This is a genomic window from Nesterenkonia ebinurensis (genome assembly GCF_008711175.1).
GTDB lineage: Bacteria > Actinomycetota > Actinomycetes > Actinomycetales > Micrococcaceae > Nesterenkonia > Nesterenkonia ebinurensis.
The window spans coordinates 1-227,693 of record NZ_VWNF01000045.1 but is presented as its reverse complement, the minus strand read 5'-3'; the positions used below and the strand labels follow the sequence as shown (position 1 = coordinate 227,693).

214 protein-coding genes, 3 tRNA genes and 4 pseudogenes (1 of these 221 running past the window's edge) are annotated in these 227,693 nt (G+C 64.2%); 90 read left to right on the top strand and 131 right to left on the bottom strand.

Translation table 11 applies throughout. From position 1 onward, the window contains the following. The 3 genes from secD to F0311_RS13910 form a co-directional block, all read left to right on the top strand. Window positions 1-1,139, top strand: partial view of a protein translocase subunit SecD gene (gene secD, locus F0311_RS13920; protein ID WP_150462531.1) — the 3' portion only. Its footprint begins 796 nt before the window's first position; the window shows 1,139 of its 1,935 coding nt (coding positions 797-1,935); its start codon lies beyond the left edge, outside the window; its stop codon occupies window positions 1,137-1,139. Beyond that, a complete protein-coding gene (gene secF / locus F0311_RS13915; RefSeq protein WP_150462530.1) occupies window positions 1,139-2,308 on the top strand; it encodes a protein translocase subunit SecF in 1,170 nt (389 codons plus the stop codon). The genes secD and secF overlap by 1 nt, the downstream gene beginning before the upstream one ends. 102 nt (window positions 2,309-2,410) lie before the next feature. After that, on the top strand, window positions 2,411-4,702 hold the full coding sequence (locus tag F0311_RS13910; protein WP_223881378.1) for a RelA/SpoT family protein: 2,292 nt from the start codon (window positions 2,411-2,413) through the stop codon (window positions 4,700-4,702). On the opposite strand, the gene F0311_RS13905 is transcribed toward F0311_RS13910, so the two are convergent. The 7 genes from F0311_RS13905 to lipB all read right to left on the bottom strand — a co-directional run bounded on the left by F0311_RS13905 (window position 4,666) and on the right by lipB (window position 12,348). After that, window positions 4,666-5,433 carry a hypothetical protein gene (locus F0311_RS13905; protein ID WP_150462528.1) on the bottom strand — a complete coding sequence of 256 codons (768 nt, stop codon included), beginning with the start codon at window positions 5,431-5,433 and terminating at the stop codon, window positions 4,666-4,668. The two genes, F0311_RS13910 and F0311_RS13905, sit on opposite strands and share 37 nt — an antisense overlap. 47 nt (window positions 5,434-5,480) lie before the next feature. Beyond that, on the bottom strand, window positions 5,481-5,957 hold the full coding sequence (gene ruvX / locus F0311_RS13900; protein ID WP_150462527.1) for a Holliday junction resolvase RuvX: 477 nt from the start codon (window positions 5,955-5,957) through the stop codon (window positions 5,481-5,483). Between the two features lie 2 nt (window positions 5,958-5,959). After that, complete coding sequence (gene alaS / locus F0311_RS13895) at window positions 5,960-8,653, bottom strand: alanine--tRNA ligase (RefSeq protein WP_150462526.1); 2,694 nt, start codon at window positions 8,651-8,653, stop codon at window positions 5,960-5,962. Window positions 8,654-8,766: 113 nt separating this feature from the next. Beyond that, window positions 8,767-9,399, bottom strand: a complete 633-nt coding sequence (gene rpsD, locus F0311_RS13890; protein ID WP_150462525.1) for a 30S ribosomal protein S4 — start codon at window positions 9,397-9,399, stop codon at window positions 8,767-8,769. A gap of 195 nt (window positions 9,400-9,594) precedes the next feature. Then, window positions 9,595-10,380 carry a DUF4191 domain-containing protein gene (locus tag F0311_RS13885; protein ID WP_150462524.1) on the bottom strand — a complete coding sequence of 262 codons (786 nt, stop codon included), beginning with the start codon at window positions 10,378-10,380 and terminating at the stop codon, window positions 9,595-9,597. Window positions 10,381-10,567: 187 nt separating this feature from the next. Further along, the gene (gene lipA, locus F0311_RS13880; RefSeq protein ID WP_150462641.1) at window positions 10,568-11,548 is read right to left on the bottom strand and encodes a lipoyl synthase; all 981 of its coding nucleotides are present in this window, start codon (window positions 11,546-11,548) and stop codon (window positions 10,568-10,570) included. 56 nt (window positions 11,549-11,604) lie between these two features. Next, window positions 11,605-12,348, bottom strand: coding sequence for a lipoyl(octanoyl) transferase LipB (gene lipB, locus F0311_RS13875; RefSeq protein WP_150462523.1), 744 nt, complete (start codon window positions 12,346-12,348; stop codon window positions 11,605-11,607). 139 nt (window positions 12,349-12,487) lie between these two features. Between lipB and F0311_RS13870 the strand changes: the two genes are divergently transcribed. Continuing rightward, entirely contained in the window at window positions 12,488-13,423 is a 936-nt protein-coding gene (locus tag F0311_RS13870) for a protein kinase domain-containing protein (RefSeq protein WP_191089936.1), read from the top strand. Here the strand turns inward: F0311_RS13870 and sucB are convergent. From sucB to F0311_RS13855, 3 genes are read right to left on the bottom strand one after another with little or no spacing between them, the layout of a single operon-like run. After that, window positions 13,339-15,132, bottom strand: a complete 1,794-nt coding sequence (sucB, locus tag F0311_RS13865) for a 2-oxoglutarate dehydrogenase, E2 component, dihydrolipoamide succinyltransferase (RefSeq protein WP_150462521.1) — start codon at window positions 15,130-15,132, stop codon at window positions 13,339-13,341. The two genes, F0311_RS13870 and sucB, sit on opposite strands and share 85 nt — an antisense overlap. Before the next feature lie 38 nt (window positions 15,133-15,170). After that, window positions 15,171-16,535, bottom strand: coding sequence for a dihydrolipoyl dehydrogenase (gene lpdA, locus F0311_RS13860; RefSeq protein ID WP_150462520.1), 1,365 nt, complete (start codon window positions 16,533-16,535; stop codon window positions 15,171-15,173). Window positions 16,536-16,589: 54 nt separating this feature from the next. Further along, a complete protein-coding gene (locus F0311_RS13855; RefSeq protein WP_150462519.1) occupies window positions 16,590-18,140 on the bottom strand; it encodes a leucyl aminopeptidase in 1,551 nt (516 codons plus the stop codon). A 119-nt stretch (window positions 18,141-18,259) separates the two neighbouring features. Between F0311_RS13855 and F0311_RS13850 the strand changes: the two genes are divergently transcribed. From F0311_RS13850 to F0311_RS13840, 3 genes are all read left to right on the top strand, one after another. Continuing rightward, window positions 18,260-19,216, top strand: a complete 957-nt coding sequence (locus F0311_RS13850; RefSeq protein WP_150462518.1) for a PAC2 family protein — start codon at window positions 18,260-18,262, stop codon at window positions 19,214-19,216. Window positions 19,217-19,328: 112 nt separating this feature from the next. Further along, complete coding sequence (locus F0311_RS13845; protein WP_150462517.1) at window positions 19,329-20,549, top strand: DUF4192 family protein; 1,221 nt, start codon at window positions 19,329-19,331, stop codon at window positions 20,547-20,549. Between the two features lie 124 nt (window positions 20,550-20,673). After that, window positions 20,674-22,011 carry an RNA polymerase sigma factor gene (locus F0311_RS13840; RefSeq protein ID WP_396897452.1) on the top strand — a complete coding sequence of 446 codons (1,338 nt, stop codon included), beginning with the start codon at window positions 20,674-20,676 and terminating at the stop codon, window positions 22,009-22,011. 188 nt (window positions 22,012-22,199) lie between these two features. On the opposite strand, the gene F0311_RS13835 is transcribed toward F0311_RS13840, so the two are convergent. Then, the gene (locus tag F0311_RS13835; protein ID WP_150462515.1) at window positions 22,200-22,406 is read right to left on the bottom strand and encodes a DUF7455 domain-containing protein; all 207 of its coding nucleotides are present in this window, start codon (window positions 22,404-22,406) and stop codon (window positions 22,200-22,202) included. Between the two features lie 128 nt (window positions 22,407-22,534). On the opposite strand from F0311_RS13835, the gene F0311_RS13830 reads away from it, so the two are divergent. The 4 genes from F0311_RS13830 to F0311_RS13815 are packed head-to-tail and all read left to right on the top strand — an operon-like array spanning window position 22,535 to window position 27,831. Continuing rightward, window positions 22,535-24,595: a DNA gyrase/topoisomerase IV subunit B gene (locus F0311_RS13830; RefSeq protein WP_150462514.1), complete on the top strand. Its 2,061-nt coding sequence runs from the start codon at window positions 22,535-22,537 to the stop codon at window positions 24,593-24,595. Between the two features lie 37 nt (window positions 24,596-24,632). Beyond that, the gene (locus F0311_RS13825) at window positions 24,633-25,601 is read left to right on the top strand and encodes a heme o synthase (protein ID WP_150462513.1); all 969 of its coding nucleotides are present in this window, start codon (window positions 24,633-24,635) and stop codon (window positions 25,599-25,601) included. Then, window positions 25,601-26,248, top strand: a complete 648-nt coding sequence (locus F0311_RS13820; protein WP_150462512.1) for an ABC transporter ATP-binding protein — start codon at window positions 25,601-25,603, stop codon at window positions 26,246-26,248. Before F0311_RS13825 ends, F0311_RS13820 begins: the two co-directional genes overlap by 1 nt. Beyond that, window positions 26,245-27,831, top strand: coding sequence for a hypothetical protein (locus F0311_RS13815; RefSeq protein ID WP_150462511.1), 1,587 nt, complete (start codon window positions 26,245-26,247; stop codon window positions 27,829-27,831). The genes F0311_RS13820 and F0311_RS13815 overlap by 4 nt, the downstream gene beginning before the upstream one ends. Here F0311_RS13815 and F0311_RS13810 read toward each other — a convergent pair. Then, the gene (locus tag F0311_RS13810; protein WP_150462510.1) at window positions 27,809-28,207 is read right to left on the bottom strand and encodes a DUF779 domain-containing protein; all 399 of its coding nucleotides are present in this window, start codon (window positions 28,205-28,207) and stop codon (window positions 27,809-27,811) included. The genes F0311_RS13815 and F0311_RS13810 overlap by 23 nt on opposite strands. A gap of 26 nt (window positions 28,208-28,233) precedes the next feature. Continuing rightward, complete coding sequence (adh, locus tag F0311_RS13805; RefSeq protein ID WP_150462509.1) at window positions 28,234-29,757, bottom strand: aldehyde dehydrogenase; 1,524 nt, start codon at window positions 29,755-29,757, stop codon at window positions 28,234-28,236. A 158-nt stretch (window positions 29,758-29,915) separates the two neighbouring features. Here adh and F0311_RS13800 point away from each other — a divergent pair, with 158 nt between their 5' ends. Together F0311_RS13800 and F0311_RS13795 are read left to right on the top strand one after the other, a co-directional pair. Next, a complete protein-coding gene (locus F0311_RS13800) occupies window positions 29,916-31,106 on the top strand; it encodes a GAF domain-containing protein (RefSeq protein ID WP_150462508.1) in 1,191 nt (396 codons plus the stop codon). Window positions 31,107-31,170: 64 nt separating this feature from the next. Further along, window positions 31,171-31,356: pseudogene (locus tag F0311_RS13795) on the top strand (alcohol dehydrogenase catalytic domain-containing protein); the annotation flags it as partial. Between the two features lie 142 nt (window positions 31,357-31,498). On the opposite strand, the gene F0311_RS13785 reads toward F0311_RS13795, so the two are convergent. Genes F0311_RS13785 through F0311_RS13770 form a run of 4 tightly spaced genes read right to left on the bottom strand, consistent with a single transcriptional unit; the run spans window position 31,499 to window position 37,213 of the window. Next, window positions 31,499-33,412, bottom strand: coding sequence for a glycoside hydrolase family 13 protein (locus F0311_RS13785; RefSeq protein ID WP_150462507.1), 1,914 nt, complete (start codon window positions 33,410-33,412; stop codon window positions 31,499-31,501). Next, window positions 33,409-34,290 carry a sugar ABC transporter permease gene (locus tag F0311_RS13780; RefSeq protein WP_150462506.1) on the bottom strand — a complete coding sequence of 294 codons (882 nt, stop codon included), beginning with the start codon at window positions 34,288-34,290 and terminating at the stop codon, window positions 33,409-33,411. The genes F0311_RS13785 and F0311_RS13780 overlap by 4 nt, the downstream gene beginning before the upstream one ends. 1 nt (window position 34,291) lies before the next feature. Continuing rightward, window positions 34,292-35,935 (bottom strand): ABC transporter permease subunit, encoded by a 1,644-nt coding sequence (locus F0311_RS13775; RefSeq protein ID WP_150462505.1) that lies wholly within the window; start codon window positions 35,933-35,935, stop codon window positions 34,292-34,294. 3 nt (window positions 35,936-35,938) lie between these two features. Further along, window positions 35,939-37,213 (bottom strand): sugar ABC transporter substrate-binding protein, encoded by a 1,275-nt coding sequence (locus tag F0311_RS13770; RefSeq protein WP_150462504.1) that lies wholly within the window; start codon window positions 37,211-37,213, stop codon window positions 35,939-35,941. Window positions 37,214-37,412: 199 nt separating this feature from the next. Here F0311_RS13770 and F0311_RS13765 point away from each other — a divergent pair, with 199 nt between their 5' ends. Then, entirely contained in the window at window positions 37,413-39,089 is a 1,677-nt protein-coding gene (locus tag F0311_RS13765; protein WP_150462503.1) for a glycoside hydrolase family 13 protein, read from the top strand. A gap of 27 nt (window positions 39,090-39,116) precedes the next feature. Continuing rightward, window positions 39,117-40,136, top strand: a complete 1,020-nt coding sequence (locus tag F0311_RS13760) for a LacI family DNA-binding transcriptional regulator (RefSeq protein WP_150462502.1) — start codon at window positions 39,117-39,119, stop codon at window positions 40,134-40,136. Window positions 40,137-40,154: 18 nt separating this feature from the next. Here F0311_RS13760 and F0311_RS13755 read toward each other — a convergent pair whose 3' ends face one another. Beyond that, window positions 40,155-41,885 (bottom strand): HNH endonuclease signature motif containing protein, encoded by a 1,731-nt coding sequence (locus F0311_RS13755; protein ID WP_150462501.1) that lies wholly within the window; start codon window positions 41,883-41,885, stop codon window positions 40,155-40,157. Window positions 41,886-42,022: 137 nt separating this feature from the next. Between F0311_RS13755 and F0311_RS13750 the strand changes: the two genes are divergently transcribed. Next, window positions 42,023-42,223 carry a hypothetical protein gene (locus F0311_RS13750; protein ID WP_150462500.1) on the top strand — a complete coding sequence of 67 codons (201 nt, stop codon included), beginning with the start codon at window positions 42,023-42,025 and terminating at the stop codon, window positions 42,221-42,223. Between the two features lie 27 nt (window positions 42,224-42,250). Here F0311_RS13750 and F0311_RS13745 read toward each other — a convergent pair whose 3' ends face one another. Further along, a complete protein-coding gene (locus tag F0311_RS13745) occupies window positions 42,251-43,492 on the bottom strand; it encodes an MFS transporter (protein ID WP_150462499.1) in 1,242 nt (413 codons plus the stop codon). 106 nt (window positions 43,493-43,598) lie between these two features. Here F0311_RS13745 and F0311_RS13740 point away from each other — a divergent pair, with 106 nt between their 5' ends. Genes F0311_RS13740 through F0311_RS13730 form a run of 3 tightly spaced genes read left to right on the top strand, consistent with a single transcriptional unit; the run spans window position 43,599 to window position 48,361 of the window. Further along, window positions 43,599-46,478: a DEAD/DEAH box helicase gene (locus F0311_RS13740; protein ID WP_150462498.1), complete on the top strand. Its 2,880-nt coding sequence runs from the start codon at window positions 43,599-43,601 to the stop codon at window positions 46,476-46,478. Further along, a complete protein-coding gene (locus F0311_RS13735) occupies window positions 46,459-47,610 on the top strand; it encodes a hypothetical protein (protein WP_150462497.1) in 1,152 nt (383 codons plus the stop codon). Before F0311_RS13740 ends, F0311_RS13735 begins: the two co-directional genes overlap by 20 nt. A 10-nt stretch (window positions 47,611-47,620) precedes the next feature. Beyond that, complete coding sequence (locus tag F0311_RS13730; protein ID WP_150462496.1) at window positions 47,621-48,361, top strand: polyprenol monophosphomannose synthase; 741 nt, start codon at window positions 47,621-47,623, stop codon at window positions 48,359-48,361. Between the two features lie 35 nt (window positions 48,362-48,396). Here the strand turns inward: F0311_RS13730 and F0311_RS13725 are convergent, their stop codons facing one another. From F0311_RS13725 to F0311_RS13710, 4 genes are all read right to left on the bottom strand, one after another. Further along, window positions 48,397-48,738: an RNA polymerase-binding protein RbpA gene (locus F0311_RS13725; RefSeq protein WP_150462495.1), complete on the bottom strand. Its 342-nt coding sequence runs from the start codon at window positions 48,736-48,738 to the stop codon at window positions 48,397-48,399. A 73-nt stretch (window positions 48,739-48,811) separates the two neighbouring features. Further along, window positions 48,812-50,116, bottom strand: coding sequence for an SPFH domain-containing protein (locus F0311_RS13720; RefSeq protein ID WP_150462493.1), 1,305 nt, complete (start codon window positions 50,114-50,116; stop codon window positions 48,812-48,814). A 51-nt stretch (window positions 50,117-50,167) separates the two neighbouring features. Beyond that, the gene (locus tag F0311_RS13715) at window positions 50,168-50,656 is read right to left on the bottom strand and encodes an NfeD family protein (RefSeq protein WP_317982620.1); all 489 of its coding nucleotides are present in this window, start codon (window positions 50,654-50,656) and stop codon (window positions 50,168-50,170) included. Between the two features lie 97 nt (window positions 50,657-50,753). Continuing rightward, window positions 50,754-51,491: a VOC family protein gene (locus F0311_RS13710; RefSeq protein WP_150462491.1), complete on the bottom strand. Its 738-nt coding sequence runs from the start codon at window positions 51,489-51,491 to the stop codon at window positions 50,754-50,756. 82 nt (window positions 51,492-51,573) lie between these two features. Between F0311_RS13710 and F0311_RS13705 the strand changes: the two genes are divergently transcribed. Together F0311_RS13705 and F0311_RS13700 are read left to right on the top strand one after the other, a co-directional pair. Beyond that, window positions 51,574-51,828, top strand: a complete 255-nt coding sequence (locus F0311_RS13705; protein WP_150462489.1) for a FitA-like ribbon-helix-helix domain-containing protein — start codon at window positions 51,574-51,576, stop codon at window positions 51,826-51,828. Then, window positions 51,825-52,244, top strand: a complete 420-nt coding sequence (locus F0311_RS13700; protein WP_120005316.1) for a type II toxin-antitoxin system VapC family toxin — start codon at window positions 51,825-51,827, stop codon at window positions 52,242-52,244. Before F0311_RS13705 ends, F0311_RS13700 begins: the two co-directional genes overlap by 4 nt. A gap of 27 nt (window positions 52,245-52,271) precedes the next feature. Here the strand turns inward: F0311_RS13700 and F0311_RS13695 are convergent, their stop codons facing one another. Both F0311_RS13695 and F0311_RS13690 read right to left on the bottom strand, forming a co-directional pair. Next, entirely contained in the window at window positions 52,272-52,796 is a 525-nt protein-coding gene (locus F0311_RS13695; RefSeq protein ID WP_191089935.1) for an SPFH domain-containing protein, read from the bottom strand. 19 nt (window positions 52,797-52,815) lie between these two features. Next, on the bottom strand, window positions 52,816-53,538 hold the full coding sequence (locus F0311_RS13690) for a tyrosine-protein phosphatase (protein ID WP_150462486.1): 723 nt from the start codon (window positions 53,536-53,538) through the stop codon (window positions 52,816-52,818). Window positions 53,539-53,719: 181 nt separating this feature from the next. On the opposite strand from F0311_RS13690, the gene F0311_RS13685 reads away from it, so the two are divergent. The 4 genes from F0311_RS13685 to F0311_RS13670 all read left to right on the top strand — a co-directional run bounded on the left by F0311_RS13685 (window position 53,720) and on the right by F0311_RS13670 (window position 56,589). Further along, window positions 53,720-54,082 (top strand): DUF3054 domain-containing protein, encoded by a 363-nt coding sequence (locus F0311_RS13685; RefSeq protein ID WP_150462485.1) that lies wholly within the window; start codon window positions 53,720-53,722, stop codon window positions 54,080-54,082. 124 nt (window positions 54,083-54,206) lie between these two features. Next, complete coding sequence (locus F0311_RS13680; protein ID WP_150462483.1) at window positions 54,207-55,394, top strand: alcohol dehydrogenase catalytic domain-containing protein; 1,188 nt, start codon at window positions 54,207-54,209, stop codon at window positions 55,392-55,394. 18 nt (window positions 55,395-55,412) lie between these two features. Next, window positions 55,413-56,318: an SDR family oxidoreductase gene (locus F0311_RS13675; protein ID WP_150462482.1), complete on the top strand. Its 906-nt coding sequence runs from the start codon at window positions 55,413-55,415 to the stop codon at window positions 56,316-56,318. A gap of 1 nt (window position 56,319) precedes the next feature. Continuing rightward, on the top strand, window positions 56,320-56,589 hold the full coding sequence (locus F0311_RS13670) for a DUF7218 family protein (RefSeq protein WP_150462481.1): 270 nt from the start codon (window positions 56,320-56,322) through the stop codon (window positions 56,587-56,589). A 78-nt stretch (window positions 56,590-56,667) separates the two neighbouring features. Here F0311_RS13670 and F0311_RS13665 read toward each other — a convergent pair whose 3' ends face one another. From F0311_RS13665 to dut, 8 genes are all read right to left on the bottom strand, one after another. Next, window positions 56,668-57,075 carry a sensory rhodopsin transducer gene (locus tag F0311_RS13665; RefSeq protein WP_150462480.1) on the bottom strand — a complete coding sequence of 136 codons (408 nt, stop codon included), beginning with the start codon at window positions 57,073-57,075 and terminating at the stop codon, window positions 56,668-56,670. Then, window positions 57,072-58,328: a D-arabinono-1,4-lactone oxidase gene (locus F0311_RS13660; RefSeq protein WP_150462479.1), complete on the bottom strand. Its 1,257-nt coding sequence runs from the start codon at window positions 58,326-58,328 to the stop codon at window positions 57,072-57,074. Before F0311_RS13660 ends, F0311_RS13665 begins: the two co-directional genes overlap by 4 nt. Window positions 58,329-58,346: 18 nt before the next feature. Continuing rightward, window positions 58,347-59,945 (bottom strand): NAD-dependent epimerase/dehydratase family protein, encoded by a 1,599-nt coding sequence (locus F0311_RS13655; RefSeq protein ID WP_150462478.1) that lies wholly within the window; start codon window positions 59,943-59,945, stop codon window positions 58,347-58,349. A gap of 160 nt (window positions 59,946-60,105) precedes the next feature. Continuing rightward, window positions 60,106-62,940 (bottom strand): aconitate hydratase, encoded by a 2,835-nt coding sequence (locus F0311_RS13650; RefSeq protein ID WP_150462477.1) that lies wholly within the window; start codon window positions 62,938-62,940, stop codon window positions 60,106-60,108. A gap of 104 nt (window positions 62,941-63,044) precedes the next feature. Continuing rightward, the gene (locus F0311_RS13645; protein ID WP_150462476.1) at window positions 63,045-64,475 is read right to left on the bottom strand and encodes a class I SAM-dependent RNA methyltransferase; all 1,431 of its coding nucleotides are present in this window, start codon (window positions 64,473-64,475) and stop codon (window positions 63,045-63,047) included. Next, a complete protein-coding gene (locus F0311_RS13640) occupies window positions 64,472-65,161 on the bottom strand; it encodes a DUF3159 domain-containing protein (protein ID WP_150462474.1) in 690 nt (229 codons plus the stop codon). The genes F0311_RS13645 and F0311_RS13640 overlap by 4 nt, the downstream gene beginning before the upstream one ends. Continuing rightward, window positions 65,158-66,018 carry a DUF3710 domain-containing protein gene (locus F0311_RS13635; protein WP_150462473.1) on the bottom strand — a complete coding sequence of 287 codons (861 nt, stop codon included), beginning with the start codon at window positions 66,016-66,018 and terminating at the stop codon, window positions 65,158-65,160. The genes F0311_RS13640 and F0311_RS13635 overlap by 4 nt, the downstream gene beginning before the upstream one ends. Before the next feature lie 52 nt (window positions 66,019-66,070). Then, window positions 66,071-66,523 carry a dUTP diphosphatase gene (gene dut / locus F0311_RS13630; RefSeq protein ID WP_150462472.1) on the bottom strand — a complete coding sequence of 151 codons (453 nt, stop codon included), beginning with the start codon at window positions 66,521-66,523 and terminating at the stop codon, window positions 66,071-66,073. 24 nt (window positions 66,524-66,547) lie between these two features. On the opposite strand from dut, the gene F0311_RS13625 reads away from it, so the two are divergent. Further along, window positions 66,548-67,039 (top strand): DUF3093 domain-containing protein, encoded by a 492-nt coding sequence (locus F0311_RS13625; RefSeq protein WP_150462471.1) that lies wholly within the window; start codon window positions 66,548-66,550, stop codon window positions 67,037-67,039. Window positions 67,040-67,151: 112 nt separating this feature from the next. Here the strand turns inward: F0311_RS13625 and F0311_RS13620 are convergent, their stop codons facing one another. Further along, entirely contained in the window at window positions 67,152-67,451 is a 300-nt protein-coding gene (locus tag F0311_RS13620) for a DUF4193 domain-containing protein (protein WP_150462470.1), read from the bottom strand. A gap of 246 nt (window positions 67,452-67,697) precedes the next feature. Here F0311_RS13620 and sepH point away from each other — a divergent pair, with 246 nt between their 5' ends. Continuing rightward, on the top strand, window positions 67,698-68,864 hold the full coding sequence (gene sepH, locus F0311_RS13615; RefSeq protein WP_150462469.1) for a septation protein SepH: 1,167 nt from the start codon (window positions 67,698-67,700) through the stop codon (window positions 68,862-68,864). Window positions 68,865-68,981: 117 nt separating this feature from the next. Here sepH and F0311_RS13610 read toward each other — a convergent pair whose 3' ends face one another. Further along, entirely contained in the window at window positions 68,982-70,193 is a 1,212-nt protein-coding gene (locus F0311_RS13610; protein WP_150462468.1) for an alkaline phosphatase family protein, read from the bottom strand. Further along, window positions 70,190-70,804, bottom strand: a complete 615-nt coding sequence (locus F0311_RS13605; protein ID WP_150462467.1) for a DUF5998 family protein — start codon at window positions 70,802-70,804, stop codon at window positions 70,190-70,192. The genes F0311_RS13610 and F0311_RS13605 overlap by 4 nt, the downstream gene beginning before the upstream one ends. A 92-nt stretch (window positions 70,805-70,896) precedes the next feature. Between F0311_RS13605 and F0311_RS13600 the strand changes: the two genes are divergently transcribed. The 5 genes from F0311_RS13600 (at window position 70,897) to F0311_RS13580 (ending at window position 76,447) form a co-directional block, all read left to right on the top strand. Beyond that, a complete protein-coding gene (locus F0311_RS13600) occupies window positions 70,897-71,940 on the top strand; it encodes a 3-oxoacyl-ACP synthase III (RefSeq protein WP_223881360.1) in 1,044 nt (347 codons plus the stop codon). After that, a complete protein-coding gene (locus F0311_RS13595; protein ID WP_150462466.1) occupies window positions 71,934-74,648 on the top strand; it encodes an alpha/beta fold hydrolase in 2,715 nt (904 codons plus the stop codon). Before F0311_RS13600 ends, F0311_RS13595 begins: the two co-directional genes overlap by 7 nt. Further along, a complete protein-coding gene (locus F0311_RS13590) occupies window positions 74,645-75,700 on the top strand; it encodes an NAD-dependent epimerase/dehydratase family protein (protein ID WP_150462465.1) in 1,056 nt (351 codons plus the stop codon). The genes F0311_RS13595 and F0311_RS13590 overlap by 4 nt, the downstream gene beginning before the upstream one ends. A gap of 72 nt (window positions 75,701-75,772) precedes the next feature. Beyond that, complete coding sequence (gene vapB, locus F0311_RS13585; RefSeq protein ID WP_150462464.1) at window positions 75,773-76,033, top strand: type II toxin-antitoxin system VapB family antitoxin; 261 nt, start codon at window positions 75,773-75,775, stop codon at window positions 76,031-76,033. Window positions 76,034-76,036: 3 nt separating this feature from the next. Next, complete coding sequence (locus F0311_RS13580; protein ID WP_150462463.1) at window positions 76,037-76,447, top strand: PIN domain-containing protein; 411 nt, start codon at window positions 76,037-76,039, stop codon at window positions 76,445-76,447. Between the two features lie 118 nt (window positions 76,448-76,565). Here F0311_RS13580 and F0311_RS13575 read toward each other — a convergent pair whose 3' ends face one another. Then, window positions 76,566-79,268 (bottom strand): bifunctional acetate--CoA ligase family protein/GNAT family N-acetyltransferase, encoded by a 2,703-nt coding sequence (locus tag F0311_RS13575; protein ID WP_150462462.1) that lies wholly within the window; start codon window positions 79,266-79,268, stop codon window positions 76,566-76,568. A 60-nt stretch (window positions 79,269-79,328) separates the two neighbouring features. Between F0311_RS13575 and F0311_RS13570 the strand changes: the two genes are divergently transcribed. The 3 genes from F0311_RS13570 (at window position 79,329) to F0311_RS13560 (ending at window position 83,411) form a co-directional block, all read left to right on the top strand. Beyond that, window positions 79,329-81,869 carry a DNA gyrase/topoisomerase IV subunit A gene (locus F0311_RS13570; protein WP_150462461.1) on the top strand — a complete coding sequence of 847 codons (2,541 nt, stop codon included), beginning with the start codon at window positions 79,329-79,331 and terminating at the stop codon, window positions 81,867-81,869. 97 nt (window positions 81,870-81,966) lie between these two features. Continuing rightward, window positions 81,967-82,305 carry a BlaI/MecI/CopY family transcriptional regulator gene (locus F0311_RS13565; RefSeq protein ID WP_150462460.1) on the top strand — a complete coding sequence of 113 codons (339 nt, stop codon included), beginning with the start codon at window positions 81,967-81,969 and terminating at the stop codon, window positions 82,303-82,305. A gap of 125 nt (window positions 82,306-82,430) precedes the next feature. Further along, window positions 82,431-83,411: a M56 family metallopeptidase gene (locus F0311_RS13560; protein WP_223881359.1), complete on the top strand. Its 981-nt coding sequence runs from the start codon at window positions 82,431-82,433 to the stop codon at window positions 83,409-83,411. Between the two features lie 15 nt (window positions 83,412-83,426). On the opposite strand, the gene F0311_RS13555 is transcribed toward F0311_RS13560, so the two are convergent. Both F0311_RS13555 and fabG read right to left on the bottom strand, forming a co-directional pair. Then, window positions 83,427-84,182 carry an SDR family oxidoreductase gene (locus F0311_RS13555; protein ID WP_150462459.1) on the bottom strand — a complete coding sequence of 252 codons (756 nt, stop codon included), beginning with the start codon at window positions 84,180-84,182 and terminating at the stop codon, window positions 83,427-83,429. 116 nt (window positions 84,183-84,298) lie between these two features. Next, on the bottom strand, window positions 84,299-85,006 hold the full coding sequence (fabG, locus tag F0311_RS13550; RefSeq protein ID WP_150462458.1) for a 3-oxoacyl-ACP reductase FabG: 708 nt from the start codon (window positions 85,004-85,006) through the stop codon (window positions 84,299-84,301). Between the two features lie 59 nt (window positions 85,007-85,065). On the opposite strand from fabG, the gene F0311_RS13545 reads away from it, so the two are divergent. The 3 genes from F0311_RS13545 to F0311_RS13535 are packed head-to-tail and all read left to right on the top strand — an operon-like array spanning window position 85,066 to window position 86,659. Next, a complete protein-coding gene (locus F0311_RS13545; RefSeq protein WP_150462457.1) occupies window positions 85,066-85,482 on the top strand; it encodes a DUF3099 domain-containing protein in 417 nt (138 codons plus the stop codon). Beyond that, on the top strand, window positions 85,482-85,745 hold the full coding sequence (locus tag F0311_RS13540; protein WP_150462456.1) for an acetone carboxylase: 264 nt from the start codon (window positions 85,482-85,484) through the stop codon (window positions 85,743-85,745). Before F0311_RS13545 ends, F0311_RS13540 begins: the two co-directional genes overlap by 1 nt. Further along, complete coding sequence (locus F0311_RS13535; protein ID WP_223881358.1) at window positions 85,742-86,659, top strand: SURF1 family cytochrome oxidase biogenesis protein; 918 nt, start codon at window positions 85,742-85,744, stop codon at window positions 86,657-86,659. The genes F0311_RS13540 and F0311_RS13535 overlap by 4 nt, the downstream gene beginning before the upstream one ends. 98 nt (window positions 86,660-86,757) lie before the next feature. On the opposite strand, the gene F0311_RS13530 is transcribed toward F0311_RS13535, so the two are convergent. After that, on the bottom strand, window positions 86,758-87,528 hold the full coding sequence (locus tag F0311_RS13530; RefSeq protein ID WP_223881357.1) for a helix-turn-helix transcriptional regulator: 771 nt from the start codon (window positions 87,526-87,528) through the stop codon (window positions 86,758-86,760). 164 nt (window positions 87,529-87,692) lie between these two features. On the opposite strand from F0311_RS13530, the gene F0311_RS13525 reads away from it, so the two are divergent. From F0311_RS13525 to F0311_RS13505, 5 genes are read left to right on the top strand one after another with little or no spacing between them, the layout of a single operon-like run. Then, a complete protein-coding gene (locus F0311_RS13525) occupies window positions 87,693-88,715 on the top strand; it encodes an ABC transporter substrate-binding protein (protein ID WP_150462455.1) in 1,023 nt (340 codons plus the stop codon). Window positions 88,716-88,739: 24 nt separating this feature from the next. Next, window positions 88,740-89,837 carry a FecCD family ABC transporter permease gene (locus F0311_RS13520; RefSeq protein ID WP_191089934.1) on the top strand — a complete coding sequence of 366 codons (1,098 nt, stop codon included), beginning with the start codon at window positions 88,740-88,742 and terminating at the stop codon, window positions 89,835-89,837. Next, window positions 89,834-90,961: a FecCD family ABC transporter permease gene (locus F0311_RS13515; protein WP_150462454.1), complete on the top strand. Its 1,128-nt coding sequence runs from the start codon at window positions 89,834-89,836 to the stop codon at window positions 90,959-90,961. The genes F0311_RS13520 and F0311_RS13515 overlap by 4 nt, the downstream gene beginning before the upstream one ends. After that, on the top strand, window positions 90,958-91,866 hold the full coding sequence (locus F0311_RS13510; RefSeq protein ID WP_150462453.1) for an ABC transporter ATP-binding protein: 909 nt from the start codon (window positions 90,958-90,960) through the stop codon (window positions 91,864-91,866). The genes F0311_RS13515 and F0311_RS13510 overlap by 4 nt, the downstream gene beginning before the upstream one ends. Further along, on the top strand, window positions 91,863-92,756 hold the full coding sequence (locus F0311_RS13505) for a siderophore-interacting protein (protein WP_150462452.1): 894 nt from the start codon (window positions 91,863-91,865) through the stop codon (window positions 92,754-92,756). Before F0311_RS13510 ends, F0311_RS13505 begins: the two co-directional genes overlap by 4 nt. A gap of 9 nt (window positions 92,757-92,765) precedes the next feature. Here F0311_RS13505 and F0311_RS19145 read toward each other — a convergent pair whose 3' ends face one another. From F0311_RS19145 to F0311_RS13465, 9 genes and pseudogenes are all read right to left on the bottom strand, one after another. Further along, window positions 92,766-93,386, bottom strand: coding sequence for an ATP-binding cassette domain-containing protein (locus F0311_RS19145; protein WP_396897451.1), 621 nt, complete (start codon window positions 93,384-93,386; stop codon window positions 92,766-92,768). Between the two features lie 78 nt (window positions 93,387-93,464). Continuing rightward, window positions 93,465-94,316, bottom strand: a pseudogene (locus tag F0311_RS19140) (ATP-binding cassette domain-containing protein); the annotation flags it as partial. Window positions 94,317-94,528: 212 nt separating this feature from the next. After that, window positions 94,529-94,855, bottom strand: a complete 327-nt coding sequence (locus F0311_RS13495; RefSeq protein WP_150462450.1) for a metal-sulfur cluster assembly factor — start codon at window positions 94,853-94,855, stop codon at window positions 94,529-94,531. A gap of 57 nt (window positions 94,856-94,912) precedes the next feature. Beyond that, complete coding sequence (gene sufU, locus F0311_RS13490; protein WP_223881356.1) at window positions 94,913-95,440, bottom strand: Fe-S cluster assembly sulfur transfer protein SufU; 528 nt, start codon at window positions 95,438-95,440, stop codon at window positions 94,913-94,915. Further along, on the bottom strand, window positions 95,433-96,689 hold the full coding sequence (locus F0311_RS13485) for a SufS family cysteine desulfurase (protein WP_150462449.1): 1,257 nt from the start codon (window positions 96,687-96,689) through the stop codon (window positions 95,433-95,435). The genes sufU and F0311_RS13485 overlap by 8 nt, the downstream gene beginning before the upstream one ends. A gap of 53 nt (window positions 96,690-96,742) precedes the next feature. Further along, entirely contained in the window at window positions 96,743-97,510 is a 768-nt protein-coding gene (gene sufC, locus F0311_RS13480) for a Fe-S cluster assembly ATPase SufC (RefSeq protein WP_150462448.1), read from the bottom strand. 58 nt (window positions 97,511-97,568) lie between these two features. Beyond that, window positions 97,569-98,864 carry a Fe-S cluster assembly protein SufD gene (gene sufD, locus F0311_RS13475; protein ID WP_150462447.1) on the bottom strand — a complete coding sequence of 432 codons (1,296 nt, stop codon included), beginning with the start codon at window positions 98,862-98,864 and terminating at the stop codon, window positions 97,569-97,571. 2 nt (window positions 98,865-98,866) lie between these two features. Next, window positions 98,867-100,345: a Fe-S cluster assembly protein SufB gene (sufB, locus tag F0311_RS13470; RefSeq protein ID WP_150462446.1), complete on the bottom strand. Its 1,479-nt coding sequence runs from the start codon at window positions 100,343-100,345 to the stop codon at window positions 98,867-98,869. Further along, the gene (locus F0311_RS13465; RefSeq protein WP_150462445.1) at window positions 100,342-101,244 is read right to left on the bottom strand and encodes a helix-turn-helix transcriptional regulator; all 903 of its coding nucleotides are present in this window, start codon (window positions 101,242-101,244) and stop codon (window positions 100,342-100,344) included. The genes sufB and F0311_RS13465 overlap by 4 nt, the downstream gene beginning before the upstream one ends. Window positions 101,245-101,315: 71 nt before the next feature. Here F0311_RS13465 and F0311_RS13460 point away from each other — a divergent pair, with 71 nt between their 5' ends. Genes F0311_RS13460 through F0311_RS13445 form a run of 4 tightly spaced genes read left to right on the top strand, consistent with a single transcriptional unit; the run spans window position 101,316 to window position 105,112 of the window. After that, complete coding sequence (locus tag F0311_RS13460) at window positions 101,316-102,365, top strand: hypothetical protein (protein ID WP_150462444.1); 1,050 nt, start codon at window positions 101,316-101,318, stop codon at window positions 102,363-102,365. A 49-nt stretch (window positions 102,366-102,414) separates the two neighbouring features. After that, a complete protein-coding gene (locus F0311_RS13455; RefSeq protein WP_223881355.1) occupies window positions 102,415-103,386 on the top strand; it encodes an ABC transporter ATP-binding protein in 972 nt (323 codons plus the stop codon). After that, the gene (locus tag F0311_RS13450) at window positions 103,383-104,156 is read left to right on the top strand and encodes an ABC transporter permease (protein ID WP_150462443.1); all 774 of its coding nucleotides are present in this window, start codon (window positions 103,383-103,385) and stop codon (window positions 104,154-104,156) included. Before F0311_RS13455 ends, F0311_RS13450 begins: the two co-directional genes overlap by 4 nt. Next, window positions 104,147-105,112, top strand: a complete 966-nt coding sequence (locus F0311_RS13445; protein WP_150462442.1) for a COX15/CtaA family protein — start codon at window positions 104,147-104,149, stop codon at window positions 105,110-105,112. The genes F0311_RS13450 and F0311_RS13445 overlap by 10 nt, the downstream gene beginning before the upstream one ends. A gap of 62 nt (window positions 105,113-105,174) precedes the next feature. On the opposite strand, the gene F0311_RS13440 is transcribed toward F0311_RS13445, so the two are convergent. Next, window positions 105,175-106,437, bottom strand: a complete 1,263-nt coding sequence (locus F0311_RS13440; protein ID WP_150462441.1) for a YncE family protein — start codon at window positions 106,435-106,437, stop codon at window positions 105,175-105,177. An 8-nt stretch (window positions 106,438-106,445) separates the two neighbouring features. After that, window positions 106,446-106,871, bottom strand: coding sequence for an RDD family protein (locus tag F0311_RS13435; protein WP_150462440.1), 426 nt, complete (start codon window positions 106,869-106,871; stop codon window positions 106,446-106,448). Window positions 106,872-107,026: 155 nt separating this feature from the next. On the opposite strand from F0311_RS13435, the gene glnA (F0311_RS13430) reads away from it, so the two are divergent. Continuing rightward, complete coding sequence (gene glnA / locus F0311_RS13430) at window positions 107,027-108,457, top strand: type I glutamate--ammonia ligase (RefSeq protein ID WP_150462439.1); 1,431 nt, start codon at window positions 107,027-107,029, stop codon at window positions 108,455-108,457. Window positions 108,458-108,546: 89 nt separating this feature from the next. Here glnA (F0311_RS13430) and F0311_RS13425 read toward each other — a convergent pair whose 3' ends face one another. Together F0311_RS13425 and F0311_RS13420 are read right to left on the bottom strand one after the other, a co-directional pair. Beyond that, entirely contained in the window at window positions 108,547-109,707 is a 1,161-nt protein-coding gene (locus F0311_RS13425; protein WP_191089933.1) for an acyl-CoA dehydrogenase family protein, read from the bottom strand. Between the two features lie 20 nt (window positions 109,708-109,727). Next, the gene (locus F0311_RS13420; RefSeq protein ID WP_150462437.1) at window positions 109,728-110,810 is read right to left on the bottom strand and encodes a lipoate--protein ligase family protein; all 1,083 of its coding nucleotides are present in this window, start codon (window positions 110,808-110,810) and stop codon (window positions 109,728-109,730) included. A gap of 94 nt (window positions 110,811-110,904) precedes the next feature. On the opposite strand from F0311_RS13420, the gene F0311_RS13415 reads away from it, so the two are divergent. Further along, window positions 110,905-111,918: an LLM class flavin-dependent oxidoreductase gene (locus F0311_RS13415; RefSeq protein ID WP_150462436.1), complete on the top strand. Its 1,014-nt coding sequence runs from the start codon at window positions 110,905-110,907 to the stop codon at window positions 111,916-111,918. Window positions 111,919-112,064: 146 nt separating this feature from the next. Continuing rightward, the gene (locus F0311_RS13410) at window positions 112,065-112,505 is read left to right on the top strand and encodes an acyl-CoA thioesterase (protein WP_223881354.1); all 441 of its coding nucleotides are present in this window, start codon (window positions 112,065-112,067) and stop codon (window positions 112,503-112,505) included. Here the strand turns inward: F0311_RS13410 and F0311_RS13405 are convergent, their stop codons facing one another. Further along, window positions 112,506-115,628, bottom strand: coding sequence for a bifunctional [glutamine synthetase] adenylyltransferase/[glutamine synthetase]-adenylyl-L-tyrosine phosphorylase (locus F0311_RS13405; RefSeq protein WP_150462631.1), 3,123 nt, complete (start codon window positions 115,626-115,628; stop codon window positions 112,506-112,508). Between the two features lie 15 nt (window positions 115,629-115,643). Then, a complete protein-coding gene (gene glnA, locus F0311_RS13400) occupies window positions 115,644-116,984 on the bottom strand; it encodes a type I glutamate--ammonia ligase (protein ID WP_150462435.1) in 1,341 nt (446 codons plus the stop codon). Window positions 116,985-117,083: 99 nt separating this feature from the next. Between glnA (F0311_RS13400) and panB the strand changes: the two genes are divergently transcribed. Further along, window positions 117,084-117,956, top strand: a complete 873-nt coding sequence (panB, locus tag F0311_RS13395; RefSeq protein WP_150462434.1) for a 3-methyl-2-oxobutanoate hydroxymethyltransferase — start codon at window positions 117,084-117,086, stop codon at window positions 117,954-117,956. Here the strand turns inward: panB and F0311_RS13390 are convergent. Further along, window positions 117,953-118,117 carry an SPOR domain-containing protein gene (locus F0311_RS13390; RefSeq protein ID WP_150462433.1) on the bottom strand — a complete coding sequence of 55 codons (165 nt, stop codon included), beginning with the start codon at window positions 118,115-118,117 and terminating at the stop codon, window positions 117,953-117,955. The genes panB and F0311_RS13390 overlap by 4 nt on opposite strands. A gap of 47 nt (window positions 118,118-118,164) precedes the next feature. On the opposite strand from F0311_RS13390, the gene map reads away from it, so the two are divergent. From map to F0311_RS18150, 5 genes are all read left to right on the top strand, one after another. After that, window positions 118,165-119,055 (top strand): type I methionyl aminopeptidase, encoded by an 891-nt coding sequence (gene map, locus F0311_RS13385; protein ID WP_150462432.1) that lies wholly within the window; start codon window positions 118,165-118,167, stop codon window positions 119,053-119,055. Next, window positions 119,055-119,924, top strand: a complete 870-nt coding sequence (gene ppgK / locus F0311_RS13380; protein WP_150462431.1) for a polyphosphate--glucose phosphotransferase — start codon at window positions 119,055-119,057, stop codon at window positions 119,922-119,924. The genes map and ppgK overlap by 1 nt, the downstream gene beginning before the upstream one ends. A gap of 132 nt (window positions 119,925-120,056) precedes the next feature. Beyond that, on the top strand, window positions 120,057-120,260 hold the full coding sequence (locus F0311_RS13375; RefSeq protein WP_150462430.1) for a hypothetical protein: 204 nt from the start codon (window positions 120,057-120,059) through the stop codon (window positions 120,258-120,260). 91 nt (window positions 120,261-120,351) lie between these two features. Continuing rightward, window positions 120,352-120,428, top strand: a tRNA-Val gene (locus F0311_RS13370). Between the two features lie 292 nt (window positions 120,429-120,720). After that, complete coding sequence (locus tag F0311_RS18150) at window positions 120,721-120,891, top strand: hypothetical protein (RefSeq protein WP_191089932.1); 171 nt, start codon at window positions 120,721-120,723, stop codon at window positions 120,889-120,891. A gap of 188 nt (window positions 120,892-121,079) precedes the next feature. On the opposite strand, the gene F0311_RS13365 is transcribed toward F0311_RS18150, so the two are convergent. Next, window positions 121,080-121,361, bottom strand: a complete 282-nt coding sequence (locus tag F0311_RS13365; protein WP_150462429.1) for a hypothetical protein — start codon at window positions 121,359-121,361, stop codon at window positions 121,080-121,082. A 13-nt stretch (window positions 121,362-121,374) separates the two neighbouring features. Then, entirely contained in the window at window positions 121,375-122,865 is a 1,491-nt protein-coding gene (locus tag F0311_RS13360; protein ID WP_150462428.1) for an FAD-dependent oxidoreductase, read from the bottom strand. Between the two features lie 238 nt (window positions 122,866-123,103). On the opposite strand from F0311_RS13360, the gene F0311_RS13355 reads away from it, so the two are divergent. Beyond that, window positions 123,104-124,417 carry a DEAD/DEAH box helicase gene (locus F0311_RS13355; RefSeq protein WP_223881353.1) on the top strand — a complete coding sequence of 438 codons (1,314 nt, stop codon included), beginning with the start codon at window positions 123,104-123,106 and terminating at the stop codon, window positions 124,415-124,417. 49 nt (window positions 124,418-124,466) lie between these two features. Here the strand turns inward: F0311_RS13355 and F0311_RS13350 are convergent, their stop codons facing one another. Then, complete coding sequence (locus tag F0311_RS13350) at window positions 124,467-126,080, bottom strand: acyl-CoA dehydrogenase family protein (protein WP_150462426.1); 1,614 nt, start codon at window positions 126,078-126,080, stop codon at window positions 124,467-124,469. A 181-nt stretch (window positions 126,081-126,261) separates the two neighbouring features. Here F0311_RS13350 and F0311_RS13345 point away from each other — a divergent pair, with 181 nt between their 5' ends. From F0311_RS13345 to tatC, 3 genes are read left to right on the top strand one after another with little or no spacing between them, the layout of a single operon-like run. Then, the gene (locus F0311_RS13345; protein ID WP_150462425.1) at window positions 126,262-127,284 is read left to right on the top strand and encodes a dioxygenase family protein; all 1,023 of its coding nucleotides are present in this window, start codon (window positions 126,262-126,264) and stop codon (window positions 127,282-127,284) included. A gap of 32 nt (window positions 127,285-127,316) precedes the next feature. Next, window positions 127,317-127,568, top strand: a complete 252-nt coding sequence (locus F0311_RS13340; RefSeq protein WP_150462424.1) for a twin-arginine translocase TatA/TatE family subunit — start codon at window positions 127,317-127,319, stop codon at window positions 127,566-127,568. Next, the gene (gene tatC / locus F0311_RS13335; protein WP_223881352.1) at window positions 127,565-128,350 is read left to right on the top strand and encodes a twin-arginine translocase subunit TatC; all 786 of its coding nucleotides are present in this window, start codon (window positions 127,565-127,567) and stop codon (window positions 128,348-128,350) included. The genes F0311_RS13340 and tatC overlap by 4 nt, the downstream gene beginning before the upstream one ends. A 430-nt stretch (window positions 128,351-128,780) precedes the next feature. Here the strand turns inward: tatC and F0311_RS13325 are convergent, their stop codons facing one another. The 7 genes from F0311_RS13325 to F0311_RS13295 all read right to left on the bottom strand — a co-directional run bounded on the left by F0311_RS13325 (window position 128,781) and on the right by F0311_RS13295 (window position 134,112). After that, on the bottom strand, window positions 128,781-130,298 hold the full coding sequence (locus F0311_RS13325) for a sensor histidine kinase (protein WP_150462422.1): 1,518 nt from the start codon (window positions 130,296-130,298) through the stop codon (window positions 128,781-128,783). Next, window positions 130,291-131,013 (bottom strand): response regulator transcription factor, encoded by a 723-nt coding sequence (locus F0311_RS13320; RefSeq protein WP_150462421.1) that lies wholly within the window; start codon window positions 131,011-131,013, stop codon window positions 130,291-130,293. Before F0311_RS13320 ends, F0311_RS13325 begins: the two co-directional genes overlap by 8 nt. Before the next feature lie 93 nt (window positions 131,014-131,106). Beyond that, on the bottom strand, window positions 131,107-132,420 hold the full coding sequence (locus F0311_RS13315) for an RNA polymerase sigma factor (RefSeq protein ID WP_150462420.1): 1,314 nt from the start codon (window positions 132,418-132,420) through the stop codon (window positions 131,107-131,109). Continuing rightward, window positions 132,417-132,764, bottom strand: a complete 348-nt coding sequence (locus F0311_RS13310) for a YciI family protein (protein WP_150462419.1) — start codon at window positions 132,762-132,764, stop codon at window positions 132,417-132,419. Before F0311_RS13310 ends, F0311_RS13315 begins: the two co-directional genes overlap by 4 nt. Before the next feature lie 3 nt (window positions 132,765-132,767). Further along, a complete protein-coding gene (locus F0311_RS13305; RefSeq protein WP_150462418.1) occupies window positions 132,768-133,115 on the bottom strand; it encodes a YciI family protein in 348 nt (115 codons plus the stop codon). Further along, window positions 133,112-133,492 (bottom strand): YciI family protein, encoded by a 381-nt coding sequence (locus F0311_RS13300; RefSeq protein WP_150462417.1) that lies wholly within the window; start codon window positions 133,490-133,492, stop codon window positions 133,112-133,114. The genes F0311_RS13305 and F0311_RS13300 overlap by 4 nt, the downstream gene beginning before the upstream one ends. 419 nt (window positions 133,493-133,911) lie before the next feature. After that, window positions 133,912-134,112: a hypothetical protein gene (locus F0311_RS13295; RefSeq protein WP_150462416.1), complete on the bottom strand. Its 201-nt coding sequence runs from the start codon at window positions 134,110-134,112 to the stop codon at window positions 133,912-133,914. A 109-nt stretch (window positions 134,113-134,221) separates the two neighbouring features. Between F0311_RS13295 and F0311_RS13290 the strand changes: the two genes are divergently transcribed. After that, complete coding sequence (locus tag F0311_RS13290) at window positions 134,222-134,959, top strand: MerR family transcriptional regulator (protein ID WP_223881351.1); 738 nt, start codon at window positions 134,222-134,224, stop codon at window positions 134,957-134,959. A 35-nt stretch (window positions 134,960-134,994) separates the two neighbouring features. On the opposite strand, the gene F0311_RS18760 is transcribed toward F0311_RS13290, so the two are convergent. After that, window positions 134,995-135,117, bottom strand: a complete 123-nt coding sequence (locus tag F0311_RS18760; protein WP_263406277.1) for a hypothetical protein — start codon at window positions 135,115-135,117, stop codon at window positions 134,995-134,997. 93 nt (window positions 135,118-135,210) lie between these two features. Between F0311_RS18760 and F0311_RS13285 the strand changes: the two genes are divergently transcribed. Then, a complete protein-coding gene (locus tag F0311_RS13285; RefSeq protein WP_150462414.1) occupies window positions 135,211-136,170 on the top strand; it encodes an NAD(P)/FAD-dependent oxidoreductase in 960 nt (319 codons plus the stop codon). Window positions 136,171-136,436: 266 nt separating this feature from the next. Here F0311_RS13285 and F0311_RS13280 read toward each other — a convergent pair. Next, a pseudogene (locus F0311_RS13280) lies at window positions 136,437-136,820 on the bottom strand (alpha/beta hydrolase fold domain-containing protein); the annotation flags it as partial. A gap of 651 nt (window positions 136,821-137,471) precedes the next feature. On the opposite strand from F0311_RS13280, the gene F0311_RS13275 reads away from it, so the two are divergent. Beyond that, window positions 137,472-139,778 carry an AAA family ATPase gene (locus tag F0311_RS13275; protein ID WP_150462412.1) on the top strand — a complete coding sequence of 769 codons (2,307 nt, stop codon included), beginning with the start codon at window positions 137,472-137,474 and terminating at the stop codon, window positions 139,776-139,778. 36 nt (window positions 139,779-139,814) lie between these two features. Here the strand turns inward: F0311_RS13275 and F0311_RS13270 are convergent, their stop codons facing one another. Further along, entirely contained in the window at window positions 139,815-142,328 is a 2,514-nt protein-coding gene (locus tag F0311_RS13270; protein ID WP_150462411.1) for a S8 family peptidase, read from the bottom strand. Beyond that, window positions 142,328-143,305 (bottom strand): AAA family ATPase, encoded by a 978-nt coding sequence (locus tag F0311_RS13265; RefSeq protein ID WP_150462410.1) that lies wholly within the window; start codon window positions 143,303-143,305, stop codon window positions 142,328-142,330. The genes F0311_RS13270 and F0311_RS13265 overlap by 1 nt, the downstream gene beginning before the upstream one ends. Before the next feature lie 404 nt (window positions 143,306-143,709). On the opposite strand from F0311_RS13265, the gene F0311_RS13260 reads away from it, so the two are divergent. After that, the gene (locus tag F0311_RS13260; protein ID WP_150462409.1) at window positions 143,710-144,060 is read left to right on the top strand and encodes a sulfate permease; all 351 of its coding nucleotides are present in this window, start codon (window positions 143,710-143,712) and stop codon (window positions 144,058-144,060) included. A gap of 24 nt (window positions 144,061-144,084) precedes the next feature. Here F0311_RS13260 and F0311_RS13255 read toward each other — a convergent pair whose 3' ends face one another. From F0311_RS13255 to F0311_RS13230, 6 genes are all read right to left on the bottom strand, one after another. Then, window positions 144,085-145,029: a helix-turn-helix domain-containing protein gene (locus F0311_RS13255; protein WP_223881350.1), complete on the bottom strand. Its 945-nt coding sequence runs from the start codon at window positions 145,027-145,029 to the stop codon at window positions 144,085-144,087. Window positions 145,030-145,059: 30 nt separating this feature from the next. Continuing rightward, a complete protein-coding gene (locus F0311_RS13250) occupies window positions 145,060-145,827 on the bottom strand; it encodes a VOC family protein (protein ID WP_150462408.1) in 768 nt (255 codons plus the stop codon). Beyond that, a complete protein-coding gene (locus F0311_RS13245) occupies window positions 145,824-146,411 on the bottom strand; it encodes a hypothetical protein (protein ID WP_150462407.1) in 588 nt (195 codons plus the stop codon). Before F0311_RS13245 ends, F0311_RS13250 begins: the two co-directional genes overlap by 4 nt. Then, on the bottom strand, window positions 146,408-147,235 hold the full coding sequence (locus F0311_RS13240) for an NAD(P)H-binding protein (protein WP_150462406.1): 828 nt from the start codon (window positions 147,233-147,235) through the stop codon (window positions 146,408-146,410). Before F0311_RS13240 ends, F0311_RS13245 begins: the two co-directional genes overlap by 4 nt. Continuing rightward, on the bottom strand, window positions 147,232-147,849 hold the full coding sequence (locus F0311_RS13235; RefSeq protein WP_223881349.1) for a TetR/AcrR family transcriptional regulator: 618 nt from the start codon (window positions 147,847-147,849) through the stop codon (window positions 147,232-147,234). Before F0311_RS13235 ends, F0311_RS13240 begins: the two co-directional genes overlap by 4 nt. 80 nt (window positions 147,850-147,929) lie before the next feature. After that, complete coding sequence (locus F0311_RS13230; RefSeq protein WP_150462405.1) at window positions 147,930-148,292, bottom strand: VOC family protein; 363 nt, start codon at window positions 148,290-148,292, stop codon at window positions 147,930-147,932. An 84-nt stretch (window positions 148,293-148,376) separates the two neighbouring features. On the opposite strand from F0311_RS13230, the gene F0311_RS13225 reads away from it, so the two are divergent. Both F0311_RS13225 and F0311_RS19135 read left to right on the top strand, forming a co-directional pair. After that, the gene (locus F0311_RS13225) at window positions 148,377-149,315 is read left to right on the top strand and encodes a helix-turn-helix transcriptional regulator (RefSeq protein ID WP_150462404.1); all 939 of its coding nucleotides are present in this window, start codon (window positions 148,377-148,379) and stop codon (window positions 149,313-149,315) included. A 6-nt stretch (window positions 149,316-149,321) separates the two neighbouring features. Then, window positions 149,322-149,648 (top strand): annotated as a pseudogene (locus F0311_RS19135) (recombinase family protein); the annotation flags it as partial. Here the strand turns inward: F0311_RS19135 and F0311_RS13210 are convergent. The 12 genes from F0311_RS13210 to F0311_RS13160 form a co-directional block, all read right to left on the bottom strand. Beyond that, window positions 149,640-150,224 (bottom strand): hypothetical protein, encoded by a 585-nt coding sequence (locus F0311_RS13210; RefSeq protein ID WP_223881348.1) that lies wholly within the window; start codon window positions 150,222-150,224, stop codon window positions 149,640-149,642. The pseudogene F0311_RS19135 and the gene F0311_RS13210 sit on opposite strands and share 9 nt — an antisense overlap. A 34-nt stretch (window positions 150,225-150,258) precedes the next feature. Further along, window positions 150,259-150,331: transfer RNA gene (locus F0311_RS13205), tRNA-Ala, on the bottom strand. Between the two features lie 39 nt (window positions 150,332-150,370). Further along, on the bottom strand, window positions 150,371-150,751 hold the full coding sequence (gene rsfS / locus F0311_RS13200) for a ribosome silencing factor (protein WP_150462403.1): 381 nt from the start codon (window positions 150,749-150,751) through the stop codon (window positions 150,371-150,373). 4 nt (window positions 150,752-150,755) lie between these two features. Beyond that, entirely contained in the window at window positions 150,756-151,826 is a 1,071-nt protein-coding gene (locus F0311_RS13195; RefSeq protein ID WP_150462402.1) for a hypothetical protein, read from the bottom strand. Then, the gene (gene nadD, locus F0311_RS13190) at window positions 151,823-152,491 is read right to left on the bottom strand and encodes a nicotinate-nucleotide adenylyltransferase (protein WP_223881347.1); all 669 of its coding nucleotides are present in this window, start codon (window positions 152,489-152,491) and stop codon (window positions 151,823-151,825) included. The genes F0311_RS13195 and nadD overlap by 4 nt, the downstream gene beginning before the upstream one ends. Before the next feature lies 1 nt (window position 152,492). Beyond that, complete coding sequence (locus tag F0311_RS18145) at window positions 152,493-152,669, bottom strand: hypothetical protein (protein WP_191089931.1); 177 nt, start codon at window positions 152,667-152,669, stop codon at window positions 152,493-152,495. Window positions 152,670-152,730: 61 nt separating this feature from the next. Then, the gene (locus F0311_RS13185; protein WP_150462401.1) at window positions 152,731-153,981 is read right to left on the bottom strand and encodes a glutamate-5-semialdehyde dehydrogenase; all 1,251 of its coding nucleotides are present in this window, start codon (window positions 153,979-153,981) and stop codon (window positions 152,731-152,733) included. Further along, the gene (gene proB / locus F0311_RS13180) at window positions 153,978-155,096 is read right to left on the bottom strand and encodes a glutamate 5-kinase (RefSeq protein WP_223881346.1); all 1,119 of its coding nucleotides are present in this window, start codon (window positions 155,094-155,096) and stop codon (window positions 153,978-153,980) included. Before proB ends, F0311_RS13185 begins: the two co-directional genes overlap by 4 nt. A 70-nt stretch (window positions 155,097-155,166) precedes the next feature. Beyond that, window positions 155,167-156,663, bottom strand: a complete 1,497-nt coding sequence (obgE, locus tag F0311_RS13175) for a GTPase ObgE (RefSeq protein WP_150462400.1) — start codon at window positions 156,661-156,663, stop codon at window positions 155,167-155,169. A 94-nt stretch (window positions 156,664-156,757) separates the two neighbouring features. Beyond that, entirely contained in the window at window positions 156,758-157,015 is a 258-nt protein-coding gene (rpmA, locus tag F0311_RS13170) for a 50S ribosomal protein L27 (RefSeq protein WP_150462399.1), read from the bottom strand. A 55-nt stretch (window positions 157,016-157,070) separates the two neighbouring features. Next, window positions 157,071-157,379, bottom strand: a complete 309-nt coding sequence (gene rplU, locus F0311_RS13165; RefSeq protein WP_150462625.1) for a 50S ribosomal protein L21 — start codon at window positions 157,377-157,379, stop codon at window positions 157,071-157,073. Window positions 157,380-157,449: 70 nt separating this feature from the next. Then, a complete protein-coding gene (locus F0311_RS13160) occupies window positions 157,450-160,176 on the bottom strand; it encodes an Rne/Rng family ribonuclease (protein WP_396897449.1) in 2,727 nt (908 codons plus the stop codon). Between the two features lie 387 nt (window positions 160,177-160,563). Between F0311_RS13160 and F0311_RS13155 the strand changes: the two genes are divergently transcribed. Continuing rightward, a complete protein-coding gene (locus F0311_RS13155; RefSeq protein ID WP_223881344.1) occupies window positions 160,564-161,235 on the top strand; it encodes a vitamin K epoxide reductase family protein in 672 nt (223 codons plus the stop codon). Here the strand turns inward: F0311_RS13155 and F0311_RS13150 are convergent. Both F0311_RS13150 and F0311_RS13145 read right to left on the bottom strand, forming a co-directional pair. Then, window positions 161,223-162,104 carry a M20/M25/M40 family metallo-hydrolase gene (locus tag F0311_RS13150; RefSeq protein ID WP_150462397.1) on the bottom strand — a complete coding sequence of 294 codons (882 nt, stop codon included), beginning with the start codon at window positions 162,102-162,104 and terminating at the stop codon, window positions 161,223-161,225. The genes F0311_RS13155 and F0311_RS13150 overlap by 13 nt on opposite strands. Beyond that, complete coding sequence (locus tag F0311_RS13145; protein ID WP_150462396.1) at window positions 162,101-162,853, bottom strand: lipoate--protein ligase family protein; 753 nt, start codon at window positions 162,851-162,853, stop codon at window positions 162,101-162,103. Before F0311_RS13145 ends, F0311_RS13150 begins: the two co-directional genes overlap by 4 nt. Before the next feature lie 83 nt (window positions 162,854-162,936). On the opposite strand from F0311_RS13145, the gene F0311_RS18830 reads away from it, so the two are divergent. After that, complete coding sequence (locus tag F0311_RS18830) at window positions 162,937-163,887, top strand: NADP-dependent oxidoreductase (protein ID WP_150462395.1); 951 nt, start codon at window positions 162,937-162,939, stop codon at window positions 163,885-163,887. Between the two features lie 341 nt (window positions 163,888-164,228). Here the strand turns inward: F0311_RS18830 and F0311_RS13135 are convergent, their stop codons facing one another. Further along, window positions 164,229-165,089, bottom strand: a complete 861-nt coding sequence (locus tag F0311_RS13135; RefSeq protein ID WP_191089930.1) for a DMT family transporter — start codon at window positions 165,087-165,089, stop codon at window positions 164,229-164,231. A gap of 158 nt (window positions 165,090-165,247) precedes the next feature. On the opposite strand from F0311_RS13135, the gene F0311_RS13130 reads away from it, so the two are divergent. Next, window positions 165,248-166,150, top strand: a complete 903-nt coding sequence (locus tag F0311_RS13130; RefSeq protein ID WP_150462393.1) for a LysR family transcriptional regulator — start codon at window positions 165,248-165,250, stop codon at window positions 166,148-166,150. Window positions 166,151-166,201: 51 nt separating this feature from the next. Here the strand turns inward: F0311_RS13130 and F0311_RS19130 are convergent, their stop codons facing one another. The 5 genes from F0311_RS19130 to F0311_RS13110 form a co-directional block, all read right to left on the bottom strand. Further along, window positions 166,202-166,459, bottom strand: a complete 258-nt coding sequence (locus tag F0311_RS19130; protein WP_223881374.1) for a LysR substrate-binding domain-containing protein — start codon at window positions 166,457-166,459, stop codon at window positions 166,202-166,204. Window positions 166,460-166,673: 214 nt separating this feature from the next. Continuing rightward, window positions 166,674-166,829, bottom strand: a complete 156-nt coding sequence (locus F0311_RS19125; RefSeq protein WP_396897446.1) for a helix-turn-helix domain-containing protein — start codon at window positions 166,827-166,829, stop codon at window positions 166,674-166,676. Between the two features lie 245 nt (window positions 166,830-167,074). Then, window positions 167,075-169,522, bottom strand: coding sequence for a gamma-glutamyltransferase (locus tag F0311_RS13120; RefSeq protein ID WP_396897445.1), 2,448 nt, complete (start codon window positions 169,520-169,522; stop codon window positions 167,075-167,077). 454 nt (window positions 169,523-169,976) lie between these two features. Beyond that, on the bottom strand, window positions 169,977-170,774 hold the full coding sequence (qcrC, locus tag F0311_RS13115) for a cytochrome bc1 complex diheme cytochrome c subunit (protein WP_150462390.1): 798 nt from the start codon (window positions 170,772-170,774) through the stop codon (window positions 169,977-169,979). 42 nt (window positions 170,775-170,816) lie between these two features. After that, window positions 170,817-173,015, bottom strand: coding sequence for a transglycosylase domain-containing protein (locus F0311_RS13110; RefSeq protein ID WP_150462389.1), 2,199 nt, complete (start codon window positions 173,013-173,015; stop codon window positions 170,817-170,819). Between the two features lie 306 nt (window positions 173,016-173,321). Between F0311_RS13110 and F0311_RS13105 the strand changes: the two genes are divergently transcribed. Then, window positions 173,322-174,512 (top strand): sensor histidine kinase, encoded by a 1,191-nt coding sequence (locus tag F0311_RS13105; protein ID WP_150462388.1) that lies wholly within the window; start codon window positions 173,322-173,324, stop codon window positions 174,510-174,512. 1 nt (window position 174,513) lies between these two features. Then, entirely contained in the window at window positions 174,514-175,164 is a 651-nt protein-coding gene (locus tag F0311_RS13100) for a response regulator (protein WP_150462387.1), read from the top strand. 983 nt (window positions 175,165-176,147) lie between these two features. Here the strand turns inward: F0311_RS13100 and F0311_RS13095 are convergent. Next, complete coding sequence (locus F0311_RS13095; RefSeq protein ID WP_223881342.1) at window positions 176,148-176,651, bottom strand: TspO/MBR family protein; 504 nt, start codon at window positions 176,649-176,651, stop codon at window positions 176,148-176,150. An 83-nt stretch (window positions 176,652-176,734) separates the two neighbouring features. Here F0311_RS13095 and F0311_RS18140 point away from each other — a divergent pair, with 83 nt between their 5' ends. Continuing rightward, window positions 176,735-176,875: a hypothetical protein gene (locus F0311_RS18140; protein ID WP_191089928.1), complete on the top strand. Its 141-nt coding sequence runs from the start codon at window positions 176,735-176,737 to the stop codon at window positions 176,873-176,875. Between the two features lie 57 nt (window positions 176,876-176,932). On the opposite strand, the gene F0311_RS13090 is transcribed toward F0311_RS18140, so the two are convergent. Beyond that, on the bottom strand, window positions 176,933-177,259 hold the full coding sequence (locus F0311_RS13090) for a DUF3253 domain-containing protein (RefSeq protein WP_223881341.1): 327 nt from the start codon (window positions 177,257-177,259) through the stop codon (window positions 176,933-176,935). A 380-nt stretch (window positions 177,260-177,639) separates the two neighbouring features. On the opposite strand from F0311_RS13090, the gene F0311_RS13085 reads away from it, so the two are divergent. From F0311_RS13085 to F0311_RS13075, 3 genes are read left to right on the top strand one after another with little or no spacing between them, the layout of a single operon-like run. Beyond that, entirely contained in the window at window positions 177,640-178,722 is a 1,083-nt protein-coding gene (locus F0311_RS13085; protein ID WP_150462385.1) for a type III polyketide synthase, read from the top strand. Between the two features lie 8 nt (window positions 178,723-178,730). Then, window positions 178,731-179,423 (top strand): methyltransferase domain-containing protein, encoded by a 693-nt coding sequence (locus F0311_RS13080; protein WP_150462384.1) that lies wholly within the window; start codon window positions 178,731-178,733, stop codon window positions 179,421-179,423. Then, window positions 179,398-180,555: an FAD-dependent oxidoreductase gene (locus tag F0311_RS13075; protein WP_223881340.1), complete on the top strand. Its 1,158-nt coding sequence runs from the start codon at window positions 179,398-179,400 to the stop codon at window positions 180,553-180,555. Before F0311_RS13080 ends, F0311_RS13075 begins: the two co-directional genes overlap by 26 nt. Here F0311_RS13075 and F0311_RS13070 read toward each other — a convergent pair whose 3' ends face one another. Beyond that, window positions 180,556-181,410: a UbiA family prenyltransferase gene (locus F0311_RS13070; protein ID WP_223881339.1), complete on the bottom strand. Its 855-nt coding sequence runs from the start codon at window positions 181,408-181,410 to the stop codon at window positions 180,556-180,558. 18 nt (window positions 181,411-181,428) lie between these two features. On the opposite strand from F0311_RS13070, the gene F0311_RS18135 reads away from it, so the two are divergent. The 3 genes from F0311_RS18135 (at window position 181,429) to F0311_RS19120 (ending at window position 182,492) form a co-directional block, all read left to right on the top strand. Continuing rightward, complete coding sequence (locus F0311_RS18135; protein WP_191089927.1) at window positions 181,429-181,566, top strand: hypothetical protein; 138 nt, start codon at window positions 181,429-181,431, stop codon at window positions 181,564-181,566. A gap of 365 nt (window positions 181,567-181,931) precedes the next feature. Then, window positions 181,932-182,165: a ribbon-helix-helix domain-containing protein gene (locus F0311_RS13065; RefSeq protein WP_150462383.1), complete on the top strand. Its 234-nt coding sequence runs from the start codon at window positions 181,932-181,934 to the stop codon at window positions 182,163-182,165. 15 nt (window positions 182,166-182,180) lie between these two features. Continuing rightward, window positions 182,181-182,492, top strand: a complete 312-nt coding sequence (locus F0311_RS19120) for a type II toxin-antitoxin system RelE/ParE family toxin (protein WP_191089926.1) — start codon at window positions 182,181-182,183, stop codon at window positions 182,490-182,492. Between the two features lie 366 nt (window positions 182,493-182,858). Here the strand turns inward: F0311_RS19120 and nrdF are convergent, their stop codons facing one another. The 6 genes from nrdF to F0311_RS13030 all read right to left on the bottom strand — a co-directional run bounded on the left by nrdF (window position 182,859) and on the right by F0311_RS13030 (window position 190,469). Further along, a complete protein-coding gene (nrdF, locus tag F0311_RS13055) occupies window positions 182,859-183,851 on the bottom strand; it encodes a class 1b ribonucleoside-diphosphate reductase subunit beta (RefSeq protein ID WP_150462382.1) in 993 nt (330 codons plus the stop codon). A gap of 88 nt (window positions 183,852-183,939) precedes the next feature. Next, window positions 183,940-186,117, bottom strand: coding sequence for a class 1b ribonucleoside-diphosphate reductase subunit alpha (nrdE, locus tag F0311_RS13050; protein WP_396897444.1), 2,178 nt, complete (start codon window positions 186,115-186,117; stop codon window positions 183,940-183,942). Further along, window positions 186,084-186,521: a class Ib ribonucleoside-diphosphate reductase assembly flavoprotein NrdI gene (gene nrdI / locus F0311_RS13045; protein ID WP_150462380.1), complete on the bottom strand. Its 438-nt coding sequence runs from the start codon at window positions 186,519-186,521 to the stop codon at window positions 186,084-186,086. The genes nrdE and nrdI overlap by 34 nt, the downstream gene beginning before the upstream one ends. 22 nt (window positions 186,522-186,543) lie before the next feature. Further along, window positions 186,544-186,795, bottom strand: coding sequence for a glutaredoxin-like protein NrdH (gene nrdH, locus F0311_RS13040; RefSeq protein ID WP_150462378.1), 252 nt, complete (start codon window positions 186,793-186,795; stop codon window positions 186,544-186,546). A 358-nt stretch (window positions 186,796-187,153) separates the two neighbouring features. Beyond that, the gene (glpK, locus tag F0311_RS13035) at window positions 187,154-188,665 is read right to left on the bottom strand and encodes a glycerol kinase GlpK (RefSeq protein ID WP_150462376.1); all 1,512 of its coding nucleotides are present in this window, start codon (window positions 188,663-188,665) and stop codon (window positions 187,154-187,156) included. A gap of 10 nt (window positions 188,666-188,675) precedes the next feature. Beyond that, window positions 188,676-190,469 (bottom strand): glycerol-3-phosphate dehydrogenase/oxidase, encoded by a 1,794-nt coding sequence (locus F0311_RS13030; RefSeq protein WP_150462375.1) that lies wholly within the window; start codon window positions 190,467-190,469, stop codon window positions 188,676-188,678. 142 nt (window positions 190,470-190,611) lie between these two features. Here F0311_RS13030 and F0311_RS13025 point away from each other — a divergent pair, with 142 nt between their 5' ends. Beyond that, on the top strand, window positions 190,612-191,520 hold the full coding sequence (locus F0311_RS13025; protein WP_223881338.1) for a GTP pyrophosphokinase: 909 nt from the start codon (window positions 190,612-190,614) through the stop codon (window positions 191,518-191,520). A gap of 29 nt (window positions 191,521-191,549) precedes the next feature. Here F0311_RS13025 and F0311_RS13020 read toward each other — a convergent pair whose 3' ends face one another. The 6 genes from F0311_RS13020 to mptB (F0311_RS12995) form a co-directional block, all read right to left on the bottom strand. Next, on the bottom strand, window positions 191,550-193,280 hold the full coding sequence (locus F0311_RS13020) for a gamma-glutamyltransferase (RefSeq protein ID WP_150462374.1): 1,731 nt from the start codon (window positions 193,278-193,280) through the stop codon (window positions 191,550-191,552). A gap of 87 nt (window positions 193,281-193,367) precedes the next feature. Next, entirely contained in the window at window positions 193,368-194,219 is an 852-nt protein-coding gene (thiD, locus tag F0311_RS13015; RefSeq protein WP_223881337.1) for a bifunctional hydroxymethylpyrimidine kinase/phosphomethylpyrimidine kinase, read from the bottom strand. 10 nt (window positions 194,220-194,229) lie between these two features. Continuing rightward, the gene (locus F0311_RS13010) at window positions 194,230-195,207 is read right to left on the bottom strand and encodes an AEC family transporter (RefSeq protein ID WP_150462372.1); all 978 of its coding nucleotides are present in this window, start codon (window positions 195,205-195,207) and stop codon (window positions 194,230-194,232) included. Beyond that, window positions 195,200-196,471, bottom strand: coding sequence for a glycosyltransferase family 87 protein (locus tag F0311_RS19200; protein ID WP_150462371.1), 1,272 nt, complete (start codon window positions 196,469-196,471; stop codon window positions 195,200-195,202). The genes F0311_RS13010 and F0311_RS19200 overlap by 8 nt, the downstream gene beginning before the upstream one ends. After that, window positions 196,468-198,129, bottom strand: coding sequence for a polyprenol phosphomannose-dependent alpha 1,6 mannosyltransferase MptB (mptB, locus tag F0311_RS13000; protein ID WP_150462370.1), 1,662 nt, complete (start codon window positions 198,127-198,129; stop codon window positions 196,468-196,470). Before mptB (F0311_RS13000) ends, F0311_RS19200 begins: the two co-directional genes overlap by 4 nt. Next, window positions 198,107-199,612 carry a polyprenol phosphomannose-dependent alpha 1,6 mannosyltransferase MptB gene (gene mptB / locus F0311_RS12995; RefSeq protein ID WP_150462369.1) on the bottom strand — a complete coding sequence of 502 codons (1,506 nt, stop codon included), beginning with the start codon at window positions 199,610-199,612 and terminating at the stop codon, window positions 198,107-198,109. The genes mptB (F0311_RS13000) and mptB (F0311_RS12995) overlap by 23 nt, the downstream gene beginning before the upstream one ends. Before the next feature lie 96 nt (window positions 199,613-199,708). On the opposite strand from mptB (F0311_RS12995), the gene orn reads away from it, so the two are divergent. After that, window positions 199,709-200,233, top strand: coding sequence for an oligoribonuclease (gene orn / locus F0311_RS12990; protein ID WP_150462618.1), 525 nt, complete (start codon window positions 199,709-199,711; stop codon window positions 200,231-200,233). 98 nt (window positions 200,234-200,331) lie between these two features. Then, a tRNA-His gene (locus tag F0311_RS12985) sits at window positions 200,332-200,404 on the top strand. 156 nt (window positions 200,405-200,560) lie between these two features. On the opposite strand, the gene F0311_RS19105 is transcribed toward F0311_RS12985, so the two are convergent. Continuing rightward, entirely contained in the window at window positions 200,561-201,130 is a 570-nt protein-coding gene (locus F0311_RS19105; RefSeq protein ID WP_150462368.1) for a helix-turn-helix domain-containing protein, read from the bottom strand. 76 nt (window positions 201,131-201,206) lie between these two features. On the opposite strand from F0311_RS19105, the gene F0311_RS12975 reads away from it, so the two are divergent. Further along, complete coding sequence (locus tag F0311_RS12975; protein WP_150462367.1) at window positions 201,207-201,941, top strand: NYN domain-containing protein; 735 nt, start codon at window positions 201,207-201,209, stop codon at window positions 201,939-201,941. A 293-nt stretch (window positions 201,942-202,234) separates the two neighbouring features. After that, window positions 202,235-204,094, top strand: coding sequence for a hypothetical protein (locus F0311_RS12970; RefSeq protein ID WP_150462366.1), 1,860 nt, complete (start codon window positions 202,235-202,237; stop codon window positions 204,092-204,094). 548 nt (window positions 204,095-204,642) lie between these two features. Here F0311_RS12970 and F0311_RS12965 read toward each other — a convergent pair. After that, window positions 204,643-206,187 carry an MFS transporter gene (locus F0311_RS12965; protein ID WP_150462365.1) on the bottom strand — a complete coding sequence of 515 codons (1,545 nt, stop codon included), beginning with the start codon at window positions 206,185-206,187 and terminating at the stop codon, window positions 204,643-204,645. Between the two features lie 114 nt (window positions 206,188-206,301). Here F0311_RS12965 and F0311_RS12960 point away from each other — a divergent pair, with 114 nt between their 5' ends. Then, a complete protein-coding gene (locus F0311_RS12960; RefSeq protein ID WP_150462364.1) occupies window positions 206,302-206,880 on the top strand; it encodes a TetR/AcrR family transcriptional regulator in 579 nt (192 codons plus the stop codon). Window positions 206,881-206,980: 100 nt separating this feature from the next. Here the strand turns inward: F0311_RS12960 and F0311_RS12955 are convergent, their stop codons facing one another. The 4 genes from F0311_RS12955 to F0311_RS12935 form a co-directional block, all read right to left on the bottom strand. Then, window positions 206,981-207,373, bottom strand: a complete 393-nt coding sequence (locus tag F0311_RS12955; protein WP_150462363.1) for a hypothetical protein — start codon at window positions 207,371-207,373, stop codon at window positions 206,981-206,983. Window positions 207,374-207,492: 119 nt separating this feature from the next. Then, window positions 207,493-208,206: a hypothetical protein gene (locus tag F0311_RS12950; protein WP_150462362.1), complete on the bottom strand. Its 714-nt coding sequence runs from the start codon at window positions 208,204-208,206 to the stop codon at window positions 207,493-207,495. After that, entirely contained in the window at window positions 208,199-208,528 is a 330-nt protein-coding gene (locus F0311_RS12945) for a helix-turn-helix domain-containing protein (protein WP_150462361.1), read from the bottom strand. Before F0311_RS12945 ends, F0311_RS12950 begins: the two co-directional genes overlap by 8 nt. An 861-nt stretch (window positions 208,529-209,389) precedes the next feature. Then, on the bottom strand, window positions 209,390-209,764 hold the full coding sequence (locus tag F0311_RS12935) for a VOC family protein (RefSeq protein ID WP_150462360.1): 375 nt from the start codon (window positions 209,762-209,764) through the stop codon (window positions 209,390-209,392). A 66-nt stretch (window positions 209,765-209,830) separates the two neighbouring features. Here F0311_RS12935 and F0311_RS12930 point away from each other — a divergent pair, with 66 nt between their 5' ends. Next, window positions 209,831-210,397: a CGNR zinc finger domain-containing protein gene (locus tag F0311_RS12930; RefSeq protein ID WP_150462359.1), complete on the top strand. Its 567-nt coding sequence runs from the start codon at window positions 209,831-209,833 to the stop codon at window positions 210,395-210,397. A gap of 386 nt (window positions 210,398-210,783) precedes the next feature. On the opposite strand, the gene F0311_RS12925 is transcribed toward F0311_RS12930, so the two are convergent. The 3 genes from F0311_RS12925 to F0311_RS12915 all read right to left on the bottom strand — a co-directional run bounded on the left by F0311_RS12925 (window position 210,784) and on the right by F0311_RS12915 (window position 213,619). After that, window positions 210,784-212,262 (bottom strand): multicopper oxidase family protein, encoded by a 1,479-nt coding sequence (locus F0311_RS12925; RefSeq protein WP_150462358.1) that lies wholly within the window; start codon window positions 212,260-212,262, stop codon window positions 210,784-210,786. A 79-nt stretch (window positions 212,263-212,341) separates the two neighbouring features. Continuing rightward, entirely contained in the window at window positions 212,342-212,812 is a 471-nt protein-coding gene (locus F0311_RS12920) for a hypothetical protein (protein WP_150462357.1), read from the bottom strand. Between the two features lie 171 nt (window positions 212,813-212,983). Next, on the bottom strand, window positions 212,984-213,619 hold the full coding sequence (locus F0311_RS12915) for a TetR/AcrR family transcriptional regulator (protein WP_150462356.1): 636 nt from the start codon (window positions 213,617-213,619) through the stop codon (window positions 212,984-212,986). Between the two features lie 72 nt (window positions 213,620-213,691). Between F0311_RS12915 and F0311_RS12910 the strand changes: the two genes are divergently transcribed. Next, the gene (locus F0311_RS12910) at window positions 213,692-214,984 is read left to right on the top strand and encodes a nucleotide disphospho-sugar-binding domain-containing protein (protein ID WP_150462355.1); all 1,293 of its coding nucleotides are present in this window, start codon (window positions 213,692-213,694) and stop codon (window positions 214,982-214,984) included. On the opposite strand, the gene F0311_RS18130 is transcribed toward F0311_RS12910, so the two are convergent. After that, window positions 214,968-215,123 carry a hypothetical protein gene (locus F0311_RS18130; protein WP_191089925.1) on the bottom strand — a complete coding sequence of 52 codons (156 nt, stop codon included), beginning with the start codon at window positions 215,121-215,123 and terminating at the stop codon, window positions 214,968-214,970. The two genes, F0311_RS12910 and F0311_RS18130, sit on opposite strands and share 17 nt — an antisense overlap. Before the next feature lie 87 nt (window positions 215,124-215,210). After that, the gene (locus F0311_RS12905; RefSeq protein ID WP_150462354.1) at window positions 215,211-216,257 is read right to left on the bottom strand and encodes a LacI family DNA-binding transcriptional regulator; all 1,047 of its coding nucleotides are present in this window, start codon (window positions 216,255-216,257) and stop codon (window positions 215,211-215,213) included. A 29-nt stretch (window positions 216,258-216,286) separates the two neighbouring features. On the opposite strand from F0311_RS12905, the gene F0311_RS12900 reads away from it, so the two are divergent. Further along, window positions 216,287-217,543: an MFS transporter gene (locus tag F0311_RS12900; protein WP_191089924.1), complete on the top strand. Its 1,257-nt coding sequence runs from the start codon at window positions 216,287-216,289 to the stop codon at window positions 217,541-217,543. A gap of 134 nt (window positions 217,544-217,677) precedes the next feature. On the opposite strand, the gene F0311_RS12895 is transcribed toward F0311_RS12900, so the two are convergent. Beyond that, window positions 217,678-218,253, bottom strand: coding sequence for a CGNR zinc finger domain-containing protein (locus F0311_RS12895; RefSeq protein WP_150462352.1), 576 nt, complete (start codon window positions 218,251-218,253; stop codon window positions 217,678-217,680). An 82-nt stretch (window positions 218,254-218,335) separates the two neighbouring features. Here F0311_RS12895 and F0311_RS12890 point away from each other — a divergent pair, with 82 nt between their 5' ends. After that, complete coding sequence (locus F0311_RS12890; protein ID WP_150462351.1) at window positions 218,336-219,511, top strand: epoxide hydrolase family protein; 1,176 nt, start codon at window positions 218,336-218,338, stop codon at window positions 219,509-219,511. A gap of 145 nt (window positions 219,512-219,656) precedes the next feature. On the opposite strand, the gene F0311_RS12885 is transcribed toward F0311_RS12890, so the two are convergent. The 4 genes from F0311_RS12885 to F0311_RS12875 form a co-directional block, all read right to left on the bottom strand. Continuing rightward, window positions 219,657-219,896: a helix-turn-helix domain-containing protein gene (locus tag F0311_RS12885; protein ID WP_223881336.1), complete on the bottom strand. Its 240-nt coding sequence runs from the start codon at window positions 219,894-219,896 to the stop codon at window positions 219,657-219,659. Between the two features lie 94 nt (window positions 219,897-219,990). Next, complete coding sequence (locus tag F0311_RS18740) at window positions 219,991-220,263, bottom strand: SRPBCC domain-containing protein (RefSeq protein WP_263406278.1); 273 nt, start codon at window positions 220,261-220,263, stop codon at window positions 219,991-219,993. After that, window positions 220,197-220,451 (bottom strand): SRPBCC domain-containing protein, encoded by a 255-nt coding sequence (locus F0311_RS18735; protein ID WP_263406274.1) that lies wholly within the window; start codon window positions 220,449-220,451, stop codon window positions 220,197-220,199. Before F0311_RS18735 ends, F0311_RS18740 begins: the two co-directional genes overlap by 67 nt. Before the next feature lie 246 nt (window positions 220,452-220,697). After that, window positions 220,698-221,294 (bottom strand): NAD(P)H-dependent oxidoreductase, encoded by a 597-nt coding sequence (locus F0311_RS12875; RefSeq protein WP_150462350.1) that lies wholly within the window; start codon window positions 221,292-221,294, stop codon window positions 220,698-220,700. An 82-nt stretch (window positions 221,295-221,376) separates the two neighbouring features. On the opposite strand from F0311_RS12875, the gene F0311_RS12870 reads away from it, so the two are divergent. After that, on the top strand, window positions 221,377-221,964 hold the full coding sequence (locus tag F0311_RS12870; RefSeq protein WP_150462349.1) for a TetR/AcrR family transcriptional regulator: 588 nt from the start codon (window positions 221,377-221,379) through the stop codon (window positions 221,962-221,964). Window positions 221,965-222,129: 165 nt separating this feature from the next. On the opposite strand, the gene F0311_RS12865 is transcribed toward F0311_RS12870, so the two are convergent. From F0311_RS12865 to F0311_RS12850, 4 genes are all read right to left on the bottom strand, one after another. Continuing rightward, entirely contained in the window at window positions 222,130-222,789 is a 660-nt protein-coding gene (locus tag F0311_RS12865) for a DUF998 domain-containing protein (protein WP_223881335.1), read from the bottom strand. A 270-nt stretch (window positions 222,790-223,059) separates the two neighbouring features. Next, window positions 223,060-225,384 carry an accessory Sec system translocase SecA2 gene (gene secA2, locus F0311_RS12860; protein ID WP_223881334.1) on the bottom strand — a complete coding sequence of 775 codons (2,325 nt, stop codon included), beginning with the start codon at window positions 225,382-225,384 and terminating at the stop codon, window positions 223,060-223,062. An 8-nt stretch (window positions 225,385-225,392) separates the two neighbouring features. Next, entirely contained in the window at window positions 225,393-225,923 is a 531-nt protein-coding gene (locus tag F0311_RS12855; RefSeq protein WP_150462347.1) for an ArsR/SmtB family transcription factor, read from the bottom strand. Window positions 225,924-226,094: 171 nt separating this feature from the next. Continuing rightward, entirely contained in the window at window positions 226,095-226,505 is a 411-nt protein-coding gene (locus tag F0311_RS12850; RefSeq protein WP_150462346.1) for a DUF6157 family protein, read from the bottom strand. Between the two features lie 82 nt (window positions 226,506-226,587). Here F0311_RS12850 and F0311_RS12845 point away from each other — a divergent pair, with 82 nt between their 5' ends. Continuing rightward, entirely contained in the window at window positions 226,588-227,445 is an 858-nt protein-coding gene (locus tag F0311_RS12845; protein ID WP_150462345.1) for a helix-turn-helix domain-containing protein, read from the top strand. Window positions 227,446-227,693: the final 248 nt, after the last annotated feature.

The window sequence follows — 227,693 nt, the reverse complement described above, 5'->3', positions numbered from 1 at the left end:
ACCCCACCGGCAACTACGAGACGGTCATCCACTTCGACTCCACCGGCACCGAGCTGTTCCGCGAAGCCTCCACCCGGCTCTACAGCTACGAGCAGGGCAGCCCGCAGAACCGGTTCGCCATTGTGCTGGACGGTCACGTGATTGTTGCCCCCAATATGCTCAGCCCGATCACCGACGGCAATGCACGAGTCACCGGCGGCTATACCGATGACGAGGCCCGCAACCTCGCCGAGCAGCTGCGCTACGGCTCGCTGCCGATCTCCTTCCAGATCGAGTCTGAGCAGCAGATCTCCGCGACCCTGGGCGCAGACCAGCTGAGAATGGGTCTGCTGGCCGGCATCATCGGTCTGATCCTCACCGCCGGCTACGCGATCTACCAGTACCGGGCCCTGGCTCTGGCAGTGACCATCCCCTCCCTGGTGGTGGTCGCACTGATCACCTGGTGGGCCATCAGCCTGCTCGGCTGGTCCGACGGCTACCGACTCTCCCTGGCCGGCATCGCCGGTCTGATCCTCTCCATCGGCCTGACCGCCGACTCCTTCGTGGTGTACTTCGAACGGGTCAAGGACGAGCTGCGTGAAGGCCGGTCCCTGGCAGGCGCCGTGGAGTCCGGCTGGGCGCGGGCCCGGCGCACCATCCTGGCCTCCAAAGCGGTCAATGTGCTGGCCGCAGTGGTGCTCTATATGGTCGCGGTGGGCAATGTGCGCGGTTTCGCCTTCACCCTGGGCCTGACTGCTCTGATCGATGTGATCCTGGTTTTCCTCTTCACCCACCCGCTGATGCAGCTGTTGGCCCGCCGGAGGTTCTTCGCCTCCGGTAAGCGGTTCTCCGGCCTGTCCGCTAAGGAGCTCGGGGTGGACGTGCTCTACAAGGGCGCCGGGCGGTTCGCGCGAGCCAATGTGGTCTACGGCGCAAATACAGCCCAGAAGATCGACGAACTCGAGGTAGAACCGGACTCGGCGGCTACTCACCGGAAGGCAGAGCTGCCCGATATCCCCGAGGAGGAGTGGGCCCGTATGACCATCGCCGAACGGCGTAAAGCTCGGCAGCAAGCCGAGCGGGCAGAGACTGATGAGTCGATGCGCAACCCGAGCCTGGCGGCGTCGTCGTCTGAGACCACCGAGGAAGGTGAGCGCTGATGGCCGCAGGATTCGCCAAAGCAGGCAACCAGCTCTACACCGGCGAACGGGCCTACCCCTTCGTGCAGCGCTCCAACCTGTGGTTCTTGCTGGCCGCCGTGCTGGTGGCCGTCTCCATCGCCGTTCCCTTCCTGCGCGGCGGGTTCAACTTTGGCATTGAGTTCACCGGCGGCAGCGAGTTCACCATCTCGCAGACTCAGAACACCGACATCAGCATCGGTGAGGAAGCTGTTCAGGAGGTCTCCGGGCAGGAGGCCACCGTGACCAATATCGCCGAGGGCACTATTCGGGTGCAGACCGAGCAGCTGGATGATCAGGAGACCCTGGAAGTGGGACAGGCTCTGCAGGAGGGCTACGGGGTCGGCGCCGATCAGGTCTCCTCCACCTTCATCGGACCGGTCTGGGGCGAGCACATCACCCAACAGATGCTGATCGGCCTGGTGGTATTCCTGGTCCTGGTCACCCTCTACATGGCCTTCTACTTCCGCACCTGGAAGATGTCCGCGGCGGCGATCGCCGGGCTCGGGTTCGTGGTGGTGGTCACCCAGGGCATATACTCGGCCACTAACTTCGAGGTCACCCCGAGTGCGATCATCGGGTTCCTGACCATCCTCTCCTATGCGCTCTACGACACCATGGTGGTCTTCGACAAGATCCGGGAGAACCTTGCGCCGCTCCAGGAGCAGAAGGACCAGACCTTCACCGAAAGGGTGAACCTGGCCATCAACCAGACCCTGGTCCGCTCGGTGAACACCTCGGTGGTGGGCATTCTGCCAGTGGGATCCATCTTGTTCATCGGCGCTTTCCTGCTTGGCGCCGGCACCCTGCGCGATATCGCCCTGGCCCTGTTCACCGGCATCATCGTGGGAACCTTGGCGACGATCTTCGTCCAGGCCCCGCTCTACGCCCGGATACGCCGCGGGGATGCGGAAATCAGGGCCCACACCGAGGAGGTGCTGGCACTCCGGGCGGAACGGCTGGAGCAGGCCGGCATCGTGAGGATCACTGCATCGGGCACCCCGCTGGATGCCCAAGGCCAGCCGGTGGCCTTCCCGCCGCTGCCCGAGCCGGAGGAGGATGAGCTCCAGGAGCAGGACGTCGAGATCCTGGACTGGGACGCTGTGCTGGCCGGCGACACGCCGGAATCACCGGGCGAAGAACAGCGTTAGACTGTTCCCCATATTTTCAGCACCCCAGAACTAAGGAGCAGTACCGCGAGCGTGGAGAATCAGGGCGTAGAGGCCGCAGGGACTGCCGAGGCGGGGCAGGCCGTGGCTGAGCCGCGCCGCTGGCGAGCTGTGGGCACTTTGGCTGAGACCGCGGACTCTCCGCTGCTGGAGCCGCTGCTGCGGGCCATCCGCGCCAATGGAGCCGATGAGGACCTGCCCCTGATCCGCCGCGCCTTCGAGATTGCTGGCCACCACCACCAGCACCAGAAGCGCAAGTCTGGCGAGCCCTATATCACCCACCCGGTAGCGGTGGCCACCATTCTGGCCGAGCTTGGGCTCAACGGGTCCACGCTGGCCGCAGCCCTGCTGCACGACACGGTGGAGGACACTGACTACAGCCTGGAGGACCTCACTGCTGACTTCGGCGCTGAGATCTCTCTGCTGGTGGACGGGGTCACCAAGCTGGACAAACTGAAGTTCGGCGACGCCGCTCAGGCCGAGACGGTGCGCAAGATGGTATTGGCCATGGCCAAGGACATCCGGGTGCTGATGATCAAACTGGCCGACCGTCTGCACAATGCCCGGACCTGGCGCTACGTGCCCCCGGAGAAAAGCGCCAAGAAGGCCAAGGAGACCCTTGAGATCTTCTCCCCGCTGGCCCACCGGCTGGGCATGAACACCATCAAGTGGGAGCTTGAGGACCTCTCCTTCGCTGCGCTCTACCCCAAGGTCTATGAGGAGATCGTGCGTCTGGTGGGGGAGCGCACCCCGCAGCGGGAGAAGTTCCTCGCCGAGGTGCGCAGCACCATCGCTGATGATCTCAACGAATCCAATATCGGGGCCACCATCACCGGGCGGCCCAAGCACTACTACTCGATCTACCAGAAGATGATCGTCCGCGGCAAAGAGTTCGACGACATCCACGACCTGATGGGCATCCGGGTGCTGGTGGACTCGGTCCGCGACTGCTACGCCACCCTCGGTGCGCTCCACGCCCGCTGGAACCCGCTGCCCGGCCGGTTCAAGGACTATATCGCAATGCCCAAGTTCAATATGTACCAGTCCCTGCACACCACCGTGCTGGGCCCGGCGGGCAAACCGGTGGAGGTTCAGATCCGCACCCATGAGATGCACCGGCGGGCGGAGTACGGGGTGGCCGCGCACTGGAAGTACAAGCAGAATCAGCGGGCTGCTGCCGCCCAGCAGAACAACGACGACGCCGCCCCCGCCACCCGGGGAACCACCCAGCAGTCCCAGGCCACTGAGGACATCGGCTGGCTGCGCTCCCTGGTTGACTGGCAGTCTGAGACTAAAGACCCGGATGAGTTCCTGGAGTCGCTGCGCAACGAGATCAACACCCGAGAAGTATTCGTCTACACGCCTAAGGGAGAGGTGATCTCCCTTCCTGCCGGGGCCACCCCGGTGGACTTCGCCTATGCCATCCATACCGATGTGGGGCATAAGACCATCGGCGCCCGAGTCAATGGAAGGCTGGTGCCGCTGAGCTCCGAGCTCAACCACGGTGACTGGGTGGAGATCTTCACCTCCAAGGCAGAGGGCGCCGGACCCTCCAACGACTGGCTGATGTTCGTGAAGTCCGCCCGGGCGCGGAATAAGATTCGGCATTGGTTCTCCAAGGAGCGCCGCGAGGAGTCTATCGAGCGCGGCAAGGACATGCTCACCAAGGCCATCCGGAAATCCAATCTGCCGCTGCAGAAGGTGATGAACCCCGATGTGCTGCTCACCGTGGCCGAGCAGCTGCACTACACCGATATCTCCGGGCTCTACGCGGGGGTGGGTGAGGAGCATGTCTCCACCCAGAATGTGCTCGAACACCTCAACGCACTCTTCGACACCGAGGAGGAAGAGTCCGAGGAGCTGGATACCACCCCGATCACCTCTCCGGCCACCAAGCCCTCCGCGTACTCCGATGCTGGGGTGGTGATCAAGGGTGCCGGCAATGTGCTGGTCAAGCTGGCCCGCTGCTGCACCCCAGTGCCCCCGGATGAGATCGAAGGCTTCGTGACCCGTGGCCAGGGGGTCAGCGTGCACCGGGCGGACTGCCGAAACGTCCAGCAGCTGCGTGAGCAGCCCGGACGGCTGGTGGAGGTGGAATGGGCGCCCACCAAATCCTCGGTGTTCCTGGTGGAGATTCAGGTGGAGGCCCTGGACCGCAAGTCCCTGCTCTCCGATGTCACCCGCACTCTGGCTGAATCCCAGGTGAACATTCTCTCCGCCACCGTGCACACGTCCCGGGACAGGGTGGCGATCTCCAGGTTCAGCTTCGAGATGGGTGATCCGAGGTACCTCAACCATGTGCTGAACTCGGTGCGGCGCATCGACGGGGTCTATGACGTCTATCGCACAGTGGGCAAGCGACGCGAGGTGCACTGAGCCAGCAGCTCACCGATCCGCTGATGCCTCCTGGCGTCCCAGTTGGTCCGGGAGAGGATGCCCAGCACAGTATCCGCCAGCTCATCGGGCCCGGCCCCGGTGTGATGCATCAGTGCAGCGATGCGCTCCCAGCGCTGGCGCACCGTCTCGATGTCCGGCTCACCCAGGCTGAGGAGATCCTCATCGCGCCCGGCCAGCGGCTCCTGGGCTGCCGGCCAGTGCTGCAGCAGCGCCTCTGCTCGTCCCCGGGCAGGGATCCGGTCCAGGGCTCGGGGGAAGCGGGCCACACCGAACCCACAGAACAGATCGGCGGCAGTGCGCAGCGCGGTGGTGACGCGGACCGGTCCCACCGGCTGGCTGTCATCTGCCTGAAGGCGCATATGGTGCAGCCGCCATGCCCCGGTGAAGACCGAGCGCTGCGCGGCTGAGGTGGCGCTGTCCCTCACCTGAACACGATCCGGGGCGAAGCAGCCCGTGTGCACCCAGGCTGCGGTCTCCCCGCAGAGTGTGGCGGTTGTGCGCAGCCGCCGGCTGAGCAGTGCATAGGCGGCTGCGGCCCGGATTTCCGGCTGCTCCGGCAGGCCGGCTTCAGCGTAGACATCCTGCACCACGTGGCGCAGCAGGCCTTCGACCTGCATAGCCTGCAGCTCTGAGGCGGTGAACGGATACCCTTCCCGGTAGATTCTCTGCAATATCCATTGATGCTTCTTGGTGTCACATGATGGTCCCATGAGGTTATGGTCCACCGAGGGGAGACTCCCCGCAAGCACCTCACCGCTCAGCTGTGGATAACTTCTTTACCGGGCTCTGAACCCCTGGCGGTGCGCATCGCCAAGGCGTGGTTGAGAATTTCCACGGCTGCAGCCTGGTCGATGGCTGGCTTCTGCTGGCGGGCACTGAGGCCTGAGGCGCGCATCTTCTCCGAGGCGGAGACAGTGGAGAGCCGCTCGTCGATGAGCCGCACCTCGGTGCTCAGGTCAGCCTCGTTGAGCTGCTGAGCCAGCTGGCGGGCATAGTCCCGGGCCTTCTGCGTGGAAGAGGTGTCTGCTCCGGAGAGCGAGAGCGGCAAGCCGACGTAGATCACCTTCGCGGCACGATCCCGGGCGATCTTCACCAGCATCTTCAGATCCCCGCCCCGGTTAGTGTCCCGGCGCAAGGTCATCACTGGAGTGGCCACCAGAGCATCGGGGTCGGTGGCCGCCAGCCCTACTCGGGCCTCGCCGACGTCTACGGCCAGCCGGACTCCTGCGCGCATGCTCAGCGGTTCTGCACTGCGGCGGTGACCGCCTCGAGTGCCGCAGGAATCTTGCTGGCATCCTGACCGCCGCCCTGGGCAAGATCGGGCTTGCCGCCGCCGCCTCCGCCGAGCACACCGGTGGCGATCTTCACGAGATCCCCGGCCCTGAGGCCCTCCTGGCGGGCGGCCTCAGTGGCACCGATGACCACGACCGGACGGCCCTTGGCCTCCCCAGCCGCGGCCACCACGGCGGCCCGGGCGCCGAAGCGGCCACGCAGATCCAGCACCAGCTGACGCAGATCATCGCCTGCGGCTTCCCCGGCATGGTGAGTCAGCACTGAGACACCGCCGGCATCCACGGCATTGTCCAGCAGCTGCCCGGCTGCCGCCCGCAGCTGCTCAGCCCGGAGCCGCTCGAGCTCTCGTTCGGTCTCCTTGAGCTTGGCCAGGGTCGCTGAGATACGGTCTGGAACCTGGTCCGCAGGGACCTTGAGCATCTCGGTGAGCTGGTTGACCAGAGTCCGCTCAGCGGCGAAGTGCTTGAAGGCGTCCAGGCCCACCAGGGCCTCTACCCGACGATTGCCTGCGCCCACCGAGGCCTCAGACATCAGTGCCAGGGTGCCGATCTCCGCAGTGCTGGAAACATGGGTGCCGCCGCAGAGCTCCCGGGACCAGGGCCCATTGAGCTCCACCACGCGCACACTGTCGCCGTACTTCTCGCCGAAGAGCATCATGGCCCCCAGCGCCTTGGCCTCGTCCAAGGCCATAGTCTTAGTCTCCACGGCATGGTTGTCTCGGATGACCAGGTTGGAGATCTCCTCCAGCTCCTGACGGGCGGCGGGGGAGAGCGCGTCGTCGTGGGTGAAGTCGAAGCGCAGATATCCCTCTTTGTTGAAAGAGCCGGCCTGCACGGCCTCCGGGCCCAGCACATCGTGCAGGGCAGCGTGGATGATGTGCGTGGCCGAATGCGCCTTCTGGGCATCCAGCCGACGCTGGACGTCGATGGCGCCCAGAGCTTCAGCGCCCACCACCACCTCGCCGGAGATGACCTTGGCCTTGTGCACGGAGAGGCCCTTGACCGGGGACTGCACATCCTTGACCTGCAGAACATAGCCGTCGCCGGTGATCCGGCCGGTGTCGGCCGCCTGACCGCCGGCCTCGGCATAGAACGGGGTGGCGTCCAGGATGATCTCGATCTCCTCGCCGGCTCTCGCGCTGCTCCGGGACCGGCCTCCGGCGAGAATGCCGCGGATACGGGACTCGGTGGTGTGCTCGGTGAAGCCGGTGAAGTGCGTGGGGGACTCGCCCAGCAGCTGCCGGTAGATCTCTGTGTCCGCGTGGCCGGACTTCTTGGCCCGGGCATCGGCCTGGGCCCGCTGACGCTGCTGGGCCATCAGCGCCCGGAAGGTCTCATGGTCCACGCTGACCCCGGCCTCCTCGGCCATTTCCAGGGTGAGGTCGATCGGGAAGCCGTAGGTGTCGTGCAGGGCGAAAGCATCGTCCCCGGCCAGCGGGGCGCCGGAGCTCAGAGCAGCTTTGACCGCTCCCTCCAGCCGGGCGGTGCCGGCGCCGATGGTGCGCAGGAAGGCCTGCTCCTCCTTCACTGCGACGGACTGGATGGTTTCGAACCGTTCCTCGACCTCCGGGTAGACCCCCTTCATGGCGTCTTTGGACACCGTGATGAGATCTCCGAAGACCGGTTTCTCCACCCCGAGCAGCCGCATGCCCAGGATGACCCGGCGGATCAGCCGGCGCAGGATATAGCCCCCGCCCTCGTTGGAGGGGCGCACACCGTCTGCGATGAGCATCAGGGCAGACCTGGTGTGATCAGCGATCATCCGCAGCCGCACATCGGTGGTGTGGTGGGGATCGGCGGGATCCTCGGTGGACGTGTAGGTGACTCCGGCCAGCTGTGCGGCACGGTCGAGCACCGGGCGCACCTGGTCGGTCTCGTACATGTTCTCCACGCCCTGCAGGACCATCGCCAGACGCTCCAGGCCGAGCCCGGTGTCGATGTTCTTATTCTCCAGCGGGCCGGCGATCTCGAATTCGGACTTCGAGTGCACCGCGGAGAGCCGGTACTGCATGAAGACCAGGTTCCAGATCTCCACGTAGCGGTCCTCGTCAGCGGCCGGGCCGCCCTCCGCACCGTAGGCGGGACCGCGGTCGTAGTAGATCTCGGAGCAGGGGCCGCCGGGGCCGGGCTGCCCGGTGTTCCAGTAGTTGTCCTCGGGGCCGAAGCGCTGGATGCGCTCTTCAGGCACCCCAACGACGTCCTTCCAGATCTGGTAGGCCTCGTCGTCGTGCTCGTAGACGGTTACCCAGAGCCGCTGCGGGTCCAGACCGTAGCCGTGCAGGCCGGTCTCCGGATTGCCCTCCACAGGAGTGGTCAGCAGCTCCCAGGCCATCGGGATGGCGGTCTCCTTGAAGTAGTCGCCGAAGCTGAAGTTGCCGCACATCTGGAAGAACGTGCCGTGGCGGGCGGTCTTACCGACCTCCTCGATGTCCTCGGTGCGGATGCACTTCTGCACTGAGACCGCACGGGGGTACGGGGGAGTCTCCATACCGGTGAAGTAGGGGATGAAAGGCACCATGCCCGCGATGGTGAACAGCAGGGAGGGCTCAGGGGAGACCAACGAAGCTGAGGGCACCTTGGTGTGGCCCTTGGCCGTGAAGTAGTCATACCAGGTTTCCGTGATGTCCTGAGACTTCATCGTGGGTGTTCTCTCCTGCAGTTCAGAATAGTGACCGGTCAATTTTAGGTGATAAGTAAAATGCCCGCTGTATCCCAGTGGGATACAGCGGGCATCAGCGGCTGATCCGAGGATCAGCGTGCGTAGTACTCGACCACCAGCTGCTCTTCGCAGGTGATCGGAACTTCAGCGCGCTCAGGCTTGCGGACCAGAGTGGCCTGCAGCTTGTCGATCTCCACACTCAGGTAGCCCGGCACATCCGGCAGGACCTCCTGGTGGGCGCCGGCGGCGGCGATCTGGAAGGGCTCGAACTTCTCGGAACGTTCGTGGACCTGGATGACCTGGCCGGGCTTCACCCGGAAGGAGGGCCGGTCCACCCGCTTGCCGTTGACCATGATGTGGCGGTGCACCACGAACTGGCGGGCCTGGGCGATGGTGCGGGCGAAGCCGGCACGCAGCACCAGGGCGTCGAGACGGGACTCGAGCAGCTCGATGAGGTTCTCACCGGTGAGGCCTTCGCTCATCCGCTTGGCCTCTTCGTAGTAGCGGGTCAGCTGAGCCTCGCGGATGCCGTACTGGGCGCGCAGCTTCTGCTTCTCACGCAGCCGGACAGCGTAGTCGGAGTCGGTGCGGCGGCGGGTGCGGCCGTGCTGGCCGGGGCCGTAGGGACGGCGGTCCAGGTACTTCTGGGCCTTGGGAGTCAGGGCGACGCCGAGGGCCCGGGAGGCCTTCACGGTACGGCGCGCACGCAAGGGAGTCTTAGGCATAGATGATGCTTCTTTCTGCTTGCGGCATTTCTTTATTCATGTGCCATGGCAGGTGACATGACACGACCTGGCCTCCGAAAGATCAACCAAAGGAGAGTCCGAGCTGCCGGTTGCTCGAGAACTGCAGCAGAAGACATGCTTCTGCCTGCCAGACAAGGAAATAGCTTACCACAAGGCGCGCACAGCGGGCCACACTCAGCCGCGGAGAGCCTTTCTGTCCGGCCGTGCTCGCCAGGGATCGACGCCCTTAGGCACCGGCGGCTTGCTGATCGGCAGGGTGGAGAGCCTGCGCTCGACCTCATGGACCTCGTGCTTGTTCAGCGATTTGTCCAGCTTCTTGATGTGCTTGGTGAGCTTGGGCAGCGGGACCTGGTCCTTGCCGCGGCCGGACTGGACCACGTGGATGGGCACCTCGTTGCGCAGAATGGGGCGCAGCCGCTTCTGTGCCTTGGCGGCCAGCTTATGGGCCCGTCCGGCAGGCCCCTCGGTCACCAGCACTACGCCGGGTTTGCCGATGGCGCGGAAAACGGCGTCCTGGGTCTTGGCGTCGATCTGGATGGGTTCCTCAGAAACGACCCACCCGCGGCGCAGGGTGTTCAGCGCCGCAGCGGCGGCGCCGGGCCGCCCCTCGATACGGGCGAAGGCGGCCTTCTCAGCGCGGCGGTTCATCACGATCATGGCGGCCAGCAGGCCGAAGGGCAGGGCCATCAGCAGGGCGAATACCCAGTGGAAGATCAGTGAGATGAGGATGAAGGTCACCGCGAAGGTGACGATGCCGGCCAGCAACATCCACCAGATGATGTTCTTGTCATAGGAGCGGGTCATGTTGAAGACCTGCTTGATGCGGGAGAAGAATCCTTCGCCCGAGGCCTTCTTGGCCTTCTTATTCGCCTTGCGCTGCTGCTTTTCGAGCTTCTGCTGCTGACGGAGCTTCTTCAGCTCAGCCTTGGCCTGCTGCTTGGTAATCTGGGAGTCTGCCATGATGAGCTAAGTCTAACCTGTGAGTTGCAAGCGAAGCGATGCGGCGATTTCAGGCGTGAAGGCCGGCGTGAGCTGGCCAGGTCAGGGACCGAGCGGGGTTCCCCCGCCGCCGGGACCAACTTTAGGTGTGAAGGCCGCGGCAACGCGGCCGAGAGGCGAGCGGGGTTCCCCCGCCGCCGGGACCAACTCAGAACCCTGCGGCGACCAGCGTTGCAGCCTCCTGCTTGGTCTGGCCGGAGGGCTCAATATGGGCCAGGTCCGCCGGAATCTCCCAGCCTTTCTTCTGCATGGCCTTGGCCCACAGTGAGCCGGCCCGGTAAGAGGAGCGGACCAGCGGTCCGGACATCACGCCCAGGAACCCGATCTCCTCAGCCTCCTGGGAGATCTCCATGAACTCCTGGGGCTTGACCCACCGGTCCACCGGCAGGTGCCGCGGGGTCGGGCGCAGGTACTGGGTGATGGTGATCAGGTCGCAGCCGGCGTCGTGCAGATCCTGTAGGGCCTCGGATATCTCCTTGCGGGTCTCGCCCATACCGAGGATCAGATTGGACTTGGTGATCATGCCGTGGCTGCGGCCCTGGGTGAGCACGTCCAGCGAACGCTCATAGCGGAAGGCCGGGCGGATGCGGCGGAAGATGCGCGGCACGGTCTCCACATTGTGGGCGAAGACCTCAGGGGCGGCTGCGCAGATTCCTGCGATGTTCTCCGGTTTGCCGGAGAAGTCCGGAATCAGAATTTCCACACCGGTGCCAGGGTTGAGCTCATGGATCTTGCGGATGGTCTCTGCGTAGAGCCACACACCCTCATCGGGCAGGTCATCGCGGGCCACGCCGGTCACGGTGGCGTAGCGCAGCTCCATCTCCCGCACGGATTCGGCCACCTGCAGCGGCTCGGTCTCGTCCAGGGCTGCCGGCCGGCCGGTGTCGATCTCACAGAAGTCGCAGCGCCGAGTGCAGGCCGATCCGCCGATCAGGAATGTGGCCTCACGGTCCTCCCAGCATTCGAAGATGTTCGGGCAGCCGGCCTCCTCGCAGACGGTGTGCAGGCCCTTGGATCCCACCCGCTTCTTCATCTCGGCGAACTCCGGGCCCATCTTGACTTTGGTGCGCATCCATTCCGGCTTGCGCTCCACAGGGACGGCGGCGTTCTTCGCCTCCACGCGCAGCATCCTGCGGCCCTCGGGAGCAATCGTGCCAGTTCCTGCTGCGGCGGGGGCGCATCCGCTCAACGTGAGACCTCTTCCTTCGGCGCTGACAGTGTGCAGGCAGACAGCAGGTCGGAGGTGTCCGGACCGGCAGTATCTGCCCCTGATGTGAGATAACGCGGCAGCACCGCCTGCAATTCCTGGGCAATCAGCGGTGCTGCCGCAGCCGGGGTGACGGTGCGCCCCAGCTGTTCGGAGATGCTGGTGGTCCCGGCATCAGAGATTCCGCAGGGAATGATGTTCCCGAAGGGGGAGAGCTCATTGGAGCAGTTCAGGGAGAAGCCGTGCATGGTCACTGAGCGGTGCACCCGGATGCCGATCGCAGCGATCTTCTGATCCACCGGCGCGCCGGTCTGCTCGGCGGTGAGCCACACCCCGGAGCGGCCCTCGACGCGGGAGCCCTGAATCCCGTACTCCTCAGCGAGCACTTTGATGAGCACCTTCTCCAAGGTGCACACATAGTCCTTGACCAGGGACCGGTCGCGCAGATGCAGGATGGGGTAGCCCACCAGCTGCCCGCGGCCGTGCCAGGTGAGCTTGCCGCCACGGTCCACATTCACCACCGGCGTGCCGTCGGCCGGCAGATCCTCCGGCTCGGTGCGCTTGCCTGCGGTGTAGACATCGGCATGTTCCAGCAGCAGCAGGGTGGATTCGCCCTGACCGTCCAGGATCTGGGCGTGCAGTGAGCGCTGAGTCTCCCAGGCCTCCCGGTAGTCCACCAGATCAGGATCGAAGCCGAGGAAGCGAGTCTGCAATGAGGTCATGCCACTAGCCTACGCCTCACCGAGTTCTGCACGTCTTAGACGGTTGTCCGCACTGCGGGCAGGCTCGTGTCTGCACTCGGCTCAATCGGCTGTGGAAAACTTTCTGCGAGATTTTTGGAACCGGTGCATGCTGAGCGGTATGGAACATGACGACGCCGCCACGCTCCCTCCACCACGGATACCCGGCTTGGCGCCGCTGAGGCTGCTGGGGGTGGGTGGTCGCAGTGCTGTCTGGCTGGTGCAGTGCACCGCAGCTGCGGCCCGGACCATCACCTGGGTGGGCGATGGTCCGCCGCAGAAGCTCGCCCTGAAACTGCCGTTGAGCAGAGCGCGCAGCGCACCATCCCTGCGCTCAGCGCAGCAGGAGCTGGAAGCCATGCTGCCGCTGGTCCATGACCATCTGGTCCGGCCCTGGGGAGTGCTGAGCACCTCGCAGGGCAGTACCGGAATCCTCCTACAGCCTTATACCGCAGGTTCGCTGGGGCAGCTGCTGCACAGCGCGGGACCGCTGAGCTCGAATGAGCTGGTCACAGCGCTGACTCCGGTGGCTCAGGCACTGGAGCACCTGCACACCCAGGGCGCCGCCCATGGCGATGTCAGTGCGGCAAATATCCTGCTCACCCCAGAAGGAGAGCCGGCTCTGGGCGACCTCGGTGACTCCGCAGTGCTGGGCACCGGCGCCCGTGGCGGCACCCCGGAGCAGGACGTGATGGCTCTGGCCGGTGTGGCCTGGGAGGCACTGACCGGCAGTCAGCCCCCGGCCACAGCACTGCGGGCGCCCTTGCAGAGTCTGCTGCCTGGAGTCCCCACCGAGTTGGCGGAGCTGCTGGAGTCAGCGCTCGGCTCGGTGCCCGGCGAGCTCCCACTGGCCGGTGAGTTCGCCGCAGAGCTCTATGCCTGTGCAGAGCCTGAGCCGCTGAGCCTGCTGCCGACCATCGATGACCACGCCGTTATGGAGATGCCTACGATCATGCCCGGAGCAGGGCCGGCTCACACTTCGAAGTTGCCGTTCTCCAAGCGGCTCTTCAGAGTCTGGAGGAAACGGCCGGCGTCAGCGCCGTCTACGATCCGGTGATCGTAGGTCAGCGAGAGGTACATCATGTGCCGGATGCCGATGGACTCATTGCCGTCCTCGTCGGTGACCACCATGGGCCGCTTCACGATTGCACCCGGGCCCAGGATGGCCACCTGCGGCTGGTTGATGATGGGGGTGTCGAACAGAGCCCCGAAGCTGCCCAGGTTGGTGATGGTGAAGGTGCCGCCGGAGAGTTCGTCGGGCCCGATCTTGTTCTCCCGGGTCCGCTTGGCCACATCGGCGATCTTCTTGGCCATCCCTGCCAGCGAGAGGTCACCGGCATCGGCGATCACCGGGACCATCAGGCCCTTCTCCGTGTCCACCGCGAAGCTCAGGTGTTCGGCGTCGTGATAGGTGATCTCCTGGGAGTCCTGGTTGTACTCGGCGTTGAGCACCGGGTGCTGCTTCAGTGCCTCGGTGGCAGCCACAGCGATGAACGCCAGGTAGGTGAGGTTGGCACCATTGGCGGCCTTGAAGGACTCTTTGGCCTTGGCCCGCAGGTTGACGATGCGGGTCATGTCCACCTCGTGCACCTGGGTCAGCTGTGCGGAGATGTCCAGGGACTCGTTCATCCGCTGGGCGATGACCTGGCGGATCCGCGGGGCCTTCTCAGTGCTGCCGCGCTTCGTGGTGTCCACCTGCACCTCAGGTGCCGGCTTGGCTGCCGGAGCAGCGTCCTGCTTAGGGGTCTCGGACTTGGCGGCTTCGGCGGCGTCGAGCACGTCCTGCTTGCGGATGCGGCCACCGACACCAGTGCCCTTGAGGCTGGAAAGGTCCACCCCCTTGTCCTTGGCGAGCTTGCGCACCAGGGGAGTGACATAGCCCTCCGCAGAGCTGTCCTCAGCGGGTTCGGGCTTGGACTCGGCTGCCTTAGGCTCAGGCTCAGGCGTGGACTCCTCCTTGGGAGCTTCCTGCTTCGGCGCCTCTTCTTCCTTGGGCTGCTCAGCTGATGTCTCCGGCTCGGCCGCCTCCTGGGCCTCTTCGGTAGGTTCTTCCGCCTTTGCTTCAGGGGCAGCGCCGGAGCCGATCACAGCCAGCACGGCGCCGACCTCCACTGTCTCATCTTCGGAGACCTCCAGCTGAAGCACAGTACCGGCCACCGGCGAAGGCACCTCGGTGTCGACCTTATCGGTGGAGACCTCCAGCAGCGGCTGGTCCACCTGGACCTCATCACCGACCTCAACCAGCCAGCGGGTGACAGTGCCCTCGGTGACGGACTCACCCAGAGCCGGGAGGGTGACTTCCTCGCCCTCACCGCCGCCGGTCTCAGGAGCGGGGCTGTCCTCCTCCGGGGTGGTCTCAGCGCCGCCGGACTCACCGGCTGCAGGGGTGGGGGCGGAATCAGAATCGGCTCCTCCGGCCTCCTCGGTGGCCTCTTGGGTCTCCTCGGGCTGCTCAGCCTCGGTGGCAGCCTCCTCCTGAGCCTCGGCGTCGGCGCCTTCGTCGCCTGAATCGGCAGAGCCGGAGCCTGAGCCGTCGCCGATAGTGATGAGCGGGGCACCGACCTCCACTGTCTCGTCCTCGGAGACCAGCAGCTCCTCCACGGTGCCGGCTACCGGGGAGGGGACCTCGGTGTCGACCTTATCGGTGGAGACCTCCACGATGGGCTGGTCGACCTCCACCTCCTCTCCGACCTCGACGAGCCAGCGGGTGACAGTGCCTTCGGTGACGGATTCACCGAGTGCGGGAAGATTGACGGTCTCAGACATTGGTCCGGCTCCTACTCGTAAATTCTTGGGTGGGCTGCTCAGCCGTGGAGGGGATGCCCGAAGAGTGCCATAGCGGCCTCTCCGAGCGCTTCGTTCTGGGTGGGATGGGCGTGGACGAGGGTGGCCACGTCCTCCGGGTAGGCCTCCCAGTTGACGATCAGCTGGGCCTCGCCGATCTGCTCACCGATCCGGGAGCCGATGCCGTGCACACCCACAATGGGCCCGCCCTTGACACCAACCATCTTGATAATGCCGCCGGTACCCAAGATGGAGGACTTGCCGTTGCCGGCCAGGTTGTACTCGGTGACCTCGATCTGGTCCTTGCCGAACTTCTCCTCAGCCTTGGGCTGGGTGTAGCCCACAGACATGATCTCCGGCTCGGTGAAGGTGACCTTGGGGATGTTGATGTCCTCAACGATCACCGGGTTGTTGCCGGCGATCTCCTCGGCTACGAAGATGCCCTGCTGGTAGCCGCGGTGGGCCAGCTGCAGGCCGGGGACGATGTCGCCCACCGCGTAGATGTTGCCCACACCGGTGTGCAGACGCTCATCGGTGATCACGAACCCGCGGTCCAGGGTGACGCCCTGCTCATCGAAGCCCAGTCCCTCGGTGACCGGGCCGCGGCCCACGGCCACCAGACAGATCTCGGCTTCGAAGGTCTTGCCGTCCTCCAAGGTGACCTTGACGCCCTCGGCGGTCTCCTCGACCTCCTTGAAGAAAGTGCCCAGATTGAACGTGATGCCGCGTTTCTTGAAGGAGCGCTCCAACTGCTTGATGATGCTGGGGTCCTCATTGGGCACCAGGTGGGGCAGACCCTCGATGATGGTGACGTCCACCCCGTAGGAGCTCCAGGCTGAGGCGAACTCGGAGCCGATGACACCACCGCCGAGCACAATGGCGGACTTAGGCGTGTGGTCCAGCTCCAGGGCCTCGGTGGAGGTGATGATCCGCTTGCTCAGCGGCAGCCCGAAGGTCTTGGAGGTGGATCCGGTGGCCAACACAATGTTCTTAGCCTTGTAGGTGGTGCCTGCCACCTCCACCTCGTTCTGCGAGACGAGCTTGCCCTCACCCTCGATGACCTGGACCTTGCGCATCTTCAGCAGGCCGGTCAGCCCCTTGTACTTGCCGGCGACGATGCCGTCCTTGTACTCCTTGACCTTGGCCATGTCGATGCCCTTGAAGTCGACGTTGACGCCATACTTCTCCGACTCTCGAGCCTCATCAGCCAGCTCTGCGGCGTGCAGATAGGCTTTGGTGGGGATGCAGCCGGTATGCAGGCAGGTGCCGCCGAGCTTGGACTTCTCCACCAGCGCTACAGAGAAACCATGCTGGACACTGCGCAGCGCAGCCGCGTAGCCGGCAGAGCCGCCGCCGAGCACCAGGACGTCAAATTCTTCAGCCACTTCTCAGGCTCCTTTGGGTGGGACGTTTGACTTATGTACTTGGGGATCAGACTATCAGCGGGTCAGGCCCTCGAGATAGGTGATCAGGGTGCGTACGCTGACCCCGGTGCCGCCCTTGGGCACGTAGCCGTAGGGGCCCTTCTCGTTGAATGAGGGTCCGGCGATGTCAATATGCGCCCAGGGAACACGCTTGTCCTCCGGGTCCAGGGCGTCCTCGGGAGCATCGGGCTTCTCCGGGACGAACTCGCGCAGGAAGGCTGCAGCGTTGAGCATGCCGCCCTCGCGGGCACCGGTGTTGGTCAGATCAGCCACTGCGGACTCAAAGCCGCTGATGGCCTCCTCCGGGATGGGCATACCCCAGTGGGACTCGCCGGCATCCTCAGAGGCCTCCACAAGATCATCGCGCAGGTCCGCATTGCCCATCACACCCACGGTGCGCACACCCAGGGCGATCATCTGGGCGCCGGTGAGGGTGGCGATATCGATGATGGCGTCCGGGCTCTCCTCCCCGGCAGCCACGATCCCGTCGGCCAGCACCAGACGGCCCTCAGCATCGGTGTTGAGCACCTCCACCGTCTTACCGCCGTAAATAGTGATGACGTCCTCGGGGCGCTGAGCGGTGGAGGAGGGCAGATTCTCGGCCAGGCACAGCCAGCCGGTGACCTTCACCGGAAGGTCCAGATCTGCGGCAGCCTTGACCACTGCGGCCACTGTGGCCGCTCCGGCCATGTCCAGCTTCATAGTGGTCATCGCATTGGCCGGCTTCAGGGAGAGCCCGCCGGAGTCGAAGGTGATGCCCTTGCCCACCAGGGAGATATGGGCCGCCGGCTTGGCGGGGGAGTGCTCCACCTTCACCAGGCGCGGTTTGCGGGAGGAGCCGCCGCCCACACCGAGCAGGCCGCCGAAGCCGCCCTTCTCCAGGTCCTTGTGGTCCCAGATTTTGACCTTGAGCTTGGCGCCCTTGGTCTGGTCCTTGACGGCCTCGGCGAAGGACTCCGGGTAGAGGTGGCTGGGCGGGGTGTTGACCAGGTCCCGGGTGGTGCGCACTGCTGCGGCCACCACTGAGGCCCGGGCTACCGCAGGCTTGGTGTGCTTGTCCTTCAGCTCGGTGAGCACAGCGATCTCAGCCACAGGGGTCTTGGACCGGGCAGCCTCGGACCCTTTGAAGTGGGTGAAGCTGTAGGCGCCCAGGGCGGCACCCTCCGCCACTGCGGCTACCTGCTCCACAGTGGCGGCAGGCAGGGCCAGGGCTACTGAGCCGGCAGTGGAGAGCTGGCGCACCGCAGAGCCGGCGGCACGGCGCAGCGCCTCATTAGAGACCCCACCGTCAGGTTCGCCGGTGAGTTTGCCCACACCGACCAGAACCAGGGTCTCGGACTTGAACCCGTCCACGCCGGGCAGTCGCAGCAGCTGGTCGGCAGCACCGGAGGCGCCCAGCGCCTTGAGCGAGTCGGAGACCCCCTTGGCGGCCTTCTCAGCTAGCGGGTTCGGCAGCAGCACCGGGCCTTCGGGGCCCTTGGCCACGCCGAGCACCAGGGCATCGGCGTCAACCTTCTCCACGGCAGAGGTTATGGTGGTCACGGTGGGGGCGAAGTCACTAATCACGACTCCGATACTATCCACAAACAGCTCCGGCCTGTCAGCGCTGCTGGGAATGTGTTGATCAGGCAGACTGTTATCCCACAGACACCACGGACCACACCGCAGGAGAGGAGCCGGAGCCGGTGACCAATGCCGAAGAGTTCAATCTGCTGCACATCCATGCCCATGATGAGGGCATGGAGTCTGATGCAGCCCCGGAGAGCACCGATCTGGTGCGCCACGAAGGCTCCACCGGGGCTCGGATGCCCCTGCTGGTCTCCATCTCCGGGCACACCGACGCCGGCCAGCTCTCAGAACAGCTGGCTGAGACCCTCCTGGGCACTCTTCCGCATCGCAGTGTGGCCCACTTTGAGGTGGACGACCTCTTCGACTACCGCTCCCGCAGGCCTCAGCTGACCTTCACCGAAAACCGGTTCTCCGAGCTCCAGGGCCCCCGGCTGGAGCTCTTCGAGGTGCGTGACGCCTCAGGCCGGCCCTTCCTGCTGCTCACCGGCGATGAACCGGACTTCCAGTGGGAATCCGTGACGGAGACGCTGCTGCAGCTCATTGAGCAGATTGATGTGCGGCTGGTGGTCACCGTGGACTCACTGGGTCTGCCCACTCCGCACACCCGGCCCATCGGGGTCACCGCTCACGGCAACCGCAAGGACCTCGTCAAGGGCATCTCCACCTGGTCGCCGGATGCCAAGATCGAGGCCGGGCTCTCCCAGATGCTGGAGCTGCGGGCAGATGAGGCGGGCCGCGACGTCGTCGGCTATACCCTGCATGTGCCGCACTATCTGGCTGGGGGCAAATACCCCCAGGTGGCAGTGGCTGCCCTGGAGTACGCCGGTGCTGCCGGGGAGCTGATACTGCCCACCGACGAGCTGCGTGAGGGGGCTCGGTCAGTGGACGCCGATATCACCCGGCAGGTGGAGCAGGCTCCGGAGATCGCGCACCTGGTCAAGCAGCTGGAGGCGAACTTCGACCAGTACGCCACCACCAACCAGCGCTCCCTGCTGGTCAAGGAGGGCGACGCCGTGCCCGACGCCGAGGAGCTCGGTGCGGCAGTCGAGGAGTTCCTCCGCAACCAAGACTAGGGGCCGCAGAGTTTTCCCCAGGTGCAGGATGTGGTCCCGTGACACGCCGGGCCCTCCACAGAAGCGGGACTGAGTCGCAGGAAGGCCTGCTGAATCGCCGCAGGCTGGGGCTATGACAACATCATCACACATACCCCAGAACCATGACCTGCCGCCGATCAATCATGCCGCTCCGCTGAGCATCAACGATCCCGGTGATGCCCTCGCCCTGGTCCAACACACCTTCGGTTACCTACCCCAGGATTCGTTAGTGATCATTGGACTGCTGGACGGCCGCACCGGCGGAAACCTGCGCATCGACCTGGAACCGGTGCGCAGGAATCCGGTCCAGGCCGGGGTGCGATGTGCCGAGTGGATCGCCGGAGCCGGCGCTGAACCTGTTCCAGAAGCCGTACTGGTGGCGATTATGGAAGATGAGCCGCTCAGCCCGGAGGCACCCGCAGACCATGATCAACTGCTCGGGACCCTGGCCGATCGACTCGCAGAGCTTGCCGGGGCCCAGATCGCCCAAGTCTGGTATGCGGCCGCCGGATACGTCCGTGACTACGACTGCCATGATGAGCACTGCTGCCCTTATCCGGGAACCGAGCTGCACTCTGCGATGGCGGCCACCTGGGAACGCCTGCCTGTCCTGCTGCGCACCGGCGAGCTGGACCCGCATGAAGCCGTGGAAGAGTTTCTGGCGGTGACTCCGCTGGTCGCCGAGCACCGTATTCGGGAGGTTCAGCAGCAGGAGGCCTGCCCGCCGCTGACCACCAGTGGTGCGCTCACCGTCTGGGAAGCCGCACTGGTCAGGACCGAAGGCGCCTCTTCAGCTGAGTGGATCCACAGTGAGACGCAGCGCATCCCTGCACTCCTGTCATCTCTGGATGAGTCATGGACACCAATCCTGCTGATGCTGCTGACCACCCGCGGGGCTGAATTTGTCCTGACCGCAGCCTGCCCCGCCGAACCCGATGAACAGGCGCTTCGGGAGGCTATCTGGGGAGATTCCCCGCTGCCGCCGCGATGGGAATCGGTGGAAGCCCTGGACTCCTTGCTGCACGAACTGGTGCCCTACGCCAGTCCCAGGCAGCGTGAACAGCTGCTGGGACTCAAAGCCTGGATCGAATGGATCCAGGGCAGCGGCTCCCGCTCCGCCGCATTCGTCGAAGCTGTGCATCGAGAGTTCCCGCAGCGTTGGCGCCAGGCTGGCTACCCGGTGCTGGCCAAAACAGTGGAACACTATCTCCAGGCGGTCGGAGTCTGCTCCTGGGCCCGGGTGAAACAGTCCAGCTACTCCTGGTGGAAGAGCCGGGCGATAAATTCATCCGCCGAACCGGGAATGGACTGAGCAGCGGCCGTGTTTGCACACCGTAAGACCCTGCAGCCCGGGGAGGAATTTGTTCCGAACCGGGACTTGACAGGGTCATAGGCGTGTTGAGCGTCTGCACCTCAAGTAAACGAGACGGAAGGTCATCGTGCCCACTACTGCGTCGAAATCCACCCAGGAGACGACCGTCGCTGAGGAGACCGAGAAACGGTCCACCACAGCCAAGAAGTCCAGCTCCGCATCGACAGCTAAGAAGTCCTCCGCAGCCAAGTCCACGGCCGCTAAGAAAGCCGGTGCGGCCAAGTCCACCGCCAAGGCTGCCCCCAAGAAGGCCGGGGGCCGGAAGAAGGCCGCCGACCCGGTCGATGAGATCCTCGCCGAGGAGGAGGCCTCACCCACTGAGACTCTGGAGTCGGCAGTAGCCAAGGCAGAGGGTGCCGGTGAGGATGCCGAGGAGCTGCTGGAGGCCAAGTCCGGAGAGAATGAGGATGACGAATCCGGTTCCGGGCGCGGATTCGTGATCTCCAACGCCGATGACGATGACGCCCCCGCCATCCAGGTGGTCTCGGCAGGTGCTACTGCCGACCCGGTCAAGGACTACCTCAAGCAGATCGGCAAGGTAGCTCTGCTCAACGCCGAGCAGGAGGTGGACCTGGCGCTGCGAATTGAGGCTGGCCTCTACGCCGAGCACAAGCTGAAGAACAATCCGCCCAAGGACAAGCGGCAGCGCCGTGACCTCGAGCTGGTGGTGGCAGACGGCAAGAAGGCGAAGAACCACCTGCTGGAGGCCAACCTGCGCCTGGTGGTCTCCCTGGCCAAGCGCTACACCGGGCGCGGCATGCTCTTCCTGGATCTCATCCAGGAGGGCAACCTCGGCCTGATCCGGGCGGTGGAGAAGTTCGACTACACCAAGGGCTTCAAGTTCTCCACCTACGCCACCTGGTGGATTCGTCAAGCCATCACCCGGGCCATGGCCGACCAGGCGCGCACCATTCGGATCCCGGTGCACATGGTGGAAGTCATCAATAAGCTGGCCCGCGTGCAGCGCCAGATGCTACAGGACCTGGGCCGCGAACCGGCTCCCGAGGAGCTGGCCGCAGAACTGGACATGACCCCGGAGAAAGTGGTGGAGGTGCAGAAGTACGGCCGCGAGCCGATCTCCCTGCACACTCCGCTGGGCGAGGACGGGGACTCCGAGTTCGGCGACCTCATCGAGGATTCCGAGGCCGTGGTACCCTCCGATGCGGTCAGCTTCACCCTGCTCCAGGAGCAGCTGCATTCCGTGCTAGACACCCTTGCCGAGCGTGAGGCAGGGGTTGTGGCGATGCGATTCGGCCTCACCGACGGTCAGCCCAAGACTCTAGACGAAATCGGCAAGGTCTACGGTGTGACCCGTGAGCGGATAAGGCAGATAGAGTCCAAGACCATGTCCAAGCTGCGTCACCCAAGTCGCAGCCAGGTCCTCCGCGACTATTTGGACTAAGTCACATAAGGACTAGCGGGATTCGGTTCCCGAGTGCCTTTAGGTGTGAAGGCCGGTGCCGCTGCAGCCGGCCGAGAGCCGAGCGGGGTTTCCCCGCCGGCGGGACAGTGCAGCTAGCGGGATTCGGTTCCCGAGCACGAAAAATGCCCCGGTGGAAGCACCGGGGCATTTTTCTGTGATCAGCAGTTTCAGCTGATCTTGTCCGATTCGTCGATCCAACTGGCCGTCTTCGGGCGCAATGTGTCCTCCACCTCACGACCGTGGTGGTTGCAGAACAGCAGTGCACCGCCGGAGGCGAGCTCAGCGCGGATATAGGCCTGTGCACCGCAGCGGTCACAGCGGTCCAGGGCAGTCAGCGTAGTGGTGGCTTCCAGTGTGCCGGTGGTTGCTGTCATGCTCTCGCCTCCTAGCGTTGAGTGATGATGTCACCCATACAACCACGGCAAAGGGGCAGTCATTCGCGATTTGGCCCACTGAGGCGTGCCTTTCGCCACCGGCGAAGAGCTGCGGATAGTCTTTCTGCATGGCAAAACGCGATGAGTACAGTGCCCGGCACCTCTCCGTCCTCGAAGGGCTGGAGGCTGTGCGCAAACGCCCCGGCATGTACATCGGCTCCACCGGCTCCCAGGGACTGATGCACTGCCTCTGGGAGATCATCGACAACTCCGTGGATGAGGCACTGGCCGGCTACGCCTCATCCATCGCCATCACTCTGCACCCCGACGACTCGGTAGAGGTCGCCGACGACGGGCGCGGCATCCCGGTGGACGTGGAACCGCGCACCGGCCTCTCCGGCCTGGAGGTGGTCTTCACCAAGCTGCACGCCGGGGGCAAGTTCGGCGGCGGCTCCTACAACGCAGTGGGCGGCCTGCACGGGGTGGGCGCCTCGGTGGTCAACGCACTCTCGGCACGGCTGGATGCCACTGTGACCCGCGGCGGCAAAGTCCACCAGATGAGCTTCCGGCGCGGGGAGCCCGGCACCTTTGCCGGGTCCAAGCCCACTGACAGCTTCACCCCAGCGGAGAAGGGCTCTCCGCTGCAGGCTGCCGGGAAGGCCAAGCGGGGCGTCACCGGCTCCACGGTGCGGTATTGGGCAGACCGGGACATTTTCACCCCTGAGGCTCAGTTCCTCGAGGACGAGCTGATCAACCGCGCCCGGCAGACCGCCTTCTTGGTGCCAGGACTGCGGCTGACCATCGTGGACCGGCGCGGATCCGAGCGCACTGAGCAGGTCTTCCAGTACGACGGCGGGATCAGCGAGTTTGTGGACCATCTGGCCACTGACGGCCCGGTCACCAGCATCTGGCGGATCCAGGGCCACGGCAGCTTCACCGAACGAATCCCGGTGGACGGGCAGATGACCGATGTGCAGAGAGACTGCGAGGTGGATATCGCCCTGCGCTGGGGAGTCGGCTACGACACCGCAGTGAAGTCCTTTGTGAACATCATCGCCACCCCCAAGGGCGGCTCACACCTCAGCGGCTTCGAGCAGGCCCTGGTGAAGATCTTCCGCAAAGTGGTGGAGGCCAACGCACGCCGGCTCAAGGCCGGCAACGTCAAGCTGGAGAAGGACGATGTGCTCGCCGGACTCACCGCGGTGGTCACTGTGCGGATCGCTGAACCTCAGTTCGAGGGCCAGACCAAAGAAGTGCTGGGGACCCCGGCGGCCAAGCAGATCGTCAACAAGGTGGTCTCCACGGAGCTGGAGAAACGGCTGACCACCACCAAGCGAACGGAGAAGCTTGAGGCCTCCGCCGTGCTGGAGAAGGTGGTGGCGGAGATGAAGTCACGCATCGCCGCCCGTCAGCACAAGGAGACCCAGCGGCGCAAGAACGCTCTGGAGAACTCCACCATGCCGGCGAAGCTGGTGGAGTGCCGGAACAAGGATGTGGAGTCCTCTGAGCTGTTCATCGTGGAGGGTGATTCCGCCCTGGGCACTGCCAAGCTGGCTCGCTCCTCTGATTTCCAGGCGCTGCTGCCGATTCGGGGCAAGCCCCTGAACGCCCAGAAGGCTTCAGTCTCGGACATGCTGGCCAATGTTGAATGCGCTGCCATGCTGCAGGTCATCGGAGCGGGTTCCGGCCGCAGCTTCGATCTGGAAGCCGCCCGTTACGGCAAAGTCATCCTGATGACTGATGCTGATGTGGACGGCGCCCATATCCGCACCCTGCTGCTGACTTTCTTCTTCCGGTATATGCGCCCGATGATCGAGGCCGGCCGCGTCTTCGCCGCGGTCCCTCCGCTGCATAGGGTGGAGATCATCCATGCAGGCTCGAAGCCCAATGAGGTCCGCTACACCTATTCCGAGGCGGAGCTGGTCACCCTACTGGCCGAACTGGAGAAGAAGGGGCTGCGCTATAAAGAGCCCATCCAGCGGTACAAGGGCCTGGGCGAGATGGACGCCGACCAGCTCTCCGAAACCACAATGGACCCAGCACACCGCTCCCTGCGCCGCATCCGCGCCGAGGACGCCGAGTCGGCTGAGCGGGTCTTCGACCTGCTGATGGGCTCAGTGGTGGCTCCGCGCAAGGAGTTCATCATCGAGGGCGCCGCTGCCCTGGACCGGGAGAAGATCGACGCGTAGCAATTCTTCTACAACCTGTAGAACACGGTAGACTGTCATGGTGACCGATCTGAGCACCCGCCCTGCTGATGATGCCGCCGTCTCCGCGGCAGTACAGGCGCCCCGGACCGGATTCAGACGCAAGGCCTCGGCATATCTCTCGCTGACCAAACCACGGGTGATCGAACTTCTGCTGGTCACCACCCTGCCCACTATGTTCTTCGCCCAGGGCGGGCTGCCGAATTTCTGGACGGCCCTGGCCACCATGGTCGGCGGAGCCTTCGCCGCCGGCTCAGCCGGTGCGTTCAACTGCTACCTGGACCGCGATATGGACCGGCTGATGAACCGGACCAAGAAGCGGCCCCTGGTCACCGGTGAGCTCAGCCCGCGTGAGGCCTTCGTCTTTGCCACTCTGCTGGGCATCGCAGCCATCGTTGTGCTCTGGTTCGGCGCGAATCCGCTGGCCGCCGGGCTCGGCGCGGCGGCCATGTTCTTCTACGTGGTCATCTACACCATGGTGCTCAAGCGCCGCACTGAGCAGAACATCATCTGGGGAGGCCTGGCTGGCTGCTTCCCGGTGCTTATCGCCTGGGCTGCCGTTCGAGAAACCGTGGAATGGCCCGCCCTGGTGCTGTTCTTCATCATCTTCCTGTGGACCCCGCCGCACTATTGGCCGCTGTCCATGAAGTACCGCACCGACTACCAGAACGCTGAGGTCCCCATGCTGGGAGCGGTGGCTACCGCCAAGACGGTCTCGGTGCAGGTGGTGCTCTACGCCTGGGCCACGGTGGCCTGCTCGCTGCTGCTGATCCCGCTGGGCTGGGCCGGCATCACCTACACCGCTTTCGCCGTGGTGGCCGGAGCCTGGTTCATCTACGAGTCTCATATGCTCTATCGCCGTGCCCAGGACGAGTCGCTGACCGATAAACGGGCCATGAAGCTCTTCCACCTCTCGATCCTCTATCTCACCCTGCTGTTCATCGGCCTGTGGATCGACCCCTTCATCGGCAGCCCCCTGATGGGCTGATGACCGTCACTGTCCGGTGCCACCAGCTCAGTGTCTCCGTCGATGAGGCCGTGCTGCTGCCGGAGACCTCCTTCAGCGCAGAAGAGCCTGCGCTGATCGCGCTGACCGGGGCCAACGGCACCGGCAAGACCACCCTGCTGAAGACTCTGGTCGGCCGTCAACTGCCCAGCACCGGTGAAGGCCTGATCAACGGGCAGCAACCCTATGAGTTCGACCCGGTATTCCGTGCTGCTGTGGCCTCGCTGATCGACACTCCGCCGATGGCTCGGGATATGACGCTCACCGAGCAGCTCGCCCTGGTCCGAATCTCCTGGGGGGCTGAGGACGCCGCCGCGGCCTTCACTGCCGCTGAGCAGACTCTTCAGCAGCTCACCATCGGTGAGCTGGGTGACCGGTTCCCCTATGAGCTCTCGGCCGGTCAGCTGCAGCTCTTCGCTGTGGGACTGACGCTCAGCCGTCCGTTCAGCCTGCTGCTGCTCGACGAACCAGAACGCCATCTGGACACCGATCGGGTAGAGGCACTGATCACCCTGCTGGAGCAGCGGGTGGCCGAGGGGGCGCTGGTGATCACTGCTACGCACCGTCAGGAGATCATCAGCCGCGCCGGACGTCAGCTGGATCTCAACCCGATTCCTGATCACCAATGAGCGCACCGGCTCAGCGGCTGAAGGCGGTACGCAGGCTCTACCTGGGCCGCGAGGGAGCCCCCACAGCTGGTGACCGGTGGTTCTCGCTGTACCTGATCAGTTTTGTCACCGCTTTCTACATTGTGCCGGTGGCCTATGTGATCGGCGACTTCCTTGACCCCAGCTTCGCCGGCCGGGTCACCCAGGAGACCTCCGAACCCTATGCCGCAGCAGGGGTCACCCTGCTTGCAATAGCCGCCCTATGGGCAGGCCGCATCCAGGGTCCGGTATTCCTCACCCCGTTTCTGGCCCACACTCTGCTGGCCACTGAAATCCCACGCCGCCGAGTGCTCATCCGTTCCGTCCTGACTGCGGTGACCGGAACCGGGCTGGTGATCGGGGGCGCAGCAGCCGTGGGCCTCTTCGCGCTGACCCATACCGGAGTCTGGGACTGGAGTCGATTCGGGCTGCTGGCCGCCGCAGCATTCACCGGTGGCCTTCAGCTGGGACTGCTGGCCTTCCTGGGCCAGCGGCTCCGCCGGAGAGCGCTGCTGCTGTGCACCGGCCTTGTGGCGCTGCAAGGGGTGGCCGGAGCTCTGCTGCCGGTGGTGAATCTCGCCACGCCCGCCGGATGGGCCGCTTCCCTCTGGGCCGGCGGACCAGCTTGGCTGCTGGCCGCTCTGGTACTCACCACAGCTGCGGCCCTGGTGCTGGTGGCGGCCGAACCCGCTGCGCTGGGACGGCTGCCCGCCGAACGGGTAGTGGGTCAGAGTCGGCGGATCTCCGATGCCCGGCTCTTCACCTCCACCGGGAACATCAACGACGCCGTAGAGCTCTTCCGTGCTGCACCCGCCCACCGGTTGCACCGCGCCTCGGTCAGCGCCGGCCCGGCACTGCTGAGCGGGCTGCGCCAGGACATGGTCGGCGCCGCCCGCAGCCCGTTGTCAATGCTCAGCGCGGGAGTGCTGATCCCGGCAGGTGCGGCACTGCTGACCCTTGCCGCCCCCGCCGCGGGGGCAGGCTTCCAGGAGAGCAACCTGCTGGCTGCAGTCCCGCTGGGCGTGCTCGGCGGGCTGCTGCTGTTCTTCGGCACCGGCCCCCCGGCTGAAGGCTGGCGCCAGCTGAAGAACGAGTTCGACGCCGCAGCGCTCTTCGGCTGGGCTCCGCGCACTGCACTGGCCCGCAGGCTGCTCTGGCCGCTGCTGGTCACCGGGGTGTTTGCCGCCGCAGGTGCGGCGGGCGTCGTCGTGCTCAGCGGCAGTGCGCACTGGAGTGAGGCTTTCTGGTCCCTGGGGCTGGCTGCCGCCGCCCTGTCTGCGAGGTTCTTCCAGTCGATGCGCAGCCGAGACATACCGGTGGAGTTCCTGGCCCCGACTGTGATCCCCGGGGGCATGGATCTCTCCGCGGTGAAGATCCTGGTATGGCTGGGCGACGGGGTCATCATCACGGTGACCGCCGCACTGGCCGTGGTGGTGCTGCCCTGGCAGCCGGGTACCCTGGCGGCAGTGCTCAGCGGCATGGTCCTGGCGACCCTCATCGGAGGTTGGGCCAGGACCGGCCAGCAGCTCTCTGCCGGGACGGCTAGAGCACCGCGCCGTAGCTGACCGGCTCCAACTGCTCCAGCTCATCCTCGGTGAACAGCCGTGAGCGGACGATGAACCGGCTGCCGGTAGGCCCTTCGATGCTGAACCCGGAGCCGCGCCCAGCGGTGACGTCAATGGTGATATGTGTGTGCGACCAGTACTCGAACTGGGGTTTGGAGATCCATACCGGCACCGGCTCCGGGGTGCCCGGCTCCAGCTGCCCTAGCAGCACGTCCTGGGGTCCGGTGATGAAGGTCCCCTGTGTGTAGCACATGGGTGCTGAGCCGTCGCAGCATCCTCCTGACTGGTGGAACATCAGCGGCTGTCCGTGCTCGTCGCGGAGCCGACGCAGCAGAGCGGCAGCATCATCTGTTACTGCAACACGCTCAGCACCCATGGCGAACCTCCTCCGGGATGGATGTTCTAGAAGAAGCCCAGTTTGTCTTCCGAATAGCTGACCAGCAGGTTCTTGGTCTGCTGGTAGTGGGCCAGCATCATCAGGTGGTTCTCCCGTCCGATGCCGGACTGCTTGTACCCGCCGAACGCGGCGTGTGCCGGGTACTGGTGGTAGCAGTTGGTCCATACCCGTCCGGCCTGGATGTCCCTGCCGGCGCGGTAGGCCACGTTGCCGTTGCGCGACCACACCCCGGCGCCCAGTCCGTAGAGGGTGTCATTGGCGGTGGAGATAGCGTCCTCGTAGGCTGAGAATTCGGTGACCGAGACCACCGGTCCGAAAATCTCCTCCTGGAAGATCCGCATCGAGTTGCTGCCCCGGAAGATGGTCGGCTCCACGTAGTAGCCCTCGGAGAGGTCTCCGCCGAGGTCCACCCTGGAGCCGCCGGTGAGCACCTCGGCGCCCTCCTTCTGCCCGATGTCCAGATAGCTGAGGATCTTCTCCAGCTGGTCGTTGGAAGCCTGGGCGCCCACCTGAGTCTCGGTATCCAGCGGGTTGCCCTGCGTGACCGCCTTGGTGCGCTCCACCGCCTTCTCCAGGAACTCATCGATGATGCTGGACTGGATCAGCGCCCGGGAGGGGCAGGTGCAGACCTCACCCTGGTTGAGCGCGAACATGGTGAATCCCTCCAGCGCCTTGTCGTAGAAGGCGTCCTCAGCTGCTGCCACATCCTCGAAGAAGATATTGGGGCTCTTACCGCCCAGCTCCAGGGTGACCGGGATGAGGTTCTGGCTGGCGTACTGCATGATCAGCCGGCCGGTGGTGGTCTCCCCGGTGAAGGCGATCTTCCTGATCCGCGGACTGGAGGCCAGGGGCGCGCCGGCCTCGGCACCGAAGCCGTTGACCACATTGACCACCCCGGCGGGGATGAGGTCCTGGATCAGCTCGATGAGCACCAGGATGGAAGCCGGGGTCTGCTCGGCGGGCTTGAGCACCACGGCGTTGCCGGCGGCCAGCGCCGGGGCCAGCTTCCACACCGCCATGAGGATGGGGAAGTTCCAGGGAATGATCTGGCCGACCACACCCAGCGGCTCGTGGTAGTGGTAGGCCACGGTAGTGGAGTCGATCTCACTGATCCCGCCCTCCTGGGCGCGAATGACCCCCGCGAAGTACCGGAAATGGTCCACGGCCAGCGGCAGGTCTGCGGCGAGAGTCTCACGGACCGGTTTGCCGTTCTCCCAGGTCTCGGCCACCGCCAGCAGCTCGAGATTCTCCTCTATCCGGTCGGCGATCCTGTTCAGCAGCACTGCCCGCTCCGCCACAGTGGTCTCTCCCCAGGCCGGCGCCGCCTGGTGCGCGGCGTCCAGGGCGAGCTCGATGTCCTCGGCGGTGGAGCGCGCCACCTCGGTGAAGGTCCGGCCGGTCACCGGGGAGGGATTCTCGAAGTATTGCCCCTTGACCGGAGCGACCCATTCGCCGCCAATGAAGTTCTCATACCGGGAGGCGAAGCTGACTGCGCTTCCCTCGGTGCCTGGCTTTGCGTAAACGGTCATGGCGACTCCTTTGTCTGACTCTGTGGATCAGTGATATGAATCACTAATTGATCCGACGCTACGTGGCGCGGCGTTGCAACAACGTTGCACAGTGGTCATCCCCAGGTTACCAGTAGACTGTGATCTGGCACACACTCCTCTTTTGCTGAAGGAGGGAGATGAAGGCAGTCCCCGACCAGCCCCAGACCTGGGCTGTGCTCAAGCCTGTGCTGAGAGAGTCCTGGCACCGATCCGCCCAGTTCCTGTCCAATCCGGATTCGGCACTGGCTCCGGTGGAGCTTGACGATGCGGCGCTTCAGGACTATCGCAGTCAGCACCCGCTCCGTCAGGTGCTGCCCATCTTCGAGAAGCTGCTGGTCCAGTCCGCTGCCGAGGCCGGACTGATCGTGGCGATCGGCGATGCCGAGGGTCGGCTGCTCTGGGTGGACGGGGACCGTCAGGCGCTGCGCACCGCCGAGGCATCCGCGTTCCAACCGGGAGCCCTTTGGTCGGAGGAAGCCATCGGGACCTCTGCGCCTGGTGTTGCTCTGACCACTGGGCGAGGCGTTCAGGTGCATCAGGATGAGCACTTCGCCTACTCCGCGCACCAGTTCTCCTGCACGGCTGCTCCCATCCGGAATCCTCACACCGGAGGGCTGCTGGGGGTTGTGGACCTCACCGGGGACGAGAAGGCCGTGTCCACTCACTCCCTTCCCCTGGTGCAGGCCGCAATCTCAGCAGCAGAGGCCGAGCTCAAGGTGCTGCCTGCTGCCACCGGCCTGCCCCAGCTGACCACCCTGGGAACCCTCCGGCCGCAGCTGGGGGTCGCAGCCATGCGAGAGACACTGAGTCTGCGCCATGCTGAGATCCTCACACTGCTGTCCTGGGATGCTGCCACCGGTGGTCGCGGCCACCGCGCCGGGGAGCTTGCCGAGATGCTGTTCGGACAGCTCGGACATGAGGTCTCGCTGCGGGCGGAGATCGTCCGTCTGCGGAAGCTGCTTCGTGGCACTGCGGCGTCCGCGGGAGTGGACCTTGAGTCCAGGCCGTATCGGCTCAGCTCACCAGTGGATCACGATGCTGTCACTGTGCTCACCGCACTGATCGCCGGGGATCGGGCTGCTGCGTTGGACATCTACGGGGGCATGCTGCTGCCCGGCTCAGAGGCACCCGGGATCCTCGAATTGCGCCGTCACCTTTCTGCGACACTGCGTGAATCAATTCTCGCAGACGGTACAGCTGAGGAGCTCTGCAGGTACCTGCAGCTGCCGGAGGCTGCGCATGATGAACATGTCATCTACACCGCCTTACGCGTGCTGCCCAGTGATTCTCCCCGGCGGGCGGGGCTGGTCGCCCGGATGCAACCCTGACGCAACCCTGGTGTGTCTAGCGTCACAATTGCACCTGTCAAGCACCTGTGACGAAGGAGTCGCTATGTCAACCATGACCGCAGCAGTTGTTGAGGAGTTCGGCAAAGAGCTGGCCGTCACCTACTGTCCCGTCCCTGAACCCGGCCCCGGACAGGCCCTGGTGAAGCTTATCGCCTCCGGGGTCTGCCACACGGACCTGCATGCAGCCGAGGGTGACTGGCCGGTCAAGCCTAAGCTCCCCATCCCACCTACTCGAAGCGTCCGCTGGGGGATATCAACGCGATCTTCGATGAGATGCACCACGGCAAGATCGACGGTCGAGTGGTCATTGACTACACCGACTAGCCGCGCTGCCGGGAGCGATGAGGAACAGACCCAGCTGCCCAAGCCGCTCAGGGGAGTACGACGCCGGGGAACCGCCAGACCGTGAACGCGGGACCCTGGACGCCCAGGGTGAGTGTGCCGTTGAAGGTTCTGAGTCCGGCAGCCCCGAAGAGCCGCTCAGGCTCCTGAAGGTTCTCGGTGCTCAGAGCCGCAGCGGGAAGTTCGGCCTCCCAGACGGTGCCCTCCGCGGGTGCGGCGGCAAGGATGAGCAGGGACTCCTGCTCCGATTCGCGGAGGAACACCACAGCTTGGTCGTCCACGTGCATCCAGCGCATGCCCCCGGTGCGCAGCACCGGATGGTCTTGACGCAGCGCGATCAGGGCCCGGTAGAGCTCCATCCGCTTCCGCACTCCGTGGGCCTCAGAGCGGTCCCAGGGCATCGGTGTGCGGCTGATCTCCCCATCGGCCCCGGTCAGCCCGAACTCGTCGCCGGCGAACAGGGTGGGCAGTCCCGGCAGGGTCATCTGCAGACCCACCGCCACCGGCACGGTGCCGGGTGCGGCGTTCTGGGCGAAGCGGGCGGTGTCATGGGTGTCCAGCGGGTGCATATTGCCCAACCGGATCCGCCAGGGGATAGGGGAGTTGAACCGCTCGAGGGCCGCGGCGAACTGAAGCGCAGTGCCCTGCGGGATCCCCCCGGCGGGCTGGCCGAAGAACCAGGGCGCGGTCTCCTGCCGCCCCTGGGCATCGAGGTAGGGTGTGCCGTCGGGGGCGGAGAGCCAGCTCCACAGTGGGCGGGTGAACGACGGATAGGTCATCGCCCCATGCCAGGCATCGCCGGTGAGATCGCTGGTGGCGTCATTGGTCGACTCGGCCAGCAGGATCGAATCAGGCTTGACCTCATCCATGGTGCGGCGCAGGATCCGCCTGACCTCGGCGTTGAGATCTACCTCGCCGAGCCGACCGGTCATATTGGCCACATCGATCCGCCAGCCGTCCAGGTTGAACGGCGGCTTGAGCCAATGGGCGACTACCGAGTCCGGGCCCTCGATGAAGGCTTCACGCAGCTCCTGGGAGGCCCAGTCGAACTTCGGCAGGGTGGCAGTGCCCAACCAGGACTCATAGCTGTCCTGCTCGTCGAAGTAGTAGAAGCTGCGCTCTGGGGAGGCCGGCTCAGCCAGTGCGCGCTGGAACCACTCGTGGCGGTCCCCGGAGTGGTTGGTGGTCAGGTCCCCGATGACCTTCATGCCTCGGGCGTGGGCAGCCTCCACCAGACGGATCAGGGCCTTCTCCCCGCCGAGCAGCGGGTCCACCCGGGTGAAGCTAGAGGCATCGTATCGATGGTTGGAGGCTGCGGGGAAGAACGGTGTGAGGTAGAGGATCTGCACTCCCAGGGAGTCCAGATGGTCCAGACGTTCGGCGATGCCGTCCAGGTCCCCGCCGTAGAACTGACAGACCCGAGCAGGCATCACCGGGTTGACCGGGTCCTCCCATTCAGCCGGCTGCGCCCAGTCGGGCAGCGTGCGGGAATCGGCGCCATCTGAGCGGGCGAACCGGTCCGGGAAGATCTGGTACATCACGGAGTCGTACAGCCACTCCGGCGGCGCCGGACGGGCCAGCAGCCGGAAGTCATAGGCATCCAGCACCTCCCCGCGGTGGGTGCCGGACTGGTTGACCCACTCAACAGTGGGGGAAGAACCCGCTCCAGCGGCGTCATGAACCAACATCCACCGGTAGCCGTGGTCCGGGTTGGCCACGGTGATCTCTGCCTGCCACCAGTCCCAGCCCTGTGCAGATCCCAGGTGCTGTGCAGAGTCCCAATGCGGCTCATGGTCTGGGTTGGACCGGACAATGACCTTCCGGAGCGTAGGGTATTGCTGCGGCACCCTGAGCCGGACGCTCACCCGGTCACCGAGGGCCGGGGCCTGGGTGGAGACATGCAGTAGGGATCCGTCATGGTGGGGGAGGGCCTGGGGGGTCATTTCACACTTCCTGCCACGAGTCCGGAGACGATATAGCGCTGCAGCAGCAGGAAGAGGGCTACCGGGATGATGGCGGCCAGTACTGCACCTGCTGCGAAGATCGACCAGTTCTGGGAGGTCTCCTGGGAGATGAACTGGTAGAGACCCACCGCCAGAGTCTGCCGTTCGGGGTCGCGCAGCAGCACTGAGGCGATCACGAATTCGCTGAGCGTGCCCACCAGGGAGAGCAGCGCGACCACGGCCAGGATGGGTGAGACCAGCGGCAGGATGATGGTGAAGAAGATCCGGGCGTGGCCGGCGCCGTCGATCCGGGCGGCCTCGTCGATGGAGGTGGGAACGGTGTTGAAGAACCCGTACATCAGGTAGGTGTTCACCCCGAGCGCGCCGCCCAGATAGACCATGATCAGGCCGATCTGGCTGTTCAGTCCGATGGCCGGGAATATCTCGCCGATGCCCAGCATCAGCAGGAAGATCGCCACCATGGCCAGCAGCTGGGGGAACATCTGCACCAGCACCAGGGTGATCAGGCCGAATCGGCGGCCGGTGAACCGCATCCGGGAGAAGGCGTAAGCAGCCAGCGCGCCGAGCAGCACCGAACCGGCGGAGGCGGAGAGCCCGATGAACAGGGTGTTGAGGAACCATGCCGCGTAGGGCTGCTGGGGTCGGTTGAACAGCTCGAAGTAGCTCTCCAGACTGAAACTGCTGAACAGGTTGTTCGCCGTGATGAGTGTGCCGCCGGGGTTCAGGGAGGCGGAGAAGACATAGACCAGTGGGAACACTGAGAAGAGAACCACCGCAGCACCCACCAGGTGCCGCCATCCGGTCTCCCGCCACCAGCGCTTGAAGGGGCGGCGCAGACTGATATGAGTCTCCTGCATGTCAGTTCAGCTCCTCGAAGGACTTGGTCTTGCGGAACGCGATCACGGAGATGGTTCCCACAATGATGAAGATGAGGATGGAGAAGGCACTGGCCAGACCGTAGTCAGCCTGGGATCCCACGAACGCCACCTTGTAGACCATGGAGATAAGAATGTCGGTGGAGCCCACGTTGACTCCGGCGGAGACATCCCTGGGGCCGCCGCCGGTGAGCATGTACACCAGGTTGAAGTTATTGAAGTTGAAGGCGAAGGAGCTGATCAGCAGCGGGGCGATGGCGGTCAGCAGCAACGGCAGCTTGATGCTGCGGAAGGCCTGGAAGGGTTTGGCCCCGTCCACCTGGGCGGCTTCGGAGAGCTCCTCCGGGATGGCCTGCAGAGCGCCGGTGCAGACTAAGAACATATACGGAAAGCCCAGCCAGAGGTTGACGATCAGGATGCTGAGCTTGGCCAGCCAGGGGTCGGTGAGCCAGGGGATGGCGGCCCCGCCGAAGAACACATTGTTGATGAACCCGAACTCCTGGTTCATCATGCCTGACCAAACCAGAGCGGAGAGGAACCCGGGGAAGGCATAGGGCAGAATCATCACCAGCCGGTAGTACTTCCGGGACTTCATCCGCTGATCGTTGAAGGCCATCGCCAGGAACAGCCCCAGGATGAAGGTGGTGGCCACCGAGATGAAGGCGAAGGCGAAAGTCCAGAGTGTCACATAGATCAGCGGGCCGCGAATGGATTCCTCGGTGACTGCCCGGACAAAGTTGTCCATCCCCACGTTGATCTGCCAACCGGGCATCAGCTGCTCTCCGGCCTGGTTGACGAAGGCGCCCTCCCCGGTGTCCCGGTAGACCTCACCGGTCTCGGTGTTGGTCATCGTGTCGGCCGACTCGTCGTACTCATATCGGGAGGTGTACTGGTAGGCCCGCTGACCGTCCTGGGTGCGCAGATACCCGTCATTGGGGTCATCGCTGATCGGCACCACCAGATTGGTGACCTCCTGCTGCCGGTTGAGCAGCTCGGCGAAGGGCAGCACCTCATAGCCCTCCACGCCCACCACGCGGCCGTCCTCGACCACAGCCCCCTCTGCCGGTTCCAGGGGCTGCTCTTCGGCGCCGATGAGCGCCCCGCCCTCCGCAGTGGACACGGCGAAGTAGAGGTCCTCGGACGCCAGCAGTTCCCCAGACTCCTCGAGCACCGAGATCTGGTAGGTGGGTGAGTCGGGGACCCGGTCCTGGGTCTGGAGCATGATGGCGTGAACGGCGTGCTCCTTGGTGGAGTTGTGGCCGGTGCCGTAGTTGGTGAAGGCCACATATCCGGAGTAGAGCACCACGAAGATCTGGAAGATCAGCAGGAAGACCAGGCCGGGTGCCAGGTACTTGGCCGGCAGTGCCCCGCGCTGCAGGTATATCCAGGTCAGGGCTGCGGCGCCGACCACCACCAGCGCGCCGATGAGCCACCGCTCGTTCATGAACAGGACCAGCGCCGCGTAGACGGCGGTGGCGCAGAGCAGCCCGAGCGCAACGATCTTGAACAGGATGAGCTTCCATCCCATGGAGGTGGCGTCGATGATTCTGGCTGCCTGCCGCTGGCGCCGGGTCTGCTTCCTGGTGGGCTGCGGCTTGGGCTCGCTGGTGGTGGTGTCGCTGCTCATGGGCTACTCGATGGCTCCTGCGACATCCTCGACCATCTGCTCCCAGAGCTGAGCGGGGTCGCCGTCACCGTTGATGATGGCGGCCTGGGTGGCGCCCCAGAAGTCCCAGACGGCGCCCATCTCAGGGATGGAGGGCATCGGGACAGCCTCGGCGCCCACCTCGCCGAAGCCGGCGACGATCTCGTCATCGACCAGCGCGGCCTCGAAGGATTCGCTGAGCGCCGGGGCACGTCCGCCCACCTCATAGAGGGCAGTCTGCACCTCGGGTGAGCCCACGTAGTCGACCAGGAAGGTGGTGGCCGCCAGAGTGTTCTCGCTCTGCGCGGAGAGGAAGAACCCCTGTACGCCAGCGAAGGGCGGGGCGTCCTGATCACCGGCGGGCGGGATGAAATCCACCTCCACGTTGATCCCGGCCTCCAAGGCGCTGGGCACATTCCAGGGACCTGTCAGCTGGAAGGCTGCCGTACCGTCATTGAAGTTCTCCTGGGCCAGGTCGCCGTCGATATTGGTGTTCAGCACCCCGGCTGAGCCCTGCTCGGCGAGCCATTCAGCGAACTCCACCCCACCCTCATTGCCCAGTTGGAGGTCCTCGGGGTCATAGCTGCCGTCCTCGTTCTGCCCGAAGACAGGAGCCCCATAGGACATCTGGAAGGGGTAGAGGTGGTAGGGGTCGGCTGCCTGCGGGTCCAGGCCGACCACGAACGGATAGGTCGCCCCGGAGGCCTCGCCGAGCTGGATCATCTCATCGAAGGTCTCCGGAGCCTGGTCCACCAGGTCGGCATTGCGCAGCAGGGCGATGTTCTCGATGGAGTAGGGTACGCCGTAGACCTGGCCGTCATAGGACCAGGCCTCGGTGGCCACATCCTCGAAGTCGCCTGCGGCATCACCGAGCTCCACCGGGGCGACCACCCCGTTGGTGACCAGCACGCCCAACCAGTCGTGGGCCCCGACTGCGATATCCGGTCCCTCCCCAGTGGGCACCTGGGAGACGAACTGGTCACGGATCTCCCCGAAGTCCTGCTGGACCAGGTTGACCGCGATGCCGGTATCGGCCTCGAACTCACCGGCCGCATCGGCGAGCACGTCTGCCCGGTCGGCATCGACCCATACGGTCAGTTCGCCGGAGGCCTCCAGCTGGTCGGCGCCGTTCGCCGCAGTGCCGCCGGGCTCCTCGTCAGTGCTGCCAGCGTCGCCGCTGCCACCGCATGCCGTCAGTGCCAGTGCGGAGACGCTGAGCAGGGCAGTCAGCCGGAACAGTCCTTCGGGCTTCGCTCTCATGGTGTGCCTCTCTCTGTAGAGTCGGGACGTTTGTTGTCCGAGTGATTGAATGCAAGCGCTTCCAGTATGCCGGGAGAATGTGACGCACGCAACTCACTTCTACGCGTAGAGGGTGAACGGAATGTGGCTATTTGGAACGCATAGCGCAACATAATGCCCCTCATTGGCATCTGGAAACGCTTCCATATATGGTGAGGCCATGACCTCACAGCATGACCTGCATCACTCCGCTGATCACACTCCGGGCCAAGAATGGTGGCGCAGCGGGGTGATCTACCAGATCTACCCCCGCTCCTTCGCCGACCACACCGGTGACGGGCTCGGCGATCTGTCGGGGATCACAGCCCGGCTCGACGAGCTGCAGGAGCTCGGGATCGATGCGGTCTGGCTGAGCCCCTTCATGACTTCGCCGCAGAAGGACGCCGGATACGATGTGGCTGACTACTGCGATGTAGACCCCATCTTCGGCACCCTGGAAGACTTCGACCAGATGCTCCAGGCCGCCCATGACCGGGGCATCCGGGTGATTGTGGACCTGGTGCCCAATCACTCCTCGGACCAGCACGAATGGTTCCAGCAGGCCCTGGCGGCTGGGCCGGGGAGCACGGAGCGTGGGCGTTACATCTTCCGCGACGGCAAGGGGCAGCACGGGGAGCAGCCGCCGAACAACTGGCAGTCCATCTTCGGCGGCCCGGCCTGGACCCGGGTCAGCGAGGCTGACGGCAGCCCAGGCCAGTGGTACCTCCACCTGTTCGACTCTTCCCAGCCGGACTTCGACTGGTCCAATGAGGAGGTCCATGAGGAGTTCCGCCGCATCCTGCGCTTCTGGCTGGACAGGGGCGTGGACGGCTTCCGGGTGGATGTGGCCCACGGGCTGGTCAAGGACCAGGAGTTCCCCGACTACACCCCGGACCCCGAGGCGGCATCCATGGGCGGGGAGCAGACCCCGGCTCCGTACTTCGAGCAGCCCGGGGTCCATGAGATCTACCGGGACTGGCGCAAGGTCCTGGAGGAGTACCCGGGTGACCGGGCGCTGTGCGGGGAGGCATGGGTCTCCTCGGTGGCCTCGATGGCCCAGTGGGTGCGACCCGATGAGATGCACCAGACCTTCAACTTCGAGTACCTTCTGGCCCCCTGGGAGGCCGGGCAGCTCAGGGACATCATCGACCGGTCGATCAGCGCATTCGGGGCGGTAGGTGCACCGAGCACCTGGGTGCTGTCCAATCACGACGTCGTCCGGCACGCCACCCGGCTCTCACTCACCGGGGAGAACCCGCAGGGGACCGGCATCGGGCCCGACTTCCCGGGAATCCCGGAGCACCAGGACGCAGTGCGGCGGGCTCAGGCGGCCACCGCCCTGATGCTTGCGCTGCCCGGTTCCTCCTACATCTATCAGGGTGAGGAGCTGGGCCTGGACGAGGTGCATGACCTCCCCGACGAGGCCCGCCAGGACCCCACCTGGTTCCGCACCCGGGGGGAGAAGTACGGCCGGGACGGCTGTCGGGTGCCGATCCCCTGGGAGGCTGAGTCCCCAGCCTTCGGGTTCAGCTCCAGCGGGAAGTCCTGGCTGCCGCAGCCTGGGCGCTGGAAGTCCCTTGCCCGCGATGTGCAGCGCCAGACCCCCGGCTCCACGCTGAACCGGTACCAGCAGCTGCTGAGACTGCGCCGGGAGCTGGGCCTGGGCGCCGGCGCCCTCCAATGGGCCGAAGGCTGGGGCGAGGGTGTGCTCGCCTTCCGGAACGGTGATGCTCTGATCATCGCCAATATCAGCGGCTCCCCGGTGGAACTGCCTACTGGTGCAGAGCTGCTGGTGAGCAGCGCCTCACTCATCGGGGGGAAGATCGGCCCGGACACCACAGTATGGTTGAGGCAGTAGGCCTGTCTGTTGCACGGGAGGGAAGCTGTGGTCAGTCTCGATGAAGTCGCCCGCGCAGCGGGAGTCTCCTCGGCCACCGCCTCCCGTGCGCTGAGCGGCCGCGGGCATGTCTCCGCGGTCACCCGGAATAGGGTCAGCGAGGCCGCGGAGGCACTGGGCTATGTGGTGTCCTCGGCGGCGTCGTCACTTGCCTCAGGCCGCAGCAGGAGCATCGGGGTGATCACCCCGGACCTGCATCGCTGGTTCTTCAACTCCGTGCTGACCGGCATCTCCGACACGCTCACCCGCGCGGGCTATGACCTCACCCTCTACAACGTCACCAGCGACCCGCAGCTGCGCAGGGAGATCTTCCGCGCCTTCCTGCGCAGGCGTCGGGTGGACGGGGTAGTTGTGGTGGCCCTGGAGCTGGATGAATGGGAGACCGAGCAACTCCATGGGCTGGGCATGCCTGTGGTGGTGCTCGGCGGCAGGCCCCGGGAGCTGCCCGGAATGGCCATAGACGACCAGGGGGTGACCCGGCTGGCCGCTGAGCACCTGCTGACCCTGGGGCACCGGGAGATCGGGTATATCGGCGGTGACCAGGCCTTCGACGTGGACTACCATGTGCCGACCCAGCGCAGGGAGGGCTTCAACCATGCCCTTGCCGCGCGGGGGTGCGACCCGCAGCAGGCACCCTCGGGGGTGGCGGACTTCACCATCCCCGGCGGCTATGCCGTCGCCAAGAAGCTCTTCGGCACCCCTGGGGCAGATCTGACCGGTCTGGTGGCCGCCTCGGACGAGATGGCCATCGGTGCCATGCTGGCCGCTAAGGATCTGGGCATCCAGGTACCCCAGCAGGTCTCCGTGGTGGGTGTGGACGGCCATGAGCTCGGTGAACTGTTCGGACTGACCACTGTGGACCAGCATCCAGTGGGACAGGGTCGCATCGCCGCCGAGCATATCCTGGCCCGTGTCGAGGGGGAGGGCAACGGCCACACCGACCTGCCCTTCGAACTCGTAGTCCGCTCCAGCACCGCCGTCGCTAAGAAGACCGCACAATCAGAGTAGCGCGCTACTGGCTCGGCGCTAGGCGGCCTGCTGGAGCTCCTCCTGGCAAGCCGGTTGCGGTGTAGACCAGAGGACGGCTTTGGGCAGGTGGTGTTGGGTCTGCTCGCTGGTGGTCAGAGGGAAACCTGCGGTTTTGATGTTGTGGTGTCTGCGGCATAGGGCGCGCAGGTTCGCCGCTGTGGTCTTACCGGTGGGCCAGGGAGTGCGGTGGTCGATGTCGCCGCGCTCTGCCGGCATGGTGCATCCAGGTGCGGTACAGACACCATCGCGTAGGGCGATGTGTTCGCGCAGCAGCTTAGGCACCTGGTAGCCCTGGTAGGTGTGGGCTGCGATGTTGAACTCCACCCCAGTAGGCCCGTAGAAGTACTCACCCGGAGCCTCATCCGGTGGTAGCGAGCCATCGGTGATGTACATGGTGTGCCATCGTCGTCGGATGCTGGGGCTTCGCGCCACATATCGCACCACGCTGGCAGGGATGGCGTCACCCCCGGTGCGGCTGGTCCCCGGATAGTCGGCATCATCGGTCAGGGTCTCGATGGGGACCAGCAGGCTGATACGGGCTTCCACCTCAGTATCCCTGTCCGGTGTGGTTCCGTTGAGGATCCAGGCGCACAGCAGGTCAGCCTCTCGCTGGGCCAGAGTGCGAGTGTCACCCTGGTCGTAGGATTCACCCAGTACCCGTTCATCAGGTGCGGCGACGGTTGCTTGGCGCCAACGGGAGAACTGATCACCGCTGACAGGTGCCGCAGGGATCTGGCCGAAAGCGCTACGTGCAACCCCGGGTGCGTTGGGGCAAGGTGAATCTCGGGCCACGTTGCCACTCTCGGTGTATTTGAAGGTGGCGGCCCCTCCAGCAGTGCGGTGCTCTGCCTCCAAGGCCGCGGTCACCAGGTTGTGCGGGATCTTCTGGATATGCGACCGTGCTACCGCGGAGAGTCTGCGGCCCATGGTTTCTGCGACCAGAGTGGGAAGTTTGGCCATCAGTAGACTCATCCCTTCAATGTCCTCGCAGGGCTTGATGTAGACCCACCGGTCCTGTGCGTTGCGGGCAGCCTGGGCAGCATGTTCCTCAGAGTCCTCCACGGCGGTGAACCGGCGCAGCCACGCATCCAACTCCATCGGTCGCATCCGTGCCGCACGGTCGGGTACGAGCTCGTCCAGCTTCTGAAGCCTCTCGGGTTCACTGCCGAGTTTCCGGGCGGCTTGAGCAATTTTGGAGACCGCGAACTGAGTAACCCTCAGATGGGTGAAATGCTCCCACACCGTGGGCAAATGCTCCCTTGTGAGGGTGGCGTCGTCGTAGGTTTTCTGGGTCTGGTAGTCCGATACCCCAAGTGCTTGGGCAGCGTAGGTGATCGCTGCGTCCTTAGCCACGGATTCAGCCTCTCGGCTCCCGCGCGCATCCAGCACCTCGGTCTGTGCTGTGACCCGCTGGGAGTGTGAGTCCACAAAACTGTCCACGTACTCCAACAGACCCAGCACAACCTCGAGCTCAGCCCTGCGCCGGGCCACCGCCCAACCCCGCAGCTTCGCGGTGGTCGGGTCATCCATTACCGGCAGCACCTCAGCAAGCTCAGGCGACAGGGGAGCTTCCGCGGATCCGGTGGTGTCGGAGGGGGCGGCGGCAGAGGGCGCCTTGCGGTCAGCGTCGGCACACGCAGCACCGGCCCGGCCGAGCTTCCCGACCGCCCCAGATACCGGGTTCTGCCGACCCGGATCGCCGGGCCCCAGCACTGTGCTCTGTGTCATATTTACAACCTACAGCCCACCCCCGAGATGCAGAATGTCGGATGCGGCATCGCTCACCTTTGCGCAGGTCAGAGTCGCATGAGCACTAAGAAGCTCTACGGTAGATCAGAGGTATGGAGTCCACTAGTTTCGCTGTTGTGCGATTACTCCCGCTGTTTGCCCGAGAGGGCGATGAGACAGCCCTCATTGAGTTCATCTCGGGTCAGCACTATCCGCACCAAATGCGTTCCTACCCTGGGCCTGAACAGGTCCGGACCGGTACCGCCAAGGGTGCTTACGGATATGGGCCGGAACACTACGCCACTGAGGCCGCGGCGGAGACTGACCATCGTGAATGATGGGTGTGGGCGGGATAAGGACGGGGTTCACTCGAGCAGTCCGGCGCGACGACGCGTGGTGCGGTTGGCGTGGTCGGAGTACCAGGGCAGCCAGCGCTGCATGCCGGCTGCGGCGGCCGGTCCGATCACCGAGGCCGCCCAGATGCCGGCGGCCAGCGAGCCCAGCGCCGCACCGGCGGAGAGAATAAGTGGGCCCGAGCCCAGACCAATGTCGGTCAGCAGGCGCCAGGCGCCCAGGAACTGAGGCCGGGCCTCCGGCGGGGAGATATCTGAGGAAATGGTCATCATGATGCCTGAGCCGCAGCCGTTGGCGAAACCCAGCAGCATAGCCACCACAGCCAGTCCCGCTGCGGAGGAAGTCAACGGGAAGGCCGCCATGGCCAGGCCCAGCAGGGTCATCGCCGGCACCCCCACCCAGAGCCGTCCGAGCTTATCCATCACCTTGCCCGCCGGGTAGAACAGCAGCATGTCGATGCCCCCGGCCAGCCCGAAGAGCAGCGAAATGGTGGTGGGATCCAGCTCAATGTACTCGCCCCACAGCGGGATCACCTGCTGACGGGCCCCGCGAATCGCACCGACCATCATCCCCACAGCGCCCAGCCGGGCCAGCATGCCTCGGTGGGCGCGGAGCACCGCCCAGAACTTCGGCGTGGCGACCTGCTCAGCAAGCGAGAGGGCGGCGTCGTCCTTCCGCCTCCTGGTCGGACGGGCCAGCCAGACGGTGACCGTGGCAGCCAGGGCAGTGACCACTGCGATGAAGAACACTGCACGGGTATCGAAGAGGTAAATCACACCGGCGCCCAGGAACGGGCCGACGAACTGGCCGATCCGGTGCACCCCGCCCAGGGTGGAGAGCACCCGAGCGCGGTGGAAGGCCGGGGTGATCTCGGTGAGGTAGGAATGCCGAGCCAGATGAAACACCGCATTGGAGGCCCCCACCAGCAGCACCGCGGCCCCCAGGGTGATTACCGAGGGTGCCAGGACGGCGGCCAAGAACCCCAGGGCGGCCACCAGTCCGGCCAGCAGCATGGCTGCACGGTCCCCGATCTTCGCGGCCAGCTGCCCAGCCGGGAGGTCGGCGAGGATCTGGCCGACCGGGAGCATGGCGGCCACCACCCCGGCGGCGGCCAGCGTAGCCCCGCGCTCCACACTGTAGGGCGCGATAATCGGGATCAGCGCGCCGATCCCGATGCTGAAGATGAAGGCAGGTATCAGTGCGCCCAACACCACATCCCGGAACGGGAAGGTCGGCTGAGCAGTTTTGGTCACGGTCTGCCAGTCTACTCCGCAGACAGTTGCGGTCAGGAACGGAACTGCTGTCAGCCGAGCGTGGACATGGCCCGGACTGTGATCCCTGGGCGGATAGGCTTGATCTATGCCCACACCCGCCGAACGCTACGCAGAGTCCAGACGCCGCGCAGCTGAGGCAAAGACCCAGCTCGGCATCTTCTCCACCCAGCAGGCCTTCGAGCTCGACGAGTTCCAGCTTCAGGCCTGCCGCCACCTGGAGGCCGGCCGGGCAGTGCTGGTCGCCGCACCCACCGGAGCGGGAAAGACCATCGTCGGGGAGTTCGCCGTGCACCTGGCCCTCGCCCAGGGCAAGAAGGCCTTCTACACCACACCGATCAAGGCGCTGAGCAACCAGAAGTTCGCCGAGCTGCGCGCCGACTACGGGCCCGAGCGGGTCGGCCTGCTCACCGGGGACACCTCCATCAACTCTGAGGCCGAGGTGGTGGTGATGACCACCGAGGTGCTGCGGAACATGCTCTACCAGGACTCATCCACCTTGGCTGAGCTGGGGTTCGTGGTGATGGACGAGGTGCACTACCTGGCCGATCGGTTCCGCGGGGCAGTCTGGGAGGAAGTGATCATCCACCTGCCCGAATCGGTGCAGGTGGCGGCCCTCTCCGCCACCGTCTCCAACGCCGAGGAGTTCGGCGCCTGGCTCGACACAGTCCGGGGGGAGACCGCAGTGGTGGTCTCCGAGCACCGTCCGGTCCCGCTCTGGCAGCATATGATGGTCGATTACCAACTGCATGACCTGTTCGTAGTCACCGAGGAGAACGCCGCCCCACAACTGGTGAACCCGGAGCTGCAGCGACTTGCCCACTACGCCCAGGCCCCGGCCTCCCGACGCTCCGGGGGTCACCGCGGGAGGGGGCGCGGCCGGCAGGGCAGGGGCCGCGACTACGGCCGTTCCAATCATCGCAGCGGGACAGAGGTCTCCCGACTCTCCGGTTCGCCTAAGGGCGCCCCGCGGCTGAGCCGGCCCCGGATGATCCGCGCCCTGGACCGGGACGGTCTGCTGCCCTGCATCACCTTCATCTTCTCCCGGGCCGGCTGCGAGGCGGCGGTGGAGCAGTGCCTGCACCACGGACTGCGGCTGACTGATAAGCAGGAGGCCGCCGAGATCGCCTCCCGGGTGGAGGAAATGGGCTGGGAGCTGCCCGCCGAGGACCTCTCCGTGCTGGGCTACGACAGCTTCCGCGAAGCCCTGATCAATGGCATCGCCGCCCACCACGCCGGGATGCTGCCTCCGTTCAAGGAACTGGTGGAGAACCTCTACGCCGAAGGTCTGCTCAAGGTGGTCTTCGCCACCGAGACTCTGGCCCTGGGCATCAATATGCCGGCACGGACTGTGGTGCTGGAGAAGCTGGACAAGTTCAACGGGGAGTCCCATCAGGACATCACCCCGGGAGAGTACACTCAGCTGACCGGTCGGGCCGGCCGCCGCGGCATCGACGTGGAGGGCCATGCGGTGGTGGTCTGGCAGCCCGGGATGGACCCCCGTCAGGTGGCTGGGCTGGCCTCCAAGCGCACCTATCCGCTGAACTCCAGCTTCAGTCCCAGCTACAACATGGCGGTCAACCTCACCGCCCAGTTCGGCCGCCGCCGGGCCCGGACCATCCTGGAGTCCTCCTTCGCCCAGTTCCAGGCCGACCGTTCGGTGGTGGGCCTGGCTCGCGATGTGACCAAACGAGAGAGCTCACTCAGCGGGTACCAGGAGTCCATGGCATGCCACTTAGGTGACTTCCAGGAGTACTTCCAGCTGCGCCGGGCGGTGAACGAGAAGCAGAAGGATGCGGCCAAGTCCCGCAACCGGCACCGCCGCCGCGAGATCATCCGGGTGCTGGCCGCTCTGGAGCCCGGCGATGTGATCGAGGTGGGTGGGCGGCGTCGTCTGGGCACCTCCCTGGTGGTGCACACCGCCCCTGAGCATGATCCGCGGCCCGGGGTGATCACCGAGGACGGCAAACTGCGCAATATCAGTGTGGAGGACTTCGCCCAGCCCCCGAAGGTGATCGCCAGCATCCGGCTGCCACGCAAACCGCAGGTGAAGGTGCCCAAGATTCGCCGCGATCTGGCCTCCAGTATGCGCAGCGCACTGCGCGAGCGAGTCCCGCCCCGGCCGAACGCGCCGGCGCCCGGATTCGGCTATGAGGATGACGACTCCGCCACCGGACGGAGCCTGGAAGAGCTCGAGTCAGCACTGCGCAAGCATCCCTGCCATTCCTGTTCCGAGCGGGAGGACCACGCTCGCTGGGCTGAGCGCTGGTGGAAGCTGCGCCGGGAGACCGATCAGCTCAAGGCCAGCATCGATAGGAAGACCGGCTCGATCGCCAAGACCTTCGACCGGGTGTGTGGGGTGCTGTTCGAACTCGGCCATCTGAAGGCTGCGGATCAGGAAGAGGATGAGGATTTTCTGGTGACCGAGCGCGGCCAGCGGCTGCGCCGAATCTACGGGGAGCGGGACCTGTTCACCGAGCTGCTCATGGAGCGCGGAGTGCTCGCCCAGCTGAGTCCTGAGGAACTGGCAGCCTTCTCCACCCTGCTGGTCTACCAGGCCAAGCGGGAGGACGAGGGTGCCATGCCGCAGATGCCCACCAAGAAGCTCAGTCAGGCGGTGCGCACCGCCCTTGAGGTTCATGCTGAGCTTGAGGCTCTGGAAAAGCGGCACCATCTGGAGCCCACTGCGGCCCCTGAGCTGGGACTCAGCCTGCCCATGTACTACTGGGCCTCCGGAACCAGCCTGCGCGCTGCCTTGGCGGAATCGCCACTGGCAGCTGGAGACTTTGTGCGCTGGGCCAAACAGTGCATCGATGCACTCGACCAGCTCTCCGCGGTGCCCACTGCCAGCGCGAAATTCACTCACTACTGCCAGGAGGCAGTGGATCTCATCGCCAGGGGAGTGGTCTCCTACTCCTCGGTGGCCTATCAGTCCGTTGAGGAGGACTATGACTCAGATGCTCTCTAACGGCACCATCCATTCCACCGCCGAGCCCTATGCGGAGTCAATGCTGGTGGAAGACGGCCAGATCGCCTGGCTAGGATCCGATGAGACGGCGGCACGCCTGCGTGAGGACTCCACCGAGCTTCAGGACCTGGACCGCGCCCTGGTGGCTCCGGGTTTTGTGGGCATGGCGGGTCTGACCCTGCAGCAGGCCGAGCCCAGCACAGTGGCCGAGGTGCTCGATGTGGCCGCACACCGGCTCGGCTATACCGCACTGCGGCTGCGCATCGACCTGCAGCTGGCGGACTTGGGGGAGGGGAGGACAGCCGTGCTGCACCAGGCGTTCAAGGTTGCCGCAGACCATCCGGTGGAGGTCTGGCCGGTGCTGGCTCTGCACGGGCTGGCCGCTGACGGGGGAGCCCCTTCGCTCAGCCCGGTCAATGATCTGCTGGATCTCGCGGAGGCACTGGAGGGGACAGGCCGGCCAGCTGCTGTGACGCTGAACTTCCATGAGGTGCTGCCCAATCTGCTGGGCGCACGGTCCTGGTGCTCCGAGGCGGGCCGGCAGCTGCTGCTGGAGTGTTCGCAGAGTGAGCCGGGCGAGGTCGTAGACTCGATGGTCGCTACCCAGAAACATCTGCGGGAGCTGAGGCAGACCCCTCATCCCGGCGCCCCCACTGTGCTGGTCGGCTTCGACTCCCCGGAGCGGGCGCACTGGGAGCAGCTGCTGAACACCGGAGTGCAGGTGCTGCTGACCCACCCCGGGCATTTGGCCACGGCACTGAGCGTGGGGGTGCCCACCTCCGCGGCGCCTGCGGAGGCAGAGAACCCCTGGGCGCTCATCTCAGCTCATGTTCATCACAGCACCGACCCGGTCTCGGTGCGCGCCGGCTTCACCGCCCAGACCAGGGGTGCCTACCGGTCCCTTCCGGAGGCTCCGCCGGCAGCCGGACAGCTGAACCCCGGCAATGCGGCCACCTATGCGGTCTGGGAGGTGGACTCGCTGGCAGTGCAGACACCCAACGGCACGGTCTCCGCCTGGAGCACCGATACCCGGGCGCGCACCCCGCTGCTGCCCTACCTTGAGGCTGCACCGGAGGATGTGGTCGCGAAAACACTGCCGCGGCTGGTACGCACGGTGATCCGCGGGCGGTAAGTTGGTGGCCATGAAGATCCTGACCATCATCCCCACCTATAACGAGATCGAGGCGCTGCCCACCACCGTGGACCGGCTGCGCGCGGCAGTCCCGGAGTCCGAGGTGCTGATTGTGGACGACAACAGCCCCGACGGCACCGGGGGCCTGGCCGAGCAGATGGCCGTGGCTGATGATCAGGTGCATGTGCTGCACCGGGTGAGGAAGGACGGCCTGGGTGGGGCATATATCGCCGGGTTCACCTGGGGGCTGGAACGGGGCTATGACGCTTTCGTGGAGCTGGACGCCGACGGCTCACACCAGCCCGAACAGCTGCCAGACCTGCTGAGCGAGATCGACTACGCCGATCTGGTGATCGGCTCACGCTGGGTGCCCGGCGGCTCGGTGGTGAACTGGCCGCTGCACCGGGAGCTGATCTCCCGGGCGGGCAGCCTCTACTCACGGACCATGCTGGGTCTGAGGGTCCGCGACATCACCGCCGGGTTCCGGGTCTTTAGGCGCAGCACCCTGGAGGATATCGATCTCAGCTCCATCGAGTCGGTGGGCTACGGGTTTCAGGTAGATATGACCTTCCGGGTGGCCCGGCAGGGCAAGACCATCAAAGAGGTGCCCATTACTTTTGTGGAGCGCACCCTGGGGGAGTCGAAGATGAACGGCGGAATCGTGGTGGAGGCTGTGGCCAATGTCACCAAATGGGGTTTTGCCGCACGCGCAAAAGCCCTGGCAAACAAGGCCAGGGCTTTTCGGCGCTAGTTCTCGCTGGCGGCGCGCATGTCGCCGCCAACCACTCAGACTTTCTCGCCGCGCTTTTCGCGGAGAATCTTGAGCCGATCTTTGAGGATATCCTCGAGCTCCTTCTCGCTGCGCCGCTCCAGAAGCATATCCCAGTGGGTGCGTACCGGCTTCTCCGGCTCCTCCTCAGGAACCTCACCTTCAGCCAGGACACCGACCTTGCCCGAGTTCGAGGTCCAGGTAGGCGGGATCTCGGCATCAGCTGCGAAGGTCACGGTGATCTTCTCGCCGTCCTCACAGATGTACTCGACGTCTTGACGGGGGGCCGGCTCCACGCCGGACTCAGTCTCCATGGACTGAGCGCCCAGGCGCATTCCGCGCAGGCTGCGATCACTCATCGCTGCTCCTTAGATACGGTGACAGTTCTATTCCGAATAGCCAACGACGGCGCCGGCTCAGTTATTCCGCTGCTCAGCTGTTCTGCCCGGAGTCCTGTTGCTCAGCGCCCTGCTGGTCGGGGCCGTCCTGCGGATGCGGGGGATCCTGAGATCCGCTGAGTGCGGGATCAGCCTCTGGGGGAGCGGTCTCCTCCACCCGCTTGAGCACCTCATCGGAGTCCTGGAGGGCGGGCACCGGGGCGTCGGCGGCTGAAGTATTGCCGTGCTCAGCCTTCCGAGCCTCCTCTTCAAGCTCCTTGGAGCTCAGGTAGTGGCTGTTCTCATCGGTGACAGATGTGGAGCGCGCCGACTCTGCCAGATCGGCGATGGCGCTGGAGATGCCGGGCTTGCCCTTGCCGCCGGATGAGACCTGGTCCTGTTCGCGGCGCTTCTTCAGCCGCTCGGCACGTGCCTCCAGGGCCTTTTCGCGCTCCTCGAAAGACGACTGGCCGCCGGGGGCGTCGTCGTTGCCTCCAAAGGCTCCGGAGAGTGACTTGAGGGCCTCGCCGAATTCGCCCGGAATCACGAACATGGTGTTGGACTCGGACTTGGCCATCTCCGGCAGGGTCTGCAGGTATTGGTAGGAGAGCAGCTCGGGGCTGGGCTCGGAGGCGTGCACCGCGTTGAACACTGTTTCAATGGCCTGGGCCTCAGCATTGGCGGCCAGGATGCGAGACTGCGCCTCGCCTTCGGCCTGCAGGATGGCCGCCTGGCGCTCACCCTCAGCGTTGAGGATAGCGGACTGCTTATTCCCCTCGGCGGTGAGGATGGCCGCGCGCCGGCTCCGCTCGGCGCGCATCTGCTGCTCCATGGAGTCCTGGATACTGTGTGGGGGATCGATGGCCTTCAGCTCCACCCGAGCCACCCGGATGCCCCAGCGGCCGGTGACCTTGTCCAGCTCGCCGCGGAGCATGGAGTTGATCTGGTCGCGGGAGGTCAGCGCCTCCTCCAGATTCATGCCGCCGACCACATTGCGCAGGGTGGTGGTGGTCAGCTGTTCCACGGCCACGATGTAGTTCTGGATCTCGTAGGTGGCGGCCTTGGGATCAGTGATCTGGAAGTAGACCACGGTATCGATGGAGACCACCAGGTTGTCCTCGGTGATCACCGGCTGCGGCGGGAAGCTGACCACCTGCTCACGCATGTCCAACTTAGGCAGCAGCCGGTCAATGAAGGGGACCAACAGGGTCAGTCCGGGGCCCTGGGTGCGCTGGTACTTTCCGAGGCGTTCAATGATTCCGGCGCGGGCCTGGGGAATGATTCGCACGCTCTGGGCCAGTACCACCACCACAAAGGCGACCAGCGCCAGGAGTACGACTATCACGACTAATTCTGGCATATTGACCATCCGTCCTGTTCGGTTGCGCTCTGTATCAGTCTCAGTATTGGTTCAGACTTCGCGTGTCTGAGGATCATCCCACTCGATGCTTGGCGCGGGCTTGAGATAGACGGTGGCGCCGTCCACAGATTCCACGACGGCGGCAGCCCCCGGTTGGATCTGGAAGTCGCCGGCGGCCCGGGCGGTCCAGGTGTCGCCGTCCACTTCGGCCAGGCCTGAGGTCTCGGTGACGGTCTCGATGGTCTCTGCCTGCAGGCCCTGCATACGATCGATATTGGTCAGCTGGCCCTCGGGTCCTTTCTTGAGGTGCTTCAGAGCCACCGGGCGCACAGCGCCAAGCATCAGCAGGGCGGTCACCGAACCGACGACTACCTGCAGCCAGGCCTCACCGCCGGCCAAGGAGACTGTCATAGCCGCCAGGGCGCCCACGGCCAGCATGAGGAACATCAGGTCCAGCACAAAGGACTCGATGACGGCCAGCACGAAGGTCAGGGCAAGCCAGGCCGCCCAGAGGTTCTCACCGAACCACTCAATCATCATCGACCCCCGTCTTGCGGCTGTGACCTGCATCTATACACGTGTTTACAGCTTATCGATATACCCGAACAACGTCGAGGCGCCGCGGGCAGCCTACGGCTTAGGCCTCCGGGGGTGCGCCAGTCCGCACCGGCAGGACGCAGAGCTCATTGCCTGAGGGATCGGCATAGGTGCGCCAGGGCAGATCGCCCCAGCCGGGGTGCAGCTCTCGGCCTCCGCGCTGGGCTATTCCTGCTGCGACCAGGTCAGGATCGTCGCCACGCTCAAGACGGATGTCCATGTGCAGCCGGTTCTTCGACGGCCCTTTGGACCTGGCTTCAGGACACATTTCCAGCAATGGGCCGCGCCCTGAGCCGTGCCGAAGCGTCCGAGGCGCAACCCCTGGCACCTCAGTCCATCCGGTGAGCCAGGACCAGAAGTCAGCGGAGGCGTCAGGGTCACTGCAGTCCAGGGGCAGTGCAGCGATGGGGCCGGTCTTCGTGTAGGCGGGGCGCTCCTCCATCACGCAGAACGGATTGCCCTCCGGGTCAGCGAGGACGACCCAGGGAACGGCGCCCTGACCGATATCCAGGGGAGAGGCGCCCAGGTTCAGCAGGCGCTGAACGACTGCGGCCTGGTCTGCACCGCCATGGAGATCGAGGTGGAAACGCAGCGGCTCCGACGGCGGCTCGGGCACACGCTGGAAGCACAGGTCCAGCACAGGGCCGTCATCCACAGTCATCCGTGTCTCGTAGATGCCGTCGTCATCAGTGAGCCGTTCGCCGCCGACAACAGCCTCCCAGAATTTACCCAATCGCTGAGGATCCACAGCATCGAAACCCAGATTCTCCAAGAACATAGACTCACACTACAGTTCGGAGGCGTTTCGCGGTGAAGCCAATGCGCTATCATTGATATCGTTGGGGAATAGGAGTGATCTTATGGCGGACATGCTGATCAGGGGAATTGACGACGACGCCAAGGAGCGGATTCGTGTCCGCGCGGCACAGAAGGGGCACTCGATGGAGGCAGAGGCTCGGGAGATCCTTGAGCGTTCAGTGACAGGGGAGAGGCCAAAATACGGGTTGGGCACCACGATTCATCAGCGTTTTCTCGCAGCGGGTTCTCCGGAGTTTGAAGTCCCACCCAGAGACGGCAGCCCAGCACGCGCTGTCGACTTTGGTGAGATGACATGATCATCCTGGATACGAACATCGTCTCGGAGACATTTCGGCCAGATCCGTCCGCAGCAGTCATCGTCTGGCTCGATGCGCAAATGTGGCAAAAGCTCGCGATCACCTCAATCACGGCCGCTGAGCTGCGCGCCGGGGTTGCCCAAATGCCCGACGGCAGGCGTCGCCAGGCGACTTCGATGATGGTCGAGTCCATCATCGAGCATGACTTTGGAGGTGCCGTTCTCTCCTTCGACCATCGCGCCAGCCGATATTACGGTGAGATCCGTGCCGCCCGAAGGTCGGGAGGCCGGCCAATAGAGACCGCCGATGCGCAGATCGCCGCTATTGCCATGTCCTATGATGCCGAGCTCGCTACGCGCAACACCAAGGACTTCGCGGACTTGGGCTTGCGTCTGATCAACCCCTGGGAAGTTTAAAGCATGAGAGCCGCATACTGCGTGCACTCATGAGGTGGGGGAGATATCCTCAATGCGGACCTCGAGGACACGCAGGCCCCACCTGGTCGCATGCTTGTTGAGCTCTGTACCAACGGCTCTGGACAGTGATCCGCGAGCGGAGAATGAATCCTGGCGGGTCATTCCGCCGATGATGTTATGCGTGGTCGTCAGCGTCACCTTCTGGACCGCGGTCTGGTAGTCGAGAATCTCGTAGACGGCGGCACGAGGGTCCGCAACCTGTAGCCGGACCGTTCCGGAGGCGACCACCTCATGCTTGTCTTTAGTCGGCACAGGTTCTGGCGGAAACTCGATCTGCTGCTCGGTCATATCCACCCAGTGCGCAACGCGGTCAAAAAGGGGCAGCAACAGGACTGTGCCCGGCCGGTCGGCTACTCGGTGGAACCTTCCCAGGCGCTCCACGACGGCGGCTCGTCCATGGGGAACACGTTTGATGCTGCTGACCACAGCCACCACAACAATGAGGACAAACAGCAACAGCACGGCGGTCATCAGAAACGCAGAGCCATTCACACATTCCAGGCTACCGTTTTCAGCGCAACGCACTGGCAGTGGCATATCCACGCCAGGTCGTGACAGCGAGGCGGGTTGCGGGGTCGATGTCGGTCCGGCCAAACCACTCATCCAGATCGAGGTTCTGGTAGGCGGTTCGGAAGGCCGTCTCTGCGGTATGGCCGAAACGAGCGAGAATCTCCCGACGCTCCTCAGCGTGGAATGAGCGTTTGTGAAGCGTGGCCATGGCCTCCGCGTTCGAGAAGGACGCAAGGTAGTCGGCCACCGCAGCGTCTTCTGTCACGTCCAGAGCACGTAGCAGGACAGCGGCCACCAGGCCCGTGCGATCCCAGCCTGCGCCGCAATGGAAGAGGACGGCGCCCTCATCAGCGGATGCGATTGCTTGCAAGACCTCTGCGAGGCGGTGTGGCAGTTCATCAAGGTGCGACAGGTAATAGAGCGGTGTGCCCCACCGGCCGTCAGCCTCCAGGGGAGCCCAGAACGTGTGGTCATCGCCGTCGAGGTCTACGTTGACGCGCCGGAGGCCATCTGGAATCTCACCGGTTCGTTCCTGCGGCCGTCGCAGGTCGATCACGGTGCGGACCCCGTAGGCCGAGAGGCGCTCCCATCCTGATGGAGTCATTCGGTCAAGCGTCTCAGCGCGGATAAACACGCCAGTCGGCGTTGTCGAGCCGTCTGCTCGATCCAGTCCACCGAGATCACGGGCGTTGGCAAGTCCGTCAATAGTGAAGCCGCTCTGCATTCGATCAGTCTCGCATGCGCAGTGATCCACGTGCCCAAGGGGCGTGCCCGAGACCGGCTTAGTGCCCATATCGTGAGCCCGGTTGGCCGCTCACCGCCCATCTGGGATGGAACTCCGGCCAGAAGCGAGCCGATAATCTATATTATGTCAGGTTATGTGTTTCGCCCTGTACCCTGGTCCCATGCTCAGCCTCCCCCTCTTCCTCGCCGATGCCCTGCTGGTGCTGCTCTTCGCCGCGCTGGGCAACCGGGCTCACGACTCTGGGTTGGCCCCGACGGAGATTCTCACCACGGCTTGGCCGTTCCTGGTGGGGCTGGCTGCCGGATGGATCGTGACGAGGTCCTGGAGTCGCCCTTGGCAGATCTGGCCTGCCGGCGTCGTCGTCGTTGCCCTGACTGTCACCCTGGGGATGCTGCTGCGCCAGCTCTTCACCGACAGTGGGGTGCAGCTGTCCTTCGTCCTAGTGGCCACCGGTACTCTCTGCGTGCTCCTGGTGGGCCGCAGACTGCTCACCCGGGTTCACACATCCTCGTCCACCACATAACACCTGGCTGACCTGGGGAAACTCTGACTGAACCTCATGGTCATGTCCAGCCGGAGTCAAGCCGAGCGTCGTTAGGCTGACATCTGTCCGAAGCACGCGTCACCCACCGTTCAAGGAGGACGCAATGAAAGCTGTGACATGGCAGGGTCCACGCACAATGTCGGTGGAGGATGTCCCGGATCCTCGCGTGGAAGAGCCCAACGATGCTATTATTGAAGTGACCTCTACCGCGATCTGCGGATCTGATCTCCATCTCTACGAAGTTCTCGGCCCCTTCATGAAGCCCGGAGACATTGTGGGCCACGAACCCATGGGCCGTGTAGTAGAGGCCGGACCTGAGAGCAATCTGCGCTCCGGCGACCGTGTGGTGGTCCCTTTCCAGATCGCCTGTGGCGACTGCTTTTTCTGCGACCAGGGCCTGCAGACTCAGTGCGAGACCACCCAGGTCACCGAACAAGGATCAGGGGCAAAGCTCTTCGGCTACTCCGAGGTCTACGGATCCGTCCCCGGCGGGCAGGCCGAGTACCTGCGGGTTCCCCACGCCGACTACGGTCCCATCAAAGTGGGCGATGAGCTGGAGGACCACAGATACCTGTTCCTCTCCGATGTGCTGCCCACCGCCCGGCAGGCGGTGGCTTATGCCCAGCGCTCCCCCGGTGACTCCGTGGCCGTGCTTGGGCTGGGTCCCATCGGTCAGTTCTCCGCCCGAATCGCAAAGCACCTAGGACTGACGGTCCACGCGATCGACCCGGTGTCCGAACGGCGCGAGATGGCAGCCCGGCAGGGTGTGCTCGTCTACGACAACACCGAGGATTCGCTGGGCGCGATCAAAGAAGCCACCCAGGGCCGAGGTCCCGATGCTGTGATCGACGCGGTGGGCATGGAGGCCCACGGTGACAGCCAATCCAGGCTGGCCAAAGTCGCTCAGCTCGGGACCCAGTATCTGCCGGACAAGCTCGGCAAACCGGTGATGGATAAGTTCGGCATGGACCGGCTGGCGGCCCTCTACACCGGGATCGACCTGGTGCGCCGCGGCGGAACACTCAGCCTCTCCGGGGTCTACGGGGGCCAGGCCTCTCCCCTGCCCATGCTGACCCTGTTCGATAAGCAGATCCAGGTGACCATGGGCCAGGCCAACGTGAAGCGCTGGGTCGATGATCTGCTGCCGCTGGTGGAGGATTCCGAGGATCCACTGGGCATCGACGACTTCGTCACCCACCGGCTCCCCCTCAGCCAGGCCCCCAGCGCCTACGAGATGTTCCAGAAGAAGGAGGACGGCTGCATCAAAGTCGTCCTGCACCCCAAAGTGTGACCCAAGGAGTGATGAACAATGACGACGACCCCGCATAGCCAGCAGGATCCACGCACCAAGTACAAGGACGATGAGTTCCCCGGCGATCAGGTACAGGACCAGCCGGGCCTCACCGCTGACACCGACCCCACCCCCGATCACGGCGAGGAGACCTATGTGGGATCAGGCAAGCTGAAGGGCCGGCGGGCCCTGATCACCGGAGGTGACTCCGGGATCGGCCGGGCAGTGGCTATCGCCTACGCCAGAGAAGGCGCTGATGTCGCCTTCGTCCATCTGCCGGAGGAGGTCCAGGACGCCGAAGCGACCCTGAACCTGGTGCGCGAGGCTGGTCAGAACGCGGTTGCCTACGCCCAGGACCTGAGGGCCAACCATGCTGCCGAGATGGTGGTCCAGCGCGCCCTGGAGGATCTCGGCGGGATTGACATCCTGGTGCTCAACGCGGCCTACCAGCGCAAGCGCAGCGGCATCGATGAGACTCCCATCGAGGAGGTGCAGCGGGTCTTCGACACCAACCTGGTGGCCCATATCGCACTCACCAAGGAAGTGGTGCCGCATCTTCAGCCAGGATCATCGATCATCACCACCACATCGATTCAGGCCGCCGGGCCGGCTCCCCCGCTCTTCGACTATGCGATGACCAAGGCGGCCCAGGTGGCCTTCACCGAGGTGCTCGCCCAGGAGCTCACCCCCAAGGGCATCCGGGTCAACGCGGTGGCGCCGGGGCCCATCTGGACCCCTCTGATCCCGGCCACGAACTTCCCGGAAGAGAAAGTCGAGAACTTCGGCGAGGACACTCCCCTGGAGCGTGCGGGCCAGCCCGCCGAGCTCGCCCCCGCCTATGTGTACCTGGCCTCCGAGGAGGCCAGCTACACCTCTGGTGCGGTGATACCGGTGACCGGCGGCAAACCATTCACTGGAGGATGAGATGGCAGAGCAGAACAGATCAAGTGTCAAAGACCAGGAACTCTATGAGAAGCTCCGCGAGGAGCAGGGCTACTCCAAGGAGAAGGCCGCTCGTATCGCCAACTCAGCGGCGAATGAAGGCCGCTCCGCCCAGGGCAGGAAGGGCGGCAGCTCACCTCGGTACGAGGACTGGACGGTTGATCAGCTCAAGGGCCGTGCCAAAGAGCTGGACATCACCGGCTACTCGGACATGACTAAGGACCAGCTCATCGATCAGCTGCGCAACCACTAATACCTCATAGCTATATTATGTCTACTATTGGGCTGTTACTTTCAACTGTCGGCGCAGTCACTGTGCTCTTTCTGCGGGTCAGCGGTCGGTGTGGTCCAGCGGAACAGGATTGAGGTGGGAGACGGCGAGATTGCCGTGGCGGGAGTCCAGGTAGTACAGCTGGGCTACCACAGGCTCCTCGGCGTCCACCACCAGCCCATAGGGCTTGTCCAGCTGTACTGCCGCAGGTTCGATGAGGTCATTGATCCGTTGGTGCTTGACCCGCTGGGCACCCACCAACACCTCATAGGGGCCCACCGGCTCGGCGTCGTCGTAATAGACGGTCAGCCGCACACAGGTCTCCCTCTCCCCCGTGTTGAGCAAGCACAGAGTATTCCGAGAGGTGAACTCCGGCTCATGGCCGGTGCTGGCACTGGGGGCAAACCCTGCGGAGAACACCCAGGTCCTGCGTCCCAGTCCCCTGCTGTTCTTGGTGAAGATGCTCATGAGGTCTTCGCCTCCTCGCCGAAGAGTTCACGTAGATAGTTGTTGAGGAACACGCCGGTAGGGTCCATCTGACGGCGGATCCGGTGGAAGCTCTCCCAGTCAGGGTACAGCGGGGCCAGCTGTTCAGCCTTGAGACTGTGCTTCTTGCCCCAGTGCGGACGGCCGGCGAACTGACCGAACACCGGCTCCAGGTCATCGAAGTAGGGCTTATACGGCAGGGAGTTGTTCTGCAGCAGCGCGATGGTCATCGTGGGCAGCCCGCCATTGCGGTAGGTGCCCTCAGCATTGGACAGCATGGCCTGATCAGCTGCAATAGTGCGCACCAGCACCCGCCACCCCACCTGTGCCCGGTGCTTGGCCTTGATCCGTTCTCGGATCTGCTGGAAGGCACCAAGCTGCGGATCAAACGGCAGCATGTACTCCATCTCTTCGAAGTGCAGATGCCGGTCGTTCGGGATGATCTGGTAATTGGGTCCGACGACGTCCTTCTTCAGATAGCTGTACGGCTCACCTTCAGGAGTCAGCTCGGGCTCGTCACCGGGTTTGTTGAGCATCCGCACCTGAGCCAGGTCGCTGCGCGGATACCAGTAGAAGTCCATGCTGCGGTTGGTCTCCACCAGCTGCTGGTAGTTCTCCAGCACCCAGTCGATATGGGTGATCCAGTTCTGCCGGTGCAGCTGGTGGGCCTCCTCGACTCGTAGGGTGAGCGAGGTGAGGATGCCCAAGGTGCCCAGGGAGACCTGGGCCGCCCGCAGCAGGTCATCAGACTCCGGGTGATCCAACGGGGCCCCGGCGGTCACGCCGAAAGGCACCTCCTCCCCGACTCCGTTGACCAGGGTGCCACCGGCCAGTGTGGAGGACAGATTCCCCAGGCCGATGCCGGATCCGTGGGTGCCGGTGGAGATGGCCCCGGCGATGGCCTGATAATCCACATCGCCCAGGTTCTCCATGGCTAAGCCGTGCTCGGCCAGCTGCTCCCCCAGATCACGGAGTCCGGTGCCGGGCAGCACAGCGGCCAGCCTCTGATCCGGATCTGCGTGGGTCATCCCGGAGAGCCTCTCCAGCGAGAGCAGGGTCTGTTCAGTGGTGAACAGGGGCGTGGAGGAATGCCCGGAGCCCACCGGGCGAATGGTATGGCCGAGGTTTCCCGCCTCCTTGACAAGCTTAGTGAGCTGCTTGGACGAGGCAGGTGCGGCTCGTTCGGCCGGAGTGAAGCTGACGGAGCCGGACCAGTTGGTGAACGTCTGCGTCATCAGTGTGCGGCACTCCTTCTACAGTTGGGGTGTCAGGGTTTCACGGTCAGTCCGGAAGGCTCGGCGGCGGGCGTAGGTATGCACCTCGTCCAGCATCTCGCGCTGCTCATCAGCTGCCGAGATCAGGTCGTGGAACACATGGAACGGCACGCCGACCTCCTCGGCGTAGTCCGAGAGAACCTCCCAGCCCTGCCGCTTGGCGGTGATCGCAGCGATCATCAGCTCGGTCTCCAGCACCAGCGCTGAAGGCGAACGCTTCAGCGGCGGCCGGGCATAGGGCTTGAGCCGGGCGAGCTTCTCCCCCGCCCAGAACAGCGGAGCAGCCACCCCGGGCCGCGGAAAGCCCTGCCGCTGCATCAGCTGGGAGAACCAGCTGCGCTCAGCACCGATGGTCTCAGCCACTTGAGCCAGCTGGGGGTAGACCGGGGTGTCGATGAAGGCATCAGCCATCGCAGCGATGCGCTCTGCTCCGGCGGTGGCCCCGGCCAAGTGGTCTGCCATGTACTGGCGCAGCAGCACGGTGTCGATCCCCTCAGGAATCCTGTGATCCGCACCAGGCAGTGGATGGCCAGAATGGGCGGACTCCCCGCGTGGACGCATCGGAGCGGAGCCGCGGCCGGCCCCGGAGCTCATGCCTTCGATGATTTCGGCAAGAGCTTCTTCGGCTGAGACAGTAGGCTGCCAGCCCAGTTCCGTCCTGGCGCGGGTGGTGTCCAGCACCGGCACCTGCTGGGCCATCTGGAGCCACCCCTCATCCATGGGCAGCAGATGGGCCCGATGAGCCAGCTTGACCAAGGGCTTGACCGCTCCGAGCGGGATAGTGACACTGCTGCGGCCGGAGTCCCGCCCGGTGACCACCCGGGCAATGATCTCAGCAGTGAGCAGATCATCGGCGGCCAGGTTGAACGCCCCGCGGGCGCCCTGAATCACCGCTGTTGCGAAGGCAGCGGCGACATCGCGGGAATGCACCGCCTGGGTGCGCACACCTTGTGGAAACGGGATGATGGGCGGACGGACTCTATTGAGAATCTGCACCGGGGCTAAGGATCCGGCGAAGTACCGCTGGATCTCCGCACCGGCAGCGGCCTGGAAGATCAGTCCGGGGCGCATCCGGGACAGCGCAGTCTCCGGGTGCAGTGCCTGGAACTCATCCATCACTCGTTCCTGGGCGGCTTTGTCCTGACTGTAGTGGGAGCCGGGGATCCCCTCAGTCCCCCAGGACTCGTCCCGGGGCTGGTCATCGCTCACCGGAGAGTAGGCGCCTACGCTGGAGGCCACCGAGATGCGCTGCACCCCTGCCGCGGCAGCGGCTTCCAGCACGTGCTTGGTGCCATCGACATTGACCCGGCGCAGCAGTTCCCGTTTGGTGTTGGGCTGGATGAGCCAGGCCAGGTGGATCACCGCATCCACCCCTGTGAAGAGCTCACTGAGGGCTTCCACGGATTCTGGGAACTGGATGTCTGTGGTGGCCCACTCGGCATGACTGTAGGGGGCGGCGTCGTTCTCCGGGAGCCTGCGGGCGATTCCGAGCACCGAGCTGACCTCAGGCCGCTCGGAGAGCTCCTCCAGCAGGGCCGAGCCGATGTTCCCAGTGGCTCCGACAATGGCAACACGCATCTTCGACCAACTCCTCAGCTGTCAGTTCCTATCGCCTCAACTACCCAGTTGCTCTCCATCACATCACGCTGACCTGGACTTTTCCTAGACATACGAAGGGGGCCGGTCCAAAGACCGGCCCCCTTCGCTGCAAGGTGTTCAGGCGACTACTTCACGGTGACTATTTCACCAAGGAGCGCAGCACGTACTGCAGGATGCCTCCGTTGCGGTAGTAGTTGGCTTCGCCAGGGGTGTCGATGCGCACCACGGCATCGAACTCGGTGGTGGAGCCGTCCTCCTTGGTGGCGGTGACCTTCACGGTCTTGGGGATCTCCCCTTCGTTCAGGGCGGTGATCCCGGTGATGCTGAAGGTCTCGAAGCCGGTCAGCCCCAGGGTGTCGGCGGACTCACCCTCGGGGAACTGCAGCGGCAGCACACCCATGCCGATCAGATTGGAACGGTGGATGCGCTCGAAGGACTCGGTGATCACCGCGCGAACGCCCAGCAGGCTGGTGCCCTTGGCCGCCCAGTCGCGGGAAGAACCGGAGCCGTACTCCTTGCCGCCCAGAACCACCAGCGGGATGCCTGCGGCCTGGTAGTTCACAGCGGCGTCGTAGACGTAGGCCTGCTCGCCATCCTTGGTGAAGTCGCGGGTGAAGCCGCCCTCCACACCGTCGAGCAGCTGGTTCTTGATCCGGATATTGGCGAAGGTGCCGCGGATCATCACCTCGTGGTTGCCACGGCGGGAGCCGTAGGAGTTGAAATCCTTGCGCTCCACGCCGTTGGCCAGCAGGTACTTACCCGCCGGAGTGTCCGACTTGAAGGAGCCGGCCGGGGAGATGTGGTCGGTGGTCACCGAATCACCCAGTTTCAGCAGCACCCGGGCGCCCTCGATATCGGAGACCGGAGCCGGCTGAAGCTCCATGCCGTCGAAGTACGGGGCCTTGCGCACATAGGTGGAAGCCTCGTCCCAAGTGAAGGTGGCCCCCTCCGGGGTGTCCAGGGACTTCCAGCGGTGGTCACCGTCGAAGACCGTTGCGTACTTGGAGGTGAACATCTCGGTGTCGATGGAGTCGTGGATGATCTGCTGGACCTCCACCGGATCCGGCCAGATATCGCGCAGGTAGATCTCACTGCCCTCTGAATCCTGGCCCAGCGGCTCGTTCTCGAAGTCGAAGTCCATGGTCCCAGCCAGGGCGTAGGCCACCACCAGCGGCGGGGAGGCCAGGTAGTTCATCTTCACATCCGGGTTGATCCGGCCCTCGAAGTTCCGGTTGCCCGAGAGCACCGAAGTCACCGCCAGGTCCTCATCCTGGACAGTCTTGGAGATCTCCTCCTCCAGCGGGCCTGAGTTGCCGATGCAGGTGGTGCAGCCGTAGCCGACCACGAAGAAGCCGATCTTCTCCAGGTACTCGATCAGTCCGGATCGCTCATAGTAGTCGGTCACGACCTTGGATCCCGGGGCGATGGAGGTCTTCACCCAGGGCTTCTGCACCAGTCCCTTCTCCACCGCATTGCGGGCCAGCACGCCGGCGGCCAGCATCACGTTCGGGTTGGAGGTGTTGGTGCACGAGGTGATCGAGGCGATTGAGACTGCACCGTGGTCCAGGCTGAACTGACGGCCATCGGGCATCGTCACCGGCACCGGCTTGGAGGGCCTGCCCACCGCCGGCTCAGCAGAGGGGTCCATCGGACGCGGCTTATCGGCGGGATCCTGGGACTCATCCGGGCTGTGCGAGGGGGCATCCGAGCTGGGAAAAGACTCCGCGGAGGCCTCATCGGCCCTGCCGTTGACCGAATCGGTGACCGCTGCGGTCTCCTCCAGCGCATAGTTGTGGATGTCCTTGCGGAACTGCTCCTTGGCATCGGTGAGCTCGATCCGATCCTGGGGGCGCTTCGGCCCGGAGATCGAGGGCACCACAGTGGAGAGGTCCAGCTCAAGCTGCTCGGAGAACCGCAGCTGCCGGGAGGGATCGTGCCACATGCCCTGTTCCTTGGCGTAGGCCTCCACCAGGGCCAGCTGCTCCTCGGTGCGGCCGGTCAGACGCAGGTAGTCGATGGTGACATCGTCGATCGGGAACATGGCCGCGGTGGAGCCGAACTCCGGGGACATGTTGCCGATGGTCGCACGGTTGGCCAGCGGCACTGAGGCCACGCCCTCACCGTAGAACTCCACGAACTTGCCCACCACACCGTGCTCACGCAGCATCTGGGTGATGGTCAGCACCACGTCTGTCGCGGTGGCCCCGGCGGGAATCTCGCCGGAGAGCTTGAAGCCCACCACACGTGGAATGAGCATCGAGATCGGCTGGCCCAGCATCGCTGCCTCGGCTTCGATGCCGCCCACGCCCCAGCCCAGCACGCCCAGACCGTTCTCCATGGTGGTGTGCGAGTCGGTGCCTACGCAGGTGTCCGGGTAGGCGCGCAGCACGCCATCGATCTCACGAGTCATCACCACCCGGGCCAGGGACTCGATGTTGACCTGGTGCACGATGCCCATCCCCGGGGGCACCACCTTGAAATCATCAAAAGCCGTCTGACCCCACCGCAGGAACTGATACCGCTCACCGTTGCGCTGGTACTCGATGTCCATATTGCGCTCGATCGCATCGGAATTGCCGAAGGAGTCGATCTGCACCGAGTGATCAATGACCATCTCAGCCGGTGCCAGCGGGTTGATCTTGGTGGCATCGCCGCCGAGCTCGGTGACGGCCTCGCGCATGGTGGCCAGGTCCACCACACAGGGCACACCGGTGAAGTCCTGCATCAGCACCCGAGCAGGGGTGAACTGGATCTCGGTGTCCGGCTGGGCGGTTTCGTCCCAGCTGCCCAGGGCTTTGATGTGGTCTGCGGTGACATTGGCGCCGTCCTCGGTGCGCAGGAGGTTCTCCAGCAGCACTTTGAGGCTGTACGGCAGGGAGTCATATCCCTCGATGGTACTAAGCCGGAAGATTTCATAGTCGGCGCCGGCGACGTTGAGAACGCCTTTGGATCCGAAACTGTCCACTGTGCTCACGCTTAGACTCCTTAGTCTCGTTGGCGGGCTGACACAGCGCTTGGGTGCGCGCTAATCAGCATCCATCCTACTCATAGCGGTACGCTGCTCCGCTTAGGTGACACTCACCGCGTGCCCGCAGGTGAGTATCGCCCAAAGAGTGCAACAGATTCCATGTGATGAGTATTCGGGTACATGTCCAGCAGTGCTAACTCCCGGATCTGCCAGCCCAGCTCACTGAGCCTCCGGGCGTCCCGGGCGAAGGAGGCCGGGTCGCAGGAGACATAGACGATACGTCCGGGCTGTGAGTCACTGATGCCCTGCAGAACGGATGCGGCGGCGCCGGCGCGCGGCGGGTCCAGTACCACCACGTCAGCAGACTCCAGGCGGGAGGCCACCTTCTCTGCTGGGGCGTGGATGACTTCCACACCTGCCGCACCGCGGAACAGCTCCTGGGCAGCTGCAGAGGTTGCCTCCGCTGCCTCCACTGAGAGCACCTGGCCGCGGGGCCCGACTGTGGACGCCGCCCAGGCGGTGAACAGGCCGGCGCCGGCGTAGAGGTCCACGGCGCTGCCGCCTTCGCCCAGCTGGGCGAACCTGTCCACCTGCTCGGTAAGAGCCTGCGGCGCACTGCGATGGATCTGCCAGAACCCTTCCGGTGGCAGCTCCACCGCGTGGGTTTGCCTCACCGGGACTGGCAGCGGCTCGGTGATCATCCGGTCCCCGGTGAGCGCCTGGTAGTCCATGGGCACCGGGGTGAGCTGGCTGTGCCTGCGGCGCTTCGGCGGATTCTTCGCCGTGACCCGGATGATGCTGCTCACTCCGGGGGCGAACTCGCTGTACTGCAGCAGGTTCTCACCCAGTTCCCGCAGCTGCTGGTCCCCGGCATCCGGATCGGTGCGCACCAGCAGGGTGATCGGTGCCTGGCCGCCCGGAGCCACTGCTTCAACGGTGGCCGCACCGGTGAAGTCCCAGCTGAAGATTCCTGATGCTCCCACTGCCTCCACAGCCAGCGGCATGGCCCGCAGCGGGATCAGGTCGTTGCTGCGCTTGGGCTTCATGGCAAGGGAGCCGCCGCTGACTCCGAAGCTGACCCGGGTGCGCCAGTGCATTCCGGAGCCGTCAGCACCGGGCAGCTGCTGCACGGGCAGTTCACCATCGGGCCCGAACCCGGTGAGGTCCAGCCCGCAGACATCGATGTTGCCGATCCGCTGCATGGTGTCTCGGAAGACATGGGACTTCAGACGCCGTTGGTGACCGTCAGTGATATGCCCGTAGTCGGCGCCGCCCACCGGCACCTGGTCATTGTCATAGGCGCGCAGCGCATCGGCCTGCTTCCAGGGGTGCCGACGCCGATGGTCGGAGGCTTCCAGCACATCGATCACATCGGCGCGCCAGAATCGGGCGGAGGGCTGTCCGTCGGTGATCACCGCACGGACGGTCTCCCCAGGTACGGCGTGCCGCACGAAGACCACCCGACCCTCATGCCGGGCCACGCAGTGCCCGCCGTGGGACATAGTCCCGACGGTCAGTGTGAGTACCCGCGGACCGGTCATCCGCCGGTTTTCTGCTGAGCGTCTTCAGTCATCGGCGAGGTCTCCCGGGTGATCATCCAGCCCAGCCAGAGTGCGAAGGCGTAGAGGGGCACGCCCATCGTCACCCGGGTGACGCCCAGAGCAGTCTCATTATCGGCGAAGTACAGTGGAAGTTGGACCACCAGCCGGGAGGCGAGTACTGCGGTGATGAGCCAGGTGGCCAGGGCATAGCGGCGGCGGCGTATCGGATCATGCCGCCAGTCGAATCCCTCTCCGCGGATCATCCCGAAGATGATGCCCATGGCCGGCCAACGGACAGCGATCGAGATGCTCAGCGCCAGGATGTAGCCGGCATTGATGAAGAACCCGGGCACATAGTAGCCGCGGGCCTCACCGGAGAAGTGGGCGAAGGCCGCACAGATGAGCACCCCCACCAGGCCGGAGAAGGACTGGACCAGAGATCCGCGCTGGACCAGGCGCACCACGGTGAACACCGCGCCCATGGCGATCGCCAGCGCGATGGCCACCGCCAGGTTCTCGGTGATCAGGTAGGCGGTGAGGAAGGCAGTGGCCGGCAGGGCGGCCTCCACGATGCCGCGGACGCCCCCCACCGAGCCCATCACGTCCAGGGAGCCGTCCTCCCTGGTGGAGATGCGCTGGGCCGCTGAACCGGAGAGCTGCTGGCCGAACTGGTCTGCGGAGGTCATGACCCGTCGGTATCGCGCTTGGCGGCCTCGGGCACCCCGTTGGTGCGGTTGGGTTGGGCTCCGCCGGCGGCGGCAGGGTTCTGGTCCTTGGGTACCACCACGCGCTTGGCCCCGGCCGGAGGCTTGAGTTTGAGCAGTTCGCGCGGGGGAAGCGGCTCGTCGCCACGGGCCACGATGATCCGCGAGAACAGCTCCTCCACGCCGAGCGAGGACTTGCGGTCGATGGCACCGCGGCCGCCGACCACCCCGCGCAGGAACCAGCGGTTGCCCTCGTAGCCGATGAAGCGGGCGGCTCGCCAGCCCTGACGACCGTCCTTGAGCACAGTGGGCACTCGGGCGTGCAGTTCGGGGCCGAACCGACCCTCCAGCACTTTGGTGCGCCCCTTCTGCTTGGTCACTGACTCCTGGATCTGGCCGCGCACATCCTCCCAGATGCCACCGGACTTGGGTGCGGAGAAGGCCTGCAGCTGGATACTGGCCTGGCCGATGGCGATAGTCAGGGAGACCACCCGCTTGGTCTTCTGGTCGATGTCCAGGCGGATCTTCTGTCCCTTGGCAGCGGGCACCAGAATGGCGCCGAAGTCGATGTAGCCCTTGGTGGACTCCACGTCCCTGGCATCCCTGGGGCCCGGCCCGGGCTCGAAGGCAGGCTTGGCCTCCTCGCCGGTGCTGCCGTCGTCGTCCTGGTCACTGTCAGGTTCGGTGATTTCCTGCTGGTCACCGGAGACTGTCTCGTCGTCGCCGGAGACCTCGGCTTCGGTGATCTCCACCTCGTCCCCGGCAGCCTCGGCGGCAATCGCCTCCTTGATGGTCTGCGGCTTCTGCTGCTGGTCTTTCTTCTTCTTGCCGAAGAGCATGCGACTCCTTGTTCCTTCGCTTGTTGTGCGCGCTGTACGTACGGTGGTCTGGTCAGGCGGTGGTGGTCAGTCCGCTGGAGCCGAATCCTCCTGCGCCGCGGACAGATTCAGGCAGTGCGTCCACCGGGGTGAAGACTGCCTGGGCGACCTCCTGGAACACGATCTGGGCGATCCGGTCACCGCGCTGGAAGCTGACCGGCTCGGCGGGGTCGGTGTTGATCAGCAGGACTTTCAGCTCCCCGCGGTAGCCGGCATCCACAGTGCCGGGGGCGTTGACCATGCTGATGCCGTGCTTGATGGCCAGCCCGCTGCGCGGGTGCACCAGGCCCACCCAGCCCTCGGGGATGGCGATGGCCACCCCGGTGGGGACCATCCGGCGCTCCCCCGGGGCCAGTGTGAAGTCCTCAGCGGTGAGCAGGTCCGCGCCGGCATCGTCGTGATGGGCGTAACGCGGCAGGGGCAGCTCAGTGTCCAGCTGCTGGATGGGGATCTGAATCCTGTTCACAGCATCTAAGCCTACCGTGGGAGGATGGAGACTATGAATGACTCTGTGCGCTACAGCGAGCAGCTGTGGCCGGCCTGGTGGATCTGGCTGGCCGGGGTGCTCATCGGGGCCTCCTTCTCCACGATCTTCTTCCCGATCGCCGCCTTTTACGGGTTTATTGCGATGGCGGTGGGTGTTGCGATCGTGGTGGCGGCGCTGATCACCATCACCCCACGGATCGAGATCACCGACCAGTGGCTGAAGGTGGGGCGGGCCCAGATCGAGCGGAAGCATCTGGGGCGGGTGGTGGCTCACTCCGGTCCTGCGGCCCGTGAGCAGCTGGGCCCCGGCTTTGATGCGCGCAGCTTCCAGTGCGTGCGCGGCTGGATCGATCCGGTGACCACCGCTGAGATCATCGATGAACAGGATCCAGTGCCCTACTGGCTGTTCTCCACACGGAATCCGCAGGCTGTGCTGGCGGCCCTGGGCTCAGACGAGCCACTCCGCACCACCGGCGTCTCAGTCAGCGAGCATTAGCCAGCGTGTGAGGCCGAGAGCACAGCGATTCGGCCGACTTCAGGTGTGAAGGCCAGCGTCAGCTGGCCGAGAGCCGAGCGCGACATGTGCGCGCCGGCGGGACCAACACTGCTCAGCTCTCACAGTCGGTACAGAAGAACTGGCCGTTCTGTTCACGCGCCACCTGGGAACGGTGGCGGACCAGGAAGCAGGAGGCACAGGTGAACTCATCGGCCTGGGCGGGAAGCACCCGGACCTGCAGCTCCTCGTCGGAGAGGTCGGCTCCGGGCAGCTCGAAGCCTTCGGCAGCCTCGGCCTCATCCTCGTCAACCACAGCCGACTGCCGGTTGGTGGAGCGGTTCTTCAGCTCCTCGATGGAGTCTTCGTTGACGTCGTCGTCGCTTTTCCGCGGGGCATCATAATCTGTAGCCATAGCAGGTGCTCCAATGGTGGTTCCTACGTCCTCAGCCCAGGTCGGTGCCGCCTGAGCAGACGTTTAAGTTCGCACAGATTGTGTCGTATCAGGACCGGCCTGACAAATCGGGGTCGTCACATTACGCGCCGAATCCTTCCAGGCGGGGTTGAGCCGACCGGGTACTTGCCCCATCTGCCGCGATACAGTGGCCGGATAGAAGACTGCAACTTTTAACCGACGGATAACTGACGGAGGACGCTGCTGATGCAGGATCTGCGGATCGTGGGGGTCGAGACTGAGGGCCAGACCCCGCGCCTGCTGCTCTGCGATGATGCCGGCACCGAATATGCCCTGGACATCGACCAGGCGCTGCGCACCGCTGTGGGGCGTGCTCCCTCTGCCGGGTCCACAGAGAGTCAGAAGCCCTCTCCCGCGCTCTCGCCGCGGGATATCCAAGCCCGACTGCGGGCCGGTGCCACGCTGGACCAGGTGGTGGCCGACTCTGGGCTGAGCCGGGAGCATGTGCTGCGCTATGCCGGTCCGGTGGCCGATGAGCGGGCCTTCTTCGCCGGGCGGGCCAGGGAGACCGTGGTTGCCCGAGCCTCCAGCGCTGAGACGCACCGACTGGCCTTCGGCGACGCCCCTGCCACCCTGGAGGCGATGGTCAAGGTGCAGCTGCGTGCTGCTGGGGTATCGCTGGCGACTATGAGCTGGGATGCCTGGCGCCGGGAGGATGGGCTATGGGCCGTGGTCTGCGACTTTGATCCCGGAAGCTCTGAGACCCATGCCGGTGGAATCGGGCAGAAGCCGCCCGCTGAGTGGACCTTCGACCCCTCCGCGCGCACCGTGCGTCCGGAGAACAAATGGGCCGAGTCGCTGAGCTCACTGCCGACCGCGCCTGCACGGGTCACCTCCCGCGGCCGCAGACTGGCCCCAGTGGATGAGCCCTTCGACGTGGATGGCGACGTCGCCGGCTCCCCTGCACCGCGCAGTGCAGCAGCTGCCCGGCATACACCTGGCACCGAGGGGGCCAGCCATGAGGACCTGTTGGAGATTCTGCGTGCCCGCCGCGGACAGCGCCTGGGCACTGATGAGTCCGGCGATGAGAAACTGGCCACCCTGCTGACCCGGGATGAGCAGGCCGAGACTGCTGCCACACCGAAGCGGGCAGCACCGCCTACTGAAGACACCCTGCCCGGACTGGGCGAAAAACTCGAAGAGGAGGCCCCTGAGCCCGAGGCGGAGCGTACGGAGGAGCACATCGGGCAGCTCGGCACCGATGCCTGGGGTTTCAGCTACGAGGAGCCCGGCGATGAGGCTGGTGAGAGCGAGCCTGAAGCACCTGCTGAGCCGGAGCCGAAAAAGCGCAAATCATCCCGCCGTCCGACGATGCCGCGCTGGGATGACATTCTGTTCGGGGGCAAGGATTAGCGGCATCCTTCAGGTGTGAAGCTCGGTGTCAGCCGAGCCAGAGGCGTGCGGGGCGTGTACCCGCCGCCGGGACCAGCACTGCCGCGCTGGGATGACATTCTGTTCGGGGGCAAGGATTTAGCTGAAGCTGCGGCCGGTGAGCTCAAGGAGCGGCACCTGGCGCTCAGTGTCGGTGATCGAACCGTGCAGCCCAACCATCTTCAGGAAGTGCTTACCCGTTCTGGCGATGTGGTAGATGCCGATGGGGGCATGCACGGCGATGATCACGTCCCCGATCCGATCCAGCACCCGGTCTTCCACCTCACCCCCGTGCTGTGCAGCGCCGAACCATCCATCATCCACCGCTGCACTGCGCGTGAGCACCCAGGCTGAGTCGCCGAACTCTGCCCGCCAGCGGCTGGCCAGCTTCTCTGCATCCTGCCCCGGCTCGACATGGAGGTAGATCATCCGCGGGTCCCCGGCGGTATGTGCCACACCGTCCAGCAGCTCAGCCCGCTCACTGATGTCGATCCGGTCAGGTTCGGCCACATCCACCATCCCGTGGTCGGCGGTGAGCAGTATGCTCGCCTGCTCCCCGTACCGGGCAGTCAGCTGTTGGCTGAACCGGCGGGCCGCGGCATCGAGGTCCTCCAGGTGCCCTCGCCACTGCGGGGAGTCGACTCCGAATTCATGGCCGGCGTCGTCGATCTCATCCACATAGAGGTAGACCAGCAGCGGGGCCGGCGGCCCCTGGCGGATTCCGATGGCCCGGCGATTCTGCCCGATCCAGTCTGCGGCAGCAGCGAACCGTGCCTCCAGACCGGTGGCGCCCAGGAAGTCCCCGGAGTGCTGCAGCGCAGCCCGGGTCAGCGGAGATGAGCGGAACTCGGTGCGCGAGACGGTGGCCACCTGTGCCCCGGCGTCAACCGCCTGCTGGAGGACTGTGGGATGCGGCTGCCAGGCTGCGGGATCCAGGTCCTTGGGCCAACTGCCCAATTGGTTGACCACCCGGCCCAGGTGGGGGGCGTAGAGATCGTAGCCGAGCAATCCGTGCTGACCCGGGGGCAGACCGGTGCCGAGCGAGGTCAGGGAGCAGGCGGTGGTGGCCGGGGCCCCGCAGTCAAGCACTTTCGCAGTGTTGCTGCTTCGCCAGGCTGAGGCCAGGAACCGAGCGTGACCGGTATGTGCGGCCAGGTTCTTCTCACCCAGGCCGTCAGCGAGGATGACCACGGTGATGCTGGCTTCCGGCACTCCGAGCCGGTTCTGGAAACCGCTAAGTCCCAGTCCGGCCGCCGCGGAGGTCAGCACATGGCGCAGATTCGCGCCCGCATAGTCGGGGGCCGGAATCACCGGGAAAACTTCACCACGGCACGGCGCAGGGCTCGGACAAAGCTGCGCGCCTCATCCACGGCCGTGTCACCTTCAGCGGTGGCGGCTATGCGCAGGGTGATGTCTTCTGGCACAAAGCTGCCAGTGTCACCGTGGTCGGCCATGCATTCGGGGTTCCCGCAGTCGGCCGGCATGGAGTCGAACCGGGCGCCGCCGGTCCAGTTGATGTTCAGGGTGACCTCGGCCAGTCCGCGCTGCGGGTCGAAGCGGTCCGGGTGCCGGTGCACTTCAGAGAGGATCAGCGAGCGGATCCGTGCCACTGGGACCACCTCGGTGGAGATCCTGGCCACTACCTCGGCAGGGGTGTCAGCCGGAGTGTTCTCCGGGTGGGGGGCGGCGTCGTCCTCTGCGTCGTGGTCGTCCAGGTGGGCTACCACCATCACGTCCTCGGCCAGAACCACCACGGTGATGTGCCGGTGGACCTCCTCATAGTCGAAGTGGGTGTCCACATGCACGATCTGCTGCTCCGGGGCCCGCCCGTCGAGGGCCTCGGTGACAGTGTGGTTCACCAGGGAGGGGTAGAACCCGCCGCGGTCGATGGCCGCCTTGAGCGAGACAGTGGATGTGCCCATAACCATCCATAGTAACGGTGCGGGGCCAGCAGTATTTTCGAGACGCAGAGTAACGATTAGCGGGCCCTGCTCTGATTCTGGATAATGGAGCGGTGCTGCAAACCCAGGACGGCGGAAACGCCACGTTCCATCACCGCAATGCTGCCCTGCTTTCGGTGGCTGAGGTGGAGGCTCCGGAGGTGCTGACCTCCAAGGAGCTCGACGGTCGGCTGGCGGATGCGCTGAAGCGGCTGCGGCTGCCCACCGGCCTGCTGCAGCGGGTTGCCGGGGTCAAAGCCCGGCGGAACTGGCGGGCCGACGGCGAAGTCCGCACCGCCACCGCAGAGGCTGGGCGCAAAGCACTCAATGCTGCCGGTGTTCACCCCGGTGAGATCTCGGTGATGATCAACACCTCGGTGACCCGCGAACACCTCGAACCCAGCGTAGCGGTGGGCATCCATCATGATCTGGGCCTGCCCAGCTCCGCGATGAACTTCGACATCACCAACGCCTGCCTGGGGTTCGTCAACGCGATAACCCTGGCCTCCACGCTGATCGACGCCGGCCAAGCCCGCTATGTGCTCATCGTCAACGGTGAGGACGCCCGCAAGGTGCAGGAGGCCACCGTGAAGCGGATCAATTCCCTGGACGACAACCTTTCCCGGGACGACTTCATGAGCGAGTTCGCCTCCCTGACCTTAGGCTGCGGGGCTGCCGCGGCAGTGGTGGGCCCCGCTGATGCCCACCCGGAGGGACACCGGATCATCGGCGGGGTCACCCGGGCCGCCACCCAGCACCACGGACTCTGCGTAGGCGACCACCACGGTATGTTCACCGATGCCCGCGGGCTGCTGGACGGCGGGCTGGAACTGGTGATGGATGCCTGGGACGACGCCAAGGTCCACTTCGACTGGCAGCAGATGGACTCCTATGTCACCCACCAGGTCTCGGCACTGCACACCTCCTCAATCATCAAGGCCGCCAAACTGGACAAGAAGCGCGTGCCGGTCACCTACCCCGAGCTGGGCAATGTAGGACCGGCCTCACTGCCGATCACCCTGGCACGGGAGGCTGAGCAGCTCGGCACAGGCTCCCGGGTGCTCTGCATGGGAGTGGGTTCCGGGCTCAACACCGCGATGGTGGAGATCCAATGGTGAGCTGGTGGCGCCCCGTCCCCGCAAACCGTGCCCGACTGCCTCATCACGCCCTGACCGAAACCCCGCTTCCCGGCCTGGACCCGGGGTGGTCCCAGCTGGTGACTGCGAAGTCCGCTGACGGACCGCGCACCTTCCATGTGCTGGACACCGGGCCTGTCCTGCAGGCGCGGGGAATCCAGCCCACCGGAACCATTCTGGCCGTGCACGGAAACCCCACCTGGTCCTACCTGTGGCGCGGAGTGCTCACGAATTCGCTGGATCGGGCTGAGCCCGGCAGCGCCTGGCGGGTGATCGCCCCCGATCAGCTGGATATGGGCTTCTCCGACCGGCTGGCCCACCCTGAGCCACCTTCCGCCGGCGCTCCCAGCTACCGCCGCCTGGAGCAGCGGCTCGAGGACTTAGACGCCCTGGCCGATGCGCTGGAGATCGACACCGATCGCCCGCTGGTGACTCTGGGCCACGACTGGGGTGGGATCATCTCCCTGGCCTGGGCGATGCGGCACCGCAGCAGTGTGGATGCGGTGACCACGCTCAACACTGCCGTGGACCACCCCTCCGGGGAGCCGGTGCCGCCGGCGCTGCGCGCCGCGATGGCCCCTGGGGTGCTGCCCGCCTCCACGGTGCTCACCGATGCTTTCCTGCGCACCACCCTTTCGCTGGCTGAGGGGGGCTTGAACCCTAAGGTGGCGGCAGCGTACCGAGCCCCCTATGTCTCCCGGCTGGGCCGCGGCGGCATCGGCGGTTTCGTGGCCGATATTCCGGCCCTGGCTCAGCATGCTTCGCGCTCCGTGCTGGAGGAGGCCTCCGCCGGACTGCGGGAGTGGGAGAATCCGGCCCTGTTGGTATGGGGGCCTAAGGATCCGGTGTTCCGTGATCGCTACCTGCACGATCTGCTGGACCGGCTCCCGGATGCTGACCTGCACCGGTTTGAGGGTGCGGGCCACCTGGTGGCTGAGGACCGGAACATCTCCGAGGTGCTCTTCACCTGGCTGGATGATCATTTCGGAGAGCGCGACGCCGCCCCACTTTCCTCATCCCCGCCACCAGCTGGGCAGGTCCTGGGCCTGCATGAACAGCTCACTGAGCTGGCCGCCTCCTGGCGCCGGGAGGCTTCCGCGGTGGTGGAACTGGACGCATCTGGCTCCAGGTCACTGAGCTGGCAGCAGCTGAAGGAGCAGGTCGATGTGCTGGCCTCCGGCCTGCACGAGCTCGGCATCCGCTCCGGGGACCGGGTCAGCCTGCTGGTCCAGCCCGGCAACCAGCTCACGGTGATCCTCTATGCCTGTCTGCGGCTGGGCGCGGTGGCGGTTGTCGCCGATGCCGGACTCGGGCTGAAGGGGCTGACCCGTGCGGTGCGCAGCGCCTGGCCCGACTGGGTGATCGGCGAGAAGCCGGGACTGACCGTAGCCACCGCATTGGGTTGGCCCGGTCGGCGGATCAGTGTTGATGCGCTCTCCCCGCGGACTGCCAGGCTGGCCGGGGTGGAGGCCTCCGTGGAGCGCCTGCTGCGCGGCAACAGGTCCGCTGAGCTGGACAGGGTGCCGCTGCCCGCCGGTGAGCACCCCGCAGCAGTGCTGTTCACCTCCGGATCCACCGGTCCGGCCAAGGGCGTGATCTATACCCACGCCCGGCTGGGCGCCCTGGTGGCGCTGCTACGGCGCACCTTCGCCATCCAACCCGGGGCCTCACTCATCGCCGGATTTGCTCCTTTCGCCCTGCTGGGCCCGGCCATCGGTGCCAGCTCAGTGACCCCAGACATGACGGTGACCAAACCGGCCACACTCACCGCTGCAGCGGTGGCGGCAGCCGCCCGGGAGGGTCGGGCCACCATGTTCTTCGGCTCCCCTGCGGCACTGGCCAATGTGGTGGCCACCGCAGAGCAGCTCAGCGAGGAGATGAGGCGGGATCTGACCGGAATCACACTGGTGCTCTCCGCCGGCGCGCCGGTACATCCGGTGCTGCTGGACCAGGTCCAGGAGCTGTTCCCCCACGCGGAGCTGCACACCCCCTACGGGATGACCGAGGGCTTGCTGCAGGCCGATATCACCCGGGAGCAGATCCACCAGGCCATGACTGCCGGGCAGCCTGGAGTCTGCGTGGGCAGACCAGTGGACGGGGTGGAGTTTGCCGTAGCACCGCTGGATGACCTGGGCCGGCCCGCCGAGACCCTGCAGAACCCGGAGGATACCCCTGGGGTACTGAGTGAGATTGTGGTCTCGGCCGCCCATCTCAAAGCCGGCTATGACCGGCTCTGGCACACCGATCGGCGCTCTCGCCGAGACCACCACCGCGGACTGCTCTGGCACCGCACCGGAGACATCGGGCATTTCGACACCGCCGGCCGGCTCTGGATCCAAGGCCGTCTCCAGCATGTGATCACCACCCCGGAGGGCCCGGTGGGCCCCGGAGCCGTGGAGACCCCCGTAGACACCCTGCCTGAAGTGAGCCGTTCGGCCGCCGTGGGCGTGGGTCCGGCAGGAACCCAGGCCGTCGTCGTCGTCCTGGAACCTGCTGACGGTGAGCAGCTCAGTGTTGGCTCCTCTCCCCTGGCACGGCCGGAGGTCAGCCGTCGGGTACGTGAGGCCTCCGCTGCGGTGCCGGTAGCCGGAGTGCTGGTGGTGGAGGCGCTGCCCACCGATATCCGGCATAACTCCAAGATTGACCGCAGCAGACTGGCCGTCTGGGCCGCAGAGGTGACGGCACCGTGAGCCCTCAGCGCAGAAGAGCACAGTACCAGGATCAGATCACCCCAGGGGCTAGGGTCTTGGTGACCGGTGCCTCAGGTCTGCTCGGCCGCAGCGTGGCCGCCAGGCTGGCTGAGCTGGGCTACCAGGTGACTACTCTGCAGCGCAGCCCCTCCGGACTGAGCACAGTGCGCGATGTGCGCGGCTCCCTGACCGAGGCTGAGCCAGTCGAGACTGCAGTGGCCGGCCAGGATGCGGTGGTCCACATGGCGGCCAAGGTTTCGGTCTCCGGCCGGCGCGAGGAGTTCGAACAGGTCAATATCGGCGGCACGGAACGTCTGCTGGATGCCGCCTGGGGCGCCGGAGTGAACCACGTACTGCACGTCTCCTCCCCCTCCGTGGCGCACAGCGGGTCCTCCCTGGTGGGTGCTGGGGCCGGCCCGGCTGACCCGGTTCACGCGGAGGGCTACTATGCCCAGACCAAGGCTGAGGCTGAGCTGATCGCCGAAGCCCGGGCCGAAGTGGGTATGAAGGTGCTCATCATGCGCCCGCACCTGGTGTGGGGTCCGGGCGACGGGCAGCTGACCACACGTATCATCGACCGGGCCAAATCCGGCAGGTTGCCGCTGCTGGGCACCGGGGCTCCCCTGGTGGACACGCTCTACATCGACAATGCGGTGGAGGCCTTCGCCGCCGGGCTGCGGCACCTGCCCAGAATTGCTGAACTGCCTGCTGAGCAGCGGCGCCTGGTGGTCACCAATGGGGAGCCGCGGCCGATCGGAGAGCTGCTGATGGGCATTGCTGCGGCCGGCGGGGCCAAACCGCCCAAGCTGCGGGTGCCCCCGCGGCTGGCCAAGGGCGCCGGTGCTGTGGTGGAGAAGCTCTGGGCAGTCACCGGCCCGCATGAGGATGAGCCTCCGATGACCCGGTTCTTGGCCGAGCAGCTCTCCACCGCCCACTGGTTCGACCAGCGGCACACTCGTGATGTGCTGGGCTGGACCCCGCAGGTCAGCATCGACGAAGGGCTGCTGAAGCTGGCCCGCCACATCCGCCGCACCGGCCGGGTGCTGAGCTGAGGCCCAACGGCTGATGCCTCGACGCCTCATAAGTATGTAGATACACTAGGTATCTACATAGGAGGAAAAGCTATGACTCTGCCGATTTCTCACAAGCAGGTGAAGACTAAGCTCTTCTACACTAATAGAACCCAAGCTGTGCGACTGCCCAAAGAGATCGCCTACGAAGAGGATGACCGGGACATTCTCGCATACAGGCGGGGGGATCAGATTGTCCTTGCACCTATGGCTAAAGACTGGGATGAGTGGTTCAGCGATCCACGTTTCGGGGCGAGCGAGGATTTTATGGCCGACCCCAGGCAGCCGGAGTTCAACGAGCGCGAATGGAACTGACGCATGGCGGCAGCCAGATTTCTTCTCGATACCAGCATTCTGATCGAGATCGCAAGGAAGAGGCGGCCGGAGCTCCGCGTTCCGCTCCAGCGCCACAGCTCAGCGGTGGCGACATCCTCCCTCAGTGCATATGAGCTGTACTTCGCAGCGCTCAACAGCAGAAACCCGGAGCGCGACGAGGCTGTGGCACATCACGTGCTTGAGTGGATACGCCCCCTGCCGTTCGACGATGCCGCCGCTGATGCCGCAGCAGAGCTCAAATATCGACTGAGGGCCGCCGGGACTCCCATAGGTGACCTGGACACACTGATCGCGGGACACGCTCTGTCCCTGGAGCTGGCAGTCATCACCGATAACGTCAAACACTTCTCCCGGGTCCCTGGCCTCCACGTGGAGAACTGGCTGGACGGGTGATCAGGGGCAGCGATGTCCACGACCTCCCTCGCACGGCATAGAATGCTGGACTCTGTTCCAGGTCAGAAACGACCAGGTTGATCTGCAGCATTCCCATAGATCAAGGATGCCCGGAGGCTCAGTACTGAGAGATGGCTCTACGTGCGGAATCGGTGCGCTGCTCAGGGTTGGCGATGTCCACACCGGCGTGCAGGATATTCACTCCCTCGGGCGAGGCCAGCAGCGGAGAGAGCTGCAGATTGGCCACTTGCGGGTGGTTGTCCTTGAGCATCGCTACCCGCTGGACCGTCTCCCCCAGGGCGTCGAAATCAACCGCCGGTATTCCCTGATACCCGAAGAGCTTTCGCGAAGCCTTCGGGGTGCTCAGCAGCCGGGAGAGGTCCTGATCAGTCAGCGGCGGCACCGCATGGGCCCAGTCGTTCAGCAGGTCCACTGCATCCCCGGAGATGCCGAAGGAGAGCACCGGCCCCATCATGGGGTCCTCAATGGCGCGGACGATGCAGGCCTGCCCGGTGGGTGCCATGGCCTGCACCTCAAGCCCCGGGCTGCCGTACTTGGCCAGCTGGCGTCGCATATCGGCCACCACTCGGCGCAGCATGTCCTCGGAGTCGATGTTCAGCTGCACCCCGCCCAGGTCCAACCGGTGCCGCAGATAGACATTGGTGGACTTCACGGCTACCGGATAGCCCAGCTGCTCAGCGGCTGCCGCGGCGTCGTCGGGAGCGTCGAAGGGCACAGCTGGAAGCAGAGCGATCCCATAGCTGTTCAGCAGCTGGCGGGTCTCCTCCTGGTTCAGCCGACGCAGAGCAGCACCGTCCACGTTCTCCAGCCAGCCATCGAGCAGCTGGTCGGTCTCCCGGGCGGTACGAGTGCCCTCCAGTCCCTCGGGGATATAAGTCTCACCCACCCCCCGGGCGCGCCAAGACTGGTAACGGGTGATCTTGGCCAGGGCGGAGATGGAGCGGGCCGGTGAGGAGAAGATCGGCACGCCCTGCTGCAGGGCGGAGGTCTCGATCACCGGGCCGGCATTGCCGATGTAGTTTAACGGCACATTGGCGTCCAGGGTGCCGATCAGGGACATCACCATTGGTTTGGTGTACTGCCGGGCGGTCATCGAGATGGCTCTGGAGTGGTCGAAGTGGTCCCCGGTGATAGTGGGCTGCAGACACACGGCCACGGCGTCGACCTCGTCATCCTCAAACAGCGCAGCAAGGGAAGCGGTGAGGTTCTGCTCCGCTTGGCGTTGGGTGCCGTCCAAGTCGACATCGCCGATGATGGTGGTGGGTTTGAGCCCCTGGGACTCACCGGCATCAGCCAGCAGTCGGGACATTGAGGCGGAGTTGGTCAGCACGCCCAGCCGGTTGCCTGCTGGCATCGGCTGGGTGCCCAGCACCTGCAGCACATCCATCAGCGAATCGTGGTTGCCCACCTGGATGACTCCGGAGTTCTTCAGCATGGCGTCCACTGCGCCCTTGGGCGCCCTGGAGAGCCGCACCTCATGGCCGGGGGGCAGCCGGTGTCCCATCAGATCACTGGTGGCCACCACCACCGGCTTGGACAGCGAGAGCCTGCGCGCGATCCGGGAGAACTTGCGCGGATTGCCGAAGGACTCCAGATAGACGCCCACCGCCCGGGTGGCGTGGTCGTCCTCGAAGTACTGCATGGCGTCATTGCCGGAGAGGTCTGCGCGGTTGCCTGCGGAGATTACTGCGGAGAGCCCCAGTTCGCGGCGGTGGGCCTGGGCATACAGGGATACCCCCATGGAGGCGGACTGGCTGAAGAGTCCCACCCCGCCAGCCACCGGCATAGTGGGTGAGAGGGAGGCATTGAGGCTGATGTCCGGGTCAGTGTTGATCAGACCTGCCGAGGCCGGGCCGATGATCCGCATGCCCCAGCGGCGAGCCAACCGCACCAGGTCACGCTGCTGCTCGGTGCTGGTGGAGGTGACTACCAGGATGCTCTTGACTCCGTGCCGGCCGCAGTCGGCGATCACCTCGGGTAGGTGGTGGGCCGGAACTGCCACCACGGCCAGGTCGATCTGCTGCTTGATATGAGCCAGGGACGAGTAGGCCGGGGCGCCTCCGACCTCGAAGGCCTCCGGGTTCACTGAGTGCACACCGCCGGTGAACCGGCCCTCGATAAGGTTCTGCAGCAGATGATATCCCACCGAGCCGTACTCCCTGGAGGCCCCGATCACCGCCACCTGGGCCGGTGCCAGCAGTTCGCCGACGCTGCGCGCCTCAGCACGGTGCTCACGGGACTCCATCACCGCCCGGGAACGTTCGGTGGGATCGATGGAGAACTCCAGCAGCACCACACCGTCCTCATATTTGCGCTGGACCTCATAGCCGGCTTCGGAGAAGACAGTGAGCATCTTGCGGTTCTCCGGCAGCACCTCGGCAGAGAACCGTTCGATGCCGCATTCCCGCCCTGCAGCAGCCAGATGCTCCAGCAGGATGGAGCCCAGTCCGCGGCCTTGGTGCTTATCAGAGATGTTGAAGGAGACCTCTGCCTCCCCGGTGTCATCAATCCGGTCATAGCCGCCGACGCCGATGATCTCATCGTCCAGCAGCACCACTAGGGAGACTCGGTTGCGGTGATCCACGGAAGTGAAGCGCTCCAGCTCCTTCTCGGAGAGCTTGGACTTATAGGTGAAGTAGCGCAGGTAGATGGAGGACTCGGACTGGGCAGCATGCATCCGCTGCAGACGCTCAGCATCTTCGGGCCCCACCGGCCGCAGCTGGGCCGCAGCTCCGTCGCGCAGCACAACATCTGCCTCCCAGTGGGCCGGATATCCGCTGACTTTCGGCTCTTCACCCATAGGATCAAGACTAACCAGATATTTGCCCGCATACGACACTAAGGACTGTCAGCACCGCTTATGGCTCGTCGTCCCGCTGCCGCGGCCCCTGAGACCCCGGCCGAGAACATCACCGATATCGACGTCTCCTCCGAGATGGAGACATCCTTCCTTGAGTACGCCTATTCGGTGATCTATTCGCGGGCGCTGCCCGATGCTCGAGATGGGCTGAAACCGGTGCAGCGCCGGATCCTCTACATGATGGCCCAGATGGGACTGCGCCCGGATAAGGGCCATGTGAAGTCCGCCCGGGTGGTGGGCGAGGTGATGGGTAAGCTGCACCCGCACGGGGATGCCGCCATCTATGATGCCCTGGTCCGGATGGCTCAGTCCTGGGCGCTGCGGCTTCCTCTGGTGGACGGCCACGGCAACTTCGGCTCCCTGGACGACGGACCGGCCGCCCCGCGCTACACCGAAGCACGGATGGCCCCAGCCGCCCTGGCACTGACCGCGGATCTTGATGAGGACGTGGTCGACTTTGAGCCGAACTACGACAATCAGTTCATGCAGCCCTCGGTGCTGCCGGCAGCCTTCCCCAACCTGCTGGTCAACGGCGCCTCCGGGATCGCGGTGGGCATGGCCACCAATATGGCCCCGCACAACCTAGGTGAGGTGATCTCCGGCGCCCAGCACCTGATCCTCAACCCGAAGGCCAGCCTGGAGGACATCCTGGCCCATATCCCCGGCCCGGACTTCCCCTCGGGAGGCCGGATTGTGGGGCTGGATGGGGTGCATCAGGCCTACCGGAGCGGCCGCGGCAGCTTCAAGATCCGGGCCAAGGCCAGCATTGAGCAGGTTTCGGCCCGCCGCAACGGGATCATCGTCACCGAACTGCCCTACATGGTGGGCCCAGAAACCGTCATCGCCAAGACCAAGGAGGCTGCTCAGGCCAAGAAGCTGGCCGGCATCTCCGACATCCTGGATCTCACCGATCGCAGGCACGGCACCCGCATGGTGGTGGAGCTCAAGGCTGGGTTCGACCCGCATGCGGTCCTTGCCCAGCTGTATAAGCACACCCCTCTGGAGACCAGTTTCGGCATCAATAATGTGGCCCTGGTCAACGGTCAGCCGCGCACCCTGGGACTGCTCGAGCTGCTGCAGGTCTATGTGGACCACCGGATTGATGTGGTCCGCCGCCGCACCAGCTACCGGCTGGGCAAGCGGAAGGACCGGCTGCACCTGGTCGAAGGCCTGCTCATCGCGATCCTTGATATCGATGAGGTCATCCAGATCATCCGGGCTGCTGAGGATACTGCCACCGCACGGGAACGACTGATGACCATCTTCGATCTCACCCAGCCTCAGGCCGAGCACATTCTGGAGCTGCGGCTGCGCCAGCTGACCCGATACTCCACCCTTGAGCTGGAACAGGAGAAGCAGAAGCTTGAGGAGGAGATTGCCCAGCTGCAGGCCATCCTGGACTCCGAGACTCTGCTGCGCCAGACGGTGGCCGGTGAGCTTGCGGAGGTGGCCCAGAAACACGGTGATGAGCGCCGCTCCGAGCTGGTGGACGCTGAGCCCGATGCCACTCCCGCAGTAGCCGCTGCCCGGACACCTGGGAAGAACAACGACGACGTCGCAGGCGGTTTGGAGATCCCAGACTCACCTTGCTGGGTACTGCTGTCTGATTCCGGGATGCTGGCCCGCACCTCAGACCGTTCGGCCCTGCTGCACCCACCGCGCAGGCGCCGTCATGATGCCCTGCGCTCCCTGCTGGCCACCACTGCCCGGGCTGAGATCGGCGCAGTGACCTCCACAGGGCGGATGCTGCGGGTGCCGGTGATCGAAATGCCGGTGGTGGAGATCGCCGGCGGCACGGTCAATCTCAACCAGGGGGCCAAGACCAAAGACTTCTTCACCGGCTCCCTGCAGCTGGAGAAGAAGGAGGAGCTGGTTGGTTTCTTCCCGCTGGATACCGTGCTTGCCCTGGCTACCGCCGCCGGTCGGGTGAAACGGGTACGCCCGGAATATCCGGCCAAGGGCGAGCACTGGGAGGTCATCAGCCTCAAGGACAAGGACCAGGTGGTCGGGGCTGCTGTGGCCGCTGAGGAATCCGACCGTCTGGTGTTCATCTCCCGGGCCGCCCAGTTGCTGACTTTCGAGGCGTCCAAGGTGCGTCCACAGGGCCGCACCGGGGGCGGGGTGGCAGGTATGAAGCTCAGTGCCGGAGATGCCGTGATCGGCTTCTCGGCGATCCCTGCGGCATCAGCTGATTCACCCGCTGCCGCTGTGGTGGTGTCCTGCGCTGCTGGCTCAGAGACCCTGGAGGGTCTCGGCGGAGAGAGCATCAAGGTCTCTGACCTTGCTGAGTTCCCCATTAAAGGCCGTGACACCGGCGGGGTGCGGGCCCACCGGTTCCTGCGCGGGGAGGATCACCTCACCCTGGGTGCGGCCGTGCTGGCGCCTCCGCTGGCTGCTGATCGGCGCGGGGCGCCGCGCACGGTGCCTGCCGAGCTGGCTCGCCGCGACGGCTCGGGGGTGCCGGTGGACCAGCCTATTGATGCAGTGGCGTCCAGCCCTGAGGCGCTGTTTCAGAATGCTGCCGCCCTGGTCAGCGGCTGAGCCATAGCTGGCGCAACACTTCTACCGAATGTAGAAAACCGGCGCTGATCGGAGTATCGTGTAGGCAGAAAGTAGTTTTCCTCGAAGGAGCACATCCATGGCCTCACTCGGTGAGTTGGAACGTTCAGTGATGACCCTGCTGTGGGAGTCGGGTCAGCAGTTGAGCGCCAATGAAGTCTGCGGTCAGTTGGATGAGGAGCTTGCCGTGACCACAGTGCTCACTGTGCTGGCCCGACTGGAGAAGAAGGGAATGGTCGAGCGGGAGCGCAGCACCCGTCCGCATCGCTACGCGGCTACCGCCACCCGTGAGGAGCACACCGTGGAGATGCTCAATGAGGTGTTGGGCACAGCACCGGACCGCGAGGCCGTACTAGCCCGGTTCATCGGCGGGGTCTCCGAAGAGGAAGCTGCCGCCCTGCGCCGCATCCTGAGTTAGTCCGCCTGTCACAGATCTGCCGTGATCCTATGGTCGAGGGTTATAGCTCAGTGTTAACAGCTTGCGACGCAGAGGCTGAGCAGGCGGGGCAACGGCTGGGACACCAGGGTCATTAGACTGGTTCGGTGACTGTTCTTGCCCTGCTGCTCGCCGCGCTTGCGGTACTGCTGGCAGTTCCAGTGCCCAAACTCTTGCACAATGCGCATTTCCGCACCCGCTCACCCTGGGCGGCGATGCTGCTCTGGCAGGCGATCGCCCTGGCCGGGGGGCTCTCCATGGTGGGCGCGCCCATTGTCCTTGGGCTCTCCCCCTTCGGCGATAACCTGCCTGCCGCAGTGAGCACCGCGATCCGGCTGACGCTCCAGGAAGACTACGTCGCATTAGCCGAACTGGAGGTCCACCCCTGGCATATCTTCGCGCTCTGCCTGGGCTTGCTGCTGGGTGGCCATCTGCTGCTGACTCTGGCCCGCACCTACGTTCGGGTGCTCAGCGCCCGCCGTCGGCACCGGCAGTTGGTGGACCTGCTCTCCACTCCCCTGCAGAACGGGAACGAGGACACCGACACCCATGTCATCGAACACGACGCTCCCCTGGCCTACTGTCTTCCCGGCCGCACCAATGCCAGTTCGGTCACTGTGCTTTCACGAGGGCTGTTGGAAACACTCAGCGAGGCTGAGCTGGCCGCCGTGGTGGCCCATGAGCAGACGCATCTGAAGCAGCGCCACCACCTGCTCACCATGGCCTTCGAGGCGTGGTACCGGGCGCTGCCCTGGCTGCCCACCACCCGCTATGGCCGCGAGGCGGTATTGGAGCTCACCGAGATGCTCGCCGACGAAGGAGCCCTGGCTCAGCACGCCCCCAAGGATCTGCTGCGCGCCATCGCTCTGTCCGGCGAATCCTCCGGCCCTTTAGGTGCGAAGGCCGCGGTCACTCAGCCGAGAGGCGAGTGGGGCGTGCACCCGCCGGCGGAACCAACGCTGCTCTCCGGTGCACGGCTGCGGCGGTTGCTGGTTCCTCAGCAGCCACTGGGCAGATCCGCTGTAGCCGGCGTCGTCGTCCTGTCTGTCGGTCTACTGGCCGTTCCGACAGGACTGCTGCTGGGCTAGCAGCGCGGCGAGCCACTAGCTCAGGAAATCTTCGGCACCGCCGACGAGCTCGGTGTGTGCCTGTTCGAGGTCGGCGCCCACAAGCTTGGCAATCTCCGCGGCGAATTCCTCGACCGTGTAGAGCTTGCCGGCTGCCTCGCGGCGGGCCTCGAGCGCTCCGGGTTGTGCCCGGTTGAGCAGGGTGGCGGTGATGGTGCCCTCGATCATGTCCCCGGAGACGATCGTCAGCAGGATCCCCCTCTCATCCAGGACGGGCACCAGTGCACGCAGTGCGTCCTCCCCGGCGCGCTTGGAGCGGGCCACCGGCTGGTAGGCGTCCATAGTGGCCACCTGATTGATGAAGTGAGCCTGATGGCTGGTGACGAACACGATCTGGGAGCCGGCCGGCATCACCTGGATGGCGGTCTTGACCATAGTGACCTGGGCGTCGCGGTTGAGCTTGAGCGCGTAGTCCTCGCCACGGTCTGCCTCCATGCCGCCAGAGGCGTTGAGGATCAGCAGATCCAGGGAGCCGAAGTTTTCCACTGCGGTGTCGACCAACGCCTGTGCACCGGCTGCTTCAGTCAGGTCGGCCTGCACTGCTACGGCCTTCCCGCCGGCGGCCTCGATCCCCTTAACCACCTTATTGGCCCGGGGGGCTTTGGCCCGGTAATTGACCACTACGCCGGCACCGCGCTCTCCGATCAGCTGAGCGGTGGCCGCGCCGATCCCCCGGGATGAGCCGGTGATGATCGCGCCCTTGCCGGTCAGATCCTTCTCTGAATTCGTCATAACTTCCTCAGTTCTTCCTTGAGTGCATGATCTGTGCAGCATTTCGGCTCCCGAGGGCCGGAAACTAGTGCACAAATCATGCACTCGGCGATGTGGTGGGTGGGTGGGTGGGTGTGTCAGTGGCCCATGCCCAGGCCGCCGTCGACCGGGATGACTGCGCCGGAGATATAGGCGGCGTCGTCCCCGGAGAGCCAGCGCACCACACGGGCCACCTCCTCTGCCTCGGCGAAACGCCCGGCGGGAATGTTCTCCAGGTACTTCTTCTGGGTGTCCTCGTCCAGCTGATCAGTCATATCCGAACGCACAAACCCGGGCGCCACCACATTGGCGGTGATTCCGCGACCGCCCAGCTCCCGGGTCAGCGAGCGGGCCATGCCGACCAGTGCGGACTTCGAGGAGCTGTAGTTGATCTGGCCCGGGGAGCCGTAGAGGCCCACCACTGAGCCGATCAGCACCACCCGGCCCCGGCGCAGTCGCAGCATGCCCTTCGACGCCCGCTTGAGCACCCGGAAGGCGCCGGTCAGGTTGGTGTCGATCACATCGGAGAAGTCCTCCTCGCTCATCCGCAGCAGCAGGGTGTCGCGAGTGATTCCGGCATTGGCCACCAGCACCTCCACCGGGCCGTGGGCTTGCTCCACCTGTTTGAAAGCCTCATCAATGCTGGCCGAATCGGTGACATCAGCGGCCACTCCGAGGGCGCCCTCAGGAGCCTCCCCGTTGCGTGTGGTGACAGCTACTTTGTCTCCGTTGGCAAGGAATGATTCGGCAATCGCACGGCCGATGCCGCGGTTTCCGCCGGTGATAAGTACTGATCGTTCGCTCATAGATCACACCCTATCGTTTCGTCTTCTACTGAACGTAGAACCGCGCGTAGACTGGGGGAATGACCTCTGAGGTCCACACCATCACCGATGCGCCGCTGCGGCACAGTGCTGAGCAGCGAAGCCGGATGGTCCGCTACACCGTGGCGATGTCTATCCGCACCGTCTGCTTCATCGCCGCAGTGGTGGTCGGAGCGGTCTGGCAGAGCTGGTGGGCCTTAGCCTTTGTGGTGGGCGCTGTGGTGCTGCCCTATATCGCGGTGGTCAATGCCAATGCCGGCGGCGACCGCTACCAGGCCCAGCTTCAGTCTGCTGAGCTCACTGCACAGCGGACCCTGGGAACAGATCACCAGGAGCCGGAGACTGAGCCCTCCCAATGGTGGGAGAACAACGACGACGACGCCCCGGCAGACAGCGGCGCACAGAGCCTCATATCCGGAGAGCTGGCAGAGGACGAGCCGAAGAAGGAGCACCGCTGATGGATCTTCTGGGCGCCCTTCAGAGCCAGGCATCCGGCAAGCACGGTCCGGACACCCCCACCTGCTCTCGGAAGGGCTGTGCTGCCGATGCCCAGTGGCAGATCCTCTGGAACAACCCCAAGATTCATGATGCGCAGCGGCGCAAGATCTGGCTGGCCTGCGATGAGCACCGCAACTGGTTGGAGGACTTTCTCAGAGCACGACTGTTCTGGCGCAGCACGGAGCCCATGGGCCCAACACCGGCGGAGGGTGGTGCACCGTGAAACGCTATTCCTTCCTGCTCACTCCCACTTGGCTGGGCTGGCTAGCCGTCTGTATGGTGTTCTGCTTCGCCTGCTACCTGTTGGGCCAGTGGCAGCTGGACCGCCGGGAGTCTGCTCTGGAGGAGATCAACCGGATAGTGGCCAACTATGACCAGGATCCGGTGCCCTACGCCGAGGCCCAGGAGCTGTTCGCCGAGGGCAGCCCGGAGGACGAGTGGACTGTGGTGCAGATGCATGGCGAGTACCTCTGGGAGGACTCCCTGCTGGCGCGCAACCGCGGGCACGGCGGTCAGGTGGGGTATGAGCAGCTGGTACCCTTCCGGGAATCAGGTACCGGGGACGTCGTCGTGATCTCCCGGGGCTGGCTGCCCACCTCCAGCACAGATGGCTCAGTGCCTGCCGATAACCCTGTGCCGCCCTCCGGTGAGGTTCAGGCAGTGGTGCGGCTGAAGCCTGCCGAGCCGGAAATCGACCGTGGGGCGCCGGCGGGCCAGCTGGCCTCGATCAACATGGGTGAGTATGAGAACCAGGTGGGCTATTCCTTGGTGGACGGCGCCTACGGTCTGATGGCCCAAGAACACCCGGCACCGCAGGAGGCTCCGCGCCAGCTGGCCAGACCTGCCCTGGATGAGGGCCCACATCTGAGCTATTCGATGCAGTGGGTGGCCTTCGGGCTGCTCAGCTTTGTGGGGTGGTGGTACGCGGCCCGGCTGCACCGCCGCAACCTGGACCTGGAGGAGCTCGACGCCGCCGAGGGCTCGTACGATGACCCGCTCGGCGCGACCGATCCCCGTGTGGAGCGGCAGGAACGGACCCGCCTGGCCAAGCAGCTGCGCCGCCGAGAGTCCGGCAAATATTCCGATGAGGACGCCGAGGACGCCTGGGTCGAGGAACACCTGGTCAGCAGCCGCTGAGGGGCGGCCGCATCCGTATCGGCTGAGCCGGGCCAACGAAGGGTTTCTCCCCATCGTGGAGAGCATCGGCCTCAATCAAAACGCCCAGTGACGGTTCATCACCCCTTGTGGTGACCGAAGGCGTAGTGGGTGGGAGTGATGCCGAAGTGCTGCTTGAAGGCTCGGCGGAAGGCATTGACGTGGGTGTAGCCGACTCGGTGAGCCACGGCGTGGACCGTGGTGTCTGTGCGCAGCAGCACCGCCGCGGCCTGCATGCGGTTGCGCAGCCTCCACTGCCGCAGGGTCATCCCCGTCTCAGCCCGGAACTCGCGCTCCACCGTTCGCAGGGAGGTGTGCACCGAAGCCGCCAGCTGCTCCGCGGTGCGGATGTCCCCGGGATTGAAGAGCAGGGTCTCGGCCACGGCCCGGGCCGGCGCACTCTCCGGCAGCTGCATGGCTGTCGCCGCGACGGGGCTCCGCTCCAGCAGGGACAGCACCTGACGGTCGAGGTTTGCCTCCAGGGCGATGGCTGTCATCCCCGCCACTCCGTGGGCCAGCAGCACGGTGTGCAGCTGGCGCCCCACCCGGATGATGGTCGGCTCGTTCAGCGTGGTGGCGATGCGACCCACGGAGAACACCAGCGGAACCACCACCGAGTTCGCCTGTACGGTAAACCGGTGCCGCACCCCTGCCGGGACCCACGCTGCATGGCCTTCGCTCAGAGTCATCGGTTTCTCGTCGATCACCAGCTCGGCATTCCCGCGCACCTGCCACAGCAACACGTGGTGGTCTTGCTCGCAGCGCTCCGACAGGGTCGCCGGAGGGATCCACGTTCGATGCGGAGGCTGAGCGCCCTGCGCTTCCACCGACGGCGCCATGCTGAGGGTCACTGGCTCTCATCCTCTCCGGGCGGTCGGCCCGCATCTGAGGTCTGGTGTCGGAAACTGTTCACCTACTGCCGAAATCGGTGAACCGAATAAGGATAGGTTCGCATAACCTATTCAGGCAAGCGGCATCTTTGTGTCCGCTGAAGCCACCACTTGATGAGAAAGGCATGTCTATGACCGTGCTCTCACGCCCCTGGGCGAGGACCGCCGCCGTCCTGCTCGCCGGTGCACTGTTGCTCACCGCCTGCCAGGCAGACCAAGAGAACGGGCAGGAGACCGACGACGTCGGGGACAACGCCGAAGCCTCCGAGACCGGCGGCGACTACCCCGTCACGGTGGACACCGTCTACGGGGAGATCACCCTGGAGGAGAAGCCGGAGCGCATCGTCTCGGTGACCGGCCCCTATGCGGAGATGCTGGTCGCGCTCGGTGAGCAGCCCGTGGCCTTCGCCGGCTCGCCTCGGGCCGGGGACGACTACCTGGCCGGTCACCCGTGGATGGAGGACACCGATGTCGACGTCTCGGTACATGACACCGACCTGATCGCCGAGGGTTACACCCCATCGATGGAGACCGTAGCCTCCTACGAGCCGGACCTGATCATCGGTCAGGGAGCGGACTGGGGAATCGACGAGGAGATGTTCGAACAGCTCTCTGAGATCGCCCCGGTCTACACCACGCCTTACGAGTACGACCAGTGGGACAAGACCCTCTCCGACCTTGCGAAGCTGACCGGCACCGCTGAGGCCGGTATGGAGGCAATCGCCGAGGTGGAGGCCTCCTTTGATGAGGCCCGCGAACGAATCGAGCACCTTCAGGGGGCCAGCTACATCTACGGTGACCTGGTGGAGCAGGACATCCGCCTGACTGGTCACTTCTATCTGCTGGAGCAGCTGGGGCTGGCCACCGACGAGGACCTCGCCGCTCTGGAGAGCATTTCCCTGGAGGCTCTGGACCAGATCACCACTGACATCTTCTACGTGATGACTTGGCGCTCCGAGGACGCTGTGGAGACTCTCGAGTCCGATCCGCGGTGGGGTGAGCTGCCCGCAGTGCAGAACGACGCCGTCATCTATGCCGACGCCGCCCTGACCAATGCCACCGAGCTCGGCCCGATCGCCATCCCGTGGGCTCTGGACCAGATCACCGCCGAGCTCGAAGACGCCACCGTGGACCAGGCAGAGCAGTAGTGTCGGAACTTCCGGAGTCGGTGGATGAGTGATGTCAGGTTGGAGCCTCACCCTGGGTCAGCGAGCCCCCGGAGCGAGGCTCCCTCCGGGGGCCCCGCTGAACTGCCTGTCAGTGCCTCCCGGGGCTTGGTCTCTCGCCGCGCGTTTGGGCTGCTGCTGGCTCTCATAACGCTGATCGCCCTCATCCTGTTGAGTGTGGTGGTGGGGTCCAAGGCGATCCCACTCGGTGAGGTGTTGGCTGCTCTGCGGCAGAACACGGGCGAGGGGGATGTGTATGTCATCTGGGAGATGCGCATCCCCCGCACCGTGGCCGGACTCTGTGTCGGTGCCTCCCTGGGTGTGGCTGGTGCGTTGATCCAGGCGATGACCCGCAACCCGTTGGCTGATCCGGGGATTCTGGGGGTCAACGCTGGAGCGGCGTTCTTCGTGGTGGTCGGTGTGGCGGTCTTCGGGGTCACCAGTATCAGCGGGTACGTGTGGTTCGCCTTCGCCGGGGCCCTTGTGGTCACCGTAGTGGTGTATCTGATCGGCTCCACTGGCCGGTGCGGAGCAGACCCGGTCCGTCTCACCCTGGCCGGAGTGGCCGTGGGCGCGGTCCTCTCCGGGCTGGTCACTGGCATGGTGCTGCTGAACCCCCGGGCTTTTGATCAGATGCGCAACTGGAATGCCGGGTCAGTGACCGGCCGGGGGTTCGATATCCTCCTGCCTGTTCTGCCGTTCCTGATGATTGGGCTGCTGATCGCCATCATCGCCGCTCGATCGTTGAACGCCATTGCCTTAGGTGATGACTTCGCGAACTCCCTGGGTGCCAACGTGACCCGCACCCGGATCCTCGGAGTCCTCGCCGTGACTCTGCTCGCCGGTGGGGCCACTGCCATCGCCGGGCCTATCGGATTCGTGGGGCTGATGGTTCCGCATATCGCCCGGTGGGTGGTGGGACCGGACCAGCGCTGGATCCTGGCCTATACGGTGCTGTTAGCACCGGCCCTCGTGGTGGCTGCCGACATCCTGGGCCGAGTGGTTATCCGTCCCGGAGAGATGCCGGTCGGGATCGTCACCGCCTTCCTCGGCGCACCCGTGCTCATCCTGCTCGTCCGACGCAAGAAAGCCAGCGGACTATGACCACCACCCTCAGACCAGAACCGGCGAAGCTCAACGGACGAACACCCACTCTCCCCCACCGCGGCACCCAGGCGCCACCTCGGGTGCACTTCGGGCGCCGGACCCTGATTCTCCGCCGGTTCGGGATGGCCTACCGGTTCAACCTCCGCTCATTAGTGGTCTGCTTGGTCATGGTCATACTCACGGTGCTGATCTCGTTGTGGGCGCTGGCCAGCGGGGATTACGAACTGACCATCCCTGAGGTATGGGGCGCTCTGCTCAACGACCCTGAGGCCGGATTCGCCCGCACCGTGGTGGTGGGCTGGCGGCTGCCCCGGGTGCTGGGCGCTGTGGTCTTCGGTGCCGCCCTAGGAGCCTCCGGGGCGATCTTCCAGTCCCTGACCCGCAACCCGCTGGCCTCACCGGATATCATCGGGTTCTCCACCGGCTCCTACACCGGAGCCTTGGTGGTGATCATCGTCATCGGCGGCGGGTATCTCCACCTGGCCGCAGGCGCACTCGTTGGTGGAATCCTCACGGCCCTTGCCGTCTACCTGCTGGCTTGGCGGCGCGGTGTCCAGGGCTTCCGGCTGATCATCGTGGGCATCGGCATCAGCGCCATGCTGGCCTCGTTGAACACCTGGCTGATCCTGCGGGCAGATCTGGATGTGGCCATGAGCGCTGCCGCCTGGGGCGCAGGCTCGCTGAACGCCACTACCTGGGACCAGCTCACCCACGGCACCCTCGCCATTCTGATCCTCTTTGCCCTTCTGATGGGACTGGCGCCGTCTCAGCGTCAGCTGGAGCTCGGCGATGATGCCGCTAAGGCCACCGGTGTCAAAGGCGAGACCTCCCGGCTGGCCCTGGTGGTTGTCGGTGTGGCCCTGACCGCTACCGTCACCGCCTCGGCCGGGCCGATCTCCTTCATAGCCCTGGCCGCACCACAGATCGCCCGCCGACTGGCCCGCACCCCCGGAGTCACCCTGGTACCTGCGGCCATCACCGGAGCACTGGGGCTGGCCGCTGCTGACTACACCGCCCAGCACCTGCTGCCCTCCGCCCTTCCTGTCGGGGTGGTCACCGTGGTCCTCGGCGGTGGGTACCTGGTATGGCTGCTGATCCACGAAATGAGAAAACGCCCATGACACACACCACCACAACCGATACCCCTACGGTCAGTACAGACCCCGCCCAGCCGCAGGCCGACGTCCCCACGGCTGGTCCCAGGTTGCAGGTCCAGGATGCGACCATCGGCTATGACAAACGCAGTATCAGCCACGACCTCTCAGTCCAGATTCCGGATGAGTCCTTCACCGTGATCATCGGACCCAACGCCTGCGGCAAGTCCACCCTGCTGCGCGCGCTCTCCCGGCTGTTGAAACCCTCGAGTGGGCAGGTGATACTCGATGGGCAGACCATTACCGCCTATAAGTCCAAGGAAGTCGCCCGCAAAGTCGGACTGTTACCCCAGACCTCTGTAGCCCCTGACGGCATCACCGTGGCCGACTTAGTCGCCCGGGGACGGTTCCCCCACCAGAGCTTCATCAAACAATGGAGTCGAGACGATGAAACAGCCGTGTACCAAGCCATGGAAGCCACCGGGATCACCGAGCTCTCCCACCGGCTGGTCGACGAACTCTCCGGAGGACAACGCCAACGCGTCTGGGTCTCGGTGGCTCTGGCTCAGCAGACCGAGATCCTACTATTGGATGAGCCCACCACCTTCCTGGACATCACCCACCAGATTGAACTGCTGGAGCTCTTCACCGACCTGCACCAACAGGGCCACACCCTGGTGGCGGTCTTGCACGACCTCAACCATGCCGCACGGTATGCCACCTACATGATCGCCATGCGCCACGGAGACATCATCACCCAAGGCACCCCAGAACACGTCGTCACCCAAGAGACAATCAAACAGGTCTTCGACCTCGACTGCCGTGTCGTCCCCGACCCCGTAGCCGGAACACCGCAGGTAGTGCCGCTGGGCCGAGACCGCAGCCGCAGAACCACCGAGAAGACACCCGGACGACAGGAGCGGCAGGTATGAGCATCAATACACGCAGGACCTTCGAGGGCCCCAACCGCACTGGGGAGCAGCAGTTGAACTTCCTGCCCAGGATCGCGCGGCGGGACCTCGACGTGGTACGTGCAGAGGAGATCACCCCTCGATACCGCCGGATCGTGCTGACCGGGGATGTGCTGGCCGAGGGCTACCCCCTGGTGCGCTTCGCCTGCAACGATCACATCAAGGTCTACTTCCCCGATCCTCAGACCGAAAAGATTGTGGCCTATCGGGAGATCGGGAACGATGAATGGGAGCTCGACAGCGTTGATGGAGAACCGATCCGCCGCGACTACACGCCACGAGCCTTCAACCTCGAAGCCCGTGAGCTGACCATCGACTTTGTGATCCACGAGCACGGTGTCGCCGGACTCTGGGCGCGCCGGGCCAAGCCAGGTGACGAGATCGTGGTGATGGGACCACGGGCCAATTGGCTGCTGCCGGAGAACTACACCCACTACTGGGCGGTCGGTGATGAGACTGCCCTGCCGGCCATCTCCAGGCTGATCGAGGAAGCACCGGAAGGCGCCCACATTACCGCCGTGGTGGAGATCGCCGACGCCGCTGAGGAGCAGCAGATCATCCCCGCCCCCGGAGTCAGCGTTGACCTGCACTGGGTGCACCGTGACACCGACCCCGTCGGGAGGGGCCACGGCAGTGCCCTGGAGACCGCCATACGGGGTGTGGAGGTCCCGGCTGACACCTCAGACCTGTATGTGTTCGCCGCCGGTGAGGCCGGTGCGATGAAGCCGATCCGCCGGTATCTGCGCCGCGAACTCGACCTGCCCAAGCGCCAGCTGGCCGTGGACGGGTACTGGAAGCGCGGTGTGGCCGACCATGATCATCACACCAACACCTTCGACGACGAACACTGAACCGGAGTCTCACTCTAAGGTGATCAGGTCCTCGTACTCACTGCTGTAAAGATCTTCCGCGCCGTCGGGCAGCAGCAGCACCCGTTCGGGGCCCAGGGCCTGCACTGCTCCGGGGTCATGGGAGATCAGCACGACGGCACCCTCATAGGTGCGCAGAGCCGCCAGAATCTCCGCACGGGAGGCTGGATCCAGGTTGTTGGTGGGCTCATCCAGCAGCAGCACATTGGCGCTGGAGGCCACCAGAGTAGCCAGGGCCAGCCGGGTCTTCTCCCCACCGGAGAGCACCCCGGCGGGTTTGGCGACGTCGTCGCCTGAGAAGAGGAAGCTGCCCAGGATCTTCCGCTGGTCGGTGTCGTTGAGGAAAGGGGCGGCGGACTTCATGTTCTCCAGCACCGAGCGGTCAGTGTCCAGAGTGTCGTGCTCCTGGGCGAAATAGCCGAGCTTCAGACCGTGCCCGTGCACCACCTCACCGCTGTTGGGCTGAGACACCCCGGCCAGCAGGCGCATCAGGGTGGTCTTGCCGGCACCGTTGTAGCCCAGAATCACAACCCGGGAGCCGCGGTCGATGGCCAGGTCCAGCCCGGTGAAGATCTCCAGGGAGCCATAAGACTTGCTCAGCGCCTTGGCCATCAGTGGGGTCTTGCCGCAGGCCGAGGGCTTGGGGAAGCGGATATTCGCCACCCGGTCGGCCTGGCGCTCGCCCTCCAGCCCGGCCATCATCCGGTCGGCACGTTTGAACATGGATTGGGCGGCGGTGGCTTTGGTGGCCTTGGCCCGCATCTTCTCGGCTTGGGTGCGCAGTGCGGAGGCCTTCTTCTCCGCATTGGCGTATTCCCGTTTGCGCCGGGCCTCGTCCTGCTCGCGCTGGGCCAGGTACTTCTTCCAGGTCATGTTGTAGACGTCCACGGTCTGGCGCATCGCATCCAGGTAAAGCACTTTGTTGACCGTGGACTCGATGAGCTCCACATCGTGGCTGATCATCAGCACTCCGCCGGGAAAAGTTCTGAGGTGCTCGCGCAGCCAGGCGATGGAGTCGGCGTCGAGGTGATTGGTGGGCTCGTCCAGCAGCAGAGTGTCGGCCTGGGAGAAGAGGATGCGAGCCAGTTCCACGCGGCGCCGCTGCCCGCCGGAGAGAGTATTCAGCGGTTGGGTGAGGATGCGTTCAGGCAGATCCAGGTTGGCGCAGATGGTAGCCGCCTCAGACTCAGCGGCGTATCCCCCGGCGGCCTCGAACCGGGTCTGCAGCTTTTCGTAGCTGCGCATGGCTTTATTGCTGACTGTGGCATCATCGGAGGCCATGTCCTGTTCGGCCTGGCGGATTTTGCGCACCACCACGTCGAGCTCACGAGCGGAAAGGATGCGGTCGCGGGCCAGCTGGTCCATGTTCTCGACCCTGGGATCCTGGGGCAGGTAGCCGATCTCTCCGCGGCGGTTCACATGGCCGGCGGCGGGCTGGGTCTGCCCGGCCAGCACTTTGGTCATTGTGGTCTTGCCGGCGCCGTTGCGTCCGACCAGTCCGATCTTGTCACCGGAGTCGATGCGAAAACCGACGCTGTCCATCAGAAGTCGCGCGCCAGCTCGCAGTTCCAGCCCGGTTACGTTAATCAATCCGTTGAAGTCCTAAGTGACAGAGGAAATTAACGCCTGCTAGCGAAGCGGTGCAGACGCTTTAGACATGATAGCCACGGCAACGCGGCCGAGAGGCGAGCGGACGACCCGATTGAGGGTTGACACACCGTAGTGCGACACCTGCGCCCGCCGCCGGGACAGACTCAGATATTAAAGCCGAGGGCGCGCATCTGCTCCTTGCCGTCCTCAGTGATCTTCTCCGGGCCCCAAGGCGGCATCCATACCCAGTTCAGCCGCCATTCGTCCACCATGGTGCCCACATGCTGACCGACCTGCTCCTCGAGCACATCGGTGAGCGGGCAGGCGGCGGTGGTCAGGGTCATATCGATGACCAGGGCGCCGTCGTCCTCATAGCGCAGCCCGTAGAGCAGCCCGAGGTCCACCACGTTGATGCCCAGTTCGGGATCGATGACCTCCTTGAGAGCTTCCTCGATATCCTCAAGCGGTGTCTGTGTTGCTGTCTCGCTCATCTTCCTCATCCTTCCCGCTGCTGTGCTGCGACGGGTATAACGTCTGGTCTCTTCCTACTATGCCTGAGAGTGCTGGGCTTGGGCTAGGGCGCCACGCAGTGCCATCCAGCCCAGCAGCGCGCATTTGACCCGTGCGGAGTACCGTCCGACCCCGGTGAAGGCGCCAAGATCGTCCAACAGGTCCATCTTGTCCTCCTCGAGCTCCTGACCCCGGTTGTGGATCAGCTCCCGGAAGGTCTCTGCGAGCTTCTCGGCCTCAGCAACCGGCTCACCGTCAACCATCTCGTACATCAGGGACAGGGATGCCTGGGAGATGGAACATCCCTTACCGGTCCAGGCCAGGGAGTCCACCACGCTATCGGCCACCCTCACCTGGACAGTGCACTCATCACCGCAGGTCGGGTTGACCTGGAATGATTCTCCGTCAGGGGCTTCGAGCTCACCCTCCCCCGAGCGGGCGCGGGAGTGGTCCAGGATGACCTGCTGGTAGAGCTGCTCCATCGCAGTGCTGGCCCCGGCGGCGGGGAAGCCCCGCTCGCCTCTCGGCTGACCTTCGCCAGCCTTCGCGCCTAAAGGTTCAGTCAAAGAACTTCACCACCTGGTGCAGGCCCTTGATGAAAGCCTCGATGTCTTCAGGGCCGCTGTAGACCCCTGCGGAGGCCCGGGCGGAGGCATGTACGCCGAAGGCCCGGTGCACCGGCTGGGCGCAGTGATGGCCCACCCGGACTGCGATGCCCTGATCGTCGAGTACCTGGCCCACATCGTGGGGGTGCACCCCGGGGACGTCGAAGGCCACCACGGCCAGCCGGTCGGTGGTCTCTGTTGGCCCCAGTACCTGGACACCTGGCAGCTCGGCGATGCCTTCCAGCAGCAGCTTGGCCAGCTGGTCCTCATGGGCAGCGAGGTTCGCCATGCCCAAGCCGTTGAGGTAGTCCACTGCGGCGTGCATGCCTACGGTCTGCGCCACCATCTGCGTGCCCGCCTCAAACCTCTGGGGTGGGGGCATAAAGGTGGTGGACTCCATGGTCACGATCTCCACCATGGACCCGCCGGTGAGGAAGGGCGGCAGTGCTTCGAGCAGTTCGCGGCGCCCGTAGAGCACCCCGACCCCGGTGGGGGCGAGCATCTTATGCCCGGAGAAGGCTGCGAAGTCCACGCCGAGCTCGCCGAAGTTCACCGGCAGATGGGCGGCGGACTGGCAGGCGTCCAACACGGTGTAAGCGCCAACCTCGCGGGCGCGGGTCACAATAGGGGCCACATCGGTGATGGCTCCGGTGACGTTGGAGGCGTGGGTGAAGGCCACCACCCGAGTACGCTCGGTGATGACATCGAGCTTCTCCAGGTCCAGGCGTCCTTCTGCGGTGACCGGGATCCAGCGCAGCACGGCACCGGTCTTGGCGGCTAGTTCCTGCCAGGGCACCAGATTGGCGTGGTGCTCCAGCTCGGTGACCACAATCTCGTCACCCGCTGCCAGACGGAACCTGGCGGCGTCACCGCCTCCCCTGCCGAGGGTGGCGTTGAGGAAGCCGTAGGCCACCAGGTTCAGGCCTTCGGTGGCGTTCTTGGTCCAGACGATCTCTCCGAAGTCCGCACCCACGAACTGTGCCACAGCGTCCCGGGCAGCCTCGTAGGCCTCAGTGGCCTCCTCAGCGATCTGGTGGGCGCCGCGGTGCACCGCAGCATTGTGCCGCAAGTTGAAGGTGCGCTCAGCCTCCAGCACCGCAGCCGGCTTCTGGCTGGTGGCGCCGGTGTCCAGGTACACCAACGGCTTCCCCCCGCGGACGGTACGGTCCAGCAGCGGGAAGTCCCCGGCGACGTTGAGGAGTTTAGTCACGCAAGCCTTTCAACGCTGTGGCAGTGGATAAGACAGTAAGGGAGCCGAGCGAACTAGCCCGCCACTGCAGCCGTTGCCAAGAAACGATCGTAGCCATTGGCTTCGAGTTCGTCCGCCAGCTCGGGCCCGCCCTGCTCGGCCACCCTGCCATCTACGAATACGTGCACGTAGTCGGGCTTGATGTAGTTGAGGATGCGGGTGTAGTGGGTGATGAGCAGGGTGCCCATGTTGTTCTCGGCGTGTGCCCGGTTCACACCCTCGGAGACCACGCGCAGGGCGTCGATGTCCAGGCCGGAGTCGGTCTCGTCCAGCACAGCGAACTTGGGCTTGAACAGCTCCAGCTGCAGGATCTCCACGCGCTTCTTCTCACCGCCGGAGAAGCCCTCGTTGACGTTGCGGTTGGCGAAGTCGGCGTCAATACGCAGCTTGGCCATGGCCTCCTTGACCTCTTTGGTCCAGGTGCGCAGCTTGGGGGCATCGCCGTCGATGGCGGTCTTGGCGGTGCGCAAGAAGTTGGTCATGGTGACCCCGGGGACCTCCACGGGGTACTGCATGGCCAGGAACAGGCCGGCCTGGGCGCGCTCATCGACCTCCATCTCCAGCACGTCCTCGCCGTCCAGCAGGATCTCACCGCTGGTGACCTCGTAGCGGGGGTGGCCCGCGATGGTGGCGGCCAGGGTGGACTTGCCGGAGCCGTTTGGGCCCATGATGGCGTGGATCTCACCGGAGTTGATGGTCAGGGACACGCCCTTGAGGATGTCCTTGGTGCCCTGATCGGTCTCGATGGAGACATGCAGGTCCTTGATCTCGAGAGTTGACATGGTGTTTCTGGTCCTTTTCATAAAAGTTCTCTAAAACGTTCGACGGGGCGATACGCGGCTAGTTGCCGAGGATCTCCAGTTCGGCCTCGAGGTCCTCCTGGAGGGACTCCTCGATGCTGGGCACGCCGATCTTCTGGATGACCTCGTTGAGGAAACCGCGGACCACCAGCTGGCGGGCGACCTTCTCCGGGATGCCGCGGGCCATGAGGTAGAACAGGTGGTTCTCATCGAACCGGCCGGTGGAGGAGGCGTGGCCCGCGCCTTCGATGAGGCCGGTCTCGATCTCCAGGTTGGGCACGGAGTCGGCGCGGGCGCCGTCGGTGAGCACCAGGTTCTGGTTCTTCTCATAGGAGTCGGTGCCCTCGGCCGCAGCACGGATGAGCACATCGCCGATCCACACTGTGCGGGCGGTCTCACCCTGCAGGGCTCCTTTGTAGAGCACATTGGAGGTGTTGCGCGGGGTGTTATGGTCCACGAAGGTGCGGTGCTCGATGTGCTGACCGGAGTCGGCAAAGTACAGCCCGTACATCTGCGCCTCAGCGCCCTCACCGGTGTAGCGGAAGTTGGTGTTCAGCCGAACCACGGACCCGCCCAGGGAGACGGCCACGTGCTTATAGCTGGCGTCCTGACCGACTGCGGCATCGTGCTGTCCAACATGAACGGCGTCGTCATCCCAGCGCTGCAGGGAGATCACGGTGACATCGGCGCCCTGGCCCACCTTGATCTCCACGTTGCCGTTGAAGTCTGCGCTGCCGCGGTGCTCGAGCACGAACACAGCCTTGGCGTTGGGCTCAGCCTCCAGCACAACGTGCGCGTTGCCCCGGGACCCGGCCTGGGTGCCGGTGATGTCCACCCTCAGCGGCTCATCGAGCTCGGTGCCCTCGGTGACCTTGAGGTAGAGCGCCTGCTCCACGTTCTTGTAGGCGACCACCGCGGCCCGGTCGGCCGGCTGCAGCACAGTGCCCCGGGGCGCCTCACCATCACGCAGGGTGGAGAGGACGACGCCGTCAACCCCCTCGGTGACCTGGTAGTCCACCGGCTCGGAGTCGGTGACTGCGTTGGCGGTAGGGGTGTCGCTGAGCACTCCGGCCAGCTTCTTCAGCGGAGTGAAACGCCACTCCTCCTCGCGTCCGGTGGGCTCTGGGAAGCCGGCGAGGTCGTACCCGATGTGCCGGTTGCCGCGGGAGCCGGAGCCTGAGGTGAGGGGCTTGGCGGCGGCGTCGAACCCGTGGCTGTGGTCGGCGGCCTGATTGGTGGCCGCTGTGAGGTTCTCGCCCTCCTCGGTGAAGCCGGGAATGGAGATGCGGCGGGAGCCGACTTCTACTCCGGCGACCTGCTCAGTGGTCTCTGTCATTGTTAGCCTACGGATCCTTCCATCTGCAGTTCGATGAGTCGGTTGAGCTCCAGGGCGTACTCCATGGGGAGTTCGCGGGCGATGGGCTCGATGAAGCCGCGCACGATCATGGCCATGGCCTCGTCCTCCGCCATGCCGCGGGACATCAGGTAGAACAGCTGATCCTCAGACACCTTGGAGACTGTGGCCTCGTGCCCCAGGGTGACATCGTCCTCGCGGATGTCGATGTAGGGGTAGGTGTCAGTCTTGGAGACGGTGTCCACCAGCAGGGCGTCGCAGACCACCGAGTTGGCCGATTTCTTGGCCTCAGCGTTGATCTGCACCAGTCCTCGGTAGGAGGCGCGGCCTCCGGAGCGGGCCACCGACTTGGAGACGATGGAGGATGAGGTGTTCGGGGCCATATGCACCATCTTGGAGCCGGTGTCCTGGTGCTGGTTGGCGCCGGCGAAGGCCACCGAGAGGGTCTCGCCCTTGGCGTGCTCGCCGGTGAGGTAGACCGCAGGGTACTTCATGGTGACCTTGGAGCCGATGTTGCCGTCTATCCACTCCATGGTGCCGCCGGCGTCGACCACAGCGCGCTTGGTGACCAGGTTGTACACGTTGGTGGACCAGTTCTGGATGGTGGTGTAGCGGACCCGGGCGTTCTTCTTCACCACGATCTCCACCACAGCTGAGTGCAGGGAATCGGTGTTGTAGATGGGTGCGGTGCAGCCTTCGATGTAGTGGACGTAGGAGTCCTCGTCGGCGATGATCAGGGTGCGCTCGAACTGGCCCATGTTCTCGGTGTTGATCCGGAAGTAAGCCTGCAGCGGGATCTCCACGTGTACACCCTTGGGCACGTACACGAAGGATCCGCCGGACCATACAGCGGTGTTCAGCGCGGCGAACTTATTGTCGCCCACCGGGATCACTGAGCCGAAGTACTCTTCGAAGAACTCCGGGTGCTCCTTCAGAGCGGTATCGGTGTCCATGAAGATCACACCCTGGGCCTCCAGGTCCTCGCGGATCTGATGGTAGACCACCTCGGACTCGTACTGGGCGGCCACACCTGCCACCAGGCGTTCACGCTCAGCCTCCGGGATGCCCAGCTTCTCGTAGGTGTTGCGGATGTCCTCGGGCAGGTCCTCCCAGGTCTGGGCCTGCTTCTCGGTGGAGCGGACGAAGTACTTGATGTTGTCGAAGTCGATCTCGGAGAGGTCCGCCCCCCAGGTGGGCAGCGGCTTGCGCTCGAAGTATCTCAGGCCCTTCTTGCGCAGTTTCAGCATCCACTCCGGCTCGGACTTCTTCGCGGAGATGTCCTCCACCACGGCGGCGTCCAGGCCGCGTTTGGCGGTGGCCCCGGCGGTGTCCGAGTCGGCCCAGCCGTACTCGTAGTTGCCCAGTCCCTGCAGCTCAGGGTTATCATCCAGGATCTTCTGGATGACCACGGGGTCTTCGGTGTTCCGCAGAGTTTCCTCTGCCTGTGCAATCTGCTCGGTCATGACAACCTCTCTTGTTGACGCGGAGAAATCACGATTCTCTTCCGGGGGGCGGTACGTGCCCCCGGTGAAGTCTGTTCTGAGTCCTGCTGGGCGCGGGCTGCGCGTTCGGCGGCGAGCTTTTCGCGGCCCACCGGGACGTGGGTGGTGCATACATGAGCGCCTGCGGCCTGGGTGGAGAGGCGACGAACGTCCACATTGAGCAGCCGGCCGATCATTGCCGTCTCCTCTTCGCAGAACACCGGATGGGCTTCTGCTATTTCCCGCACCGGGCAGTGCCCCTGGCAGAGCTGGGTGGACTGCATGGCCAGCAGCGGGTTGTCCCGGCCCACTAGGCGGGTGAAGCCGGCGAATCCGGCGGCGTTGAAAAACTCGGCGAGCTTCTCGGTGCGCCCGTCCAGATCTTCGATCTGTGCCAGTTCGTCGCTGCAGCGCTGTTCGAACTGGCTGAAGTAGGCCTGGGCCACTGCCCGGGCTGCCGCGCTGTCTTCGGTCTTGGACTCCCCTGCCCCGGTGCCTGCTGCATCCAGGGTGGTGGGGGGTTCGCCGTGCTCCTCTGCTGCGTGCTTCTCCAGGACTTCCAGGGCGGTGCGGACCAGGGCGAGGTAATCATCGCCCAGCTCCTGCTGGCCGCGGGAGGAGATCACGTAGCGGCGGGAGGGGCGGCCAGCGCCTTTGCGGCGGGAGGTGATGTTCTTGACCTCCACCAGTCCCTGCTCGGTCATGGCGTCCAGGTGGCGGCGGACAGCGGCTGCGGTGAGACCGAGCTCGCGGCCCAGTTGGGCGGCGCTGATCGGGCCTTCCTCAACGACCAGCTGGATGACCCGGTCCCGGGTAGAGCTGTCAGACTCGGGCACCTGGGCATCAACTGCCGGAGCACTCATCCCACCATTGAATTTCATAACTCTATTCTGACCTATTCAGAACAAGACCGCCAGGAAGGCAGGCCTAACCCCTGGATACACTGAGGGTCATGAACAGGGAAGCGGTACATGCGGCAGCACGGGGCTGGACTGCGGCGCTGGGGGTGTTTGCGCTGATGCTCTCCGCGGGATGCGGACAGGAGCCGGTGCCTGCACCTCCGGCGGCTCAGGAAATTCCAGACGAGGAGCTGCCGGAGACCGAGGAGACTGAGACTGCCGAACCCACCGAGGAAGAGGATGACGGGCGCTACCGGCTTGATGAGCGCCCTGACTTCGCTGAGCTGGAGAGTCGGGTCCGGGAGCTCTACGACGAGTACTACCTGGCCTACGGAGACGACACCATCTATGAGCTGACCCCGGCTGACGATAGCTACCTCGGCGAGTACTACGCCTGGGCCTTCGTCACCGAGATCGGCAATCATTACACCGAGATGCTCGATGCTGACCAGCTCACCAGCGAGGACCCTGATGAGCTGGACGAACAGATCGAGCAGACCCTGGAGCAGCTCGATGAGCTGGAGGTGCGGTTCACCGACGGCCAGCTGCTCAATGTTCCGGCAGAGGACCCGGAGGACTGGTACGAGTATGACGACCGACACCCAGACTTCTACGAGTGGGAGGAGCAGGCCGCCAGCTATGCCCCTGAGCTGGACAACGAGAGCACCTACTGGACCGCCGGGGAGGAACTGGCCGAGATCTTCAACCTAGAGGTGGTCGACGACTTCGACGAAGTGGTCTGCCTGGAGACCCACGATAACACCAGGGACACCGGCTACTACTGTGAGGCCACGCCGGAAGCCATCTACCTCAACCCCGACCACATCTACTTTGCGGATTATGTGCGCGATGTCTGGTGGTACGAACTGGTTCGTCATGAGATCGCCCACCACCAGATCCATATGAAATGCGGCTCGGTGGCCCCGCCGATCGTCGGAGACATGGTGGAGGCGGTCACCAGCTCCTATGCGGTGCTGTTCCTAGGTGCCGACCGTGACACCCTGGAATGGGGCGAGGAGCCAGGCTCGGAGTACATCATGACCGATGAATCCTTCGAAATCGCCGAGGCCATCGCCGAGGAGTACTGCTTCGAACTGCCCTGACTCCAACGCCGGTACTTCTACAACCTGTAGAAAACGGTAGACTGGTGCGGTGCCCGCATCTGCCCTCTGCCTGAGCCTCACCGGGGTGCGCTACGCTCTCGGCTCAGCCCGTTCAGCCAGTGGAGTCACTGAGATTCTCGCCGGGGTGGACCTCACCGCCAGGCGTGGGGAAGTCACCGTGATCATCGGCCCCAACGGGGCAGGAAAAACCACCACGCTGGGCTGTGCCCAGGGAATGATCCGTCCCTCCGCCGGCACGGTGCGGCTGCTGGGCCAGGACCCCTACCGCGCCGGTGCGGAACTTCGGGCCAGGGTCGGCGTGATGCTCCAGGACGGCGGACTCCCCCAGTCGGTGAAGCCCGTGACCCTGCTGCGCCATATCTCTGCCCTGCACCAATATCCCTGGCCGCTGAAGGACCTCACCGAACGCCTGGATCTGGGCAGCTTCCTCACCACCAGCGTGCGCCGGCTCTCCGGGGGGCAGAAACAGCGCATCGCGCTGGCCGCCGCACTCATCGGCAGGCCTGAGCTGGTTTTCCTGGACGAACCCTCGGCCGGACTCGACCCACAGTCCCGGCAGCTTGTCTTCGACCTCATCAGTGAGCTGCGCAGCTGCGGCACCGGCATTGTGCTGACCACTCACCTGCTGGAGGAGGCCCAGCAGCTGGCCGACTCCGTGCACATCCTCAAAGACGGCCAGGTGGTGCGGCATGGCACCGTGGCCGAGCTCACCCACCAGGGCTCCGCAGCCGCACGCAACGGCACAGTGCCTGCACGCCGGCTGACCTTCGCCTCCCCGCGCATCCTCACCGCCGCAGAGCTGAAGGCTGCCCCGCTTCCGGTGGCCCAGGACAACGGCACCAACCGGGCAGGCTCCTGCTGGGCCGTGGAGAACATCTCCACCCCGGCGGACCTGCAGGCACTGAGCTCTTGGTGGGCGCAGATTGACCTGCTGCCTGCTGAGATCAGCTTTGAGGCCCGCACGCTTGAGGACGTCTTCTGGGAGGTCTCCGCCCCGTGAGCACCCAGCCCAACACCACCGGTACGACGCCGCCTGCTCCCCGGCCTGCCCCTGCCCACCGACGGGTGCTCGCCCATGGTCTCTACGAGGCGCAGATCACCCTGCGCAATGGGGAGCAGCTGCTGGTCAGCCTGATCCTCCCGCTGCTGGTGCTCATCGGCCTGCACCGGGCCCATGCAATCACCGATATCGTCCCAGAGATCCAGACAACAGCTCCTGGGGTGCTGGCGCTGGCGGTGATGGCCTCAGCCTTCACCGGGGCCTCCATCGCCACCGGCTTCGAGCGCCAGTACCGGGTGCTGGCCTTCCTCTCCACCACTCCCCTGGGCCCCACCGGCCTGATCCTCGGCAAAGCGATCGCCGTGCTGTGCGTGATCCTGGTCCAACTCACTGTGCTCGGCGGAACCGGCCTGGCCCTGGGCTGGGAGCCTGATCCGGTGGGCCTGATCTGGCTGGGCTGCGGCGTGGTACTCGGTGCTGCTGCCTTCACCGCTCTGGGGCTGCTGATCGCCGGGACTGTCCGTGCCGAGGCCACCCTTGCGGTGACCAATGTGGCCTGGGTGCTGATGGGCGCCGCCGGGGGTGCGGTGATCCCGCTGTCCCATGAGGGTGCCGGTGCGCTGCTGCTGGGCCTGCCCTCGGCAGCACTGGGCGAGGCGCTGCGGGAAGCGGCCATCCACGGCACGCTCCCGGTGATCCCGCTGCTGATCCTCACGGCCTGGGTCGTGACCGCTGTACTGCTCGCCAGGAGGTTCTTCCGATGGACGTAATCACCCGCCGGCTGCCCGACCGGATCACCCGCACCACCAAGATCCTGGCCTGGGCCACGCTGATCTCCAATATCGGAATCATCCTCACTGGCGGCGCGGTGCGGCTGACCGACTCTGGCCTGGGCTGCCCGGAGTGGCCTCGCTGCACCGCCGATTCCTGGGTCTCCACCCCGGAGATGGGCATCCATGGGGCCATCGAGTTCGGCAACCGGATGCTCACCTATGTGCTGATCGCGATCAGTGTGGCGATGTTCCTGACTGTGGTGCGGCTCTGGTCCACCCACCGCTCCCTGGTGGTGCGCACTCTGATCATCGGTTTCGGCATTCCGCTGCAGGGTGTCATCGGCGGGATCACCGTCTGGACCAATCTCAACCCCTGGGTGGTGGCCCTGCACTTCCTGGCCTCAGCCGGACTGGTGATGGTGGCCACCGGACTGCTGGTGCGGATCAATCTGGAGCTGGCGCATGCCGGCCAGCCCGGGCAGTCAGTGGTGGACGGGGAGCACGATGCCGCTACCCGCCAGCTGGCAGCCATTGTACTGACCGCCAGCTGGATCGCGGTGGTGCTGGGGACTGTGGTCACCGGCACCGGTCCGCATGCCGGTGACCCGGGCTCACCACGCCATGAGTTCAACGCTGAGCTGGTCACCCGGCTGCATGTGATCCCGGTCTATGTGCTCTGCGCGGCCGCAGTCTTCCTGGCGATCCGCCAGTTCCGGCTGCGGACCTCCACCGCCCAGCGCAGGTCGGTGTGGTTCCTCATTGCGGTGATCCTGGCCCAGGGGACGATCGGCTACTGGCAGCACTGGACGGGGCTGCCCATCCTGCTGGTGTGGCTGCATATGCTCGGCTCCGCAGTGCTCATCGTGGCGGCGACTCTGGTCTTCGACCGCTACCTCGGCCATTACCGGACTCGAGGGCTTACCACACAGGCATCAGCCAGCACGCCGGGTTGAGCGAAGTGAGATGCCAGGGAAGCGGGACCGGGCCCGTCACCGAGCTGAGCGCCGCAGCTCGCTCAGCGTGACAGGGTGTCGTCGTAGACGCCTATTGTGCCTGAGTAGTTTGCCACCCAGACAGTACCGGTCATCGGGTCATAGCTGACTCCGATGGGCAGGTGGCCGGTGGGCTGGCGCTGGATCTCTTCAAGGGTCTCGGCATCGAACTTCGAGACGGTGTCCTCGTAGTAGTTCACCACGTAGAGGGCGGTGCCGTCGGCGGAGATGTCCATGGTGCGCGGCTCGCGTCCGGTGGTGGTGGAGGCAATGACTTCATCGGTCTCGGTGTCGAAGGCCACCAGCAGGTCGGAGCGGCTGAAGGTCACATAGAGCACCTCGGCCTCCGGGGAGAGCACCAGGTGCCGGGGGAAGCTGGCCTGGTCGTAGATGACCTCGGCATCCCCGGTCTCCAAATCTACTTTCCAGAGCTGATTGGCGTACATCGCGGTGACGTAGACCGTGCGATTATCCGGCATCGCAGCAATGCCGCGGGGCTGGGAGCTCAGCGGTACCCGCATCTCCTCTTCGCCGGTGGCGGTGTCCACCACTGAGAGGTCGAAGTCGCACCAGTTGGTGACCAGCAGCCGGGACTCATCCGGGGTCAGGGCCTGGAACTTGGGCACTCGGCCGACTTCAATGAACTGGTCCCAGTCCTGCTCGGCCACGCTGTAGCGGTAGACCGCTGAGGGTGGGACTTCCTCGCCGTTGCGGCAGTCGTCATAGGCGGCGGCACCGATACCGGCCAGGTCGTACTGGGAGACATAGGCATGCTGGCCGTCAGCAGTCCACACTGCTTCCACCGGGGCGCCCTGCACTGTGTCCGGGTAGCCTTCCACACCCAGGGCGCCGGGGCTGATCGCGTCGGAGAGCTCCTGGACCAGCTCTCCTGTCTCGGTGTCATAGACGGTGACGGTGTGCTGGTACATCATGTTGTTGGCGATGGCCAGGCCATGCCCGCTGGCCACCACCGATTTGGGGCTGATCGCCGGTTCGCTGATGGTCTCTACCTGTTCGAAACCGGTGGTGCTGGCCGCCGGAAGCTCCGGCAGCTCAGGCTCTGCGGGGGCGTCGTCATCGGCTCCCTGACTGTCCTGCTCTGCATTCTCCCCTTCGGAGGCATCTCCTTCTGGGTCAGCGCCCTCAATGGTGGGGCCAGGGATGGTGGCTCCGGCGCTGTCTTCCTCCGGCGCCTGGAAACTCCCACAAGAGGTGGCCAGTAGAAGCCCGGCCAGCGCGGCTGCTGCCAAGGCGGTGCTGCGGGGCGGCGGAGCGTGGTGGGCCATGAGGTTCCTCACATGATCACTTGGACAGTCCCTGTGATTCTGTCATGCAGACCGCGCCCTTCCGGGGATATCACGACCACCGGAATCACGGCCAGCAGAAGCAGCGTGCGCAGCAGCGCCCAGTGCGGGCCTGGGATCGTGGCAGGCTCGGAGTCGCGCAGCCGGACCACCTGGATGCGGGCCAGTCGTTTGCCGATGGTCACTCCCAGCAGCCCCACCAGGGTCACGTGCATCAGCACGAAGAGCCCTAAGGTGACCCAGACGTCATAGTTGAACCAGGTCAGCGAAATCAGCGAGGCGATGGCCCAGTCGATGAACAGTGCCAGGATCCGCCGGCCCCAGGGGGCCAGTGCGCCGGGGCCTGAGGGGGGCAGACCTAACTGTTCCCCCGGGTAGCTGGGCGCGGCAGCGTCGTCATCTCCTGGTGTGCTCACGGTGCTCAAGTCTATCGGCGTGCAAACTCTGTAACCTTCTGGAAACAATTGCGTGACGGGAGGGAAACTCGCTGCTCGGTAAGGTTAGGAAGAGCGCCGGGTGCCCAGGCTCTCGGTTCCCATGTACAGTCACTCGACAAGGAGCACGGACAGACATGTTTTCAAGCCCGGAAGAAGCCCTGAAGTTCATCGAGGAAGAGGACGTCAAGTTTGTTGACATCCGATTCACCGACCTGCCAGGTCTGCAGCACCACTTCAACGTCCCCGCCCATACTGTGGATCTCGACTTCTTCGAGAACGGCCAGCTGTTCGACGGCTCCTCCATCCGTGGGTTCCAGGGCATCCAGGAATCCGATATGCAGCTGATCCCGGACCCCTCCACCGCTTTCGTGGATGAGTACCGCGCAGCCAAGACCCTGGTGATGACCTTCTCGATCATCAACCCGCGCACCGGAGAGCCCTACGGCCGCGACCCGCGCGGTGTGGCCCAGAAGGCCGAGGAGTACCTGGCCTCATCCGGTATTGCTGACACCGCCTTCTTCGGCCCGGAGGCCGAGTTCTTCCTGTTCGACTCAGTGGCCTTCAAGTCCTCCCCCCAGGAGTCCTTCTACTCCCTGGGCGCCAAGGAGGCTGTCTGGGGCAACGAGAACTCCGGCGAGTTCGAGGGTGTGCCGGATGCACATAAGCTGGCCACCAAGGGCGGCTACTACCCGGTCTCCCCACAGGATAAGTCCGCTGAGGTCCGCGATGAGATCGTGCTGGCCCTGGAACGGGCCGGACTGTCCGTGGAGCGTTCCCACCATGAGGTGGCAGGCCCCGGCCAGCAGGAGATCAACTACAAGTTCAACACCCTGACCCTGGCTGCCGACGACATCCAGAAGTTCAAGTACGTGGTGAAGAACACTGCTGCTGCCTACGGCCTCTCCGCCACCTTCATGCCCAAGCCGATCTTCGAGGAGAACGGCTCCGGTATGCACGTGCACCAGTCCCTGTGGAACGGCGAGGAGCCGCTGTTCTTCTCCGAGACCGGCTACGCCAACCTCTCGGACACCGCCCGCTGGTACATCGGCGGCATCCTGAAGCACGCTCACGCCCTGCTGGCCTTCACCAACCCCACGGTGAACTCCTATAAGCGCCTGGTCAAGGGCTACGAGGCCCCGGTCTCCCTGGTCTACTCCCAGGGCAACCGGTCTGCGGCCATCCGCATCCCGATCACCGGTTCCAACCCCAAGGCCAAGCGCATCGAGTTCCGTGCGCCCGACTCCTCCGGCAACCCCTACCTGGCTTTCACCGCCATGCTGATGGCCGGCCTGGACGGGATCAAGAACCGGATCGAACCGCATGAGCCGGTGGACAAGGACCTCTATGAGCTTCCCGCTGAGGAGCTGAAGGACATCCCGCAGGCTCCCGGCTCACTGGATGAGGCTCTGGAGGCTCTGGAGGCTGACCACGAGTTCCTGCTCGAGGGCGGCGTGTTCACCGAGGAGCTGATCGAGGCCTGGATCGAGTACAAGCGCGAAGAGGAGATCGAGCCTCTGGCGCTGCGCCTGAACCCCTACGAGTTCGAGCTGTACTTCAGCGTCTGAGTCTGACTGACGCCATACGGAGGTGGGTCTCACCCATTGGGGTGGGGCCCACCTCCGCGTTTCGTGGCAGAAACAACGACGACGGCGGGTTACTTCAGCGGACCCAGGAGGTAGTTGGCCAGGGTGCGGTGGGCGGACTCGTCATCGGAGGGGTGGTGGATGCCGGCCAAGGCATCCCGGTAAAGCCGAGACAGCTCCGAGGTACGTCGGTACTGTGCACCCCCGCTAGTCCCCAGGGCAGCATCGAGCACAGCCCGGGCAGTACGGGTGGCTGTGGTGCGCAGGGTCACCAGTCGTGGAAACCAGGAGGGGCCATGCTCCGCACCTGCCTCCACCTCGGCTGCGATACTGCGCAGCTGGGCGTCCAAGGCCAGTTGCCGCAGCTGGGCCTCGGCCAGCTTGTAGCGGATATCCGGGTCCTGATCCAGGGTCTCCCCGGTGGTCAGCGCCTCTCTGGCGGCGGCATGCTCGGCTCCAAGCTGCAGGGCACGGTCACCAATGCCGGTGTAGACCGCGGACAGCAGGGTCAGGAATGAGGAGAAGATCGCAAAGACCAGCGGATCCTGATTAGGACCGGTGGGCAGCCGGCGTACGATCCGCTGCGCCGGGACGGTGGCGCCGTCGAGCAGCGTGCTGTTCGAGTGGGTGGCCCGCATACCCAGCACATCCCAATCATCAGCCGCCCGCCAGCCCTCAGCCTCCCGAGGAAGGAACCCGAAGATCAGCGGAGTCTCGCCCTCTTCTCCGGTAGCGGCAGTGTCCTTGCCGAAGAGCCCCAGCCTGGTCCATGCCGGGGACAGAGTGGTGAAGATCTTGGTGCCGGTGAAGCTCACCGAGCCATCATCATTGGCCTGCGCCGCAGTGCTGGAATCGAAGAGCACGGCGTCGTTGCCTGGCTCAGAGATGCCGAAGGCAAAAATGTGCCCCTCGGAGCTCTCGGTGAGCACCTGCTCGAACTCGGGATGTCCCCTACGCACCATCTGCCGGCCCACCGAGACCCAGACATGGTGCATATTCACTGCCAGTGCGGTGGCCGGGGCGTAGGCGGAAAGCCTCCGCTGCGTTTCCACCAGCTGGCGCAAATCCCATCCCAATCCGCCGAACTCTTCGGGCACCAGTGCTTTGAGGTAACCTGCCTGCTGCAGCTCATCGAGATCCTCGGCGCAGAACTCATTGCGCTCGTCGTAGCCGGGGGCGCGCTCCCGGATACGGTGCAGCAGGTCCGGGGTCAGAACGTCGCTGATGCTCACATATGCTCCTTCGTCGGTCATCACGGAACTCGGGCGGTCCACTCGTCAGTGCTGAACTTCTCGGCCACCAGCTGCTCAGCACGGACCAGCTCATGGGGTCGAATACTGGCTGCCGCGGCGTGGTGCCGCTGGGCGAAGGTCTGGGCGAAGACCTCCATGATCTGCTCCCGGGCAAGGCCGGTCTGGCTGCGCAGCGGATCCACACGTTTCACCGCTGAGCGGTGCCCCTTATCGGAGAGCTTCTCGCGGCCGATCCGCAGCAGGCGGGTCATCCGTTCGGCGTTGATGTCGTAGCTCATGGTCACGTGGTGGAGCATGCCGCCGTTGGCCAGCCGCTTCTGGGCGGCACCGCCTATTTTGCGGCCGTGACCTTCACCCTCGGCGGCGGAGACGATGTCGTTGAGCGGTTTGTACTCCGCCTTCACCCCAACCTTCTCCAGGGCCTGCATCACCCAAGAGTCCAGGAAGGGGTACGAGTCGGCGAAACTCAGCCCATCCACCAGGGACTGCGGGAAACACAGCGAATAGGTGATGCAGTTGCCTGCCTCCATGAACATGGCCCCTCCCCCGGAGATCCGGCGCACCACCACGGCTTCAAGCTGCGCAGCCGCCTGGGAATCCACCTCATTGGCCACCGATTGGAAGGACCCGATCACCACGGCACGCTCAGACCAGTCCCAAAGCCGCATCAGCGGAGGCCTGCGGCCAGCTCCCACCTCTTCGGTGAGCACCTGATCCAGTGCTACGTTGAGCTGGATCGGCAGATTGACCGCGGGCAGCACCTCCCACTGATGATCCTCCCATCCGGTGGCCCGACCAACAGCCCGGCGCACCGCGGTGGCCACCGCTGATTCGTCGAAGCCGATCATCTGCGCACCCTCGGGAAGTCCCGCCCGCACTGCCTGGCCGATCTCATCCCGGGAAGCGGAGGCGGGCAGTCCGGTCAGTGCCCGGTTCAGAGCCTCCAGGGCGTCGTCGGGCTCTAAGAAGAAATCTCCGTTGAGTGAAGCGGAGGTGATGGTGCGGTCGTCGTGCTCAAGGTCCACCACCACCAGCTTGCCGCCGGGGACTTTGTACTCACCGTGGGCCGTTGTCTGCGCCATGAGCCCATCCTAGGAGGTCAGACCCTAAAGGGGTTCTGCTCACAGCTGAGGGCCGGCCGGATGATAGGGGGCCCGTCGCGCAGTTACAGACAGTATGACTCCTCGTGTTTCGCGCCCGCTCTCCCTGCTCGATCTGGCCCGTGTACGGGAGGGTGAGACTATCGCCGAAGGCATTGCCCGCTCGCTGCGTCTGGCCAAGACCGCCGACACATTGGGCTATGAGCGTATCTGGTTCGCTGAGCACCACAACATGCCCCATGTGGCCAGCTCGGCCACCTCCCTGCTGATCCAACACATTGCTGCCGGTACGCAGAACGTGCGGGTCGGCGCCGGTGGGATCATGCTGCCCAACCACTCTCCGCTGGTGATCGCTGAGCAGTTCGGCACCCTGGAGACGCTCTTTCCCGAACGGATCGACCTGGGACTGGGTCGGGCACCGGGCACTGATGCGCCCACTATGCGCGCGCTGCGCCGCGACGGCACCGAGGCCGACCGGTTCCAGGCCGACATCATGGAGCTCTCCGGCTATCTCAACGGGCATTCGCGCATCCCCGGGGTCAACGCATACCCGGGCTGGGGCACCGAAGTGCCGCTCTACATCCTGGGCTCATCGCTGTTCGGCGCCCAGCTGGCCGCACAGCTGGGCCTGCCCTATGCCTTCGCCAGCCACTTCGCGCCTCAGATGCTGGAGCATGCCGCGGCCACCTACCGGGAGAACTTCAGCGCGGCCGGATCGCTGCTGGGCCCGGGTGCCGCACCGCACTTCATCGCCGCTGCAAATGTGATCGCCCATGATGACGCCGCCACCGCACGTGAACAGCGCCGTAAGGCGGAGAACGGGTGGATCCGTACCATGCTGGGCCGGAACAAGGAGCTCAGCGCAGAGGATGTGGAGCTGCTGCGTGACCATCCGGCCGGTCAGCAGGTACTGGGCATGCTCTCCAGGACGGTGGCCGGGACTCAGTCCGAAGTGGTCGATTGGCTGGAGAGCTTCGCCGACCAGGTGTCAGCCGATGAGCTCATCCTGGTGAACCTGGCCCCCGATGAGGAGGTCCAGCACCGCACCCTCGAGCTACTGGCGCCAGCACCGCAGGCTTCCTCTGATTGATGTGCCCGATTTCGGTGCTAAAACGGCGTTGAGAGCCGGAATAACACCGAGATTCGGTACCTCTACTCGCGAGGAGCGGGGTTCTGAGCCGCCGCAGGTGCACGGAGGAGAGCTCCACCACCCACCTGCGGCGATAGGATGGAGCCATGGGTGCTGTTGCCGTGCCGGTTGAGCTGCGCTGGGGCGATCAGGACGCCTATGGCCATATCAATAATGTGGCTATCCTCAGACTCTTGGAAGAGGCCCGCGCCCGGGCGTTCTGGAGTGCCCCAGGAGCGCAGGACTCCGGGATCTTCCCTCCGCTTGAGCCCGCACAGCAGATCTGGGCGCTGGTTGCTGACTTCCAGCTCCGCTACCGTGCGCAGTTGCCGTATCAGCGCGATCCGGTCTGGGTGCAGATGAGCATCAGCAAGGTGGGCGGAGCCAGCTTCACCATTGACTATGCGCTCAGAGCAGCAAAGCACGACGCCGCCCCGAAGGTCACTGCCTACTCAACCTTGGTGATGGTGGATCGTGACACCGGCCGGCCTCAGCGGCTCAATACTGAGCAGCGGGAACGCTTACAGGACTACGCCCCGGAGTCCTAGCTAAGCTGCGTAGAAGTGCCGCTCATAGACCTGGCGGGCCCGGCGGGTGGTGCGCAGATAGTGCTCCTCGAAGGCTGCGGCCCGGCCCGGGGCGAAGCCGGACCAGCGGGAGACCGCCTCCAGGTCGCGGCGGGAGCTGGGCAGCACATCGGAGATCTTGCCGGACCAGATCATGATCCCGGAACGAACCTGGGTGCACAGTTTCCAGGCCTTTGCCAAGGTGTTCGCATCATCAGGGCTCATCAGCTGGCAGTCCACCAGGCCGTTGAGCACCTGCAGCGTGCCGGTGCCGCGCAGCACCGGGTGGGCGTCAGCATGTTCGAGCTGATAGATCTGCACCAGCCATTCCACATCGGAGAGCCCGCCGCGGCCCAGTTTCACATGCCGTGAGGGGTCCGCCCCGCGGGGCAGCCGCTCGGACTCCACCCGGGCCTTGATCCGGCGGATCTCACGCAGCTGCGTGGCAGTGGGCGGATCCCCGTAACGGATGCCGTCCACCAGGTCCATGAAGTCCACCGCCAGCCAATCGGAGCCGGCCACCGGGCGAGCCCGCAGCAGAGCCTGGCGCTCCCAGATATCCATCCAGCGCCGGTAGTACTCCTCGTAGGACCCCAGAGACCGGGAGAGCGGACCCTTCTTGCCCTCCGGACGCAGGTCCGCGTCAATCTGCAGCGGGACCTCCCCACGCACGGCAGGTCTGACCGGCTTGGAGAGCAGCTGTGTCAGCCGCAGCGCCAACTTCTGGGCCTGGCGGTCAGCGGCAGTCCTCTGCGCACCCTCCACCGGTCGGTGCACGAACATGGCGTCCATATCCGAGCCGTAACTAATCTCGCGGCCGCCCTGACGGCCCATCGCGATCACCAGGAAGCTGACCAGTCGGCCCTCCTCAGCGAAGACCTCCTCCTCAGCAACCCGCAGAGCGCCCAAGGTGGCAGCCCGGTCCGCCTCGGTCAGTGCGGCACCCACCTCCTGCTGGCTGATCAGCCCGCAGGCATCAGCGATGGCGATCCGCAGCTGCTCACGCTGCCGGATCAGCCGGGCCAGCCGCACCGCAGTCTGGGCCTCCCCCTCGTGCCGGTCCAGAGCACTCTGTATCTCAGTCCACAGTGAGTCGAAACTACGTGGCGCCAGGGCGTCGTCGTCCCCCAGCCACTGGGCGGACTCGGGCCGGTGCTCCAGCATCTCGGAGACGAACCGGGAGCTGGTCAGCAGCTGGCAGAGCCGTTCAGCAGCCACCGAGGAATCCCGCAGCATGGTCAGATACCAGGGGCTGGCGCCCAGGGACTCACTGAGTCGGCGGAAGGCCAGCAGCCCGTGGTCAGGGTCCACGCCTTGAGCCAACCAGCCCAGCATCATCGGCAGGATGCGCTTCTGCAGGGTGGCCTTGCGGGAGACCCCTGAGGTCAGTGCCTCGATATGTCGCAGTGCGCCTTTGGGATCACTGAAGCCCAGGGCGGCCAGCCGGTCGGCCACCGACTCCGGGGAGAGCCGCACCTCGTCCTCGGAGAGCACTGCGGTGGTGGAGAGCAGCGGGCGGTAGAAAATGGTCTCGTGGAAGGTGGCCACCTCACGGGTCACCTGCTGCCACTCCTTAAGCACTTCCTCAGGACTGGACCGGCGGGGCTGGCCGGCCGGGCGCACAGCATGGGACAGGGCCCGCAGCGCAGTTTCCTTCTGCGGCATCAGGTGGGTTCGGCGCATCTGGGCCATCTGAATGCGGTGCTCATAGAGCCGCAGCTGCCGGTAGCACCTGCTCATCGCCTCCTGGTCCCGACTGGAGACGTACTCCCCCTCCCCCAGCGCTTTGATCGCAGACAGGGTGTCGCGCACCCGCAGCTGCTCATCCACTCGCCCGTGCACCAGCTGCAGCAGCTGCACGGTGAACTCGATATCGCGCAGCCCACCCCGACCCAGCTTGATCTCCCGGTCAGCATGCCGGTACGGAATGTTCTCGAAGACACGCCGCCGCATCGCCTGCACATCCTGCACAAAGCCCTCACGGGTGGCCGCCTGCCACACCAGCGGGCCGATCCGCTCCATATACGCAGCACCCAGGGCCGCGCTGCCGGCAATCGGCCGAGCCTTCAGCAGGGCCTGAAACTCCCATCCGGCAGCCCACCGGCGGTAGTACTCCTCGTGCGAGTCCAGGGTGCGCGAGAGCGGTCCGTCCCTGCCCTCAGGGCGCAGATTGGCGTCAACCTCCCACAGGGCGGGCTCCCCGTCAGAGGCGCCCAGCACTTTGGCGATACCGCTGGCCAGGCTGATAGCCAGATCACGGGCGGATGCGGCGTCGTACTCCTCCGGTGCTGAGTGTATGTAGATCACGTCCACATCGGAGATGTAGTTCAGCTCCCGAGCCCCGCATTTGCCCATCCCGATCACCGCAAGCTCGATCTGCTCTGCCTCAGCCCGGCGGGCCACCAGCTGGGCCCGGCTGACCGCCAGAGCGGCGTCGATGGCAGCGGCAGCAAGGTCAGCAAGCTGTCGTGCGGCCGTATCCAGATAGGACAGGGGGTCTGCGGCGGTGAGGTCACACAGGGCCAGGCGGGTGATCTCGCAGCGGTAGGCGATGCGCAGGGCGCGGCCGGCCTGCTTGGCGGTGAACTCCTCGCTCAGCTCCGCCACCGGAGTCTGAGCACCGGAATCGGCCCGCACCGCGCTCATCAGCCGCTCGCGCAGCTGCTCTGCGCTGGGGTCAGTCCAAGCTGTACCACCGGTTGGTTGCCCCAGAACCAGATCGGCGCATTCGGGGTGCCGGATAAGGAACTCACCCAGGGCTTGGGAGGCGCCCAGCAGCCTCAGCAGTGGCACAGCCGCCGGATATCCAGGCGACGGCGCCCGATGGGACGGAGCGACGACCTGGGTCTGCTCAGAGTCGTCTGAAGCGGCTGAGAAATCTGAGCGAACCGAAGCCGGCTCCTCGGCAAAGAGCTCACCGACCTTCGGTGCCCTCTCCAGCAGACGGATCAGCAGCAGCAGCGCCTGGTCAGGACCGGGGGCCTCATAGAGGGTGCTCACCAGGGCCTGCGGCTGCAGCTTGGCAAGCTGCGGATCTGTCAGGAAGTTCTGGGCGCGCTGCGTCTCCTGAAAACCAGCAGCAATCAGCTCACGCGCAGTTGGCAGCTGAGCAGGCACGCCTTAAACCATACCGAGGTACTTCGTGATCTCGAAGGGAGAGACGTTGACCCGGTATTCGTCCCACTCCTGGCGCTTATTGCGCAGGAAGTTATCGAACACCTGCTCGCCGAGGATCCCGGCCACAAGCTCGGAGTCCTCCATCTGGCGGATGGCCTCGTGCAGGGTGCCCGGCAAGGGCCGAAGGCCCAGCACCTTGCGTTCGGCTGTGCTCAGACTCCAGACATCCTCGGTGACCGGCTCGGCCAGTTCGTAGCCCTCCTTGATGCCCTTCAGCCCGGCGCCGATCACTACGGCGTAGGCCAGGTAGGGATTGGCTGCAGAGTCGATGCCGCGGAACTCCACCCGTGCAGAGCCGCCCTTGGTGGGCTTATACAGCGGCACCCGGATCAGCGCTGAGCGGTTGTTGTGGCCCCAGGAGATGTGGCTGGGAGCCTCTCCCCCGCCCCAGAGCCGCTTATACGAGTTCACGAACTGGTTGGTCACCGCAGTGAACTCCGGGGCGTGGGTCAGCACCCCGGCAATGAACTGCCGGGCGGTGGTGGAGAGATTGAACTCGGCGTTGGGGGCGTAGAACGCGTTGGTGTCGCCCTCGAACAGGCTGAAGTGGCTGTGCATGGCCGAGCCAGGGTGCTCACTGAAGGGCTTGGGCATGAAGCTGGCGTATTTGCCGTGCGCCAGGGCCACCTCTTTGACGATGGTGCGGAAGGTCTGGATGTTGTCCGCGGTGGTCAGCGCATCGGCATAGCGCAGGTCGATCTCGTTCTGGCCCGGACCGACCTCGTTGTGGCTGAACTCCACGGAGATGCCCACGGCCTCGAGCATGTTCACGGTGTGTCGGCGCAGGTCCTGGGCCACCGAGCCGGTGATGTGGTCGAAATACCCGGCGTTATCGGCAGGGACTGGCCGGCCGGTGTCGTCGGGCTCCTCGGAGGCCAGCAGGTAGAACTCGATCTCTGGGTGGGTGTAGCAGGTGAAGCCCATCTCCCCGGCGGCGTCGAGCTGACGGCGCAGCACGTACCGGGGGTCGCCCAGCGCGGATTCCTGGTCCGGGGTGAGGATATCGCAGAACATCCGGGCAGTGGGCTCATCCTCGCCGCGCCAGGGCAGGATCTGGAAGCTGGAGGGGTCCGGCTTGAGCAGCATGTCGGATTCGAAGACCCGGGAGAGCCCCTCGATGGAGGATCCGTCAAAGCCCAGCCCCTCGGCGAAGGCGCCCTCCACCTCAGCCGGTGCCAGCGCCACGGACTTCAGGGCTCCCACCACATCGGAGAACCACAGCCGGACAAAGCGGACGTCGCGCTCCTCGATGGTGCGCAGTACAAATTCCTGCTGACGGTCCATATGCGTCTTCCGCCTCCTGAGAATGAGTTGTTGTCCGGTCATCGTCCGGCGTTGACTACTCTACCCAACCGCCGCGGAGCGCGGAGTAGTCTTGACCCTATGTCCAATGATGAACAGTCCGCACCTTACAGCGGAGTGGCACAGCACGACGCCGCCTCCGCACCAGCTGCCCGCAGGCCCGCCCGTATCCGCACCCACCACCTGCAGCGGTTCAAGGATGAGGGCCAGCGCTTCGCCATGCTCACCGCCTATGACGCCATGATGGCGCAGGTTTTCGATGAGACCGGGATCGAAGTGCTGCTGGTGGGCGACTCAGCGGCCAATGTGATGCAGGGCAGCGCCTCCACGCTGGGCATCACCGTTGATGAGCTGCTGGTCTACGCCAAGTCAGTGGTCAACGGGGCCAAGCGCGCTCTGGTGGTGGCCGATCTGCCCTTCGGCAGCTACCAGGCAACGCCTGCGCAGGCAGTGCATACTGCGGTGCGGTTCATGAAGGAGGCGGGGGTCCAGGCGGTGAAGATGGAGGCCCATGCCGGGCTGGCCCCGCATGTCAAAGCAGTGGTCGATGCTGGTATCCCGGTGATGGCCCATGCCGGCTTCACCCCGCAGTCTGAGCACCAGCTGGGCGGATTCCGGGTGCAGGGGCGCGGGGAGCATGCCCAGCAGGTGATCGCAGACGCCCGTGCCCTGGAGGAAGCTGGCGCATTCTGCCTGCTGGTGGAGATGATTCCGGCAGAGCTGGCGGCCCAGCTGGAGCAGGAAGTGCGCATCCCCACCATCGGAATCGGTGCCGGCAGTGCCACCACCGGCCAGGTGCTGGTCTGGCAGGACATGCTGGGGCTCAACAACGGCCGACTGCCGCGCTTCGTCAAGCAATATGCTGATCTGCGCGGGACCATCACCGAGGCAGTCCAGGCCTTCCGCTGCGAAGTTCAGAAGGGCACGTTCCCCACCGATGAGCACACCTTCTAGGCGTCGTCCTCGTTGTCCCACTCTTCGTTGCGCTGCTCGACCTTCTCTAGGGCGCGGGCAGCCTCGGCGTAGGTCTTATACGGGCCCAGCAGGTGCCTCCAGCCGGACTTAGCGCCCTGCTCCACTTCCCCGGTGGTCATGTTGTACCAATAATCGCTCACCCTCACAGACTACGCCCACCCACCGGGTGCCCGATAGGATTGCGGCCATGGCTTCAGCACTCTCCCAGGCGCCGGTGGGCACACTCACCCGGGGTACGCTCTCACCGCAGCGCCCGGTGCCGGCGCACATTGACAAGCCCAACTATGTGGGCCTGCCGGAGCCGCCCAAGTACACCGGCTCGGATGCCTTCGACGCCGCTACTATCACCCGGATCAGGAAGGCGGCCCAGCTCGCCGCTGATGCGATGGTCGCCACCGGCAAGCTGATCAAGCCCGGGGTCACCACCGATGAGTTGGACGCCTTCGCCCACAGCTATCTGATCGAGCGCGGCGCCTACCCCAGCTGCCTGAGCTACCGCGGGTTCCCCAAGTCCATCTGCACCTCGGTCAACGAGGTGGTCTGCCACGGCATCCCCGACTCCACCGTGCTGGCCGAAGGAGACATCGTCAACCTGGACATCACCGCCTATCTGGACGGTGCGCACGGGGACCACAACGTCACCTTTCTGGTCGGCGATGTGGATGAGGAGTCCCGGCTGCTGGTGGAGCGCACCCATGAGGCAATGATGCGCGGGATCCGGGCAGCCAAACCAGGCCGTCCCATCAATGTGATCGGCCGCGCCATCGAGGTCTACGCCCGCCGCTTCGGCTATGGCACGGTGCACGAGTTCATCGGGCACGGGGTGGGGCCGGCCTTCCACACCGGGCTGGTGATTCCCCATTACGACGCCGCCCCGGAACACTCTCAGCCCATCGAACCCGGCATGGTGTTCACCGTGGAGCCGATGCTCACCCTGGGCACCCGGCACTGGGATATGTGGGAGGACGGCTGGACGGCAGTCACCCGGGACCGGAAGCGCACCGCCCAGTTTGAGCACACCGTTCTGATCACCGGTGAGGGTGCTGAGATTCTCACCCTGCCCACTGAAGGAGCCTGATGACCAAACCTGACCAGACTGTTCCCGCTGCGGAGGCGCTCGGGCCGGCCAGCGCGGGACTGTCGCAGCTGCCCAAACGTGCCATCGGCATTGATGTGGGCGGCACCGGCATCAAGGGCGGGATCGTCAATCTGCGCAAGGGGACACTGACCGGCAAACGGTTCCGCATCCCCACCCCGCAGCCAGCTACTCCGCAGGCGGTGGCGGCAGTGATCGGCGAGATCCTCGATGAGCTGCTCTCCCGGGAGAAGGCACCGGCTTTGGATGAGCTTGCGGTAGGAGTCGCTGTGCCCGGGATTGTGATCGACAACGTGGTGCTCTCGGCGTCCAATATTGACGAGTCCTGGCTGGAGTCTGACACCACCGAGCTGCTCAAGGACCTGCCCGGGCGCACTTTCACCCTCAATGACGCCGACGCCGCGGGCCTGGCTGAGGCCCGGTATGGGGCCGGCGCCAATAAGCCCGGGACCATCATGATGGTGACGCTGGGCACCGGAGTCGGCACCGCGATCGTGCATGACGGGGTGCTGGTGCCCAATTCGGAGCTGGGGCATCTGGAGTTCGAGGGTGTGAAGCCCGCCGAGCAGAAGATCTCGGCAGCTGCACGGGAACGGCTGGAGATGCCCTGGGACGAGTACGGCCGCACGCTGGAGCGCTATCTGAAGCATATTGAGCGCATTCAGCCGGTGAACAAGTTCATCATCGGTGGTGGAATCTCCAAGCGCAGTGAGGATTTCCTGCCCCAGGTCACCGGTCTGCGGGCCAAGGTAGTGCCGGCGCAGCTGACCAACAACGCCGGGATCGTGGGGGCTGGCCTCTACGCCGCGGAGCAGTCCAGACTCGCAGATTTCCGCGCCTCGGAACAGTAACCCTGCATTCCGGAGATATTGCTCACATTTCTCATGTAAACCGAATGTTACAGGAATGTTTCCTGTGCGGTTCTGGTTGGATCATTTAGTTCGCAGACGCAACTACACATACATGAGAAAGGATGTGCATACGTGAACCCTCTGATGGAGAGAATCTACACGGGCAGCCTGTCCAACAAACGGTCCAAGGCTCGCAGCGTTTCCGGCACGATGGTGCCCAGCAACCGGATTCTGCAGCTGCTCAGCGCTGCTGAGCGCCGAGACTTCGAATTCGGCCCGCATGACGCTCCAGCCCGGGACTTCTACGCCTTGGATAGGACAGCTTTCCGCCGCTGATCCCAGCTGAGGCACAACGCCGGGCAGGCCCAACAGGGCCCGCACCGGCGTTTTTGTGTAGAATCCTAAACCGTGCCGATTTCCGGCATATGCGTCGATAGCTCAGTTGGTTAGAGCACTGCGTTTACACCGCAGGTGTCGGGGGTTCGAGTCCCTCTCGACGCACCAAATTACGTCTGAGCCGCCGAATCCCCGTATTGTGATCGTGTATTCCCCAATGCTCTGCCAGCCTCAGCGGGGCCCGGAACAGCTCCGCTCGGTGGTCGCTGGCCCACTCCCCTGATGCTTTGAACATATACCTGTCCACGGGTGTCTTGCGCTGGCCCATCTCGCACCAAGACGGCTCACAGAACCAGATGTCGAGGTAGGGCAGGTGCTCCAGGGTGGGATCGGGTGGGCACTTTCAGGCGGTAGCGCCTCAGACCTATCTATTCTGATGGAACAGGCGTACCTTTAGAACATGTGGACAGTACTAGTAATCCTGTTGGTCGCCTGGGTGGTGTTGTCGATCGTCGGGTTCGTTTTTGAGGGCCTGGTGTGGTTGGCCATCATCGGGATTGTGTTGTTCCTCGGCACTCTCGTTTTCGGGTTTATCCGGGAGCGTGCGCGCCGAATGAAGCGAGCACTGTAACCCAGTCTTCGATCGAGGTGGGGGTGTCAACCCAGGTTTGGCTTCCAAGAAAGAGCGCGTTGAAAAGGACCGTGAGAAAGCCGCTACTCGTAGGGGCTCCTCTCGTCTCGACAGGTGGGATGATGAAGGTGGGGCTGGTGACCCCAAGGATGACAACTCCAAGGATGGGGACGACAGCAAGACCTGATTCACTCATCGTTCTGCCTGTTGAGCCCCATCATTCGCATCGCGGCGTAGGACCGCTCTAATGAGTCGCGCATGAGGGTCCGCGCCGAGAAATGATCATTCGGCAACGAATCGGATTCGTGAAGCTCAGATGCTCGCGGATCTATCACCCGGGCCACTTGCTCCTGCATCTGCATCCATTCCTCAGCGGTCAGGGTGAAGGCAGACTTCTTCACGCCTGAAATAAATGATCCCCACTCTTGGCGAGCCTCATCTTTGCTTTCAAAGTGGCCATGGTGGTCCACGACAGATCAGTTTTTATTCCGCACTCTTCAGATCGCTGACCGCGGGGCCTTCCAGCAGCGTTCCGTCGGGGGCGAAGCGGGAGGCGTGCAGAGGGCAGTCCCAGGAGCACTCGGCATCGTTCCACTGCAGAATCCCACCCATATGCGGGCAGACCGCAGAGACCTTACGGGTGGCACCTTCGAGCGTGGAGACCGCCACCGGTTTACCACCGGAACGGCCGACGACGCCGCGGCCCTCCTCAGGCGGAGCATCAGGCAGGGCACCCACCTCGGCACTGCCCCAGTCCTTGACCATGCGGGCGCCGATCTCAGCATTGTCCTTCACCGCGGTCACCGCGCCCCTGATCGCAGGGCCACGTTCAGACAGCGTCTGCGCCCAGTGCATCTGGCCGCCGAGAATCTCAGCTGAGACGCCCAGTGCTGCGGCCACAGCGTTAGTCATACCCCATTTGTTGTACCCGGTGGCCAGGTAGATATTCCCGCCACCTCGCCGAAGCTTCCCGAAGAACGGCACATAGTCTGCCGGCCGGTAGTCCTGGGCCGACCAGCTGTGTGTACGCTGCGCGCCCGGGAAATGGCGCTGAGTCCAGTCCTCGATATCAGCCACTGCCTGAGCAGGCGAATCCGCACGCCCCACCACATGCCCGTTGCCGCCCACCAGCAACAACTCTTCCCCAGCAGCTGAGGCGGTCCGTAGGCTGCGGCTGGGCTCATCTACGCTCAGGTGCATCCCCTGCGGCACCGGTGTTCCGGACGGGATCCGGTAGGCCAGCGCATAGGAGCGGTGGCCCTGCATTGTGGCGAAATGCCCGCCGCGGTCCAGCACCGGTGCTCCGGTGGCCAGGATCAGACGATCTGTCTGCAGAGATCCGGCGGTGGTCTTGACTTCTACCGGCGGACCGTTTTCGGCATCTATCAGCCGTGCGCCCTGGACAATCTGTCCGCCGCGCTCCAGGAGCTCAGTAGCCAGAGCATCGAGCACCTCTACCGGGTGGATCTGCGCCTGGTCCTTCAGGGCAATCGCAGATTCCACCTGGTAAGGAAGTTCGGTGGGCTGCTGCCATTCCACGGGCAGTGCGGCGGTCTGAGCGGCCTCGTACTCATTCTCCAGTGTCTGTACCCCCTCAGCGGTATGGGCAACAGTCCAGGCGGTGCGGTGCTGATAGCCGATGCCGTGCTCGTCCAGATATCGCAGCAGCCAAGCCTGGGCCTCCCGGTTTCCCTCCACATAGGCCTGCAGAATCTCATCCGAGCGATGGGATCGGATGGAGGAGAGCTGGCTGCCTTGAAGCAGCGAGACCTTCGCGGTGGTGTTTCCGGTAGCTGCCGCGCCGATATGTCGGGCTTCCAGCACCACGGTGCGCAATCCTGCGCGGGCCAGCAGCACGGCGATGGTGAGTCCGGTCAGACCGGCTCCGGCCACTGCGGCGTCGTACTTCTGGTCTTGAGGGAACGGGGTCTGGGGCACAGTGACGGTGTGGGTGTCGAGCCACAGGGAGCTCATCAGAAGTCCTTCTGCTCGGGTGCAACGTGTTCCCATCCTGGGAAGCTCAGCTGGACTCCAGCATGATATTGCCCACAAACACGCTGACCACAACCCTTCCGGGCGCTGAACCGGCAGGTGTCCTGATAGACTAGGGACTTCGGTGATTTTCGCACCGTGCGTCGTAGGAACCTGTTGAGCTTCTCGCGGCGAACCCGTTTCCCGCCTCTGAAAGGCTCCTCCCATTTCTGATACACCCTTGACTTTTGTTGACCTCGGCGTGCCCGCTCCCCTGGTGCGCATCCTTGCCGCTGAGGGCAAGTTCGCCGCTTTCCCCATCCAGCAGCAGACCCTGCCGGACACCCTGGGCGGACGTGATGTGCTGGGCCGCGGCAAGACCGGTTCCGGTAAGACTCTGGCCTTTTCAATTCCGCTGGTGGCCCGGTTGGCCGACGCCGCCGCCCGCACTGCCTCTGGCAGGCCGCGGGGCTTGGTACTGGCTCCCACCCGGGAGTTGGCCACCCAGATCAACGCAGTGCTGGAGCCTCTGGCCGGTGTCATGGGGCTGAACACCACCACTATTTTCGGCGGGGTGAGCCAGAAGCACCAGGTGGCTGCGCTGCGCAAGGGCGTGGACATTGTGGTGGCCTGCCCCGGTCGGCTGGAGGACCTGCTCCAGCAGGGCGAGCTGAGCCTCGATGAGGTTCAGGTGACCGTGCTGGATGAGGCTGACCATATGGCTGATCTGGGGTTCCTGCCCGGTGTGACCAGGATTCTGGCCAAGACACCCGCCCGTGGCCAGCGACTGTTCTTCTCCGCGACCCTGGACAACGGGGTGGATAAGCTGGTCAAGCGGTTCCTGCACAATGAGCTGCTGCATTCGGTGGATGAGCCGACTTCGCATGTCTCGGCGATGACCCATCACATCTTTGAGGTCTCCGCCGAGGAGAAGAAGACGCTGGTGAAGACACTGGCCTCCGGAACCGGCAAGCGGATCCTGTTCACCCGCACCAAGCACCAGGCCAAGAAGCTGGCCAAGCAGCTGACCTCTTCCGGGACTCCTGCGGTGGATCTGCACGGCAACCTGTCGCAGAATGCGCGCGACCGGAATCTGGCAGCCTTCAGCAAGGAGGGCGTGCGGGTACTGGTAGCCACCGATGTGGCAGCCCGTGGCGTGCATGTGGACAATGTGAAGCTGGTGGTCCATGTTGATCCGCCGGCCGAGCACAAGGCCTATCTGCACCGCTCAGGGCGCACCGCCCGGGCAGGCTCCAGCGGGGATGTGGTCACTGTGATGCTGCCTGAGCAGCGCCGCGATACCCAGGCACTGCTGCGCCGGGCCGCGATCAAGGCTCAGCCGATGACGGTGACCAGTGACTCCACTGCAGTGCTGGACTTGGTGGGTGAGCAGGCGCCCTATGTCAAGCCTGTAGCACCTGCTCAGCAGCAGTCCACACACTCGGGTGGACACAGTAGTGGCCGTGGCGGTGGACGCGCTTCCGGGTACCGGCCCGGGCGAAACAGTTCCCGCAGCCGCAACAGCAGCGGACGCCGTCGCTCCGCCTCCCGCTAGCACTTGCGCTGAGCCAGTCTTCCTGATTCGTTCTTCAGCCTGATTCCACTCAGCTGGGACGTGCGCGGGTGAGGATGGCTTCAGTATCGACGCCGCGGGGCAGGGTTCCGAAGGCATAGCCCCAGTCGCCGCCGAGCCGGGAAGCGCAGAAGGCATCGGCCACGGCCGCCGGGGAGTGCTGCACCAGCAGGGAGGCCTGGAGGACCAGGGCCATCTTCTCCACTGTTCTTCTGACCTGATACTGGGCATCCTCCGGGTGGGTCAGACCACGCTGAAGGTCTTTGCGTGCTGCATCCAGGTGCTGGTTCTGCCCCGCCGCCCTGTCAACCTGCTGGAAGAACGCCTCGAGGGTCTCGGGCTCCTTAGCCATCGCCCGCAAGGTGTCCAGGGCGGCCACATTTCCTGAGCCCTCCCAGATAGACAGCAGTGGCGCCTCCCGGTAGATCCGTGGCATGCCTGACTCTTCCACATACCCGTTGCCGCCATGGCACTCCAGCGCCTCACCGGTGTGCACCGGCCCGCGCTTGCAGACCCAGTACTTGGCTGCTGCCAGGGCCAGTCGGCGGAAGGCGTTCTGCTCCTGGTCACCTCTGGCGCCGGCCAGCCGGAGGGCGATGCTGGTAGCTGCCTCAGACTCCAACACCAGGTCAGCCAGCACATTACGCATGGCTGGCTGGTCGATGAGCCTGGCACCGAAGGCTTCCCGGTGGACGCAGTGATGGACGGCTTGGACTGCTGCCTGGCGCATCAGGGATGCGGTGGCCAGTACGCAGTCCAACCGGGTGTTGTTGACCATCTCCACAATGGTGGGCACACCCCGGCCCTCCTCCCCTACTTTCCAACCCAGGGCGGCGTCGTACTCAATCTCCGCTGAGGCGTTGGACGTGTTGCCCAGCTTGTCCTTGAGCCGTTGCAGGCGGATCCCGTTGCGACTGCCGTCGGGCAGCACTCGGGGCAGTAGGAAACAGGTGAGGCCGCCGGGGGCTTGGGCCAGGGTGAGGAAGATATCGCTCATCGGCGCTGAGGTGAACCATTTGTGTCCGGTGATCACATAGGAGCCGTCTGAAGCGGGTTCAGCGGTGGTTGTGTTGGCCCGCACGTCGGAGCCACCCTGTTTCTCGGTCATGGACATCCCGGCGATCACCCCTCGTTTGGTGCGGGGCTCACGCAGGCCGCAGTCATAGTCTCGGGAGGCCAGCAGCGGCTCGTAGACCTCCGAGAGCTCAGGGGCGTGGCGCAGTGGCGAGACCGCGGCGTAGGTCATGGAGATCGGGCACATATGGCCTGCTTCCACCTGACTCCACACCAGGAACTTGGCGGCCCGGGCGGTGTGGGCGCCGGGGCGGTCATCGGTCCAGGGCGCGGCGTGCAGCCCGTGGCTGACGGCTGTGTTCATCAGCTGGTGCCAGGCCGGGTGGAATTCGACTTCGTCGATCCGGTGGCCGTACCGGTCGTGGGTCTTCAGCGCTGGTGGATTCTCATTGGCCTGACGGCCCCAGTCCTGGGCCTGCTGGCTGCCGGCGAGCTTGCCCAACTGGTGCAATTCCTGCTCAGCCCAGCCGGCACCCTGGCTGTGTAGGCCATCCAGCAGAGCAGGGTCGGCGGCCACGTTATAGTCCACCAGCGGCGGGGCCTGGTTCAGCACCTGGTGAGTATCAGCCATATGGCGAGTCTGTGACTTGAATCATATCTGTGTCAAGCGAGATCCCGCCGTCATGACGGCGCCTGGGCCTCTCAGCCGGAGGATCCATAGCTGATTCATAAGCGGGCCACAGCTCTCTCATGAGTTGGGCGAGGATGCTGATCCCTGTCAGCACACCACAACCCACCCAGGAGTGATCAACATGCTACGCGTGCCAGAACCGGAGCAGACCCCCGAAGGACCGTCCTTCGAGGGGCGGCTGCTGCAGCGCCCCCAGGAGGAGGTCGTCGATCAGGGCGCCTCCTTCGACCTGCAGACCCTCATCAGCCGACGAGGCATCCTCGGCCTGAGCATGGCCGGTGTCAGCGTCACCGCGCTTGCAGCCTGCAGCGTTGACGGCTCAGGTTCCACGACGACGCCGGCGGCCTCCGCCTCATCAGCAGCAACCTCAGGCTCCACCGGTGCCAGCGCCTCTGCCGCCGCGGAGGTCCCGGAGACCGAAATCCCCGACGAGACCTCCGGCCCTTACCCGGGGGATGGCTCCAACGGGCCCGACGTGCTGGAGGAGTCCGGCATCATCAGGCAGGACATCACCACCAGCCTCGACGGGGGTGAGACAGTCCAGGGCGTGCCGCTGGAGGTCCGGTTCACCCTGCTCAACGCCCAGCAGGAAGCTGCCCCGTTCGCCGGAGCAGCTCTCTATGCCTGGATGTGCGATGCACAGGGCCGCTACTCCATGTACTCGGAGGGCGTGGAGGATCAGACCTGGTTGCGCGGGGTGCAGGTGGCAGACGAGGCCGGGGAGCTGAGCTTCACCGCCATCTACCCAGCTTGCTACACCGGCCGTTGGCCTCATATCCACTTCGAGGTCTATCAGTCCGTGGAGGACATCGAGGACTACACCAACGCCATCGCCGTCTCGCAGATGGCGCTTCCCGAGGATATCAGCGACGGCGTCTACGAGCTCGCCGCCTATGAAGGCTCCTCCCGGAACATGGACGGGGTCAGCCTCGAGACGGACAACGTCTTCGGCAACGACTCCGCCGAACACCAGATGGCCACGGTGACCGGCTCGCTCGAAGAGGGCTACACCGCCTCGCTGACCGTTCTGGTAGACCCCGAGACAAGTCCCAGCGGCAGCGGCGAGGCACCCGGAGTAGGCCCAGGTGACCCGGGCGGCAGGCCCGATGGCAGGCCCGGCGACGGACCAACCCCCACAGACTGATCGCATACATCTCACCGACAGAAGGAAAACCCATGCTGCAGAATCTCACCGGATGGCACGCCCTCATCGTGCTTGCGACCCTCGTCCTGCTTTTCGGAGCCACCAAGCTGCCGGCCCTGGCCAAAAGCGTGGGTCAGTCCATGCGGATATTGAAGGAGGAGGTCACTGAGGAGGACCATCAGCCAGCCCAGCAGGTGCAGTCGGTTGGTTCGGCCCCACCCACTGTGACCATACCTGTCGCCGACCCTGCCGCCGGCGGCACCGCCGGCACGTCGACGTCATGACCGCTTCCGCTGGCACCGAAGCCCGTCCAGGTTCACGGATGCCAGTGGCCGATCACCTGAAGGAAGCTCGACGGCGTGCCGTCTGGGCCGCCGCCGCCCTGCTGATCGGATCGGTCATGGGATGGCTGCTCTCCGAGAGCGTGATGGAGCTGCTGCGCTCACCTGTGACAGAGCTCGCCGAGTCACAGAACGCGAGCCTGAACTATGACAGGGTCACCGCGGCCTTCGACCTTCGGCTGAAGATCGCGATGTACACCGGGGTGGTCCTCTCCTCCCCGGTGTGGCTCTACCAGCTCCTCGCCTTCCTCACCCCGGGCCTCACGCGTGGGGAACGCCGGTACACTCTGGGGTTCCTGGGTGCCGCATTGCCGCTTTTCCTCGCCGGAGCCTGCACCGGCTTCTCACTCTTCCCCCATATGGTGCAGCTGCTGGCAGGCTTCGGCGGAGAACAAGACTCGGTCCTGCTGCAGGCGGGCTATTACGTGGACTTCGTTCTGAGGCTGGTCCTTGCCGTCGGAGCCGCGTTCGTCCTGCCGGTGGTACTGGTGATGCTGAACTTCCTCGGCCTCCTCAGCGCGGGAACCATCTGGCGCAGCTGGAGACCAGCCGTTGTCGCAGTCGTACTGTTCTCAGCCCTGGCGACGCCTGCGGCGGACGTGTTGTCCCTGTTCCTGGTGGCGGTGCCCATGACCGCGCTCTACCTGGCCGCGGCGGCCGTGGCGTCGCTGAGGGAATGGCTCATCACAAGAAAGGAGATCCAAGATGCTGGGTCTGAGCCTTGAGAAACTGCTGATCGTCGGGATGGTGGCCGCGTTCTTGCTGGGACCCCAGCAGCTTCCCGTCTACGCCCAGAAGCTGGGCCAGCTGGTGCGGTCGCTGAAGTCTGCGGCAGCCTCGGCACGGGTGCGCGCCGAGGGTGAGGCCGGCGCCGTGATGGATTCTCAGCAGTGGCAGGCCCTGGACCTGCGCCAGTACGATCCGCGCCGTATCATCCGGCAGGCGCTGGACTCTCAGCAGGAGGACGGCGAGCCGGCCGTGGCGCCCTCACCGGTGTACGTCATCGGCGGATCCTCAGGACACCCTCGCAGGATCCCGCTGCGCCAGGACGAACAGGAGGTCACATCAGCGCCTCAGCGGCGGATCATCGCTCCGGCCTCTGAGCGCAGGTTGGGATCCCCGCGTCCTGCAGGGCTGGCTGCAGAGCCGGTCGGTTCAGCCGCGGCGGCGCGGAAGCCGGACGAGGAAGCTGGTGGAGCCGGGTCTGCTGCTGACACTGACCTGCCCGCCGTGGGCGCTGACGATCGCCTTCACGATGGCCAGTCCCAGGCCGCTGGATCCAGCGGCCTGGCCGCGTGAGGGGTCACCGCGGTAGAAGCGGTCGAAGATCCTGCCGATCCGGCTGTTCTCGATGCCAGGGCCGTCGTCGTGCACTATGACCTCCGTCCAGTCCTGTCCTGCACTGAGGCTGAGGGTGACCTCTGTACCGGCCGGCGTGTGGGACCGGGCGTTGGTCAGCAGATTGGCCAGCACCTGGTAGAGCCGGTCGGGGTCTCCCGTCACGGTGACCTCTGCGGCATCCTCCGGCAGGTCCAGCACCCAGCGGTGGTCACCGGAGGTGACCTGAGCATCGGAACAGGCCTCCGCCAGAAGGCCTGCCAATGGGACGGGCTCGCTGCGCAGGGGCACCCCGGCATCCAGGCGCGCCAACAGCAGCAGGTCCTCGACCATCAGGCTCATACGAGATGAAGCCGACCGGATCCGCAGCAGGGAGTCCTTCACGGTGTGCTGCTGACCCTGCGCCTGCTGCCCGGGGGCCTCGACGGCGCCATGGGCCAGTTCGGCATACCCGCTCACCGCGGCCAGTGGGGTGCGCAGCTCGTGACTGGCGTCGGCGATGAACTGCCGCAAGCGTTGCTCGGAGGACTCCCTGGTCTGCAGCGCGTTCTCCACGTGGGCGAGCATGGTGTTGAAGGCTTCGCCCACCTGCCCGATCTCAGTGCTCGAATCGGTGACAGCTTCTGGTACCCGCTGCAGGCTGACCTCGCCGGAGGCCAGCGGTGTGGCGGCCACCTGTCCCGACACCTGGCTCAGTCGGCGCAGCGGACGGAGTCCCCTGCGGATCAGGGTCAGGGTGATAGCGAGCGTGATGCTCAAGGTGGCGGCCGCGACTAAGGCGAAGACCGTCACCTGCTCACCTACCGTGCGGTCCACCTGCGCCATGGACTGTCCGGCCACCACGGTGATGCTCTCCTCCACCGTGCGGGCAGAGACTCGGAAGGTTCCCTCCTCGCCCAGATCCACGGTGGTGGGGGCGGCCGCCGTCCCGGCCTCTGCGAGGAGCCGATGCACCTGGTCGTCGTCGAGATCATGAACCTCACCTGTCTCCGGGTCCACATATTCGGCCCGTATCTGCTGCGCCGCCACCGGCCGGCTAGCGTCGGCCACCACGGTCAGCCCGCCGAGCTGCGGACCGACCTCCGGGCCCTCCTGCCAGTTAGGTGCGGGTTCAGCCGCACCTTCGGGGGCGGAGCCTGACCACGGTGGCACCGGATTGGGCAGTGCGTCGCGCGAGGCGGCATCGAGAGTGATCTGCAGCTGATCGTCAAGCCTGTTGATCAGGCCGGTCCGCTGGGTGATCACGCTGACGGTGCCGATCACCAGCACCGCGGCCACGGTCATGACTACTACGATCACCGCGAGCTGCCGCCGCAGCGGCCATCTCCTACGCATCGGCGGCCCTGATGGTGTAGCCGACGCCGCGCAGGGTGTGGATCATCGGCTCCCCCACGCTGTCGATTTTCTTCCGCAGATAGGAGATGTAGAGCTCCACCACCGATGATCTTCCTCCGAAGTCGTATCCCCATACCCGGTCAAGGATCTGGGCTTTGCTCAGCACCGTCCGCGGGTTCTCCATCAGGTACCTCAGGAGCGCGAACTCCGTGGCGGTGAGCTCAATGCGCACTCCGGCCCGCATGACCTCGTGGGTCTCATCGTTCAGCTGCAGGTCCCCGACCACCAGGAGCGCTTCGTCGGCTTCGAGCGCGCGCAGATGCCGGCGCACCAGACCGCGCAGGCGGATCACCACCTCCTCCACGCTGAAGGGCTTGGTGACGTAGTCGTCTGCGCCCGCGCTGAGTCCGGCAATCCTGTCTGATACCTCATCCTTGGCCGTCAGCAGGAGAATCGGCACCTCGTTGCCGCCGGTCCGGACACGTCGGACCACCTCCACTCCGTCCACCTGGGGCATCATCACGTCGAGGACCACCACGTCGGGGCTTACCTCGCGGATGAGTTTCAGCGCCCTCTGCCCGTCGGAGGCGGTATGCGGCTGCCAGCCCTCCGAGGTCACGGCGAAGCGCAGCAGGTCGGCGAGCATGGTCTCGTCGTCGGCGATCACCACCTGGATGGGTTTCCCGTCCGGCCGAGTCATGGGTCCCTTTGCCATGACATCCAATCTACCGCCGGAGAGCTTCCCTTATCCGACACTCAGCAGGGCTGAAGTCTCCTTCCTGAGCAGTCGGCGTGCGGGCGTGCTGTCTCAGCGATTTTGGCCGTTGCGAGAAGGATCATCTTGAGGCAGCTGCTGCGCAGTTGAATCCTCCGGCGGGAGAGTGATCCCGATCTCAACCGCCCGTTTTTTCAGGTATTCCAGCTCGGCCTCGTTGCGGCACAGTGCGATCGCTTCAACGTAGGATGCCTGTGCTTGATCGATCCGTCCGGTGCGGACCAATAACTCGGCCCGCACCGCAGCGGGACGATGACTGCCCGGCATGCTCAGGCCGTCCAGGGCCGCCAGACCGGCCTCAGGGCCCTCTGCTTCAGCCACCGCCACCGCACGGGCCAAACCGGCAGCAGGTGACGCTGAGAGCTGCAGCAGCAGATCATAGTGAGCAACGATCCGGTCCCATCTGGTGTCTCCGGCCTCAGCTGCTGTCGCATGCTCTGCTGCGATTCGCGCTTGGATAAGATATCTGGCAGCCATCGCCGAAAGATCCAGCGGACCGTTCAGCGTATCCAGCAAGTCGAGTGCCTCGTCGATCTCCTCGCGGTGCCATTGGGACCGGTCCTGATCGGCAAGCAGAACGAGTCCTCCTTCGGTCCCGAGTCGGGCGTCCCGGCGAGAGTGCTGGAGCAGCAGCAGCGCGAGCAGTGTCACCAGTACCGGCTCGGTGGGGCACTTCTGAAGGACCACCCGGACCAACCGGACGGCCTCGCCGGCCAGGTCGGTGCGGAGCAGGTTGTTCCCGCTGCCGGGGGCATAGCCGGCGGTGAAGGCCAGATAGGCTGTTTGGGCAACAGCCTCCAGACGTTGCGGAAGAACATCCGCCCCCGGTATCGCGAACGGGATGCCAGCTGCGATGATCTTCTTTTTAGCGCGAGTGATCCGGGCCGCCATGGTCGGCTCCGGGACTAAGAAGAGCCGTGCCACGTCATAGGTGCTGACTCCCAGGACCAGTCGCAGGGCCAGCGCGCTGGCCGCCTCGGGCTTCAGCGCCGGATGTGTGCACATCAGTATCAGGCGCAGGAGGTCGTCCTCGACCAGGTTGCCGGTGTCGGCCATCGTTCCTGCTCTCTCTTGGCTGCGCTGTGCCTCAGTCACCAGCAAAGCCACGCGGCGCTGCTGCATGGCCTCAGCCCGCAGCCGATCCAGCACACGGCGGCTGGCAGCCCTGTTGAGCCAGGCTGCCGGGTCCTTCGGAGCGCCTTCGACGGGCCAAGCCCGAGCAGCGGCCTCAACGGCGTCGCCTAAGGCGTCCTCCACCAGATCAAGGCGGCGGTATCGTGCCAGGAGCAGGCCGATCAGGCGTCCCCACTCCTGGCGCACTACACGCTCAAGTGGCTCGTAGCTCACGTGATGGTGCTGATCGGGCGGATCTCGAGGGAATAGGACGGCGGCAGAAGCCGCACCGCCGCGATGGCGGTGTCCAGATCTGGTAGCTCCACCTGGTAATAGCCGCCGATGATCTCGGAGGTCTGCGCGAACGGGCCGTCAGAGACCACAATCTCGCCATTGACATGTCGCACCGTGGTCGCCGTCTCTACGTCGTCCAGCGCAGCGCTGGCCAACTCTTTCCCGTGTTCGGCGACAAAGGCAGAGAAGGCACCATGCTGCTCGAAGAAAGCAGCCCGGGCCTCCTCTGAGGCGGCGCTGAGGTCCCCCGGCTGGTAGGCGATCAGGAACATATAGTGCTTCACCCCTCAGACCTCCCCCACCGGGCTGAACTGCAGGTCGTAGGGCGGCAGGAGCTTGGCCAGCTCCAGGAGTGTCGGCAGGTCCGGGGTCTCTATGAGGTAGAAGCCGCCGAGTTGTTCGACGGCCTCTGCGTAGGGACCGTCGGTCACGCTCCGTTCCCCGCCGCGGATCCGCACCACCGTGGGTGTCCCGTCCAGGGCCTCCCCGGACAGGATGGCTACGCCCTCATGGGCATTGCAGGCAGCCCCGAAGTCCTCGTGGCGCTGCATCGCAGCAGCCTGCTGCTCGGGGGTCTGCTGGTCCCAGGGCGGGTTCTCCCCTTCGGACATCAGGAGCATCAGATATTTCATCATGCACGCTCCTTGGTGAATGCTGCGCGGGCCTCTGACGAGACGGTGGGACGGATCTCCACGGCATCGCCGACAGCGGCGATGATCTTGCAGCACTTAGTCAAATCCTCAAGGTCCTCGGTCTCCACCAAGTAGAAGCCGCCCACATGCTCAGCAGTCTCGGCGAATGGGCCATCTGTGATAATTCCTCCGCCCGGCAGCACAGTCTTGGCCTGTGTTGAGGCATGCAGTTCGGCACCACCGATGATGCGATGGTTCCGTTTGGTGAGCTCCTCTTCGAAGCGGGTGTACTCCGAATAGCCGGTCTCTCGCTCGTTTCGGCTCATCGTGGTCCACCACCTGTCGGTATCGCCGACGATCATCACCATGTATTCCGTCATATTTTTGATCCTGTCTGCTCTTGGACGCTTCTGTCCATCGTCCCGGCCGCGGTCACGACCTCACTATCATGACGGACGAGCAACCCCGAATTCGACAACTGTCACACGATCATGATGTTCGCAGCCCGCCTTCAGAGTCCATACCCATTGCGGTGAATGCCCTTAGGCAGATCTCCGGATCACCTGCTGCATCCCTGCGGTGATAGGCCGTCACCGTGCTCCTGGCCGAACAACGAGCGCCAAGCGGTGGTTGCTAAGGGGGCCTCCTATCCGCTCAGACCGCAAGCTTGAATGTAGACCATGTAGATTCTGAAGCAGATGCATGTGGGGTGGGGCGTGGTTGTCGGCTTGGTCGAGGATTGGCTGGACTTACTGGACCACAGCTCCTGGACCGTGACGGATCGGCACCCGGCCTCTGATCAGGCGAGTGACCAGCCGCCGACCTCGCGGTATTCCGAGTCGTACACCGTCTCCGTGGCGGGTTGTTCGAAGTCGTAGTGCTTCATGTTGCCCGCCCAGTATCGCAGCACCCGCGATAGTTCCTCCGTAGGGTCGCCCGCCACGGCGGAGAGGTCAACGTCAAGACGGAACCGAATCGGTGCGTTCTCCTTATTTCCCATACTTCAACTGTATCGTTGAACTGCTAGTTGATACTCTGCGAGCGGATTCCTCATTTCAATGCGGCGAATCCGCTCACGAACCCTCAACACGGAATCGAAGGGAGAGGGGATGAAGCCAGCCGATCTCGCCGCCAGCGCGGGTGTATCGACCCAACAGGTACGCAACCTCGAAGCCGCAGGAGTCCTCCCCGCCGCCGAGCGCACCGCCACCGGTTACCGCATCTACACCGATGAACACCTCAGCGCCCTGCACTGCTACCAGGCCCTCGCCCGAGGCCACGGCGCACCGACGGCCCGCACCATCATGACGTCCGTCGTTCGGGGCAGCGTCGCCAAGGCTCTGGCGCTCATCGACGCCAGTCATCAAGCGCTTCACGAGCAGCGCCAAAGGCTCGCTCAGACGGTGCAGGCACTCAACGCGATCAACACTGCATTGGATGAGCCGTTGTACCGCCGGGTACCGATGTCCATTGGGGAACTCGCGCACCTACTCGGCGTCCGCACCTCCGCTCTTCGTGTCTGGGAGAACGCTGGCCTCCTCGCACCAGAACGCCTGCCCTACAGACGGCACCGATCCTATGATGTAGAGGATGTGCGAGATGCTCGTGTGATCCGGCTCCTGCGGCAGGGGCATTACCGCTTCACGCGTATCAGGCCCATCATCGAAGAACTACGCAGAACCGGCAGCGGCGACGGTCTCCGTGCCGCACTTGGAGAACGACAGATGGCGTTCACTGCACGAGCGCGAGCCATGCTTCATGGGGCGGCACTGCTCGACCAGCATCTGACCGACCACCCTCACAGCCCCACCGCCGATACGCTAGCGGCTCACGCCACCCGCGCGTAGCCCAAGAACCGCAAGAGTAAGACGATCAAGACCAACTACTTTTTGCCGGGTTCGAGGTAGTAGCGTGTCAATGCCGATGCTGCATCGCGGTCGCCGTCGGAAGCACGTATGTGGGCGCGCTGGCCTTGCCGACTGACGAGATTGGTGTGTTCGCTCATGCCTCGATTTTGCCGTTCAGCAAGAATAATTGCCAGCGGATCTGGTCTGAGTGATTCTGGGTATGCATCGCGGAAGAACGAGAGGACAGCGTAATGGGCACCACACACGATCAGGTATACGACGTCGCGATCATCGGCGGCGGCTCGGCCGGGCTGAGCGCGGCACTGATTCTTGCACGTGCGCGCCGCAGCGCCGTTGTCATCGACGCAGGCGCGCCCAGGAATGCCCCCGCGGCCGCAGCGCACGGGCTGCTCGGCCAGGAGGGTGTGAACCCACTCGAGCTTTTGGAGCGTGGACGTCAAGAGGCGGCTTCTTACGGTGCTCGCAACCTCCAGGGGGATGTTCATCGCGCGTCCGGCTCTGCTGAAGACGGTTTCACTCTCGTGCTCAACGACGACTCGACGATTCGAGCTGGCCAGCTGCTGATCGCGACAGGGGTGCGGGATGACCTTCCTTCGATTCCCGGTCTTGCCGAGCGGTGGGGCCGGGATATCGTGCACTGCCCGTACTGCCACGGCTGGGAGATCCGCGATCAGCGGATCGGCCTCCTCGCGACCGGACCGATGTCGGCGATGCAGGCACTGCTGTTCCATCAGTGGAGCGAGCAGATGACGTTCTTCCCCAACGGGCTCGAGTTCCCCGCCGACCAGCTCGAGAAGGTTCGCGCTCTCGGGATCACGATCGTGCCGGGACAGCTGCATGGTGTCGACGTGGTCGATGACCGACTCACGGCAGCGGTCATGGACGACGGAGGGCAGGTCGGGCTGGATGCGTTGGCTGTTCCCGCTCTGACCACGGCACGCCTCGACGGCCTCGATGAGCTCGGGGTGGATGTCGCAGAGAACGCCGCGGGTGTCGCCATCGTCGCCGATCCTGCCGGGCACACCTCCGTGCCCGGTGTTTGGGCGGCGGGCAATGTGGTGAACCCCGGCATGCAGGTCAGCGAGTCCGCGGCAAACGGGGCGCGAGTGGCGATGACGATCAACACCGAGATGGTCTTCGCTCGCGCAGACCGCACCATCGCAGACAGCAGCAACACGGTGGGTGCCTGATGGCCGACTTTGACAAGGACTACTTGGGAGCACCACTGGGCACCCGCCACCTCGAACAGCGAGCACCAACTCCCGGTCAACCCCTATCTGTTGACCGATACCGCGTACCTGCGTGCGGGTACAGCGCTGGACGCTGGCTGCGGAACCGGAACCGAAGCACTCTGACTCGCCGAACACGGTTGGCGCGTCACAGCTGCCGACATCTCCGCAACAACTCGTCTTCCTCTCACCCGAACCAGAATCGTCCGAGACGGATGCGCTCGCGCCTAGAAGGAGGTGATTACTCGTCGCCGGTCCTCGAAGGCACGGTCTGAAAGTTCCGTGCCCAGCGCGATCACCTCAAAGCCGTGCGGAACCCCCGGGCGGACGATGTCAAGCTCTCCGACCTCGATGTATGCCGGTGCGAGCCCCGCATGATCGTCCAGACGCGCGGGCACTACAAGCGAACTCACCTTGGCTCCGCCCATGTCCTGGCCCAGCAGCGCCTGCCAAGCTGTGTAGTTGTCGTCATGGGTCCAAGTCATAAACGGGACCAGGTGCGGATCGGGTGTGGTGGTCCGGTCATCGAGCATCGGATAGATCAGGATTTGCCTGGCCACCGGAACACCGGCATCCCGTGCGGCGATTGTCACCCCGGCCGCCAGTCCACCGCCGGCACTGTCGGGAGTTCTAGTACATCTTCAATGGTGGGCCTAACGGGAGCATTATCGAAACTTGCCCCGCCCCTGGTTCGCATGGCCGTGAGGCACTGGCAGATCAGACAGAGGACCAAGAGTTTCGCTCGCCGTGAGCCACCCCTCATCCGGCAGCAGACACGGGTCAGCGAGGCGGCTTTGCTCGCAGCTGAGGTTCGCTACGAGGCCGGAGCGACGCTTCGCGAGATTGCCCCTGCCCTTGACGTCAGCCGGCAACGACTAGCGGCCCTGCTTCGTGCCCGCGGCGTGCAGTTACGGCGCGCAACGCCGTCCGCCTGCGAGGTAGACGAGATGGTCCGCCGGTACGCGGCGGGCGAGTCGCTTGAACGCGTTGGCACCAATCTCGGGTTCTCCGCAGGTACCGTTCGTACCTACATCCTTGACCGAGGAGTCGCCACGCGTGACTCTCATGGTCGTCTACGCTAGTGCGGTCGGTGTCCAGCCCGTGACAAAGTTCTGTCCGGGGTGGCACTTGCATCGCAGGCACGACCGTGGCGCCGCGACACGTTGTGCCCCGACTCCGATCTCGGCGTCGATGTCGGCGCATGTCGATACCCTGAGAGCACGGTCGCCTCGGCCGTGCGCAACGGCGGGTAGGAGCGACCGATGAGACTGACGACCTTGTACATCCGGTTCTTCCGGTCGTTCAACTTCGACTACCTCCGAAAGAGTCGGGAGGATGACACGGCGCGTCCTGATCCGTGGGACCAGCTTGGTGCGGAGGAGCTGTTTTTTCCTTTCGTGCGAGTCCCGCTGGAACCCGAGGTGACGACGGTGGTAGGCGCGAACGAAGCGGGAAAGAGCCAGCTGCTCGGTGCCATCGAGGCGCTTCTCACTGGCGAAGGCTACGTCAAACGCGACTTCTGCCGATACTCCACGGAGTTCAACGAAGACAACGCACCCGAGCTGCCAGAGTTCGGAGGAGAATTCACTGACTTGACGCCGGAGCAAGCCGAGGTCATCCTCGGCCTGCAGGAGTGGGAAGCTACAGAAGTCGATTCCTTCCACCTGTTCCGTTTCCATGACCGCGTTGTCATCTATCTCGGCGACGAACTGGTCGAGCTGGATGAGGTTCCGGACGCGCTGGAACTGCCAAAGTCCTTCAGGATCGACGCTCGGATACCTCTGCCTGACAGCGTCGAGATCGCGTATCTGGCGGGCGATCATTCGAGGACGAACCGAACCAGGCAAGGTTGGCTCTCGCGGATGCTGTTCGTTCGCGACAACCCCGAGGCGCTTGAAGAAACACCGGGCAGTGGAACCCGCCCCGCCTATGACGGCAAAGATGGCACGCCTGACCAAGATCTAATCGACCAGTGGGACTTGGCTCGTCGGCTGTTGATCGACGTTGCCGGCATCACACCATCCGAGTTTGCCGAGTTGAAGAACGCCGTACACACGTCTGAGGGCTATGCCGAGGCGCTCGTTGACAAGATGAACCGCAAGCTTGCGGACTCTCTTAACTTCAGACGGTGGTGGACTCAAGACAGAGATTTCGCCTTGCGACTCCGACTGCGCGATTTCGACCTCGTTTTCACGATCCGCGACCGCACTGGCAGTGACTATACGTTCAAGGAGCGAAGCCAGGGCCTCAAGTACTTCCTCAGCTACTTCGTGCAGTACCTATCGCACACGGCGGAGGATGGCGAGATCCTCCTCATGGATGAGCCCGATGCCTTCTTGTCAAACTCCGGACAGCAGGATCTACTTCGGATCTTCCGGGCATTCGCGCATCCCGAGGACGATCAGACAACGCCCGTGCAAGTCGTGTATGTAACACACTCGCCGTTTCTGATCGATAAGAACCATGCCGAACGAATCCGGGTTCTCGAGAAGGGCGACGGCGAGGAAGGGACTCGCGTAGTCAACAACGCGGGCCGCAATCACTATGAGCCGCTTCGATCGTCCCTTGGCGGTTTCGTCGCCGAGACGACCTTCATCAGTTCCTGCAATCTCATGCTTGAAGGCCAGGCCGACCCGATACTTCTTGCGGGTGCCAGCGCCATCGCCCGCAAGGTCTCTCCCGATGGCGACGCGCTCGACCTGAACACCCTCACCCTGGTGCCCTGCGGCGGCGCGGGCAACGTCTCATACATGGTCCATCTCGCTCGCGGTCGCGACGAGGATAAGCCGGCGGTGCTCGTCCTTGTCGACAACGACACGGACGGCCTGAAGGCCATCGAAGATGTTAAGGCCATGAAGGGACTTCTGCCGAAGTCTCTGATGTTCACGGTCGCTGCCACGATAGACGGAGAGGATCGTGAAGGCATCGTGGAGTTGGAGGATCTCGTTCCGATTTCACTTGCGAACGAGGCCATTAAGAAGCTCGCTCAAACGGTCCTTCCCCGTGACCAAGCGGAAGCCTTCCTGGCGAATTGGTCCGACGTGAAGACGGTCAAGGGTGAGAAGACCTTCAAGCTACTACAGTGGGCCGCAGTCGAAGCCAGCCAGAAGGGTGATCTTAAACGGCCGCTAGAGGTCGAAAAGGTACCTTTCGCGAGATCAGTGATCGACCTCGCCCTTGACAGCAAGGCCACGCTCAAGGTTCAGCGGGACCTGTACGAAAACTTCCGACCTACCCTCGCCCTGATCGAATCCAAGCAACGCGAGGCAATGCGTGACCACGCCCATGCCAAGATCTCCACCATCATCAAGCGTCTTCGTAAGAACTTCATTGCGGACCACCCGAACAACATCCGCAAGAACGAGGTAACCGCACTGCTGGAGAACCTGAGCGCTCAGCTTCCACGGGATGCGGCTGAAGCAGACAAGGTTCTCGATGACATCCGCAAGATTCAGCGTGACTTCAGACTTGCTGATGAGCCGCGTTCGACGCTCCCCGACCCTCAGGCTCTCCGGGATCGCCTCTACTCCCTAAGCTATGGCGTCACCAATGCCGTCCAGTCGAGCTAGCCGCCCTCTGGGCTCGATCTCAGGACAGTGAAGCAATCACTGCGGCAGGATGGGCACGCGAGTTTCAACCTGCGTCCTAACCTGGCTGTACACGTCGACATTGAGCGCGGGAGCAACCCATAGTGAGAGAGCGACGGCGAAGTCGACGCGTTCACCGAGCAGCCCACCTGCCTGCTCGTAGCACTTGACACGGACGGCCATGTTCGAACCCTGCCCAGAGGCAAAGGCCTTCTCCATCTCCCAAGACTGGTGTTGAACAGAAGATGCGCCTCGCGTCGTCACGTCCGACGCCAGACCACTCGGCGTCCCCAGCGCTGGAATCGATCCCGCCGGTTTGACGAACGACAGCGCGGCCTTACGGTATTGCCGGTGGCGCCAGTTGACTGGCGTGAGCCACGCAAGGGTCGCATCGATGCGCTTCGTCTCGCGAACGCTCAATCCGTCCGGCAACGGAAAGAGGAGTTCTTGTTCCTCAGCAGCTCCGATGGACCCAAGGAAGATGACTACGGCCTCGTTGGTGGCACAGCCGTCGGCGTAGTCGCGAACAGCAGCTCCATTGCCGAGAGCGATCTCTGCTGGTATCGGGTGGTGGGCCAGTTCCTGCGGCCAGGCCGATCCATGAACCAAGAGCGCCTTGATCGCCGAGGCTCGCTGCCTACGGGTGATGGGAACGCCCGCGGTGATCTCGTCGATCACGTCGTGAAGGCGTGCGGCCCGCTTCGAAACCAACGCGGCGGCAGGGCTCGTTCCAGCGATGTGTGTCTCGCGGAACTGGGTGGGTGTCGCGACTCGAATGCCAGGTCCAAGTGCAGAGACGCCAGTGAAGACGACGGATTCCTGAGCTGTGACGCCGTCGCGGAAGAACACGCGACCGCCGTTGGCAGCGAGGTCTGGCTTGATGCTCCTTCGATACCCGCTCCCAGTAGGCGAGACGGGGCTAATGGATAGCAGGTTGTCGGTGGGATCGACGGCGTAGCCCTGCGGCGCGGCGGATGAGGCATCGTCATGAATCGCACCGACACTGAGAGCGTTGACCGACTCTGCTGGCGCCAGGAGCCTGCGCTCGTTCTGTTGTCGGTGTAGCGCGTCAAGTATGGCTTGGCGTCGGTCAGCGCCACGTAGTGCAGCGACTTCGCTCGATGTTGTCGGGCTCAGTGTGAGATTCGGATGGTTTCCCGCTGACACGATCACGACCACGCCGTACTCGTAGCTCAGCCAGTCGATCATCCGCGCCCACGAGGACAAGATCGTGTCGAAAGGCGATGCCGGGTCACCTATCGAGATATTGACAATGGCGATGCTCTCACCCGCCGCGGGCTGAGTGTCAGTGCCCTCGAACAACTCGCGGAAGGTGCGCCACATCAGATCGGGAACCAACTCGGTCGGCGGTAGTTCCTCGGATCGGTGGAGCGTGTCGTCGGCGGGGGTCAGGACCGGACGGACAAGCACAGGGCGTCTGGCTGGCAGCTCGTTTGCTCCGCGGTCTCCCCACACCGCTACCGAGGTCATCCATGTCCCGTGTCTGAGTTCGTCGACAGTGGCTCGGCCAAGCAGGTCGTCGGGGTCATGGACGATGACTCGGTCGCGGAGCAGAGGGTGGTTCGCTGCCGGGGCGCCGTCCAGAAGACAGAGGACCGGATCGCCTGTTGGAGCCTCACCATCGGTCTGACCCCGCACGTCGGTCGGAGGGCCGACAACCGGTAGAGCTTGTCCTGCCACGCGCAGATACATCACGTTAGTCGACCTGACGACGCGTACGGCGTCATGATTGCCCGAAGCGAGGTCGCGGAGCATCTGAGTTGGGACGGTGCACTTGAGGCCGTGGTAGCCGATCTGGTCGATGATTGCGGTCGTTGTAACTTGACCTCCCGCTTGCTCGATGAGGGCAGCAACCTGACGCTGGCTCTCTTCGCGTGTTCGAGAGCTGCGTCGATACCAAAGTTCAATCTCAATGTTGTGTGGCTGGTCGTCAATGCGCCCGGCGAAGTACTCGTCCCAGTCGATCGTTCTGAGCCGATCTTGCGGCCCCCACGGCCGTATGTCTTTCAGGTGCGCGAAGAGGTCGCGCAACGGCGAGTAGCCCCGAGGAAGCTGCTCAGTCTCCCTCCAGGCGCGCCATAAAGAAAGCAAATTGTCGAACGCTTGCTGATTCGTACAGACAGCGTGGAGACATGAGGAGATGTAAGGATTCCGCGGTTGCTGACTGACGAGTTGGAAATCATCGTCGGGTGATATCACATTCTCAGCCTCAACGAGGATCTCAATGCCGACCTTTTCGGCTACGGCACTTAGGTCAAGCTGCTCGTCAAGCGCTTCGAAAACCAAGACCAGCTGGGGATCGGCCGCGTGGATCGACTCAGATATCTGAATCTGGTCGCCGAGGGCGGCACTCGCTTCGTCGAAGCGTACGTCGATACGTCGGGACCGCGCCTCGGGGTCCGCGAAACGAGCACGACCTCCGCCACCTCGGGGCGGTCGAATTGGTCGCGGTGCGGCAATCCTGCCCAGAATGACAGGCCTCGACGTCGAAGCCCGGTCGTCCGGTGGCATTAGCTCTCGCTGACGCTAGCGCGGCCGGCCCACTGTTTGAGCAACTGCTGAACGACGGCCACCGAGTCTGGCTCCGGTCCCGAAAGTATGGAACGTCTCTGCACATCGAGCGCGAACTCTTCGAGCTCGGCAAAGCTGACTCGCCCGAGGCGGTCTGCAACAGTCCTCGGCGTGAGTCCAAGGCTCACTTCCGTACGTGCGGTCCACGCCTGCAACCACTCGATTTTTCCGGCTCTCGTGGGATACGGAAGGTCGAGTCGAAGTTGCATCCGCCGCCACACGGCGCGATCCAGCAGTTCTGCGTGGTTCGTGGCGGCAATGACGATGACGTGACTCGGCAGTCGGTCGACCTGGAGAAGCAGCGAGCTTACGACTCGCTTGATCTCTCCCGTCTCGTGCGTATCACCGCGCTCTTTTGCGACGACGTCGAACTCGTCGAAGAAGAGAACGCATGGTCGAACTCGAACCGCATCAAAAAGGGCCTCCATTCTTGATGCGGTTTCTCCGAGGAAACTGCCGATCAGGCCCTCATAACGCACGCTTAGCAATGGCACCGCCAACTCGGTCGCGACCGCCTCTGCCAACGACGTCTTACCGCCACCGGGTGGCCCGACGAAGAGCAGGCGATGGCGAGGTTCCACTCCGTGGCTTCGTAGAAGATCGCGTCGATGATGCTCTTCCACGAGCTGGCTGACAGCCTGGCGGGCTTCGACCGGTAGAACCAGATCGGATAGTCGCCGCTGCGGCTCTTGCTCATGGAAGAGGCCCCGCGTGGCCTCGTTCCGGGCCAGCGCCGTCACGCTGCTAGTTGTCCCCGAGCGCTTCCGTCGCAATGCGTCGGTAAGTTGCGAGGCAAGCACGTTGTGCTTCTTATTCTCTTCCTCGGCGATCAACGCTTCGGCCGCGCGGCGGAAGGCAAGGTCGTCGCCACCTGCGCCGGACTGCACGAGAGCCAAGAGCAGGTCTCCTCGTGCCATGCTCCACGCTCCTCGTCCTCAGATGATCATCGTTGTTCTATCGTACCGATCCCGGGCTCAGCCTGGTCGTGAGCCGCGCCGCTGCGGACCCCATCTCCAGAGTCAAACGGTCCTCAAGACGTCAGGGCGGACCCGGCGCATCAATGACCTCCGTGCAGCTTCGGAGCTTCCCCGGTCCCGTCGGCCGTGCGAGCTCCTCGACCTCGTGCCTGGTCAAGGGTCGCACGGCACACCGACAGGGCGGGACAGGTCGGGCACTTCCTGTCCTCATGACAACGCGATATTCTGTCGGCAGGCGGCCTCTACCTGCTACGCCACCACCGGACGTGGTGGCACGACCAGACGGCTTCGGCTGGACAGTCCTTCGATTCCTTGTCGCCGGAGACTCGGAGAGGACTGTCGCCATGTTCCGCTTGATCTGGACCGCCAGCGTCCACACCCGCTACTTCCTGCGCCGCTACATGCCCACCAACATCGCACTGGACGCGATTCGAACCCGGCGCGGGCTACGTTGGGGCGTCCCGGCGATGCTGCTAGCACTCCCCTATCTGTACGGCGCGAGCGTCGTAACTACTCTCATCGCCGACGGCGCGCCCGATTGGCTGCATCTGGTGGTTCTGATCCTGGTATGGAACGCGATGAAGTTCACCGTGATGGGGCCGGTCAGCCTGTTCCTCCTCGTCCGCGCGAGAACTTCGGAGTCTCGTGATCGACGCATCGAACGCCATGCCACCACAGCTGGCGCCCGCGCCTAATGAACCGTGTAACACGACGGAGTGTCACGCAACCGCTCGGCGAGGCTTACGGCTGAGCTTGCGGTAACGGCCAGGGCTCACGCCCACGCACTGGCGGAACAGACGAGCTGCATGGTTACGACTCGACCAGCCGACGCTTCGGGCTGCCTGCTCGACGGTCGCCTCGGTTTCCCGGAGCAACCGAGCCATCTGCTCGGCTCGAAGCATCGTCAGGTACGCCAACGGTGTCTTGCCGTAGGCGTCGACGAAGACCCGGCTCAGCTGTGCTGGTGACAGGTGCACAGTGTCGGCGAGGCGGTCGAGGGTCCACCGTTCACTAGGTGCACCGCGGAGCAGCTCGACGGCTTGACGCACTTCGGCACTCAGCGGGGCGAAGCCACGGTGACGCGGGAGGCCGGGCCGGGTGGACTTCCGTTGTGACGCAGACCGGCGCGAGGCAGTGGTGCGCACGAACGGGGTCACCACGTCGAGCACAGCGAAGAGCAATGCCTGCATCCGGTAGAACCGCTCCGGCGACGGCCCGTCGAGGCTCAGCGCGACCAGTTCGTCCAACCACGGCGCGAGCATCCCAGCGCGATCTTCACCGAGGCGGAGTATTTGCGCCGGTTCTGAATACAGCTCGTCGGCGAAGTCCTGAGCATCCCATCGGTCGGCCAGCAACGCGGCGTGCTGCCAGAACACCTGGTCGATCACGTAGTCGCGATCCAAGTAGAGTGTCGTAACGGTGATGGAGCCTTCGGGCTCACTCCCACACAGAGTGTTCGCGCCGAGCGCCACGACGTCGCCGACCTTGACCGGCTTCTCGCCGAACTCGCTGAGCAGGATCGCCGAGCCGTGCCGGACGAAGATCAGCTTCACGCAGTCGTACGCGACGGGTGCGATGGGTCGATGAACCGAGCGCGTGCGGGCGAGGATCGGGGCGAAGGACGCGCGACTATCGCCGGTTGCGGCTTCCTCGATCGACGACACACGCTCGGGCTACTTGCACGTGTGCTGGTGTCAGGTTCGCGGTGCCGGTGTCAGCAGAGCGAACTGCGCTCCAGCGGGGTCGGTCAGCACGGCAATGCGTCCGGCGGGGATGTCGCTGGGCTCCGCGACAAGGGTCGCTCCGAGCCGAAGCGCGTTCGTCAGGACTTGGTCGGTGCCGATGGCCGGGTCAACGGTGAAGTAGACGCGCCAGTGCGCAGGACCACCGTCGTGGACACCGACCTGGTGACGTCCGGCCACGGGTGCCTGATGTCCGGTCGGGGTCCAGACTGCGTAGTCGTAGGTGTCTGCGTCTCCGATCTGTGTCGAGCCGAGCCCGACGAGCTCAGCGTAGAAGTCGTCGGCGATGCTGCCGCTCGGGGTGAGAAGCTCGGCCCAGGCATACGCGCCGGGGGCGTGACTGGCGAAATGCCAGCCCGGTCGCGGCTGCCAGAGGCCGGTGACTGCGCCCGTGGGATCAGCGATCACTGCGACTTCTCCCTGGCCCGGGACGTCTACGGGACCGTGCAGAATGCGGGCATCGCTTTCGGCTGCACGCCCCGTGGCGCGGGCGATGTCGTTCGTGGTCAGGTAGACCGTCCACGCCGCGGGCTGGTCGCCGTCTGCTTGTCGGAGCCCGGCGATGACGGCGCCGTCAAGCGCGCGGGCATAGCGATAGCCGGCCGGGGGCTTGTCATCGATTCGCCAGCCGAACAGTTCGGTGTAGAACTGGGCGGCTGCATCGGGGTCGGGGGTTTGGAGTTCGATGAGGTTCGGAACACCGACGGTGTGCTCGGTCATGGGACGGGCCTTTCGGGGCTGGTAGCTGACAGGTAGGCCCGTCCGCGGGCGGAAAGTTCGTAGCCGGTGGGCAGGCTGCGGGTCAGGCCGTGCTCTTTGAGAGTGCGGATGCGGCGTTTGAGGGAGTCCTTGCCCAGCGGCAGCTCATCGACGAGCTGCACGGCGGTGGTGCCCGGATGCTCTGCGATCCGGCTCAGCGTGGTGCGTGCCCACGGGGTGCGGGCGTCGAGACGGTCCAGCAGGGCGTCGATGTCGGCGATATCGGAGGGCGAGAGCACTGCGTTCTCCGCGAGCGCTTCTCGGGGATCGGAGCCGACCCACGCCAGAGCGATCCGCCACAGCGGGATGCTGTCGTCCCCGCGGAAGGTGGCGAGCAGCTCCTCGAGGGTGGCGTAGCCGGCGTCCTGCGCGGCGGTGGGGTCGAGCTGTTCGAGGTCGGCTCGGTCAATTGCCTCGATGCGCACGATCCCGGCCACCGTGCGGAACGTCGCCCCGGGTGTGACCCGAGGGCGCGTCCAGCGGCGGTAGGCGAGCGTGACCGAGCCTTCGGCGACGCCGTGAGCGATCCGGTCGGTGAGGATCATCGCGTTTCCGCGAGGAACCCAGCGAACGACCGAGGCGCACGGCACAGCACGTCGGCGATATCGGGGAGGACGGGTTCAGCATGGCCGGCGGCGATCGTGGCAAACAGGCCGCTGACGGTGTTCACATAGTCCGGGTGCCAGCCCAGGCCGAGGACCGTGCTGCGGAAGTCCGGGTCGGAGATCGGCTCATAGGCCTCGACCGGAACCGGCGAGTCCCGGCAGGCGGCAGCCACCTCGGTGAAGGTTAGGCTGTGTGGTCCGGTCAGCGCGTACTCACGGCCGTGGTGATCGCCGAGGAGGACCTCGACGGTGACGGCCGCGATGTCGCGGGTGTCGATGAAGCTGACCGCGGCATCGCCGGTCGGTAGGCGTAGCACGCCGTCGTGTGCGTCGGCGAGGGCGCGCAGCGGGCCGTCGGTCAGGTTCTGGAAGAACCAGTTCGGCCGCAGGATCGTCCACTCCAGGCCGCTGCGTTGCAGGTGAAGTTCGACGCCGCGCTGCTCGACCTCGGCCGGAGCGTATTCCATGCCCAGGGCGGTCATCAGCACCACACGCCCGACGCCGCGGTGCTGGGCGAGGTCGAGGAATTCCACCACCGCGCTGCCGAGCCCGGTGACCGAGCGGTGTCCGTCGTCACCACCGGGCACGATCAGGAACACCCGGTCCACGCCCTCCAGTACGGCCGGCCACGTTGCCGGATCACTCCAGTCCAGCGAGATAGCGCTGCGCCGGGACGCTGCCCGCACGTCGACATCGCGCGCGTCAAGTTGTGCTCGCACTTCGCGGCCGACTTTCCCGCTCGCGGCGGTCACCAGGACCGTCATACGTCGGTCCCGAGGACGAAGGCGAGCTGAGCGAGCACCACATCGCGATAGTCAAGATCGTCCGAGGCCCGGTGCCCCAGCACGAGCGGGTAAAGCAGGCCGTCCATCGTCGCGACCACCACGTCCACGACCGCGGTGACGTCGAACCGGGGAGAGAACGAGCCAGACTCCACCCCACGTTCTACCGCCTCGACGAACGGCTGTCGGTACTGCTCGGCCAGCACGGCGGCGTGGGCGCGCAGCTCGGCATCGTGGGCGGCGGCGGTCCAGAACTCCATCAGCATCCGCCACGTCGGCACAGGTGTCGACAGGCCCCGGTCGACCAGCGCGACCAACTGCTGCCACGGGTCCTCGAACCCGGAGGCTAGCTCGGCCAGTGCCTCGACCTCGCCCGAGGTCGCGCCCTGAAGCGCCTCGATGAGCATGTCCTCACGGGACCCGAAGTAGCCCTGCAACGTCGACACCGCGACACCTGAGGTTTGCGACACATCGGCGAACCGGGTCGCGGCATATCCGCGCTCGGACAGCACCTCCACAACCTGACCCAGTACCTGGATTCGCCTGGCCCCGCCCGCGCGCCGTATGCGCGTTGATTTGTTTCTGCTCATGGTCATACCGTATCACTATACGGTATGACCATGAGCGCGTTGTGGAAGCAGGGATGAACTTTCTGGGTCGTTCCGTCATCGGCACTTCAATCCACGGGCGCCACACGGATCAGGTTGCCGTCGGGGTCCGCCGCGACGAACGTTCGACCGAACGCTTCGTCCCGCGGCTCGGACACGATCCGCACACCCTTGTTCTTCCACGCCTGGAATTGCTCGTCGATCAGCTCATTGGCCGGAAGCGCCAGGCACAGCTCGCTGGTGCGTACCGATGCGCGGTCGAGTTCCTCCTGGGGCAGGTTCCACAGCGCGAGTTGCACACCGTCGGAGAGGTCGAACGCGACGAAGCCGGGCGTCTCGAAACTAGGCGTGATGTCGAACAGGTCGCTGTAGAAACGAGCAGCGGTCGGAGCATCGGCGACGTAGATGATGAACATGTTCGGAGCAGTCATGGGGTTCCTTCCGGTCGGGTTGATGCCACCAGTCTGAGGGAAAAACACGCCAAGATATGTCATGTTCTCTGAGATGATTGAGATGTGACGCCCGACCGATTCTTCTCACTGCTGCTGGCCCTGCAAGCCAGGCCGGTCACCACAGCACCCGCGCTGGCCGGAGAGATCGGCGTCTCGGTGCGCACGATCATCCGTGACCTGAACTGGCTGGCCGAAGCCGGCTTCCCCGTGCTGACCCGACAGGGACGCCACGGCGGGGTGTCCCTCCTTCCCGGATCGACCCTGGACGCCACTCGCCTCACATCGGAAGAACGCGAGCATCTGACCCTGACCGGTCTGGACGACGATCAGCGCCGCCGCCTGGGCATCGATACCGCCAGCAACCGAGCGATCCGCAAGGTCGCCACCGAGCGCACCGGTGACGAGCTGCTGCCATTGGGCGACCTCGTCGTCAGCGACAACCGCCCCTGGTTCGGAAGCGAACCCGAAGGCGTGACCCCCGCCGCGATCATCGGCGACCTTCGGCGAGGCATGCGACTGAAGATCACCTACCGCAGGTTCGGACGAGAGCCTTCAACCCGGACGATCAATCCCTACGGCCTCTTGGCCAAAGCCGGGCGCTGGTACCTCGTCGCCGACGAGAACAGCGCGCCACGGTTGTTCGCGCTCCAACGTCTCCTGTACTGGGAGGTCCTTCGCACCCGCCGACGGCTCCGCCCCGGCGCGAACTTGGCGAGAGTCGCGAACGAACTGACATCGACCTGGGAGACAGCCGGCCACGACGTCATCGACCTCCTCATCAGCGAGCATCAAGTCGAACGAGCCGTCCGCATCCTGGGCACTCGCCTCACCCTCGGCAAAGCCGACGACACCGGGCATGTGAGCGCCGCCCTCAAATACAACGACCTCGAAGACGTGCGCCAACTCCTCGCCTTCGGCGCCGCCGTCACCGTCCTCAACCCGCCCGAGGCCAAGCAGCGCATCGTCGACCTCGCCCAGGAGATCACTGATCACTACCGCTGACTCGGCCTGAGTTCTCGGGCCACCCCGTCCCAGCCCGCCCGTCCGGTGACGACCACGGCGTTGCACAAGATCCTGACCAACCTCTACTACCAGGGCACAGTGACCTTCCGCGGCGTCACCTACGACGGCGCCCACACGCCGCTGGTGGATTCGGAGACCTGGCTGCGCGTGCAGACCCAGCTCGATGCGAAGAACGCCGTCGGCGAGCGCCCGCAGAAGTACGACCACTACCTCAAAGGCAACCTGTACTGCTCCTGCGGGGCCAAGCTCATGATCGAACGACCCCGGGACAAGAACGACGACCGATACGAGTACTTCACCTGCTCAGGCCGGCGGAAGAAGACCGGCTGCACCCGCTCCGCCGTCCTGGCACCCAGAGTCGAGGACCGGATCGACCGGGACTACGGCACCAACGGCCTCACCGCCACCGAAGCCGAACACGTCGCCTCGGTGCTGCACCGAGTGTTCGACCAGCTCGAAGCCTCCAGCGACGACGAACGCAAGCTCCTCCAAGCCCAGCTGGACAAGTTGGAAGCCGAACGCCTCAAGCTCGTCCAGGCCCACTACGCCGACGCGATCCCCCTGGACCTGCTCAAGGCCGAACAGGACCGCATCCGCACCAGCCTGGACGCGATCACGAGCCGACTCGACGGCCTCGCGACCACCTACCGGGATGCCCACGACGGACTCGATCAGCTCCTCGGCGTCCTCACCGACCTCGGTGATCTCTACGCCCGATGCGAACCTACTGAACGCCGCATGCTCAACCGTGCCCTGTTCAAGCGCATCGTCGTTGACGAAGACGAAAACGTCACGTTCGTCCCCGCCGAGCCCGCGGCCACCGTCCTGGCCCACGCCCACAGTGCGCAGCCGACCGAACCGGGCCCGGACGCGAAACTGCCCCGCCATCAGACGGGGCAGGTTTCGAATTTCTCAACTTACGTGGAGGTAACGGGACTCGAACCCGTGACCTTCTGCATGCCATGCAGACGCGCTACCAGCTGCGCCATACCCCCATATTCAGTTGCTATCGCCGGATTGGCAACCCCTACACGTTACACCGTCTGCGGGCCTTCCGGCAAATCTAAATCCAGCTTGGGAACGTCCGCATAGAGGCGGTCCAGACCGTAGACCGCACGCTCCTGCTCATGCTGAACATGGATCACCATATGCCCATAGTCCAACAGCACCCAGGTGCCCGAATCCTTACCCTCGCGGCGGGCCGGAGCAGAGCTGTGCCGCTCCTTCAACTGGTACTCAATCTCCTCGCAGATCGCGCCGATCTGCCTCTCCGAGGGAGCCGAGCAGACCAGGAAAGCATCGGTGATACCCAGCCGCTCCCCCACGTCATAGCCCACAATATTGGTGGCCAGCTTATCGACAGCCGCAGCAGCCGCAGTGCGAAGCTCAGCAAGCACAATCTCAGGAACAGCCATCAGCTCAGAGCACCATAAAGTAGACAACAGCGGCAATGGCCCCCACCAGCAGGATGGCTAGGATCACCACCAGCCAGACCAACACGTTCTGCCGGTCAGTCTGACGGGAGGTGGCATCGATCATTTTGTTCAGGTCCAGGCCATGAGCACCCTGGGCATGCACCGGTTCAATCTGGCCGGTAGCGTACTGCATCTGCTCCGGGTCCTGATTGAGAGAGTCACGAACCATCCGTTCAGTGAGCACCTGGGACTCAGGGCGTTCGCGCAGCTTACGGCGGCGCTCCTTCTCCTTCTCCGCATGCTCCTTGCGCATCCGCTCCTGATTAGCCTGCATGGCCTTGGCCGCCAGTGCCTGCTGCTTCTTCAGCAGATCCGGGTCCACCCGGTTGGGGTCGTCGTTCTTGGCAACCTCAGCATTGGTGGCATCAAGCTCAGCCAGCAGCTCAGGGCTCAGCGGCGGGATCGACCGGGTCTCCCGCAGCAGCCTGCGGGCCCGCCGGGAACCCGGGAGGTCCTCCTGCTCAACTGCAGCTTCCTCAGGCTCCTCATGGAGTTCCTTCACCTGGCTGATCACCTGTGTGACGTCGTCATTATCGCCAATCTCCGACTCAGCATCAGCAACCTCCTCCTCGGGCCTGGCCGGCTCCTCGGCAGGCCGGGGCGGCCCAGGAAGTACCGCTACTGGGGCCTCGACTGGAATCTCTGGTGCGTTCTGATCTGACTCGGTCTGCGGCTCTGAGTCCTCTGAGTCCTGTTGGGCGGCGTCGTCTGCTTCCTCTGAATCCCCGCCAGGCTCATCCAGTCCCGTCACTTCGGCAGGTTCAGGCGGCTCAGGAAGATCATCACCCTCGGCAGAGTCAGTGTCCTGCAGGGCACGGACAGCTACCTCATCAGCAGGCTCGGGCGCCGCTTCAGCCAAGGCGTCCTGGGTGGCCTGGGACTCTTCTTCTGCAGCACGTTGGACAGCCAACTCGGCCTCGCGGCGGCGGCGCAGCTCCTTGCGCGAGACAGGCAGATACCGGGCGCGGAGCTCGTCTCCGCCCCCCGCGTTCTGCTCAGTAGTGTCTGCGCTCATGAGGAAGCCTCCTGATGGTTCTGCTCCATGGTATGCGAATCGGCCTGATAGAGCTGGTGTTTATTGATGTATTGGACCACGCCGTCAGGCACCAGGTACCACACCGGCTTGCCTGCCTTGCCCCGGGCGCGCAGATCGGTGGAGCTGATTGCCATCGCTGGGATCTCCATCAGGCTGATGTTCTCGGTCAGCCCGAAGTCCTCGCTGCGGTAACCCGGGCGGGTCACTGAGACGAAGTGAGCCAATTCCCAGAGCTCCTCCACGTTCTTCCAGGACATGATCTGGGCCATCGCGTCAGCCCCGGTGATGAAGAACAGGTCAGCCTGTGGGTACATAGCCCGGAAATCACGCAGCGTATCGATGGTGTAAGTGGCGCCACCGCGGTCAATATCCACCCGGGAGACCGAGAACCGTGGGTTCGACGCCGTGGCGATCACGGTCAGCAGGTACCGGTGCTCCGCCTGGGTGACCTCCCGGCCGACCTTCTGCCAGGGCTGCCCGGTGGGCACGAACACCACCTCATCCAGGCTGAACTCCGCGGCCACCTCCGAGGCGGCCACCAGGTGCCCGTGGTGGATGGGGTCAAAGGTCCCGCCCATAATGCCTATGCGGCGCCTACGGCCGTCCGCCTCGGCTGAGGCGAGGGTGCTGAAGGGAGGAGTCAAGTCAGTGGTGTGCCTGCGGATCGGCAGGCAGTTCCCTGCCTTTGCTGGCGAAGCCCAGGGTGATCAGCAGGCTGAGCATCAGCACGACGAACATCACCACACCGTACACCCAGGCCGGAAAGGGCAGTTCGGTGGGGGTGGGGCCGGTGGCCAACAGTGCCAGAACAGGCAGGTTCATACCTCTCCCTCAGGACGAAGTGACAGTTTCTCTCTACGAGTCTACTAGGAAACGTGAGATTCTAGCGGATCTGGCCCTCACCGCGGAGGATCCACTTGGTGGTGGTCAGCTCCGCCATGCCCATCGGGCCGCGGGCGTGCATCTTCTGGGTGGAGATACCCACCTCCGCACCGAGCCCGAACTCGCCGCCGTCGGTGAACCGGGTGGAGGCGTTGACGATCACCGCTGCCGCATCCACTTCGGCGATGAACTTCTCCGCATTGACCACCGAATCGGTGAGGATGGCCTCAGTGTGCCCGGTGCTGTGCCGGCCGATATGACTGATCGCCTCATCGATGGAGTCCACCACGCCCACTGCGATCTCCAGGTTGTGGAACTCGGTGCCGTAGTGGACCTCGGTCACCTCATCGCTCTGCGCACCGGCGGCTGGGAGCCACTGCTGTGCACGCGGATCCACATGGAGGACGACGCCGCCCTTGGACAAAGCTGCCAGCACCTCTTTGGCAGCCCGTCCCGCCTCAGCATGGAAGAGCACGGTCTCAGCGGCATTGCACACGCTGGGCCGGGAGGTTTTCGCGTTGTGCACAATATCGCGGGCCAGCTGCGGATCAGCGGTGGCATCCACATAGATGTGCACATTGCCCTCCCCCGTCTCGATCACCGGGACCCGGGAATTGTTCACCACGTGCTGGATCAGCTCACGTCCGCCGCGCGGGATGAGTACATCCACGCTGCCGCGGGTGGTCATCAGCTCGGTGGCGCCCTCACGGCCGTAGGGGTCGATGGTCTGCACCGCATCCACAGGCAGCCCGGTTTCGCGCAGCGCCTCACGGATCACGCTGAGCAGCAGCTCATTGGTGGACTGGGCGGCCGACCCGCCGCGCAGCACCGCAGCGTTGCCAGACTTCAGGGCCAGGGCGGCAATGTCCACGGTGACATTGGGCCGGGCCTCATAGATCACCCCGATCACACCCAGCGGCACTGCCACCTGGGACAGCCTCAGACCATTGGGCAGCGTGCGGCCCTGGAGCACCCGGCCCACTGGGTCGGTCAGTCCGATGACCTCCTCGACCGATGCGGCCAGGGACTCGATACGCGCCGCGTCCAGTCGCAGTCGGTCCTGCAGTGAAGCGGAGAGTCCGTTCTCCTTGCCCCTGACCAGGTCCTGCTCATTGGCCGCGATCAGCGAACCAGCAGATTCGCGCAGGCCTTCGGCCACTGCCTGCAGGGCACGGTCCTTATGCCGCCGGTCGGCTCTGCCCAGCGGACCGGCGGCCTCCCGGGCCCGGCGGCTGATCTCAGCGATGCTCATCCAGTTACCTCCAGTCGTGCCATGTCATCAGTATGTATCACTGGGCGCTGGTAGTCCTCCCCCAGTTCCTCACCCAGCTGTGCGGTCTTCTTGCCACGCATTCTGCGCGCTTCCTCCGCGGAGAAGGAGCTGACACCCCGGGCATGCACCGTGCCCTGGTCGCTGGTGATATCGACGACGTCGCCGGCTTCGAAACTGCCAGAAACTTCTGTGATCCCTGCGGCCAGCAGGGAGCGCCGGGATCCGATCACTGCCTTGAGAGCACCTTCGTCGATGGCGATGCTGCCCTTGGTGTGCGCCAGGTGGGCCAGCCAGGCCGAGCGGGCACCGCGGCGCTTGCCACGAGGCAGAAACAGGGTGCCCACCTCCTCACCGGAGAATAGGGCTGGTGCTTTGGCCGCCGAGGTGAGCCGGGCCGGAATGCCGTGGGCGGTGACGATATTGGCCGCCTCCACTTTGGTGACCATACCGCCGGTGCCGATGCCGGCCCGGCCGCGGGGGCCCAGGGTGACACCGTTGAGGTCCTCGGTACGTTCGATCCTGGCAATGGGCTTGCCCCCTTCGACAGGCGGGCCGTCGTAGAGGGCATCGACATCGGAGAGCAGCACTAAGCCGTCGGCGTGGATGAGGTTGGCGGTCAGGGCGGCGAGTCTGTCATTGTCACCGAAGCGGATCTCGGCGGTGGCCACAGCGTCGTTCTCATTGATGATCGGCACTACTCCCAGTGCCAGCAGCTTCTCCAGTGCGCGCAATGCGTTGACATAGGTGGCCCGGCGGATGAGGTCCTCCACGGTGAGCAGCACCTGTCCCACCTCGGCTCCGTGGTGGGCGAAAGCCCGGGAGTAGTGGGCCAGCAGCTGGCCCTGGCCCACGGCTGCGGCGGCCTGCTGGGCAGCCAGATCGTGCGGGCGCCGGTCAAGCCCCAATGGTGCAAGCCCGGCGGCGATGGCCCCGGATGAGACCAGCACAATCTCGGTGCCGGCGGCGCGCAGGCCCTGGCAGGCGTCCACCAAACGATTCAGGGCCTGGACGCTGATGCCCCCGTCCAGGGTGGTCAGACTGGAGGAGCCCACCTTGATGACCAGGCGTTTGGCAGTGGTGATGTCCCAGCTCACGGTGTCTCCCCCTTGGGGCTGGGCTGCTGGGTGTAGACGGCTAGCGCGATTCGTCTCTCGGCTCAATCGCTCACCCACCACTTTCTCCATCATCGGCGGTGTACAGTTCTTCCATCTCCTCGCGGACCTGCCGTTTGGCGGCGCGCCGGTCGGCCTGCTCCTGCTTCTTCTCCGCGCGGGTGGGCCGGTGGGTGTCCTCGAAGCGAAGATCCGTGCCGCGTGCGCCCAGGTGCTCAGCGCCGGCAGCCATGGTGGGCTCCCATTCGAAGACCACGCCGTCCTCCTCTCGGCCGATCACCACCGACTCCCCTGGGGTGGCGCCGAGCTTGAACAGCTCATTCTCGATGCCCAAGGCTTGCAGCCGGTCGGCCAGGTAGCCCACGGCTTCGTCATTGTTGAAGTCGGTCTGCAGGATCCAGCGCTCAGGCTTTGCCCCGCGCACCCGCCACAGCGGTTCCCCAGCCTTCTCCTCGCCGGTGACGGTGAAACCCTTGTCGTTGATGGACTTGGGCCGCAGTGTCATCGGCACCGGGGCCTGCTGAACCTCTTGGGCAGCGCGGGACTCGGCCACCAGTTGGGCCATGGCGAAGCTGAGCTCGCGCAGCCCCTTGCGGGAGACTGCGGAGATCTCAAAGACCCGGAACCCGCGCTCCTCCAAGGTGCTGCGGACCATTTCGGCCATCTCTGCGCCGTCAGGCAGGTCGGTCTTGTTCAGGGCGACAAGCCGGGGCCGTTCGGTCAGCGGCAGCCCGTCTGCGGCATAGGCGGTCAGCTCGGCCTCGATGGCGTCCAGGTCCGCGATCGGGTCCCGATCGGTCTCCAGAGTGCCGCAGTCGAGCACGTGCACCAGGGCTGCGCAGCGCTCCACATGGCGCAGGAATTCGTGTCCCAGGCCTTTCCCCTCTGCCGCGCCGGGGATCAGACCGGGTACATCGGCCACCGTAAACCGGGTCTCCCCTGCTTCTACAACGCCTAGGTTAGGGATCAGGGTGGTGAAAGGGTAGTCGGCGATCTTGGGCCGTGCTGCAGAGAGCGCGGCGATCAGGCTGGACTTTCCGGCCGAGGGAAAGCCGACCAAGGCGATATCTGCCACGGACTTCACCTCGAGCAGCACTTCAGCCTCCTGGCCGGGGGTACCCAGTAGGGCGAAGCCGGGGGCTTTGCGCTTCCGGGAGGCCAGGGCTGCATTGCCCAGCCCGCCCTGGCCGCCCTCGGCAATGCGAGCCCGTGCTCCAGCGCCCACCAGGTCGGCCAGCACACTGCCGTCACGGTCCTTGACCACGGTGCCGTCAGGCACCGGCAGCACCAGGGTGGCGCCCTTGTGTCCGTGGCGCAGGCTGCCCTGGCCCACTCCTCCGTTCTCGGCCCGACGATGCGGGCGGTGGTGGTAGTCCAGCAGAGTGGTGGTGTTGGGGTCTACCACAAGCTCCACGTGTCCGCCGTCGCCGCCGTTGCCGCCGTCGGGGCCGCCCAGGGGCTTGAACTTCTCCCGGTGCACGGAGACGCATCCGGTGCCGCCGTTGCCGCCTGCGGCGTGCAGCACTACGCGGTCCACAAAGTGCGCCATATGCGTCTCCTTGTCCGAGGGTGGTTCAGATACTAAAAGACCCCGTCAGCGCTCACGCTGCGGGGCCCTTTAGGGATGTTTAGCTGCGCAGCGCTCAGGCTGCAGCTGGAACGATGTTCACAACCTTGCGGCCGCGCTTGGAGCCGAACTCCACAGCACCGTCAGCCAGGGCGAACAGGGTGTCGTCGCCTCCGCGGCCTACATTGGTGCCGGGGTGGAACTTGGTGCCGCGCTGGCGGATGAGGATCTCGCCGGCGGATACGGTCTGGCCGCCGAAGCGCTTCACGCCGAGCCGCTGTGCATTCGAGTCGCGACCGTTGCGGGTCGAGCTCGCACCTTTCTTATGTGCCATGAGTTTTCTGCCTGCCTCTCAGGAACGTTTTCTTATGGGCTAGTCTATCGCCGTCTCAGGCGATTGAGGTGACCTTCACCCGGGTCAGCTCAGAACGGTGGCCCTGGCGCTTGTGGTAGCCGGTCTTGTTCTTGAACTTATGAATGACGATCTTCTTTCCGCGAAGGTTCTCCTGAACCTCTGCGGTGACCTTCACACCGGACAGATCCTCGGCGGAGGTGGTGACCTTCTCCCCGTCTACCAGCATCACCGCCGGCAGCTCGATGGTGCTGCCTGCCTCGGCGTCGACGCGGTCAAGGGTCACGAGGTCTCCTACGGAAACCTTCTCCTGGCGGCCGCCTGCGCGGACAATCGCGTACACCACTTGGGACTCACTTCTCTCGTTGAACATGTGTAAAAAGATTCTGGGCGCAGATCAGCGCCAACGTTCTATCTTACTCGGATTGGTTGGTGCGGGCAAGTTCATCGGCGCTGACGCCGACGCCCAGCATCACCGGCTCATCCTCGGAGGACGACGGCTGCTTGAGCTGAGCGGAGCCCTGATCGTCGTCGGAGTCTCCCGAAGCGACTGAAGGCAGTGAACGAAGCGAGGCCGCAAACGTCTTCTCGGTGCCCTGGGCAGCGGTCTGGACCTCGGTCACCTCCCCGCCCGAGCCCTGGGCTGATCCTGCGGCACGCCGGCGGCGCCGGCTGCGGGTCTCCAGGGCGGATTCCAGCGCATCAAGGCTGGGCGCCTTCTTCCCAGCCGCCGGCTGAGCAGTCTTCTCCTGTTGCTTCTGCCCGCGGGGGATCTCCACGGCTTCTCCCCCAATGGTGAGAGTCGGGGAGTCTTCGGAGCCAGTCCCTGACGTCCCGGTCTCCGCTCGGCTCAATCGGGCACCATCCTTGCTGTTCTGGTCGGATACCGCGTGGCCGTTGCCGTTGGTGGCGGCCAGTACCTTGGCCATGCCCTGGGAGGCTTTCTCTAGCTTCTTGAGCTCTTTGGGGTCGGGCTGGTGGCCGACGTCGTCGTTCTTCTTGCCCTTCTTACGCCGCTTCTTGGCGTTCTTGCCGGAGGCCACATCACCCTCTGAGGTGTAGGAGGGGCGGTGCTCCACCGGTTCCGGGTGGGTGATGATGCCGCGGCCAGCGCAGTGCTCACACTCGGTGGAGAAGACCTCCAGCAGCCCGGTGCCCATACGTTTGCGGGTCATTTGGACCAGGCCCAGGCTGGTGACCTCAGCCACCTGGTGCTTAGTGCGGTCCCGGCCCAGGCACTCCACCAGCCGGCGCAGCACCAGGTCCCGGTTGGACTCCAGGACCATGTCGATGAAGTCGATCACGATGATCCCGCCGATATCGCGCAGCCGCAGCTGGCGGACGATCTCCTCAGCGGCCTCTAGGTTGTTCTTGGTGACCGTCTCCTCGAGGTTGCCCCCGGAGCCGGTGAACTTTCCGGTGTTGACGTCGACCACGGTCATCGCCTCAGTGCGGTCGAAGACCAGAGAGCCGCCGGAGGGCAGCTTGACATCGCGGCCCAGGGCCTTGTTCAGCTGTTCGTCGATCCGGTGGTGGGAAAAGATGTCCTCAGCCTGACCCTCGGCAGGCTCCCACTGGGAGCAGCGGTCCAGCAGATGAGGGGCCACATAGGTGACATAGGCCTCAATGTTGTCCCAGGTCTCCTCACCCTGGACCGCCATGGCGGAGAAGTCTTCGTTGAAGACGTCCCGGACCACTTTGATGGTCAGGTCCGGCTCGGCGTAGAGCAGCTCAGGGGCCAGGACCTTCTTATTATTGGCCTGGGACTGGATGGTCTCCCAGAGTGAGCGGAGCCGGTTGATATCGTTGGTGAGCTCCTCTTCGGAGGCGCCCTCGGCGGCGGTGCGCACGATCACCCCGGCGTTCTCCGGCATCTGCTCTTTGAGGATCTTCTTCAGCCGGGCCCGCTCAGTGTCAGGCAGTTTGCGGCTGATGCCGGTCATCGATCCGCCGGGCACGAACACCAGGTAACGGCCGGGCAGGGAGACCTGGCTGGTCAGCCGGGCGCCCTTATGGCCCACCGGGTCCTTGGTGACCTGCACCAGCACCGAGTCCCCGGACTTCAGGGCGTTTTCGATCTTGCGCGGGGCGTTGCCGATATTGGCGCCCTCCCAGTCGACCTCGCCGGCGTAGAGCACGGCGTTGCGGCCGCGGCCGATATCTACGAAGGCGGCCTCCATGGAAGGCAACACGTTCTGCACCTTGCCCAGGTACACATTGCCGATCAGGGAGTCCTGGGTGGTGTGGGAGACGTAGTGCTCAGCCAGCACTCCATCCTCGAGCACGCCGATCTGGATGCGTTCGCCGCGCTGGCGGACAATCATCTTCCGGTCCACGGATTCGCGGCGGGCCAGGAACTCGGCCTCGGTGATGATGCCGCGGCGGCGCCCGGAGTCCCGGGAGTTCCGGCGGCGCTGGCGTTTGGCCTCCAGGCGGGTAGAGCCCTTCACGGAGGAGACTTTGTCGGATCCGGTGCCGGAATCGGTCTCGCGCCCGGAGCGGATGCGGGTGACGGTGTGGCCGTCCTCGTCCTCGATCTCCATATCAGCTGAGCCGCGGCGCCGGCGCCGCTTCTTGCGGATCACCTGGCCCTCATCATCTGGTTCAGCGGAGGACGGCGCCTGCTCACCACTGCTCTTGGTCTGGTTCTTAGCCGGCTGGGACTGCCCTTCCTGCGCCTGCTCGGCAGAGTTCTCAGAATCTGTGCTCTCCTGGTTCTCCCCGGACTTATTGCGGTTGCGTCCGCCGCGGCGGCGCTTGCGGCGGTTCTTCCGCCCGGAGTCCGAGCCCTGCTCATCCTCTTCATCCTCCTCGGTCTCTGAGGAGGTGCTGGAGTTCTGGGTCACGGCGTCGTCGTCGCTATTGTCCTGCTGCGGAGCAGGCTTGGACTGCTTGGGCGGAACCTTGGAGAGGTCAGGGGCCTGGAACATCACGTCCAGAGGGTCTTGCTCCACAGGAACGGGGTCAACGGCTGTCTCTGCAGTGGCCTCAGCACCGGGTTGTCCAGGCTCGGGGGCGGAGAATGGGTTGAAGATCTCTTCGGGTTCATTGGTGGGGGATGTCAAAGCTGCTCCAGCCGCAGCCAGCACCGCCACACTCGGTGAGACCGCAGCACGATGTCGTGGTCGGTTCACCGGTCTGATGCTCTTCGCCGGGCGCTGCCGCCCTCGTCATAGGTGCGGCGCGCTCTGCTCAGCTGGAGCCTCAGTACCGGTCACGCGCGATGGGTCTTAGTATCTCACCGGCGGCATCTTGGTGTCTTCGGTGCCGTGCGGACTCATCATCTCGGTTGTCCACGACGGGTGCCTGCCGGTGAGGTTCTCGCGTGCGAAAGCCTTCTCAGAGGATCAGGTGTGGTCTGCGCCTCCGATTAATCAAGTATCGCACAGTATTGTCACAGAGGTGGGCACCCCACGGCCTGGTCCGCTTCACCTTGCGTCCCGCTTACGCGGAACTTCACGCCCGAAGTCGGCTGCTCGCTTCACTGGCACGCTGACCTCTTCGTCTCAATACTGCGTAGAATGGGGTCTATGTCCACGACTGTAGAGGCCCCGAATACCGGCGCTGAAGACGGCGCCGATCTGGTGGCAGCCGACTCCACTGCCGGGCGTGTCCCGGCTTTCGCACGGCCTTTCGGGTTTGTGATGTGGCTGCTGGTCACTGGTGCGGTCGGCGCTGTGGCCAGTTTCCTGCTGCTCTATGAGCGGGTGCAGCTGTGGAACAACGCGGAGCATGTGACCGCCTGTGATGTGAACCCGTGGGTCTCCTGTGGTGCGGTGATGGAGTCCTGGCAGGCCGCTACCTTCGGATTTCCGAATATCTTTATCGGGGTGGTGGCCTTCCCACTGCTGATCGGTGTGGCGGTGAGCCTGCTGGCCGCTGGCGGCCGGGCACCCGCCTGGTACTACCTGGGCCTGCAGGCTGGTGCAGTCTTCGCGATGGGCTTCATCACCTGGCTGTGGTACTCCGCGGTGTTCAGCATCGGGGTGCTCTGCCCCTACTGCATGATCGTCTGGACTGCGGTGATTCCGTTCTTTGTGGTGACCACTGCGCGGAACATCGTGCATGGGGTGCTTCCGGCCTCAGCTGCCCTGAAGCGTGCCGCCCGTGACTGGTGGTGGGTGGCGATCGTGGTGATCTACCTGCTGGTCTTCGCCAGCATCCTGCTGAACTTCACCGAGGCCTTCACCTACGGGTTCTGATCGGCCTGGTCTGCGCTGGAGGCTGACCCGCCTCGCACAGCGGCCATGATGGTCTGGACGACCTGCGCAGCAAACTCCAGGTCCAGGGTCTCCAGGGTGTCGCTGGGCTGGTGGTAGTGCGGATTCCGGAAGTTGGCAGTGTCAGTGATCATGATCCCAGGCAGGCCCTGCTGCCAGTAGGCGGCGTGGTCTGAGCGCCCGGCATCTCCGATCGCGCCGGCCGGCGCCACCAGCGGCAGGGCCGGCAGAGACTCCCCTGCCGCTGCGCCGAGGAGTGCTGCCACCCAGTCTGCGGCGGTGTCATCGCCCACCACGGCGATGAAGTCTCCGGCTTCCGGGACCTGGACCCCTGCAGCTGCCAGCGCTGGGCCCGCCTGAGGCGGGAGCTGCTGGTCTTCACCGGTGTAGGCGATCATCTCCAGTGAGATTCCGGCGGCGATGGCCTCTCCGCGTTCCAGGGTTGTTGTGACATGGGCGGTGCTGCCAGGGAGTCCACCGGCCTCCTCCTCGGCGAAGAAACACAGTCGCACCGGCTGGGCAGGCTCGGCGGCGGCCAGCTCCCGGGCGATCTCCAGCAGCCCAGCCGCACCGGAGGCGTTGTCATCGGCTCCGGGGCTGCCGGGAACAGTGTCCCAGTGGGCTCCGATGTCCAGCACAGGCTGGTCTGTGCTGCCTACCCGTACCGTGTAGTTGACCTGGTGGGGTTCGGTGCCGTACTGCTGGCGGGCGACGTCGTACCCGAAACCTGCCAGCGTACTGGTGATGTAGTCTTGGGCGGCACTGACAGCCGCCGGGTTCTCCGGGTGGCGGGGCCCGTTCTCGGTGAGTGCGCTGATGTGCCCGGCGATCCGGTCGGCAAGCTGCGTCATATCTCTATGGTGCCACTGGTGAGGTCCCAGTACTGCGCGTAGGCCTCCAGGACCGCATTCTCTACGGCACAGAGTGTCACATGGGGCGCTACGTCGTCGGCTGCTCCTGCACTGAGCGGGTCCCACTCCAGGGCAAGAGCGGAGTAGACCTCGGTGAGCACCCGTCGGATGAGGGGGCCATCACTGACAATCACCGAGGATGAGAACAGCCATCCGGTGGCGATCTGCCGCTGGGCGGTGCCGATGATCTTGACCCGCCGGTCGGGCTGCTGGAGGTCAACCCCGTGCACGGAGTGCTCTCCGTAGCAGTACTCCCCCGGCAGCGGGCCGGCCCGGGCGGTGATGCCTGCTGTGCTGAGAGCGCCGGTGAGCAGTTCGGCAAAAGCGGAGAACCTGGCCTGGGACTCCCGGATGGGGTCGGGGTCGGGTTCGATGTGGTCGATGATCAGTGAGCCGGGCGTGTAGGCAGCGGCACGCCCCCCGGCCCGGCGCACCACGGGGTGGAAGCCCAGCTCCCGGGCAGCCTGCTGGGCAGAGTCGAATCCGGGGAGCGTTCGGTCCCGCTGGCCGAAGGCCACCGTGGGCTGGGGCCGGTAGATCCGCAGGGTGGGCGGTGTAGCTTCGGGGTGCGTGGGGTCTACGGCGTACTTGCGGGTCCCCTCCAGCAGCTTCAGCCCGAGCTCCAAGTCCTGCTGGGCGCCGAGGCTCTCACGCTGCCGGAACACCTGAAGCTCACCCGCTGACTGCATAGATCTTGAGTCTAGTGGACTATGGCCGCGATACGACTGGGGACCATTGTGCGCGGTTGCTGGGCAGGGCATCATGGGGAACTATGAATGCGGACCCCACGATGCGAGCAGTCACCCAGAGTTCCCTCGGCACTCCTGACGTCCTCACCGTCGTCGATGTGCCGCGCCCTGAGCCGCGCCCGAACGAGATCCTGGTGCGCGTCCGCGCCGCCAGCCTCAACCCCACCGATTGGAAACACCGCGCGACCGGAGGATTCCTCGGCGAACCCCCGTTCGTGCTCGGATGGGACCTCTCGGGCATCGTCGAAGCTACAGGTGTGGGAGTCTGGCGCTTCCGGCCGGGTGATGAGGTGTTCGGTATGCTCTCCTACCCGTTCGGCCACGGCGCTCACGCCGAGTACGTCGCCGCCCCGGCGCGGGTCTTCACGACCAAGCCCGCTTCCCTGGATCACGTCCAGGCCGCGGCCCTGCCTCTGGTTTCGCTCACCGCATGGCAGGCACTCGTCGAGAACGCGGGCCTAGAGGCTGGTCAGCGCGTTCTGATCCACGCGGGAGCCGGCGGCGTTGGGCACGTGGCCATCCAGATCGCGAAAGCTCGGGGAGCCTATGTGCTCGCCACCGCCAGCGCCGAGAAGCATGAATTCCTTCGCAGCCTGGGCGCCGATGAGGCCATCGACTACCGCACCGTGGACTTCGCCGAGGCCGCAGGAGAGGTCGACGTGGTGCTCGACACCATCGGCGGAGACTACTCCACCCGTTCCCTACGCACCCTCCGCCCGGGTGGCATCGTGGTCTCGATCCTGCCCATTGGCTCCGACACCTTCTATCGCGAGGCGGCGGAGCTCGGTGTCCGCGCCGTCAGAATGCTCGTGGACTCCTCGCGCAGCACCATGGATTCCATCGCCGCGCTGGCAGCGGCGGGTGAACTGCGCGCAAGGATCGCGGAGACTTTCCCGCTCGCCCAGGCCGCAGAGGCGCATCGCCTCGGCGATACGAACCGCACCACAGGCAAGCTGGTCCTCACCATGAGCTGAGCCTGCCCATGGAAATGAGCTCACCGTGGTTCCGCGAAGCAACAGGACATACGGCATCCGCGCTCATACCTCTCACCAGACCTGTGGACTACGCAGCTAAGACACCGGTTCTGGAAGTCCAAGTCCTTGCCGGACAGCCTAGGCGAGGCGGAATCTCCTAGTTCCTGCGGCAGTGCGGTCTTATCGCGCCTTCTGCCTGCCACTCGCCGGAAGAACCGGCTTTTGGTCGGCAAGAGACGTGGCCACAGCGGATACCAGAGGCGCTTCCCTGAGTGATGGGGTCTCGAAGAAGTGGCGCTGATTTTCACAGCTAGGCGGATGGGGCGCCCGGTATGGGCTGGTTATTCTCCGCGGCGCTGTCGCATTTGGGCTAGGGCCACACCGGCGAGGCAGATCGCGCCGCCGAGTATTGCTAGCAGGGGTGGGAGTTCTCCGAGGGTGAGTGCGGACATGAGAACGACGACGGCGGGTACTGCCAGCGTTGCCGAGGCGACCCGTCCGGTGGCGAAGTGGTTCATGGCGTATCCCCAGAACCAGAATCCCAAAGCGGTGGGACCTACACCCATGTAGATCGCACCGATGATTGTGCCGGTCGATATTTCGCTGACTTCATTGACCGTCTGAGGCAGAAAAGGCAGAAGCGCAGCCGCACCGGAGATACACCCCAGCCAGGTGGCGGTCAGCGGGTCCACATCGCGCAGAACCAGTTTTTGCAGCAGCATCCCTCCGGCGTAGAGGACTGCGGCGGCGAATGCGATCACCAGCCCTGCCCATGCCAACTGCCCCGTGGCCCCGGAGGCGGTGATGAAACCGACGCCGGAGAGGGAGATCAGCATCCCGATGAAGAGTCTGCGGGAGAAAGCCTCTTTGAAGAGGACAACGGCACCAATGCCAACCATGAGCGGGGCGAGGTTGACCACCATGGCGACCGTTCCTGCGTCAAGGAAATGCCCGGCCCAGTTGAACACCAGCGTATAGAGGGCGAACCAGCTGACACCGAAAGCGATCGTCAGCCCCAGAGCCTTTCCCCGGGGAATCGAGGGTTTGCCGCGGCGGACCCAGAGCACCAGTCCGGTGAGCGTGAGAGAGCCGGCGATGAGTCGGATCAGGGCCAGGGGCCCGGGTGAGATGTCGGTGGCGGCCCAGCGCATAATGACGAAGGCTGAGGCCCACATCAGCACGGTGAGCACGATGGCAATCACGGGAAGGACAGGGACAGGTGAAGCACTTGAAGCGGCCCTGCTCTGAGGTTGAGCAGGTTCAGTGTGAAGAGTCATGAGATGATCATCCCGCTCAGCAACTGTGCAGGACAAGCGAAAATCGGTCATCAATAGTTCAGTTTTGCTTTACAGTTGGAGGCATGGACCTGACACGGCTGAGAACGTTCCGCGCAGTGGTGGCTCAAGGGTCAGTCAACAAGGCAGCGGCAACCCTTGGGTACACCACTTCTGCGGTGAGTCAGCAGTTGCAGGCGTTGCAGAAGGAAACTGGGCTACAGCTGGTGGAGCGTCATGGCAGAGGCATGAGACTCACCGCTGTAGGGCGACGGTTCGCCGAGGGCACCCAGCCCCTACTGGAACAGGTCTCATATGCCACTGCCCTCGCCGAAGACCTGCGCCTGGGGCGCACAGGGTCTTTATCCATCACTCACATCAGCTCGGTCGGTGCAGCGTGGATGCCCGGCATCGTAGCGAGGCTGGCCCAAGAGTTTCCCGAACTCAGGCTTGACCTGCGACTTTGGGAACTCGCCGATGAAACGGACGATCCCGATGTGGAGATCTACATCGAAGATACGGACCGCAGAAGCACAAGCCCACGCCAGAGCAGCATCTACGAGTCGTATTCGTTGTTGACCGAACCGTACGTGGCTGTGCTTCCGACGGGTCACCGGTTCGTTGACCGTCCTCAGATCTCGCTCTCTGAACTGGAGAATGAGACCTGGGTGGACAACGATCTGACACAAGGGCCCTGTCGAGAGATTCTGCTCGATGCTTGCGCTGCCTCAGGCTTCACTCCCGCCTTCCAGGTGGAGACCCAAGACCACGCCACCGCAGTGGCTTTCGTCGAAACAGGGGTAGGAATCACCGTGATGCCGCGACTGAGCTATTTCTCCGCTCGCGCCGACTCCGAACGCGTCGCGGTCAGAGAACTGGTCAACCCCACGCCGAGCCGCACTATTGCGGTACGTACCAAAAGCAGCCTGTCCTCCAACCCCGCAGTCCAGCGCCTCCTAGCACTTCTCAGACAAGTGGCAAAAGAATAAAAGCACCCTCCTTGGGCCATACGCCCAGGCAGCATCTCTTCGGCCGGAGGATCAGCTTGCACAAAGACTCCACGTGTGACGGAGCTGCTGAAGCACCGCGCTGGTTGCCGGGGTGAGGTACCGGCGAGAGTGGAGCAGTGCGTGGACTTCGCAGTCCGGCAGGACCGGGCCGTCCAGTACCTGGAGGGAGCCGTTGCTGATCTGTTCAGTGGCGGTAATTGCCGGCAGGGCGGTCCAGCCCAGCCCGACTGCCGCGCATCGGAGCGAGATAGTGTGCCGAAATCCCGGGAACTCAGGTTCCCGGGCCATGAGTTCCCGGGATTCTGACACACCGTTTTACCAGGAGCACTGGCCTCATAGCGATTCGGTGCCGGACGACGGACCGGAGGCCCGGTGGCTTGGTCCATGTACTCCAGCCTCGGCATGGCATATCGCTGAAGCACCCGACCCACTGTGGAGCGCGGGATACCCCGATGGGTACCAATGCGGTGGGGTCCCCACTGGCGGGTGAACCGCAACGCGATCATCCCCGCTCAGTACGTTGCTCCAGCCACCGGGGACTGCGGTGAGAGCGGCTGGAGCGACCCTCGAACCCGTGTCCCTGCCGGTGGCGGTTGACCCAATTGGAGACTGTGGCTGGTGATATCTGGAATCGTTCAGCGACCGGGGTTGGGGCCACCGGTGGTCAATGACTAGTGCTACCAGGGGTCGCCTTCCCTCATGGGTCAGCCGGTGATCTAGGGTGAACCATAGGAGACTTCCGTATCGGATTGTAGGTGTGGTTACCCACATCGATATCAAAGGGCTCCGTGGACGATCACGAGAGGAAGAGTGCGCCACCTTGCACTGTCGGGACGTGGAGAAGCGCCAGAACGCGAAGGTTGTATGCCTAGCTTCTTTGATGGTGGCCATCTGGGGGTTCTGTTAGGGACTGCCCTCACCGCTGATGATACGGTGGGTGCCTTCTCGGCGGAAGTCATCAGCGCTGCTGATCTCCCCTGTGTCATAGTCGATATGCAGCAGATTCACTGAACCAAAGCTGGCCTGTGCATCTGGCCATACCTGTGTGCCCCAGCCGAGACTCTCAAGTCCGCCGATGGTCTGCGGGCCATGGCCTTCTTCCAAATAGATTACGTTGTTATCTGCCCGGAAGCGGCGAGTATTGATGGCCTCCTCTAGAGTGCGATCTTGTAGAGCCCATTGTGTAAGCACCGTGCCGACGATGTTGAGGATCTGGCGCCCGCCAGGGCTACCAATAACCAGTTCTGGACGCCCCTGGTCATCGAGGATCATCACGGGGTTGGACCATGTGACTGTACGCCGCCCTGGCTCTGGCTGGTTGGCCGGGGAATTGATGGCTTCGAATCGGGAAAGGTGGTTGTTGAGGAAGTATCCATCGACCATCTGACCAGAACCCCAGAAGGACATGATGGTGTTGGTCATGGAGACCGCCAGCCCGTTCTCATCTACCACGCTGATATGGGTGGTGTTGGGTGCATCAGCAGAACTGGCTGTTTGTATCTCCAGGGGGTTCTCCGACTGGAAGGTGGAAGACATCAATTGTGCGTTGGTTTCCGCGTCAGTCATCTCATCCACTGGAACGTCGACAAAGTTGGGATCGCCCAGTTGGGTGAACACAGACTCCTCAGCGATGAGCCAAGCTTGCGAAAGCGTGTCAATGTATTCGGCAGAGGCCGGGTCCATATCAGCGATCCCGTTGGCCTCTGCGACCTGCAGCATCTGAATCATCGGCGCCCCGGGTAAGGCCGGCGGGGGCCCCAGGATTTCGTAGTCTCCAAACGAGCCAGTGACTGGTTCGGTGACGATGACCTCATAATCGGCCAAGGACCCTGCGTCGATTCCTTCTGCCGAGGAGACAAGAGACTCAGCCAGGGGACCGGTGTAGAAGTCCTGCCACCCGTTCTCGCTGATGGCATTCAAAGTAGTGGCGAGGTCATCCTGAATGAGGATCTCCCCAACTGAGAGAGACTGCCCACCCGGTGCATAGTGATCAAGTCCACTGACCGCCGCCATGCCGTCGGGCTGCTGCATGCGTATTGAGAGGAACGAAGAGACTTCGAAGCCCTCAGCCGCCAAGACATAAGCGGGGGCGAGCACCTGGGACCATTCCAACTCTCCATAATCAGCATGCAGTTGCCCCATGCCTGCCACGAAACCGGGTATCCCGGTATTGCTGCTGGGAATCTGACCGTTGTTGTCAACCACTTCGCGGTAATCGTAGACGACCGGTTCACCAGCGGGACCAGCCAGAATCGCTGAGCCACCACCCCCGATCCCTGAGGCAAAGGGTTCAACCACAGACACGGCGAAAGCCACTGCAATGGCCGCATCCACTGCGTTGCCGCCCTCAGCCAGGATCTGTACCCCAGCCTCTGCTGCAAGGGGGTGCCCGGCGCTGACGCCTTGTTGCTCTAGGAGAGGCCCTGACTCGATCTCCGTTTCCGGGGTAGGTGACATATCGTCTATCTGCTGGCCGGGCTGGGTACCAGCAGGAGCAGGAGGCTCAGGGTCTTCATCTACGGGCAACGCGCAGGCCGTGACCACGATCGTGGCGATGGCAAAAATACTGGTACCGGTGAAGAGGCTGGTGGTTTTCATGGGTATTTTCCTCTTTTGAGTCCCAGATGCATCTGGGTCGTTTTCGGTCGTTGGATGAGTGGTGGAGGCCTGGCGTGGACTCTGTTGCGTCAGCCACCCCAATGGTGCAGCAATAACAAGCTCCAGCGGTCCCCTGCGGGGCATACGGAACCAAAGCATCGCGAAAACGAGGATGCCAGCGAAGATGACGATACTGACCAACAGACCTCGCGCTGTTGTCGGCGGGGGTTGCTGAACCCAGACTGCCAAGACCAGCAGATGGATCACATAGGCACTGAGCGGCATCCTCCCTGCCGTTGAGAAGAGGACGATTACGCGGCCCAGGTAGGGACTGAGCAACAGGAACCCGCCGAGGATCATGAGGGCCGTTCCGATGGCGCTGACCAGCCACAGGGGGGTGTGCGAGTGTCCATAAGCGGTTCGCAGCCAGTCGAAGCCCACAGCGGAAATGTCAGGTTCACCCAACCATCGCATTAGTGCCTGGGCTGTGAGGAAAGCTCCGAAGCCCGCCACTGTCCCCGAGACTAGTATTGTCCATTGGATCAGGGGTTGCCGGAGGTTTTGTCTGCCCAGCCATAGGCCGAAGACGAAGGGGGCAGCCCATACCAGCAGCGGGTAGGGGCCGGTGATCAGAACTGCCTCAACGATGCCGGTGGGGGTGTTCCCTAAGCTGGCTGGCCCTTGAGTAGCAGGCCCATCGTTATTGACCAGCATCCAGGCCAACGGACCTAGGACAATCCATGCTGCAGACATCCTGAGCAACCATCGGGAAGGCAATCTCTCCAGAAGAATGGCTGCGAAGAATAACGCCCCATAAAGGGGCAGGATCACACTGGCTCCGTGCGGCAGGGGCTGTAGCAGAAGCCCGACGAACAGCAGGACCAGTCCCCGCCAGGCCAGTCCGACAGCGGGACTGACAGTGTGGCTAGACACGGGGGATGTTGACCGACTGGTCATCAGGGCCACACTGACGCCGGCGAGAACAACAAACAAGATGGAAGCTCGCCCATACATGGATCGGATCGCATAAGAAGCTGGTCCGTCCAGAAGAAGAGGCCCCGTGTTGACGATGATCATGCCCAAGATCGCCACGGATCGGGCAGCATCAAGGGCGACCAGTCTCCCCTTTGCTTGGTGAGCACCCTCCTTCTGGCAGTCTGTGCCGGAGAGCGGTCCGAGGGCAGGCGATGTCATCATCTGCTGGTCCTCATGATGCCCGCGAGGTCAGCCACACCATGCCACCGATTACCAGGGAAAGCCCCAACGTCCAGATCAGCAGACCTTCAGGGACGGGTCCGAGGGACCCCAGACTGAAGCCACCAGGATTGGTCTGTGTATCCAAGGTATGTAGGTAGGTGATGATGTCTCTGGCGTCAGAGGGTGGGATATTGGCTTCATTGAAGACCGGCATCTGCTGCGGGCCCGTTCTCATGGCCTCATAGATATGACGTGCCTCGATGTTCTGGACACTGGGAGCGAAACGACCTTCTGGCAACGCTCCTCCAGCTCCGGCGGCGTTGTGGCACATGGCGCAGTTGATCCTGAACAACTCCCCGCCACGGGCAGCATCACCCTGGTCCGTGTCCAGCCATTCCTCCTCGGGCACAGCTGGTCCCGCGCCGAGAGACGCCACGTAGGCGGCCAGCTGGGCAGTCTGCTCATCGTTGAAGACCGGGTCTGTGGCCCGGACCTGAGGGCCGCTCATCTGCATCGGCATCCGTCCGGTCCCGACCTGGAAGTCAACCGATGCCGCGCCCACGCCCACCAGTGAAGGTCCAGCCCCGGTCCCTTCTGCGTTCATTCCGTGGCAGGTGGCGCAGTTGGCCACGTAGAGTCGCTGACCTCCTTCCACCTGATCTGCTGTATAGCCATCAGGCACATTGGATGCCTGGGCTTGATTGATGGTGATTGCCGTGGCATAGATGCCTCCAGTCACCAGCAGCGCTGTAAAAAGCAGCATGAGGTACGCCGCTGGGTGGCGTCTTTTGCCGGAGAGTATCTTCATGGGTGACTACTCCTTGGGATGTGCTGCAACGATGAGCGCGATTCAGGCGTCGTCGTTAGTGATCTGTGTTCCTTCGGATTGGCTGAAGCTATAGCGCCAAGCTCGTCGGTCCTCGAAGGGTGAATCCTCTGCTTCGGTGAAGTCACCGGTGGGGTAGTCTCCGGCCACATTGGAGGTGTACTGGTACCACATAGGCGCGGCCAGGGTCCCTCCGTATAGCTGTCCGCCGTAATAACGGCCGCCGATGGTGACATCGGCAAGTCTGTAGGCGGGGCCGGTGCCTTGCCAGCTACCGACATGAACGGTGCTGGTGATCCCTTCAGTGCCCCCGGCGAACCAGGTATTGGTGCCGTTGTGCGAGGTGCCAGTCTTGCCCAGCATCGGGAAGGCTGGGGCAGTATCGGGGATGTCCTCGGCGATATTGATCAGAGTGTCATTGACCTGGGCTGCAATATCCGGGTCTAAGACCTGCTCGCAGGCGATGTCTTGTCCGGAGTATTCGTTGCCATGAACATCAGTGATTTCCTCTATCACCCGGTGCTGGCACCGTTGCCCGTCGGAGGTGAACGCGGTGTAGGCCTCTGTCAGGGTCATCGGGGAAAGCTCTGTACCGCCGATGACAGCAGAGGGCGTTTCCACGAAGTCCACCGTGCGCCCACCTTGGCTGGTCGAGGTCGCCCGTTGGATTCCCATCCGTTCAGTGACTTCGTTGATCCGGCACAAATCCATCCCGTACGCTGTGGCCACAGTGGCGGTGTTCAGTGAGTAGTACAGTCCGAAGTCCACCGTGGTGTCCTGTCCATCCAGAGCCTCGATCACATTGCTCACTTCCCAGGCTTCGTCCTCTTCACCAAGCAGTTGAACGCTGCCACCTGGCATGCAGCCGGCTTCCCATTCCTCCCCGTAGGGGTATTCGTTCTCTGAGGAGGTGACGACGTCATCCATTGATCCGCCGCCCTCGACCCAGGCCGCGGCGACAAAGGGCTTCAGCGTCGATCCCACCGGGAACCCGCTGGATTCACCCCACGCCTGTTCCATGTTGTAGTTCACCGTGGTGTTGCCCGTTGAAAGATCTTCCCCGTCCGGGTTGTAATTGGTGGACTGGGCCATGGCCAGCACGTTTCCGGTACCGTTCTCCAGGGTCACGATGGTGCCAACTGCACCGGAATCATCGCCGACGGGAACGTTGGTGCGCAAAGTCCGTTCAGCCTCCTCCTGGATATCGGGTTCTAGGGTGGTGTGGATGCGCAGTCCACCGCGCTCCAGCAGTGCTCTACGTTCCTCTTCGGTGTCTCCGAAGGTGTCATCGGCAAGAATCAGCCGTTCGATGTAATCGCAGAAGTACGGGGCCGTCTGTGCTGCGATGCACCCTGATGCCGGCGGGTTTACGTTCTCAAGACCGAGGTCCGAGGCCACCGCCTGCTCGTACTCATCCTGGGTGATGTACTCATTACGCAGCATGGTGCCCAGCACCACATTGCGTCGGTCGGTCGCTGCGTCCGGGTTGGTCAAAGGGTCATAAAAATTTGGCGACTGCACCATGCCTGCCAGCAATGCTGACTGTTGAATATTCAGCTCAGCGGCTGGGATGCCCCAATAATATTGGGCGGCAGCCTCGACCCCGTAGTTCTGACGGCCCAGCAGCACGATGTTGAGATACCCGGCAAGGATCTCTTCCTTGGTCATTTCTTGTTCCAGTTGAACTGCCAGCCGTGCCTCATTCAGGCGATCTCCGAGCGTGGTCGTGCCTCCCATCACGAGATCTTCTCGACCTTCCAGATAGTCCGCATTGAGCAGGATCAGGCTGACGTACTGATGTGTAATGGTGGACCCGCCCTGGGTGGTGTCGCTGGTGAGGTTGTTTACCGCCGCCCGGATGATAGCCTGCGGGTCGGTGCCGTTGTGCTCATAGAACCGCTCATCCTCAATCGCGACGATGGCATTCTGCATGGGCTGAGAAATCTCATCGATATCTACTGGTGTGCGGTTTTCTGAATAAAAACGCGTGAGTTCTGACCCATCTGCTGCATAGACCACAGATGGCTGACTCAGCGGAGCCGACCTGAGTTCAGGCTGATTCTCATCCAGCACCGTCGAACTCATGGACGCTGCGGCACCAACCGTCAGTGCCGCGGGCAGCACTAATCCGGCCAGAATCGTCCCGCTTAGCACGCTGACGCTAAGGAACGCCACGATACGGCCGGTAGTGAAGGCCGTATCCAAAAAAGCGATACGCGACATGGGAAGGCCTCCTTCATCGTTGACCGTAAAACGAGAACCAGCAGACGCAGACCACGCACCTTGGAGGGGTGACTGCTACGAACACATACCCTGCACCAGCCTGGAGAGGGCATTCTCTGTGCTGTTCAAGAAGGCCCCTCGTCTACGGTTATTGATGCGCTCAGGGTTCAAGGACGTCATCGACTTTATGAGCTAGGACTTGTGGGCACATCGGATTCAGATCGATATCTCGTTCGCCCTGAAGCGACAGCCACATCGCTTTTGGGTGACTCCCTGACTGGATAAGGCCCAGCCTAGACTGGAGGGATGAGGCTGAAACCTGACCGCATGGTGAGCGGGCGAATCATGGGCACCATGAGAGAACGCTCCCAACTGGTTGATGTGTTTCTCGCCGCCGGGCTCGTACTGGTACTGAGCTGGATCAGTTATGTCTCTGAACCGTATGAACGTCCGGCTGACAAGTTTTCCTACATGCTTATTCTTGGACTAGGTGCCTTGTTACTGCTGAGGCGTCGATGGGCTCCCGCGATCCTCTTTGCCAGCCTCGGGATACTGATCATTTATCACCTGATGGGATACCCCGGAATAGGACTCGCCTTACCCTTAGCCCCTGCGCTCTATTCCACGGCAGAGTTTCACCGCAGCAAGTGGCCGGGATGGGCGGCCGTGACATTAGTGTTCACGTTCCTGGTCTGGAAAGTCGTGACCTCCACCACGGAGAAACCGCCCACTGATTTCGTCACCGACGCCGGGCCGGATATCGCACTGATGGCCGCAGTGATTGCTCTCGGAGACAGCGTGCGAGCTCGCCGGTCCATGAAACTGCGGACACAGCGTCTTCTGGAGGTGACCGCCGAGCAGGAACGCAGCCAGGCCCAAGCCGCTTCGGCCGAAGAGAGAACCCGTATCGCCCAAGAACTCCACGACGCGCTGGGCCATCAGGTCACACTGATTTCTACGCATTCGCACGTTGCACGTGAAGCCATTCGACAGGACCCAGCTGCCGCCGAATCATCACTGGCTATCATCGGGGAAACCAGTCGGCGCATGATGTCCGAACTGCGCCAGACAGTAAGCACCCTGCGCAGCCGAAACCTCGCCCCCACGCCTGTGTCCCTCGAAAACCTGGAATCCACACTCTTCAAAGGCTCGCCCATTGAGGTCCGGCCAGAGATCAGCATTTCGTCCACTCTTCCTGAACCAGTCAGTCGTGCGGCCTACCGGATCATTCAGGAAGCACTGAACAACATCGCGAAACATTCCAGAGCCCGTCAGGCACGGGTAACTATCACCGAAGAAGACGAAGAACTTGCTATCAGCGTCCAGGATGACGGACCCCGATACTCCAGGGTCCGAGGGGAGACTGAAGGTTTCGGGCTGATTGGCATGGCTGAACGGTGCGAAGCTCTCGGTGGCCGGCTGAAGGCAGAGCCGTTGAATGATGGGTTCCGTGTGAGCGCATCGTTACCGCTGAAAACCGCTGTGACAGGAGTATGAGATGATTCGCATTCTCCTTGTCGATGACCAGGACCTTCTGCGAGCCGGAATCAAAGCTTTGCTGAGTAATGACCCGGATATCCGAGTAGTCGGGGAAGCTGGGAATGGCAAAGAAGCCCTGCGGAAAGCAGCAGAGCTTGCCCCCGACGTCGTGCTGATGGATATCCGCATGCCCATAATGGACGGTATCGAGGCCACCCGCAGGATTCTCAAAGAACCGGAGAATCGAGCGAACGTGCTCATCCTGACCACATTCGACGACGACACCGAAGTGTTCAACGCCATACGCGCCGGTGCCTGCAGTTATCTGCTCAAAGACAGCCCACCGGATGAACTCCGCCGTGCGGTGAAAGCCGCCGCAGAAGGGGTCAGCCTTCTCTCTCCGCAGATCACGCGGAAGCTCATGGACCATGCGGCCTCAGGTGGTCAGGACGAGTCCGATGTCGATCTGTCCTCATTGACCGGTCGAGAGATTGAGGTCATGCGCGGGGTCGGATTGGGGCAAAACAACTTGGAGATAGCCGCGGAGCTGTTCCTGAGTCCCGCGACCACCCGGACCTATGTCAGCAGGATCCTGACGAAGCTCGGGCTTAGGGACCGTACTGAACTTGCGTTGCTGGCACACCGAGCCAGGCTGTACTCAGATAGATAGTCTCCTAGTCGGTCCGCTGCTGCAGAAGCAGGCGATATGTGATGTCACGTACAGCCGGACTAGCCCCCTGTGCCATCAGCGTGCCAGGTTGGGGGGGGGAGGGGAGAGAGATGGTGTGCCGAAATCCCGGGAACTCAGGTCCCCGGGCCATGAGTTCCCGGGATTCTGACACACCCTTTTGGAAGTACTAGAGTCTTAGTTCTTTCCGGGAGCCTGGGTGAGGCGGATTCGCGCGGTTTCTGCGGCGGTACCTGTTGTTCGGCCCCACGCGTTCCCCTCTAGGCAAAGAAGTGGCGTCTGGCCGTTGGAGTGGATGTGTTTAGAGGCATGGCCACCATTGGCGTTTCGGTTCCCGATGGGCTCAAGGACTACATCGATCAGAGGGTTGCCCGCGGTGACTATGGCTGGGCCGACGAGTACCTGACTGAGAAAGCCGGCTAAGACCGCGACCGGTATGAGACTCAGCGGCATGCACTTCACCAGAAGGTCCTTGATGGGATGGACGCAGGACCTGGCGTGCCATGGTCAGATGTTCGGGCCGAAATTGGGTCCTCCACCTGATCTTCCCGTTGCGCCCGTAGAGTTCTCTGGATTCTACCGCGTGAAGCTTCTATCCCTCATAGACTCGCTCGACTACTCTCCAAAGCATAAGGGGATACTGAGATCGATGTCTCGAACTGGAGTATCGCCGAGCTCCGAGATGGGGGTTGATGCTCCTGGCTCTCCCCTAGCTCGATAAAGCAATCCGTGTCCAGCACATCCAGGACGGTCGCCCTGGTCGGCTTCATTCGCTGGTTGCCCTTGGTATTTGGAATACTACGGAAATGCTGTGGATCGGCCCGGTGAGGCCCCTGCTGAAACAACTACTCGCACTTTGCCTAGCATTCATGTGACGTATAGTGCTCCCTATACTGAGGCCCGTTGTCGGTTTGATCATGGTCAGTGTGGCCGATGGAGAGTGTGGCAGGTGTGGGACGTTCGGATCAGTTCGCCATCGCGATGTAGAGGTTGAGCGAGGCGGCGTAGATCACCCATGCCAGATAGGGAAGCAGAAGAACTGCTCCGAGTCGGCTGATCGGCCAGAACGCGCGGATGGTCAGTGCGAGCAGGACGATCAGCATCAGGATGACTCCCATGGCGGCCCAGAGCGCGGCGGTTCCCCAGGCAGGGTAGCCGGCGAAGAACAGCGGGGACCAGATGCTATTCAGGACGAGTTGGGCGATGTAGAGGCCGAGCGCCGCCCAGACCGCAAACGTAAGGCGTCGTCGCCAGACCAGCCAGGCTGCGACGCCCATCATGATGTATAGCGTTGTCCATACCGGGCTGAAGACCCAGCTGGGCGGGTTCCACGGTGCGACGTCGGCCTCGGAATACCAACCGTCGGTATGCTCCGAGGTGGCTTGGCTGCCGAGGAATCCCACGAGCAGAGGGACGGCGATCATCACGGCGAGCCCGAGAATTTGGACAGTGCGGGTCTGGCCGGCCATATCACTCCAGATCAGAGCCTCCGCGGGGACTCGTAGGAGGCGCGGATAAAAACAGCCTACGGGTGAATAGCTAGTCTGACGAGATGACGAACCCTGCCGCCGAGGAGCGCCGTGCCCTGCAGCCGCTGGCGTCACCGCGCCCCCTGAATGTTGAGCTGACCGGCGTACCCGGGCCGCAGGCAGAGAAGAAGACAGCGTTCGACGGCGGCCCAGGGACTCGGTGACGCGTGGCCCAGCACGGGGCACCGCTGGAGCTTGCCGGGTCGCCGACCTGTCGGCGGTCAGAGCGCGAGGTCCGGCCCGGCGCCCAAACGAATCGGTCCTCGAGCATCGATTCCAACGGGCTGGCCGTTCTGAGTGATGCACACATGACCCTCGGCTGAAAGCTCACCGGCCACCTCGCGGGCCAACTGCACCACTTCACGCCAGTCCTCGCCTCCGACCACACGGGCCGCGTCGCTGGGGCATATCGTGGAACCTTCTCGGTGCCGAAGCAAGGCACGGATCGTCGCCGAGAGACGATCGCGCCGGCCATCGTCTGTCGGCTCCCACCACGGCTCCCCGCGCTCCCCCAACGCAACCTTGGCATCCCGGACGCGAAACCGCACGTCGTCTCCACGAGTTTTGACTAGTCTGCGCGCGGCCATAAGTTCCTTCACAAGTTCTGCACGGAGCTGTTCTGGGATGGCAGGGTCCGATGTGCGCCACTTCCGTCCCCCAACAATGATGTATCGTCCGTCGTCGGTTCTCGCGTGCTCAGTCACGTGATGCACTGTACGCCCGAACGGAACCGAGAGGCACCCCCTCGCGATGCTGGCGCTGAGCACAGCGGGGTGTGCTGCGGCAGGAAGGTGATACCTGACGATTACGAAGACGGGCTTTACAGAAGCTGGCTGTCTCGTGACGTTCCAGTGTCATTTGGGCGTTTTTCAGTCCTTCCAGGTTCCGCCTGGATACAACCTCCCAGCGGGCATGGTTTAGTGGTGACATGCCCGCGCGCATCGTTTCGATCGGTACTGCTGTGCCTGCCACGTCCGTCTCGCAGCCGGACCTGCGTGATTTCTTTGCGGAACAGCCGTCCACGGGAAAGCTCGCACGTCGCTACATCAGCGCCGCCTTCGACGCGGCGGGGATCGCGACCAGGCACACGGTGCTCAGCGGACTAGGGGGAACTCCGGATGGCACCTTTATCTCTGCCGAAGGCGAGCTGCTGGTCCCTTCCACAGGCGAGCGCAACGATCTCTACCGTCACGCCGCACCCCCGCTCGCTGCGGAGGCTGCAAGCAAAGCGTTGCGTGAGGGGCAGGTTGCGGCGCACCAAGTCACGCATGTCGTCACTGTCTCCTGCACCGGGTTTTTCGCCCCGGGACTCGACTACCGCCTGGTGCGCGACCTTGGCCTATCCACACAGGTTCAGCGCAGCCATCTGGGCTTTATAGGTTGTGCCGCTGCACTGCCGGCACTGCGTACGGCGTCACAGATCACTGCAGCACAGCCCGAGGCGGTCGTTCTGGTCGTCTGCGTGGAACTGTGCTCCCTCCACGTGCGCAACAGTCCCGACCCCCAGCAGATCGTTTCAGCGTCAGTCTTTGCCGACGGGGCTGCTGCAGTGCTTATCACCGCTGATGAGACGACCGGTGTGGCGGGAGGCATCTTCCTTGACCGCTTCGCGACTACCTTGACGGAAGCGGGCGAAACGGACATGGTCTGGACCATTGGCGACCAGGGATTCGAGATGACGCTCTCTGCCGAAGTGCCACGAATTATAGGACATGAAATCCGCGGAGCCGTGGACTCGTTTCTCGACGGCGAACCACCGCCAGATATCTGGGCGATACACCCCGGCGGACGCAGCGTTCTCGATCGAGTTGAGGCCGGTCTGGATCTGGACAGCTCGGCTATTGCTGCTTCCCGTGCTGTTCTTCACGAGTACGGCAACATGTCCAGCGCCACTATTCTGTTCATTCTGCGCCGACTCCTGCGGGACACCGCCATCAGCGGGCCGATCGCTGCCATAGCGTTCGGCCCGGGGCTCACCGTGGAGACTGCCCTTTTGCGCAAAGGTCCGTGAGCCGGTCCGTGAATCTTTCCAAGCGGGACGCCGAACTACGTGAGCTGATGGATGATCCTCACTGTGATCCCCAACGGCTGCACGCCACGCTGCGTCGCTTCGGACTGGTGAACCGCCTTGTGGCGGGTTGGGACACTGTTTACCGCACCTCTCTCCGCCCGACCTTCTCAGACCTGAAGCGCCCCGCCCGCGTGCTGGATCTGGGCTCTGGAGGAGGGGATGTCATCGAGCGACTGGCCGGTCTGGCCGCAGGCGATGGTTTCGACGTGCACTGGACCGGTGCAGATCCTGATCCGCGAGCCTACACGGTGACACGGCGGAGAGAAGTACCCCAGGCAACGTTCCTCTGTGCCGATGCCCAAGCCCTGATTGATCATCGCCAGAGGTTCGATGTCGTGATATCAAACCACGTCCTCCATCACCTCGAACCGGAGGAGCTGCTGGAGTTTACGCAGACCTCGCGGGACCTGTCCTCCGGCAAGGTCATCCATAGCGATATTGCTCGTGGCAGGCTCGCGTACTGTCTCTTCGCTGTGGGCATCATCCCACTGGCCCCGGGAACCTTCCTGCGGGTGGATGGTCTGCGATCCATCAGGCGCAGCTATTCGCGCCACGAGCTCTCTGCCGCACTGGGATCCGAATGGAATGTCACCTCACCTGTACCGTTTCGACTGATTGCTGAAACAAGTGGCCGCGCCTGAGGTCATCATCATCGGCGCGGGTCCGGTAGGTCTTCTGATGGCGGCCGAGCTGGCCCGCCGCAGCATCACTGTTGAAGTCCTGGAACAACGCCCGATGGCCAGCCCTGGCACGCGGGCCATCGGGGTCCATGCCCCAGTGCTGGCCGCACTTGAGGCCTCAGGACTGACCGGTGTCCTGTTAGATCAGGCCCACCGTGTGACGGGTGGTGAAGCTCGTTCACAGGGTCGCCTACTCGGCACAGTGCGCTTTGACAAGCTCTCCGTCCGGTTCCCTTTTGTCGCTACGCTGCCGCAGTCCGTGACCGAACAGGTGCTCAGTCAGGCGGCTCCGCCTGTCAGCCGCGGAGTGCAGGCCACCGCTCTGGAGCCCGCTGCGGATCAGGTTTACGTCCACACCACGGCCGGGAAACGCAGGGCCGGGTTGGTCATCGTGGCAGGGGGCGCTCGCTCTCGGCACCTGGTGTACAAGAATCCTGAGAGTCACACCTACCGTGACCGATACCTGATGACTGACGTGCCTGTAGCCGATCAAGCAAGTGCCACCACGGCAGTGGTGCACCTCGATGACATCGGCGTACTGGAGTCCTTCCCCCTTCCCGGGGGGCAGCGGCGATTCGTTGCGTGGGATCGACCGGGATCCTCCACTGATCCCCAAGCGCAGCAAGACCGTATGGAACGCGCGCTGACCGCACGGGGAGAGACGGTCATTGGCCGCACCTCGGGATTCGGTGTCCGCCGCTACGTAGCTCCACGAATGCGCAACGGACGCATTATTGTGATTGGAGACGCGGCCCACGAGGTGAGTCCAATCGGCGGACAGGGCATGAACTTGGGGCTGCTCGACGCGGCGACTCTGGCCCCGCTCCTCGGGCAGTGGCTCGCTACCCGCGTTCCTCCTCTGGAGGCTCTCCACACGTGGGAGCGGGCCCGGCTCACCTCCAGTTATCGTGCAGCCAAGCTTGCCGGGATGAATACCCTTCTGGGGCGCCCCGCCCCAGCACCAGTTGACGCAGTACGGCGCCATGGGCTCCGGATCATGCTAGGTCCGGGGACCGGCGCACTCTTCGCACGGGCTTACTCGATGGGGTTCGACCGGGTAAACGGCTCAGCGGACACCCTCCCTGACCACTAACTAGCCGGCCAACGAGCCCCCGGAGACAATCAGCTGAACCGCCAGCAGCAGTGCTGCCAGCATCACCAAGCGAAACAGTATCCGTCCTGGTCGTCCCAGACCAGCGAGGACCAGGGTCATCACTACCACGCTGACGACGACGCCACAGAACACCCACGAGACAACGGGCACCTCGGCAGCTTGGCCCCCGCTCGGCCCGAGCGTGGCCGCAAACGCTCCGACCAACACGGCTGCGGCGGCGAGCCAGACGGATCCCTGCCCACCGATCCGGTGCGGCAGTCCGCGTATCCCCGTACGCGCGTCGTCGTCGAGGTCAGGCAGCACATTCGTCAGATGGATAGCAGCACCCAGTGATCCGCCAGCCAGCCACGCCCACGTGGCTGCAAGTTCGGGCTCGGAGGCTGAAAGGGTGGCAAGGGAAGGGAATATCCCGAAGGTGATGAGAAAGGGGACGATGGACCACGGAGTCGCCTTCAGGCCGGCGTTGTAGGACCACGCCGATACGAGCGCGAGGGCGTGTGCCACCATCACCCCAAAGCCCAGTGGCACCGATAAGACCAGAGCGAGGAAGAAGCATCCGATCGCAGCGCCCCAGGCGGTCCGGATACTGACATCACCGCGCGCCACGGGCTTATCTGCTCGTCCCACGGCGCGGTCCCGGTCAGCGTCGATGGCGTCATTGGAGATACCTATCGAGAGCTGCCCGACGAAGACCGCCATCATCAGTAGCATCGTTCGCCCGAGTTCCAACCCCACAGCCACCGAGAGCGCCGCCGCAAGCACGGTCACCACGACGGTAGGCCCTGGATGGGAGGAGCCCCATAGTCCGAACATCGCTCTACGCATATTGGTCATGGCTTCAGTGTGTCACCGGTGCCGCTGACGGAACCGCCGCTGCTGGAGCTCTTCTTGAGCGTCGACTCGGCAGTCGGAGCCTTCTTCGCACCTGCTGTGATTATCTACGAAAAAACCTCTCCGCCGGACGAGACTTTCCCCAAGGATTCGGCGTGATCATCGACCGGCCCGCCTTCCTGCCAGCTTCAGCGGATTCGACAATCTCCAAGACCTCGCCAAGATCCGCGGCCTTATCGGCGATGAGCACATCTGCGGATCCGGGACCCTTACCAGGCCTTGCGGCGACAACTCAGGACATCGGTCTCAGAAGTCCCAGCTCTTGCCAAGCGGCCTGGGTGAGGCGGAATCTCGAGGTTTCTGAGGCGGCACCAGTTGCTCGTGCCCCTGCGTGCCACTCGTGGGAAGAAGCAGCGTCTCGCTGTGAGAGTGGAGTTCTTTCACGCGCTCGAGTCTACTCCCCTTGGCTGAAGATGGACCATCGATTCAGTGACAGGTGTGTATCGGAGTTCTAGACTAGAGGCATGGTCACCATCAGTGTTTCGGTTCCCGATGAGCTCAAAGAGTACATCGATCAGAGGGTTGCCCGCGGGGATTACGCCTCTGCCGAGGAGTATCTGGCCGAGAAGGCTCGTGAAGATCGCGACCGGTATGAAGTTCAGCACCAAGCTCTTCGCCAGAAGATCCTGGACGGTATGAACTCAGGTCCTGGTGTGCCCTGGTCAGCGGTTCGGACCGAAGCTCAATCTTCCACCTGATCCATCCGTGATCCCGTGAAGCCGGTAGAGCTCTCTCCCCTTGCCCGAGAAGACTTTCTCAGTACTTATCGCCAGTACCTCCTGGATGCCGGACCCGAAGTCGCCAATCGATTCTCCGACATGGTGGACGAAGCTGTGACCACGATCACCGAATCTCCTGGCGTCGGATCTCTGCGCTATGTCGAGATTCTTGAGGTACCGGGTCTTCGGTACATCACTCCACCGCGTTTTCCGTACCTCATCTTCTATCTCGAGCATCCTCACGTCATCCGGGTTGAACGAATGCTGCATACCAGCAGCGACATTGACCACCACTTTTCGACGTAACTAAGCACTGAAGCTTCAGACACCCTTGCGGCGCTCAGCCAGGAAGAACTGAACCCGCTCCGACCGAACATGATCATGAGGAACTGCCCGCCTCTCAAGCTTGGCCGACTCTTTGGTGGACCGCACAGCGAACTGCTTAATCGTCTCTTTGCTCACCGCACCACGTTTCACAGCTCGCTCCTTTTTAACGCGCCTGGCCCTCTATCCTCAATCTTGCCGTGAGCAGCTGACCCTAATTAGGTGCAACTTTCATGTCCGTCCTCCTGTGTTCGTTGGGAGGAGGCACGAAAAAGGGCCCGGACCTGCAGAAACCTGCGGATCCGGGCCCCTTACCAGGCCTTGCGGCGACAACTCAGGACATCGGTCTCAGAAGTCCCAGTCCTCGTCTTCGGTCTCGACGGCCTTGCCGATGACGTAGGAAGAGCCGGATCCGGAGAAGAAGTCATGGTTCTCGTCCGCGTTGGGGCTGAGCGCGGAGAGGATGGCCGGGTTCACATCAGTGACATCTGCGGGGAACATCGCCTCATAGCCCAAGTTCATCAGGGCCTTATTGGCGTTGTAGTGCAGGAACTTTTTCACGTCCTCGGCCAGTCCGACCCCGTCGTAGAGGTCATGGGTGTAGGCGACCTCGTTGTCGTAGAGCTCGAAGAGCAGCTCGAAGGTGTAGTCCTTCAGCTCCTGGCGGCGTTCCGGGGTCTCAAGCTCCAGGGCGCGCTGGTACTTATAGCCGATGTAGTAGCCGTGCACAGCCTCATCGCGGATGATCAGACGGATGATGTCCGCAGTGTTGGTCAGCTTAGCCCGTGAGGACCAGTGCATCGGCAGATAGAAGCCGGAGTAGAAGAGGAAGGACTCCAGGATGGTGGAGGCCACCCGCTTCTTCTGCCCGTCCGAGCCGTGGTAGTAGTCCATGACGATCTGCGCCTTGCGCTGCAGGTGCGGATTCTCACGCGACCAGCGAAAGGCGTCGTCGATCTCCTTGGTGGAGCACAGGGTGGAGAAGATCTGTGAATAGGACTTGGCGTGCACCGACTCCATGAAGGCGATATTGGTCAGCACCGCCTCCTCGTGCTGGGTCAGCGAATGCGGGATCAGCGCCACCGCACCCACAGTGCCCTGAATGGTGTCCAGCAGGGTCAGACCGGTGAAGACCCGCATGGTGAGGGTCTTCTCCTCTTCGGTGAGTGTGGCCCAGGACTGCACGTCATTGGACACCGGGACTTTCTCCGGCAGCCAGAAGTTGTTGACCAGACGGTTCCAAACCTCACCGTCCTTCTCGTCGGGCAGGCGGTTCCAGTTGATCGCCTCAACATGGTCGAGCAGTGTGGAGGAGGTCTCTGCCTCGACTGATGTGGTCACTGTTGCTCCGGTTCTTCCCTTGAGTGGTTCTTGTCTGTTGCGTCAGTAAAGCCGGTGGAGCGGCGTTGTTTCGCTCCTGCTGAATCCCCTACAGCATGCAGGAGACGCAGCCCTCAACCTCAGTGCCCTCCAGGGCCAGCTGGCGCAGCCGGATGTAGTAGAGGGTCTTGATGCCCTTCTTCCACGCGTAGATCTGCGCCTTGTTGATGTCCCGGGTGGTGGCGGTGTCCTTGAAGAACAGGGTCAGGCTCAGTCCCTGGTCCACATGCTGGGTAGCCGCCGCGTAGGTATCGATGATCTTCTCGTACCCGATCTCATAGGCGTCCTGGTAGTACTCCAGGTTGTCATTGGTCAGATAGGGCGCCGGGTAGTAGACCCGGCCGATCTTGCCTTCTTTGCGAATCTCGATCTTGGAGGCCACCGGGTGGATGGAGGAAGTGGAGTTGTTGATGTAGCTGATCGAGCCGGTGGGCGGGACCGCCTGCAGATTCTGGTTGTAAATACCGTGGGTCTGCACCTCGAACTTCAGCCGGCGCCAATCCTCCTGGGTGGGGATGTGCACATGGGCGAAGAGCTCACGCACCTTGGCGGTCTTAGGCTCCCATGCCTGCTCGGTGTACTTGTCGAAGAACTCCCCAGCGGCGTAGGTGGAGTTCTCGAAACCGTCGAAGGTCTCCCCGGTCTCCTTGGCGATCTGGTTGGAGGCGCGCAGGCAGTGGTAGAGCACCGTGTAGAAGTAGATATTGGTGAAGTCCAGGCCCTCCTCGGAGCCGTAGTGCACCCGCTCCCTGGCCAGGTAGCCGTGCAGGTTCATCTGACCCAGCCCGATGGCGTGGGTGCGCTTATTGCCCTCGGCGATCGAGGGCACCGACTCGATGTAGGACATATCCGAGACCGCGGTCAGCGAGCGGATGGCGGTCTCGATGGTGGAGCCGAAATCCGGGGAGTCCATAGTCTTGGCGATGTTCAGCGAACCGAGATTGCAGGAGATGTCCTTGCCCACGGTGGCATAGCCGAGGTCGGCAGCGTATTCGCTGGGCTCGGAGACCTGCAGGATCTCGGAGCACAGGTTGGACATGGTGATCCGGCCGGCCACCGGGTTGGCCCGGTTCACCGTGTCCTCGAACATGATGTAGGGGTAGCCGGATTCGAACTGGATCTCGGCCAAGGTCTGGAAGAACTCCCGGGCATTGATCTTGGACTTACGGATCCGGGCGTCGTCGACCATCTCGTAGTATTTCTCGGTGACCGAGATCTCGGTGAACGGCTTGCCGTAGACCCGCTCCACGTCATAGGGCGAGAACAGGTACATATCCTCGTTCTTCTTAGCCAGCTCAAAGGTGATGTCCGGAATCACCACGCCCAGGGAGAGGGTCTTGATGCGGATCTTCTCATCGGCGTTCTCGCGCTTGGTGTCCAGGAACCGGTAGATGTCCGGATGGTGAGCGTTGAGGTACACCGCACCGGCCCCCTGCCGGGCACCGAGCTGATTGGCATAGCTGAAGGAGTCCTCCAGCAGCTTCATCACCGGGATCACCCCGGAGGACTGGTTCTCGATCTGCTTGATCGGCGCCCCGTGCTCACGGATGTTAGTCAGCGAGAGGGCGACGCCGCCGCCTCGCTTGGAGAGCTGAAGGGCTGAATTGATGCCGCGGGCGATGGACTCCATATTGTCCTCGATGCGCAGCAGGAAGCAGCTGACCAGCTCGCCGCGCTGCTTCTTGCCGGCGTTGAGGAAGGTGGGGGTGGCCGGCTGGAAGCGACCGGAGATGATCTCCTCCATCAGGGCAATAGCGTGCTCCTCATTGCCGCGAGCCAGGTAGAGGGCCACCATGCACACCCGGTCCTCGAACCGCTCCAGGTAGCGGTTACCGTCGAAGGTCTTCAGCGCGTAGGAGGTGTAGAACTTGAAGGCGCCCAGGAAGGTGGGGAACCGGAACTTGTGCCCGTAGGCTTCGGCCCAGAGCCGATGGATGAACTCGTCGCTGTACTGAGCCAGGGTCTCGGCCTCGTAATAGTCGTTCTCCACCAGGTACTTCAGCTTCTCGTCCAGGTCGTGGAAGAAGACGGTGTTGACGTTGACGTTGTCCAGGAAGTACTTCCGGGCAGCCAGCTGATCGGCTTCGAACTGGATCTTTCCGTCTGCGCCATAGAGGTTGAGCATGGCGTTGAGGTCCTGGTAGGACAACTCCGCCCACTCCGGGGGGAACTCCTTGGCCAGGGCCGGCTCGGCTACACGGCTGAGAGGCTTGACTGCTGTTTCCAAAACTCTTCCAATCCTTTGTGGACTTTGGACACATCCTCTGGAGTGCCCATCAGCTCGAACCTGTACAGGTGCGGCACATTGCATTTGGCGGCGACGATGTCACCGGCGATGCAGTAGCTTTCGTGAAAATTGGTGTTGCCCGCCCCGATCACGCCTCGCAGCAGCCTCCGGTTGGACTCCACATTGAGGAACTTGATGACCTGCTTGGGCACCGATCCCCTGCCGCCATTGGCCCCATAGGTGGGCAGGACCAGCACATAGGGCTCAGTGGCTTGGAGGGTCTCAGCCCCGGTGTGCACCGGCAGCCGGGCGGTCTCCTCCTCAGGCATGCGCAGCTTCTCCACAAACCGGTGGGTGTTGTTCGACACCGAGGAGAAGTAGATCAGCCTGGCTGAGGTGAGCATGCTGGGCCCTCCTGGAGGATGATCAGGCTGCTGCGGCCTGGGGTGCTGCAGCGGCAGTCAGCTCAGAGATCTTGTCGGGCCGGAACCCTGACCAGTGATCGGATTCGGTGATCACCACTGGTGCCTGCATGTAGCCCAGAGCACGGACCCGCTCCAGAGCCTGGGCGTCCTGGGAGATGTCGACGGTCTTGTAGGTGACGCCGTTCTTGTCCAGGGCGCGGTAGGTGGCGTTGCACTGGACGCAGGCGGGCTTGGTGTAGACGGTGACGCTCATGGGGAAGGTTCCTTTCAGAGGTAGTTCCGTGGGGGTTGAAGACCCTTCGATACTACATCTTGTGTTGGCCGATGTCAGCAGCCACAAGATGCTGTACTCACACCAGTGTAGTTTTCCACTGCCTGTGCACAAGGACTGTGGATGGCGTGTCCGGCACCAGCACGCGGAAGTACGACGACGCCGGCTCCCCTCTCCACAGCCGTGCACAGTCCTATCCCCAGAAAAATTAGTTGGAGAGCCCGGCGTGTTCGGCGTGTCGCATCAGATGGCGTGATGGTTCGCCGACACCGCTGTCAGGCGGTTCAGCGAACAAAGGAGGAAGGGGCGGCAGAGGGGCACCTACTGTGCACTGTGTGCATCATTCAACCCAGTTCAAGGTGCGCTCCACTGCCTTGCGCCACTCGGCCAGGCGCTCAGCCCGGGCGGCGGCGTCCATAGTGGGGCTCCACCGGGCGCCCTCACGCCAGTTGCTGGTGAGCGCTGAAGTGGAGGACCAGTAGCCGGTGGCCAGTCCCGCGGCGTAGGCGGCACCCAGAGCGGTGGTCTCGATGACCTCAGGGCGTACCACCTCCACGCCGAGAATATCGGCTTGGAACTGCATAAGCGTCTCATTGACCACCATGCCGCCGTCCACCTTCAGTTCGGTCAGGTCCTCCGGGGCGGAGGCGTTCATCGCCTCCACCACCTCGGCGGATTGGAAGGCCACAGACTCCAGAGCAGCTCGGCACAAGTGATCTGCGGTCACATACCGGGTCAGACCGACGACGACGCCGCGGGCCTCCGGACGCCAGTAGGGGGCGAAGAGCCCGGAGAAGGCGGGCACAATATAGGCGCCCCCGTGGTCCTTGACGTTCTTGGCGCGGTCCTCGGATTCCGGGGCGGTTCTGATGATCCCCAGGTTGTCGCGCAGCCACTGGATGAGTGAGCCGGTGACCGCGATGGAGCCCTCCAAGGCGTAGACCGGGGCTTGGTCGCCGAACTGATAGGCCAGGGTGGTGAGCAGTCCCTGGTCGTTGTGCACCGGCTCATGGCCGGTGTTGATGAGCATGAAGTTCCCGGTGCCGTAGGTGTTCTTGCCCTGTCCGGGCTCAAAGCAGGCCTGACCCACGGTGGCGGCGTGCTGGTCACCCAGAATGCCGGCGATCGGGACCCCGGGAATGCCGCTGGAGGCTGCGCATTCAGCGTAGGTTTCGGAGGAACTGCGGATCTGAGGCAGCACAGCCTCCGGTACGCCGATGGCGGCGCAGATCTCAGGATTCCAGTCAAGGGTCTCCAGATTCATCAGCAGGGTGCGGGAGGCATTGGTGACATCAGTGAGGTGCACCCCGCCCTCGGTTCCGCCGGTGAGGTTCCACACCAGCCAGGTGTCCATAGTGCCGAAGAGCAGCTCCCCGGCCTCGGCGCGTTCCCGGGCGCCGTCCACATGGTCCAGAATCCAGGCGATCTTGGGTCCGGAGAAGTAGGTGGCCAGGGGCAGGCCGGTCTGCTCTTTGAAGCGGTCGGTGCCGGCTGCGGCGTCGGCTGCTGCCAGCTCATCGACCAGGCTCTGGGTGCGGGTGTCCTGCCAGACCACCGCGCGGTAAATGGGCTCACCGGTGCTCTTATCCCAGACCACGGTGGTCTCGCGCTGATTGGTGATGCCCAGGGCTGTGATCTGTTCCGCGGCCAGCTCACCCTCAGCCAGGGCTCCAGAGATGACCTCCTGGGTGTTGACCCAAATCTCGGCGGCATCGTGCTCCACCCAGCCCGCCTGCGGGAAGTGCTGATCGTGCTCCTTCTGCGCGGAGGAGACGATGGCCCCGGAGTGATCGAACACCACGGCCCGGGTGGAGGTGGTGCCCTGGTCAATGGAGAGGATGTAATCACTCATAGCGAGTCCTTCACAGCGGGCGCGCCTCCACGTCCTGGCCCGGGACCGGATAGCTGGCGGCGATCAGCTCAGCGGCCGCCGCGTCGTCGGTGACCGCCTCTGCCGCACGGACCGCCTCCACATAACGAATGTAGGCGCTGCGTTCGTCCTCGGCCCGGGCGGGGTCCCAGCCCAGCAGCGGGGCGGCGATCTGTAAGACCTCATCCAGGGCTGCCAGGCCGCGGTCGGCGGTTTCGTGGACCAGACGGGTGCGGCGGGAGAGCAGATCATCCAGATGCATGGCGCCCTCGTACTGGGCGGCATAGGCGATCTCGGCGCGCAGGTACTGCGGTGCCCGCTCCAGGGACGTGCCCAGGCTCGGGTCAGCATCAATCAGGTCCAGCAGTTCGGCGAGCAGGGAGCCGTAGCGGTTGAGCAGCCGGTCCACCCGCTGGTGGTCCCAGCCGTAGCGGGCAGCGAGATCCTCGGCCCGGTCCACCCATTCGCCGTATCCCTGCCCGCCCAGCAGCGGCAGGACATGGGTGATGGAGGCCCGGTCCTTGAACGTGCCTTCGGCGGCGAAGTCCACCACATCCTCAGCCATCACCCGATAGGTGGTCAGCTTTCCGCCGGCAATCCCGGTCAGGCCCGGGGCCAGCTGCATCACGGTGTGCTCGCGGGAGACCTTGGCCGAGGCGGACTCATCGGTGGCCACCGGCTGCACCAATGGTCTCAGGCCCGCCCAGGTGGCCAGAATATCCTCGCGGGTGAGGTCCTCGTCCAGTACCGCATTGGCGTGTTCGAGCACATAATCAATATCCGCCGAGGTGGCTGCCGGGGAGTCCACTGCCTGGTGCCAGGCGGTATCCGTGGTGCCGATGGCCCACACATCGCGCAGCGGGATGAGGAACAGCACCGACTTCTCGGTCTGGGTGATGATTCCCACCGTGCCCTCGGCGCTGATCCGATCCCGGGGCACAGTGATATGGATGCCCTTAGAGGCCAGCACCTTCAGCCCGGAGTCAGTGGCGGCGGCCTGCTGGGCCTGACCGGTCCAGACCCCGGCGGCCAGAATGATCTCTTTAGCATAGGCCTCGAAGCTCTCCCCGGTCAGGTGGTCGACCAACCGCACCCCGGTGATCCGCGGTTCAGCGGCGTGATCTGCCTCTGGGGCCCTGAGGTATTCGACCGCTTCGGCACGAGAGACCGCTGCTGCGCCCAGGCTGTGGGCGGAGCGGGCCAGGGTGAGCACCAGCCGGGCGTCGTCGACCTGTGCGTCGTAGTATTCCAGGCCGCCGTGGTACCTCTCGGTGTCCAGGGCGGGGAAGCGTTCGCGCAGTCCGGTCCGGCCCAGATGCCGGTGGAAGGGTACGGCCCGTCCGCGCGACCCGCGCAGCAGGCTGGACCCGGAGGCCAGGGTGTCGTAGAGGGTGACTCCGGAGCCGATGAAGGCCCGGTCGAATACTGGTTTGTCGAAGGGGAAGATGAACGGCAGGGGGCGCACCAGGTGCGGGGCCAGCCGGCGCAGCAGCAGATCGCGCTCGCGCAGCGCCTCAGCCACCAGCTTGAAGTCCAGCATCTGCAGATAGCGCAGCCCCCCGTGGACCAGTTTGGAGGACCGCGAGCTGGTGCCCTCACCAAAGTCGCGGGCCTCCACCAGGCCGGTGCTCAACCCCCGCCCAGCAGCGTCGAAGGCCGCGGCGGCTCCCACTACACCGCCACCGATCACCAGCACATCAAGAGGCTCACCCTCAGGACCAGCGGTAGCCCTCAGGCGGGTCAGAGCGTCATTGCGGGATGCTGCGTTCAGCGGCTGGGGCTTCACCCTCTCAGCCTAAGCCATCATCTCTGGTGGCCGAATCGTGATCTCCTAGCCTCTTCACAGATTGCACCTCTAGGGTCGAGACTGGACGTCAAAACTGCTGCTTCAACGTTGCGCCGTTGACCGACCTGATGAGGAGTTATCCATGCCCGCTGGCCTCACGCCCACTGAGGAGATCCCCGCCGATGAGCTGGTCAAGAAGACTGATATTGACCTCTACCGACAGCTGTTGGACCAGCTGAACTCCAAGGCGGATGCCAATGGCCAGCCCGGAGCAGTCAACCGGATGATCGATATCCGTCGACAGCTCACCGAGTTCCAGCTGCACTATAAGTTCGGTATGGATGAGGTGCTCACCAAGATCAATGTGCTGCGCGAGGAGTTCGAGCACACCCGGGACTACTCCCCCATTGAGCACGTCAACTACCGGCTGAAGTCCCTGGAGCGGATCCTGGACAAGGTGCAGCGCTACGGCAGCGAACCGAGCCTGGAGGGTATCCGGCACGCGATCCGGGATATCGCCGGGATCCGGATCACCACCAGCTTTGTCTCCGATGCCTACTGGGTGGCTGAGATGCTCTGCTCCCAGCCGGACTTACGCGTGGTGGAGGTCAAGGACTACATCCGGGCACCCAAAGTCAACGGGTACCAGTCTCTGCACGTGATCCTGCAGGTGCCGGTCTACCTGTCCAACCGCACCGAGTTCGTCTACGTGGAGGTCCAGATCCGTACGGTGGCCATGGACTTCTGGGCCTCCCTGGAGCACAAGATCTACTACACCTATGAGGGCGAGGTGCCCTCTGACATCCTGGACGAGCTACGCAGTGCCGCCGAGCAAGCTGCCGCCCTGGATAGGCAGATGGCGGAGATCCGGGATAAGGTCACTGCGCTGCGCGAGCAGGCGCCAGCCTCGGGCCAGGGCGCCACCGGGCCCACTCCTTCGGATCGGCCTGATCCTGCCCATTGGTTCCGGGGGAACGACGACGCCGCTACCGCCTCAGACTCGCAGACGCCCCCGTTTACCTGGCAGGACCTCCAGAACCGCAGTAACTGAGCTCCATCGCCTGTGAGCATAGCGCTCAATCAGTCGATGATGCGGTGGGCGCCGTCGCGGCGTGGGTCGTCGGCGCCGATGATCTCACCGGTCTCATAGTCGATCTCCAGGGACTGGATGGAACCCCACTGACCGGGCTCGGATTCCTCGTAGCTCCAGCCCATCTCTTCGAGCTCTGCGATGACTTCTGCAGGCTGGCCCATCTCCAGGCGCATGGTGTCCGCGTCGCCGCGGAAGCGCGGGGCCTCCACAGCGGCCTGCAGATCCTTCCCGGAGAAGATCCACTGCGCAAGCACATGTCCGGTGGTGGGCACAATCTGGATCCCACCCGGGGTGCCGATGCCCAGCACCGGACGGCCCTGATCATCGAGCACCATAGTGGGGTTGGACCAGGTCACGCTGCGCCGGCCCGGCTCGGGCTGGTTGGCAGGTGAGTCGATGTCCTGGAACCGGTAGAGCGCGTTGTTCATGAAGTAGCCGTCCACTGCGACCCCGGAGCCCCAGAAGTCGGTGACGGTGTTGGTCATCGAGACCATCAGTCCGTTCTCATCCACCACCACCAGATGGGTGGTGTTGCCCTCCTCATCGGGGGTCCGCGGCACAACGCCGCCCTGGGCGTCCACCTCGATCTGCGCATTGGCCTCCGGGTCGGTGAGCTCCTCCACCGGCACATCGACAAAGTTCGGATCCCCCAGGTCGGTGCGTATGGTTCCCTCCCCTACGGCCCAGGCCTGGGACATCGCGTCAATGTAGGCAGCGGAGCCTGGCTCGGCCTCAGCGGCACCCTGAGCCTCAGCGACCTGCAGCATCTGGATCAGTGCGGCCCCGGGAAGGGCAGGAGCAGCTGAAACCACCTGGTAGTCCCCCACCTCACCGGTGACCGGCTCAGCGGTGATCACCTCATAGTCGGCCAGAGACTCAGTGTCTACACCCTTCACCTGAGCAGCCAGGGAGTCGGCCAGCTCGCCGGTATAGAGGTCCTCCCAGCCCGCATCGGCCAGACGCAGCATGGTCTCGGCCAGTTCGGGCTGGATTAGGGTGTCCCCGGCCTGCAGCGGTGCACCGTCAGGCGAATAGGCCTCGTTCTCCGCCAGGTATTCCGGACCGCTGCCAGTGTTGATCCGCTCCGCGTGGTACTCGGTGACCTCGAAGCCCTCTTCGGCCAGTTCGATGGAGGGGGCCAGCACCTGCTCCCAGTCCAACTCCCCGTAGTCCTGATGCAGCTGGCCCATCCCGGCCACGAACCCGGGAATGCCGATATCAGTCTCTGGGATCTGCCCGTCATTATTGACTACCTCGCGATAGTCGTAGAAGACGGGCTCACCCTCGGGGCCGGCCAGGATGACCGAGCCTCCGCCGCCGATCCCGGAGGCCACAGGTTCCACGGTGGCGATGGCGAAAGAAGCCGCCACTGCAGCATCCACGGCATTGCCGCCAGCCTCGAATGTCTCCTCGGCGGCATCGACGGCCAGTTCATTGCCGGCGCTGACCGCCTGTTGGTCCAGGTAGCCGTATGGTTCTAGGTCCTGCTCGGTCTCCTCGTCCTCATCCTCTTCGGGCACATTCTCTGCTGGCCCAGTGGCTTCGGGGACTTCGTGCTCTTCCAGCTGCTGGCCGGGGATCTCCTCAGTGGCGTCGGGTTCCGGGGCTTCCGGATCAGCTGTGCCGCAGGCGCTGAGCAGCAGCGCTGTGATGCCCAGTGCCGCCAGTGGCCGGATAGCCGGATGTGCAGCGGTGCGAACAGATGACGTTGACTCCATGGACCCCGAATCTAAGTCGCTGACCTGCAGGTTTGCTCAACACGCGCTCTAGGAAAGCGCAGCGCCGGTCTGATGGGAGGCGGCTGCTTAGGGAAAGTGGTTGATGGGGCCGTTGCCCTGGCCTACATCCAGCTGCTCTGCGCCGATCAGCGCACGCTGCATCCACTCCTTCACCCGGTCCAGGGACTGCTCCCAGCTCAGGCCTCTGGCCCGCAGGGTGGCGAAGGCTGCCGAGACCGAGCAGCCGGTGCCGTGAGTGTTGGGGGTCTCGATCCGCGGGGTGCTCACCGAATAGGCCTCGGGGCGGGTGCCGTGGTCTGCGGGAAACACCAGAGTGTCGGTGACCGTAGGGGCCCCCATATGCCCGCCCTTCGCCAGCACCACGGTGTGGTGTGCATCAGCGACCTGCTGTGCCTGGCTGATCAGCTCAGTCGAGGACGCCGCGGGCTCAGCTGAGGCCAGGATGGCCAGTTCGGGCACATTGGGGGTGATCAGGTCAGCCCGGTGCAGGAACTCGATGAGTGACTGCTCAGCCTCGGCCTCCAGCAGTCGGTCCCCGCTGGTGGCCACCATCACCGGGTCCACCACCAGAACTGGTGCGACGGCACCGGTGCGGGTCTTCGCTCGGCTCGATCGGCCTTCGTTTCCATAATTGGTGTCCCACCAATCTGAGACTGTTTCGATGATCTCGGCGGTGCCGAGCATCCCGGTCTTCGCAGCGTGGACGGTGACATCCTCGCTGACCGCATCCAGCTGGGCACGGAGGAACTGAACCGGCGGGGCGTGAATCTCCCGGACCCCCTGGGTGTTCTGTGCCACCAGGGCGGTGACCACGCACATGCCGTAGCCGCCGTGGGCGGCAAAGGACTTCAGGTCGGCTTGGATGCCGGCACCTCCGGTGGGGTCGGTGCCGGCGATGGAGAGGATGTTCGGAATCACATGCTCCAAATTACAGCAGAACCGCGGCCACCAGCGGCAGGGTGAGCAGGGAGACTGCGGTAGTCGCCACCAGTACGGCAGCCGCCATCCGGCCATCGCCGTCGTAGGTCTCAGAGAAGATGAACGCCGTGGTGGAGGAGGGTGTGGCAGCCAGGATGATCAGTGTGCCAGCCCATACCGGGCCCAGCTGGTCTGAGAACGGCAGTACCGCCAGCCAGGTGGCTGCGGGCAGGATCAGCAGCTTAGCGGCGGTGCCGAAGCCAATGGGAAGCACCGGCACAGCCCCGCTGCGCACCCCCTGCAGCGCCGGATGCAGGGCCAGGCCCACACAGAACAGGGCCAGCGGCACCGCGGTCGTCCCGAGCATGGCCACCGGTTCGTCGAAGAGCTGCGGCATGCTCAGCGGGGTCAGTACCACCAGCAGGGAGAGTCCCATGAACCAGAACACTGGGTTCAGCACCAGTCCGCGGCGCAGAATGGGCCAGAGCTGGCGGCGCCACAGCTCCCCGAAACTGGCTGCAGCCCCTTCAAGCTCCCGGGTGCGTACTGCGGTGCGCACCAGCGGGTAGCCGTTCATGAAGAAGATATTGTGCACCATATGCACCACACCGGCAGTGAGCCCGGCCTCCGGACCCAGCACCCCGATGGAGATGGGGATGCCGAAGTAACCCACGTTGCCGAAGCTTCCTGCCAGCGAGACCGGTGCGGCCAGATCCCGGCTCAGTCCGCCCAGGGCCCGGCAGAGGCAGTAGAGCCCGATGGCCAGGGCCGGGGTGACCACCAGCACGATCAACGGCATCACCCACGGGAAATGCCCCACCGGAGGTGCGGAGATGATCGCGGTATAGATGAAGCAGGGCAGGGCGAAGTAGAACACGAAGGCGTTCAGGTGGCCGGAGGCGGCCAGGATGCGCGGGGCGAACCCGGCCCCGAAGCCCAATAGGATGATCGCGAACAGCGGGGCGATCACGGTGAGCATCTCAACCATGGGTGTACCTCTGTTCTGCGGCGGGTCCGGCCAGCGGATCCGGTTCTGGCTGCGCGGGTCTGATGATCTCGCCCACCACCAGGGCCAGGATCCAGATCAGTGTGAGCATATGCGCGGCGATGCCCAGCCCGTAGAGCGTCTCGAACACATAGTGACCCTGCCCGAAGTCCCCGCCGGTCTCTTCCGCTGTGATCTTTGCGCTGATCAGCCACACACTGGCCCAGTGGAAGACTTCGGCAGCCTGCCAGATCCAGAACACCCGCACCCTCGGGACTGCCAGCACCACCAGCGGGATCAGCCAGATCACGAACTGCGGGGAGTAGACCTTGCCCAGCAGCACAAAGCAGCCCACAATCAGCAGACACAGCTGGGCGACGGTGGGGGCTTGGGGCGCTCGCAGACCAAGGGCCAGGATGGCCAGGCAGCAGAGCAGGAACAGCCCGTTGGACAGCAGTGAGAAGGTCTCCCCCGACCAGCCGGTGGGCGCCAAGGCCAGCCAGATTGAAGAGAACCCGGGCTCACGTTCAGAGGAGAACTGATAGAAGAGACGCCACTGCTGAAGCTGGCTGAGCATAAACGGCAGATTCACCGCCAGCCAGGTGGTCACTGCCGAAATGACGACGCCGCCCAGGGGCCGGTATGTGCCGGCACGCAGGCACAGCACGATGATCGCCCCCAGGAACAGCAGCGGATAGAGCTTCATCGCCGCCCCGAGTCCGATCAGTATCCCGGCCAGCACTGGGCGGTTCCTTGCCCAGGCCAGCAGGGCGGCTGCTCCCAAGGCTGTGGCCCACATATCCCAGTTGATCGAGACGGTGAGGATGATCCCTGGGGCCAGGGCAACCAACAGGGCGTGGCGGCGTCGTGCTGGTGGCAGGCAGGCTGCGGTGATCAGCACCAGGGCTGCCCAGCAGCCGATGACGGCCAGGTGGTTGAGGTCGTGGAAGGCCAGGGTGCGCAGCTCGGTGGCGTCCTGACCAGGGATGACTGCAGCGATGAGTCCTGCCACCACCCCGATGAGGACCGGGTACTCCATGGTCTGCTCCGCCGAGACCTCGGTGATGAAGGGGAACGCGCCGGCAGCCAGGCCACGCTCGGCGAAGAGCAGCGGGAAGTCGGAGTAGCACATGGCCAGGTGCTGGGCTGGGTCGGTCCAGCCGTTGACCCGGCACCACTGTACGGCCAGTACCGAGAGCAGCGCGCCGATTGCCGTGGCGACCAGCAGCACAGTGATGGTGCGCGGGGAGAGCCGGGTGACGGTCATGTCTGCCCAGCCCTATGGGTGAGGCTGGTCACCGACCAGGAGGTCTCCGGGGTGGAGAGCCGGTTCAGTCTCAGCCAGCCGTCGGTGGTGTTCCACCGCTCGGAGCGTTCGCGCAGCTGGAACATGGCGGCGGTGTTGGGATCCAGCAGCACAATGTAGATGAGATAGGCTGCGGCCACGCCCAGGGCGATCAGCTGGACCAGTACGCTGTCCAGCCATTGGGCTACGGAGAGTTGGCCCACCATAGCCAGCAGGGTCATCACGGTGATCAGCAGGGTGACCAGCATCAGCGCCCGACCGCGGTAGACGTGGACCACCGCGTAGAGCGGCAGCAGCCAGAGCAGGTACCAGGGTTGGATGATCGAGGAGGTCAGGATCACCACGGTGAGTCCGTAGGCCGCCCAGAGCACTGGGTTGCCCAACGCCGGGCGCAGCAGCATCACGGTGAGCACCACTGCGGAGAGGATCCGGGCTGCGGCATAGAACCAGCCTGCCGTCTCCTGGTGGCCGGGCCCGCCGGCAGCCTCGATGAGCCAGCCCAGTCCCAGCCCGAGCAGCCCCACCGGTGCAGCCTGGAAGGCCTCACCCCCGGCCCCCAGTGCGGTGGTGAACCAGCCGATACCCACCCCGATCAGCCAGCCGCCGCCGAACAGCAGCCCGGCGGCCAGACACCCCGCCAGAGCCCACTCCCGGATCCGGTGCAGGTAGTTTCCGGTGTCCCTCAGCGGCAGCAGCACAGCGAAGGGCAGCAGCACCATGGCCACCGGTTTGATGGCCACTGCGGCGATCAGCAGCAGCCAGGAGGCCAGTCTGCGGCGGCGCAGCGCGTACCAGATGCCGGCCAGTGCCAGGCCCATCATCAGGGCGTCATTATGGGCGGCGGGGATGAAAACGATCAGACTGACCGGGTTGAGCAGGCACAGCCAGATGGCCCAGGCCGGCTGGGAGCCGAAGGCCCGAGCCAGCATGGGAATGATCAGCAGCATCAGGGCCACTCCGAAGACCGAAAGTGCCCGGAACAGCAGCACCGCCAACTCCGGGGTGCCGTTGGAGAGGAACCAGATGCCCCGGGCCAACAGCAGGAACAGCGGACCGTAGGGTGAGGGGGACTCCGCCCAGAGCTCATCTGCGCCGATGCCGTACCAACCGGGCAGTTCGGAGACTCCGGCCTCGTAAGGGTTCTGTCCGGCTTGCAGCAGGCCTCCCTGGGCAAGGTAGGAGAAGACGTCACGGGAGAAGATCGGGAAGCAGGCCAGCAGTGGTGCCCCCCAGAGGAGGACTGCTTTGCGCATAGTGGGCAGGGCGACGTCGTGATCCCATCCGGTGATCCGTTGGGAGAGCCTCAGCCAGGAGCGCAGCAGCAGCAGGGCGCCGAACACCAGCAGCACTGCGCAGATGATCACTCCGGCGGTGGTGGTGCGCACCGGCAGCAGCCATTGGTGCAGCTGCAGCCAGGAGCCTGGGACCATGACCAGCCAGCCCACACCCCAGGAGCCGACCATGATCAGCACCGCAGCCAGGAAGCCCTGGCGCAGAGTATGGGAGACCTGGCCCTCGGGGCCGCCGATCAGCCAGGAGGTGCCCTTAAAATTGCCGAGGATTTCGCGGGCGGAGTCTGCCGCACGCGAAAACCGGTTACTGGGCGGGGTCTGGGGCACTGCTTAACACTACCGAGCGGGCCTGAGAATCGGTGAACCAGATGATTGTGGCGCTGAGCACGGAGATGCCCACCGAGAGCAGCACCATCGCGGTGTCGAGTTCCAGGAACTGGTGGACGAACAGCTGGTCGGCCGCCCCCTGGGCCAGGAAGAACCCGGTGACGGCCACAGTTGCGGCCAGCGGCCAGCGCCTGGAGGTGCCGGTCAGTGCCCCTGCTGCGGCGAACAGCGGCAGGATCCACAGCAGGTACCAGGGCTGGATCAGCGGGGAGAGCAGCACCACTGCTGCGAACGCCCACATCATGCGGTGGTAGATCCGGTCGGCGCTGCCGCGGAACATCAGGTAGAGCACCACCGCGATTGCAGCGAGCCGGCCGATCACACCGGCGATATCGTAAGCGGCATCCGGGGACTGACCAATCAGCAGAAGCAGACCGGCGAAGGGGGCGGTCAGGATAGTCAGCGGGGCCCAGAAGCTGGCCCCGGACCCTGCCCCGGCCAGCACAGTGACCCAGTCGAGCCCGTATCCGCCGAGGGCTCCAATACCCAGCAGCGCGGCCCCGGCAAGTGCTGCGGTTAACGCCCAGTAGCTGAACCGTTTAGCCCAACTGGCTGATGCACCTGCCCAGAGCAGGGCGATGAAGGGCAGCATCACCAGGGTGATGAGCTTGGTACCGATGGAGGCCACCATGCACAGCACCGCCGCTAAGCCCAACAGCAGGTGGGCGGTGCTGCACCGCTGACCGGCACGGATGGCCAGCCAGGTGCCCACCAGGGCCAGACCCACCATCAGCGCGTCATTATGCGCACTGGAGACGAAGCTGATGATCAGCAGCGGGTTGGCGGAGGCTGCCCACTGGGCTTTCGCCGGCTCGGCACCCAGGGTCCGGGCCAGCAATGGAACCATCACCAGGATCAGCAGCACGCCGAGCACGCAGACCAGCCGGAAGAGCAGAATCGCCAGCTCTGCGGAGTCCCCGGAGAGGTCCATCACCCCTGCGGCGATCCACAGGAACAGGGGCCCGTAGGGGGTGGGATCCTCGGCCCACACCTGGTCGGTGCCCAGCTGGAACCAGTTCTCCAGTGCGGAGACTCCGGTGGTGTAGGGGTTCTCCCCCATGAGCACCAGCCGGCCTTGGTTCAGGTAGGCGAAGACATCCCGGGAGAAGATCGGCACGGCCAGCAGCTGCGGGATGGACCAGATCAGTGCCGCGGCGGTGACGGTGTGTAGTCCGGTAGGGCGGGCGTCGTCGTCTGTGATGTGTTTTAGCCGAAGCCAGGCATGGAAGAGGATCCAGCAGCCGGCGGTCAGGGCAGTCACGGAGAGCACGACGCCGCCTGTCTCGGCTCGCAGCCAGATGGTGGGCTCCCAGCGGTTCAGCGGGGAGTCGCTGACCAGCCAGCCTGCTCCGAGCGAGCCGAGCAGAATCAGCACCGAGCCGAGTAGGCCGTAGAGGATCACTCCGCGCGGCGCTGTGTTCACCCGCCTGAGTTTACGCGGGCACCGGTAGTAGAGTGTTCCTCTGTGACTGAATCGACTGCTCAGAGCCCCGCAGCTGGGGGCGATTGGTCCGGCCGGATGGTGTGGATCGACTGTGAGATGACCGGACTGAATCCGGAGAAGGACGCGCTGATCGAGGTGGCCGCTCTGGTCACCGATTCTGACCTCAATGTGCTGGGCGAGGGTGTGGATGTGGTGATCCGCCCTGGCCCGGAGGCGCTGGCCGGGATGGAGAAGGTGGTGCGGGAGATGCATACCTCATCAGGCCTGCTGGCCGAGCTTGAGGACGGGATTGCCCTGGAATCTGCTGAGAAGAAGGTGCTGGAGTATGTGCAGACCTGGGTTCCTGAGGCTGGCAGAGCCCCGCTGGCGGGGAACACGGTGCATGCTGATAAGGCTTTCCTGCGGCTGGGGATGCCTGCTCTGACTCAATACCTGCACTACCGGATCATTGATGTGTCCACACTGAAGGAGCTGGCCAAGCGCTGGTATCCCCAGGTGCGAGCTTCGGCTCCTGAGAAGACCGGCAATCACCGGGCGCTGGGTGATATCCAGGACTCCATCACTGAGCTAAAGCACTACCGGGAGCACATGCTGCGCTGAACCTCTAACAGCACCGTGTGCAACTCGACGCTGCGGCACCGCAGATGTATGATGTATTGGTTGCTTTGCCCGGGGTTTGATCTCCTGAGAAGCACATGGTGGGCGTAGCTCAGCTGGTAGAGCATCGCGTTGTGGTCGCGAGGGTCGCGGGTTCAAGCCCCGTCGCTCACCCAGGCAACATTGCCCTCGGCTTTCGAGCCGGGGGCAATGTTTTTCACATATCCCCTGGTCAGACCCTGTTTCGATACTGGTGCACAACAGTGATCGACCCTCATGACTGCTCACGAAGAGCGCTACCTAAGTGGTGCGCAATGGTGATCCTCTCCCCTATTCCGAGCTTCGCTTGAGCGCCCGCAGCAACGTCGTGTGCGCAACACCAAGACGACGAGCGACCGCCCGAACACTCGCACCCTCAGAGATGACAGCACGAGTCGCCTGCACCTCGCTCTCACTGAGGGCCGTGACACGTACCCGGGTATTGACCCCAGCTTCCCGGAGCCGCTTTCGCAGAGTCTGAGCGTGGACACCGTGCTTCCGGGCAATCTCTGCCTGAGTCAAGCCATTGGCGTAGTCCACGACGAGCGGAAGAAGAACCGATGCTCTGGCCTTCTCTATCCCGGGTGAAACCGTGCGACGACTTTGCTTCGTCAATTCTCGTCGCGCAGTGGAGCCAGCACCGGAATTCGGTTCACCTGTAGATCGTCCTTGACGGTATCGGCAGCGCGACGACGTTAGCGAGTGGCCAGCGGCGAGGCTTTCCGTCAACTCGGGGTTTTGACGGATGTGTTCGATCAGCCGTGTCAGAGCAGGTGTTGGGCGCGAGAAAATGTCGACCAGCGACCTGCTCACCTCAGCTCCATCCTCAACGACATGCTTGTCAGGTCTGGCGGCATTCATATCGATATTCTCCGAGGCTTTGGCTGGAGTAGCTAATGGTCATCGTCTATCGGATGTTCCACGTACCATTACCAACATGCGAGTCGGGATCTACATAGACGGCTACAACCTCTACTACGGTGGTCGAGGCTTGTGCGGGCGCTCGACGCCTGGATGGCGTTGGCTCGATCTGCGATCGTTGGCGCACGGTCTCATCAGCACGCACTCTCGCTGGGAGAATTCGACGGTCGAAACGATTACCTACTGCACCGCAAGAGTGAGTGGAGCCAGTAACCCCGCCGGCCAGCGCGAACAGGATGTCTACCTGCGTGCACTGCAACGCTCCGGCTCTGTCACTCAAATCAGCTACGGCAACTACGTCGCTCGGGTCGCCACAGCACCGCTCGCGACCGCCGGCCGGAACGGCAAACCTGTCATCAGCAACCCTCAATGGCCGTTAATGGTGCAGGACGGAGCCGAGCAAGACGTCCCTGACGCCCGGTTCATGGCATCAGTCGCTCGCCGCGAAGAGAAAGGCTCCGATGTCAACGTCGCCTCACACCTGCTCATCGATATTCTCACCGACGCAGTAGACGCAGCTGTGGTCATCTCCAACGACAGCGACCTGTCCTACCCTGTCACCTACGCGCGTGATCAAGTGCCAATCGGACTCGTCAACCCCACGAAGGGCTATCGAGCCGGTAAGCTCGCTGGCGAGCACACCGATGGCGTGGGCGACCACTGGTGGTACCAGATGCAGCCTTCCGACTGGTATGAGCACCAGCTTCCACCAACCATCGCTCCGCGCATCACGAAGCCACCAGAGTGGTAGTCAAGCCTGTCAGACTGCTATGCTTCTTCCATACCACCCGGCCCCTCTGGGGCCGGGTTTTCTTTCGTCTCAGCGCTTCTGTTGGCCACACTGCTGCCTTCAGTACATGTGAGCCATAAGCGGCGGAAGGAGGAACGCATCACGGTGCGCTGCGGAGGAGCGAATCGAGTGTCAGCTAGACAGGCTGCGGCCGCTGCTGGGAGAACCGAGGGTGCATCAACGATTACGCGTCCTGTGACCAGTTGTGTCGGTCCTGTGGGCCACATTGACGCTGTTCCAGTTCGCGAGGAGAGATGAGCCTGCAAGTGAGTGAAGAGGACGAGGAAGTTCGAAGGGTTCAGTTCTTCGGCCCGAACGACTTAGCGGCAGGCGTGTTCGTCCAGCGGGCAGCCGATCTCGCTGAACAGTTCGACCCCGAGAACGCACCTACGAGCACTGTCGACATCCTCGAGCTGCATAACGTTCAGCAGTATCTTGAGCACGGCTTCTTGCCGCAGACCTACAACGAGGAACAGTACGCCCGGGCAAAGGCGCGCATCCCGCAGATTCGTGGTGCGGTCGCGCGGTTCTTCTCGGGCGTCGACGACACGAGTGTGGCGACCGTGATCGACGGTGTGGCAGAGGGCAGGTACGACTACCACGGAGACCTTCTCGAGCTCCTTGGTCGGAACAAGGCATACGAGCGCTGTGACGCCGCCACAGTCCTGCCTGCGCTCTCGGCGGCCGGGGTACATCTTGGCGAGATTCTCGGGTGCAAGAAGTTGGTTCAGGCCTACGACGCCGAGGTTCGCACGAAGTTGCTGACCTCGCCTCAGGGGGCGGAGCATGTGATGCGCAAGTACCTCCAAGAGGATGTGCGTGATGACATCCACCTTCCGCGGAGCTTCACCCCCGAAGACTCTCAAGTGCTTCTGGAGCAGTACATCGATGGTGAGGAGGCCAATCCGAACTATGTCGGACTGATCGCGTCTGCCAAGGAGACGCCAGCGGCAGGAATTGACGCGCGACTCAAGTTGCGCGCGAAGCGGCGTGACGAAGAATTGAGCTCGAAGTTCTTCAAGGACAACGACGGCATTAGGACCGGCTGCGAAGTGAGCATCGCTGATCAGGAAGAAGCGGCCGCCATGGAACTTGATAAGTCGGACGGCTTGGTGTGCCGCTACACGTACAGCCGACGTTGGCTTGAGGAAACTTGCGACAACCCCAGCATCTTGAACAACTTCATCAACCTGTTCGGGTTCGTCGACCGGAATGGGCTCTTGACTCTGCCGTCATACCCGGCGAGCCTTGGCGTGATGGAACGGTTCATGGGGACGCCAGGAAGGACCGAGTACAGGACCGGCACCGTGTTCTGGACGACCGACATGAGTTCGCTCCTCCAGATCCGCATGTACCATCACTTCTTAGAGTCCAAGGACATCGACCTGGAGCAGGTGATCTCCTGGTTTTTCGAGGAGTACCTCGTAGAGGAGTTCCGGGTCGAGAACTTCTCCTTCACCCCGTCTGGCGCCGGAGCTTCGTATCTTCAGAAGGTGCGGCATCTCTTCGCGGAGATGGAGAGCGTCGCGAGCCAGTTCAGCCTGTTCGCCAAAGACTGTGAACTCGACCGCGACCTGCTCGCCATGGGGTCGGAACAGGTTCGGTACAAGTACATACCAAGCCTTCTTGATGGCAAGTACCTCTACGCGACTGAGACCGACGAGATTACAAGCATCCTGAACCTGTTGTTCTCCGACCAGGCATCGGTGAACTACATCAGTAAAGAGCTGCGAGGTGACAACGGCGCGATGCTCCTGCTAAAGAACGAGGTCGCGTACGACGACTTCCACGACTACCAGAAGCCAGCGATCGACCATCTGATCAAACTCGGGATTGTTGATAACGACGGGACCAGGGTGCAGCTCGTCAACGTCGAGCAGTTTCGAATCCTGTCGGCCATCTTCAACACGCAGTGCGCGAACTACTTCCGTCTCTCGGACCGCGGACGCGCCGTTGCAGACGCGATGGTCGCCAAGGGTTGGGTGAAACGACAGTCGTCGCTGCTCTCTGGAGCCGAAGGAGAGTACTTCAACTACTTCCTCAACGCGGCTGATTTCAGCAACGGACCCCGCGTTGCGGAACAAGTATTCGCATGGGTCCCAGGACAACGCTGAAGGAGAAGACGCGCACTTCCACACTTACATGATCGCGTTGCGGCTGACCGTGGCCTTAGTCATCAAGATGAACGACGACTTCTGCCTCGCCGCCGCTGAGAAAGCTGCATAGGTGAGCGAGTTACCGTTGGCGATGGTGAGCTAGACGCCGTCCAGCTGCGATCTCAGAGCGCGTTCGAGCCTATCTGAATCTGATCGGCGCGCTTCATTCTGGGCGCTGTGCCGTTCGTTAGCAGACGTCGGCGGCGCTGTCACCAGCCCAGTGTCCCACGCACCGCGGCCCGTCGTGCAGAGGCTCTCGCCTCGAGCAGACGCGGTTCAAAGTTCTCGACGCCTCGCGCTCCGAGCCGCGCAAGGTCCGGCTCGGACGACTCAGCCAGTTCACGGCACACCTCCAAGTGCCGTTCGAGCCGTTCGTGGTCTTCGCCCCAATGCGTTCCGACCTTCCTCACGCAAGGTCAGGTGGATCGTGACGTCATCGGCACGGTTGCGAGCCGGCGGTCGGTACTCGTCGAGCGAAGCGCAGGAACACGCGGTTGGACGGCTTCTCATCGGTCGCGGCGTTGCGTTGGTGTGTCGTCGAGGCGAACGTTGCGCAGGGCTATGGTGACGGTCACCGCGGTGACCGTCAGGAGTACGGTGGCGATGCTCGCGGTCACGTTGATCCCGGCGGTGAAGGCATCGTGGGCGTGCGTGAGCAGTTCGGCAGCACGTGTCGGGAGTAGTGTTTCTGCGGCTGCGGTCGCGCCGCCGAGCGATCCGCTGGCGATGTCGGCAACTTCGGCTGGCACGCTGTCGGGCATGGTGTCGAGGATGCGATTGCGGTAGGCGGTGGTGGCGATGGTGCCCAGGACGGCTATGCCCAGTGCGCTACCGAGTTCGGTGCCGGTCTCATTGACACCGGTGGCGGCGCCGGCCTGTTCTCGGGGTGCGGCGGCGATCATCAGGTCATAGGCCAAAGTGGTGACCATGCCCATGCCGAAGTTGAGGATGCCGTAGCTGAGGAGCACTGTGGCCAGGGTGTCAGTGGCCTCTAGTCGGATGAACAAGGCAAAGCCGATCGCGGCGATCACAAGCCCAGTGCCGACGACGATTGCTGGGCGAAGATGGCGAACCACCCCGGTTGCCACAGCGATGCCGACCATGGTGGCAGCCACAACGGGGACCATCCACAGCGCGGTGACGAAGGGTCGGTAGCCGAGCACGAGCTGGAGGTGCTGGAAAGCGAGCATGCCCAAAGCGGCGCTGGACAGCGCCAGCATCGTGTTGGCCCCGATCGCCCCGGAGAAGGCTGGTCGGCGGAAGAGGGTGACGTCGATCAACGGGCTTGTCAGCCGGCGTTGGCGACGGACGAAAGCCGTCGCGGATACCAGTCCCACGATGCCTACCGCGATGGGCCCGAGGTTCCAGCCGTGCTCGGCAGTTTGCTTCAGTGCCCAGATCAGCGTGAGCACGGACGCCATGGCCAACGCCGCGCTGAACAAGTCGAGTCTGCCGGGTCGAGGGTCGGTGGACTCGGGCAGCAGCAGTGGTGCGAGTACCAGCAGCAGCGCAGCGACGGGGACGTTCACGAGAAACACCGAGCCCCACCAGAAGTGTTCGATGAGCAGACCTCCCAGCAGGGCTCCGAGCGGGAAACCGGCGCTCCACGAGGCCGCCCAGATGCCGATCGCCGTCCGAAGCTGCCGTTCGTCGCGAAAGAGCTGGCGCACCAGAGCCAGGGTGGTCGGAGCAAGTGTCGCCGCTCCGACACCGAGGAGTGCTCGCGCCGCGATCAGCATCTCGGCGCTGGTGGAGAAGGCGGCCAGCAGCGAGGCTCCGCCGAACACGACGGCGCCGATCATCAGGAGTCGCCGCCGGCCGATGCGATCTCCCAGGGTTCCAACGGTGATCAGCAGCCCGGCGAGCACGAAGCCGTAGATGTCCATGATCCACAGCAGTTGGCTGCCGGTGGGTTCCAGATCAGCGCTGATCCATGGCGCGGCCATGAACACCATCGATAGATCGGTCGCGGCCAGCAGAGCGGGTACGGCCAGGACAGCCAGCCCGATCCACTCCTTGCGTCCGGCACGGGCGGCGGCGTCGTCGGTCATGGTTCTCCAGGGTCAGACAAAAGATTAGGACGTTTGTATACTACGTGCGTATAAATCTCTGTCAAGACGTTCGTGTAAGACGTTCGTGTGATGGGTTCGGTAGAATGCCGAGTTATGGGACATCGCGAAGCACTGCTGGAGGGGGCGAAACGCTGCCTGTACGACAAGGGCTATGCCCGCACGACCGCGCGGGATCTTGTTGCGGCGTCGGGGACCAACCTGGGCTCGATCGGCTACCACTACGGAACCAAGGAAGCCCTCCTGGACGCCGCGCTGCTGTCCGCGGTCAGCGAAATGAACGCCGCCCTGCTTCAGCACACCCAGGACGAGCATGCCCGAGGCGCGTTCCCAGCCGCATGGCAACGGATCATCGACACCTTCGCCGAGTACCGGCCTCTGCTCATCGCCCAGGTCGAAGCCTGGGCGCAGGTCGAACGCTCACCCGAGCTGCGCGAGCGGCTCGCCGCGTTCCAGACCGAAGAACTGGCACGAGGAAGTGAGCACGCCCGCACGCTCCACCCCGCACTTGACGAGCCGACCGCCCGCGCGGTCACGGCAGTCACCAACATCTTGGCCGACGGGCTTGTCGTGCAATGGCTCATCGACCCCGACACCACTCCCACCGGGGCAGACATCGCCACCGGTCTACGAGCTCTCGCCGACGTCCTAGACGAAAATGATGAGCGAGACTGACACCGCGGGCATGAGGAGAAAGTGTGATGCCACGATGTGGCACCCGGCTGCCTCTAGGCCGCCGAGGATAGGAGCTATGGAGCGGGGTTCTGGCCTTGCATCACTGAATGACGCCTCGCGGCGTGCTTACGCTCTTGACGTTCGAGTAGATGCGCCTCTCATCGTGCAACGGCAGAGGCCTGAACCCTGCGATCCTGGCCTTCTGGTCCTGGATGTCTTGCCATCGATTCAGGGACTCCCGCAGCGTGGGGGTCGGTTCGACCGGCTTCACTTGCCGTTCCCGTGCGTCCGCCCAATCAGCAACGGCGAAGAGACGGTTCCAGGCATTGGTGGCGACGACCTCGTTGTCAAAGTTGACCAAAGTGCCGTGCATGATGCCGTTGCGGAATAGCTCGGTCACTTCGACCGTGTCCGTCTTGTAGAAACCTTTGACGAACGACTGGTGAGCGTGACTCAGACCCAAGTGATGCCCAGCCACGCTGTCCCAAGCCACCATGTCCTCACACCGCGCGCGGCAGCAGGAAACCGAGCAGCCTGAACGCAGCCATCTGCTGCTCCACCTCCTTGACAGAAGGAAGATCGCATGCCGAGCCGTATGGGCTCATGTGAGAACTACTCGCCATACCCAGAACCGTAGCTGGCGCCACTGACATTGTTGCCCGATCCGAGACTCAGGTGCTCCGGGCACAGCCCGTGCTGCAAACCCACCGTGTCATCAAGACGCGCCGCGCAACGAATGCAGGCCGCTCCCCGGAAGATGATGCTCGGCTGGTCAGGATCGGCCGGAACTGGAATCGCGCCATAGGCCTTGGAGTGGCGCGCGGCCAAGCGGGGATGTCGGCGGCCGAGCATCCGGTGGATCTCGGGTGCGGTGCGCGCCGGATTCCTCTGCACGGCTGCGAGCAGATCGATGCCTTCCTGGTAGGCCTGTTCGGTGAACCGTGACGCCATGAAGTAGTCAGGGTTCACCGCGCTCATCCCATATGCCGCGAGATCGTCGAAGGCGAAGTCGTCGACGTCGGTCGTGATGAGGTAGCGAGCTCCCGCGCGGATCGCGTCAGCCACCACCTGCCGATCCTCAAGGGTGCTGGTCAGCAGCCCTTCTGTGTTCGACGCAGTGGGTGACAGCTCGGTGCCGAGAATCTCCGTACGCACGAGGGAGGTTCTCGATGCCTGACCGCGTGCGTGTCGGTCGGCTTCGGCCTCGACGTGCTTCGACCATGTCCACCGCAGACTGTCTGCCCGCGCTCCGGCGATCAGCAGTGTGCGAGTGACGGGCGAGGCGAGCGCGTTGGCGTCCAGGAAGAGCAGCGCTGCTTCACTCACCGAACAGTTCGGCCTCGATGTCAGCCGCGGATGCCTCGGCCATGCGACGCATAAGCTCACGGCTGTACCGCTCGTACTCGCTCAGCGGGATGCGGTGGTGGGTGCCGACCTTGGTGGCCTGGATGTCGCCCTCGGCGATCCGGCGCAGCACCGTAGACCGCGACATCCCGAGCCGCCGGGCGACCTCCGCCGGGGTCAGCAGCTCCACACGGGTGGAGAAGTCGACGACCTCGCCGCGCTTCTTCGCCGAGTCCAGGAACGCGCGCACGCGCGCCCAGTCGTCGCTCGACAGGTGTGCCGGGTTCACGGTCATGCTCTCCATGCCTCCAGCGTACTCGACCGTGACCACTTACGCACGATCAAGTGTCCACGATGGCTGATCAGGTCCCCTCGCAGTAGCAGCTCGTTCGGGCTCCCAGTTCGCGCTGGCTTCGACCAGAACCCTCCGTACGGCCTTGCGGCTGACCCTCAGGCGTCGAGCGATCGCGCGCATCGAGACCCTGGCCCGGAACAAGCGAACCAGTCTCCGCCTTCTCGTCCACATCCAGCCCCGGGACCCGGCGCGGGGTGTTCCGACGACGCAGATGGGCGAACACCGTCGCCCGATGAATCCCGTACTTCTGCGCGAGCTCCTGAACGGTCGCACCCGCGAGGTAGTCCCCGACAAGACTGTCGATCTCGGAGGCCGTCAGAAATGTTTGAGCCGTCTCGATCCTCTGCACGATCGGACCCCGAACATCGTTCGAGGGAGGTCCGCTGGGGCGTCTCGCATCCCGATAGACGCCCCGATACCAGCGAGTTGCCAGGGTTTTCGTCCGAGGGGGAAAATTTGCGAACGTGTCACGTAGGGACCCCTATCGAATGAGGTTCGAACTTTCGACCAAGGGACCACTCTTGGACGGGGTTCGGGCCTCGTTCTCGTTGCGGGCGTTCTGCGCCCAGGTCAACGCGTCGGCCTGGGTCTCGGCGTCGCACAGGGCATCGAAGGGCCGGGCGTAGCCAACATGGATGTCGTTGTCCTCATCGACGTAGATCGTTGAGAAGAACGCCTGGTTGCACAGTCTGCGGTTTGCGTCGTCGCAGCGGGCTTAGATACCGGCGCAGTGCTCTCCAGCAGGTTCAGTGAGTCCTCCAAGTGCACCTGAGCTGCACTCTGACCGGCCATCGATCGTGCGCTGGCCGATCACGCTCGGCCAACGTTGTGATGCAACATACAGAACTCGTTACCCTCCGGGTCGGCCAGCACAACCCAACCATCATCACTGTCACCTCGGCAATCCTCGACAACGGTGGCGCCGAGGCCCAGCACTCTCTCGAGCTCATCGTCTCGCGGTGCGTCCGGGCGGAGGCAGACGTGCACGCGGTTCTTCACGGTCTTGGGCTCCGGCACTTGTTGGAAGTACAGGTTGATGCCGTTGCTCAGGGTGATCGCCGTCTCACGAGCACCAGGACCGTCCTCGCCGTCGACCGGGTCGCCGGTCACCGCGCTCCAGAACCGCGCCAGCCCATAAGGATCGGCACAGTCGAAGGCGATGTTGAACACGCTTGGAGAACTCATGACGGATCACGCTACTGAGCAGGCTGGTAACCTGTCAAATACTTTCACTGGTGTCAGGTGGTGACGATGACAGACAGGACTCCGGACCAGTTGTGGCTGGTCGAGTCGTTCCTGAACTCAATTGATGTCGACAGCGGCCAGGACGACCTCTACTCGGTGGGCCGCTTCCGGCGCTGGCTGCACGACCACCACCGGCCCGTTGCGGCGAAGGGCGTCTCTGAGGCTGACCTGGCACTCGCCCGGAAGATACGGGCAGGACTGCGGGAACTCCTCGGCGGTCACGGTGGTGATTCGCCGACGACGACGTCAGCAGACATCGATCGTCGGGCCAGCCTGACAGGAGCCTTGGGACAGGTCCCACTGCGTATGAGCATCGACAACGAGGGAATCGGGCTCGCCCCGGCCGCGACCGGCGTTGCCCATGTGCTCGGTGAGGTGCTCTCCGCCGTCGTGCTCGCCAACCACGAGGGAACCTGGCGCCGGCTCAAAAAGTGCCGTGCCGGCACCTGCCAAGCCGTCTTCTACGACCGGTCCAAGAACAGCTCCCGGCGCTGGTGCTCGATGGCGGCCTGCGGCAACCGGGACAAGATCCGCACTTACCGCGACCGACGTACGTCGAGGCCCCCGGAATGACATTGTGCCCATGCCCGGACGTTGATCAATTGAGCTGTACTCCGGACCTTGCTTACTTTGGCGGGCTACCAGCGGACACGAGCCCGTAGGATTCCCAGCCATGCGTCGGCCGGGGCGGTCGCGACGTCGGCGCATTCGGCCTCAGCGCGTCGAGAACTCCTGTGAAGGTGACCCGGGTAGCTGCCCTAGATCGAGTGTTAGCTTCGAATCTCAACTTTCGCGTCAATCAACGCAACTCGCACGACCTTGCGATCTACTCCCCTCCGCCGACCGACACGAGAAACTGCAGCACCATCCCGGGGCGAGTGCGATGAGTGCGCTGCGCTGGGCATACGGTTCAGCTCGCGCGGGCTCGACCTCGGCAGCTCGCGCTCGACCGACCGACATCAGTGATCGTGATCGCCCCCGACGACGGGCGGCAGGGGCACACGCTGTTGCCCTGGGGCGAGCACAACGAACTGGCCCATCATTCCGCGGTCTTCGTGCTGTAACAGATGGCAGTGGTACATCAACGGCACCTGCGGATCAGCGTGATCCGTGAACCGCACAGCGATGCGCACCGGCTGATCGGGCGGCGTATACACCGTGTCTTTCGGACCCGCCAGTTCCGGTGCCGGTGGCCGCCCGGCGATGTCGAGGACCTGGAACTGCACCCCGTGCACATGGAAGTTGTGCGGCGCGTTGTCGGTGTTCTCGATCTCCCAGATCTCCGAGGTGTTCACCGCGACATCGAAGTCGACCCGCGTCGCATCCATCGTCAGGCCGTTGATGCGGTCGTTGCGCAGGGTGAAGGAACGGTGCGCGGTGGGCTGGGAGTCGGCTTCCTCGCGCTCGGCAGCCAAGTGCGAGGGCAGCTGCGGCGAAGGCTCGAGCACGGGCGATGCACGCAGCAGTAGGACGTCGAGTTCGTCCCTTGCCCCCGCATCGACCGCTGCCCGGTCCGACACTCCGAGGTCATGCGGAAAGGAGCGCAGCGCGACGAGATCCGATGGGGCGGCGGTGACCACGATCTCGACGCGCTCCCCCGGGCTCACCAGGACGCGACGCAGCTCGAGGGGGGCGTCGAGCAAACCGCCGTCGCCGGCGATCACCACGAAGGCGCGGTCGTCGTCGAACCCGAACGCATAGCTTCGGGCGGTCGAGCCGTTGAGGATGCGAAGGCGCGTGCGTTCGGCTGTGAGCGTGAGCACGGGTCCGACCGTCCCGTTGACGAGCACCGTGGTGCCGAGCAGCCCGGCGTCGGTGCGCTCGCCCTCGATGAGCGAACCGTCATCGGCGAAGGTCTTATCCTGCACGATAAGCGGGATGTCGTCGACGCCGTACCGCGCCGGGAGAGGCAGAGCAGCGGCATAATCGTCGTCGACGAGGAGAAGGCCCGCAAGTCCTCGATAGACGTGCTGTTCGGTGCGACCGTGCGGGTGCGGGTGATACCAGAGAGTCGCGGCCTCCTGCTCCACCTTCCACTCCGGTGACCAGGACGTGCCAGGCTCTATCGGCTGGCGCGGCCCCCCGTCGGCGCTCGGCGGCAGATGCATGCCATGCCAGTGCAGCGAGGTCACCTCCGGCAACGCGTTGTGCACGTTCATCCGTATGGTCTCGCCGCGAGCCACACGCACGGTCGGGCCCAAGAAGGTGCCGTTGATGCCCCAGGTATCGGCTGTCCCGCCTGCGACCAGCGCGGTCTGACCGGAGCGCAGCTCGAGGTCGAAGACGCGCGCACCTCTGTTGAGCGTCGATGCCGCAAGCGGGGGGATGTGCAGGGGCTTGTCGAACGGCACGGCCCCGACCGTGTCGAGCAGCGGGCGGCGGCGCAGACTGCAGCCCAGTAGGCCGGTGCTCAGCGCTGCCGCGCCCGCAGTGAGCATGGCACGCCGACTGAAGGGCACTCCGGATGTCACCGTTGCGTGCCCTCCGGTCCGACTTCGGGCGAGGATAAGGCGCTGGTCATGAGGTTGCCACGGCGGCAGATCCGCGCCGGTGGCCAGTTCGACGTCGACGACCGAGGGGGCTGAAGGCGCCGACGACGAGGGCGGCGGCGAACAGTACGAGCGTGAGCCCCATGGGCAGGTGCAGGGCGAACAGCCCGGCGTGGCCGGCCTCCATCTGCAGCAGCCCGAGCACGTGCGACAGCACCGCGACGATGGGCAGCCAGCCCGCGCCGCCGCCGGGCTTCCACCACAGGATCGCGAGCACATCCTGCACGATCGCGACGCCGAGAAAGGCCGTGCCGACGAGCATATGCAGGTCGAGGGCGTTCCTGTCGCCCTCGAGGCTGAGGCCGGCCAGCACTGCCTGGCTGAGCAGCAGCACGGCGGAGACAACCACCACGATGCGGAAGAGCGGGCGGATGATCACCCCGCGGGCCCGCGGCGGGCGCACGCCGTCGCGGGCTGTCGAAAGGCTGTTCACGATCACCGTTATCTCATTTCATTAGTGTGTAGATCTAATCGTTAGTCACAGACTCTAACACTTCGCATCTCGATGCGCCAAGACGCTCGCAGCGGGTCTATGGAGCAGCGTTGAAGGCCGGGGGCCGACGCCCCTAAAAGGGGCGCCGTCGATCAGCGCTGCACGGAGCCCAGCAGCTCATCGCTGCCCGAAAGCGAGCATTCCGAGGGACTCGCGCAGCCAGGCCGCGTACGCGTCCAAACTCCAGCCCGCGCTTTCGACGAAGTGGAGATACGCTTCGGGGCCGGTGAGGTAGCCCAGCACATCGGCGGTGCGCTGCAGGTCCTCCGGCGCCACCAGCCCGCGTTCGACGAAGAGCTCCGCGCCCATACGCATGTCTCGTGCGCGACGCTGCTCGAGGTCGTCGTAGGCGGCGCGCGCCTGCGGGTCGGCATCGGCGGCCGCGCGCAGCGCGTGGATGATGCCCGCCGCTCGGCGATTGGCCTCGACCAGGAACTCGACATAGCGGTCAAGCAGGACGCCGGGATCGGGCTCGGCGACGATCGCAGCGATAGCAGGACGCTCGAGGAGGGAGTGCCTCCCCTCGTCGCCCGCGAAGGCGCGCTCGAACGCGGCGATCAGCAATGCCGATTTGGGCCCGGCCAGGTGAACCGACTGCACGGACACGCCAGCGCGCTGCGCGATCGCGCGCATCGGGGTCGCGGCGTATCCATCGCGGACGAACAGCTCCGCGGCCGCGTCGACGATCCGAGCGCGCGTCTGCGCGGCGTCGGCCGCGCGCAATGGAGAGGAATAGGAGCGTCTCCCGGCCATGACTCTCGCCTCCCCCCGATTCGCTATGATCACAGTCTAGTCGATTCGTGACCAGCACCGAGATGGAGGACCGTGGCGACCTACCTGCTCTGCAGCAATCCCATCCATGGACATGTCGGGCCGCTTCAGGAGGTCGGAGCTGACCTGCGTCGCCGCGGGCACCGCGTGATCCTGCTCACTGGATCACGCTTCGAGCAGGGGATCCGGTCGAGAAAGCTCGAGTTCCGGCCGCTGGGCCCGGGGGCCGACTACGACGATCGCGATGTCGATTCCTATCTGCCCGATCAAGGCGACAAACGGGGCCTTGCTCGCGCGCAATACGATATTCAGACGATTTTCGTAAGACCCATTCCCGCGCAGGCCCGCGCGGTGGCGGAGATCGTTGAGTGCGACTCCCCCGACGCGATCATGGTCGACGGGATGTTCGCCGGCGTCGTTCCGTTGCTGCTGGGCCCGCGAGAGGACCGTCCTCCGATCCTCGCGCTCGGTGTCTCTCCACTCGCCCAGGCCAGCCGCGATGTCGCTCCAGCAGGCATGGGCCTAGCACCGGCGTCGAGCATCCTGGGTCGCTTGCGCAACAGAGCGCTCAACGTCGTCGCCCAACGCATCCTGTTCGCCCAGACGCAGCGTCTCGCTCGGCAGGTGGTCGCTCAGGCGAGCCCACCCGGCACCCCACCGCTGCGAGAGCCGATCATGGACTTCTCGAGACTCCTCGACCGTTTCCTGCAGCTGAGTCCGAGTGAGTTCGAGTATCCGCGCAGCGACCTCGCCGCGAACACGGTCTTCATCGGCGCGCTTCCGCCGACAGTGAGCGATGCGCCCGAACCCAGCTGGTGGCACGAACTCGACGGGACCCGCCCGGTCGTGCACGTGACACAAGGTACGATCGACAACCGGGACTTCGATCGGCTGGTCAGGCCGACGATCGCCGGCCTGCAGGACAGCGGCGCGCTGGTCGTAGTCACCACGGGCGGGCGCGATCCGGCAGAGCTCGGCGAAGTGCCGGCGAACGTGCGGGTCGCGCGGTTCCTGCCGTACAACCAGCTCCTCCCGCTCCTCGACGTGTTCGTGACCAACGGCGGATTCGGCGGCGTGCAACAAGCGCTGGGGGCAGGCGTACCCGTAGTCGCTGCCGGCGACACCGAGGACAAGCCCGAGGTCACCGCGCGTGTCGGGTGGGCGGGTGTGGGCATCGACCTACGCACCGGCACCCCATCCGCACCGGCCGTGGCTGACGCAGTGCGCGCGGTGCTCCGCGATGAGAGCTACCGCATCGCCGCTCGCGAGTTGGCGGCGCAGATGGCCAAGTATGATCCGTACGACGCCATCGATCGAGAGCTCGCCGAGGTCACGCAAGCTCGTTGACCACCGCCCCGGCCTCGTAGTCAGCCACCAGACAATCGACCTCAGCGGCCGTGAGGAAAGTTCCCATCTTCCCGATTTCACGCACGACCGGCCCCATGGAGTCCCTGGTCATGGCTCCGCGGTGACGATAAGATCTCATCCCTCCTCGGCTACCGCGGAGACGGAAGGTTGGTCCACTGACCTGCTGACCAGGGCAGTTGTGCATTGAGTGATGGGGACGGCGTGGTCATTGCGGGTCCTTCTGGCTGGCGGGGTTGTTGATGTTCCACGTGATCTCGGGTTGTGCTGTTGAGGGGTCGAGCGCGGTGCGGGCGCATAGGCGTCCCTGATCCCGCAGGGGGTTGGTTACCGTGATGATCCCTGCCGTCAGCGCCGCCGGTGAACCGTCCCATCCTGTCAGCATGGCGTTTCTTCCCTCGACCGCGAGGGCGTCGCACGCTCCGAGCGCGAGTTCATCGCTCATGGCGAGCACCACTGACGAAGCCTGTGCTGGTACTGAGGGCAGAATGGCGCGCACTGCCGCTGTGCCGTGGTCGCGGTGATTACGCTCTACTACTGCGATGGGTGTCTGGTCCCAGTCGTGGCCGACGGTGGTGATGCTCTCGCGATACCCGGTGAGTCGGTGGCGGGTGACGGGGAATGAGATAGTCTCAGGCAGTTCACTGCCGCGGGTCAGAGCTGGTTGTCGTCGTCGATCCAGGGGGAGGCTGAGGATGATGGGGAAATCGCCGTACTGTAGTGCCGTGGCGGCGACGGCCTCTGCCGCGGCGTGGTCGTCCGGTCCGATGCAGGTGATGCCCTCAACGACAGGACCGCCCTGGATCGTGGCCGGCCTGCCGCTGCGGACCACGGCCTCGAGCACCGGGTCGTCGTCGGTGGTGGTCCACAGCACGTACCCATCGACGGCCGCATTAAGGATGCGCTCAGTGTCTGTGGCGTCTCCGCGGGTGGGGATCAGCACCATACCCAGATCCTCTTCGACACAGACATCGGCGACACCGGCCAGGAACAGTGCGGCTTGGGGGTCGTCAAAGGCATAGGAGAGGTGTTCGCCGAAGACGACGCCGAGCTGGCCTGTACGCCCCGAACGCAGTGCGCGCGCAGTGCTGTCGGGGCGGTGGTAGCCCAGCCGTTCGGCCGCTTCCCGCACGCGCTGACGTGTCTTCTCGGCCACACGCTCAGGTTTGTTGAACGTGTAGGACACGGTCATGACTCCCACGCCGGCTTCGGCGGCGACGTCCTTCACAGTGGGGCGCTTGCTCGCAGGTGACATGCCACCAGTATATGTGTAACGTTAAGATTATGCGTAACGTTACACATCTGTCTCAACGAGCCGCATCGTCACCGTCAGTGGTCGCCTATGCGGCGTTCGCCGCGTTCGGGATGTTCTGGGGTGGGTGGGGCGCAGCCCTGCCGTCGATCCGAGCCCAGGCTCTCCTCAGCGATGGCCAGCTCGGTACCGCATTGTTGTTCGTGGGCGCGGGTGCCCTGCCTGCCATGCTGCTGACCGGGCGAATGTTGGACCGTTTCGGCGCGCGACCGGCTGCGTTAATACTCGCGCTCCTGGGTGCGGCGGGAGTCGGTGTCGCGGTCAGCGCACAGGGATTCGTCTCCGTCGTGGTGAGCATGCTCTTGGTCGGGGCGGCATCGGGGGCCGCAGATGTTGCGATCAACACCCTAGCCGGCCAATCCGAACATCAGAGCTCTCGCGCTGTACTCACCCGTTCCCACGGTGTGTTCTCCTTAGCCGTCGTCGTCTCCAGCCTCGGCACCGGTGCACTCCTGACCCAGAATCTTGGTTTGACGGTCACATTCACAGTCATCGCAGCCATCATGCTTGCCCTTGCGGCAGCTGTCTGGGCCAAAGTCCCGGAACGAGTACATTTTGCTCATCCGGAGACTGCGGTGGACTCCGCAGTCATCCGCCCCATGCGTGGTACGACCAGCGTGCATGCACTGCTGCTGCTGGGCGTGATCGGGGCACTGGCCTATGCTACGGAGAACGCGCACCAGAGCTGGGGTGCGGTGTTCATGACCGACAACTTCGCTGCATCACCACAACTCGCCGCGCTCGCCCCAGCGACCTTCGCCGCTGCGGCCACGCTGGCCAGATTCGCCCTTGCCCCACTGTCTCGTAGCCATCCGATCGCACTGCTACTCACCGGGGGAGCCGTCGCGACCGCGGGCAGCCTCATCCTCGCCGCCGCACCCAACGCACCCACAGGTCTCCTTGGACTGGCGATCGCCGCCGCAGGAACAGCGGTCTTATTCCCCACCCTGCTCAGTCACAGTCTGCGGCACATCGAGCCAGCGCGACGAGGACGAGCCATCTCGGTCATCACCACCACCGCCTACCTCGGATTCCTTCTCGGTCCGGCCTATGTGGGGTTGCTGGCTGACCTCGCCGGACTACGCCTGGCACTCATCGCAGTGGCCGCCCTGGCACTCATTTTCACCATCGCAGCCGCCCCAGCCAGCCGCTACACACAACTCATTCTCCGGACGACCTGCCCCCGAGCATCGTTCGTCGGCGGCTTTGGGGCACACCGCCGATCGTGATAGCGCCTAGGATTCCAGCGGGTTACGCGGATCTGAGTCTTTGGGGAAATATTGCCAAACGCGCTACGTAGGAACCCACAATGCGACAGATGTGCTGCAGAGGTGGACCCCACTTGGATGTACCGAAGCAACGATCACCCCGCGGATCTGTAGTTCTTTCCTCGGTTGGCCCTGAAGCGCGCTTTCTTCTGACGGTTCCCGCAGGTGTTCATGTCACACCATTTGCGGGTACGACTTTGGCTGGTGTCGAAGAAGGCGGCTTGGCAGGTTGGCGATGCGCACAAGGCCAATTTTCCGTCTCGTTCGCCTGCAATGATGCTAATCGCATCGGCGGCGATCACGCTCAGGGCATCCTCTACGCAGGAAGCCGCGCCAAGTCGCCATTGCCGCTTACCCTCGGGCGTCAGGTGAGCTGCAGCCCGACCCTGTGCGCTGCAGCCATTGATGACTTGGACAGCGGATGCGGGGAGAGCGTCCTGGATCGCGGCCGCTGTCGCGACGGTGTGAATTGATTCCCTCAGGTTCCGAGCGCGTTCGAGCTGGCTGATGGTGCAGAACTGCACGGGGAGGCCGTTTACTGCCAGCCATTCCATGAGTCGCTGCGGCGTGGGAATGCGCTCCACAGCGTCGCCATGACGTTCCGTCAGAGTCGCGGTGAAACTGGTCGCCAGCACGTTACCGAGGCGAAATTCAGGGAACTGAGCACGCATGGAACCACCTTAGCCGGTTGTCCACTGACATCGAGACATGGTAGAACCGTCTTAGCCGGTTCCATGACAATCAGGAGGTCACATGCCCTGTCCACTCAGCGATGTACAAGCGTTCGAAGCCCACGCAACCGATGCGGACCTCGACGATCTACGCGCACGGCTGGACGCAGCGCGGTTACCAGAAGCTGAGACGGTCTACCACGCCGCACCCGACCCTCACCGATGGGAACAGGGCGTTCCCCTTGCCGACCTCGTGGATCTCGTGAACTACTGGCGCACCGAGTATGACTGGCGGTCGTTCGAAGCGCGCCTGAACCGCATCAGCCAGTTCTGCACAACCATTGATGGTCTGGGAATTCATTTCCTCCACCGCCGGTCCGCCCGCTCAGATGCCACTCCTCTGATCCTGACCCATGGGTGGCCAGGCAGCATCGCAGAGTTCACCCACGTCATCGACGAACTGGCAGATCCGAAAAATGCAGACGCACCAGCATTCCACGTCGTCGTCCCTTCGCTGCCAGGCTTCGGATACAGCGACAAACCGGCCACCACAGGGTGGGGCACCGACAAGATCGCAGCCACATGGGTGGAACTGATGGGAAGGCTCGGCTACAGCAGGTTCACAGCCCACGGCGGCGACTGGGGAGGTGTGATCACCACAATCCTCGGCAGCAGGTTCCCGGAACACGTCATCGGCATCCACACCACATTCGCGGAAGGACCGCCTGGACTTTCAACAAAAGGGCTTACCGCTGTCGAACACAAGTGGGTAGAGGAGCACCACACCTTCTGGACACACCACGCTGCATACGCCAAACAGCAAGCCACCCGACCACAGACCATCGGCTATTCACTCGTCGACTCACCGGTCGGACTGCTCGCCTGGGTCCTCGACAAGTTCGCTGAATGGACAGATACCGAAGACAGCCCGTTCGAGACGATCTCTAAAAACAGAGTGCTCGACAACGTCACCTTGTACTGGCTGACCCGAACCGGCGCATCATCGGCCCGCATCTATTACGAGAGCCACAACTCACTCGACCCCGACCTCCGGGTCGACGTCCCCTCAGCGATCACCATGTATCCCCGTGACATCGCCTCGAAAGCTCCGCGTCCCTGGGCACAGGAACGCTACCGACAGATCATCCGATGGAGAACACCTCAAAGCGGAGGGCATTTCCCCTCGCTCGAAGTTCCCGAGTATTTCGTCAAAGATCTGCAAGAAGGCCTCACGGCAGTGCTGGCAGCTTGGTACTGAACGCAACTGGGTTCCCCCACTCAAGCACTGCTTGATCCGACTCAAGGGTGGCATCTTTGTCTTCCATATGGGGAGTCGCGATCCCACCCACCTTCAGGGCGATTCCCCTATTTCTCTCACATCGTTTTCGGTTGCGGGCGATCAGCTACGTCGCCTGATCGCGCTGGATCGCCTCCGCGATCTGCTTGATCCGCCCAAGGCGCGCATCCCAGGCTGTATCTACCTCCGCGAGCTGGGCGATCGCGCGCGCAAGTTGAGCTTGGTCAATGTGGTAACGCCGTTCACGTCCGACAGACACCGGGTGCACCAGTCCCACACGCTGCAAGACCATGAGATGCTTAGCCACCGCCTGTCGAGTCACCGGCAAACGTGCGCTGAGCGTCATGGCCGTACCGGTGCTCTCGGCGGTCAGGATGTCGAGTATCCGGCGTCACTCGGGTCACCGACCGCTGACCAGAGGTCGTCGTCGACCACCACGCTCATGGCGTCGACGCCAGCCGGGTGGCGTAATCGACGATGTTGCCCAGGAAAGTATCCCAGCCTCGCGAGTGATCGGCGTACTTCGCCTCCAGGGTCGCGATCTCCCATCCTTTCTCCCGGAACCCGGTCTCGGTGAAGCGGAGCAGGGTACCCACTCCGGACGGGACGAGTTCGAAGGTCACCAGCAGCGAGTTCGCGGGTGTCGCTACGGCGTCCTCGTAGACCCATCGGAACGAGAGTCGGTGAGGCGGTTCAGCATCGACAACAGTAATCCGCTGGATATAGGACTCGTTCGTGTCCTCCCCCAGGCCACCTCGGTGACCTGACCCGGCGTGGCCGAGAGCTCGGTCTCCGCACCGTTCCACCAGTGACTGATGTGCTCTGGACTGCTGATCACCTCGAACACGACCTCCGCAGAGGCCTCGATGTAGACCTCACGCTCAATGCTTCCGAACTCCATAGGTGCCCCCTTTTCATGTGCAACCAGCAGTTGCGTCTTGCGGTCATGCCAGCAGACAGTCTCCAAGGTGGACTCCCACCATGTGAGTGTCGGCTGGTCCTGACCGTCCTCCGTGATGGGGGTGGACGACCTGAGCGCCTCAGAAAGAGCAGCTCAGGGGCGGTAAGATCCAGTATTTTGCACCAGCATGGACGCACCGGAGGTCTTAGAAGACGGACACAGAGGGCGTCTGCCGTGATGATGGACTCATTGTGGCATCGACGAGGCCTGTGGTGTGAGCCGGGCGGCGTCCTCGCCAGCCAGATGCCGAACGGTGGCAAGCCATTCATCGCGACGCTGCGCCGTCGACCCCTTCACCGGGGCAAACCGAGTCACCCGTACAGGCTTGAACCCGCAGAAACCAAGGGTGCCCCGGGTGAGCGAGCGCAAGCGGCTATCCGGCATCATGCCCTGCAGTACGCGCGGGGTGTCGGCAGTGATAAAGACTCGTGCGCTGCGACCGGTCAGAAGTCCCTCAGGTAGACCTCGCTTGGTGTATCGGTAATCCTCCTTCGGCAGCAGCGCCCGGTCCAGGAAGCCCTTCAGCATCGCCGGGGTGGACCGCCACCACACCGGGGTTGTGATCACCAGGTGCTGGGCAGCTCGGATCGCTCGACGGGCGTCGGCCAGATCGGGCTCGGTCGGCATGCGCTGGGTGTAGCCGAAGCGCATGTGCACATCAAAGTCCATGTCCCGAACGGCCAGCAGTCGGGCATCGGCACAATGGTCAGCGTAGGCGCGCGCGATAGCGGCACTCAGGCTATCCGGATTCGGATGGCCATCAATGACGAGAACTGTGGACATAGATTCCTCCAGGTGTTCAGAGCATGAATCTTGACATTGTCAAGTATCTTGTCAATGCCAAGATAGGCGTAGAATCTTGTCTGTGTCAAGATCGAATGTGAGCTACCACCACGGAAACCTTGCCGTCGCCTTGGAAGAGGCAGCGCTCGCGTTGCTGGTCGAGGAGGGATCCTCGGCGTTGAGTCTGCGCGCGGTTGCGCGGCGCGCCGGTGTGAGCCATAACGCTCCATACCACCACTTCGGTGACCGACAGGGCCTGCTGAAATCGGTTGCGGCGCGAGGACTGCGAGATCTGCTCGCCGCGATGGTCACAGCCCGCGACTCTACAAGCAGTCCGAAACAGCGACTCCTGGCTGCCAGCTTCGCCTACGTGGACTTCGCCAGCGAAAATAGGCCCTTATTCGAGCTCATCTTCGACCCGGAGATCTGCAACCCGAAAGAGCCCAACCCCGTGACTGGTCCATTGATCGAGGCAAACGATGAGTTTCTCGCCGAGACGGTACGCGCGGCCCTCCCGCAGGAGACCGCCGAGACCGACGTACGAACCACGGCAGCGGCGCTGTGGGGGGCAGTGCACGGGTTGGCGGTGCTGGTTTCAACCCAGCATCTGGACGCCAGCGTGGTCCGTCCAGGCCTGGAGTCCCTCCTTGAGCTGCGGTTCCTCGAGTGATGTCCCTCACCACCCGCCGGTGTCGTCTCAACTCCACGAACAGTGCCAGGTCCGCACACTGCTGACAGAGTGCACCTGGTACACCCGGTAGCTGTGGCAGCTTCCAGGCGCGTGATGTTAGCGGTGATGACCATCGGGCTGCCGGTTTCCCTGCACGTTCTCTCCCTACGCAGCGGCTAGAACCGAAAACACCGAGGCAAGCCACAACCACCCGGGAACGATGAAGGCCCGTTGGGCGAGTCCAGTTCGGGGAGAGTCGTTCTCCCAGGCCTTGTCCCAAAAGTGGATCGCCACACACAGCCATGCGACCGTTGCACCGGCAATGAGCTTCATCCACCACACGGGTAGTGCGAACACCGCGACCAAGGCAACAACCGGCAGTGAGAAGAACACCACTGCGCCTGCAAGATCGTGAAGACGGTGATTCCAGCTCGGCTGGGCAGGGTCGCCCGCCGGGGCGCCGGGTGGATAGCCTCGACTCGGGTCCATAGAAAACGCAGAACAGGCCAGCCCAACGCCGAAAACCATGATGCTCAGCGCGAAGATCAGGCCTATTCCCTGCAGGAGCACACCGATGGCTCCTACAGTGATCGCGATACCCGCGACCGCGAAGTTCGCCATCTGGATCCATCCGCGACGGCTCAGCGCAAGCGCGCTCACAGGGTGGCGGACGGGCGAGTAACCGGGTCTTATCCAGCCTTCGATGAGAACGACGATGAGGAATCCGCTGGCCCCAATGGCTCCGATCCATAGGAGGTAGTCCTCGATACTCGTAAGAGGCATGAAGCCATCACAGCACCCGTATCCGTCGCGAAACAGTGCCATTGGTCATGTCTGAGGGTCTACCTCTGGGCGAACTTCGGATACAAGAAAGCCACGCCAAGGAGGACATACTCGCGGCGCAACTGAACAGAGGGCCCGTTCAGAATTACGCACAGACCCTTTCGTGCTGACCGAGTTCATCTGGTCTGCATGAGGGGTTCGATCCAGGTGATGGGTACAAGAAAGTGGTGCTGTCCTGAGTGGCTTTTTCCTACTTTGGTGAACTTCGGTGTCCTGCTGAGGATGATCACTACTACCGGTTCTCGGTGAGGGTTATTCGAGGCTCAGGGTTCTGGATCGGACGAATCTCCCGACGTGGCGGGCGAATCGGTCTCCGGGACTGCCGAAGGGGTCATCGGTGATCATGTAGGTCCAGGTGGCAGAAGGGCGTCGTAGGCCGAGTGCTTCGAGGTCGCCTCCGATGTCCTCGGCGGTGAGGGTTTCGATGAAGTCGGCAGCGTCGCGGTAGGTACGGCCGAAGAAGCCATGGAACTCGCGAAGAGCGATGCGGTGGAACTCATCGGAAGGCTTCTGCCCGGCCAGTGCTCTGAGGTGAATGCCGTCGCGGATCTCCTGGAGCAGCGCCAGATGTGTCACCCAGTGCTCATCGAGATAGTACAAGGCGGCGTCTCGTACGGTGGCAGCGACCGGTGCCGGCCCGCAGGAATCTTGGAGCCTTTCGATGTGCTCCGGAATCAGTTCGTGCAGCCGTTCATCTGCGGCTTGGCTGCGGATGGCCGTGGCACGGTGGGCCAGGACGGTGGCGCGCTGGGCGGCGATGGCGCGGTTGTAGGTCCAGGTGGCGCGGTGGCGGTCGGTGCGGAGGCCTTCGGCGATCGCCTGGCATGCATCTATGATGTGCTGCCGTTGGCGCGGGGTGAGGGCATCTTTGCGGCGGGTGATCCGGGTGAGCATCGCTGGTGTCGCGTTGATCTGCACCAGGTCGTCATCGCAACTGAGGACGGTGTGGCTGACCCCGGGGTCGCCTTGCCGTCCGGCACGTCCGCGAAGCTGGACATCGAGACGTCGGGATGGGTACCGGCCGGTGGCGATGACCGCAAGCCCACCGGCATCCACCACCCGGTTGCGGTCTCGCTCATCGGGTCCGCCGAGGCAGATGTCGGTTCCGCGCCCGGACATCTGGGTAGAGATTGTCACCGCCGTGAACTCTCCTGCCCGTGCGATGATTGCGGCTTCCTCGGCGTCGTTCTTCGCGTTGAGCACCTGCGCTGCGATACCGACAGCACGCAGCCGAGCTCCAAGGTCTTCTGACTCGGCCACGCTCTGGGTTCCCACCAGCACCGGCTGCCCGGTGCGGTGACGGGCGGTGACCTCATCAATGACAACCTGAATCTTCTCCGCTTCAGTGAGCAGAATGGTGTCGGGTTCATCGAAGCGCCGGTTGGACTTGTGGCGCTCCACCCGTCCTGCGGCGAGGTCGTAGAACTCGAGGAGTTCTTCGGCCACGGCGGTGATGGTGCCGCTCATCCCGGAGCGGGTCTCATAGCCCAGGATGAGGTCCTGGATCGTGATGGTGTCGAGAATCTCCCCGGGGGCCGAGACCGCGAGGCGTTCTTTCGCTTCCAGTGCCGCGTGAAGCCCATCGGGCCAGCGTTGCAGGTGCGCGATACGTCCGCGGGCGGTGTTGATCAGCTTGATGGTCCCGTCGGTGACAAGGTAGTCCACGTCCCGGTGGACCAGTACCCGTGCGTGCAGGGCGAGATTGATCCTGGTGAGCATAGGAATGTTCTCCGCGTCATACAGGTTGATTCCGCCCAATCGTGCTTCGAGCCTGTCCAGCCCGGCATCAGTGAGGCTCACCGTGGCGTGATCGGCATCGACGGTGAAGTCTTCAACCGGGATCAGGTCCTCCACCAGGGTGGTGGCCTCACTGAACTCCTCGGCCTGGTCATCCGAGGTGCCTGCCAGCACCAGGGGCACCATCGCCTCATCGATCATCACCGCGTCGGCCTCGTCGATGATCGCGACATCGAAGACCGGGTCCACCCGCTCCTGGGGCGTGAGGGCAAACCGGTCGCGGAGCACATCGAAACCGATCTCGCTGACCGGGGCATAGACCACATCGCACCGATACGCCGCTGCCCGTTCCTCCGATGGGGTGTGCTGGCCGACCCAGCCCACGCTGACCCCCAGCAGGTCAGCGAACGGGGCCATCCAGGCCGCGTCGCGTTCGGCGAGATAGTCGTTGACCGAGATCACATGCACACCCCTGCCCGCCACGGCGTGACCGGCAGCAGCCAGAGCCCCTGCCAGTGTCTTGCCCTCCCCGGTATCCATCTCCACCGCGTGGCCTGAGAGCAGGGCGCAGCACGCGAGTAGTTGTTCATCGAAGGCCTGAAGACCTACTGTGCGTGCAGCAGCCTCCCTGGCCAAAGCCAAGTACCGAGCGGTCACGCCGCGATCAAGGCGTTTGTCTCCAGTCTGCATCCGCAGTGCGCGGACCTCGCTGCGCAGAGTCTCGTTATCCAGGTCATGCACCTGCTCGGCTAGCTCTGCCGCATCGCGCACCAGCGGCTCGAACCGGCGGAACGACACCGCTCCGGGAAGCCCCAACACCCTCGCCGCCCAGGTCGGCACCGACCGCCTCATCCCGGGGTCCCCGCCGCTACCAGGATCGCCAGCAGGGGCACGACCCGCGCATCGGGAACCTCATACATCCCGCGCTTGCCAGAGGTGAGCCAGCCCGCTGTGGTGAGTTCCTTCAGATGGTGGTAGATCTGACCACTGGTTCCACTGTCCAACTCCTCCACCAGACCGGCAGCACTCGTGGTGCCGTGCAGCACCGCATGCAGAATCGACAGTCGCACCGGATGCCCCAGCGCAGCCAGTATCGGCGCCTGTTCCGCCCAATCTTCTTCGAACACCGCCGGACCCGGCAGCCCGTACTGCCACTGCACCGTCCCTCCCGGCGGGAGATCGACGATACCCGTGTAGAGCACCGCCCCTCCTTCCGGGGCCCGATGCCGCAACCCCTCCAACGCCCAGAACACCTCACCGAGACTTGGGTCGCTGTCCCCTGCGCCGGGGTCTTGGGCATCTGCTCCCTGGGCGACCAGCTCAGCCACGGTCCGCTCGAGAGCACTTAATCGAGCCTCAAAATCCTCACCAACGCTCATACCTACAATTTTACGTTAGAACGTAACTAGAGCCGAACGCCCGCTGAGACACCGAGGCCGATGACCACACCGATAATCAGCGCCTCTCCGAAACCCGATGGTGCGAGGGCGGCCAGGGCAACGGCGAGCCAGTTCAGGTGAACAAAGTCGGCGAGTATGAGGGCGATTCGATCAGGCCCGCTTGGAGCGCATCGCTTTAAGCTGCTTCACCGCGGGGTCAGCGGCCAGCGATCGGTACTCGTCGGATCCGAGCGGTACGAGAGCAACACGGCTGTCGGCATCGTGATGGATACCCCAGCCGTACCGCTTGCCGAGCGGGGAGGCTCGCAGGCACGCATGGTCTTTGGCGAAGAATGCCTTGCGCGCCTCGGTTCGTGTCTCGGCGGGGATGGAGAGCCGGGTCGCGTGCACCTCGAACAGCACATCGTCGCTGGTGAACTCGTAAGGATGCTCCGAGATGAGCGCGTACTGCAACGCCGCCACCGACGGAGCCTTGCCGCCGACAGGCGGCTGCTCGGCCGCCTCGACCGGGCAATCGTCTGCCACCTGGATGAACGTGCCGGCGTAGTTCGTGCTTCCCATGCTTCCACCTTCACCCCGAGGTAGAGACCCGCAATAGCAAAAAACCGACAGATTAACGCGGCTGCCTGAGAGAATGGAGGCTATGACCGCCACCGGTGATGCACCGCGGGAACGCCCTATCGCTGCCTCAGAGCGATCCGGTGTGCTCTACCCGGATCGGCTGGCACGTTATGCGGCAGGTTGGATCACCCCCGACCCCGCTGTGTCGGCAGTGGTCGATCAGTATTGGTATGTCTCGTGGATGCTGGATGAGGGCGAACAACTGGACCAGCCGATCATCGACCTACCCGCTGTGACACTGACCGTCGAGGAGGGCGACGTGCCCGCCCCGCTCGTAGTAACCGGGGTCCACGCTCGCGCATGGCGACGCACTATCCACGGCACCGGGCAGGTGTTCGCGATCCGGCTACGACCAGCAGGGCTTGCCGTGCTCAGCGCCCTCATCCCCGCGCAAGTAGCCGATGCCACCGTGCCGCTCACCGCGAAACTCGACTCGCGCCTGCATACGCTCATGCGCACCATCGCTATCGGTTCAGAGCCCGCCGAACGCGCACGGATCGCAGACCGGGCAATTGGGCTGGTCCTCGCCGAGCGCTCACCGACCCCGGCAGGACTGCTTGCGAACGACGTTCTGGGTGAGTTGCGCGAGCGCATCCACCGCAGAACCGGTCCTACCCTCGCCGAACGCTTCGCGCGGAGTGAGCGGACGATCCAGCGCGCCTGCATCGACACGCTGGGGTACGGGCCGAAGTGGCTGAGCCGTCGCATCCGTCTCCAAGAGGTCGCCCTCGCCCTGGCGACCCGGCCCGACAAGGACCTGGCTGCCATCGCCGCAGACCTGGACTACACCGATCAATCTCACCTCACCCGTGACTTCCGCACCGCCACCGGCATCACCCCCGACGCCTACCGTCGAGCCTCCAGCAACCTGGCTGCCTGACCCGGGCCGATCCGCACGTCGATCGCCCAAAGGCGCACACCCTCACCCTGGATCAGCCCCGTTCTTCCAGACGCGGGCTAAGGAGCCATGGTCAGCAGGTGAGAACCGAGAGATACCTCGAGGGACTGTCTGATTAACGGTGGAAATGGTTTGGCATGATCCGAAAGGGAATCATGTCTGAAGACACCACCACCGAATCCATAGCTGAGCAGTTGCCGCAGGAGATGATCGATCCTGTGACAGGAGAG

Bases quoted from the DNA above. Each gene is read 5' to 3' on its own strand.
- F0311_RS12945 (WP_150462361.1), bottom strand. From the start codon at position 208,528: ATGGAGAGCATGACCGTGAACCCGGCACACCTGTCGAGCGACGACTGG.
- F0311_RS13845 (WP_150462517.1), top strand. From the start codon at position 19,329: ATGACAACATCATCACACATACCCCAGAACCATGACCTGCCGCCGATC.
- F0311_RS12975 (WP_150462367.1), top strand. From the start codon at position 201,207: ATGCGAGTCGGGATCTACATAGACGGCTACAACCTCTACTACGGTGGT.
- F0311_RS13765 (WP_150462503.1), top strand. From the start codon at position 37,413: ATGACCTCACAGCATGACCTGCATCACTCCGCTGATCACACTCCGGGC.
- F0311_RS13420 (WP_150462437.1), bottom strand. From the start codon at position 110,810: ATGGCGCAGACAACGGCCCACGGTGAGTACAAAGTCCCCGGCGGCAAG.
- F0311_RS13290 (WP_223881351.1), top strand. From the start codon at position 134,222: ATGAAGCCAGCCGATCTCGCCGCCAGCGCGGGTGTATCGACCCAACAG.
- F0311_RS13270 (WP_150462411.1), bottom strand. From the start codon at position 142,328: ATGCCACCGGACGACCGGGCTTCGACGTCGAGGCCTGTCATTCTGGGC.
- F0311_RS18760 (WP_263406277.1), bottom strand. From the start codon at position 135,117: ATGAGCGAACACACCAATCTCGTCAGTCGGCAAGGCCAGCGCGCCCAC.
- F0311_RS13345 (WP_150462425.1), top strand. From the start codon at position 126,262: ATGCTACGCGTGCCAGAACCGGAGCAGACCCCCGAAGGACCGTCCTTC.
- F0311_RS13620 (WP_150462470.1), bottom strand. From the start codon at position 67,451: ATGGCTACAGATTATGATGCCCCGCGGAAAAGCGACGACGACGTCAAC.
- F0311_RS13830 (WP_150462514.1), top strand. From the start codon at position 22,535: ATGGCAAAACGCGATGAGTACAGTGCCCGGCACCTCTCCGTCCTCGAA.
- F0311_RS13010 (WP_150462372.1), bottom strand. From the start codon at position 195,207: ATGGTTGAGATGCTCACCGTGATCGCCCCGCTGTTCGCGATCATCCTA.
- F0311_RS13810 (WP_150462510.1), bottom strand. From the start codon at position 28,207: ATGGGTGCTGAGCGTGTTGCAGTAACAGATGATGCTGCCGCTCTGCTG.
- F0311_RS13780 (WP_150462506.1), bottom strand. From the start codon at position 34,290: ATGCAGGAGACTCATATCAGTCTGCGCCGCCCCTTCAAGCGCTGGTGG.
- F0311_RS13685 (WP_150462485.1), top strand. From the start codon at position 53,720: ATGCTCAGCCTCCCCCTCTTCCTCGCCGATGCCCTGCTGGTGCTGCTC.
- F0311_RS13305 (WP_150462418.1), bottom strand. From the start codon at position 133,115: ATGATGAAATATCTGATGCTCCTGATGTCCGAAGGGGAGAACCCGCCC.
- F0311_RS13825 (WP_150462513.1), top strand. From the start codon at position 24,633: ATGGTGACCGATCTGAGCACCCGCCCTGCTGATGATGCCGCCGTCTCC.
- F0311_RS12960 (WP_150462364.1), top strand. From the start codon at position 206,302: ATGGGACATCGCGAAGCACTGCTGGAGGGGGCGAAACGCTGCCTGTAC.
- F0311_RS12865 (WP_223881335.1), bottom strand. From the start codon at position 222,789: ATGGCACTGTTTCGCGACGGATACGGGTGCTGTGATGGCTTCATGCCT.
- F0311_RS13325 (WP_150462422.1), bottom strand. From the start codon at position 130,298: ATGCGTAGGAGATGGCCGCTGCGGCGGCAGCTCGCGGTGATCGTAGTA.
- F0311_RS18150 (WP_191089932.1), top strand. From the start codon at position 120,721: ATGTGGACAGTACTAGTAATCCTGTTGGTCGCCTGGGTGGTGTTGTCG.
- F0311_RS13065 (WP_150462383.1), top strand. From the start codon at position 181,932: ATGGTCACCATCAGTGTTTCGGTTCCCGATGAGCTCAAAGAGTACATC.
- F0311_RS13410 (WP_223881354.1), top strand. From the start codon at position 112,065: ATGGGTGCTGTTGCCGTGCCGGTTGAGCTGCGCTGGGGCGATCAGGAC.
- F0311_RS13870 (WP_191089936.1), top strand. From the start codon at position 12,488: ATGGAACATGACGACGCCGCCACGCTCCCTCCACCACGGATACCCGGC.
- F0311_RS13540 (WP_150462456.1), top strand. From the start codon at position 85,482: ATGGATCTTCTGGGCGCCCTTCAGAGCCAGGCATCCGGCAAGCACGGT.
- F0311_RS18145 (WP_191089931.1), bottom strand. From the start codon at position 152,669: ATGAACCTGCCTGTTCTGGCACTGTTGGCCACCGGCCCCACCCCCACC.
- F0311_RS13755 (WP_150462501.1), bottom strand. From the start codon at position 41,885: ATGACACAGAGCACAGTGCTGGGGCCCGGCGATCCGGGTCGGCAGAAC.
- F0311_RS13150 (WP_150462397.1), bottom strand. From the start codon at position 162,104: ATGACGCAGCTTGCCGACCGGATCGCCGGGCACATCAGCGCACTCACC.
- F0311_RS13635 (WP_150462473.1), bottom strand. From the start codon at position 66,018: ATGCTCTTCGGCAAGAAGAAGAAAGACCAGCAGCAGAAGCCGCAGACC.
- F0311_RS12845 (WP_150462345.1), top strand. From the start codon at position 226,588: ATGACCGCCACCGGTGATGCACCGCGGGAACGCCCTATCGCTGCCTCA.
- F0311_RS13460 (WP_150462444.1), top strand. From the start codon at position 101,316: ATGAACAGGGAAGCGGTACATGCGGCAGCACGGGGCTGGACTGCGGCG.
- orn (WP_150462618.1), top strand. From the start codon at position 199,709: ATGGTGTGGATCGACTGTGAGATGACCGGACTGAATCCGGAGAAGGAC.
- F0311_RS13295 (WP_150462416.1), bottom strand. From the start codon at position 134,112: ATGGGAAATAAGGAGAACGCACCGATTCGGTTCCGTCTTGACGTTGAC.
- F0311_RS13300 (WP_150462417.1), bottom strand. From the start codon at position 133,492: ATGACGGAATACATGGTGATGATCGTCGGCGATACCGACAGGTGGTGG.
- F0311_RS13265 (WP_150462410.1), bottom strand. From the start codon at position 143,305: ATGGCACGAGGAGACCTGCTCTTGGCTCTCGTGCAGTCCGGCGCAGGT.
- F0311_RS13715 (WP_317982620.1), bottom strand. From the start codon at position 50,656: ATGATGATTGAGTGGTTCGGTGAGAACCTCTGGGCGGCCTGGCTTGCC.
- F0311_RS13660 (WP_150462479.1), bottom strand. From the start codon at position 58,328: ATGACGCAGACGTTCACCAACTGGTCCGGCTCCGTCAGCTTCACTCCG.
- F0311_RS13820 (WP_150462512.1), top strand. From the start codon at position 25,601: ATGACCGTCACTGTCCGGTGCCACCAGCTCAGTGTCTCCGTCGATGAG.
- F0311_RS12850 (WP_150462346.1), bottom strand. From the start codon at position 226,505: ATGGGAAGCACGAACTACGCCGGCACGTTCATCCAGGTGGCAGACGAT.
- F0311_RS13835 (WP_150462515.1), bottom strand. From the start codon at position 22,406: ATGACAGCAACCACCGGCACACTGGAAGCCACCACTACGCTGACTGCC.
- F0311_RS12965 (WP_150462365.1), bottom strand. From the start codon at position 206,187: ATGACCGACGACGCCGCCGCCCGTGCCGGACGCAAGGAGTGGATCGGG.
- F0311_RS13285 (WP_150462414.1), top strand. From the start codon at position 135,211: ATGGGCACCACACACGATCAGGTATACGACGTCGCGATCATCGGCGGC.
- F0311_RS13185 (WP_150462401.1), bottom strand. From the start codon at position 153,981: ATGAGCATCGCTGAGATCAGCCGCCGGGCCCGGGAGGCCGCCGGTCCG.
- lipB (WP_150462523.1), bottom strand. From the start codon at position 12,348: ATGACCTCATTGCAGACTCGCTTCCTCGGCTTCGATCCTGATCTGGTG.
- F0311_RS13085 (WP_150462385.1), top strand. From the start codon at position 177,640: ATGCCCGCGCGCATCGTTTCGATCGGTACTGCTGTGCCTGCCACGTCC.
- F0311_RS13105 (WP_150462388.1), top strand. From the start codon at position 173,322: ATGAGGCTGAAACCTGACCGCATGGTGAGCGGGCGAATCATGGGCACC.
- F0311_RS18140 (WP_191089928.1), top strand. From the start codon at position 176,735: ATGACGAACCCTGCCGCCGAGGAGCGCCGTGCCCTGCAGCCGCTGGCG.
- F0311_RS13625 (WP_150462471.1), top strand. From the start codon at position 66,548: ATGGAGACTATGAATGACTCTGTGCGCTACAGCGAGCAGCTGTGGCCG.
- glnA (WP_150462435.1), bottom strand. From the start codon at position 116,984: ATGGACCGTCAGCAGGAATTTGTACTGCGCACCATCGAGGAGCGCGAC.
- F0311_RS13520 (WP_191089934.1), top strand. From the start codon at position 88,740: ATGAGTGATGTCAGGTTGGAGCCTCACCCTGGGTCAGCGAGCCCCCGG.
- F0311_RS13565 (WP_150462460.1), top strand. From the start codon at position 81,967: ATGGCCTCACTCGGTGAGTTGGAACGTTCAGTGATGACCCTGCTGTGG.
- F0311_RS13595 (WP_150462466.1), top strand. From the start codon at position 71,934: ATGGTGAGCTGGTGGCGCCCCGTCCCCGCAAACCGTGCCCGACTGCCT.
- F0311_RS13725 (WP_150462495.1), bottom strand. From the start codon at position 48,738: ATGAGTGATCGCAGCCTGCGCGGAATGCGCCTGGGCGCTCAGTCCATG.
- F0311_RS13670 (WP_150462481.1), top strand. From the start codon at position 56,320: ATGGCAGAGCAGAACAGATCAAGTGTCAAAGACCAGGAACTCTATGAG.
- adh (WP_150462509.1), bottom strand. From the start codon at position 29,757: ATGACCGTTTACGCAAAGCCAGGCACCGAGGGAAGCGCAGTCAGCTTC.
- F0311_RS13645 (WP_150462476.1), bottom strand. From the start codon at position 64,475: ATGACCGGTCCGCGGGTACTCACACTGACCGTCGGGACTATGTCCCAC.
- panB (WP_150462434.1), top strand. From the start codon at position 117,084: ATGTCCAATGATGAACAGTCCGCACCTTACAGCGGAGTGGCACAGCAC.
- F0311_RS13555 (WP_150462459.1), bottom strand. From the start codon at position 84,182: ATGACGAATTCAGAGAAGGATCTGACCGGCAAGGGCGCGATCATCACC.
- alaS (WP_150462526.1), bottom strand. From the start codon at position 8,653: ATGAAGTCTCAGGACATCACGGAAACCTGGTATGACTACTTCACGGCC.
- F0311_RS13605 (WP_150462467.1), bottom strand. From the start codon at position 70,804: ATGGGCACATCCACTGTCTCGCTCAAGGCGGCCATCGACCGCGGCGGG.
- F0311_RS13700 (WP_120005316.1), top strand. From the start codon at position 51,825: ATGATCATCCTGGATACGAACATCGTCTCGGAGACATTTCGGCCAGAT.
- F0311_RS13800 (WP_150462508.1), top strand. From the start codon at position 29,916: ATGAAGGCAGTCCCCGACCAGCCCCAGACCTGGGCTGTGCTCAAGCCT.
- F0311_RS19200 (WP_150462371.1), bottom strand. From the start codon at position 196,471: ATGACCGTCACCCGGCTCTCCCCGCGCACCATCACTGTGCTGCTGGTC.
- secF (WP_150462530.1), top strand. From the start codon at position 1,139: ATGGCCGCAGGATTCGCCAAAGCAGGCAACCAGCTCTACACCGGCGAA.
- F0311_RS13120 (WP_396897445.1), bottom strand. From the start codon at position 169,522: ATGTCTGCAGCATGGATTGTCCTAGGTCCGTTGGCCTGGATGCTGGTC.
- F0311_RS12930 (WP_150462359.1), top strand. From the start codon at position 209,831: ATGACAGACAGGACTCCGGACCAGTTGTGGCTGGTCGAGTCGTTCCTG.
- nrdH (WP_150462378.1), bottom strand. From the start codon at position 186,795: ATGAGCGTCACCGTCTACACCAAGCCCGCCTGCGTCCAGTGCAACGCC.
- F0311_RS18130 (WP_191089925.1), bottom strand. From the start codon at position 215,123: ATGAGATCTTATCGTCACCGCGGAGCCATGACCAGGGACTCCATGGGG.
- F0311_RS13025 (WP_223881338.1), top strand. From the start codon at position 190,612: ATGCCCGCTGGCCTCACGCCCACTGAGGAGATCCCCGCCGATGAGCTG.
- F0311_RS13665 (WP_150462480.1), bottom strand. From the start codon at position 57,075: ATGAGCATCTTCACCAAGAACAGCAGGGGACTGGGACGCAGGACCTGG.
- F0311_RS13570 (WP_150462461.1), top strand. From the start codon at position 79,329: ATGGCTCGTCGTCCCGCTGCCGCGGCCCCTGAGACCCCGGCCGAGAAC.
- F0311_RS18830 (WP_150462395.1), top strand. From the start codon at position 162,937: ATGAATGCGGACCCCACGATGCGAGCAGTCACCCAGAGTTCCCTCGGC.
- rpsD (WP_150462525.1), bottom strand. From the start codon at position 9,399: ATGCCTAAGACTCCCTTGCGTGCGCGCCGTACCGTGAAGGCCTCCCGG.
- F0311_RS13510 (WP_150462453.1), top strand. From the start codon at position 90,958: ATGACACACACCACCACAACCGATACCCCTACGGTCAGTACAGACCCC.
- sufD (WP_150462447.1), bottom strand. From the start codon at position 98,864: ATGACAGAGACCACTGAGCAGGTCGCCGGAGTAGAAGTCGGCTCCCGC.
- glpK (WP_150462376.1), bottom strand. From the start codon at position 188,665: ATGAGTGATTACATCCTCTCCATTGACCAGGGCACCACCTCCACCCGG.
- fabG (WP_150462458.1), bottom strand. From the start codon at position 85,006: ATGAGCGAACGATCAGTACTTATCACCGGCGGAAACCGCGGCATCGGC.
- F0311_RS13690 (WP_150462486.1), bottom strand. From the start codon at position 53,538: ATGCAGAGCGGCTTCACTATTGACGGACTTGCCAACGCCCGTGATCTC.
- F0311_RS13245 (WP_150462407.1), bottom strand. From the start codon at position 146,411: ATGATCCTCACCGACCGGATCGCTCACGGCGTCGCCGAAGGCTCGGTC.
- F0311_RS13885 (WP_150462524.1), bottom strand. From the start codon at position 10,380: ATGGCAGACTCCCAGATTACCAAGCAGCAGGCCAAGGCTGAGCTGAAG.
- F0311_RS13655 (WP_150462478.1), bottom strand. From the start codon at position 59,945: ATGCGTGTTGCCATTGTCGGAGCCACTGGGAACATCGGCTCGGCCCTG.
- glnA (WP_150462439.1), top strand. From the start codon at position 107,027: ATGTTTTCAAGCCCGGAAGAAGCCCTGAAGTTCATCGAGGAAGAGGAC.
- sepH (WP_150462469.1), top strand. From the start codon at position 67,698: ATGCAGGATCTGCGGATCGTGGGGGTCGAGACTGAGGGCCAGACCCCG.
- F0311_RS13230 (WP_150462405.1), bottom strand. From the start codon at position 148,292: ATGACTGCTCCGAACATGTTCATCATCTACGTCGCCGATGCTCCGACC.
- F0311_RS13705 (WP_150462489.1), top strand. From the start codon at position 51,574: ATGGCGGACATGCTGATCAGGGGAATTGACGACGACGCCAAGGAGCGG.
- tatC (WP_223881352.1), top strand. From the start codon at position 127,565: ATGACCGCTTCCGCTGGCACCGAAGCCCGTCCAGGTTCACGGATGCCA.
- F0311_RS19130 (WP_223881374.1), bottom strand. From the start codon at position 166,459: ATGGCCCGGGAACCTGAGTTCCCGGGATTTCGGCACACTATCTCGCTC.
- F0311_RS12925 (WP_150462358.1), bottom strand. From the start codon at position 212,262: ATGCTCACTGCGGGCGCGGCAGCGCTGAGCACCGGCCTACTGGGCTGC.
- F0311_RS13210 (WP_223881348.1), bottom strand. From the start codon at position 150,224: ATGGCGGGGCAGTTTCGCGTCCGGGCCCGGTTCGGTCGGCTGCGCACT.
- F0311_RS13415 (WP_150462436.1), top strand. From the start codon at position 110,905: ATGACTCCTCGTGTTTCGCGCCCGCTCTCCCTGCTCGATCTGGCCCGT.
- F0311_RS19105 (WP_150462368.1), bottom strand. From the start codon at position 201,130: ATGAATGCCGCCAGACCTGACAAGCATGTCGTTGAGGATGGAGCTGAG.
- F0311_RS13020 (WP_150462374.1), bottom strand. From the start codon at position 193,280: ATGGAGTCAACGTCATCTGTTCGCACCGCTGCACATCCGGCTATCCGG.
- F0311_RS13260 (WP_150462409.1), top strand. From the start codon at position 143,710: ATGTTCCGCTTGATCTGGACCGCCAGCGTCCACACCCGCTACTTCCTG.
- F0311_RS13440 (WP_150462441.1), bottom strand. From the start codon at position 106,437: ATGGCCCACCACGCTCCGCCGCCCCGCAGCACCGCCTTGGCAGCAGCC.
- F0311_RS13275 (WP_150462412.1), top strand. From the start codon at position 137,472: ATGAGACTGACGACCTTGTACATCCGGTTCTTCCGGTCGTTCAACTTC.
- F0311_RS13770 (WP_150462504.1), bottom strand. From the start codon at position 37,213: ATGAGAGCGAAGCCCGAAGGACTGTTCCGGCTGACTGCCCTGCTCAGC.
- F0311_RS13240 (WP_150462406.1), bottom strand. From the start codon at position 147,235: ATGACGGTCCTGGTGACCGCCGCGAGCGGGAAAGTCGGCCGCGAAGTG.
- F0311_RS12905 (WP_150462354.1), bottom strand. From the start codon at position 216,257: ATGTCACCTGCGAGCAAGCGCCCCACTGTGAAGGACGTCGCCGCCGAA.
- F0311_RS13465 (WP_150462445.1), bottom strand. From the start codon at position 101,244: ATGAAATTCAATGGTGGGATGAGTGCTCCGGCAGTTGATGCCCAGGTG.
- F0311_RS13730 (WP_150462496.1), top strand. From the start codon at position 47,621: ATGAAGATCCTGACCATCATCCCCACCTATAACGAGATCGAGGCGCTG.
- F0311_RS13740 (WP_150462498.1), top strand. From the start codon at position 43,599: ATGCCCACACCCGCCGAACGCTACGCAGAGTCCAGACGCCGCGCAGCT.
- F0311_RS13095 (WP_223881342.1), bottom strand. From the start codon at position 176,651: ATGGCCGGCCAGACCCGCACTGTCCAAATTCTCGGGCTCGCCGTGATG.
- F0311_RS13505 (WP_150462452.1), top strand. From the start codon at position 91,863: ATGAGCATCAATACACGCAGGACCTTCGAGGGCCCCAACCGCACTGGG.
- F0311_RS13640 (WP_150462474.1), bottom strand. From the start codon at position 65,161: ATGACCTCCGCAGACCAGTTCGGCCAGCAGCTCTCCGGTTCAGCGGCC.
- ruvX (WP_150462527.1), bottom strand. From the start codon at position 5,957: ATGCGCGCAGGAGTCCGGCTGGCCGTAGACGTCGGCGAGGCCCGAGTA.
- F0311_RS12915 (WP_150462356.1), bottom strand. From the start codon at position 213,619: ATGGCCGGGAGACGCTCCTATTCCTCTCCATTGCGCGCGGCCGACGCC.
- F0311_RS13145 (WP_150462396.1), bottom strand. From the start codon at position 162,853: ATGCAGTCAGCGGGTGAGCTTCAGGTGTTCCGGCAGCGTGAGAGCCTC.
- F0311_RS18735 (WP_263406274.1), bottom strand. From the start codon at position 220,451: ATGGAGTTCGGAAGCATTGAGCGTGAGGTCTACATCGAGGCCTCTGCG.
- F0311_RS12875 (WP_150462350.1), bottom strand. From the start codon at position 221,294: ATGTCCACAGTTCTCGTCATTGATGGCCATCCGAATCCGGATAGCCTG.
- F0311_RS13580 (WP_150462463.1), top strand. From the start codon at position 76,037: ATGGCGGCAGCCAGATTTCTTCTCGATACCAGCATTCTGATCGAGATC.
- F0311_RS12890 (WP_150462351.1), top strand. From the start codon at position 218,336: ATGCCCTGTCCACTCAGCGATGTACAAGCGTTCGAAGCCCACGCAACC.
- F0311_RS13340 (WP_150462424.1), top strand. From the start codon at position 127,317: ATGCTGCAGAATCTCACCGGATGGCACGCCCTCATCGTGCTTGCGACC.
- F0311_RS13195 (WP_150462402.1), bottom strand. From the start codon at position 151,826: ATGAGCGCAGACACTACTGAGCAGAACGCGGGGGGCGGAGACGAGCTC.
- F0311_RS13525 (WP_150462455.1), top strand. From the start codon at position 87,693: ATGTCTATGACCGTGCTCTCACGCCCCTGGGCGAGGACCGCCGCCGTC.
- F0311_RS13130 (WP_150462393.1), top strand. From the start codon at position 165,248: ATGGACCTGACACGGCTGAGAACGTTCCGCGCAGTGGTGGCTCAAGGG.
- F0311_RS12935 (WP_150462360.1), bottom strand. From the start codon at position 209,764: ATGAGTTCTCCAAGCGTGTTCAACATCGCCTTCGACTGTGCCGATCCT.
- F0311_RS13675 (WP_150462482.1), top strand. From the start codon at position 55,413: ATGACGACGACCCCGCATAGCCAGCAGGATCCACGCACCAAGTACAAG.
- F0311_RS13815 (WP_150462511.1), top strand. From the start codon at position 26,245: ATGAGCGCACCGGCTCAGCGGCTGAAGGCGGTACGCAGGCTCTACCTG.
- F0311_RS13350 (WP_150462426.1), bottom strand. From the start codon at position 126,080: ATGGCTGATACTCACCAGGTGCTGAACCAGGCCCCGCCGCTGGTGGAC.
- sufC (WP_150462448.1), bottom strand. From the start codon at position 97,510: ATGTCAACTCTCGAGATCAAGGACCTGCATGTCTCCATCGAGACCGAT.
- F0311_RS13545 (WP_150462457.1), top strand. From the start codon at position 85,066: ATGACCTCTGAGGTCCACACCATCACCGATGCGCCGCTGCGGCACAGT.
- sucB (WP_150462521.1), bottom strand. From the start codon at position 15,132: ATGTCTGAGACCGTCAATCTTCCCGCACTCGGTGAATCCGTCACCGAA.
- nrdI (WP_150462380.1), bottom strand. From the start codon at position 186,521: ATGCTCACCTCAGCCAGGCTGATCTACTTCTCCTCGGTGTCGAACAAC.
- rsfS (WP_150462403.1), bottom strand. From the start codon at position 150,751: ATGGCTGTTCCTGAGATTGTGCTTGCTGAGCTTCGCACTGCGGCTGCT.
- F0311_RS13775 (WP_150462505.1), bottom strand. From the start codon at position 35,935: ATGAGCAGCGACACCACCACCAGCGAGCCCAAGCCGCAGCCCACCAGG.
- F0311_RS12900 (WP_191089924.1), top strand. From the start codon at position 216,287: ATGCGTAACGTTACACATCTGTCTCAACGAGCCGCATCGTCACCGTCA.
- F0311_RS12970 (WP_150462366.1), top strand. From the start codon at position 202,235: ATGAGCCTGCAAGTGAGTGAAGAGGACGAGGAAGTTCGAAGGGTTCAG.
- F0311_RS13155 (WP_223881344.1), top strand. From the start codon at position 160,564: ATGTCCACGACTGTAGAGGCCCCGAATACCGGCGCTGAAGACGGCGCC.
- F0311_RS13785 (WP_150462507.1), bottom strand. From the start codon at position 33,412: ATGACCCCCCAGGCCCTCCCCCACCATGACGGATCCCTACTGCATGTC.
- F0311_RS12895 (WP_150462352.1), bottom strand. From the start codon at position 218,253: ATGCGTGCTCAGTTCCCTGAATTTCGCCTCGGTAACGTGCTGGCGACC.
- F0311_RS12855 (WP_150462347.1), bottom strand. From the start codon at position 225,923: ATGAGCGTTGGTGAGGATTTTGAGGCTCGATTAAGTGCTCTCGAGCGG.
- rpmA (WP_150462399.1), bottom strand. From the start codon at position 157,015: ATGGCACATAAGAAAGGTGCGAGCTCGACCCGCAACGGTCGCGACTCG.
- F0311_RS19145 (WP_396897451.1), bottom strand. From the start codon at position 93,386: ATGGCCAAGGCGCTGAGCAAGTCTTATGGCTCCCTGGAGATCTTCACC.
- F0311_RS12885 (WP_223881336.1), bottom strand. From the start codon at position 219,896: ATGACGCTCAGCGCACGTTTGCCGGTGACTCGACAGGCGGTGGCTAAG.
- map (WP_150462432.1), top strand. From the start codon at position 118,165: ATGGCTTCAGCACTCTCCCAGGCGCCGGTGGGCACACTCACCCGGGGT.
- lipA (WP_150462641.1), bottom strand. From the start codon at position 11,548: ATGCTGCGCGTGGAGGCGAAGAACGCCGCCGTCCCTGTGGAGCGCAAG.
- F0311_RS13515 (WP_150462454.1), top strand. From the start codon at position 89,834: ATGACCACCACCCTCAGACCAGAACCGGCGAAGCTCAACGGACGAACA.
- ppgK (WP_150462431.1), top strand. From the start codon at position 119,055: ATGACCAAACCTGACCAGACTGTTCCCGCTGCGGAGGCGCTCGGGCCG.
- obgE (WP_150462400.1), bottom strand. From the start codon at position 156,663: ATGGCGCACTTTGTGGACCGCGTAGTGCTGCACGCCGCAGGCGGCAAC.
- F0311_RS13110 (WP_150462389.1), bottom strand. From the start codon at position 173,015: ATGTCGCGTATCGCTTTTTTGGATACGGCCTTCACTACCGGCCGTATC.
- F0311_RS13680 (WP_150462483.1), top strand. From the start codon at position 54,207: ATGAAAGCTGTGACATGGCAGGGTCCACGCACAATGTCGGTGGAGGAT.
- F0311_RS13250 (WP_150462408.1), bottom strand. From the start codon at position 145,827: ATGACCGAGCACACCGTCGGTGTTCCGAACCTCATCGAACTCCAAACC.
- vapB (WP_150462464.1), top strand. From the start codon at position 75,773: ATGACTCTGCCGATTTCTCACAAGCAGGTGAAGACTAAGCTCTTCTAC.
- F0311_RS13445 (WP_150462442.1), top strand. From the start codon at position 104,147: ATGGACGTAATCACCCGCCGGCTGCCCGACCGGATCACCCGCACCACC.
- sufB (WP_150462446.1), bottom strand. From the start codon at position 100,345: ATGACCGAGCAGATTGCACAGGCAGAGGAAACTCTGCGGAACACCGAA.
- F0311_RS13575 (WP_150462462.1), bottom strand. From the start codon at position 79,268: ATGGGTGAAGAGCCGAAAGTCAGCGGATATCCGGCCCACTGGGAGGCA.
- F0311_RS13710 (WP_150462491.1), bottom strand. From the start codon at position 51,491: ATGTTCTTGGAGAATCTGGGTTTCGATGCTGTGGATCCTCAGCGATTG.
- F0311_RS13735 (WP_150462497.1), top strand. From the start codon at position 46,459: ATGACTCAGATGCTCTCTAACGGCACCATCCATTCCACCGCCGAGCCC.
- F0311_RS13070 (WP_223881339.1), bottom strand. From the start codon at position 181,410: ATGACCAATATGCGTAGAGCGATGTTCGGACTATGGGGCTCCTCCCAT.
- F0311_RS13320 (WP_150462421.1), bottom strand. From the start codon at position 131,013: ATGGCAAAGGGACCCATGACTCGGCCGGACGGGAAACCCATCCAGGTG.
- F0311_RS13905 (WP_150462528.1), bottom strand. From the start codon at position 5,433: ATGGGACCATCATGTGACACCAAGAAGCATCAATGGATATTGCAGAGA.
- F0311_RS13235 (WP_223881349.1), bottom strand. From the start codon at position 147,849: ATGACCATGAGCAGAAACAAATCAACGCGCATACGGCGCGCGGGCGGG.
- F0311_RS13360 (WP_150462428.1), bottom strand. From the start codon at position 122,865: ATGAGCTCCCTGTGGCTCGACACCCACACCGTCACTGTGCCCCAGACC.
- F0311_RS13100 (WP_150462387.1), top strand. From the start codon at position 174,514: ATGATTCGCATTCTCCTTGTCGATGACCAGGACCTTCTGCGAGCCGGA.
- qcrC (WP_150462390.1), bottom strand. From the start codon at position 170,774: ATGAAGATACTCTCCGGCAAAAGACGCCACCCAGCGGCGTACCTCATG.
- F0311_RS13495 (WP_150462450.1), bottom strand. From the start codon at position 94,855: ATGAGCGAGACAGCAACACAGACACCGCTTGAGGATATCGAGGAAGCT.
- F0311_RS13720 (WP_150462493.1), bottom strand. From the start codon at position 50,116: ATGCCAGAATTAGTCGTGATAGTCGTACTCCTGGCGCTGGTCGCCTTT.